This window comes from Lutibacter aestuarii, from assembly GCF_042676885.1.
In the GTDB taxonomy this organism is placed as follows: Bacteria; Bacteroidota; Bacteroidia; order Flavobacteriales; family Flavobacteriaceae; genus Lutibacter; species Lutibacter aestuarii.
This window is the reverse complement of record NZ_JBHTIC010000008.1, coordinates 346,030-576,715: the sequence shown is the minus strand read 5'-3', so window position 1 is coordinate 576,715 and position 230,686 is coordinate 346,030. Positions and strand designations below refer to the sequence as shown.

Here is a 230,686-nt window from a genome sequence, read left to right as displayed (position 1 = left end):
TCTCTGAAGAGGAAAGAACAATTGTTACATTATTTTATTATGAAGAAGTTTCGGTGAAAGAAATTTCAAAAATTGTAAATTTAAGTGCCGATAATGTAAAAATTAAATTATATAGAGTACGAAAAAAATTAGTTTCAATTTTAAAGAATGTAATTGAACCAAATACAATTAATTTATTATGAAAACTGAAAATAACATAGAAGGCTTTACCAAAAGTATTATAAAAGAAGTTGGTTTGGAAACACCTTCAACTGATTTTGTATCTAATGTAATGAAAGCAATAGATGTTGAGAATAAAAAAGTAGTTTCTCTAAATTATCAGCCTCTAATATCAAATTTTGGTTGGTTTGTAATAACTCTTCTTTTAATGGGAATGAGCATTTTTATTTCACTAAGTAATTTTCAAAGCAGTGAAATTTTTTTAATTTTAGATTCGTCCTATTTAAATAAATTTAATGAAATTGACTTTATCAATAATTTAAAGTTCTCAACTACTTTTACATTTTCAGTTTTACTTTTCGCAGTTTTAGTAGTATTTCAATTATTCGCTATAAAGCACTTTTATGCAAAAAAAGTTTTACCAAATTAATTATTTAGGAGCCAATAAATTAAAAGGGTAATAAGGGATATTTCGAAGTATCCAAAAAATAATAATTAGTATTAATAATACTATGGGAGTTTTGGAATGATAAATATAATTGTAATATTTTTTTTTGAAGAAATAATTGACTCCCGAAATTATTAAATGATATCCTATTATAAAAAGCCCAATAATGTACAAGGCATTTTGTTGAACTACCCCTAAAAAATTAAAGTTTAAAAGTTGGTGAGTAGCACGTTGACTACCACATCCTGGACAATAAATTCCTGTGGTTGCATATAATGGACATTTTGGCAGAAAATTTACTTCATTGGGATTTATAAAAAAATAAAGGAATGCCAAAACTATTGCAAGTAAAAGCACTCCTATGTATTTTAGTTTCATGAGTTATTTTTAAAAATCTCCACCTAACATTGCCATACCTCCTAAGGCAAAAAGAAATACAGTATATAAAACTGCTACTATAATTCCTGAAATTAAACCCCACTTCATCCATTTTTTTGCATCTTTAGAAGCTTTTAAAGCTCCTTCATAATCTCCACTTGCATATTTTGAGTTTACTTGTGAGGCAAATACAATTCCTGCAATACCAAATGGTAAACAGCAAAAAATGGTTACTAAAATAGATTCTACTAAGTAATTTTTTGGTTGATTTTGTTCCATGCCAATATTTTTAATGTTCTTAAAATTAATTAAAAGCGAAAGTAAAAAATTAAATAGAATTTTTTACCATTTCAAAAATAAAATAAATTTCGCCAGCAATTTGCTTGTTGGTTTCCATGTACTTTTCAGCTTGGTATAGTGAGTTGTCAAAGTTTTTAGGATCGTTAAAAGGCAAATGAAAACGCGTTACAGCATCTGGAATAAACGGACAATTTTCGTCGGCATTTGAACAGGTAGTAATAGCTATAAAAGGCTTCTTATTATACTCGTCGTCAAATAATTTGGAAAAACCAATGATAGGATCAATACAATTTTTATAGCTTATTGCATACACTGGATTTTGATGTGAAAATTCAATAATTTGAAACTTAAAACCAGCTTCTTGTAATGTTTTAACAGTATTTCTATAAAAAGCTGTTGCTGCTGTTCCTCCAGAAAAATTGGAGATTTTTTTTAATTCAAAATAGGAACAAGCAAAGCTACTCCAAACTTGTGCTAGTTGACTTCTTCTACTATTATGAGTGCAAATATAATTGAGATTAACTTTCTTTTGAGCTTTAATTTCTTTCACAATAAAAAGAGCAATAGATTTTAACAGCAATTTTCTATTTTCATCTATTTTTAAATCTTTTTTAGCATTTTTAAAAAATTGTTCTGTATTTATAGAGATTGTATCCAACATGAATTTAAATTTGCACAAACATACATTTAGAATGTTGTTTAATTATTTTGATAAATTTAATAAAAAGTTAAATATATGCGATTTAAAATAGGGGATACTGTTGCGGTTTTAGATGATGTTATTAAGGGTGAGGTAGTTGCAATAAAAAATAATAAAATTTGTATTGAATCTACAGATGGTTTTGAATTTGATTTTAATGAAAATGAATTGGTTTTAATAAAAGAAAATCAAGCAGAACTTTCTAAGTATAGTGATTTAAAAAATGAAGATTTGTTGGAAAAAATACATGAAACTTCACCTAAAAAACACACACCAAAGTTTAAATCTACCATCAAACAAGACCAAATACCTCCAATGGAAGTTGATTTACATATCAATCAGTTAATTGATTCAACAAGAGGTATGGATAAAATTGATATATTGACTTTGCAGATGGATACTGCTAAACAAAAATTAGAATTTGCTATTAGAAATAGATTTCCAAAAATTATTTTTATTCATGGAGTAGGAGAAGGAGTTTTAAAAACAGAATTGGAATATTTGTTTAAAAAATACCAGGTAGATTGGTATGCTGCTTCTTTTAAAAAATATGGTTTAGGTGCTACAGAAGTTTACATTTATCAAAATACTAAAAAGTAGTTAGTTGGTAAATGTGCCAAAATTTAAAGTTTCAAAGAAAATTCGTTCGTCATTTTTATCAAAAAACAATAAGTTTGTAAAAGAAATATCATATTCATAAACATCTGTTTTTCCTTCTTTTAAATGGGTTGTAATATTTATAGTGCCACTTTCTGCTGTTAATTCTTTAACTACTTTTGGTGTTGCTGGAGGTATTTCTTGACAAAAATAATCTGCACCAATTGCTTCTTCAAAAATTCTATAAGTAACGGGTAAAGATGAAGAAATTTCAAAAGATTTTTCTCCTTCCGTACCGCTAATTTGTTTATTGGTAAAATTTAAAATTAATGTTTCAGTTTTACTGGCGTTAGTTACATATAGTAAGTATTCACCACAGTTAGAAACTGTTTCAGAAAATTCAAAAGCAGGTACATCAAAATCTCCATCATTACAAGAAATGAATGTAGTTAGTATAATAAGCGAAATTAATTTTTTCATAATAAATATTTTCGAAACAAAAATAGCAGTTTTACTCAATTCAGCGTAATATGAAACCAACTATTTTAATTACTTTTGCAATTGATGAAAAATATTTATTTAGATAACGCAGCAACAACGCCAATATTACCCGAAATAATTGATACTATTTCTACTACAATGGCTACTGTTTATGGTAACCCTTCTTCCACACATCAAATAGGAAGAAAAGCAAGAGCCTTAGTTGAAACTGCTAGAAAAAATATTGCTAAATATTTTAATGCATCGGCAAATGAAATAGTTTTTACGGCAGGCGGTAGTGAAGCCGATAATCTTATTTTAAGAAATGCCGTAGTAAATTTAGGGGTTACTACAATTATTTCATCAAAAATTGAGCACCATGCAGTTTTACATACTATTGAAAACTTAGTTAAAGAGTTTGATATTGTGGTAAAATGGGTTGATTTAAATGAAAAAGGAGAAATAAATTATACTCATTTAAAAGAATTGCTTCAAGAAGATACTTCAAAAAAAATGGTGAGTTTAATGTATATTAATAATGAAATTGGGAATATATTAAACTTAAAGCTGGTTTCAGATTTATGCCTACAAAACAAAGCTCTTTTTCATTCAGATACGGTTCAAGGTGTTGGTCATTTTAAAATAGATATCCAAAAAACACCGATAGATTTTTTTGTGGCAAGTGCCCACAAATTTCATGGGCCAAAAGGTGTTGGGTTTGCATACATTAAAAAAGGGTATGGTATTTTTCCAATTTTGCATGGAGGAGAACAGGAGCGAGGAGCTAGAGCAGGAACCGAAAATGTGCATAGTATTTTAGGAATGGAAAAGGCACTGCAAATTGCTTATACTAATTTAGACAAAGAAGTAATTTACATACAAAACTTAAAGAATTATTTTGTTAAAGAGCTTAAAAGTAATTTTCAAGGAATAGAATTTAATGGAGTGTCTGAGGATGAATTTAAAAGTAGTTATATCATACTTAACGTACGTTTTCCTAAAGAATATGCAATGCTGCTTTTTAATTTAGATATGAAGGGAATTGCAGTTTCTGGTGGTAGTGCTTGTCAAAGTGGAAGCCATAAAGGATCTCATGTGCTTCATACCATTCTTTCAAAAAATGATGCTTTAAAAACGTCTGTTCGTTTTTCATTTAGTAAATTAAATACCAAAGAGGAAATAGATTACGTAATTAAAAATTTAAAAGAAATACTAAAATAATGCTTAATTATCCAATAAAATTTCTACCAATTTTAAAAGACAAAATTTGGGGAGGCGATAAACTTGTAACAAAATTAAATAAACCATCAACTTTAAATAATATTGGTGAAAGTTGGGAACTTTCTGATGTGGAAGGAGATGTTTCTATTGTTGCAAATGGAAGTTTAAAAGGAACATCATTAAAAAATTTGCTTGAAACTTACCAAGCTGAATTATTAGGAAAGAATAATTTTCTCAATTTTGGAACTAAATTTCCTTTGTTAATCAAATTTATTGATGCCAAACAAGATTTATCTGTACAAGTGCATCCAAATGATGAATTATCTAAAGCTAGACATAACTCATTTGGAAAAACAGAAATGTGGTATATTATGCAAGCGGATGAAGGAGCTAGATTAATTTTAGGATTTAATAAAACAATTACATCTGAAGAGTATGTAAAGTTGTTAGAAGAAAAAAAAATTATGTCAGTTTTAAATGATGTGCCTGTTAAAAAAGGTGACGCATTTTTTATTGAAACGGGTACGGTACATGCAATAGGCGCCGGTATTGTTTTAGCTGAAATTCAACAAACTTCAGATATTACCTATCGAATTTATGATTTTGATAGAGTTGATGATCAAGGAAATGAACGTGAATTACATACAGAATTGGCAGTTGATGCATTAAATTTTAGCAACAATATTGATACTAAAAGAAACTATACTTCAAAAAAGAACAATTTAAATGAAGTAGTAAAATGTGAGTATTTTAAAACAAATTATATTCCAGTTGAAGGTGATTTAGAATTAGAATACACCACAACTGATTCATTTGTGATTTTTATGTGTGTTGAAGGAAATGCGAATATATCAATTTGTGGAAATACAGAAACCATCAATTTTGGAGAAACTATTTTAATTCCAGCTTCTGTAAAAAATGTTTTAGTGGAAGGTGAATGTAAATTGTTAGAAGTAACTGTTTAAATAACGTTAACTTCAATTTCAAGAGATACGGCAAACTTATTTAAAACAGTTTGCTGTATTTTTTTTGCCAATTCATAAATTTCTTTTCCAGTAGCATTTCCATAATTAACCAAAACAAGCGCTTGTTTTTTATGAACACCAGTTTCACCAAAGCGTTTACCTTTAAAACCACATTGTTCAATCAACCAACCAGCTGGAATTTTTATTTCATTTTCAGAAACTACATAATGTGGAATTTTTGGATAGCTAGTTTTTAAAATTTGAAAATCGTTTAAAGCAACTACAGGGTTTTTAAAAAAACTTCCACTATTACCAATTTCTTTTGGATCAGGAAGTTTACTTTGTCTAATTGAAATAACAGCTTCTGAAATATTTTTAAGTGTTGGTTTCTTAATATTTTGAAGGTAATCTTTAATAGCTCCGTAACTAATATTTATGTTATGATTTTTTTTAGTTAATTTAAAAGTAACATTAGTAATAATAAATTTCCCTTTGTATTTATTTTTAAAAACAGAATTTCTATAACCAAATTCACAGTCTTTATTTGTAAAAACTGCTATTTTTCCAGTGGCAATTTCCAAAGCTTCTAATTGATGAAACGTGTCTTTAATTTCAACACCATAAGCTCCAATATTTTGAATTGGAGACGTGCCAACATTTCCGGGAATTAAAGACAAATTTTCTAAACCACCATAATTTTGAGAAATACACCAAGTTACAAAATTGTGCCAGTTTTCACCAGCTTCAGCAGTAACAAAAACAACATCACTTTTAGTATCATTAACAATAATTCCTTTTAAATTTAAGTGAACTACCAGTTTTTCAATATCTGAAGTTAATAACATATTACTTCCTCCACCCAATAAAAAGAGATCAGTTTCTTGTGTAATAATTTTTTTTAACTCTTCTATTGAAGTTATTTCAACAAAACGTTTGGCATACACATTAATGCCAAACGTATTGTATTTTTTTAAAGATATGTTTTGTTGAATTGTCAATTAATTGGCGTTGTATTTTTCAATGGCAGCTTTTAAAATTGCTACGGAGTTAATTAAATCTTCTTTTTTTAATACATAGGCAATTCTAACTTGATTTGTTCCAATTCCTTTAGTAGAATAAAATCCAGCAGCAGGAGCCACCATAACTGTTTGATTGTTTAGATTAAAATTTTCCAACATCCATTGAGCAAACTTATCGGCATCATCAACAGGTAATTCAACAACACAATAAAAAGCACCTTTAGGTTCAGCAACTTTAACACCGTTAATTTTAGACAATTCTTTAATTAAGGTGTCTCTTCTATCTTTATATTCAGCTATAACTTCATCAAAATACGATTGAGGAGTTTCTAAAGCTGCTTCACTTGCAATTTGTGCAAATGTTGGAGGGCTTAAACGTGCTTGTGCAAATTTCATAGCAGTATTTATAACGTCTTTATTTTTAGAAACTAAACAACCTATACGAGCACCACACATACTGTAACGTTTTGATACAGAATCTATAATAATAGCATGATTTTCCAGTCCAAAATTATTTAGTACAGATTGATGTTGTACATTGTCGTAAACAAATTCTCTATATACTTCATCTGCAATTAAAAATAAATCGTGTTTTTTTACTATTTCAGCTAATTTTTCAATTTCTTCTCTTGAATATAAATATCCTGTAGGATTTCCTGGGTTGCAAATTAAAATAGCTTTCGTTTTAGGAGTAATTAATTTTTCAAATTCAGAAATAGGAGGCAATGCAAAATTATTTTCAATTTTGGAAATTACGGGTACAACATTTACACCAGAAGCAGTTGAAAATCCATTATAATTTGCATAAAAAGGTTCTGGAATTATAATTTCATCACCCGGATCTGTAATACTACCCATAGCAAATAATAGAGCTTCCGAACCTCCAGTAGTAACTATTATTTCATTAGCAGTAACCTGAATGTTGTTTTTTGCATAGTAATTGGCAATTTTTGTTCTGTATTCTTCAGATCCTTCTGACCTACTGTATGCAAGAACTTCAACGGTATTGTTTTTGATAGCTTTTAATGCAACATCAGGTGTTTTAATATCTGGTTGGCCAATATTTAAGTGAAATACTTCAATTCCTCTTTTTTTAGCATTTTCTGCATAAGGAACCAATTTTCTAATTGGTGACTCAGGCATATTTTTTCCTTTATTTGATATGGTTGGCATTGGTAAGTTTTGATTAAAAAATTATATCACAAAATTGCAAAATATATTTTAAAATAAGGAACATTTAGTGTAAATTGTTAAAGGTTAAAGTTTTCATAAAAGTTAGGTATTACTTTAGTGTTTTTGTAGTTTAACTAAAAATATAAATTCATCCCATATTGCTTAAATGTTTTAAAAATATTACCATTTTAATTTTGCTATTTGGTAGTTTGTTTACAAGTACTGCTCAAAGTAAATTTGATTTTAAAAACAACTCAAAAAAGCAAACATTATCGTTTAAACTATTAAATAATTTAATTGTAATTCCAATAGAAGTTAATGGTAAAAAATTGAATTTTATTTTAGATTCTGGAGTTGGGTCAACCATATTATTTAATTTAAATGATAAAGACTCCATTCCATTACATAATTTAAAGAAAATTAAATTACAAGGACTCGGTAGTGAAGAACCTGTTGATGCTATTTTGTCAAAAGGCAATATTTTTAATATTAATAAGATAAGTGGTATAAACCAAAGTCTTTACGTGATTTTTGATGATAGCTTTGATTTATCCTCAAAATTAGGTGTTACAGTACATGGGATTATTGGTTTTGAATTATTAAAAGACTTTGTAGTAGATATTAATTATAATTCAAAACGTATAACTTTTTATGATTCTGACGCATATGAGTATAAAAACTGTAAAAAGTGCGAAATATTAAATTTAGAATTTTATAAATTAAAACCTTATATAAATGTTGGGGTTAAATTACCAACATCACCAAATAAAATAACTCCAGTTAAATTATTAATTGATTCTGGTGGAAGTGATGCAATGTGGTTATTTGAAAATAGTCATCCTGATATTTTACCTCCAAAAAAGTTTTTTGTTGATTTTTTGGGTGAGGGGCTAAGTGGTACTGTTCATGGGAAAAGAGCTAAAATTAATGCTTTAATGATTGGTAAGCATGAGTTAAAAGAGCCTACAGTTTCATATCCAGATTCCATATCAATATCTTTTGCACGTAAATTTGAAGAAAGGAATGGAAGTATGGGAGCAAGTGTTTTAAAAAGATTTAATGTTACTTTTGATTATAAAAAACAAAAAATTATTTTAAAAAGAAATAGTTCATTTAAAAATCCATTTAATTATAACATGAGCGGGATTGAGTTAGTTTATAATGGGAAAGTACTTGTAAAACAAAGAGATAATGCGAGTTTTTCATTTTCTGAAAATAATGGAAGCAGTAGAAATAATACAGTTATTTTGGACTATAAATATAAATATGCTTTTAAACCTTCTTATAAAATATTTAAAGTTCAAAATGAATCACCGGCTTTTTACGCAGGATTATTAAAAGATGATATCATAGTAAAAGTCAATGGGAAATATGCTCATGAAATGAAATTAGAAGAAATTGTTCATAAATTTTATGAGAAAGAAAATAAAAAAATAAATTTGGTTGTTGAACGTAATGCTCAACATTATGAATTTAGTTTCAGATTAAAAAATATGTTAAAATAAAAAAGCGTTCAATTGAACGCTTTTTTATACTACAATACGTTGTTATTACTTAGATGAAACCGTAGATTTTTGTTTTACCATTGAAGATTCTGGTTTTATAACAATTCCTTTAATACGCAATCTCTTAACAGGCTCGCTTGCATTAGAATGCAACGTAATCATTTTAGAAAAACCGCCAGGTCTGTTTGTTGCATATTTAACTTCAATTTCACCAGTTTCTCCTGGCATAATTGGATCTGTAGGTTTTTTTGGCACCGTACAACCACAACTTGAATCAATTTTAGTAATTACCAATGGAGATTTACCAATATTCTTAAATTTAAAAACACGAACACCGTCAGCATTTAATTCAATTTTACCATAATCAATAACCTCAGTTTCAAACTCAAACATAGGCGCATTTGGATCTTGTGTTTTTTCAGTTTGCTTTTCTTGTGCACTCATTGAAATTGTTAACAATCCAATAAATAAAATAGTTATTATTTTTTTCATAATTTTTAAGTTTAAAGTGTAAAGTTAGTTATTTTTTTAAGCTTTCAAAATATTTTATGTTTACCCTTATAATTGTACATTTGCAAATTAGTTTACAAAAATTAGACCAAAATGAGTTTAGCTACAAAATACAATCCACAAGAAGTTGAGAATAAATGGTATGATTACTGGATGAAACATAATTATTTTCATTCTGTACCAAATGAAAAAGAACCCTATACAATTGTAATTCCACCTCCAAATGTTACTGGAGTATTGCATATGGGGCATATGTTGAATAATACCATTCAAGATGTTTTAATTAGAAGAGCTAGGCTTAAAGGGTTTAATGCTTGTTGGGTACCTGGTACAGACCATGCCTCTATTGCTACAGAAGCTAAAGTAGTTGATAAACTGAAACAAGAAGGAATTAAAAAATCAGACTTAACTAGAGATGAATTTTTAAAACATGCTTGGGATTGGACAGATAAACATGGGGGAATAATTTTAGAGCAACTTAAAAAATTAGGTGCATCTTGTGATTGGGAGCGTACTAAATTTACGATGGATGATGATTTAAATGAAGCCGTAACCAAAGTATTTATAGACTTATATAACAAAGGTTTAATTTACAGAGGTTACAGAATGGTTAATTGGGATCCATCTGCTAAAACAACCTTATCTGATGAAGAAGTTATTTTTGAAGAAAAACAAGGAAATCTATATTATGTAAACTATAAAATTGAAGGAAGTGATGAGCACTTAACTATTGCAACTACACGTCCTGAAACAATTTTAGGTGATTCTGCAATTTGTATCAATCCTAATGATGAACGGTTTAAACATCTAAAAGGAAAAAAAGCAATTGTTCCTATTGCTAACAGAATAATTCCAATTATTGAAGATGAATATGTTGATGTTGAATTTGGAACAGGTTGTTTAAAAGTTACTCCAGCTCATGATCAAAATGATAAAGTGTTAGGAGAAAAGCATCATTTAGAAGTAATAGATATATTTAATGACGATGCTACACTAAATTCTTTCGGACTGCATTATGAAGGAAAAGATAGATTTGTGGTTCGTAAAGAAATTACTAAAGAACTTGAAAAATTGGGTTGTTTAGTGAAAATTGAAAAACATCTTCACAAAGTAGGTACTTCTGAACGAACAAAAGAAGTTATAGAACCTAAAATATCTGCACAATGGTTTTTAAAAATGGATACTATTGTAAAGCCAGCTTTAAAAGCGGTTTTAGAAGATGAAGAAATTCATTTTTTTCCTAAACATTATAACAATACCTACCGTCACTGGTTAGAAAATATTAGAGATTGGAATATCTCTCGTCAATTATGGTGGGGACATCAAATTCCAGCATATTTTTATGGTGATGGAGAGAATGATTTTGTGGTAGCTGAATCCATAAAGGAAGCTGTAAAAATTGCTTCAAAAAAATTAGGAAAAGAGCTTTCGGAAAATGATTTACAACAAGACCCAGATGCTTTAGATACTTGGTTTTCATCTTGGCTATGGCCAATATCTGTATTTGACGGCATTCGTTTTCCTGATAATAAAGAAATAAATTATTACTACCCAACAAACGATTTAGTTACGGGACCTGATATTATTTTCTTTTGGGTGGCACGTATGATTTTTGCAGGTTATGAATTTAGACAAGAAAAGCCATTTACAAATGTTTATTTTACTGGAATTGTACGTGACAAACAACGTAGAAAAATGTCTAAATCATTAGGAAATTCCCCTGATCCAATTGAATTAATGGAAAAATATGGAGCTGACGGTGTTCGAGTTGGAATGTTATTGTGCTCAGCTGCTGGAAACGATTTATTATTTGATGAAGAATTATGCGCACAAGGAAGAAATTTTTCAAACAAAATATGGAATGCTTTTCGTTTAATTAAAGGTTGGGAAGTATCAGAAACATTGGAACAACCTAAAGCAGCTAAAATTGCAATTGAATGGTATCAAGCAAAATTTCAGCAAACTTTAAAAGAGATAGAGAGTTCTTTTGAGCAATACCGAATTAGTGAAGCGTTAATGAGTATTTACAAATTAATTTGGGATGATTTTTCTTCTTGGTTTTTAGAAATGGTAAAACCAGCATATCAACAACCAATTGATATTAATACTTTACAAAGTGTCATCTCATTTTTAGAAGATAATTTAAAAGTACTACACCCATTTATGCCATTTTTAACAGAAGAAATTTGGCAACATATAACAAATAGAACTTCTGAAGAAGCATTAATTATTGCTGAATACCCAAAAACCATTGTGGTAAATGAAAAATTAATTAATGAATTTAAAATAGCTTCAGAAGTTATTTCAGGAATTAGAACCATTAGAAAAGATAAAAACATTGCATTTAAAAATCAGTTGGAGTTTTCAGTGTTAAATAATGATAATATTACCAATGAATTTGATGCCGTTATTGAAAAATTAGGAAACCTTTCTAAGATAAATTATGTTACTGAAAAAGTAGATGGCGCTTTAAGTTTTAGAGTAAAATCAAATGAGTACTTTATACCTATGGGATCTGATATTGATATAGATGCCGAAAAAAGCAAGTTAGAAGAAGAGTTAAAGTATACTGAAGGGTTTTTAAAGTCGGTTCAAAAAAAATTAAGTAACGAGCGATTTGTAACTAATGCTCCAGAACAAGTTATTAAAAACGAGCGTCAAAAAGAAACCGATGCATTAGCAAAAATTGAAACTATAAAGGCAAGTTTAAAAAGCTTATAAACTCTAATCATTATGAAAATACCATCTACAATTGCAGCATTTATTTTAGTAGTAATCATATTCTTTTCGTGTACTACTTCAAATAATTCACTAATAAACATCAGTAATTTTAATGATAGCATTAGACAAAAACATGTGCCAGATAAAAGAGTAGCAATTTATGAGGTTGCAATTGAGAATGCAAATAATACGTTGATTTTAAGTGGTGAAACAAACCAACCTTCAGTTTTAAATATTTTACTAAAAAAACTGTCAAATGAAACTATTGATTTTAAAAATGAAGTTACTATTTTACCTAATAGTTCGGTGGGGAATTTAAAATTTGGAGTTATCAATAATTCTGTTGCCAATATTAGGTCAAACTCTAAGCACTCTGCAGAGTTAGTAACTCAAAGTATTCTTGGAACAGAATTGAATGTTTTAAAAGCTAAAGGCGATTTTTATTTAATTCAAACACCTGATAGTTATATTGGTTGGGTTGACCATGGTGGATTAACACTTATGGATGAACAAGAATATTCAAATTGGAAAACAGCAAAAAAAATAATATTTACCAACACAGTAGGGACTATTTTTCAAGATAAAGACTTTAGTATTGTACTGTCTGATGTGGTTTTAGGAGCTCAATTAAAAGTGCTTGATGAATTGCAAAACTCTTATAAAGTTGAATTTCCAGATAAAAGAGTTGGATTTGTGGAAAAAGACGCATCTAAAATGTATGTAGATTGGATTCAGGCATTAGAACCTTCTGCAGAATTGATAGAAAATTATGCAAGAAGCTTGTTAGGAACTCCATATTTATGGGGAGGAACATCTTCAAAAGGATTAGATTGTAGTGGTTTTGTGAAAACTATCTATTTAATGAATGGGTTTGTGATTCCAAGAGATGCTTCTCAGCAAATTTTAGCAGGTAAAACAGTAGATGAAAACCTTAAGTTTGAAGGATTAAAAAAAGGAGATCTAATGTTTTTTGGAACTAAGGCTACTGCTACAAAAAAACAAAGAGTTACTCATGTTGGAATTTGGTTAGGAAATGATAAAATGGAATTTATTCATGAGTCGCAAAGGGTTAAATTGAATTCGATGAATAGAACTTCAGAAAATTATGAGCAAAGTTTAGAAGAGAGGTATTTAGGAAGTAAACGTTATTTAGGTGTACAAGATTCTTTAATTATTGATTTAAAATTAGTCAATGAATCTATTAAACTATAGCAAGTTAAACACATAAAAAAGGGAGCAAATTAATTTGCTCCCTTTTTTATAGTGAAAGTTCTTACATTTTAGAATCAATATAGTCCATAATCTCTTTTTCAATAGCACAAGTTTTCTTATAAATGTCTTTGGCTTTAGAAATAATAGCATCTGCAAAATTACGATCTTTAATATCTTTTGCATTGATGCGTACATTAAAATATGCTCCAGTTACAGCAGTTTTAGCACACAATATTCCCACACCAGCATCTGAAATAGAACTTTGCATTCCTTCTTTAACCATAGTTTTCATCACTTCCATTGAATTGTAGGCGGTTTGCATCACTTCAAAAGGAATTTCAGTTGCATATTTTGTTGCAGTTTCAATAGCTTGTTTTCTAGCTTCAATTTCTTCATTAGTAGATTTTGGCATTCTAAATCCATCAATAATTTTATTAAACGCATTGGTGTCTTCATCAACTAAAAATAGTAGTTTGTTTTTATATGCTTGTCCTTTTACCGCCCAATCTGAATAAAATTCCCATTTATCGTCCCAACCAGCTTTATGAGAAGATAAATTAGCAACCATAGTTCCTAATGAAACTCCTAAAGCACCTACATAAGCAGAAATAGATCCTCCTCCTGGAGCCATAGATTCTCCAGCGGTTTCTTCAGCAAAACCAGTTACGGTAAGGTCTACTAACTTTTTGGTATCATCTTCTAATAAATATTCAATAATTTTCTCTTTAGGATTAAAAGGTTTTAAGTCATCTAATCCAAGAGATTTTACAGCTATTTTAATTTTTTCTTCTTCAGAAATACCAAGAGATCTTTGTTGTTTACGTAAAAAATAATCTCCAGCATCTAACATTGCCTTAAGAGGTATTAAACCTATTAATTCAGAGCCAGTTACACGTAAACCTCTTTCTGTTGCTGCTTTTACGGTTTCGTCAAAAGCAACGTGCATAGAAGTAATACTAATATTGGTTAAATTGTATGAAATTTGGGCAATACCATATTCTTCAATATACCATCCAATTCCTTTAACAGCTTTTAATTTTCCAGGAATTCTAACAGGTTCACCATTGGCATCCAACACTTTTTTCCCTGTAGATGGGTTTCCTTCACGTAAAATTCTTCCAGCTTCACGAATGTCAAATGCAATGGCATTAGCTCTTCTAGTTGAAGTAGTGTTTAAATTGATATTGTAAGCAATTAAAAAATCACGTGCAGAAATTGCGGTAGCACCACTTTTTGCTACAGAGGTATTAAATTCTGCAGGACCAAAATCTGGTTTCCATTCTGGTTTTACGAGTTTTTCTTTTAAACCTTCGTATTCTCCGGAACGACAGTTAGCTAAATTTTTTCTTTTTTCTTCCTTGGCTGCATTTTCATAAAAATAACCAGGTATTCCCAATTCATTCCCAACACGTTCTCCTAATTTATGAGCATATTTAGCAGCTTCCTCAAGACTTATATTAGAAATTGGAACTAACGGACAAACATCTGTAGCACCAAATCTAGGATGCTCTCCACTATGTTTATTCATATCAATTAATTCAGAAGCTTTTTTAATGAGCCTAAAAGCTGCTTCAATTACATTTTCTGGCTCACCTACAAAAGTAATTACTGTTCTATTGGTGGCCTTTCCAGGGTCAACATCTAATAACTTAACTCCTTCAACAGTTTCAACTACGTTGGCAATTGCATTAATTTTTGTGATATCTCGTCCTTCACTAATATTAGGAACACATTCTATTAATTGTTTGTTCATTTTATTCAAAATTTAATGAGTCAAATTTAATCAGTTATTTTCAAATTAAATCAATCTTTTAAAATAAATGTTACATGTTTAAGTTGTTTTAGCAATTAGTTTTATTTTTGTGCAAGACCTAAAAAAATCAAAAGAACTTATGAAAAAAGTATTGATTACAGGAATGGCCGGTTTTATTGGTCACCATTTAGCCAAATTATTGTTGAAAAACAATTACGAAGTGGTTGGAATGGATAATATTAATGACTATTATGATGTTAATTTAAAACTAGCCAGATTAACTGATTTAGGTTTTAAAACTTCTGAAATTGAATATAACAAATTACTATCGGTAGGTTTAAATTCATTTATAAAATTAGATTTAACAGATTTAGATAATTTAAAAAAGTTATTTAAAGCTCAAAGTTTTGATTATGTGGTAAATTTAGCAGCACAAGCAGGTGTACGTTATTCATTAAAAAATCCACATTCATATGTAGATAGTAATATTACCGGATTTTTAAATATTTTAGAATGCTGTAGAGCATTTCCTGTAGAACATTTAATATTTGCTTCATCAAGTTCTGTATATGGTTTAAGTGAAGAAATTCCTTTTCATGAAGATCATTGTACCGATCATCCTTTAGCAATGTATGCAGCAAGTAAAAAAGCCAATGAAATGATGGCACATTCATATGCTAATTTGTATAACATTCCTTCAACTGGATTAAGGTTTTTTACGGTTTATGGACCTTGGGGAAGACCAGATATGGCACTGCATATTTTTACCAAAGCAATAGTTGCAGATAAAGAATTTGAAGTGTTTAATAATGGTGATATGAGTAGGGATTTTACTTATGTTGGTGATATTGTTGAAAGTATTAAAAGATTGCTGCCTTTAGCACCAAAAGAAAATAACCTTAAGTTTAATCCAAAAAAACCTGTACCATCAAAAAGTTCAAAACCATATCAAATTTTTAACATTGGAAACAACAGTCCAGTTGCTTTAATGGATTTTATTAAAGCAATTGAAAAAGCGTTAGGGAAAAAGGGGAAAGTTGTTTTTAAACCTATGCAACCTGGAGATGTACAATCTACCTATGCCAATGTTGAAAGTTTATTTAACTACATCAATTTTAAGCCTCAGACTAAGCTAGAAGATGGGGTTAAGAATTTTGTAAAAAAATATTTAGAACTTAATTCATAAAGTTTTTGGTTGTTTATTAAATCATTTTTATATATTTGCCAAGTAAAATAAAAAATATGACATTTATTCAACTACATCATCATCATTTTCATACTGGCACTCAAGCGAGCTGAAAATGTATTGAATAAAGTTAAAAATATATTTAAAAACCCGTTTGAGTAAATCAAACGGGTTTTTTGTTTTTATTCCTTTTTGATTTACTGAAACTTATGAAATTAAAAAATGAATAAAATAAAAATCGCAGTTCAAAAATCAGGAAGATTAAACGAAGATTCACTTAAACTATTAAAAGATTGTGGTATTTCAATTGATAATGGAAAAGATCAATTAAAAGCTTCAGCAAGTAACTTTCCTTTAGAGGTTTTCTATTTGAGAAATGGTGATATTCCTCAATATTTAAGAGATGGTGTAGTAGATATTGCTATTATTGGAGAAAATGTTTTAGTTGAAAAGGGTACAGATATTACTGTTGCCGAAAAATTAGGGTTTTCAAAATGCAGGGTTTCTATTGCAGTGCCTAAAGATGTATCTTATACTAATATTCAAGATTTAAATGAAGCTCGTATAGCAACTTCATATCCCAATACCGTTTTAAACTATTTTAAAAGATTCAATGTCAAACCAGACATACATATCATTAATGGTTCTGTTGAAATAGCTCCTAATATTGGTTTGGCTGATGCAATTTGTGATATTGTTTCCAGTGGAAGTACCTTATTTAAAAATAATTTAAAAGAAGTTGAACAAATATTAACAAGCGAAGCAGTGTTGGCTGTTTCTCCAAGTATTTCCAACCAAAATCAAGAAATATTGAACAAACTTCAATTTAGAATTCAAGCGGTTTTAAAAGCTAGAAAATCTAAATATATTTTAATGAATGCACCCAATGAAAAAATACCAAGTATTATTAAACTACTGCCAGGAATGAGAAGTCCTACGGTTTTACCTTTGGCAGAAGAAGGATGGAGCTCAATTCATACAGTAATTGAAAAAAATTCATTTTGGGAAGTCATAGATGAATTAAAAACTAATGGAGCTGAAGGACTTTTAGTGGTTCCAATTGAAAAAATGGTACTATAATTTTAATTAATAATAAGTTTTAAAATGAACACAAATATAAATCCACCAAAAGAAAATTGGTCTTCCCTTTTACAAAGACCCACAAAAACTTTTGAAGTTGTTGAAACAACCGTTTCTTCAATTTTTGATGATGTAAAAAGAAACGGTGATGATGGGATTAAGCGATATACCTCTATATTTGATGGTGTAGAGTTAACAGACATCAAAGTTACTGACGAAGAAATTTTGCAGGCTGAAAATTTAATTTCAAAGGAACTTAAAGAAGCTATACAAGTTGCAAAAAATAATATTTCTAAGTTTCACAGTTCCCAAAAAACCAAGACTTATAAAATTGAAACTGCAAGTGGAGTTTTTTGTTGGCAAGAAAAAAGACCTATTCAAAAAGTTGGCTTATACATACCAGGAGGAACCGCTCCATTATTTTCTTCAGTATTAATGCTAGCAATTCCTGCCAAAATAGCGGGTTGTAAAGAAATAATTTTATGTTCTCCTCCTAATAAAAAAGGGGAAATCAATCCTGCAATTATTTATGCTGCTAAAATTTGTGGTGTTACAACTATTTTAAAAGTAGGAGGTATTCAAGCTATTGCTGGACTCGCCTTTGGGACTGAAAGTATTCCAAAAGTATTTAAAATTTTTGGACCAGGTAACCAATATGTAACGGTGGCAAAGCAATTAGCAACAAAGTTTGGAGTTGCAATTGATATGCCAGCAGGACCAAGTGAATTGCTAGTAGTTGCCGATGATAGTGCAAATGCTAGTTTTGTTGCTTCAGATTTATTGAGTCAGGCAGAACATGGAACCGATAGTCAAGTTATTTTGGTAACAACTTCTAAAAAAATACTGGAAAGTGTTGAATTAGAATTAGTAAAACAACTGAATAGTTTGTCGCGAAAAGCTATTGCAGAAAAAGCAATTGAAAATTCAAAACTAATTTTTGTAGAAACTAAAGAAGTGGCTTTAGAACTCATAAATGAATACGGTCCAGAACACTTTATTGTTTGTACTAATACGAATGATTTTTATATAGATGGAATTGAAAATGCTGGTTCTGTTTTTATAGGGAATTATACTCCTGAAAGCGCAGGTGATTACGCTTCAGGAACCAATCATACGTTACCTACAAATGGGCATACCAAAGCTTATTCTGGTGTAAATTTAGATTCTTTTTTAAAAGCTATTTCATTTCAGAAAATTTCAAAAGAAGGTATTCAAAATATAGGAAAAACTATTGAAATTATGGCAGAGGCAGAGGGTTTGGATGCTCACAAAAATGCAGTGACTTTACGTTTAAATAATTTAAAATAATGAATTTTAGTATTGACAATATAACTAGAGCTAACATTAAAAAAGTGAGTCCATATTCTTCGGCACGTGATGAATTTAAAGACTTTTCTAAAGAAATGGTGTTTTTAGATGCCAATGAAAATCCGTTTGAAAATGGAGTAAATCGTTATCCAGACCCACAACAAATTTTAGTAAAAATGGAGTTGGCAAAATTAAAAGGGGTTTCAATACATCAACTTTTATTAGGCAATGGAAGTGATGAGGTATTGGATTTATTATTTAGAGCTTTTTGTGAGCCTAAAGAAGATAATATATTAACGCTACCACCAACTTATGGAATGTATAAAGTATTGGCTGAGATTAATAATGTAGAAAATAAAGAAGTGCTTTTAACTGAAAATTTTCAACCCAATGTAAATGCCATTTTAGCTTCTGCTAATAAAAACTCTAAACTATTATTTTTATGTTCTCCAAACAATCCAACAGGTAATTCTTTTACAGCTAAAGAGGTTGAGAAGCTGTTAAATTCATTTAAAGGAATAGTAGTTATAGATGAAGCTTATATTGATTTTTCATCTCAAAAAAGCTGGTTACAAAGGTTAAGCGAATTTCCAAACTTGGTAATTACTCAAACATTATCAAAAGCTTATGGTATGGCTGGTATTCGATTAGGAATTTGTTATGCTTCTTCTGAAATTATTTCAATTTTAAATAAAATAAAACCACCGTATAATATAAATGAATTGACCCAACAAAGAGCGATAGATAGATTGGTAAAACCTTTGGAAATTAAAAATCAAATAACCACTATTTTAAATCAAAGAATGTTTTTAATAAACGCTCTTAAAACCATTTCGTTTATTGAAAAAATATACCCAACAGATGCTAATTTTGTATTGGTAAAAGTTCCTGATGCAACAAAAATATATCATCAATTACTTCAACAAGGAGTGGTTGTTAGAAATAGAACCTCTCAACCTTTATGTGAAAACACATTACGTTTAACGGTAGGGAATGAACAAGAAAATACAAAACTTATAAATGCATTAAAAACTATTTAAAATGAAGAAAAAAGTACTTTTTATAGATCGTGATGGAACTATAATTAAAGAAACCGTTGATGAACAGATTGATGCGTTTGAAAAAATGATCTTTTACCCAAAGGTATTTACATTTTTAGGAAAAATTGCGAAAGAATTGGATTTTGAATTGGTGATGATAACCAATCAAGATGGTTTAGGAACAGATTCTTTTCCTGAAGAAACTTTTTGGCCAGTTCATAATTTTATTTTAAAATCTTTTGAAAATGAAGGCATTATCTTCAGTAATGTTTTTTTAGATAGAACCTTTCCTCACGAAAATGCACCTACTCGAAAACCAGAGACAGGATTATTAACTCAATATTTTTCTGAAGCATATGATTTAGAAAATTCATTTGTAATTGGAGATAGGTTAACTGATATAGAGTTGGCTAAAAATTTAGGTGCAAAAGGAATTTTTATCAATGATAATACCAATTTAGGTACTGGAGAAACTACAGTTAAAAGAAGCGAATTAGATAAAGTAATTGCCTTAGAGAGTAACGATTGGGAAAAAATTTATGAGTTTTTAAAATTAAAGAATAGAACAGCTGAATTAACACGAAACACTAACGAAACTAAAATACACATCAGACTAAATATTGATGGTACAGGTAAAAGTGATATTTCAACTGGAATTGCTTTTTTTGACCATATGTTAGATCAAATTGCGCGTCACGGAAATATGGATTTAACAATAAAAGTTGATGGCGATTTAGTAGTAGATGAACACCATACTATTGAAGATACCATGATAGCTTTAGGTGAAGTATTTTCAAAGGCATTAGGCAATAAATTAGGAATTGAACGCTATGGTTTTTGTTTGCCTATGGACGATTGCCTAGCGCAAGTAGCTATAGATTTTGGAGGAAGAAATTGGTTGGTATGGGATGCAGAATTTAAACGTGAAATGATTGGTAAAATGCCAACAGAAATGTTTTATCATTTGTTTAAATCATTTACAGATGGTGCAAAATGTAACTTAAATATTAAAGCTGAAGGAGTAAATGAACATCATAAAATTGAAGGTATTTTTAAAGCATTTGCAAAAGCAATTAAAGCTGCTGTAAAAAGAGATTCTGAAAAAATGATTTTACCTTCAACTAAAGGAATGTTATAATGAAAATAGTAATTATTAATTATGGAGCAGGTAATATCCAGTCTATCAAGTTTGCAATACAACGTCTAGGTTTTGACGCTATATTATCTGATAATATTTCAGAAATAGAGCAAGCAGATAAAGTTATTTTTCCTGGAGTTGGTGAAGCAAGTAGTGCAATGAGAAAATTAAAAGCTACTGGTTTAAACACTATAATTCCTAAGTTAACTCAACCTGTTTTAGGTATTTGTTTAGGAATGCAATTAATGTGCAACTATAGTGAAGAAGGTAGTACAAGTGGTTTAGGTATTTTTAATGCTGAAGTTGTAAAATTTGATAAAAAACTGAAAGTACCTCAAATAGGATGGAATCAAATTAAAAATTTATCAACTAATTTATTCAAAGGAATTAAAGAAAACGAGTATATGTATTTAGTACATAGCTATTATGTTCCTTTAAATAAAAATGCCATAGCAACTACAGAATATGGAATAGAATATGCCTCAGCATTGCAAAAAGACAATTTTTATGGTGTGCAATTTCATCCAGAGAAGAGTAGTATTTCAGGAGAAAAAATAATAAAGAATTTTTTAGAATTATCACATGAGAATTATACCCGCAATTGATATTATAAATGGAAAATGTGTTCGCCTTTCAAAAGGCGATTTTTCCACACAAAAAATATACAATGAAAACCCATTAGAAGTAGCTAAAATGTTTCAAGATTATGGGGTTAAGCACTTGCACTTGGTTGATTTGGATGGGGCAAAAGCAAGTCATATTGTTAACTATAAAGTATTGGATAATATTGCATCTAAAACTCAATTGTCTATTGATTTTGGAGGAGGTCTAAAATCTGATGAAGATTTAAAAATTGCTTTCGAATCTGGTGCAACTCAAATTACAGGAGGTAGTATTGCAGTTAAAAAACCAGACACTTTTAAAAATTGGTTGCAAAAGTTTGGCTCCAAAAAAATAATATTAGGGGCCGATGCTATCAACGAAAAAGTAGCAATAAGTGGTTGGTTAGAGGAGAGTGAGGAAAGCCTTGTTCCATTCATTCAAAATTATGAAAAGGATGGTGTTAGTTATGTTATTTGTACAGATATTTCAAAAGATGGCATGTTACAAGGGCCTTCATTTGATTTGTATCAAAAAATATTAAACTCAACCACGAACATTAAATTGATTGCTTCAGGAGGGATTTCAGCCTATGATGAGTTACCTAAATTAGCCGAAATGGGTTGTGAAGGAACCATTATTGGAAAAGCAATTTATGAACAAAAAATAAGTATGAAACAACTTGAAAAATTCATTTTAAATAACTAAGATGTTAACAAAAAGAATTGTACCGTGTTTAGATATTAAAAACGGAAGAACTGTTAAAGGAATTAATTTTGTCGATTTGCGTGATGCTGGTGATCCAGTAGAACTAGCCGAAATTTACGCAAAAAAAGGCGCTGATGAGTTAGTTTTTTTAGATATCACTGCTACAGAACAAAAGCGAAAAACCTTAATTGATTTAGTTTTAAAGGTAGCTGAAAAAGTCAATATACCATTTACTGTTGGAGGTGGAATTTCTTCTGTTGAAGATGTTGAATTACTATTAAATTCGGGAGCAGATAAGGTATCTATAAACTCTTCGGCGGTTAAAAACCCACAATTAATTAGTGATTTGGCTTCAAAATTTGGAAGTCAATGTATTGTAGTGGCTATTGATGCTAAACAAATTGATGGAGAATGGATGGTTCATTTAGTAGGAGGGAAAGTTCCAACAGAAATTAAATTATTTGATTGGGTAAAAAAGGTAGAACAGTTGGGAGCTGGTGAAATTTTATTCACTTCAATGGATCACGATGGTACAAAAAATGGTTTTGCAAATGAGGCTCTAGCTTATTTAAGTGAATTGGTTAATATTCCTATAATTGCATCTGGTGGTGCCGGAAAAATTCAACATTTTACCGATGTTTTTTTAAAAGGCAAAGCTGATGCTGCATTGGCAGCAAGTGTTTTTCACTTCAAAGAAATAGAGATTAATAATTTAAAAAAAGAATTAAAAAAAAATAATATACCCATAAGGTTATGACTATAAATTTTAATAAAAATAACAACGGTTTAGTGCCAGTAATTATTCAAGATGTAACTACAAAAAATGTTTTGATGTTAGGCTATATGAATGAAGAAGCTTATTTAAAAACACTTGAAACAAAAAAGGTTACTTTTTTTAGTAGAACAAAAAATAGACTTTGGACTAAAGGAGAAGAAAGTGGGAATTTTTTAAAACTTGTTTCAATAAAAAATGATTGTGATAAAGACACTCTTTTAATTAAAGTAAATCCAGAGGGACCTGCGTGTCATACAGGTTCAGATACTTGTTGGAATGAAGAAAATAAACCAACATTTGGTTTTTTGACTACCTTAGAAAAAGTGATTAAAAACAGAAGAGAAATAGCTGATTCTAATAAAAGTTATGTAGCCTTATTATTTGAAAAAGGTATTAATAAAATTGCCCAAAAAGTTGGTGAAGAAGCTGTGGAAATTGTGATTGAAGCTAAAGATTCTAACGATGAATTATTTTTAAATGAAGGAGCAGATTTATTATTTCATTACTTAATTTTACTGCAAGCTAAAGGCTATGAACTTGCTGATATTTCAAAAATATTAGAAGGAAGACATACTTAAAATACATTTATAAAGTAATTGAAATGAGCTGTGCTTAATTTAATTTTTTTGTATATTGAACTTTAAATTCAAATTAAATGATGACTATTTCTAAATCAACATTAGAATTTTTAAGTAAGCTTAAAGAAAATAATAATAGAGATTGGTTTAATGAGCATAAACCCAAATTTCAAATTGAACAAAACAAAGTAAAGCAGTTTTACAATAGCATTATGGAACAATTAAAAACCCATGATGATATTGAACAGCTTAAAATGTATCGTGTTTATAGAGATGTTCGTTTTTCGAAAGATAAAACTCCTTACAAACCTCATTTTGCGGGTTCTTTTTCAAGAGCAACAAAAAAATTAAGAGGCGGATATTATTTAAGAATTAGACCAGGAGAGAGTTTTTTGGCTGGTGGCTTTTGGCAACCCAATAAAGAGGATTTATTACGAATTAGAAAGGAATTTGAAATGGATAGCCAAGAGATTCGAGAAATTATGAATGATAAAAATTTTAGAAACTTTTTTGGAAAATTACAAGGAGACTCTTTAAAAACAGCACCTCGTGGTTTTGATAAAAGTCATCCAGATTTAGATTTAATTCGGATGAAACAATTTATTGTGGTTAGAAATTTTTCTGATGAAGAAGTACTTGCTTCAAATTTTTTAGAGGAAATAGATCAATCTTATAAAGCCATGCGTCCTTACTTCAATTATATGAGTGAAATTTTAACTACTGATTTAAATGGGGTTTCAATTATAGAATAAAACAAGCGACTTATTTTGAGTTGCTTTTTGTATTTAAAGAGTTGTGGTAGTTAACTATTTCTTTTCATTAAAGCCATATAAAAACCATCATATCCAGATTTAAAAGGGGATACTTTATGATCTTTTTCTAATTCAAATTCAGGATGATTTTTTAAAAAATTTTTCACTTGCTTTTCATTTTCAGAAGGTAATATTGAACATGTAGCATATACAATTTTCCCTCCAACTTTAACTAATTGAGAATAACTTTCTAAAATTTCTGCTTGCGTTTTTATAATATTTTCTACAAACTCAGGCTGTAATTTCCACTTGCTATCAGGGTTTCTTTTTAATACACCAATACCACTACAAGGAGCATCAATCAAAACTCTGTCAGCAGTACCTTTCATTTTTTTGATTACTTTAGAAGAATCAATAACTTTGGTAGTTACATTATGAACACTAGCTCTACGAGTTCTAACTTTTAGCTTTTTTAACTTACTTTCATAAATATCAGTTGCTATAATTTGACCTTTATTTTCCATTAATGCTGCTAAATGCAGTGTTTTTCCACCAGCACCAGCACAAGTATCAATTACTCTCATTCCAGGTTTTACTTCTAAATATTCTGCAACTAATTGAGAAGAGGCATCTTGTACTTCAAAAAAACCTAGTTTAAATACTTCAGTTTTAAACACATTGGCACGTTCAACTAATTTTAAAGCATCTTTATAACCATCAATAAAAACTGTTTCAATACCTTCGTCGGCTAATTTTTTTTGTAAAGAAAGCTTAGTTGTTTTTAAAGTATTTGTTCTTAAAATAACTTCAGCTTCTTTATTGAGTTCATGAATTTCTTTTGTCCAATGTTTTTCACCCAACTCTTTTACTCCTAATTCATCTAACCAATCAGGAATAGATTCTTTAAAAATTCTTACTTTTTGAAGCTCGTCAAATTTCCCTTTTATTCTTCTTTCTGGTACCCCTTGTAATTGATTCCAGTCTGGTAAAGGATATCCTTTTAAAACCGCAAAAACCGCAAAGTTTTTCCATATATTTTCTGTAGTATAATGAGATTTTGTTCCAGCAATTTCATTGTATAAACGTTTCCATCTAACCATTTCATAAATGGTTTCTGCAACAAATTTACGGTCTCTTGCTCCCCAGCGAGCATCACGCTTTAAAGCTTTTTGAACAACTTTATCTGCATATTCTCCTTCATTAAAAATTAACTTTATAGAATCTACTACGGTAAATACTAAATTTCTGTGTAATCTCATATTAAAAATTTAAGGCTGCAAAGATACGTAATTTGTTACTAAGAAAATTTTCTTTAAAACAAGTTAATTGAAACAGTTGATATTACAAATTGCGTATTGCTGTTTGAATTATTATCTTCGTGCTTTCAATACAAAAAATGCCAAATTACAATCTTAATACATCTATCTCTTATTTAAAAGGAGTTGGACCTAACCGAGCGGATTTGCTTAAATCGGAATTAGGAATTTTTACGTTTGGTGATTTGGTTAATTTTTTTCCAAATAGGTACATTGATAGAACGCAATTTTTTAAAATAAACGAGCTTCAAAATAATTCTTCTGAAGTACAAATTATTGGAAAAATAACTACGATTAAAACAGTTCAACAAAAAAGAGGAAGTAGATTGGTAGCAACTTTTACGGATGGAACTGGATTTATGGAATTGGTTTGGTTTAGAGGTGCAAAATGGATTAAAGAAGCATTAAAAATTAATACACCTTATGTAATTTTTGGGAAAACTAATTTTTTTAATGGTTTATTTTCTATGCCACATCCAGAAATGGAATTAGTTGCAGACTATAAAAAAAGTTTGAGGACTGCTATGCAGCCAATTTATCCTTCAACAGAGAAATTAACCAATAAAGGAATTACTAACAAAGTAGTTTCTAAAATGATTCAAAACTTATTTGAAGAAGTAAAAGGTAATTTTATAGAAACGTTGTCAACTTCAATTATAAACGATTTAAAGTTAATTTCTAAAAAAGAAGCTATTTTAAACATACATTTTCCAAAAAATCAAGAATTATTAACAAAAGCACAAATTCGATTAAAATTTGAAGAGCTATTTTTTATTCAATTGCAATTAATTAGAAAAAAGTTAATAAGGAAATCTAAAATTAAAGGATTTAATTTTGAAAAAGTAGGCAATTATTTCAATTCATTTTATAACAATAAACTTCCCTTTGACTTAACCAATGCACAAAAAAGAGTTTTAAAAGAAATAAGAAAAGATTTAGGTTCTAATGCTCAAATGAACCGCTTATTACAAGGTGATGTTGGTTCTGGAAAAACCATTGTGGCACTATTAACAATGTTAATTGGACTTGATAATGGTTTTCAGGCAGCCTTAATGGCGCCAACTGAAATTTTAGCAACCCAACATTATAACTCTATAACTGAATTATTAAATGGTTTAAATGTAACAGTTAAATTACTTACGGGTTCTACCAAAACAAAAGAGCGAAAAATTATTCATAAGCAGCTAGAGTCTGGAGAATTAAATATTTTAATTGGGACTCATGCTTTAATTGAAGATAAGGTAAAGTTTCAAAATTTAGGAATTGCAATTATTGATGAACAGCATAGGTTTGGAGTAGCACAACGTTCAAAAATGTGGAAAAAAAATGAATTACCACCACATATATTGGTGATGACTGCCACTCCAATTCCAAGAACATTAGCCATGAGTGTTTATGGCGATTTGGATATTTCTGTAATTGATGAATTACCACCCGGAAGAAAAGAAGTAAAAACGGCTCATAGGTATGATGCAAATAGATTGTCAGTTTTTAAATTTTTAAGAGAAGAAATTTCTAAAGGAAGACAGGTTTATATTGTATACCCGTTAATTAACGAGTCCGAAGCTATGGATTATAAAGATTTAATGGATGGATATGAAAGCGTGGTAAGAGAATTTCCATTACCAAATTATGGTGTAAGCATTGTGCATGGTAAAATGAAACCAGCAGATAAAGAGTATGAAATGCAACGCTTTATAAATGGTGAAACTCAAATTATGGTGGCAACTACCGTAATAGAAGTGGGAGTAAATATTCCAAATGCAAGTGTTATGGTCATTGAAAGTGCAGAGCGTTTTGGCTTGTCACAATTACATCAGTTGAGAGGTAGAGTTGGGCGTGGAGCAGAACAAAGTTATTGTATATTAATGACAAGTTTTAAGCTTTCTGAAGATGCCAAAATACGTTTAAATACGATGGTTGATACAAGTGACGGATTTAGAATTGCAGAAGTTGATTTAAAATTAAGAGGCCCAGGTAATTTAATGGGAACTCAACAAAGTGGGGTTTTAAATTTAAAAATTGCAGATATTGTAAAAGATACTCAATTGTTAAAAAAAGCTAGAAGTACTGCTATTGATTTACTAACAAATGACCCTTCTTTAAAACTACCAGAACATAAATTGATTAGAATTGCTTATCAAGAAATAAGTAAAAACAGTACAATCTGGGCTAATATTAGTTAAATTATTCAACTAAAAAATTGTAACTATTTTGTAGATTTGAATACTAATTAACAAACAATAACTATAAAAAACTTAATAAATATGGGATTATTTGATGAAATAAAGAAAAAATTAAGTCACGAATTTATTGATATTATTGAGTGGTTAGACACCACAGACTCAACAATTGTACATAGATTTGAACGTTACCAAAACGAAATAAAAAATAATGCTAAACTTATAGTAAGAGAAGGTCAAACTGCAGTTTTTATAAACGAAGGTCAGTTGGCAGATGTTTTTAAACCAGGAACTTACACTTTAAATACTAATAATTTACCAATTTTAACCACATTAAAAGGTTGGAAATACGGTTTTGATAGTCCTTTTAAAGCCGAAGTTTATTTTGTAAATACGCATTTATTTACAGATGAAAAATGGGGAACAAAAAATCCAATTACATTAAGTGACGATAGGTTTGGTTTAGTAGAAATTAGAGCTTTTGGAACCTACGCCTTTAAAATTAACGACCCTGGTAAGTTTATTATTGATATTGTTGGAACTGACGCAAATTTTACCAATTTTGAAATAAACGAGCATTTAAAAAGTTTAATTTCAACACGATTTACTAATACTGTTGGTAGTGCAAATTTACCCATAGAATTATACGCTACTAATATCACAGAACTTTCAGAAACATGTAAAGAAGTAATGCAACCAGAATTTAATTCTGTTGGAATTTCTTTAGAAAAGTTTTTTATTGAAAACGTATCAATGCCTGAAGATTTGAAAAAAGAAATATTTGAATACAGCAGAATTGATAAATTAGACTTAGATAAATTAACAAAGTTTAAAACTGCGAAAGCTATTGAAGCAGCTGCAGCTAATGAAGGAGGAACTGCAGGAGCTGGAATGGGAATGGGAATGGGCTTTGTATTAGCGCAACAAATGGGCGGAATGATGAATCCGGCAACACAACAAACAAATACTACACAACCAAATGTAACTGTTCCACCTCCAATGCCTGTTCAAATTCAATATTTTTATGCAGTTAATGGTCAACAAATGGGACCAGTTTCTATAGAACAATTAAAAGGTTTTTTTGCAAATAGAACTATAAATAAAGATTCGTTAGTTTGGAAACAAGGAATGGCAAATTGGACTCCATTAAAAGATGTTCAAGAGTTGCAATCGTTTTTAGGAGGAAATACACCGCCGCCATTACCAACTGTTTAATATTTAATTGATTTTAATGTTAAATGGAAGAAAGCAAAAATGCAACTTTAGAAAATAAAAAGGCATGCTCTAAATGTGGAGCCGAGTTGCTTTTTAAACCCGGTACTACTTCAATTCATTGTAATTATTGTGGAAATGAAGAGCAAATAAGATTTAATGAAAATGGCTTTAAAGAGTTAGATTTAAAGCCATATTTAGAAGAAATGGGAAACTTATCTCATTCTGAAGAAGTTTTAATGCTTAGTTGTAATAGTTGTGGAGCAAATCAGCATATTCAAGACAATTATAAATCGTTGCATTGCGTATATTGTACAATGCCATTAATTAGAGATGATGCAACATTAGAAGATTGGATTCTACCAGGAGCAATAGTACCTTTTCAATTAGATGTAAAAAAGTCACATCAATTATTTTCAAATTGGGTAAAAAGCTTATGGTTTGCGCCTAACAAATTAAAAAAAGCTGCTGTAGATTTAGAAAATACGCAAGGGGTTTACTTACCATATTGGACTTTTGATGCGCAACTGTATGCTAACTATACAGGTCAAAGAGGAGATTATTATTATGTAAATGTTTCATACACTACTACAGAAAATGGAAAAAGCGTAAGAAAAACACGGCAGGAGCGGAGAACACGGTGGAGTAATGCCAGTGGAGATGTAAAAGGTTTTGTAGATGATACTTTAATTAAAGCTTCATTTCAAAAGCAAAATACTATTCCTCAGAAAGTTTCAAATTGGAATTTAACAGCATTAAAACCATTCGATTCAAGTTTTTTAGCAGGTTTTGTTACTGAAAAATATACAATTCCTTTAAAAGATGGGTATTTTAGCGCAACTCAAGAGGCAGAAGAAATTGCAAGAACTTGGGCTCGTAGAGATATTGGAGGTGATACGCAACGTATAAGTTCAATAAATATGAGTTTAAGTGAAGAAACCTTTAAGCATATTTTATTACCTATTTATATAAGCTCGTATAAATATAATGATAAAGTATATCAGTTTTTTATAAACGGACAAACAGGAAAGTTTACAGGAACTCGACCTTATTCTTATTGGAAAATTATATTTTTAGTAGTTTTTATCCTTATTGTGGTTGCTTTAATTGCAATGGTTAGTAATTGATAAAACCCTTATTTTGTATGAGTTACTTTGTTTTTACTTTTTAGGTTTGGTATAGATTCCTTTCTTCAAAGGAATGACATAATATTACACTGAAAAACGAAGGATTCTTATAGAAAATAATATTAATTTTTCAATAGTATCTTATTTCAGCCCAATTTTTAAATAAACAAACTCATTTTATACAATTAAAATGAAGTGAACTAAATAGGTTTTTTTTATCTTTGCACCTTGTTAAAAATAAAATCTAAAGATGAAAATATCATACAATTGGTTAAAACAATTTTTAAAGATTGATTGGGAAGCTGAAAAAACTGGAGAATTGTTAACTGATTTAGGATTAGAAGTTGAAGGAATTGAAACTGTAGAATCCATTAAAGGAAGCTTAGAAGGTGTTGTAATAGGTAAAGTTTTAACTTGCATTCAACACCCAAATGCAGATAGATTAAAAGTAACTACAGTTGATTTAGGAAACGGAACTCCAGTTCAAATAGTTTGTGGCGCGCCAAATGTTGCTGCCGGACAAACCGTTCCTGTTGCAACTATTGGAACTATTTTGTATGATGATAAGGGAGAAGGTTTCAAAATTAAAAAAGGAAAAATAAGAGGAGAAGAAAGTCATGGAATGATTTGCGCTGAAGACGAACTTGGTTTAGGAAGTAGTCATGATGGAATTATGGTTTTAGATGAAAATATTCCAGCAGGTACTGTAGCTTCTGAAGTTTTTAATATAGAAAAAGACCAAGTTTTTGAAATTGGTTTAACCCCTAACAGAGCAGATGCTATGAGTCATTTAGGAACGGCTAGAGATTTAAGAGCAGGGTTAATTCAGCAAGGAATTTCTTTAGAATTAATTTCTCCTTCTGTAAGCGATTTTCATGTAGATGATAGAACTTTAAAGTTTGATGTTATTGTTGAAGACTCTGATAAAGCACCTAGATATGCAGGTGTTACAATTTCAGATATTACCGTAAAAGATTCTCCAGAATGGCTTCAAAATAGATTAAAAGCAATTGGATTAACTCCAATTAACAATATTGTAGATGCTACAAATTATGTTTTACACGAATTAGGTCAACCATTACATGCTTTTGACGCTTCAAAAGTAAAAGGAAATAAAGTAATTGTTAAAACATTACCTACTGGTACAAAATTTACTACACTTGATGAGGTTGAACGTGAATTGCACGAAGAAGATTTAATGATTTGTAATGGAAATGAAGAACCGATGTGTTTGGCCGGTGTATTTGGTGGTTTAAATTCTGGAGTGTCAGAAAATACCACTTCAATTTTTTTAGAAAGCGCCTATTTTAATCCTGTTTCTATTAGAAAAACAGCCAAAAGACACGCCTTAAATACCGATGCGTCTTTTAGATTTGAAAGAGGAATAGATCCAGCCATTACTAAATATGCTTTAAAAAGAGCAGCCAATCTTATTTTAGAAGTTGCTGGAGGAAAAGTTTCTTCTGAAATAGATGATTTGTATCCAACAAAGTTTGAAGATTTTCAAGTATTCTTATCCTATGAAAAAATGGATAGATTGATAGGTGCTGAAATTCCTAGAGAAACAGTTAAAAATATATTAGCTTCTTTAGATATTAAATTTAATAGTGTTACTGATGGTGGTATTGGATTAACCATTCCTGCATATAGAGTTGACGTTACTAGAGAAGCAGATGTTATTGAAGAAATTTTACGTGTTTATGGTTATAATAATGTTGAATTTTCACATAAATTAAATACTTCAATATCATTTTCAGAGTTTGATGATGTTAAAATTGAAAACGTTATCTCAAATCAGTTAGTTTCACAAGGTTTTAATGAAACCATGGCCAATTCACTTACAAAGGCAGATTATATTTCATTATCTGAAATGTTAAATGAAGAGCACAACGTATCGATGCTTAACCCTTTGAGTAATGATTTAGGTGTTATGCGTCAATCACTGTTATTCAGCGGATTAGAATCTGTTGTTTATAATATTAATAGAAAAAATAATGCTTTAAAGTTTTTTGAATTTGGTAAAACGTACCACAAATTTGAAAGTGGTTATAAAGAACAAAAACACTTAACTTTATTTGTTTCTGGATCTAGAACTAAAGAACGTTGGAATGTAAACCAAAAAACATCAGATTTCTTTTATTTAAAAGGAATTGTAATTGGTTTATTAAATAGATTGGGTATAACTAAACTAAAAACAACTCCAACTAAAAATGATATATTTTCTGAAGGTATAACTTTGAGTTTAGGAAAAATAAAATTAGTAGATTTAGGTGTTGTAAAACGCTCAATTAATAAAGAATTTGGGATTAAACAAGAAGTATTATTTGCTGATTTTAATTGGGAAAATGTGTTAAAAGTTGGAGGAAAATCAAAAATAAAAGTAGAAGATTTATCTAAGTTTCAACCCGTAAAACGTGATTTTGCATTGTTAATTGATAAAGAAGTAACTTTTAATGAAATTTACAATTTAGCATTTCAAGCAGAAAAGAATTTATTAAAAGAAGTTGATTTATTTGATGTATATGAAGGAGATAAATTGGAAAAAGGAAAAAAATCATACGCGGTAAGTTTCTTATTACAAGATGAAAACAGAACATTGAACGACAAACAAATAGATAAAGTAATGCAAAAATTACAACAGACATTTGAAAAAAATGTGGGTGCTACTTTGCGTTAATCTTATAAATTTTTAATTTAAAAGCCTTTAGACCTTTTTCTAAAGGCTTTTTTTTTAATTTTGCACAAACATAAGTTTATGTATAAAAAAATTATCCGTCCCTTATTTTTTCTTTTCGATCCAGAAAAAATACATCATTTTACATTTTTTGCTATCAAAAATCTTTCTAAAATTCCTGGTATTCCAAGTTTTATAAGAAATTTATTTCAGGTTAATGATAAAAGATTGGAAAAAAAAATGTTTGGATTAACATTTAAAAATCCTGTTGGGTTAGCTGCTGGATTTGATAAAAATGCAGAATTATATAATGAATTAGCCAATTTTGGTTTTGGTTTTATTGAAATTGGAACGGTAACACCAAAAGCACAAGATGGAAATCCTAAAAAGAGATTATTTAGATTAAAAGCAGATCAAGGAATTATTAATCGAATGGGATTTAATAACAAGGGTTTAGAGGCAGTTATTTTAAAATTAAAGCAAAATAAAAAAAACCTTTTAATTGGAGGAAACATCGGTAAAAATACAAGTACAATGCCCGATGGATATACAGCAGATTATTTGCAATGTTTTTCTGAACTACATCCCTATGTAGATTATTTTGTGTTAAATGTGAGTTGCCCTAATGTTGGAAGTCATGCCAAATTAACGGACAAAAGTTATTTAATTGAATTAATTACGAAAGTTCAAGAATTAAATAAAACGTATACAAAACAGCGTCCAGTATTGTTAAAGATAGCTCCAGATTTAAATAATATTCAATTAGATGAAGTTATCGAAATAGTTGAAGAAACAAAAATTGATGGTGTTATTGCCACAAATACATCTGTGAGTAGAGAAAGTTTGTTGGCCTCAGAAAAGCAATTAGAAGCTATTGGTAATGGAGGTTTAAGCGGTAAGCCAATAAAAGATAAAAGTACAAAAGTAATTAAATACCTATCGGAAAAATCTAATAAAGCTTTTCCTATTATTGGAGTAGGAGGCATACATTCTGCGGAAGATGCCTTAGAAAAAATTAAAGCGGGTGCAGACTTAGTTCAAATTTATACTGGATTTATTTATGAAGGACCAATATTGGTTAAAAAAATTAATAAAGCCATTTTAAAGCAGCTGACTTAATTAAGTTGTAATTCCATAATATAATCATCCATAACAAAATTATTACCAATATCCATCACTACTTCATTGGTAATCTTAAAATTTAATTTTTGATACCATTTTATGGAATTACTATTATTTTTATTTACTGTTAACCAAATTATTTTCATTTTTTTTTCTTGCGCTAAATGGATGGTGAAATCAATTAATTGTTGACCAAAACCTGCACCTCTCTTTTGAGCATCAATATAAATTTTACTAATCATTAGCTTTTTTTTGGAATCATCATATACTAAACAAAGGTAGCCTACAGCATTTTTAGCATCAGAAATTAAAAAATAATCATAGCCATTTTTTATTTGTGAAGTGATTGCATCAAAGCTTTGAAATTTTTCAAGCATAAAATCTACCTGATTTTGACCAATTATTGGTACATAATGAGCATTCCAAATTTTATGGGCTAGCTTTTCAATAGTTTGAATATCAGCTATTGTGGTTGCTTTTTGAATCGTCATATTATAAAGAGTATAGTATGTTTTTTGAAATAAATTTCAAAAAATTTAAAACAAATATAAGAAGTGTTTATTTATTAAACAGTTGTAGTTAACAATTAAATTGAAGCTATTTTATTCCTAATTGTATTTGTATATTTGAATTCATGAAAAAAGTAAAATTAATAGAATGTCCTCGAGATGCCATGCAAGGTATTAAGTCGCATTTTATTCCAACTCAAGCAAAATCACAATACATAAATGCGTTGTTAAGAGTTGGTTTTAACACCATAGATTTTGGTAGTTTTGTGTCGCCTAAGGCAATACCACAAATGCGCGATACTGCTGAAGTATTGTCTAAATTAGATTTGAGTAAAACTGAAAGTAAATTATTAGCCATTGTTGCTAATATTCGTGGTGCTCAAGACGCTTCTAAATTTGAACAAATTGATTATTTAGGTTACCCTTTTTCAATTTCAGAAAATTTTCAAATGCGTAATACAGGAAAAACCATTGCTGAATCTATCCTAATTTTAGATGAAATTTTAAATATTTCAGTGAAAACTAATAAAGGGGTTGTAGCTTATTTGTCAATGGGGTTTGGAAACCCTTATGGAGATCCTTGGAATGTTGATATTGTTTCTAAGTGGACAGAAAAATTAGCTAAAATGGGGGTTAAAATCATTTCATTATCCGATACTATTGGTAGTTCTACACCAGACATCATTTCTTATTTGTTTTCTAATTTAATACCACTTTATTCAGATATTGAGTTTGGAGCTCATTTACATACTACACCTAATGCTTGGTTTGAAAAAGTTAATGCAGCCTATCAATCGGGTTGTACTAGGTTTGATGGTGCAATTAAAGGTTATGGAGGATGCCCAATGGCCAAGGATGAGTTAACTGGTAATATGCCCACAGAAAAGCTAATTTCTTACTTCAATCAGCAAAAAGCATTCACTAATATTAACGCCATGAGTTTTGAAAGCGCCTATAATGAAGCTCTTAAAATTTTTGGATTTTAGTTAAAAATCAGAATTTCAATAATTTAATTTTTTGTTTTTTTTATAGATATGACAAATATCATATTATTTATAATTATTCTAAATAATACTTTGTCATGTTACTTTGGTTACATAAATTTGCATCATTATTTAAAACAAGTCTAAATAAAAATAAAATTTTAAAAATGAAAAAATTAAGTATAGTTATTATAATATTATTAGTAAGTTTTGTAGGTTTAGCACAAGAAACTAATGACAATTATGAAAATGCTGGTAGCAAATTATTAGGAGATAATTTACCAAAAGGAGTTACAATTGGAGGTTATGCGCAAATTGATTATAATGAACCTGATGGGGCTGCAGTAGGAGAATTAGATGTACATAGATTAGTATTGCTTTTTGGTTACAAGTTTAATGATAAAGTTAGTTTTTTGACAGAAGTAGAGTATGAACATGTTAAAGAAGTTTATGTTGAGCAAGCTTATTTAAAATATAAAGCAAATGAAAATTTTAACGTTTTAGCAGGTTTAATGTTGGTACCTATGGGAATTATTAATGAGTTTCATGAACCAACAACTTATTATGGCGTTGAAAGACCCAATGTTGATAAATATATTGTGCCTACTACCTGGAGAGAACTAGGAGTAGGAGTGTCTGGTAGAATTGATAATGCATCTTTAAAATACCAAGCTTATTTGTTTAATGGTTTTAAATCTTTTGCTGATGGTACTGGTATACTAAGAGGCTCTGATGGTTTAAGAAAAGGACGTCAAAAAGGAGCAGAATCTGTAGTTAGTTCACCTAACTTTTCAGCCAAATTAGATTATTATGGTATTGCAGGTTTACGTTTAGGGCTTTCAGGATATTTTGGTAAAACACAAACTGATGATACTACTATTGAAGATTCTACAGTAGGTGTTTCAATGATTGGTTTTGATGCTCGTTATAAATACAATAATCTAGAACTTAGAGGTCAGTACATAACAACAAGTTTATCTGACACAGATAAATACAATGCTTTAACAGGAAAAGATCTTGGATCAAAAATGAATGGTCTATATGGTGAGATAGCCTATAATTTTGATTTAAAAGGTGTTGAAAAATTAACTCCGTTTTTACGTTATGAAAAACATAATACACATGCTGATACAGATGGGATAGTAGCTAACAAAGCTTATGATAGAGATGAATTAATTTTTGGTTTAAATTATAAAGTTGCAGAAGGAGCAGCTTTTAAAATGGATTATCAGTTGATGAATAATGCGGTTTCAGGTAGTGATACTTCTAAACAATTTAATGCAGGTGTAGCAATTTGGTTCTAAAAGTTTAATAAGATGAGGTCACTAAAGTTTACTAATTTATTTATATTGTGGCCTCATTCTTTTTAATAATAAAAAGTTTAATGAAGAAAATTGTCTTTATTTTAGCAATTGGGATGAGTTTTTTGAGTTTAACAAACTCAAAAATTGAAGCTTTAATTCAAAAGGAAATCAAAGCTTATTTTGATATTGAAAATTACACAAAACAATCATTAAAAGTTTCACAAGAAATAAATGAAACATTACCAATTCAAATTTCATCAACTAATTTTTTTAAGATAGTTAGTAATAATGAATTAAAAGGTTATTATTATTTTGGACAAGCTTTTGGTAAAGCAGATTATTTCGATTTTATTGTTATTTTTGATGAAAGTTTGGTTATTTCAAAAGTAAAAATTCTTGTGTATAGAGAAGATCACGGAGGTGAAATTGGAAGTAAACGTTGGTTACGTCAGTTTTCAGGTAAAACAAAAGATAAACAGTTAGAATATCAAAAAGATATTGCCGCCATTTCTGGAGCAACAATTTCAGCAAAAGCTATGACAACTGAAATTAATAAACTATTAAAAACAATAAACATTTTACATAATAATAAGCAGTTCTAATGCAAATTCACGGACAAATTCATCACTTTCCCAAAGAAATTAAATCAGTCATTTTAGCATTTATTATCGTTTTAAGTGTTGGTTTTTATGGTGGGTTAAGCTTTGTTAATAATACAACAGCAATGCAGCCAAAAGGGATAGAAAATCATTATTTAGGAAATGAAGATGATGAGGATGCAGAGGTAATGATGTTTAAGAAAAATGAAAGAGAAATTTTAACGATTGTGCATAATCATATACTTTCTATGTCTGTGATTTTTTTATTACTATCACTTATTTTAGCAACTACTTCAATCAATAAAAAACTAAAATATTTTTTAATGATAGAGCCATTTTTCTCTATACTTTTAACTTTTGGTGGTATTTATTTACTATGGAGTGGTATTACTTGGTTCAAATATATCATTATTTTTTCAGGTATATTAATGACTTTTAGCTTTGTATTTTCTACATTGTCAATAGCTTATCAGCTAATAGTGACAAAAAGATAATAAATTCTCATATTTCAATTAAAAATTGTAAATTTGCTCGCAATTAATTTCTAAGTTGATTGCACTATGATTTCAGACTCTTCAAAATTTGTAGGTGAAGGTTTAACCTACGACGACGTATTACTTATTCCAGCTTTTTCAGAAGTACTACCTAGAGAGGTAAATATTCAAGCTAAATTTTCAAAAAACATTACTTTAAATGTACCAATAGTTTCAGCAGCTATGGATACTGTTACGGAATCGGATATGGCTATAGCTATGGCTCGTGAAGGAGGTATAGGTGTTTTGCATAAGAACATGTCTATCGAAAAGCAAGCAAAGGAAGTTAAAAAGGTGAAACGTTCTGAATCTGGAATGATATTAGAGCCAATTACAGTTAAAAAAGAAGAATCGGTTTTAAGAGCAAAGAATTTGATGCGTGAATACAGTATTGGAGGAATTCCTGTTGTGGATGATCATGAAAAGTTGATAGGAATTATTACGAATAGAGATTTGCGTTTTGAAAATGATAATTCTAGAAAAATTGGAGAAGTAATGACTTCAGAGAATTTAGTAACAGTTTCTGAAGGAACCTCATTAAAACAAGCTGAAATTATTTTACAGGAAAATAAAATAGAAAAATTACCTGTGGTTAATGAAGATTATAAACTGGTTGGTTTAATTACTTATAGAGATATTATTAAAGTAAGTGAAAACCCTAATGCCAATAAAGATTCTTATGGAAGGTTAAGAGTTGCAGCAGCTATTGGTGTTACTGGTGATGCTGTTGAACGTGCTGAAGCTTTAATTAATTCAGGTGTAGATGCTTTAATTATTGATACAGCTCATGGACATACAAAAGGTGTAGTAACTGTTTTAAAAGATATTAAAAGTAAATTTCCTAGAATAGAAGTAATTGTTGGTAATATTGCAACTGGTGAGGCCGCTAAATATTTAGTTGAGGCAGGAGCAGATGCGGTTAAGGTTGGTATTGGTCCAGGTTCAATTTGTACAACACGTGTAGTTGCAGGTGTTGGCTTTCCACAGCTTTCAGCAATTTTAGATGTTTCTAAGGCAATTAAAGGAACGGGTGTTCCAGTCATTGCAGATGGAGGAATTCGTTATACAGGTGATATTCCAAAAGCTATTGCTGCAGGAGCAGATTGTGTAATGTTAGGATCGTTATTAGCTGGTACTAAGGAATCTCCAGGTGAAACTATTATTTTTGAAGGAAGAAAATTTAAATCTTATAGAGGGATGGGGTCTGTTGAAGCAATGAAAAAGGGTTCAAAAGATCGTTATTTCCAAGATGTGGAAGATGATATTAAAAAGTTAGTACCTGAAGGAATAGTTGGAAGAGTTCCTTATAAAGGAGAGTTACAAGAAACCATGCATCAATTTATTGGAGGCTTGCGTGCAGGTATGGGGTATTGTGGAGCTAAAGATATTAATGCTCAAAAAGGAGCGAGGTTTGTTAAAATAACTTCAGCAGGTATGCGCGAAAGTCATCCTCATAATGTTACTATTACCAAAGAATCTCCAAACTACTCAAGATAAGTTATTGAAAATAAACTATTGTTATAAAAAAAAGACCTCTCAATTGAGAGGTTTTTTTTATCAAAATTTTGTTACTCTTTTATAACTCTAATACCAACATATTTACTAGTAATTAGATCATTGTTATTAACATCATAAAAGTCATATGCGCTGTAACCATAAATTCCATCATCAAAGTATTCAGCAACATTTCCCCCTAAATCATAGATTTCTGCATCACCTACTTTTGTGGCTTTATTTTTTCCCACTTTTTTAAATAAATGAGATTTTAATTCTTGAACTTTTTTATTGAATTCTGATATTTCATCAATAGTAATCGGATAGCCAGCCCAATAATTTAGTGTATTTTCTTTAGCAGCTGCTTTATGGGCAAGTTTGTGTAAGTTTTTACCTTCTTCAGAAGTTGGTAAACGATATTTTTTGCCTGTTAAGTTGCTTAACCATTTTACATATTTAAGAGCATCTTCTTTTGTTGTAACTACTGGATAATTGTCCATTCCAGCTTCAAAATTAAATTCAGGATTAAAAGCTTTAAATTGAGCATTGGTAACTTCAAAACGACCTATTTCTATTGAATCTTTTTTTACTGAAACTGTTTCAGGAATAAGAGTTGAATTGAAAACTTTTCCAAAATTACCGTTTTTTGTAATGTTAACTTTTTCAATTTTTAATAGTTGAGCAAATGGGCTATCTTTTTTAAAGGTTTCATTTTTGGTAGAAGGTTTGTTAAATAAGTAAGTATCAATCCAAGCTAATTCTTCGTTCATTTTACGTAATTGATGTGTAATTTTGCCTAAGCCATGAGGCTGTCCAGGAAACCATAAAAATTTAACAGGTGTTTTTCCAACTTGTTGTAAACCTCTATAATATTCCCAACCTTGATCTCTTGGAACTGCTCTATCTTCACTACCATGAAAAATAATGGTTGGGGTTTTTATTTTTTCAATTTCAAATAATGGAGATTTAATGATGTAATTTTCATTATAAAATTTTCCATTTAAGTCATCCCAAGGAGCACCACCAAAATAAGATTGATCGAAACTAACGCCGAACCTACAAGTTCCATAATCTGAAGTCCAGTTAACATCACCAGCTCCAGGTGCTGCAAATTTAAACATATCAGGATAACGAACGGTTAACATAGTGGTTAAAATTGCTCCGTTAGACCATCCCATAGTTCCTAATTGATTGGTATCAATCATTCCTTTATTGGCTAATAAATCTATTGCTTTAGTAATATCTTCTAACTCTGGTTCGTAATAATTTCCTTTAATACTTTCAACAAAAGAAAGTCCGTGATTTGATGATCCATGATAGTTAGGTTTAAGTACAAAGGCACCGCGTTGTGCTAAAATATTTGGATACGTGCTCCAACGCTCGCTCCACATATCAGTATCTACTCCTGCAGGACCTCCATGAATAGATAAAATTAATGGATACTTTTTACCAACTTCGTAATTTTCAGGATAGTATAAAATACCGGTAACTTCTTCATTTTTATAACCTTTCCACACAAGAACCTCACTTTTTGTAATCGGTTTTTTAGCTAATTTTTTATTTAACTGTATGATTTCTTGTTCATTAGTAAACTTGTTTTTTGATACATCTGCAATGTAAAATCTAGGTAATTTAGATGCTGTGGAGTATTGATAAGCTACTTTAGTACCATTATTAGCAACACTTAACAAAGTAGTATGATTGTTTTTTTTATCTAAATCAATGGTCTTTTTCGACCAAGAATTTCCGTTTTTTTGATAGTAAGCTAATTTATAATATACTTTATTGGCAAGGGTTACAATTACATCATTTCCAACAACATTAAATCCACGACCAATTCCTAAATCCCACTTTAAATTTACTTTTTTATAAGTATTAGTTGCAATTGTATAATAATATAGTTGAGAAATTCCAGCGCCATTCCATTGTGGGTCTGAAGCCTCTGATGAAACAAAATAAAAACCTTTGTTGTCTTTACTAAATTGAAAATTATAAGATGGAAATTCTAGTTCTTTAATTATTTGAATAACCTTGTTAGTTTCTAAATTTTGTAAAAAATAAAATGGGTCTTTTTGTGCATCAGAAGCATAACTTCTACTTCTACTAACACTATACACTAACCATTTTCCATCTTCAGAAACAGTATAACTATTTAAAGGTTTTTTATTATTGGTAATTCTTTTTGTTGTTTTAGTTTTTAAATCATAAGCGTAAACTCTTGTTGGTTTCCAATGTAAAGAATCTTCAACCACAATTACGTTGTCTTTTTTTTCTTTTAATTCTTTTTCATATAAAGTTTCTCCTTCATTTGAGGTATAAAGCAATGTATTTTTATTTTGCCATGACAAACTTGAAATGCCATTTTTAAATTCTTTTACTTTAATAGGCTCACCGCCATAAATACTCATTTTCCACAATTTTTTTCCTTTATCACGAGATGATAAGAAATAAATAGATTCTCCATCTTTTGAAAACATTGGGCTAAAATCATTTTCATCAGCATTGGTAAGTTGAATGGTTTTAAAAGTATCGTTATCCTTAACGTCTAATCGGGTTAAATAAATATCAGAAACGAATCTATCTTTTTCTTTCACGGCCTTATTTTTTGTCCAAAGAACCATATTCCCGTTTGGTGATATGGATACAGACCTCATATATTCAGTATTAATAATGTCTTCAGGAGTCCATCGAGTTTTATCATTTTCTTTATTTTGAGCTTTCAAATTAATGTTAGAAAACACTAGAGCTACTAATAGGAAGTTAAAAAAGTAACAATTTTTCATAAATATCTTAGTTGAAAATTTAAGGTTAAGTATGTTTTTTAAAACTTGAAATATACTAAAATATTTGTTACTCAGTGGTAAAAATGAAATTTCTATATTTGTGTAAACAATTTATAGATGAAATTAAAAATCCTTTTAATTTTTGTTTTTGTAACAGCTATGTTACATGGACAAAATCAGTTTGAGCTTTCTTACTACTTGCCACAAAATATTAGTTACAATAAAAATATACCTACACCTGAGAGTGTTATTGGTCATCAAATAGGTGAGTGGCATATAACACATGATAAATTAGTAACTTATATGAAAACTATTGCAGCTGTTTCAGATAGAGTTACCATTGAAGATAGAGGATTCACATTTGAAGGAAAACCATTAATTTTATTGACAATTACTTCTCCAGAAAATCATAAAAATATTGATGCTATCCAGTCTAATCATTTTAACCTCACTGAAGCAAACAAAAGTAGTACATTAAATATTGAAACAATGCCTTTGGTGGTTTATCAAGGTTTTTCAATTCATGGAAATGAACCAAGTGGCGCTAATGCAAGTTTATTACTAGCATATTATTTAGCTGCGGCTGAGGGTACTGAAATAATTAATTTATTGGATAACACCATTATTTTGTTAGACCCATCTTTAAATCCTGATGGTTTACAACGATTTGCTTATTGGGCTAATACTAACAAGAGTGATTTTATAAATTCTGATCCAAATGATAGAGAATTTCATGAAGTATGGCCAGGATCAAGAACTAATCATTATTGGTTTGATATGAATAGAGATTGGTTGCCAGCTCAATTGCCAGAATCTAAAGCACGTATTGAAACCTACAGAAAATGGATGCCAAATATTTTAACCGATCATCATGAAATGGGAAGTAACTCTACGTTCTTTTTTCAACCAGGAATACAGTCTAGAGTGCATCCTTTAACGCCGAAAGAAAATCAAGAATTAACCAAAGAAATAGGAAATTATCATGCAGCAGCTTTAGATAAAATAGGTTCATTATATTTTACAGAAGAAAATTTCGATGATTTTTATTATGGGAAAGGCTCTACATATCCTGATATAAATGGGGCTATTGGAATTTTATTTGAACAAGGGAGCTCAAGAGGGCATGCTCAGGAAACTATCAATGGAGTGTTGACTTTTCCCTTTACCATTAGAAACCAGTATACAGCAGCGCTCTCTACGCTAGAAGCAGCAAAAAGTATGCGTGTAAAATTATTAACGTATCAACGTAATTTTTATAAAAATGCAGCAATAGAAACTTTAAAAGATAAAACTAAAGCTATTGTATTTGGTAGTGAAAATGATGCTGCTAGAAGTTTTCATTTGGCAGAAATATTAAAACAACATACCATTGAAATTTACAAACCAAAATCAGATTTCAAAGAAAATGGGAAAAACTTTAAGAAAGAACAGAGTTATATAGTTCCTATAAATCAAAAAAATAGCAAATTAATTAAAGCAATGTTTGAAAAACGAACTTCTTTTACAGATAGTTTGTTTTATGATATTTCTGCTTGGACTTTTCCATTAGCATTTAATTTAGATTATACCGAGCTAAAATCTACTTCACTGATAGGTGATAAAATTGAAAATTTATCTTTAAAAAAAGGTGAGGTTACAGGAAAAAGTACCTATGCTTATTTGATGGAATGGCATGAGTATTACTCTCCTAAAGCTTTAAACATCATTTTAAATAAAGGGTTGAGAGCCAAAGTTGGGATGAAACCGTTTTCATTAAATGGAAAAACATACGATTATGGAACAATTTTAATTCCAGTTCAAAACCAACATCTCAATGAAAATGAGTTATTTAATTTGTTACAAAAAGTTGCATTAGAAAGCAATATAAATATTAACAGTGTTTCTACAGGTTTAACAAATGGAATTGATTTAGGTAGTAATCAGTTCAGAAATATAGAGAAACAAAAAGTAGCTATGTTGGTAGGTAACGGAATTTCATCGTATGATGCAGGTGAAATTTGGCACTTATTTGACCAGCGTTATAAAATGAATATTACAAAATTAGATATAAGTTATATTAATAGGGTTGATTTTTCTAAATACACTTCAATAATTATACCTAGTACTAATATGTTGTTAAGTAAAGGCACCGTTGAAAAATTAAAATTATGGGTACAAAATGGAGGGGTTTTAATCGGTTATAAAAATGCTGTAAAATGGTTGTCAGCTAATAAGTTTATTACTCTTAATTACACTTCTGCAAAAGTAAACGCTAAGCAGGTAACATTTGAACAAAAAAGAAATTTTACGGGTGCTCAAGTGATAGGAGGAGCAATTTTTGAAACAAAAATTGATAGATCTCATCCAATAAATTTTGGATATACTAAGAAGAATTTACCAATGTTTAGACGAACTAAAATATTTGTAAAACCCGATAGTAGTAGTTTTAATAATCCAATAATTTATACCGAAAATCCATTATTAAGTGGATATATTTCTAAACCTAATTTAGAAGTTTTAAAAAACACCGTACCATTTCAAGTTAAAAGTTTAGGAAAAGGTAAAGTAGTAGTTTTTACTGACAATACTAATTTTAGAGCTTTTTGGTATGGGACAAATAAATTATTAATGAACGCCATATTTTTTGGAAAAACAATGTAATTAAGAAACTAACTTACTTGCGCTCCATTCTTTATGGCTGATTTTGAAGTTTTAAGAAGGACAACTTTTCCATCTTTATTTTCAATTCCTAATACCAAGCACTCACTAAAAAAATTGGCTATTTGCTTTTTTTCAAAATTAATAATAGCCACTATTTTTTTATGTAGTAAATCTTCTTTAGTGTATAAATCTGTAATTTGTGCGCTTGATTTTTTAATGCCTAAATCTCCAAAATCTATGGTTAATTGGTAGGCAGGTTTTCTGGCTTTTGGAAAATCATTTACTTCTGAAATAGTTCCAACTCTTACATCTATATTATTAAAATCTTCAAAAGTAATTTCTGGTTTCATTTTTTTATTCATCTATCACAATAAATTCGGTTCTTCTATTTAATTGGTGTTCCGCATCTGAACATTTTACTCCGTTTGCACATTTATTTACAAGTTGGGTTTCACCATATCCACGCCCTGTAACTCTACTTGAGTCAATTCCTTGTGCAATAATATAACTAATAGTTGATTTAGCTCTGCTATTAGATAATTTCATATTATAATTATCAGGAGCTCTACTATCAGTATGTGATTTTATTTCAATTTTAATTTTTGGATATTTTTGTAATATTTCAACTACTTTGTTTAATTCAATTGCAGCATCTGTTCTAATATCAGATTTATCAAGATCAAAATAAATAGGGTTTGTTTTAATCATTTTTTGATCACGTACAGTAATAAATTCTTTGCTATAATCTAACACAATATTTTTTTGAATTGTTTTATTCAATTCATTTGAAGTGTTAATTAGCGTACTGTAAGTGTTATAATTTTTTAAAACACTAACTAGTTTGTATGTTTTATTACAGTTTATTTTATATTTAAAGTTTGCTGATTTATCTAATTTTAAAGTATCAATTTTGCTGTTGTTTTCATAAAGTGTAACTATTGCATCTGGTAATTCTTTTTGAGTGTTAAAATCAATAACTTTTCCTGTAATAAATTGTTCGCATTTTAACGGAGTTAATTCAATATTTTTATATTGAGTTGTAGTAGATGGATTTAAAATCTCCAATTCAATAGGTTGATAATGCTTATTTTCGGTTACAACTTTATAAGTTTCATTACAATTTAGTTCAAAATTATAAGTTCCATCACTGTTCACTATTTGTGAGTTAACTAATTTATTATTTTGATATAAAAGAACTTTTGTTCCGATAGCAATTTGATTCGAATTTTTATTTAAAATTTTTCCTGAAATGAGTTGTGTACAAACTTTACGAGTTAGTTCAATAGTTTTTTTAATAGTTTGAGTGTTTTTATTAGCGGTTATTAATTGAACTGCTGCATCTTCATATGCATCATTAGTTATAGAAATTTGATAAGTTTTATGACAATCTAAATTAATTTCATTTGAAAAATTACCAAGTGATTCATTATTTTCAAAAACAGTTATTTTTGAGTTAGCAATGATTTTTTTTGTTTTTGAATCAATAATATTTAAAGTTAACAACTGATTGCAGCTCATAGGAGCTAGCTCAAAATTTTGCTGAATTGTGGAGTTATAAGCTTTGTTTGTTACAACTTCAGAGGTTAATGTTTCAAAATTTTCTTTTTTGGCAACTACTTTGTATAATTTATCGCATTCAACTTCAAATGTATAGTTTGAATCATTTTTTACATTTTTTGAAGCTATTAATGTGTTATTGTGATATAAATTAAGTGTTACTCCAATTAAAGATTTATTAGTTTCTTTGTTTAAAATGTTTCCTGTAATTAATTGGGTACATTTTTTAGGTGTTAATTTAATTGTTTTACTGATTTTTCTATCATAATCATTATCAGTTTTAAGTACAAATTCGAAGTTTTCATAATGTTCATTACTGATGTTAATTTTATAAGCTTTATTACAAGCTAAAGGAAAGTTAACGAACTCTTTTTGAAGATAATTAGTAGTTGTAAATTGATTATTTTCTGAAATTAATATATTGGCATTTTCTAATGTATTACCAGTTTCTTCATCAACAACTTGAAGCGTTAGTAATTGGTTACAAAGTATTGGGGTGAGCTCTAAATTTTGTTTTAGTTTTTTATTAAAAATGGTATCAATAGCAATTTCAATTTCTAGTGTTTCAAAATGTTCTTTTTGTGCAATTATTGAATAAGTTGAGTTACAATCAAGTTTAAAATTGTATTTTTTTTCAAATTGGTTTATATGAGTTTCAATTAATTCACCATTTTTAAGCAAACTAATTTCAACATCATCAATTTCTTTAGCCGTATTTTTATTATAAACTAAACCAGTAATAATTTGACTGCAATCAGGAAGTTTAGGCTTAAAAGCATAAATATCAACACCTCCAATTCCTCCATTTCTATTAGAGGTAAAATAGCCAGTATTTTTAGTGTTATTAATAACAAAGGCAAAATCATCAAATTTACTGTTTATAGGCTCAGGTAAATTTTCAGCTTTTTGATATGTTCCATTTTTAAACTCACTTTTAAAAATATCTAAATTACCCAAACCTAAATGCCCATATGAAGAAAAATATAAGGTGTTATTTTCATCAATATATGGAAAAAACTCATCATTTGAGGTATTAACATTTGGTCCTAAATTTTTTGGTGCACTAAAGCTTCCATTTTTTGTGATATTTACTACATAAATATCCATACCGCCATAGCCACCATCCATATCTGAAATAAAAAAGAGCTGTTTTCCGTCTTTACTTAATTTAGGGCTTCTTACAGAATAACGTTTGCTATTAAATGGTAGTGGTTCAATATTGCTAAGTCCAAAATTTTTATCAACAGTAGCTTTAAATAAATATAAAGCCTTGCTATTTTTTAAATCACTGTATTTTAATGAGTTATAATAATTGTTCCAAGTAAAATATACCGTTTTTAAATCTTTGGTAAAAGTAACGTCACTTTCAAAAAATTTGTTGTTAATTTCATTAGAGAACCTATCTGTTTCAATGATATCACCATTATCAGTAATTTCTCCGATATACAACTCTAAATATAGCTGACGATTGGTTCTTCGTTTTCTTATTTCATCTTTTTTTGAAGAAGCAAAAATAATAGTATTATTATTCAAATAAGTTACTCCAAATTCAGCATACTTAGAATTTATAGAAGTGTTAAATACTTCATAATTTAGTTGTTGAGAATTTATGGTAAAATGAAATATAAGTAATAAATAAACTATTTTCTTCATTCAATTTTTAATTTTTTTACTTCATTATTTTTTCAAGTACCCAAGCCGGTCCAATAAGTAAAAACTGTAAATCTTTTAAAAACGAAGGCTTTTTACCTTCTAATTTATGTCCATAAAATTGACCAATCCAAGCAATTACAAAAATAATTAATGAGGTGTAAAGTAAGTTAAAATAAATGGACAAGTAATCATTTAAAATTAAACATAAAACTGAAAAAATAAACATTTTTATAAATGTAGAAATTGATAAACGTAGGTAAAAGATCATTAGTAAAATTAGAATGAATGTTGCCCAATTTTCAATATAAGGTTTGTTAATATTTAATAAGTTAACAATCATTTGTCTGGGGATGCTCATAAATATTCCAACAATACTAAAAAAAATAGCAGGAACACAAACAAAATGTATTCTTTGATTTGTTTTGTTTTGATGACTTTCAGAATATTCTTTAAACCATTGTTGTAGTGTTTTCATAATAATTATTTGTTAATACTAATTAACATAATTTAACATTTGATTAAGATTGAATGCTTAATAAATAAACCATCTTTGAATAAAATTTGAACCTGCATAAAGATATAAAATTTTATTTCTTAAAAATATTGTTAAAAATTAACTTAAATGAAAAAGGAGTATACAACATTAAAAATTACATTAGTAGTATTGATCAGCTTATTTTGTTTTACATATGGTTTTTCACAGACTATCAAAGGAATTGTTATTGATGAAGATAAAGTGCCTTTAGAGTTTGTATCTGTTGCTTTGTTACAACCGAAAGACTCTATGTTAGTTAAATATACATCAACAGGACAAGATGGAAAGTTTGAATTATCTGAAATTAAAGAAGGCACCTACTTATTTCAAATATATTTAATGACTTACCAAGCAAATCAAAGAATTTTAAAAGTTGAAAATAAGGATATTGATTTAGGAATTATTAATTTAAAAAGAGAAGTCAATAAACTAAATGAAGTAACTATTAATGCAGTTGTACCCATAAAAATTAAACAAGACACGGTTGCTTTTAATACAAAAGCCTTTAAAGTTAAACAAGATGATAATGTTGAAGATTTAATAAAGAAATTGCCAGGAATCCAAATAGGTACTGATGGCAAAGTAAGCGCTCAAGGTCAAGACGTAACTAAAATATTAGTGGATGGCAAAGAGTTCTTTAATAATGATCAAACCATAGCTCTTAAAAATTTAACTGCTGATGCTGTAAAAAGTGTACAAATAGTTGATGAAGAAAGTGATGATGCAAGGACTACAGGAATTAAAGATGGTGAAAAAAATAAAATTATTAACCTTGTTTTAAAAGAAGGAAAAAAATCTGGTTATTTTGGAAAAATGGGAGCTGGTATTGGTACAAATGATAGATATACTACAAATTTTGATATCAATAGATTTACAAGTAAAACACAATTGGCTGTTTTTGGAAATTTAAATAATATTAACAATACAGGAGCTACAATTTTTAGAAGAGATGGAAGCAGAGGTTCTAGTAATAGTGGGTTTTTAACAACAGGTACAGCTGGTGCAAATTATAATTATGAATTTAAAAAAGATTTAAATTTTAACATAGATTATAATTATGGATATTCTGATAACGAGCAGGAAGAAACTTCTAAAAGAACGGAATTCACAGATGATAAATTATTCACTTCAGATAGGGATAATAAAAGTCAAAATGTTTCTAATAACCATAATGTAAATTTTAGTTTAAGAGATCGATCTAAAAAAGGAGCTTATTTGGAATTTAGGGGGAATTTTAGAAAAGACAATAGAGAGTCTAATAGTTCAAATTCTACAGTTTTTTATAATGAAAATGAATTAGAAGATACCAATAGCGAAAGGACAGCATCAAGTGAAGATGACAGAAATAATGGAGGCTTAAATTTTTCATACAGAAAAAAAATTAATGAAAAAGGTAGAAATATTAGGGTTAGAGCAGGAATTTCATTTGTTGATAATAATGATATGAATTATCAAGAATCTCTCAATAAATTTAATATTTCTGATGCAATCAATTACGAAGAATCTAATGAAATTACTACAAGAAATGAGCTGAATAAAAGTTTAAAATATAATGCTTCATTTAGATATATGGAACCAATTGTTCCTCATCATTTTATAAGTTTTTCTTCGAGCATAGATAATGAAAAATCTGATGAAGATTTAAACCAAATTAAAACCATTAATTTAATAGAGCAAAATCCTTTAATTTATAGTTTAGATTATAATAAGCAGGTTTTTGATAATCAATTAGGGTATGTTTATAGTAAAGATAAGTTTCAATTATACATTTCTGGAGCTTTAGAGTCAATGAAACAAAAATTAGATTTAGACAATATAAAAGTAATAGATAAAACTTACGATAACTTTTTACCAAGAGCAACTGCTAGTTATGAATATAAAAAAGGGAAAAGAATTAGATTTAGGTATAACAAATCAACTTCATTACCAAGTGCTAATCAAGTTTCACCAGTTATAAATGATTTTAATCCGTTATATATTAGTACAGGGAATACAAATTTAACTCCAGAAGAATCTGATAATTATAATCTGATGTTTTATTCGCATGATTTTAAAAATGCCAACAGCTTTTTTTCATTTTTTAGTTATAGTAAAACTACAAATGCTATTGTTTCCAGCAGGAGTATTGATGATAATTATATTCAATATTCAACTTTTGAAAACCATGGTTCAAAATCCAATATAAGAGGGCATTTTAATTTTAGTAGAAAAATTAAAAAGATTGGATTTAGATACAATTTTAGCATTAGTGGCAATGCTAATGATTATATAACAATAATTGATGGAGAATATAATAAAACTAAGAGTAAAGGCGCAAATTTTAATTTAAGTTTAAGTAACGAAAATAAAAACAATATTGATTTAACTTTTGGAGCTAAATATGGTTTGAATAAAACAACGTATTCATTACAAGATAGAGATCGTGATTATTTTGAGCAAAACTATTATTCTAAAGTTGATTTTGATATTACTAATAGTTTAAACTTTAACACACAATTTGATTATACATTATATACCGATAATAATTTTGATTCTCAAAATGTTCCTATTTGGAATATGGCTGTAGAATATGCATTTTTAAAAGGTAAAAGAGGTAATTTAAAATTACAAGTTTTGGATATCTTGGATAAAAATTTAGGTTTGGAAAGAACAAGCAATGAAAATTATTTTGAAGAGACTTATAAGAAAAATTTAGGAACGTATGCAATGTTGAGTTTTACATATAGTATTAAGCCTCCAACAGGTAAAGAAAGTAAAAGAGGTTCTAATAATAGAGGCTGGAGACATAGACATTAAAAATAGTATTTTTTTAAAAAGAGGTTAATTTAGTTATCAACCTCTTTTTTTTCTAATTTTTTAATCATTCGTTTAGCTCTATTATTACCAGAATCTAACGCTAAAGACTTTTTGTAATTTTCAATTGCTTCAATAGTATCTCCATGCTTCATATAAGCCTCTCCAAGACTATCATAAACATTGGAACTCTCAGGGTGAAGTACTACATTTATCTTAAAAATATTAATTGCATTTTCAAATTTTTCAGCTCGCAAATTTTTATAACCTAAAGAATTTAAATCGCCTTCATTAACTGCACTATCCAAAGAGTCTTTTTCTTGTATTGCTTTATAGGCCTCTAAAGCTTTTTCATATTGATTAGTTAGTAAATATTCGCTTGGAATTTTCTCAGTTTCATTTAACTTTCTAAAATTAAACTGAATGCTATCAGTGGTTTCTTTAGGTACAAAAATTAAATATTGTTTATGATTATCTTGATTAAATTTAAATTGAATTTTTTCATTCATTTCCTTTACAAAAAAAGTTTCATCATCAACTTTTAAAGGTTTAATATTAGTAGCTCCTCGCCATTTTAAATATAAATCTGTTTCTTTAAAATAAACTTCTATAATTTCGTCTGAATTGTATAAATAACGTCCAGAAACTTTTTTTATAAATTCAGGACTGTTAGTTTTTGTAGTACAGCTAAAAAATAATGAAAACAATACGAAAGTAGTAATAAATTTAAATCTCATAATAAAGTTGAATTTGGTATATAAAAATAAAAAAATCGTCTAACTAATATTAGTTAGACGATTTTTTTTAGGTATTTGTAACAAATTTATTTTACATTCATTAATTCAACATCAAAAATTAATGTAGCATCTGGAGGAATTACTCCACCTGCACCTTGACTTCCATAAGCTAAGTTTGAAGGAATTACTAAACGAGCTTTGTCACCTACTTTTAACAGTTGTATCCCTTCATCCCAACCAGGAATAACTTGTCCAACACCTATCGTAAAATCAATAGGTTGTTTGCGTTGATATGAAGAATCAAATACTTGTCCATCAATTAATTGTCCTTTGTAGTGAACTGAAACCATATTTCCTTTTTCAGCTTTTTTACCACTTCCTTTTTGCAAAATTTTATAGCGTAACCCACTCGGTGTTTCATCATAGCCAGCCGCAATCTTATCCATTTGTTCTTTAGCTGCTTTTTTAGCTTCTTCTTCTCTTTTAGCTCTTGCACCTTCAAAAACTCTAAAAGCTTCTACAGCATTAAATTGTTCGGCTTCCTCACCAACTCTTATAATTTCAACAGATTCCATTAAATCATTTTGAGCTACTGAATCTACCACATCTTGTCCTTCAACAACTTTTCCAAAAACAGTATGTTTATTGTCTAACCAAGGAGTTGCCACATGAGTGATAAAAAATTGACTTCCATTAGAAGCTGGACCTGAGTTTGCCATGGACAAAATTCCAGGGCTGTCATGTTTTAATTCTGGATGAAATTCATCATCAAAACTGTAGCCAGGAGATCCTGTTCCAGTGCCAAGTGGACAACCACCTTGAATCATAAAATCAGCAATAACTCTATGAAATTTTAATCCATTATAATAAGGCGTTCCTTGTGGTTTTGAATTGTTTTCTAGGTTTCCTTCAGCCAAGGCTACAAAGTTACCTACAGTTCCAGGTGTTTTTTTAAATTCTAAATTTACAATTATTTCACCTTTTGAAGTGTTAAATTTTGCGTATAATCCGTTATCCATTTTCTTATTTTTTTTAAGCAGTGCAAAGATACATGCTTTCGTTTTAAATAAAAGTAATTGAGTTACTTATTCAATTCTTTTAAGATTATTTCTATAGCTTTATCTAATTGTGGTTGCTTACCATCTAAACGATCTTTAAAACTTTCTTCAACATAAATATCAGGGCTTACACCATTAGTTTCGAGATTTTTTCCATCTAAAGTATAACAACCCCAAGATGGTAATCTATAATATGAACCATCTACCAATCCTTTTCCTGATGTAAAAATAATCCAACGGTACGTTTCGGTTCCAACAATGGTTCCTAACCCCAATTCTTTAAAGCCTGTCGCTGTCATTTCAGCATCTGAAAGTGATTGTTCATTAATTAATAATACGATAGGCTTATTTCCATAGTTAAAATTGGATTGCCCAGTTAATTTTCCTTCTCGGTATTTCCAGTTTAAGTAAGTTTTCTGACTTAAAAATTGTAAAACTCCATCATGAACATTACCACCAGTATTATAACGTAGATCAACTATTAAACCATCTTTATATGCTTCATCGCTAACTAAATCTTCTTTAAACTTAATTAACTCTCCTCCGCTCATATTTTTCATATGTACATAAGCTATTTTATTATTGGATTTGGAGTTTACATAGTTTTGATTTGCATCTTGCCACTCATCATACAGTAAATTTCGAATAGTTCCGTTAGATGAAGGGTGAAGGTTGATATTAAATTTTTCACCATTTCTTTGAAGTGTAAGTGTTAATTCATTTTGAGATGAAGGAACTGCAAAATATTGTTCTCTGTTATCTTTTTCATTTACCAAAACTCCATTAACGGCAATTAATTGATCTCCTTTTTTGATGTTTTTCCCCGTAATATCAGTTGGTCCATCTTTTACAATTCTCTCTACAATATATGGGTTGTAATTATTAAAAATAATTCCTGTTCCAATAGTTCTCGTTCCATAATAAATATTTTCTTCTTTTCCGTTTGAATTAAATCCAAAATGAGACGTATTTAATTCTCCCAACATATCATTAAAAATTAATCGAAGATGAGCTCTACTTGTAACATAAGGTAAATAAGAAGCATATTGATTTCTTAATTTTTGCCAATTTTGACCGTGGAAATTTTCATTGTAAAAGTTTTCTTCCATACCCGCCCAAGCTTCATAATACATTTGAACAAATTCTTTAGAAAGTGATTTGTTAAATTTAAAATCAATACTAATTTCTTTTAGTTTGTTAGAAGCTATATTTAAAGTATTAATAGTTCCATTTAACAATAAGTAATTATTTTTTTTGGTAGAAACAAGTTGATAACCTCGAATTCTTTTATCACTAACTTGTTCTATTTTATTTCTTTTAAAAGGTTCAATGGTGGTTTTCCATAATTGTGATTTTCCTTCACTATGGTTAGATACATAAATAATATATGTGGCATCATCTTTTGTAATTACTGATGGATTACCTTGTTGACCAAAATTAGGACTAATTGTTTCTAATCGTTCCATTAACCCATTGGTATTTATATTTACAATAGGTTTATCAGCAATTTTATCATCGTCTTTCTTTTCATCATTTTTTTCTTTCTTTTTTTCTTCAAACAAGGAGTTGTATTTTTCAATTTTATAAGGAGCTTCATATTTATCTAAAGCCATTTTATAAATTTTTGAATTATTGGTTCCAAAAGGATATCCTGGTTGTAATCTATCAGAAGCAAAGTAAATATATTTTCCATCAGAAGACCAAATTGGATTGCTTTCGGAAACCTTGGTTTTTGTTAAATTTATACTTGTTTTTGAAGCTATATTATAAACAAAAATATCGGTTTCAAAATCTCTAAATGCATTGTAAATAATGTATTTATCGTCAGGAGAAAAATAAGGGTTAGCGTTGTAAAATCCCCAAAGTTCATCATGTACAATTACGGTACTTTTAAAATTTTCTAGATCTATTAAATTTATTTCATTTCGTCCACTTAAATAAACACCTTTAGTTCGGTCGCTATTTAAAGTAAGTTGTCTGTTATTCATTGTTGTATTGGTCAACTGTTTTTCTTTAGAAGAGTCATCTGCATTTATAGTAAACCAGTTGTAATAACCTTGAGTTGATTGAGAATATACTAGGGTTTTATTATTTTTCAACCATTTAACCTCTTGTACTGCTTCGTTTAAATTTGTGGTAATTTCTTTGATAAATTTTCCTTCAATATCTGACACAAATAATTTACCTCTTGAAACAAAAGCTATCTTTTTTTCATCCATAGAAATATCAAAATATGAAATTTCACCTTTCACATTATAAGACTGTTCTTTATTTAGAGTATTGTTTTGAAAAATATGAATAGATGGCTTTGTAGTTTTTCCAGTTGCAACATCAAATACATGAATTTGATAATCTTTTCTAAAAACAATTTTTTCACCATTGGCACTTACTTTAGGCCACATTATTGAAGTTGAAAATTTGGTTAACTGTTTTTTGATACCATTTTGAAGAGTGTATAAGTTGTATTCTCCATTTGCTTCATCAGATTTAAAATAAAGTGTTCCTTTTCTATCAAAAGTAGCACCAAAATCTTTACCTCTGTAAGTAGTATATTTTTTAAACTCTTTAGTTTTTTGGTTGTAAGATTTGATATCTGGATTATAATCTCCTTTGTATCTTTTTCTATGTGCGAATCTTCCACTTTCCCAAGATTCGTTAAAGTAAATTTCATCACTATTTGGATCTTCAACAACATTATGAATGGTATTAAAATAATGATCAAACAATCGAGTAGGTGTTGTACCATCTATAGTTACACTATAAGTTGTAACTGAATTTACTCTACCTGAAGTAAAATATATTTTTTTACTATCCCAGCTCCAAGAAGTTACATTGTCATTGCTTTCATGAAAGGTTAGTTGTTTAATTTCACCTCCATCTAAAGGCATTATATAAACGTCATTATTTCCATATTGATTACTTGAAAAAGCTAGCCATTTTCCATTTGGAGAAACGCTCGGGTTAGTTTCCTCTCCGTCCATAGCTGTTAACCTATAAGCATTACCTCCTTCAGTTGCTACTTTCCATAAATCACCTTCGTAACTAAAAATGATTGATTGTGCATTGGGAGTCAATGTTGGAGTTAAAGTGAAATATGCATTTTTGGACTGAGCAAAAGAAGTTATAGTACCGCTTATTAAAAAAGCTGTAAATAGTGTTCTAAAAAGTTTCATAAAAGAATAAATTTAGGTTTGATATTGATTGTATTTTTAAATTTTAAATTTAAAATATTAAACAGCGATTAATCTTATTTTTTTGTTAAAAAAAAATCGCCTAATGGCGATTTTTAAAATGATTAAATATGAGTTAAATTTATTTAGTTTCAGCTTTAAAATTGTTAGTTTGTAAACTGGTATGGTGTTCTATTTTATGCACTTCACTTGTTAATCCACAACCTTTACTTGCTTTACACGAACTTAATGCAATACAAATAATAATTAACGAAAAGAAGTGTTGAATATTTTTTTTCATGTTTATTCTTTTTATTTAAACGCACTAAAATACAAAATATTTTATAAGCATAATTTATTTAAAGTATATATAATAAGCTCTTCAATTGGTTTGTAAGGATCTTCACTAAAGGTTCCGTTAGCTCTATTTGCAATAATGGCATTCATAGAACAAGCCTCATGACCTAATAATTTAGCTAAGCCATATATGGCAGAAGTTTCCATTTCTAGATTAGTAATTTTAATTCCATTAAATTCGAAATTGTCAATTTTGCTATTTAATTTAGGATCTTGAATTGCTAAACGCAATACACGTCCTTGAGGGCCATAAAAACCACCTGCAGTGGCTGTTACACCAGAAAATACTTTATCGCTTAACAATTTAGTTTCAAGTATGTCGCTATTTTTTACAATATAAGGTCTTGATTTTCGAGGACTATAACCTGTATGTTCTATAAAGGCATCTTCTAATTCAGTTTCTAAAATTGATTTGCAGTCATAAGCATGAAGCATTCCATCAAAGCCCAAACCATATTTGGCTAAAACAAAACTGTCAACAGGAATATAACTTTGTAATGAACCTGAAGTTCCAATTCTCACAATATGAAGTTTGGTATGTTCTTTTTTTACAGTTCTAGTTTCTAAATCAATATTTACTAAAGCATCAAGTTCATTCATTACAATATCAATATTGTCAGGGCCAATACCAGTTGAAATGACTGAAATTCTTTTTCCTTTGTAAGTGCCTGTAATTGTTCGAAACTCTCTTTTTTGGGTTTCAAATTCGATAGAATCGAAGTGTTTTGAAACTTTTGGGACTCTATTTTGATCTCCAACAAATATGATGTTTGAAGCGATGTTTTCAGGTCTTAAATTTAAGTGGTAAATACTACCATCGGGGTTCAGAATTAATTCTGACGCTGCTATTTTGTTCATAAAATTAACCGCCAACGCGTTTTATATTATATCCTTCTTTTTTAAGGATTTCCATTATTTTATCTCTATAATTACCTTGTATAATTATTTCTTGATCTTTTACACTACCACCAACTCCACATTTGGTTTTTAATAATTTACCCAATGCTTTTAAATCAGTTTCAGAACCTATAAACCCTGTAATAACTGTTACTGTTTTTCCTCCTCGACCTTTATTTGAAAAGTGGGCTTCTAAATTCTGATTATTTGGTGCTAAAGTTTCTTGATCATCTTGTTTTTCAAATTCGAAATTGTCATTTGTTGAAAAAACAAATCCACCTAAATCTTCTAAACTGTTTAACTTTTTTTTACTCATATTTTTTGAAGAAATTTCAACGTTTAAATTTACAAAATTGTTAGTTTCTTTTTAATTTTTTCCACAGAAATAGCAATGCAGCAAGTAGTTCAAAAACTAAGCCGATAGCAATCAATAAATCTGCTTGAGACCATTTCAAAAGTTTTGAAATAGCTCCAACGATGATTAAAAAAATACCAAAAGTTAAAAAAGATGTTACTTTACTTGTCATTATTTTAATAAACCTAATTCACGTAACCGTTCATTTAAAAATTCACCAGCTGTGATATCTTCATATACCTTTGGATGTGTTTCGTTGATACACTCAGGTAAACAATTTAAAGACATTTCACTTATTGGGTGTGTGAAAAATGGAATGGAATAGCGTGGTTTATCCCACTCATCTCTAGGAGGATTAACAACTCTATGTATGGTGGAGCGTAACTTATTGTTAGTTAGTCTTTCAAGCATATCACCTACATTAATAACTAATTGCTCTGGTAATGCCGTTACAGGAATCCATTCCCCTTTTTTATTTTGTACTTCTAACCCAGATGCAGATGCCCCCATTAAAAGTGTAATTAAATTAATATCACCATGAGCTGCAGCCCTTACAGCACCTTTAGGCTCTCCTATGATAGGAGGGTAGTGTATTGGGCGTAAAATGCTATTACCATTTATTACGTATTTATCAAAATAATACTCATCTAAACCTATATATAATGCGAGTGCTCTTAAAACGTAAATAGCTGTTTTTTCAAGCATTTTATAGGTTTCCATTCCAATTTTATTAAAGTTAGGAACTTCATTAACTATTACATTTTTTGGATATTGAACTTTTAATTTGTCGTTTCCAACAACTTCTTGACCAAAATGCCAAAACTCTTTTAAATCTCCTTCTTTTTTACCTTTAGCACTTTCTTTACCAAATGAAGTGTACCCTCTTTGCCCGCCAATTCCATCAATTTCATAGGATTCTTTAACTTCTTTAGGAAGATTAAAAAAGTTTTTAACTTCTTTATATAATTGTTCAGTTAACTCATCTGATAAAAAATGACCACGAAGTGCCACAAAACCAATTTCTTCATAGGCTTCACCAATTTCTTTGATGAACTTTTGCTTTCTTGTAAGGTTTTCAGATAAAAAATCTGATAAATCTACACTTGGTATATTTTTCATAAGTAAAAGTATTTTAGAGTTTTAAAAATACAAAAATTTTATTTTTTCTTTTTTACAATAGGAATTAGATAAGATAGGGTGTAATTAAAGCCGACACCCATATCATTTAAAAATACCCGATTAAAACCTGGAACATATAAATTTTTAAAATTTTCAGGCTCCTTAGTATTCATCATCTTTTTTACACTAAAACTCGCTCCTAAATATAGGTTTTTAAAAGTTTCAACTTTTAAACCAAATATAAGCTCTACCCATTGTGCTGTTAAATCTTTAAATTCTGTATTTGGATTTACTGTATCTGGAATAAAGTAAGTTCCTTTTACGTTTGGAGTATAGCTGTTTAGTGTTTGTTCAAAAAAGCTCATTCCATATCTTATACCAATAAAAATTTCATTATTCATACCAACCCAATTTTTATAGGCATTGTAGTTAGCACCAATTTTTAAATAGGATCCTTTAGTTGTAAAATTTAGATAATCTTCTTCGGTAGTTTTTTCATCAAAACCAAGTTCTACCGCTGCATAAATATTTCTTTTTAGCCGAATATCACCAATTAGCTCAATTCCTTTTGTTTCAGGTTCAAAATAAGTTGTGATTGGTTTGCTGATATCTATACCAACTCTAATTCCATAACTTTCTTTTGTTTTTACGGTATCTTTTTCTTGTTGAGAAAAAACAATGAACGTAGTTAATAAACTAATGTAAAATGGTAATATGCGTAGCTGTTTCATTTTCAATAGTTGTCTGATTAATAGTGATATCTTTCACCCAATTAAAAGTATTGCTTTTATTTTGAACTTCTTCAAAAATAGTTTTGTAACCACAAGATCTGGAAACAAATATATCTTTTCTATTATATTCTAAGTTAATGGTATCTTTAATATTATTGGTTTTAAAAATATATTGCGTTGAATTTTGAGTTAAATCAATAGGAAAAGCTAAGGAATCAATAGTTTGGTTTAAAACAATGCTGTCATTTTCATTCACCCAGAACGTTAATGAGCTCAGCTCTTTTGAATTTTCAGGCTCATCAAAATTATTAAAAAGTATTATAACCCTTGGAGTTGTTGTTTCAACACAAATATCATCTTTTTCACAACTTAACATTAAGATAAGTGCTAAAATTATTAATGTACTATATTTTTTCATAATTATTTTATCGGCAGTTTTTCCGCAGTTTATAAAGTCAAATATCTTTAAGACTCTTTCAATTCAAGTAGTACCACATTTTCCACATGGTGCGTTTGTGGAAACATATCAACTGCTTGTGTTTTAATTATATTATAATGCTCTTTCATAAGTGCTAAATCTCTTGCTTGTGTTGCAGAATTACAGCTCACATAAACGATTCTTTTTGCTGAAATTTCTAACAATTTAGCTACAACATTTTTATGCATACCATCTCTTGGAGGATCAGTTATAATTACATCGGGTTGTCCATGTTTTTTTATAAATTCATTGTTAAAAACATCTTTCATATCTCCTGCATAAAACTCAACGTTTTTAATGTTGTTTAATTGTGCATTTTGTTTGGCATCTTCAATTGCTTCTGGAACCGATTCAACACCAATTACTTTTTTTGCGTTTTTGGCAACAAATTGCGCAATGGTACCAGTACCTGTATAAAAATCGTAAACGGTTTCATTACCCGTTAAATTAGCAAAATCACGTGTAATTTTATACAATTCGTATGCTTGAGAAGAATTTGTTTGGTAAAATGATTTTGGACCAATTTTAAACTTTAACCCTTCCATTTCTTCAAAAATATGATCTCTACCTTTAAATAATTTAATGTGCTGATCATATAAAGTATCATTTCCTTTGCTATTAATTACATATTGAAGTGACGTAATTTGAGGAAAGGCTTCAGAAAGAGCATTTAGTAAAGCTTCACGTTTAATTTTATTTTCTTTAAAGAATTGAATAACTACCATAATTTCTCCAGTAGATGCTATACGTAGCATCATAGTTCTTAACAAACCAGATTGTTCTCTTGGATTGAAAAATTCTAATTGGTGTTTGATTCCAAATTCTTTAATAAAATTTCTAATAGCATTGGAAGGATCTTCTTGAAGATGACATTTTTTAATATCTAAAATTTTATCCCACATTCCAGAAATATGAAATCCACAAGCATTTTTATTGTCAATTTCTTTATTAGAATTAATTTCATCTAAAGTTAACCATCTGCTATTAGAAAATGAAAACTCCATTTTGTTTCTATAAAAATAGTTTTTTTCACAGCCTAAAATTGGTGTAATTTCAGGTAAATTTAAATGTCCTATGCGTTTTAAATTATTTATAACTTCATTTTCTTTATAGGTTAATTGATGTTCATAGGCCATATTTTGCCATTTACAACCTCCACAATGCTCAAAATGCTCACAAACAGGCTCGGCTCTTTTTTCAGAGTATTTGTGGTATTTTATAGCTGTACCTTCATAATAAGCTTTTCTTTTTCTTCCTGTTTTTATATCAACTATATCTCCAGGAACGGTATTAGTTAAGAAAATTACTCTACCATCAGGTGCTTTAGCTATGGTTTTTCCTTTAGCACCTGCATCAATAACTTCGATGTTTTCAAATATTTGTTGTTTCTTTTTTCTCGCCATTTTGCAAATGTACTATTTTACCATAAAAAAAGCATCCTTATATTAAGGATGCTTTTAATAATGTGTTTTAGCTTTTATTTTATGCTTGCCATATAGGCTGCAAGTGCTGCTAATTCTTCACTAGTTAAGTCTTTTACAAAGCCATCTAAATTAGCTTTCATAATAGCAACTTGCCCTGGATCGGTGTCAACAATAGCTTCAGATTCTCCTTTTAGAAAAGCAACAAGATTAGCTCCTTTTTCGGAGTATACTTTGTTGATTTCTTTTATTGAAGGTCCAATTACTTTGGCATCTGGTTGATGGCAAGTAGTACAAGTTTTTTCTGTAAATAGTTTCTCACCTAAAGCAATATAATCAGCAGGAGATTTGATTTTTTCTTTCACTTCTTTATCCGCTGCTTTTACTTCAGTTTCTACTTCTTTTTTTACTTCATCTTTCTTTTTTTCACCGCAACTTGTTACAAACAATGCGATTAACCCTAATACTAATAATGATTTTTTCATTTTTTTAATTTATTTATTGATAAAACAAATTTATCTAAAAAAAATGAATACTTAGGCTATTTTAATAACATTATTATTCTTATTAATTTTTTGTTATTTTACAATTAGTTTGCTTTAAAAACTGCTATTTAAAGTAAAAAAATGTGTAAAATATTTTGTAATTTGCCAACTTATTAAAGGATGATTTCTCTCCGAAAAGAAGGAATTAATAAATTTCAATTTAAACTTATATTTTTAAAATGATTTCAGAAAAAATTTCATCACAACAAGCAATTGACTTAGAAGATAACTATGGTGCACATAATTACCACCCATTACCAGTAGTTTTAAGTAGAGGAGAAGGCGTGTATGTTTGGGATGTTGAAGGAAAGAGATATTATGATTTTTTATCTGCATATTCTGCAGTAAATCAAGGTCACTGTCATCCTGAAATAATAAGTGCTTTAAAAGAACAAGTAAGCACTTTAACATTAACTTCAAGAGCATTTTACAATGATGTATTAGGAAAATATGAAAAATACGTAACTGAATATTTTGGATTTGATAAGGTATTACCAATGAATACTGGAGCTGAAGCTGTAGAAACTGCAATTAAACTTTGTAGAAAATATGCCTATGAAAAAAGAGGTGTTGAAGAAAATAAAGCAGAAATTATTGTATGTAAAAACAATTTTCATGGACGTACTACCACAGTTATTTCTTTTTCTAATGATGAAGGTGCACGCAAAAACTTTGGTCCATATACTCCTGGTTTTATAAAAGTTGAATACGATGATTTGGATGCTTTAGAGCAAGCCTTACAATCCAACAAAAATATTGCAGGCTTTTTGGTAGAACCAATTCAAGGTGAGGCTGGTGTTTATGTGCCATCTGAAGGTTACTTAACAAAAGCTAAAGCATTGTGTGAAAAGTATCAGGTTTTGTTTATTGCTGATGAAGTTCAAACAGGTGTAGCTAGAACTGGACAATTGTTAGCCGTTAATCATGAAAGTGTGACACCGGATATTTTAATTTTAGGAAAAGCCTTAAGTGGTGGCGTTTATCCTGTATCAGCAGTTTTTGCAAACAATAAAATTATGGAGGTAATTAAACCTGGTCAACATGGCTCAACTTTTGGAGGTAATCCATTAGCTTGTGCAGTTGCAATTGCCGCTTTAGAAGTGGTGAAAAATGAAAAGTTAGCCGATAATGCAGAGAAGCTTGGAAAACTTTTTAGAAGTGAAATGCAAAAAATTATTGATAGCACAGATTTAATAAAATCAGTTAGAGGTAAAGGTTTATTAAATGCCATAATTATTAATGATACTGAAGATAGCTCAACTGCTTGGGATATTTGTATTAAACTTCGAGATAATGGTTTGTTGGCAAAACCTACCCATGGAAATATTATTCGTTTTGCACCACCGTTAGTAATGACAGAAGAGCAATTACTAGACTGTGTTCAAATAATTAAAAAGACAATTACAGAATTTTAATCATAAAAAAGCGGCTTTAAATTAAAGCCGCTTTTTTTATATCTTAACCTTTTCTTCTTCTGGATGATTTGGAACCTCCAAAAGCACTTTTATTTGAGCTAGGTTTTTTTCTTCCAAACCCACTGAAATTTCCTTCATTATTAGCTTTACGATCTTTACTTCGTCTTCTTCCACCACCGCTTCTACTATCGTTTGAATTTCTAGATTTACCGCCTCTTCCAGAACGTTTTTTTTCTGTTTTTTCCACATTTACGCTTCTTCCTTCAAACTCAACATCATTTTGTTGAAAAGCACTAATAGTTTCATCTTGATAATTTTTATCTAATTCAAAAAATGAAAAAGTATCTAAAATTTCAATTTGACCAATTTCAATATTTTTGGCAATTTGTTGATCGTTAATTAAACCAATAAGTCTTGCTGGGTTTAAACGATCTTTACGTCCAATATTTATAAAGAAACGACTCATATTTTCATCATCTCTGCGTTTTCCTCTGCTATCAACACCTCTCATGTGTTCACTATCATTTAAATCAGGAGCATTTTCATAATACGATAAAAATGTATTGAACTCTAACGAAACAAATCTTTTAATTAATTCTTCTCGGTTTAAGCCTTCTAATTTTTCATAAATGGATGGTAGAAAATCGTTAATTTCTGTTTCATTTATTTCAATATCGTGAACTTTATCAATTAATTTAAATAATTGATTTTGGCAAATTTCTTTCCCAGTTGGAACAGGAGTTTTTACAAACTTTTTACCAATAATTCTTTCAATTGGATGTAGTTTTCCTTTTTCTCTACCAGTTACAATAGCAATAGAAATACCTTCTTTGCCAGCACGCCCAGTTCTACCACTACGGTGTGTGTAAGATTCTATTTGGTCTGGTAACTTATGGTTGATAACATGGGTAAGGTCATTAACATCCAAACCTCTTGCAGCAACATCGGTAGCCACTAATAATTGTAAGTGTTTTTTTCTAAACTTTTCCATAACACTGTCACGTTGAGCTTGAGATAAATCTCCGTGAAGTGCATCGGCGTTGTAGCCATCTTTTATTAATTTATCAGCTATTTCTTGAGTTTCTCTTCTAGTTCTACAAAAAATGATGCTATAAATATCAGGGTTAACATCTGCAATTCTTTTCAAGGCAGCGTACCTGTTTCTTTCAGAAACTACATAGTATTGATGAGAAACTTGATCGGAACCCTTATTTTTAGTTCCTGCACTTAATTCTACAGGTTTGTACATGTAATTTTTAGCAATTCTTTCAACCTCTTGAGGAAAAGTTGCAGAAAATAATAGGGTTTGCTTTTCTTTTGGAGTTACAGCTAAAACTTTGTCTAATTCATCTTTAAAACCCATATTTAACATTTCATCAGCTTCATCTAACACAAGCCATTTAATATTGTTAAGTTTTAATTGTTTTCTATTAATTAAATCAACTGTTCTACCAGGAGTACCAACAACAATTTGTACCCCTCTTTTTAGTTTTTTTATTTGATCTTCAATGCTAGCACCTCCATAAACAGCTAATGTTTTAACACCATCTAAGTACTTAGAAAACTCTTCAATATTATTAGCTATTTGCAAAGCTAGCTCTCTTGTTGGTGATAAAATAACAACTTGGGTGTCTTTACTTTCAGCGTCAATTTGTTCTAAAATGGGTAAGCTAAATGCAGCTGTTTTTCCAGTTCCTGTTTGTGCAAATGCTTTTAAATCTTCTGATGATGAAAGTACTTGAGGAATTGCTTTTAATTGAATTTCTGTAGGATTTTCGTACCCTAAATCGGTCAAGGCTTTAATAATATTTTTATTAAGCCCTAGTTCTTTAAATGTCGACATTCTGTATATGTTATTGATTTACAGACGCCCATCTATAAACCGGTTAAAAACGTGCAAAGGTACACTTATATTTAACTTTAAGTAAGAAATATTAATTTTTTTCTAATTTTTCCAATTCAGAATGAAGATTTCTTGCATTGAAATTGATAAAGCCATTTTCAACAACACCATTTTTATTCACAATCATCATACGTGGATAATTGCTTGTTAAAAATTGAAGCGCATCACTATTAGGAGTAAGTTTAAATTGCTTGTTTGTATCTAGCTTTTTTAAATAAGGATCATTTGCGAGGTTTTCAATATCTGAATTTATACTAATACCTACAAATAAGATATTTGGATACTTTTTTTCTAAATATTGAATTCTTTTAAATAAATAAATAGGAGACATAAATTCTGTAGACCAAAAATAGAGTACAGAATTTTTTTGATTGATAGTGCTGTTAATTTTTGTAGCGTTACCATTGTATGTAACTACTTCAAAATTGGTTAAAGGTTGATGAATAGGAACTTTTTTACTATCGCTTACTAAGTTTTCAACTTGATTTTTAAATTCTTGGTTACTACAATTTTTAATAAATAAATTAAAAACATCTTCGTCAATATCACAATGAACTTCACTTTCAAAAAAGTTTTGTACAACAAACTTTTTTAAAAGCGTATTTTTAAAATCTTCATTATTGATATTTTCAATAATTGAGTTTAAAATATTAATAGTGGTATTATTTTTAGAAGGATCTTTTTCTTTTAAGTCATCACTCAAATTGTATAAATAACTTACTACGTAATTTTGATATGGATAAAATGAAACTAAATTTTCTTCATTTAAATTTATCTGGCTTCTATAATTATAAAAGCTACCTGAAACTTTAGGGTATTTCGTTAGCTTATTCATTTTTTTATAATAGTAAGGGTACATTTCTTTTAACCTATATAAAGGAAAATGAATTGCAGAATTTGTAAGTTGATTGAAGCCTTCAGAAACACTTTCTTCGGCTGCGGCAAATTCATTATAAATGGAAACTCTTTCATTAGCAAGCGAATCTATTTTAGTTTGAAATTCAGCTTCAGTCAAATTAAAATATTTATACATGGCTTTTTCTTCTTTTTCATTTTGAAGAAATAAATTAATCAAAAACTCATTTTTACTACTACCTTTACCTGTAAATACTAACGATTCATCAAAATCCCAAGTATTTAGCCTTATTAAAATGCTATCACCTGGCTCTAAATAAATGTATTGAAATTCATTACCATGTTTAAATGTATAAAGTCCTTCCTTTAAAGATTTAAATTTCTCTAAATATCTGTTTTGATTGTTGAGTATTAAAGTGTCTATTACATTGTCATCTTTTAAAAGCAATACAAATTTATTTTTTGGATTAATGATTTCTCCACCAAAATAAATAGTTGATTTATTATTGGTTGTAGTACAACTAATAATTAATGTAAGAATTATAATGCTAAGTAAGTTTTTCATCTAAAATTAATTATCACAAAAATACATACAAGTTTACTGTTTACTTGTTAATGAGATGTTAAATATAAAAAGGTAGAATTTATTAAGAAAATTAACTTTGGGTTTCCTGTTTTATACTGAATCTATTTTACTACTTTTGCAGCGAATTTAAAAAAATTAAATATAATGCTTTCAGTATCAAATTTATCAGTACAATTCGGTAAGCGTGTTTTGTTTGACGATGTAAATACAAAATTTACCATTGGAAATTGTTATGGTATTATTGGAGCCAACGGTGCAGGAAAATCTACTTTTTTAAAAATTATTTCAGGTCAAATGGATCCTACATCTGGTCAGGTAACATTAGAATCTGGAAAAAGAATGTCTGTTTTGTCACAAGATCATTACGCCTTTGATGAACATACAGTTTTAAATACTGTAATGATGGGAAACAAAAAGTTGTTCGACCTTAAAAATGAAATGGATGCCATTTATGCAAAAGAAGATTTTTCTGAAGAAGATGGTATAAAAGCAGGAGAACTAGGTGTAGAATTTGAAGAAATGGGAGGTTGGAATGCGGAGAGCAACGCAGCAAGTTTATTATCATCTTTAGGAATTAACGAAGATTTGCACTATACGCTAATGGGTGATTTAGATGGAAAATCTAAAGTACGAGTTTTACTTGCACAAGCGTTGTTTGGAAATCCGGATGTCTTAATTATGGATGAGCCAACAAACGACTTAGATTTTGAAACTATTGGTTGGTTAGAAAACTTTTTGGCTAATTATGACAATACCGTTATTGTTGTATCACATGACCGTCATTTTTTAGATGCTGTGTGTACACATATTTCAGATATTGATTTTGGAAAAATCAATCATTTTTCTGGAAATTATACTTTTTGGTACGAATCTAGTCAGTTGGCTGCTAAACAAAGAGCTCAACAAAGTAAAAAAGCAGAAGATAAGAAGAAAGAATTGGAAGAGTTTATTCGTCGTTTTTCAGCAAACGTTGCAAAGTCTAAGCAAGCAACTAGTAGAAAAAAAATGATTGAAAAATTAAATGTAGATGAAATTAAACCTTCAAGCAGAAGATATCCAGCCATTATTTTTGAGAGAGAAAGAGAAGCTGGTGATCAAATTTTGAATGTTGAGCATTTATCAAAATCAACGGAAGAAGAAGTTTTATTTAAAGATATTAGCTTTAATTTAAACAGAGGTGATAAAGTTGCATTGATTTCTAAAAACTCTAGAGCAGTAACTGCTTTTTATGAAATATTGAACAATCATATAAAAGCAGATAAGGGTAAATTCCAATGGGGAGTAACTACAACTCAATCGTATTTACCACTTGATAACTCGGAGTTTTTTACAGATGCAAATTTAAATTTAGTAGACTGGTTGCGTCAATATGCAAAAACTGAAGAAGAAAGAGAAGAAGTATATTTGCGTGGTTTCTTGGGTAAAATGATTTTTAGTGGAGAAGAGGCGTTAAAAAAATGTAATGTACTTTCTGGAGGAGAAAAAGTAAGATGTATGATGAGTAGAATGATGATGATGAGAGCAAATGTATTAATGTTAGATGAACCAACCAATCATTTAGATTTAGAATCAATTCAGGCATTTAATAACTCGCTAAAGAACTTTAAAGGAACGGTTTTATTTACAACTCATGACCACGAGTTTGCACATACTGTTGCTAATAGAATTATTGAAATTACACCAAACGGAGTTATAGATAGATACACAACATTTGATGAGTATTTGGAAGATCCTAAAATTAAAGAATTGCGAACTAAGATGTATTCATAAAATAAAAGGGAGTTTTTTAACTCCCTTTTTTATTTCCTTGTCCTAGCATTCTTCTTCTTTTTCCGTATTCTTGTAACATTCGCCTATTAAAGTCTATTTCAGCTTTTTGTAATTTTAATATTTTTTTTGGAGGTAGGATTTTAGATAATTCATAAAACATTTTTATTTTAGTTTCTGAAATTGAGGTTTCTTCTTTTATTAATTTGTCAATATAATTTTGCGCTTGCGTTTCTGTTAATTTATCTATTGAGCCAGCTATATTTATTTGATGTTGTAGCCCTTTTTCCATGGAAAATTTTATATTTTGTATTTTTTCGGAATATAAATTATAAATTGGCCAAAATTTTTCTGCTTCTTCAGGTGTTAAATTAACAGCATTGGTTATATAAGAGGTTTTTAATAATTTAATTCTATGTCCTTTTTGTTGTTGAGCATTTACGGTGTAAATAGAAATAAACAACAGTGCTATATAAAGTGTTACTTTTCTCATTTTCAAATTTTTACTCTTCAATTAATATGTTTTCTAAACCTTCTTTTTGTATATAATCAAACACTTCTTCATCTGTTAATTGAGTACTGAAATCCTCATAATCCAGTTCAATGTCTGAATAAATTGTAGCTATTTGATCAGGAGGTATTTCGTTTAAATTATTGCTTATCCAAGCATCTATTTCAGCCGTTGCAATAGAATCAAAAGTTAATGCTTCAGTTTTGTTAAAAATATTAAAAATTAAAAGTATTGATGCTGCAATAGCTATTGGGATGCTATACTTGAATACTGTATTTTTAGATTTTTTAGTATTTTTTAAGTGTTGGATTTTAGCGATAACAGTATCTTCAATAGAATCGAAATAATCTTTTGGAATTTGATCTTGATCTTTGTGTTGAGTAGTTGCTGCTTTTAATTTTGTAATAACAACATCATCAATAGTATTAAAATAGCCATTAGGAGTTTTAAAATTATTTTTCTTTTTTTTGATGTGACTCAAAATTGGTGCTATGCTATGTAATTTTTCTTTTTTCATTCTTATACTTTAGACCCTAAAAATGGAGTATAGTTTAATGTGTTTTTAAAAAGGCTTCAATTTTTTTTACCGCATGAAAGTAGGAAGCTTTTAGGGCGCCTATGGAAGTATTTAAAATTTCAGCCATTTCAGAATATTTCAACTCATCAAAGTATTTCATATTAAATACTAATTGCTGTTTTTGAGGTAAGCTAACAATTGCTTTTTGTAATAAAACCTGTATTTCATCTCCTGTATATAAATTATCATCACTTAAATTTTCAGCCATTTTATATTGTAATTCACTGATATCTATATTTTGGTGTGCAGCTTTTTTATTGATGCAAGTAATAGCTTCGTTAGTTGCTATTCTATACATCCAAGTATACAATTTACTATCTCCTTTAAATGAATTTATATTTTTATAAACTTTAATAAAGGTATTTTGAAGAACATCATCTGCATCTTCATGTGAAAGTACAATTTTACGAATATGCCAATATAATTGCCTTTTGTAAAATGACATTAAATTTCGAAAAGCTTGTTCTTGCGTTTCTGGATTTTTTAATTGTACAATTAATAATTTATCGTCTATCACTAATAAAGATTTATTATTAGACGATTAAATTTAGGAAAGGTTTAAATGAAAAACAAGATTTATTTTAGTTGTTCAAATTTTCTTCTTGAATAACCAAATAAACGTTGATCTTTTATAATTTCAGCAATACCTATAGGAAGCATCTCTTCCCAACCATTTTTACCGTTGGCAATCATATCTAGAACTGTTCTAGAGAAAATTTCTAAAATTTCAGGATCGTAGTCTTTAATATCAACTACTTTCCCATTGTATTTAAAGAATTTATACAATTCTTTCATACGAGGATGAACTTTTAAATTTTCACTGGTTTTAATTTCACCAGTTCTTTGATCTTTAAGAGGGTATAAGTACACTTTTAAATCTTTGAAGAATAATTTACCAAAAGCTTCTAATATACCTCCGCTTAAATTTCTATAATATTTTTCATCAAAAATTTGCACAAAGCTGTAAACACCCATTGCTAAACCTATACGAGCTTTTGTAAATTCTGAAAAGTATTCTACCAATTTATAGTATTCTTGGTAGTTGGTTATCATTACATGTTGTCCTAAAGAACATAATAATTCAGCCCTATCTAAAAAGTCTCTCTCGTCTATTTCCCCTTCAGCACTAAGGTTAGTTAATGTAATTTCAAAAATAATTTTTGTATTTTTCTTTGAAACTTTGTTTTCATTGATAAACATTTCTTCAGCCAATTTATACATGTTCATGTTTACCTTAGTAACAGGTCTAAAGCTACCTCTTAAGGCTAAAATATTGGCTTTGTAAAGTTGTTGTGCTGGCAATAGGTTATTTCCATCTGGACCAAACATTACGGCATTTGTCATTCCATTTCTTACTAATAACAAACTCATGAGTCTATTATCAACATAAGAAAAGCGAGGGCCAGAGAAATTAATCATGTCAATTTCTAACTGAACTTTATGTAAGTTATCGTATAATGATTTTAAAAGTTCTTTAGGTTTATCATTTAGATAATAGGCACCATAAATAAGGTTTACTCCAAGAATTCCAAGAGTTTCTTGTTGAAGCTTAGCATCAGTTTCTTTAAACCTTAAGTGTAGTATAATTTCATTATAATCTTCTAACGGATCTAATTGAAATTTGATACCAACCCAACCGTGACCTTTAAATTTTCTAGCAAAATCTATAGTTGTTACTGTATTTGCATATGAAAAAAACATTTTGTTTGGATGTTTTTTTCTAGATAACCTATCTTCAGTAAGTTCAATTTCATAGGTTAACATTCTTTTTAAACGATCTTCTGTTACATAACGGCCATCATCTTCTACACCATATACGGCATTAGAAAAATCTTTATCATAAGCACTCATTGCTTTTGCAATAGTACCAGAGGCTCCACCAGCTCTAAAGAAGTGACGAACGGTTTCTTGTCCAGCACCAATTTCAGCAAATGTACCGTAAATGTATTTGTTTAAATTAACTTTTAAAGCTTTAGCTTTACTTGTGGGAATGTCATTAATCTCTATATCACCTTTTAATTTCAGCGCCATTCTGATTTTTTTAGTACTACAAAAGTAATAAAAATTGATAGCTCATTCCAATAATTTTTTTAAATAAAAAAGGCTGGAATATGCTCCAGCCTTTAATGAGTAAAGTAAAGTTTGGTTAAATTTACATATTCTTAAGCTCGTTAACTAATTTAGTTAAAGCAGCTTTTGCATCTCCAAATAACATAGATGTTTTTTGGTTGTAGAATAATTCGTTTTCAATACCAGCATACCCTGGTTTCATACTACGTTTATTAACTATAATATGTTTTGCGTTTTCAACATCTAATATTGGCATTCCAAAAATTGGACTTGATGGGTCGTTTTTGGCAGCAGGATTTACAACATCATTGGCTCCAACAACAAATACAACATCTGTGCTTTGAAATTCTGGGTTGATGTCTTCCATTTCAACTAATTTATCATAATCTACATTAGTTTCAGCAAGTAAAACATTCATATGACCTGGCATACGACCTGCTACAGGATGAATAGCATATTTTACATCGATACCTTTGCTTTCTAATAATTGTTCTAATTCGTGGATAATATGTTGTGCTTGTGCAACTGCCAAACCATATCCAGGTACAATAATAACTTTTCTAGAATAATTCATTAAAATAGCTACATCACTTGCGGAAGCTTCTTTGATACTTCCTAATACTGTATTACTTGATCCTGCAGCCACAGCACCTTCACCAAAGGCTCCAAAAATTACATTTGATAATGGTCTGTTCATAGCTTTACACATGGCAAGTGTTAAAATAGTACCTGCAGAACCCACTAAAATACCCCCAGTTAACATTACCATATTTCCATAGAGGAAACCTCCAAAGGCAGCAGCTAAACCAGTAAACGAATTTAATAATGAGATAACAACTGGCATATCGGCACCTCCAATAGGTAATACAAATAAAATTCCATAGGTAATAGCTGCAAAAAACAATAAGTATAAATATAATTGACTTTCTGTTCCACTAAAAACTATATAAGCACCAAAGGCAAGTATTCCAATTAGAAATACATTATTTAAAATATTATACATTGGTAAGCGAATTGGGTTGTTCATGGTTCCATTTAATTTTGCCCATGCAATCATACTACCAGAAAAAGACACGCTTCCAATTATCATACCTGCAATTATAGTTATTATAGATAATTGATCTCCAACATAATGATGGAACTCAATTAAACCAATAAGAGCAGCACTGGCACCTCCCATACCATTGAATAAGGAAACTAATTCAGGCATTTTGGTCATTCCCACTTTTTTAGCAACCACCCATCCAATTATAGTTCCTATGATAATTGCTATAGCAATTAAATAATAAATTAGTTGAGGAACTTCACCTTGGTATAAAAAGATAGTACCTAAAATAGCAATTGTCATACCAGCAGCTGCAATTAAATTTCCTCTTCGTGCAGTTTCTGGATGTCCTAACATTTTTAAACCTAAAATGTAGGTTACAGATGCTATTAAATAAATAAATTCTAAACTAAATATATATTCCATTATTTTTTCTTTTTAAACATTTCTAACATGCGATCGGTAACTACAAATCCACCAACCACGTTTAGTGTACCTAATAAAACAGCAACAAAACCTAATGATAATGCTAAAATATTATCTGGTTCAGCTCCTAGCATTACTAAAATAGCTCCAATAATTACAACACCGTGTATTGCGTTAGCACCTGACATTAAGGGTGTGTGTAAAACCGCAGGTACGTGACCAATTACTTCAACTCCAACAAATATCATAAGAATTACGATATATATCATTTGGAGGTTATTGCTTATAAAATCTATAAATTCTGTCATATTTATTCAGTTTTTCCGTTTTTTCTAATTTTTCCGTCTTTAACTATTAAGGTTTCATCTGTAATTTCTTCTTCTAAATCCCACTTAAATTCAGTTTTATCTGTTAAGTGTTTTATAAAATTCAGCATATTTTTGGCATATAAATCACTTGCATTGGTAGATACACTTTCAGGAGAAATAGTGGTTCCAATAATTTTTACACCATGTTTAACTACTGTTTTGCCCATTTCACTTAATTCACAATTTCCTCCTTGTGCTGCTGCTAAGTCTATTAAAACTGCTCCATTTTTCATATGTTTCACTTGTTCTTCAGTAATTAAAATAGGAGATTTTCTTCCAGGAACCATGGCAGTTGTAATAACAAGATCTGCTTGGAATAATGATTTATCAACTGCTTCTTTTTGTTTGCGAGCATATTCTTCAGAAGCTGCTTTAGCATAACCGCCTTCAGATTCTTCACCAGTATTATCAACTGTTATAAATTTAGCACCTAAAGATTCTGTTTGTTCTTTGGTTTCTAATCTAATATCAGTTGCTTCAACAACAGCACCTAAACGTTTTGCAGTTGCAATTGCTTGTAAACCAGCTACTCCTACACCATATATTAACACTCTTGAAGGAGTAATGGTTCCAGCTGCGGTCATCATTAAAGGAAAAATTTTGGTCATTTCATAGGCTCCTAAAATTACCGCCTTGTAACCTGCTAAGTTATTTTGCGAGCTTAAAACATCCATATCCTGTGCTCTTGAAATACGAGGCATAGCATCCATAGAAAAAGCAGTAGCACCTTTATTTGCAATTGCTTTTATGAGTTCTGGATGAGATTTATGGAATAACTGACTCATTAATATTTGTCCTTTATCTATTAGTTTTAAATCTTCTTCATCAAAAGGATTTATTTTTATAAGAATATTTGCTTCTTTAAAAACAACACCTCTTTTTTCTACTATTGCACCTATGTTGGTATAGTCAGAGTCTTTAAAAGAGGAGGTTGAACCAGCATCTTCTTCAACCAAAACATCAAACCCAAGTTCAATGAGTTGCTTGGCGATATTTGGCGAAATAGAAACGCGTTTTTCACCTAATTGTGTTTCTTTTAATATGCCTATTTTCATATTTGTACGGTTTTATTACTTGTGAAATTTATATATTGATATTTTAAATTTTGAATTTGGAAGAAAATTAACGGAGGTGTAAAAAAAAGAAAACTAGTGTATAAACTAGTTTTAAAATAATGAATCTCGTTTAATAAAAATACACCCAAAACAATAAGATAAATAAAGTTAGTGGAGTTACTAATTAAAAACAGGGATTCTTTATTAACATTCATTTTAACAATGTATTAATACTTGTCGAAGGTAAATATATATAATTATTTGCCTATAAATATTGATAAAAATCACATTTTTTCTCAATATGTAATTATTCATTAATATATTGTTAATTGTGTAATAATTATTACCAAAATAATTGTAAAATCATATTTTTTAAATTAAAAATTGAATTGGAAATATTTAAATTTATAGAAGCGTTGGAATTGATTTATGTTAGATTCCATGTATTTTTACATAAAATTTGATAGTTTGAAAATAACATTTTTAGGTACCGGAACTTCTCAAGGAATTCCTGTCATAAATTCTAATCACCCCGTTTGTTTTTCTTCAGATAAAAGAGACAAACGATTGCGCGTTTCAATTTTGATTGAATGGAATTCTAATACTTATGTTGTAGATTGTGGTCCTGATTTTAGGTATCAAATGTTAAGAGCAAAAGTAAATAAGATTGACGGAGTTTTATTTACCCATGAACATTCAGATCACACAGCTGGCTTGGATGATTTACGTCCTTACAGTTTTCAACTAGGAAGCGTTCCAATATATGCTCAAAAAAGAGTATTAGAAAACTTAAAGAGAAGGTTTGATTATATATTTGAAGAAAAAGATAAATATCCTGGAGCTCCAAGTGTTGAACAGTTTGTAATTGATAAACATCCTTTTGATTTAAATGATTTAAAAGTGGTTCCAATAGAAGTCAATCATGGCAAACTAAAAATACTAGGATATAGATTTGATAAGGTAGCTTATTTAACCGATGTTAAAACTATTGATATTGAAGAAAAAGAAAAATTAAAAAACTTAGAGGTTCTTATAATTAATGCCATACGTTATAAACCACATCATTCTCATTTAAATTTAGAAGAAGCTTTAAAACTTATTGAAGAATTAAACCCCCAAAAAACTTATTTAACACATATAAGCCAACATTTAGGGTTTCATACTGAAGTAGAACAAAAACTTCCAAAAAATGTATTTTTAGCGTATGATGAGTTGGTTTTAGAAATTACTTAACTTTAACTAAGTTAAGTAGTTATTCTTGTTAAATTCCTAAAGTAATTAAACTTTTTACTTTGTGATAAATTAAAGCAGCTTTAATACATTCTTTTAATTCTACTTCTGGGATTTTTTGATTTAATTGAAAAACAATTGCTCTTTTTCCTTCATATTGAAATTTATGGTCAAAAATCAACCTAAAAGTGTCAACCAATCTGCTTGTACATTGAAAATACATAGCATATTGGTTTGGCGATTTTTCTTTCCAATCTATTCGTAATGTACTGCCATTTTTAGTAATATAACTGGGTTCTCCCCATTTTAAAGTTTCTTCTAAAACTGTTATTTCTTCTGTTTCTTCGGCGGTTTCTATAATTAATTTACGTAAGTGTTGCATTTTATCTCTAACAAAGCTGGGATAATTTGCAAAAACAACTTCTACTTTAGGGTTTGTTTTTAATATTAGGTTGCTCATTTAATTCTTTTTTATTTGAGACAAATAATAATAATATTATTTGTTAGGTGAACTTTTTAGGTAAAAAGTAATAGTACCTCCATTTTTAATATCATTATACTTTAATAAGTAAGAATTAATAAGTTTTCCATTTACTTCAACTTTTTCAACATACACATTTTTTTTACTTTGGTTCACAGTGTTTATAGTAATGGTTTTTCCGTTTTCTAAGTGAATTGTTGCTTCTTTTACTAAAGGACTTCCTATAGCATATTCATTTGAAGCTGGAGTAACAGGGTAAAAGCCTAAAGCACTAAACACATACCACGCACTCATTTGACCTGCATCATCATTACCACATAAGCCATCTTCACCATTACTATACATAGTATCCATAATCATTCTAACTCTTTCTTGAGTTTTATGAGGATGATTTGTCCAATTATATAAGTATGGAATGTGGTGACCTGGTTCATTTCCATGGACATAATTTCCAATGATTCCATCACGGGTAATGTCTTCATTTTTCTCAATATATTTATCGTCAATTTCAGTAGTAAAGATATAATCTAAATGTGCTGAGAATTTATCTTTTCCACCCATTAATTCAATCATTTGATCTATCTCATGTGGAACGTACAAGCCATAATTTAGAGCATTTCCTTCTATAAAACCTTGTCCGTGAGTGTCAATAGGATTAAATTCTTTTCGCCAAGTTCCATCTGTTAATTTTGGACGCATATATCCAATTTTATGATCATAAACGTTTTTATAATTTTTAGAACGATTTAAATAGGTGTTATAAACAGTTTCATTTTTAGCTTTTTTTGCAATTTGAGCAATACACCAATCATCAAAAGCATATTCTAATGTTTTTGAAACAGAAGAAGAACTTTTATCTTCAGGTACGTAACCTAAATTCATATAATCACCTATGCCATCAAAATAGGTTAAGGTGGCGGTGTTTTCAGCAGCTTTTAAAACTTTATTTAAATCTACATCTGTGGTTCCTTTTACTATTGCGTCAGCAATTACAGTTACAGAATGATAACCAACCATGCACCAGTTTTCGTTTGCATAATGACTCCAAACAGGCAACATATGATGAACACTTTGGTCATAATGCGCTAACATAGATTTTACCATATCGTTATTTCTTGTTGGCTGAATAATGTTAAAAAGTGGATGTAAAGCTCTATAAGTATCCCAAAGTGAGAATACTGTATAGTTGGTAAACCCTTCAGATTGGTGAATGTTTTGATCTAAACCTCTGTATGCACCATCTACATCTTCATAAATAATTGGACCTAACATGGTATGGTATAATGCAGTGTAAAATGTTTCTTTTTGGGCTTTTGTTTCAGTGTCTACAACAATTTTATTGAGTTCATTATTCCATTTTTGTTGCGTTTCTTGTTTAGTTTTTTCAAAATTCCAATGAGGTATTTCAGCATTTAAATTTTTTAAAGCGCCTGAAGTACTTGTGTTTGAAAGTGCGAATTTAATTTTTACTACTTCATTTTCTTCTGTATCAAAATTAAAATAAGCTCTTATATTCTTTCCCGCCATTTCAGGAAAATTTTCAGTTTCATTAAATCTTCTATAAAACCCATTGTATTGAACTTTATCATATTTTTTGTGACCATAACTTTTAAAAGGCTTTGAAAACTGCATAGCAAAAAATACTTTTTTTGTGCGTGCCCAGCCGTTGGTTTGTCTGTAACCAGTTACAAGAGAATCATTTTCAACACGAATAAAGGTCCAAACATTTTTATCATCATAATTATAAATATTTGAAATTAAATCTAAGATTATATGAGAATTTTTAGATTTTGGAAATGTATATTTATGAAATCCAACTCTATCCGATGCGGTTAATTCAGCTTTAATATTGTAATCATCTAATTGTACGCTATAATAACCAGGTTCAGCGGATTCATTTTTGTGAGAAAATTGAGAATGATATCCACTTTGAGGTATTTCAGCTTTACCTGGTTCTAAATTAAGTTGACCTGTTGTGGGCATTACTAAAAAGTCACCTAAATCAGAATGACCAGTGCCGCTAAAATGAGTATGACTAAAGCCAAAAATAGTAGAATCTTTGTATTGATAACCCGCACAATATTTATAAGTTTCTGGATTGTATTTTCCATCGATAAACATTGGTTGTTGGTTAGTTTCTGGACTTAATTGCACCATTCCAAATGGAGTAGTAGCACCAGGGTAAGTATGCCCCATATTTTTGGTACCAATAAATGGGTTTACATATGGTAACAAATTTATTTTATGAGAATTTTTAGTAGTATCCATATTGTTTTCTTTTTTTTGAGAGCAAGAACTTGCTATCATAGTGAAGATGATTATGATTGCAGTATATTTCATATTAGTTGATTATAATTTGATATTTTATTAATAAGCCAGCAATTTCATTTAATGAAAATTTAGCGTTTTTAATATTGTTTATTTCTGGATTTATATTGTAGTTGTAAGAAGTTCTAAAATCAACTTTTTCTAGATTTGTATTCTCAAAAGTTGCATTTTTTAAGTTGCAATTTTGAAGGGTAGAATTTGAAATATCTGCGGAAGTGAAATCAGTTTCAATTAAATCACAATTAATAAACTTGGTATTTTTTAATACAAAACTAAAAAAGGATGCTAAATTAAGTTGACAGCTTTCAAAGTTGACACAAAATAAAAACGGATTACATTCACTAAAATTTAAACCAACGAGCTTACACTTTTTAAATATCACATCTTTTAAGGCAGTATTTTTAATAATGGAATTGCTAAAGTTACAATCTTCAAAATTACACTCAATAAACTCATAATTAGATAAATGGATGTTAGAAAAATTGCAATTCACAAAGCTACAATTATCATATTCTCCCTTTATTAATGCTGTTTCAGAAAAATTAATTGCTATGAATTTTTTATTTTCTATATAGTTGTTTATCATCCTATAAAATTAAGCTTTTTATAGATGTTACAAATTTTCAATTAAAAAAAATAATGAAAAATAATAAATGAATGAATGTTTATTCATAAATTTGCAAATAAAAAAATGTTCAAGTTATGGCACGAAAAATTGATGAAGATAAAATAAAGAGAATTAAAGAAGCAACCATGAAAACGATTGTTGATTTTGGTATAGAATCAACAACCATTGCAATGATAGCAAAAAACGCTAATGTGAGTGGAGGGTATTTATATAGAACTTATTCGGGAAAACAAGAACTTATTAATGAATTATTTTATGAGAAAGTTATTGCTTTGAATAATGAATTAACCTTTTTACTGAGTTTAAATCCAACAAGCATTCAACCCCTTTTAAAAACATTTATAGCGAATAGAATTGTTTACTTTATAAATGAACCAACAGCTTCAAATTTTTTTTACCAACTACTTCATAATGATAATTTTAAGTTAACAGGTGATTTAAAGCAGAGTGTAGTTAATATGATGCAAAAAATTAAATCTATTGGTATTAAAAGTGGTGAAATAAGTGAAAAAATAACATTGTTCAATTTATACTTTTATATATTAATTTATCCAGTAGATTATATTCACTTCAAGCGTAAAAATATTTTTGAAAGTAATGTAATAAATACCAACGATATTACTAGTTTAACAAGTACCATTTTAAATATTTTAAAAAATTAAGAATGAGAATTACGTATTTAAATTTAGTATTTAAAAGCCCTAAAAGCTTAGTTTATCTACTGTTTTTAGCAACTTCAATAAGTTATAGTCAACAGCTAACTTTAAAAGAAGCACATTCATTATTACTCTCTGAAAATGGAGAAATTTCTGCCTCTAATTTTGAACTAAAGGCAGTAAACGAAGAACATAAAGCTACTAAATCTTTATACCTACCTAAAGTTGGAGCATCAGGTAGCTATTTAAGATTAGATGAAGATATTAAAGTTGATCTAAATCCGCAGCGCAATATGATTGGTGGATTGTTACAAATTTCAAATCCTGCATTAGTATTAGGAGATTGGAATGTAACATTACAAGAAAAATACCTTGGATTTGCTACTGCAGATTTAGATATGGTTCTTTTTGCTGGTGGGAAAATTAATGCTGTAAATAAAGCGTCTGAAATAAAATATCAATTGGCAGAAACCCATCATCATCTTAAAGAAGAGGAGTTAACTGTAAAATTAATCAACTATTATTTTAAGTTAAAATTAGCTGAGGAAGCTTTAAAACTTAGAGAAGAAGTTTATCAAACCGTTTTATTACATAACCAAAAAGCAACAAAGTTTTTTGAGAATGGCATTATTCCAGAAGTTGAAACTTTAAATGCTAAAGTTGCTTTATCGAATGCTAAAAGAGAGCTTTTGGCTGCAAAAAAAGATGTTTCATTGGCACTTACGGCTATTCAAAATTTAATAGGTACCACAAATTTTAAAACTGTTTCAAGTGCCTTCATTCAACCTACTATTTTAGAACCTTTAGCTGATTTTGAAGAAGATATGTTATCTGAAAATAAACAACTAAAAACAATTCAACAAAATTATAAGCTAGCTAAAGTAGGAGTTAAAGTTGAAAATAGCGAGTATTTTCCTAAAGTTGCTTTAAAGGGAAAGTATGTATTATGGAAAGACAATCTTCCTTTAGTAGATACTAAGTGGTTTGCTGGTATTGGTATAAAATGGGAACTTTTTGATGGTTTTAAAAGAGAACACCAAATAAAAGCTTCAAAATTTAAAGTAGCTCAAGTGGAACAACTGAATAAACAAGCAAAATTAAATTTATTAACCTATACAGAAAAATTATACAATACCTTACAAAAAGAACTTGAACAATATGAAAGTTTGACAGCAGACCAAGCCTTAGCTGAAAAACTAAGGTATATGAGAATGAGAGCTTTTGAAGAAGGTACAGGAACTTTATTAGAGGTTGTAGATGCCACATTAAAGCTAACTGAAATAAAATTATATAAAATAAAAGCCCTCTGTCAATATAACATAACGTATGGAGAGCTAATGGTTCAATTAGGAAAAACAGCTACTTTTTTAAATCAAATTTAAATTTATTATGAAAAATATTAAACTTATAAAATCATTCATTAGCATCATAGTTATTGCAACTGTACTGCTATTAGGTGTATGGCTAATTAATAAACCGAAAACTATTGTTTTGCAAGGTAGAATAGAGGCTAAGGAAATATATTTAGCAGCCAAAATACCTACTAGAATTAATACTTTTGAAGTTAAAGAAGGAGCAAGTGTTACAAAAGGACAATTATTGGCAACTTTAGAAAGTCCCGAAATAATAGCAAAAGAAGCACAAGCTTTAGCACTACATGATGTAGCTACTGCACAAAAAAATAAAGCGTTAAATGGAGCTCGTAAAGAAGAAATTAATGCTTCCAAAAGTATTTATGAAAAAGCCAAAGTAGGGGCAGAAGTAATGAAAAAAACTTATGAACGTATTGAAAATTTATATGAAGATGGAGTAGTTTCGGCTCAAAAAAAAGATGAGGTTTTTGCCCAAAAAGAAGCCGCTTTAAAAGATGAAGTTGCCGCATACAATGCTTATAAAATTGCATTAAAAGGAGCTAGAGTAGAAGATGTAGATGCTGCAAGTGCATTGGTAAAACAAGCTTCTGGAGCTTTAAGTGAATTGGAAAGTTATAAAAATGAACGAAATATTGTTTCTCCAATTAATGCAGAAGTGCTAAATTTTTTACCAGAAGAGGGTGAGCTAATAGGAGCAGGGTATCCTGTAGTTCATTTGGTAGACATTACTAATAGTTATGCGGTGTTAAATATTAAAGAAACGATGTTATCTAAGTTTAAGAAAAATGCTGAATTTATTGCAACAGTTCCAGCATTAAACAATAAACAAATTACTTTTAAAATATATTATATCGCACCTTTGGGCGATTATGCTACGTGGAATGCTACAAAGGCTACTGGAGATTTTGATGTTAGAACTTTTGAGATTAAAGCCACACCAGTAGGTGAAGAAGTTGAGTTAAGACCAGGGATGAGTATTTTAGTTCAGGCATCACAATTTGACTAATATGATGAAGTTACTATTAAAAATAGCGAAACGTGAAATTGCTTTGTTGTTTTCAACAAAAACTACTTTTGTTTTTGCAATTGTTTTACCTTTTGTTTCAATGTTTTTTTTTAATACGTTATTATCCAACGGAGTTGCAAGAAATTTACCAATAGCTGTTGTTGACCTTGATCATTCTTCAATATCAAGAAATATAATTTCCCAGTTAAATGCAACTCCTGAGTTAGAAGTAACTCATCTTCCTGTTAATCAATTAGAAAGTGAAGAGCTCATTAGGTTAGGTAAAATTTATGGAATTGTAACCATTCCAAAAAACTTTGGATTGGAAATAAAAAAAGGAATGCAAGTAACTATTTTAAATCAGTACAATAGTAATGTTTTATTACCAAGCGGTTTAGAACACAAAGCATTTAGCAAAGTTATTGGAACAATTTCGGCAGGTATAGCTATTGAAAAGCAAATAAAAAAAGGTGTTTCTGTAAAAAACGCTAAAATTAATTTTCAACCTATTTTAACAAATAATCATGTATTGTCAAATCCATATACCAACTATTCCTATTATTTAAATTCAGGATTTTTAACAATGTTTTTCCAATTATTTGTAATACTTACAACAATTTATAGTTTTGGCTCCGATTTAAAATATAGTAAAGGAGCAAAACTTGTTAAAATAACAAATGGAAATATAATAAGTATCATTCTAGGAAAGCTATTACCTTATACTTTGTGGTTTTTACTGGTTGGAGTGGTGTTGTTTATAAGTATGTTTGTACTGCAAGATTTCCCTATGAGAGGAAATAAACTAACACTTTTTGTTGGCTTATTTTTACTTATTTTGGCAAATCAATCTTTTGCCTTGTTGTTTGTTTCTATAAGTAGAAGTTTTAGAGAAGCTCTTACTGTAGGTTCTGGTTTTACAGCGGTTAGTTTATCTTTTTCGGGAATTACATTTCCTATTTTTGGAATGCCTATACCCATGCAGTGGTTAAGTGAATTATTCCCTTTCACCCATTTTTTTGAACTATTTTTAGATCAAACACAAAGAGGTATTCCATTGTTTTACTCTTATAAATCTGTTGTAATGTTGGTGGTATTAACACTTTTTCCAGTTACTATCGGCTGGTTAAAGTTAGATAAATTGTTTAGGAAAGGTGTTTATCTTCATAGAATTTGAAAATGAAAAATTTGATCAAATCATACTATAAATTTAGAATTTTTTTTTGGGACGCATTTTTAACTGAATGGAATTCAATTAAAAGTGATAAAGCAGTGGTAAGTACTTTTTTTTCAATAAGCATTATCATATTAGCATTATATACATATATTTATTCCAATGAAGTAGTGAAAGAGGTACCAATTGCTATTGTAAACCTAGACGCATCTAAAACAAGTAGAGATTATATTTCTATGCTTGAAAGTACTAATGGGTTACATACAATTTCCACGTTTACCAATTTGCAAGAGGCAAAAGAAGCATATTATCAAAAAAAGGTACGAGGAATTGTGATTGTTCCTTCAAATTTTGAAAAGAATATTAGAAGTGGTCAACAAGTAGTAATTTCAACATTTTCAGATGCTTCCAATATGGTTTTTTATAAAAAAGTTTTAGGTGATATTACATTAATAAATGGCTACTTTAATGCAGGTATTGTAATTAAAAAATATATGTCTAAAGGAATGTCTTTTAATGAAGCGCAACAAAATTATAGTCCAATTAAGTCTGTTTCAAAAAGTTTATTTAATACAAGTTCAGGTTATGCTACTTATATAATTCCTATGTTAACTGCTTTAATTGTTCAATTAGTATTATTAATGGGAATTGGAATTTTAAATGGTACAAGACAAGAAACCACAACAACACATCAAAAGTTTCCTAGGTTGCTTAGTAAAGGAGGTACCATACCAGTTTTGTTAGCAAAATCTAGTTTATATTCATTATTATTTGCAATTGTAATTCCAATTCAAATTGGTATAATTTATACAATTTTTAAGATACCAGTTAGGTCGTCTTTAACCACTGTTTATCTTTTTTTAATTCCTTATTTATTTTCAGTAGTTTTTTTAGGAATTGCTATAAGTTCTTTGTTTAAAAAGCGAGAAGATGCGATTTTATTTTTAGTATTAATTTCTATTCCTTCATTAATGTTAAGTGGATTGTCTTTTCCTGTAGAAGGGTTTTCAGAATTTTATCAAAATTTAGCTACCCTAGTTCCATCCACACCTGGAATAAATGGTTTTGTGCGTTTAACACAAATGGAAGCCTCTTTTTTTGAAGTGATTAATGAATGGAAGCATTTATGGATATTAACAATTCTATATTTTTTGTTAGCTGCTTTTTCATTAAAAAGAAGAGCTAAAAAAGAATATTTATTGCTTAGTAAAAAACAATTTTAAATTTTAGCCAATTCTACTTATTTGTTGTAATTTTTTATGATTTAAAATTTCAATTTCTTTATCACACACTTTTATAATACTTTCTTTATTAAATTTTGATAAGGTATTAATAACACTTTCTTTTGAGTAACCAAGTATATTGGCCAATTCTTTTCTATTAACAGGAAGTTTAAATTTTGGAGAACTATAAATTTCTTCAAACTCAAGTATAGTAAGCGAAAGAGCTCCTTCAATATTTTTTTGAGAAAAATTGGTAATTTTATGAAAAATCCCATTAGCAACACCAGACATATGCTTTATTAAATTTAAGGCAAATTCTCCATTGTTTTTAATGAATTTTTGAAAAATTGACATTTCAATAAGAGTAACTTTTGTATTTTCTAAAGCGGTAGCGGTAAAATCAAATTTGTCAAATGCAAAACAACATACAATTCCTATAAATGAATGTGGTTTAACCATTGTCAATGTAGCTATTTTATTTCCATTAGTAATTTCTAACTTTACCAAACCTTCAGTAACATACAAAATGTTATTAGAATCAATACCTCTTTTTATAATGATTTCTCCAGCATTAAATTCTAAATCTGTTTTGTGTTGAACCATTTCTTTTTTTTGATCTTCAGTCAAAATTTGTAAGCATTCTTGAGCATTCAAAAACTGAAATTTGAAGGGTCTTTTTTCAGTTAAAAAATCTGGCATCTTTTAAAAATTAATTGTTTATAGCTTTTAATGTAAAGTTACATTATTAAACTATGAAAATTCCATAGTTAAACAAAAAATTTAATGATTAGATTCACTTTATTAGAAGTTTAAAGTAGCTTAAATTTATTGAATAAATGGTTGTAGAAAAATGCTTTTTTTACAGAGAGTTTAATCAACTAACTATTTATTTAATAAATTAAAAATACGAAATATGAAAAATTTAATTTTAAAACTTTTAGTTTTTGGCTCAGCATTACTTTTTATAGATTATATCATTATGTTAGCTGTAGGATGTACCACCTGTTTGTTTGGTTTTACAAGTAGCTTTTACGATTGTAATTTTTGTATTATTGGAAAACTAGTTTTGTTAATTTCATTTTTAATACTACTACTAATACTTCTTCCAGAGATGAAAGTACAATTTAAAAAATACAGATATTAAAAGTGATTAAGAATTTAGTCAGCTTCAACAATTGGGTTAGATTCTTCAATGTCATCAGCTCCGTGAGCAAGTTTCTTTAATTTTTTCACAAAAACAATTAATAACAAGCCAAATGAAACACAAAAAATAAGAATTCCTAAAAATATGGTTAATTCTCCTGCATTTTCAGCTGCTTGACCTACCATTCCTGCAAGTTTATTTCCAAGCCCGGTTACCATAAAATAAGCTCCCATCATTAAAGAAGCATACTTTATAGGTGCTAATTTAGTAATAAATGAAAGGGCAACAGGAGAAATACTTAATTCTCCTACTACATGTAAAAAATAGGCTCCAAACATCCAGTAAATTGCTGCTTTACCATCTAAAGAAGAAGCTGTTTCAATAGCTGCTCCTGCCAATACTAAAAACCCTAAACCTGTTATAATGGTACCAAGCCCCATTTTAAATAAAGATGAACTTTCTTTGCCTTTCTTTTGCCATTTAGACCATAGATATGCCACAGGTACACCTAATAAAATCACATAAAAAGCATGTAAAGATTGTAAGAAACTTGCAGGCACTGTAAAACCAAAAATTTCACGATCTATTTTGTCACGCGCATATAAATTCATCAGCCCTCCAGCTTGCTCATAAGCTGCCCAAAACACCATAACAATAATAAATGATATGACTAAAACAATCATTCTATCTTTTTCAATTGTTGTTAGTGGAACGCTTTTATTTGTAGTTTCCTCTCTTTTAAGAGGTACAAAATTGCCAACATCTTTTAAGTATTTTTGTCCCAAAATATACACAATAAGACCAAGAGTCATTCCTACACCAGCCAAACCAAATCCTAAATTCCAGTTGATTACTTCGCCTACATAACCAACTATTAAAGGCGCTGTAAAGGCACCTATATTAATTCCTATATAAAAAATAGTGAAGGCAGTATCTCTTTTTTCAGAGCCAGGTTTGTATAAACCACCTACCATACTTGAAATATTAGGTTTTAAGGCGCCAACTCCTATAATAATTATTAAAGCACCTAAATAAAATGCCCATATTTCAGGAAAAATTAAAATAAAATGCCCTATAATAATTAAAATACCGCCTACCATAACAGCTTTTTTTTGCCCTATTAAACGGTCAGCTAGTAATCCGCCTGGAACAGACATTACGTAAACAAACATAGTATACCATCCATAAATTTCTAAAGCAGATACATTATCCCAACCTAAACCAGCATTGCTTTCGGTTGTTTTGGCAGTTAAATATAAAATAAGTATGGCGCGCATACCATAAAATGAAAAACGTTCCCATAGTTCTGTAAAAAATAGAATATATAATCCTTTTGGGTGACCCCACAATGTTTGCTTTGGCATAGTTGAATTAAATTTAGGAAGCTAAATATACTGTTTTATTGTGAATGTAATAAGTAAGTTTTAGAAAGCTCATTTATTTTTTAATAATGATTTTCTTCCAATAGTTTTTGTGATGATATCTTTTTCAATATTCCACCCTCTAGCAGGAGAATATTCTCTACCATAAAAAATAATTTGTAAGTGAAGTTTATTCCACAACTTTTTAGGAAATAACCTTTTAGCGTCTTTTTCAGTTTGTGCTACACTTTTACCGTTAGATAAATTCCAACGATACATTAATCTATGAATATGAGTATCCACAGGAAATGCTGGGATTCCAAAAGCTTGACTCATAACCACACTCGCTGTTTTATGTCCAACAGCTGGTAATTCTTCTAAATCTTTAAAATTTTGAGGTACTTTTCCTTCATGTTTTTCAATTAAAATTTTTGACAAACCATAAATGCCTTTTGATTTCATTGGAGATAAACCAACAGGCTTAATAATTTCTCTAATTTCCTCTACAGAAAGTTTAACCATATCGTAAGGATTATCGGCTTTTTTAAAAAGCTTTGGCGTAATTTTATTTACACCAACATCGGTACTTTGAGCGGATAACAATACCGCTATTAACAAGGTATATGGATCTTTGTGATTTAATGGTATTGGTGTTTTAGGGTATAATTTTTCTAGGGTATCTATTACAAATTGAACTCTTTCTTGTTTGGTCATTTTTAGTATCTTTACAAAAAGCTAAAATACAAATTATGACAACATTAAAAATAGGAGATAAAGCACCAAATTTTACTTCCGTTGATGAAAAAGGAAATACCGTAAAATTAGAAGACTATGAAGGAAAAAAATTAGTATTGTTTTTTTATCCTAAAGCGAGTACTCCTGGTTGTACTGCTGAAGCTTGTGATTTAAGAGATAATTACCAATCTTTTTTAGCAAAGGGATATGATGTATTAGGTGTTAGTGCAGATTCTGCTAAAAGACAACAAAATTTTATAACAAAAAATGAATTGCCTTTTCCGTTGTTAGCTGATGAAGATAAAACAGTTATCAGTGCATTTGGTGTTTGGGGGCCGAAAAAATTTATGGGACGCGAATATGATGGTATTCATAGAACAACTTTTGTTATTGATGAAAAAGGAATAATTGAAGACGTTATTTCAAAAGTAAAAACAAAAGAGCACGCAAAGCAAATTTTAGGATAATTTTAAGTTGAAATAATTAAAATTTTACATTAAATTTTAGGTTTAAAACACGTTGTGTCATATAATTTGGTATGCCATAAAACTGTTTAGAATACGCATCACGAACCCAAGTGTTTGTAATTGAATTTTGAACATCGAACATATTAAATATTTCAAAACCCACAGAAAGTTCTTTAAAACTTTTGAGCCAACCAGTATTGTACTGATTTTTAGCATCTATAAATACATATGAAATTCCAATATCAGCTCTTTTATAGTCATTTAATCTATTTTGATAGTTATAAGCATTAGCATAAGATGGCGATCCTCCAGGTACTCCAGTATTATAAACTAAATTTAAATACATTTTTATATTAGGAATGTTAGGTACATAATCTTGAAATAACATTCCAAATTTAAAGCGTTGATCTGTTGGACGAGAAATATAACCTAAATTATTGCTGTTTTCTTCAGTTTTTAACAAACCAATACTTACCCAACTTTCTGTTCCAGGAACAAACTCTCCATTTAAACGAATATCAATTCCAGTAGCATAAGCTTTCGCATTGTTTGTTGCACTATATCTTATTCTAACATTGTCAACTGTATAGGTGTTCACATTTGTTAAACTTTTAAAATAGATTTCAGAAACCAATTTAAAAGGTCGGTTCCATAATTTAAAACTAAGATCGTTACCCAAAACTAGTTGTAATGATTTTTGAGCATCAACTTTCGGATGTATAATTCCTTCTGCATCTCTTAATTCTTTATAAAATGGAGGCTGATTATACATACCCCCAGAAATTCTAAAGAGCATATCTTTTTTCCAATTAGGTTGAATAGCAAATTGTCCTCTAAGGCTGTAAATAATTTGATTTGCAGTTTCAATATCAGAACCGTTTACATTCCAATTATGAGAACGAATACCAAAATTATACCATATTCTATGATTTTTCCAGTTGGAAATATTACCTAATTGTGCAAACCAAACCAGTCTATCAATTTTTATATGGTTCTGACTATTAATGTGTTGGTATGGTGTGATTTCGCCTGTAAAAGGTTCGTAAGGTTGATTGTTAGTATTGTGATGTGGAGGTCGAACATTAAAGCCTAAAGAGTCAATAACTTCCCATTCTTTAATGCGGTCTTTTATATCTTCTTGTTGAAACTTTATACCAAAATCTAGTTGAAGTTTATTTTTTTTATACGTGGTTTTTATTTCAGAATTATAAACTAAAGCATCTAAATCGTTTCTAGCATGGTTTAACTGTGAGCCTATATTTTCAGAAAATTCTACTTCACCAAAGTTATTGGAACTAAAATCGTTATTCACGACGCCTAAATTATAACTAGCCAAAATATCGTAATATTCTTCTTCAATGGAACTGTAGGCACTTGTTGTTAAGCTAATAGTTAAATTTTTATAAACTTGGTAATTTCCTTTTAATGCTCCAAAGAGGGTTTTAAATTTATCTTTTTCTTGTCCTTCATAATAAACAATAAGTTCTAAAGGATTTGAAAGTGTCCCAAATTTTGTTCTTCGAGTACTAGGAATGTAGTTGTAGTTATTGATAGCAATGTTTCCTAAAAAATCAATTTTAAACTTTGAATTAACTTGGTAGGATAGAAAGTTTTGAACATCTATAAAACTGGGATTGTAATTGGTTTCAACATTTTTACTATTTACAAATAAACTATTGTCTCTATATCGTATTCCTAATAATGCGCTTAATTTATTATTAAGAAGTGTCCCTCCAATTGAAGCGCTTGCACCAAGCAAACTAGCATTAAAATCAGCTTCAAATTTTTTAGGAGTTTTATACGTTATGTCTAAAACCGAAGACATTTTATCTCCATACTTTGCTTGAAATCCACCTGCTGAAAATTGAATATTTTGAATTAGGTCGCTATTTATAAAGCTCAAACCTTCTTGTTGACCAGAACGGACTAAAAATGGACGATACACTTCAATTCCGTTAACATATACCAAATTTTCATCAAAATTACCTCCACGCACATTGTATTGAGTGCTTAATTCATTATTGTTGTTTACACCAGCTAAAGTCATTAAAATATTTTCAACACCATTATTTGCACTAGGTATTTTGGTAATATCTTCGGGTTTGACAGTGAATATTCCTTCAGCATTTTTTTTACGATCTTTAACTAGCACTTCATCAATTTCCTCAATTTTTATTTCTAAAATTGGATAATATCTAAATGTTTTGTTTGAAGGTAAGTTGAATTTTTTTTCTAAAGTTTTGTAAGAAATATGATTAATAAGTACTGATACTTCTTTGTTAGCTGGTATTATTAAAACAAACTCACCTTTATTATTTGTGGTAACTCCATTGTTAAGGTAAGAAACAGTTGCACCTTCAATAGGTTTTTTATAAGTGTTTTTTACTACTCCTTTAATGGTCGCATTTTGAGCATTTAAAAAAGATATAACCAAAAATAATAATAAAGGAAGAAATTTTTTCAATAGCTTGGTGTTATTTTTTTCTAAAAAAAGTTGCATTTATTGTTTTAGAGTTTCCAACATTGTCAGTTACTATTACTTTTAAATGATGTTTGGCTGTTGTAAACGTTTTATCATTTAAATTATAACTTAAAATTCCATTTTTAACATTGTATTCCATTAAAATCCATTCCCCGTCAATTTCACCTCTAAAAGTAGCAATTCCAGATTCATTATCAGTAATTTTTACTTTTAAATAATTATAATTAGTCAGCCATTGTTCATTATTAAAATTATGTAATTTTATTTTAGGAGCAATGGTATCTTTGGCTAAAGTAAATTCACCTAATTTTTTAGTAGTGGTATAAAAAGTAGTTTCTTTTTTTATAGTTTTTTCATAGTTGGTTTTACCTTTATCATTAATTGAAGCAATGTATAATTTTCCTTTTTCATTTATAGTGTAATTTGATACATCAAAAGTTAAGGTGTATTTTCTATCTAGAGGAAGCGTAGGAGTGTGTACTTTTACAAAAGAATCATTAACCTTAAAATCTAGATAAAAGTCGTTATAAAAAGTGTATTTAGGAAAAGCAACTGTTATTCCTTTTTTGGTGAATTTATTGAATAGTTGATGATTAATTTTATAGGGGGTTTCTTTTATTTTTTGAGTTGCAACAATAGAGTCTTTTTTTCCAACAATAGGAATTATTATTTTTTGTTCATTTCCTTTATAATCTTTAGCTTTAATTTCCACATTGTAATTAAAACCATCTTGTATAGTTAAATAACCATTACGAAATGCTTTATTATATAAGCTAAGTTTATTTTTAGGTTCTATAAAGCACTTTTGAATACGCTGATTTAATGTTGAAAAGCGTTCATAATCAATTAATAAGTTTATGTATTTAGTTTCAGAAAAAGAAAACGAAGTTGCTTTAAATTCATGAACTTTTTCGCCATTCACAAACATTTCTAAACTGTACAATCCATTTTTATTGTAAGCTCCATCTAATTGATCATAAGCATTAATTCCAAAACCAATTTTACCGAAAGCTTGTATTTTTGAAGTAACTAGATTACCATTTTCTAATTTTCTTAAACTTAGAGTTGTTGGTATATTGGTGTTATTTATGTGAGCATTATCACTTAAAGAATAACCTATTAGAGTATTTATTCGAGGTTTTTTAGTGTCTTTTACAGTAATACCAAAAAACATTGGATTTATAGGTTTTTCAGTTTTTGTATCTCTAATTTCAAAATGTAAATGAGGTCCTACAAATCCTCCTGTAGCTCCGCTAAAAGCTATTAATTCGTTTTTATTAATGGGAAGTTCACTTGCTGAAGGAAAAACTTGAATTTCAAAACTTTCTTTTTTGTATTGTTGTTTTTTAATATAATCTTCAATTTTTTTGTTAAACTTTTTTAAATGTGCATATACTGTTGTATATCCATTTGGGTGAGTTATATAAACTGCTTTTCCATAGCCCCAAAGTGAAATTTTTATTCTTGAAACAAAACCTTCAGCAGCAGCATATACATTTAATCCTTCTCTTTGTTGTGTTTTTAAATCTAACCCAGCATGAAAATGATTGCTTCTTAATTCTCCAAAAGTTCCAGAAAGTATTAACGGTATATCTAAAGGTTTATCAAAATAATTAGTTGGGTACGTGTTTTTTACAGATAAATCACCCTGCCCAAATACTACCTGGTTTATACATACTATAAAGAAAATAATAAGTTTTTTCATCACTGTTAGCTTTAACGCTAAAATACTAAATAATATTTTTTTTAAGTTTTATTAAAAATGAATTAACTGTTAAAACGTTTTAATTTTAATAAAATGCAAAAAAACTGTTGTAATATTGCCTTACTAATACTAACTTTGTATTTATAGTTTATATTCTTTAGATAATATGAGTAATATAACACAAGTTGTTAATTTAGTAGAAGATAAGCTCAAAATACTTTTAGAGAATTATAGTTTTTTGAAAGAAGAAAATGAGTTTTTATTAAAAAAAATAGCAACTTTAGAAAATCAAATAGCTAAAGAACAGCAATTATTTAATGAAATTGAGAAAAAACATCAAACATTAAAAATTGCAAAAACTATAGAAGGCAGTAAAGAAGATAGAAGAGAGACAAAACTCAAAATAAACGCTTTAATTCGTGAAATTGATAACTGTATCACTCAATTAAGCGAATAAGTTCTTTAAAATGGCAGATAATTTTTTAAAAATAAAAGTAACCATTGCAGGTAGAGTGTACCCTTTAAAGGTAAAAAACGCCCATGAAGAGGAAGGTATGCGCAAAGCTGCAATTAAAATAAATAATTTGGTTGCTAAATTTGAAAAAAATTATGCAGTAAGTGACAAACAAGATGTATTAGCTATGAGTGCATTACAATTTGCTTCACTTCAAGAAATTAAAGCCATTAATGAAGAGTATGATTTATCAAAAGCAACAGAAAAAATTAATAAATTAGGGGCTCTTATAGATGAGCAACTGAAAAAATAAGTTCTTTAAAATAATATTAATTAATAACACTGCCTACATTAGTTATTGTTTGTTAAACTCAACACTATATCTTTATAAAGGATGAGTCTTAAGTGTAAGAGCAAGCCGTCTTTGAACGGATCCTCGATCATTTAGTTAGTTCTAATCTTGTTTATAAGGAGTTTACAAAACCCTTCTAATGTGGGCTTTTTTTATATATACATTTGAATTATGGTAGAATATATCATGCCAATAATAATTGGCATAGGAATAGGATTAGCAATAGGTTATATAATTGCTAAAGTATTGGAAAAAAACAAGGCAACTAAAATAATTAGAAATACCAAAAAAGAAGCTTCTTCAATAATCAAAGAAGCTAGAATTGAAGCAGATGCCATTAAAAAAGATAAAATTTTACAAGCCAAAGAAAAGTTTATAGAATTAAAATCTGAACATGAAAAAGTAATTATTGCACGCGATAAAAAAATTGCTGATGCTGAAAAAAGAATTCGAGATAAAGAATCTCAAGTTTCTCAAGAATTAGATAAAAATAGAAAACTCAATATTGAAATTACTGGAAAAATTAGTGATTACGATAAAAAGATAGAATACTTAGAAAGACGTACCGATGAAATCGATAAATTACATCGTAAACAGGTTGAAAACCTAGAAGTTATTTCTGGGCTTTCTGCAGACGATGCAAAAAAAGAGTTGGTTGAATCTTTAAAAGAAGAAGCCAAATCAGATGCAATGGCAACAATTCAAGATACTATTGAAGAAGCTAAATTAACTGCACAACAAGAAGCACGTAAAGTAATTTTAAATACCATACAAAGAGTAGGAGTTGAGCAAACTGTGGAAAATTGTGTATCGGTATTTAATATAGAATCTGATGATGTTAAAGGAAGAATAATTGGTAGAGAAGGTAGAAATATTAGAGCATTGGAGTCCGCTACCGGAGTTGAAATTATTGTAGATGATACCCCTGAAGCAATCATACTTTCTTGCTTTGATCCAGTAAGAAGAGAAATTGCTCGTTTGTCTTTACACAAACTAGTAACAGATGGTCGTATTCACCCAGCTCGTATCGAAGAAGTTGTTAAAAAAACTGAAAAACAATTACAACAAGAAATAATAGAAGTTGGTAAACGTACAGTGATAGATTTAGGAATTCATGGACTTCACCCAGAATTGATAAAAACCATTGGTAGAATGAAATATCGTTCTTCCTATGGACAAAATTTATTACAACACTCACGTGAAGTTGCAAACCTTTGTGGCTTAATGGCTGCTGAATTAGGTTTAAATGCTAAACTAGCCAAAAGAGCAGGATTGTTACATGATATTGGAAAAGTACCTGAAACTGAAAGTGAATTACCTCACGCATTACTTGGTATGGAATGGGCTCAAAAATACAATGAGAATCCTGAAGTTTGTAATGCAATTGGTGCTCACCATGATGAAATAGAAATGAAAACTTTAATTGCTCCAATTGTACAAGTATGTGATGCCATTTCTGGGGCAAGACCAGGAGCTCGTCGTCAAGTTTTAGATTCCTATATTCAACGATTAAAAGATTTGGAGGATATAGCGTTTGGATTTACAGGAGTCCAAAAAGCCTATGCTATTCAAGCGGGTAGAGAGCTACGTGTTATTGTTGAAAGTGAAAAAGTAAACGATGCTAAAGCAGCTGAATTATCATTCACAATTTCACAAAAAATTCAGAATGATATGACGTACCCTGGACAAGTAAGAGTTACAGTAATTAGAGAAACTAGAGCTGTAAATATTGCTAAATAGTATAAGTTTTAACTACTAAAAAATAAAAAAAATCTCACCAAAGTGAGATTTTTTTATTTTCTAGGATGAAAATTATGTAATACTTTTTTTAAAAAGCTTTTATCTAAGTGCATGTAAATTTCAGTTGTTGTAATGCTTTCATGACCAAGCATTTGTTGTATAGCTCTTAAATCGGCTCCACGTTCCAATAAATGAGTTGCAAATGAATGTCTAAAAGTATGTGGGCTTATTTTCTTTTTGATATTGGCTTTTTCAGCTAGATTTTTGATGATGGTAAAAATCATAACTCGAGTAAGTTGTTTTCCTCTTCTGTTTAAAAAAAGAGTGTCTTCATATCCTTTTTGAATTTTAATTTTATTTCTAATGCTTTTAATGTATAAAAGTATGTATTTTTGAGTTTGTTCATTAATGGGTACAAAGCGTTGTTTGTTTCCTTTTCCAATAACTTTAATAAATCCTTCTTCAAAAAACAAATCAGAGATTTGTAAGTTAATCAGTTCTGAAACTCTTAACCCACAGCTGTATAAAGTTTCTAAAATAGTTCTGTTTCTTTCTCCTTGAGGCTCACTTAAATCTATATGATTAATGAGAATATCAATTTCTTGAATTGACAAAGTATCGGGTAGTTTTCTACCTATTTTGGGAGCTTCAATTAAATCTGTAGGATTCTCTTTTCTATAATCTTCAAAAATTAAAAAGTCAAAAAAATTACGTAAACCCGAAATTAATCGAGCTTGTGAACGAGCGTTTATTAATTTTGACGTTTCATAAATAAATTGTTGAATAATTTCTTGATTAATTTTTAATGGCGAAATTTGGATTTGCTGCTCTTCTAAAAAATTAACAAGTTTTTGTACATCACGAGAATAACTCTCAATGGAGTTTTTAGCCAATCCTTTTTCAATTTTTAGATAAAACTGATAATCTTGTAATGCATTATTCCAATTCATAAAGTAAAAATATAATATATTTACACATAAATTGAAAACAAATGAAAATACTGATACTTAACGGGCCAAATTTAAATTTATTAGGAAAAAGAGAACCTTCAATTTATGGAAATTTAACCTTTGAAGAATTTTTTAAAAACTTGCAAAAAAGATATGCCGATGTTGAGTTGCATTATTTTCAAAGTAATGTTGAAGGAGAATTAATTAACAAACTACATGAAGTTGGTTTTAGTTTTGACGGAATAATTTTAAATGCAGGTGCTTATACGCATACCTCGGTAGCAATTGGTGATGCTATTAAGGGAATTGAAACCCCTGTTATTGAAGTGCACATTTCCAATGTGCATGCACGTGAAGATTTTCGTCATGTATCTTATATAGCACCTAATGCAAAAGGAGTAATTGCTGGTTTTGGTTTGCAAAGCTATGAGTTAGCGCTTATTAGTTTTTTGTAACGTTTTAGAACAAAAAAGTTTTTATACTTTACATAGTTTTTTAGCGGCTTAGAAAACAAACATTTATCATTATTCACATTCTTTTTTTATATTAGTTTTACTTTTAGTATTAAAACTTTTTTATATGAGCTTATTTTTTAATTATGCCACACCAATAATTTATGGTTTATCGGTGTTATTATGGGCTTATATTTTTATTTTTTGCTCAAAAAAAATTAAGGTTGTAAATAAAAGTGATAAATTGTTAAAAGTCATTTTAATAATTTTAGCCATAGATGCTTTTAGATCTTTTTTTGAAAGCATTTATTTTGGTGCGTCTTTTACTTCATTTTACGGATTAATACCAATAGAAATTTATGAATTTTTATCACAACCTAATATTGTGATTTTTCCTAAATTATTTAATTTATTAACAGCTATATTAATTTTAATATTACTAATTACTAAATGGATTTCAACAGATAAATCCAGTAAAATATCTGTTGAGGATTTTATACAAAAACAATCTTTTGAATATAAAAAATTATTATCAGCTGTTGAACAAAGCGCCAATACAATTGTTATTACAGATATCTTAGGAAAAATAGAATATACCAATCCAAAATTTACTGAGGTAACAGGTTATAGAGCTGAAGAGGTATTAGGTAAAAACCCACGTATTTTAAGTTCAGGTATTCAACCTAAAGAGTTTTATGTAGAAATGTGGGAAACCATTTCAAATGGAAAAGTTTGGAAAGGAGAATTTCAAAATAAAAAGAAAGATGGTAAATTATTTTGGGAACAAACTACAATTTCTCCAATAAAAGACAACCAAGGAACTATCATTAATTATTTAGCAGTTAAAGAAAATATTACAGCATTAAAAGAGAGTGAAAAAGAATTAAAATTAGCACAAGAAATCGCTCAAATAGGAAATTTTAATTTAGATTTAAAAACTAATTTGTTTACAAGTTCTAGTTCTTTCGACAAAATAGTTGGTATTCAATCGCACCATATCAAATCATTTAAAACTTGGAGAACCATTACTCATCCAGATGATACACCAAAAAATCAGCGTGAATTAGAAAAGTGTATAAAATATGGTGAAAAATTTAATTTAGAATATAGAATTCTAACCAAAGATACACAAGAACTAAAATGGATTAATGGGGCGGGTGAAATTATTTATGAAAATAAGGTGCCTGTTAACTTTATAGGAACCATTCAAGACATTACTTTTCAGAAAAAAAATGAATTAGAAATGTTTGAAGCAAAAGAAAAAGCTGAAAAAAGTGAAAAACTACTTTTGCTCTCTCAATCAGTTGCTAAATTGGGACATTATGTTTTTAACATCCAAACAGGAGAATGGAACAACTCTGCTGAGTTGAATAGTATTTTTGGTATTAATGAAGACCATAAACGTACTGTAGAAAGTTGGTTGGAAATTGTTCATCCCGATTTTAGAAATGAAATGAAGGAGTATATTTTAATACATGTCATTAAAAATAAAAATCATTTTAATAAACACTATAAAATTATTAATCAAAAAACAGGTAGTGAGTTATGGGTTCATGGATTGGGAAGTTTAAAATTTAATAACGAAAATGAACCTATAGAAATGTTTGGTACTATTCAAGATATTACAATTCAAAAAGAAAATGAAGAAGAACTAATTAAAGTAAAACAACTTGCAGAAGAAAGTAACAACTTAAAAATAGAATTTTTAAATAATATGTCTCATGAAATTAGAACGCCCATGAATGGAATTATTGGATTTTCTGATTTACTAAACACCTCTGATTTAACAACTGAAAAAAGAAATAATTATATTAGAATTATACAAAGTAGCAGCAAACAACTACTTCGAATAATAGATGATATATTAGAAATTTCTAGACTTGGAACAAAACAAGTAGGATTGATTGAAAGCGAGGTTTGTTTAAATGATTTGTTAATGGAACTGTTTTCAATTTTTGACATAAAGGCAAAACAAAATAAAACACCTTTATATTTAAAAAAATCGCTTACAACAGAGCAAAGCACCATACTTATTGATAAAACTAAATTGAGTAAAATATTAAGTAATTTACTTGAAAATGCTCTGAAATTTACCAGTAAAGGTTTTGTGGAGTTGGGATATAAATTGAATAATAAGATGCTTGATATTTATGTAAAAGATACAGGTGTTGGAATTGATCCAGAAAAACATAAAGTAATTTTTGAACGCTTTTCACAAGCTGAAAAAGACTTGTCAAAAAAAGTAGGTGGCTTAGGTTTAGGTCTATCAATAGTTAAAGAAAATGTTGAGTTAATAGGAGGTTCTATTGAACTTACGTCTAATAAAGGGGAAGGAGCTACATTCACCATTTCTATTCCTTACAAACCTATTTATCCTACTAAAATAGTTGAGCTAAACAATGTTGAAAGCAAATCTTCAATTTTAATAGTTGAAGATGAAGAAATAAATTATACGTTGTTAGAAACTTTACTAAAAGAAATTTTAAAGTTAGATGCTCATTTTATTCATGCTAAAAATGGTTTAGAAGCGGTTGAAATTTTTAAAAACAAATCAAATTCTATTGACTTGGTTTTTATGGATTTAAAAATGCCAGTTATGAATGGTTATGAAGCTGCCAAAAAGATTAAGAAGCTATCTCCTAATTTACCAATAATAGCTCAAACTGCTTATACAACTTCAGTTGAAATTAAAAAAGCAAAAGATTCAGGTTGTGTGGATTATTTGACCAAACCTATAAAACAAGATGAATTAATTAATGTTTTGGATAAATTTTTGAAAGTAAAATAGCCATTTATTTAAAATTTTTCAAAAACCCCTAATCCAAATAAAGCAAAATCATATTTTACAGGATCATTGGGATCCATATGCCTTAATGATTTATCTAATTCAGCCAAGGCTTTTGCATCATTTTGTTTTCTGGTTAATAAACCAAGTTTACGAGCAACATTTCCTGAATGAACATCTAATGGGCATGAAAGCTGTGAAGGACACATATTTTTCCAAATTCCAAAATCTACTCCGGTATTATCATTTCTAATCATCCATCGTAAAAACATATTAATACGCTTTGCAGCTGATCCTTTTAAGGGATCAGAAATATGTTTTTTAGTTCTAGATAAATGAGGAATTTCAAAAAAGATATTTTTAAACTCATGAATTGCATTTTGAGTTGAATTTTTGCTACTATAACTAGAGAATATTTTCTCTAGACCTTGATGTTTTGTGTAAATATGCTGAAGTGCAACTATAAAGTATTTAAAATCCTCTAAATTAAATGTTCTATGTACAAAATAATCTATTGAATCTAAATGGTTAGGTTTATGATTTATTATAAAATCGTAAGGAGAGTTGCCTAAAATATCCATCATTTTTTTGGCATTTTTAATAATCATTTTCCTATTACCCCAAGCAATGGTAGCAGTTAAAAAACCTGAAATTTCAATATCTTCTTTTAAAGAATAGCCATGTGGAACTTGTATTGGGTCACTTTCAATAAACTTTGGATTGTTGTATTCCAAAACTTTTTCATCTAAAAATTCTTTAAGCTCAGTTTCTATTAACATTTATAATAGTTTCAATTTTTGAAATTATTTTAGCTACATCTTCTTCAAAGTTAAACCAAAGAATGCTTTCATCTTTTTTGTTCCAAGTAACTTGTCTTTTGGCAAATCTTCGAGTATTTTTCTTAATTTCTTCTATAGCAAATTTTAAAGTACAATTTCCATCAAAATAGGAGAATAACTCTCTATAACCAACAGTTTGTAAAGCATTTAAATTTTTGTTTTTGTATAGTTTTTTAGCTTCATCTAATAAACCATGCTCCATCATGATATCAACTCGTTTATTAATTCTATTGTACATAGTTTCTCTGTCAGCTGTTAGTCCAATTTTAATAGGAGTGAAATTTCGTTTAGCCTTTGGTTTGTTTTTAAATTCAGCATAAGTTTTGCCAGTTCCAATACAAATTTCAAGAGCTCTTATAAGCCTGTGTGGATTTTCAATTTCAATAGTATTATAAGACTCTTTATCTAGATTTTCTAATTTTTTTTGAAGAAATTGTATCCCTTTAGTTTTTAATTCTTGATTTAGCTCAACCCTTATTTTAGAATCTACATTTGGAAAATAGTCTAAACCATCAATTACAGCATTGGTGTATAAACCACTTCCCCCAACCATAACTACAATCCTATTTTTTGTAAATAATTTGTTCAATTTGTTAAGAGCATCTTTTTCAAATTGCCCCACACTATAATCTTCAAAAATTGACCTATTTTGTATAAAATGATGTTTTGCAGAGGCTAACTCTAAGCTTGAAGGAACAGCAGTTCCAACACTCATTTCTTTGTAAAATTGGCGAGAATCACTTGATATAATTTCAGTATTAAAATGTTGTGCTAATTTAATACTTAGTGTAGTTTTACCTATTGCTGTTGCTCCAATAACTGTTATTAAATAATTAGTCATTTAAAAGTTTTTCTCCACATTTATGGCAAAATATGGAATTGTCTAAATGTTTTTCAGCGTTACAACTAGGGCAGTGTTGTGTGTTTTTAGGTACAAAATTATCTGTTTTTGCCAATTCAGAAGTTACAATACCAGTTGGTACTGCAATAATTCCATAACCTAAAATCATAACAATACTCGCAATAAACTGTCCAAACGGTGTTTGAGGGGAAATATCTCCATAGCCTACAGTTGTTAATGTTACAATAGCCCAATACATGCTTTGTGGAATACTGGTAAATCCATTTTTAGGACCTTCTATTAAATACATAATTGTTCCTAAAATTATAGTAAGTAGTATTACCACAAATAGAAAAACAATAATTTTGATTCTACTTGATTTTAAGGCTGATATTAAAATTCTAGAGGCACCAGAGTAACGAACGAGTTTTAAGATTCTAAATACCCGTAATAATCTAATAGCTCTTAAAGCAATAAGCGCATGGGTGCCTACAAAAATTAAAGAAAGGTATTTTGGTATGGTTGCTAACAAATCGATAATACCATAAAAGCTGAAGATATAGTTTTTAGGTTTTTTAATTGAAATAATTCTAGCAATATATTCAATGGTAAATAAAATAGTAATAATCCATTCAGAGATATTTAAAAAATCATGATATTTTGTATCAAAACTTTCAATGCTTTCTAACATTACTAAAATTATACTTGCAATAATTGCTAATATTAGAATAATGTCAAACCATTTTCCTTCAGGAGTATCGGCTTCATAAATAATTTCATGAAGTTTCACTTTCCAATGTCTTTTGTCTTTTTTGTTTTCCAAAATTAAATTTACCTGAAACGTTGTACTAAAATAATTCTTTTATTTTAATTAAAATTTACTTCTTTTTTAAAACAATATTTATTAATTTTTTTTCAGTACAATTGGTTGCTTTTGAGACGTTATAGTTTGATTAAATAATTCTTTTAAAACTTGATATTCAAAATTGTAAAATATTGTTTTGTTTATTAAAAATGAACTTTTTAGATTAATTTTAAAATTTTGATGTTTTCTGGTTGTTAACAAGTATTTTATTCCTTCATTTTCTAATGAAATTAGTTTATCTTTAGGATAAGAATCTATGATAAAATTATCGGGAAGCTCAAGAGTGAAATTAACAATGTACTTTCTTGGGTATCCAAAATCAACAGGGTATAATCTGTTATGTTGTTTAAAGGGATTTGTTTTAAAACTTTCATCAAAAAAAGGATTTAAGTATAGGTTTGAGGTGTTTTCTTGATGATCTATTAATATTTCAAAAGTTTCTATTGTGGGTTTATCTATTTCATTTTTATTTTTGATTTCATAATTAAGAACTTCTAAATTAGTAAAGCTATTTTCAAAATCTATTATGATATCATCTTCAATTTTATTTTGAATTTTCTCTCTTCTTTTAAGTGCATCATACCCATATTTAATTTTTCGTATTTTACCAGTTATAGTTCCGTTTTCTTTTAATATAAGTGCAATATTTAATTGAGATTTTGAGTTTTGTTCAGGAATAATATCAATCCAATAACTTTCATTTTCAAAATCCATAACTCTGCCATACCCATTTAAACATCTATAAGGCAATAACCCAAAAGGAGATAGTTTATCTGTAGCATCTAATAAAATAGATTTTCCATTTATATTAACTTTGGCAATTACATAATTAAAATCAGTTATTACTGGATATAATTTAGTTGGAAAACCATTTTTTCTTGTAGAAATTAAAACTAATTCAGTATCAATATTTTTTGCTTTTAAGGCATTTATTAGTGAAATGTTAATTTCTCCAACATTTCCAATTTTTTCTTCAAAAGATTTTTTTATTCTTACATTTTTAAAAATGCTATATTTTCCATTCCAATTAAAGTGATTTTGCACGAAAGTATATATAGATTTTGCTTTATCAATTTCTGAAGTAATGGTATCAATAAATGAGGGTAATTTATCTTCAAAATACTTCGTTTTTTTTAATTGTCTACCAATATTTTTATCAGTTCTAAATTCTCTATCTACTTCATTCCAAGATGTTGTATACTTTATATTAGATCCATCAAACCAAATAAGTTTAGAAAGTTCAAATTTAATTTTTGAAATATAGTTATTTTTATCAGTGATATAGTCTTCTTCAACAAAAGAAGGAATATTTTTCATTGCATAGGTTATGTTTTCACAATTAGCTGAAGCTGCATAACCAGGAATTCTAAAACATTTTTTTTCTATTGTTGAGGAGTTAATTGCTAATTTTAAATATCCTTTTAACTCTCTATTGTAAACATAGTTTCCAGGAATTTTTGCGTGATAAATACTATATTTTTTAGGAATGTTTGATTGAAATACCCAACCTGTTAAATTAAATTTAAATGGAGATTCCACAGTATATTTAACCTCAACAACACTACCTTCTTTTAAGTTAGGCATAGTAAATTTAACTAAACTCCAATGTTCATTGATTTTTTCTTTGAATATTTGAGACTTCGATAATAAGGTTTTATTTTTTTGATTATGTGTGACTGCTTCAATATTTATTACTTGTTCACTAGCATCTTTATTATTGTATAATTTTATTTCAAAAGATGCATTTTCAAAACCCTCTTTATTAAATAATTTGATTTTTTTATAAAAAGTTGTACTTATTATTATTTTTTCATTCTTTATTTTAAAAGTAGTATTGCCACTTTCATATAAAACTACGGCATTTGCAGTTGTATCTAATTTATATCTTTTTAAATTAATTTCTTCGTTTGTTATAGTACCAAAAGAGTAATCTGGTTCATTTTGCGAATATGAATTAATATGTAACAAGAAAATTAAAAGTAAAGAGATTCTTTTCATAGCAATTAGTTTTAAAATCGAATTAGTTTTTCCACATTATTTTTTTGAAGATATTTTTTAATGATAAATCTATTTTGAATGGAATTTTCCATAGGTGAAATTAAGGTTCTAAGCACTTTTATATTAGTTATTTGATATTCTAAGTCGGTAAAACAATAACCTTTAAACTGACTGTTTTCAATTAAGATAACCGATTTTTCTCCAACCTGTCGACCTTTATCTATAACTAATAAATTATCATTGCTAAATTCAATTTTTTCTAATTTTTTCTTATTAGAATAATTATATTTAGGATTGTTAATTTCTACTTCTTCTACATATTTAAGATCAGAAATTAAAGAGCTTCCAGTTTCTTCATAAGAAACGGATGTCACTTTATTTTGAATAATAATTGCTTTTTTTGAAGTTCTTAAAAATAGTTGGTTTACCGTTTTTTTTATATTTTTTCCTTTACCAATATAAATAATTTCACTTTTATTATTGTGAACATAAAATAATCCTTCATTAGAAGGTAAATTATCTAAAATATTGAGTAGTTTGGGTGCTAATTTTCTTCCGTTATCAGTTTTAATTGCTTTTTTAACAATTTCTTTAGCAGTATCTTTATTTAATAGGTGTTTAAATAGTTGTACTGTAGCAATTGCATCTCCTTCAGCTCTGTGCCTGCTTGAAACAGGTATTCCTAAAGATCTGCATAATTTGCCTAATTTATAAGAAGGCAATTCAGGGATTAGTTTTTTACTTAATTCAACAGTGCACAATGTTTTCCTTTCAAAATTAAATCCGAGTCGTCTAAATTCAGTAGTTAAAATTCGATTGTCAAAATTGGCATTATGGGCAACTAAAACACAGTCGGTAGTAATTTCAACAATTCGTTTTGCTACTTCGTAAAATTTAGGTGCATTTTTAAGCATTCCATTACTAATGCCAGTTAAATTAACTACAAATGGTTGAATTTCTTTTTCGGGATTAATTAAACTAACAAACTGGTCTATAATTTGATGTCCATCAAATTTATAAATAGCAATTTCAGTAATTCCTTCTTCGTTGAATTTACCTCCTGTAGTTTCTATGTCAAGTATTGCGTACAAATTAATTGTAATTTCGTTCTCCAAAAATAGCACTTCCAACACGTACCATTGTACTTCCTTCTTCAATTGCTATTTGGTAATCTCCACTCATTCCCATTGAAATAGTTGTAGGTTTAAAATTATCAGATGAATAATTTTTTAGACGATCAAAATAGATTTTTAAGGTTTTAAATTCGTTTCTAATAATGGTTTTATCTTCTACAAAGCTTGCCATTCCCATAAGACCTATAATTTGAATGTTTTTAAGATTTAAAAATTCTTGAGCGTTTAAAATTTGTAGTACATCATCATATGCTAATCCAAACTTTGTATCTTCTTTTGCTATTTTTACTTGTAATAAACAATTAATTATTCTATTATGTTTTATGGCTTGTTTGTTTATTTCTTTTAGGGTTTTAAAACTATCTACACCATGGATAAGACTTACAAAAGAAGCCATATATTTAACTTTATTTCTTTGTAAATGCCCTATCATATGCCATTCAATATCTTTAGGTAGCTCTTGGTATTTTTGAGCCATTTCTTGAATTTTATTTTCACCAAATGTTTTTTGTCCGGCTTTATAAGCTTCTATAATAGCAGTAATTGGCTTTGTTTTTGAAACGGCAACAAGTGTTACATTTTTTGGTATTGAATTTTTAATCTTTTGAAGATTTTTTGATATACTCATATGGGATTTAAAATAAAGTCCAAAGATAATAGAAATTTAATTAATCATTAATTTCAAAAATGGTTAATCCACTTCTTAACTTAGGCTCAATATAAGTGCTTTTAGGAGGCATTCTTAAATCTTCATTAACCACTGCTTTTAGTTGCTCTACTGAAACTGGAAATAATCCAAAACTGACTTTATACATTTTAGAATCTACCATCTTTTTCAATTGTTTTTTGCTATAAATGGCAGGTAAACATTTTATTCTAGGATCAGTTTTTAAGTCTTCAATACCTAAAATTGGTTTTAAAATAGTTTTATATATAATATGGGTATCAAGATCCGAAAGTGCATTGTTAATTGGGAATTCTGTTTTTCTAAGGTATAAGGAATAATACTCACCATCTAAGTACATAGTAAAATGGTGTTTTTTGCTTGGTGTGTAAAGTTTTTCCCCTTTATTTTCAACAATGTATAATTCATTTAATTTACTTAAAAATTCTTCTTTTGTTAAACCATTTAAATCTTTTACAAAACGATTGAATGAAGAAATTTTCAAGTTGGCATCGGAAATGAGATAACTCATAAAGTAATTGTAGTTTTCTTCTCCCGTATGATTTTTATTCATTGTTTTTTTTTGATTAGCTAGAAAACTTGAAGAAGCTGTTCTATGATGCCCATCAGCAATATAAATTGCTTTCATTTTTTGAAATTCTTTTTCAATATTATCTATATCCAAATCATCTTCAATTACCCAAAGTTTATGCAAACGTCTGTTTTGAGTCATAAATTCATATTCAGATCTTTTTTGAGAATATTTTCTATAAAGTCTATTTAGATAATTGCTTTCAGGATAAGTAAGTAGCACTGGCTCAGCATTAAAACCAGCTATACCTAGGTAATTGCCAAACAGTTCTTCTCTTGCCTTTAAGGTATCTTCGTGTTTTTTTATAATATTGTTTTTATAATCATTTACATGGGCTGCTGCAATAATGCCCCAAAAAGTATCTCCTCCAAACGATTTTTCATGTAAATAATATTGAGATTTTTGATCTTTTCTGTATATGTCTTCCGTTTTAAATTGATTATAAGTTTGATGAACTAATTTAAAACGTTCTTCACCTGAAAGCTCTGGTTCAGTATCATAACCAGGTTTTATAATATGTAAAAAAGAAAATGGGTTGAACCGCAAATGGGCTTTTAATTCTTTTTTTGAATATTCATCATAAGATCTTGAGGTTGCAACTGCTGCTTTATCGCGTGTTGGACGTGTAGCTTTAAAGGGTTTTATTATTGCCATACTATTTAACGAGCTTATTTTTAAGTAATTGATAATTTAACTACCCAAATATACAACTTTATTAAATTTTAATCAAAAAAAAGGATGTTATTTTAACATCCTTTTAATCAATTATGTATAATGAAACTTATTTTAAGAGTTCAACTATTTGTTCAGCTAATTCTGTTCCAATTCTATCTTGTGCTTCGCTAGTAGCTGCGCCAATATGAGGAGTTAAAGATAAATTAGGGTTCATTAATAACTGAATTTCTGGCGTTGGTTCATTTTCAAAAACATCTAATGCTGCACTTGCTATTTTTCCACTCTCTAAAGCTTGTACAAGAGCGACTTCATCAATAACACCTCCACGAGCAGCATTTACCAAAAAGGCATTATCTTTCATTAAATCGAATTCTTTGGTTGAAATTATGTAGTCTTTTTGAGCTGGAACGTGCAGAGATATAAAATCTGCTTGTTTTAAAACTTCTTCTTTAGTAATGGTATTTATGTTAAAGAACAATGCTTGGTGATCAAAAAATTCAATTTCTAAATTTACCGCGTCAATAAAAGGGTCATAGGCAACTACATTCATACCTAAGCCAATAGCTATTTTTGCAGTGGCTTGTCCAATTCTTCCAAATCCAATTAAACCAAGTGTTTTACCTCTTAATTCAACTCCTTTTGCATATGATTTTTTAAGATGTTTAAATTTTGAATCTCCCTCTAAAGGCATATTTCTATTGGAATCGTGTAAAAAACGAGCCATTCCAAATAAGTGCGCAAATACCAGTTCGGCTACTGAATGAGATGAAGCTGCAGGTGTGTTTATTACATGCAAGCCTTTTTCACGAGCATATTCTACGTCAATATTATCCATTCCAACACCTCCACGACCGATAATTTTTAAAGATGCACAATTATCAATAATATCTTTTCTAACCTGTGTTGCGCTTCTTACTAATAGTACATCAATTTCGTTTTGGTTGATATAATCTACTAATTGGTCTTGTGCTACAGAGGTTAAATCAACTTCAAAGCCATTTAAACCCAATGCTGCAATTCCACTTTTGGCCAATCCATCGTTTGCTAATACTTTCATTTTATAAATATTTTTTTTAGTTTATGAAACTTGTTTTTCAAATTGTTGCATTACGTTTATTAAAACTTTTATGCTTTCTATTGGCATAGCATTATAGATACTTGCTCTATAGCCTCCAACTGATTTATGACCTTTTAATCCATTGATTCCTGCTTCATTCCAAAGTTTATCAAAAGTATCTTTATGAGTTTCATTTGTTAAATTAAAAGTAACATTCATTGTGGATCTATCTTCTTTGTTTGCAAAACCAATAAATAAAGGATTTCTATCTACTTCAGCGTATAACAAAGCAGCTTTTTCTTGATTGATTTTTTCAATAGCTTTAACTCCTCCTTGTTCTTTTAACCATTCTAAAGTTAACATAGATACATAAACTGCAAATACAGGTGGAGTATTAAACATACTGTCTTTACTTAAGTGTACTTGATAGTCTAACATAGAAGGGATGCTACGTCCAGTTTTACCTAAAATTTCATCTTTTACTATAACTAAAGTAGTACCAGCAGGGCCCATGTTTTTTTGTGCTCCTGCATAAACCAAATCAAATTGCGTAAAATCTAATTCACGTGAAAATATATCTGAACTCATATCACAAACTAATAGCGCATCCGTTTTAGGGAATTCTTTAATTTGAGTTCCAAAAATAGTATTGTTAGATGTGCAATGCACATAATCTATATCACTTGGGATGTTGTAGTTTTTTGGAATGTAGTTGTAACCTTTATCTTTTGAACTAGCGAAAACGTCTACTTCACCTAACGTTTTAGCTTCTTTAATTGCTTTAGAACTCCATGTTCCAGTGTCAAAATAACCTGCTTTACCATTAACTTTTAATAAATTGTATGGGGTCATTAAAAATTCAAGGCTTGCACCTCCTTGTAAAAAAAGTACCGAATATCCTTCAGGTAGGTTTAATAATTCTTTAACTAAGCTACGTGCTTTTTCCATCACTTCAACGAATTCTTTGCTTCTGTGTGAAATTTCAATTAAAGATAAATCTATACCATTAAAGTTGGTAACAGCATTGGCTGCTTTTTTTAATACTTCTTGTGGTAAAATACATGGTCCTGCACTAAAATTATGTTTTTTCATTTGTATAGAATATGAATTTATTTCTCTTACAAATTTCGGAAAAAAAAGCTAAATAAGTATATTTTATTTCATAAAAAACTACTTAAATATTTAATAAAAATTCAACTGTGTCTATGTTATCTGCATAATTCCATAATTTTGGACGTTGAGTTTGTCCAAATTTTACGAAATCTACAACGTTTTCGTTACAGGCAATACACTGTATTTCATCTTTATCGGTTTTTAATTTAAGTAACAGATTGTCAAACGAATCGTAATATTCATAAAAAATAGTAGCTATAGGAGAGGCATAGTTAGTATCTTCTTTTAGCATCACAAATCCATTTTCAAGAATCTTAAACAAGCTCATTAAGTAAACAGCTTTGTTATAATCGTAATTATTTTCGTATTTTTTATAATTAATAATGTCATTAAACTTGAATAAAGCATTAAATAACAACTCAAAGTTATAGTTTTTAGGAACAAATATTTTAGAAACACTTCTACAACCTAAACCAAAATATTGAAAAATGTCTTCACCTAAAAGTTCTAATTCTTCTTTACTTTCTTTACCTGTAATTATTGCCACAGAGTTTCTGTTTTTTCTAATAATGTTTGGGTATTTTCCAAAATAATGTTCAAAATAGCGAGCTGTATTGTTGCTACCAGTTGCAATAACAGCATCAATAGCTGTTAATTTGTCTTCTGTAAAAGTTATTTTATTTTTAAAATAGGGATTGTAATATTCCAAAAATTTAGCAATAAGTGGTAAAAAGTGCTTATCATTAGATGATTGTTTTACCATAGCATTATGACCTGTTAGTAGTACACATAAAAAATCATGAAATCCAACTAAGGGAATATTTCCTGCCATGATTATGGCTACTTTTTTAGGTGTTTTAATAGCTTCAATTTTATAAGTGGTAAGCCATTTGGTTAAATTTTCTTCAGTAAGTGCTTCACCCCAACTTTCAAAAGCTTTAAGAACATTATTTTTTGTAAACCAACCATTAAACTCTTGGGCTCTATTAATTTGCATTAAAAAAGCATCAAAAAACAAGGTGTTTAATTCAGATTCATTATTTTTTTCAATTTTCGAATTGTTAAATTGTTTAAAAAATGTACCTAGTTCTACAAATGCTTGTTTTCTCTGTGCTAAATTCATGGAATTTTTACCTTAAAATTTAATTTTATATTTGCAAAAATAATCTAAATAATAGTATGGCAATAAAAATAACAGATGAATGTATAAATTGTGGGGCTTGCGAACCCGAATGTCCTAACAATGCAATTTATGAAGCTGGTGAAGAATGGAGATATTCGGATGGGACTTCATTAACAGGAAATGTAGTTTTACCAAATGGCAACAAGGTTGTAGCCGATGAGCAGCATGAGCCAAAAGATGATGAAGTATATTTTATTGTAACCGATAAATGTACCGAATGTAAAGGTTTTCATGACGAACCACAATGTGCCGCAGTTTGTCCGGTAGATTGTTGTGTGCCAGATGAAGACAATGAAGAAACTGATGAGCAATTGTTTGCAAAACAACAGTTTTTACATAAAGAGTAGTTTATAGTGATTCTTAAAAATGAATTTTGAAATCTGTACAGATTGTGTTGAAGGAGCAATGGCTGCTGAAAAATATGGAGCCAAACGTATAGAGTTATGTTCAGCATTATCTGTTGGTGGATTGACCCCAAGTTTTGGTTTAATTCAACAATGTGTTGAAAATTCATCAGTTGAAGTTCATGTAATGATACGACATAAAGAAGGAGGTTTTGTTTGTAGTGAATTAGATATAAACTTAATGAAAGTTGATATTTCTATGGCTAAACAAGCTGGAGCAACAGGAGTTGTTTTTGGGATTTTAACCGCTGAAAATACCGTATCAAACAAAAATAAAGAACTGCTAAACTTTGCGAAGCAATTAAATTTAGAAGTCACGTTTCATAGAGCTTTTGACTTTCTTATCGATTATAAGAAAGGAATTGAGTGTTTGATAAATTTTGGTTTTGATCGTCTACTAACATCTGGTTTAAAAAAAACTGCAGAAGAAGGTTTAGATGTAATTTCATTTTTACAGCAGCACTATGGAGATCAACTACAAATTATGGCTGGGAGTGGTATTAATTCTTCAAACGCCTCAAAATTTGCTAGTATTGAAGTAAACAACCTTCATTTTACAGCAAGAAAACCTATAAGTTTTGGCAATTCATTTTCAATGGGAGATGTTATGGTAGTTGATGAAGAGAAAATTAGAACTATTACTAATTTATTTTAGGAAGTATTTATATTTTGAAATAGAAAGCGGAATTTTAAAATTCCGCTTTTTATGAATTCTAGTTACTTTTCAGTAAATGAAGCTATAAATGAATTACTTTTTCTAGCAAAAAAGAAAATGTAAAAATAGCAAAGCACCATTAAAAATAAGGCAGGTTTAAAATCGAATTGATCGGTTAATAAGCCATATAAAGGAGGGATAATTGCTCCTCCTACAATAGCAGTACATAAAATTCCAGATGCTTGAGGTTTGTATTCGCCTAAGCCACTTAATGATAAGGTGAAAATAGTTGGGAACATGATTGAATTAAATAACCCAATTAATAAAATAGACCACATGGCTACAAATCCATTAGTTAACATTGAAATTGCAAGTAATGAAATAGCCATGGTTGCAAAAATGGCTAATACTTTAGCAGGCGCTACAATTCTTGTTAAATAAGCTCCAATAAATCTTCCAACCATTGCTCCAGACCAGTAAAATAATACAAAGGCACCAACAATAGCTTTGTTATCAACATTAGCCAAATCTTGTTGAACTACCATTTCAGAAACTTTAGACATCCATTCACTGTTTCTAATCAATTCAGGCATATTCATACTTAAAAAGTAATTGACTAAATAACTTCCAATAGCAACTTCAGCACCCACATATAAAAAGATACCTATAGCTCCCATTTTTAGTACTTTATGTTTTAATGCTTCACCATATCCAAAACCTTCTTTCTTTTTTAAGATATTAGGAAGTTTTATTAAAGAAACAATAAATGCTAATAGTAATAATGAGGCGGCTAGTATTAAAAATGGATTTTGAACTGCCGAAGCTTCATTAATTAAATAAGCTTCTTTTTCAGCGGGTAATAGATTGTTGATGCTTTCACTTGATTTAATTGAATCACTTAATAAAAACATGGCTCCAACTGCTGGTGCAATTGCTGTACCTAAACTATTAAATGCTTGAGATAAATTTAATCTACTAGAAGCAGTTTCTTCTGTTCCTAATACTGCAACATAAGGGTTTGCAGCTACTTGTAAAACAGTCATACCTCCAGCTAAAACAAAATAACCTAATAAAAATACAGGGAAAGTTCTGTAAGCTGCGGCTGGATAAAACAATAAACAACCAGCTCCCATAATACTTAACCCAAGTAAAATACCTTTTTTATATCCAATTTTGGATAAGATAAACCCAGAGGGGATTGATAATAATCCGTAAGCCATAAAAAATGCAAATTGTACTAAACCAGCTTGGAAAAAGCTAAGTTCAAAAACCTCTTTTAATCTTGGAATTAATGAATCTACTAAAACAGTAATAAATCCCCACATAAAAAAAAGTGAGGTAAGCACATAAAATGCTTTGCTATAATTTTTGGTTGTATTCAAACTATTAATTTTTTAATGTTATTTAATTTTCAAGGAATAAATATATAATTATTCTTATAACTTGCTTTATTTTTTATACCAATAACTTAACAAATTCGACAAAGAGTATTTTTTAAATATTTAGGTTTTGTATTAGCTGACTTTAAAAAATGAATCAACGCACATTATAAAATAAATAATTTCTTTCAAACTTAAATCTTAATAGTATATTTGCACCGCAAAAAAATAAAATTATGAAGGCAGGAATTGTAGGTTTACCAAATGTAGGAAAATCAACTTTATTTAATTGTTTATCAAATGCTAAAGCGCAAAGTGCTAACTTTCCTTTTTGCACCATTGAACCTAATATTGGTGTTGTAAATGTTCCAGACAATAGATTGACTAAATTAGAAGAATTAGTAAATCCAGAACGTGTTTTACCAGCAACTGTTGATATTGTTGATATTGCAGGTTTAGTAAGAGGAGCAAGTAAAGGAGAAGGACTTGGAAATCAGTTTTTAGCAAATATTAGAGAAACCGATGCTATTATTCATGTGTTGCGTTGTTTTGATAATGATAATATAGTACATGTAGATACCACAGTAAATCCTGTAAGAGATAAAGAAACAATTGATATTGAGCTACAATTAAAAGATTTTGAAACTTTAGAGAAAAGATTAGAACGCGTAAAAAAAACAGCACGTACTGGTAATAAAGAAGCTCAAAAAGAATTAGAAGTTTTAGAAAAAGTAAAAGCTGGTTTAGAAGCTGCAGTATCTGTTAGAGCTATTGATTTAACGGAAAAAGAACGTGAAGAATACATCAAACCACTTCAATTTATAACTGACAAACCAGTGTTATATGTTTGTAATGTTGATGAAAGTTCTGCTGTTACAGGCAATGCTTATGTTGAGGCTGTTAAAGAAGCAGTTAAAAATGAAAATGCTGAAGTAATTGTTTTAGCGGTTGGTACAGAAGCCGATATTACAGAGCTGGAAACTTTTGAAGAAAGACAATTGTTTTTAGAAGATTTGGGCTTGGAAGAACCAGGGTCTTCTGTATTAATTAGAGCTGCCTATAAATTACTTAACCTTCAAACCTACTTTACGGCTGGTGTAAAAGAAGTAAGAGCTTGGACAATCCATATTGGAGATACTGCACCACAAGCTGCAGGAGTAATTCATACCGATTTTGAAAAAGGATTTATTAGAGCAGAGGTAATTGCATACGAAGATTTTGTAAATTATGGTAGCGAGGCTAAAGTAAAAGAAGCAGGAAAAATGAGAGTAGAAGGAAAAGAATACATTGTAAAAGATGGCGATGTAATGCATTTCAGATTTAACGTTTAGCTATAAAAAAAATAAAAATATTTTTTAAAAACTCTGTTAATAATTATTTTAACAGAGTTTTTTTTATTTCTACTTTCAAAATAGTACTTTAGCAAATCTTCAAGAATATCACTTTAATAAATGACAGAACAAACATCGTATACAGAGGATAATATTCGTTCACTAGATTGGAAAGAACATATTAGAATGCGCCCCGGTATGTACATTGGTAAACTAGGTGATGGTTCTTCACCTGACGATGGTATTTATATTTTAATCAAAGAAGTTCTAGACAACTCTATTGATGAATATGTAATGGGAGCAGGAAAAACTATAGAAGTTTCTGTAAAAGAGGAAACGGTTACCATTAGAGATTATGGTCGTGGAATTCCTTTAGGAAAAGTAGTGGATGTTGTTTCTAAAATGAATACTGGTGGAAAATACGATTCAAGAGCATTTAAGAAGTCGGTTGGGCTTAATGGAGTTGGTACTAAAGCGGTAAATGCGTTGTCTTCTTATTTTAAAGTGCAATCTTATAGAGATGGACAAACCGTTTTTGCTGAATTTGAACAAGGAAATATTACACTCGAAGAGAAACCTCAAAATACTACCAGTAGAAAAGGTACCAAAGTAACTTTTGTACCTGACAAATCCATTTTTACTAAGTTCAAATTTAGAAATGAATACATTGTAAAAATGATTAAAAACTATGTATATCTAAATACAGGGTTGACAATTATTTTTAATGGAGAAAAGTATTTTTCTGAAAAAGGATTAAAGGATTTATTAGAAGAAAATATTGCGGATGAATTTATGTTATTTCCTATCATTCATTTAAAAGATGAAGATATAGAAGTCGCTTTAACCTATAGCAAAGCACAATATAGCGAAGAATACCATTCATTTGTTAATGGTCAACATACAACACAGGGAGGAACGCATCAAAATGCATTTAGAGAGGCTATAGTTAAAACCGTTAGAGAGTTTTTTGGTAAAAATTATGATGCGTCTGATATTCGGAAATCTATTGTTTCTGCAATTAGCGTAAAAGTAATGGAACCAGTTTTTGAAAGTCAAACAAAGACTAAATTAGGTTCTACAGAAATGGGAGGAGGGCTTCCTACAGTTAGAACATTTATTACAGACTTTGTTAAAACAAACCTAGATAATTATCTACATAAAAACCCTGATACTGCTGAAAAAATTCAGAAAAAGATTTTACAAGCTGAAAAAGAAAGAAAAGACCTCTCCGGTATTCGGAAATTAGCTCGTGAACGTGCTAAAAAAGCGAGTTTACATAATAAAAAATTACGCGATTGTAGAATTCATTTAAATGACTTAAAAAAAGACAATCGCTTAGAAAGTACTTTATTTATTACAGAGGGAGATTCGGCGAGTGGCTCCATAACAAAATCAAGAAATGTCAACACACAAGCTGTATTTAGCTTACGTGGAAAACCCTTAAATTCATACAATATGAGTAAAAAAATAGTGTATGAAAATGAAGAATTTAATTTATTACAAGCAGCTTTAGATATTGAGGATGGTTTAGAAAATTTAAGGTACAATAATATTGTAATTGCTACCGATGCAGATGTTGATGGAATGCATATAAGACTGTTATTAATTACGTTTTTTTTACAATTTTTTCCTGAGTTAATTAAAGAAGGTCATTTATATATTTTAGATACACCTTTATTTAGAGTTCGTGATAAAAAACAAACGTTTTATTGCTACTCAGAAGAAGAACGAAAGAATGCAATTAATAGTTTAAAGGGAAAACCAGAAATAACAAGGTTTAAAGGTTTGGGGGAAATTTCTCCTGATGAATTTGTACATTTTATTGGGGATGATATTCGTTTAGACCCCGTAATGTTAGATAAAGAAACATCAATAGATAAGCTATTGGAATTTTATATGGGAAAAAACACTCCTGATAGACAAAAATTCATTATAAATAATTTAAAAGTTGAACTTGATATTGTAGAAGAATTGTAATATGCTAGAAGAAAATAATGAGTCAATAAACGAAGAATTCGGTAATCAAGAAACCATTACCAAAGTTACAGGAATGTACAAGGACTGGTTTTTAGATTATGCTTCATATGTAATTTTAGAAAGAGCAGTTCCAGCAATTAAAGACGGTTTTAAACCTGTGCAGCGTAGAATTATGCACTCAATGAAAGACCTAGATGATGGACGTTACAATAAAGTAGCAAACATTGTAGGGCACACGATGCAATATCATCCCCATGGAGATGCATCCATAGCAGATGCTATGGTGCAGATTGGTCAAAAAGAGTTGCTCATTGATATGCAAGGAAACTGGGGAAATATTCTTACAGGTGACCGAGCAGCCGCTTCACGTTATATAGAGGCTCGTTTATCAAAATTTGCTTTAGATGTTGTTTTTAACCCTAAAACTACAGAATGGCAAGCCTCTTATGATGGTAGAAAAAAAGAACCTATAGATTTACCAGTTAAATTTCCAATGCTTTTAGCACAAGGAGCTGAAGGGATAGCAGTAGGACTTTCAACAAAAATTTTGCCTCATAATTTTAATGAATTAATTGATGCTTCAATCAAGCATCTTAAAGGTAAAAGTTTTAAGCTTGTTCCTGATTTTTTAACAGGAGGTATAGCAGATGTTTCTAATTATAATGATGGCAAAAGAGGAGGGAAAGTTAGAGTAAGAGCAAAAATTTCTCAATTAGATAAAAAAACACTTATTATTAATGAAATTCCTTTTGGAACAACAACTTCTTCATTAATTGATTCTATTTTAAAAGCCAATGATAAAGGGACAATTAAAATAAAACAAATTGAAGATAATACAGCTGCTAATGTTGAAATATTAGTGCATTTGCCTAACGGAATTTCACCAGATAAAACGATTGATGCACTTTACGCATTTACTAACTGTGAAAATTCAATTTCACCATTATGTTGTGTAATTGATGAAAATAAACCTGTTTTTATAGGAGTTTCTGAAGTCTTAAGAAGATCCACAGATCATACAGTTGAATTGTTAAAATTAGAACTTGAAATTCAGTTAAATGAATTAGAAGAGCAATGGCATTTTGCATCATTAGAACGCATATTTATAGAAAATAGAATCTATAGAGATATTGAAGAGGAAGAAACTTGGGAAGGCGTTATTAAGGCAATAGACAAAGGCTTAAAGCCTTATATAAAACATTTAAAAAGGGCTGTAACTGAAGAAGATATTATTCGTTTAACAGAAATTAGAATTAAAAAAATATCAAAATTTGATATAGACAAAGCCAAGCAATTTATTGAAAGTTTAGAAGATAAAATTGCTACAGTAAAACATCATTTAGCCCACCTTACCGATTTTGCAATAGATTATTTTAAAAATTTAAAAATCAAATACGGAAAAGGAAAAGAGCGTAAAACAGAACTTAGATTATTTGATGATATAGTTGCTACCAAAGTGGTAATGCGCAATACAAAACTATATGTTAATAGAGAAGAAGGTTTTGTTGGAACTTCATTAAAACGTGATGAGTATGTTGATGATTGTGCAGATATAGACGATGTTATTATTTTTAGAAAAGATGGTGTTATGATGGTCACAAAAGTAGATGCTAAAACTTTTGTTGGTAAAGATATTATTCATGTAGCTGTATTTAAAAAGAATGATAAACGAACGGTTTATAACATGATTTATCGCGATGGTAGAAGTGGACCAAGCTATATGAAACGTTTTAATGTTACAGGAGTAACTCGTGATAAAGAATATAATTTAACAGCAGGAAGTAAAGCTTCAATTGTTCAATACTTTACTGCAAATCCTAATGGTGAAGCCGAAATAATAACTATAAATTTAAGAGCTGTCGGCAGTATTAAAAAATTAAAATGGGATATAGATTTTTCTGAATTAGCCATAAAAGGAAGAAGTGTAAAAGGAAATACTGTAACCAAATATGCAATTAAAAAAATAGAACTTAAATCTGAAGGAGTTTCAACTTTAAAGCCTAGAAAAATTTGGTTTGACGATGTTGTTCAACGCTTAAATGTTGATGAAAGAGGCGAACTTTTAGGCGAGTTTAAGGCCGAAGATAGACTGTTAATTATCAATCAAAAAGGTGTTGTTAAAACCATCAAGCCTGAATTAACTACTCACTTTGATAATGATATGATTGTACTAGAAAAATGGATACCTCAAAAACCAATTTCTGCAATTTACTTTGATGGTGAAAAAGAACGCTACTTTGTAAAACGTTTTATGATTGACAACCCTAATAAAGAGGAAATTTTTATATCAGAGCATCCTAAATCTCAATTAGAAATTGTAGCTACGGATTACAGACCTATGGTTGAGATAGCATTTTCTAAGCGAAGTTTAGAAAATATGGAGGTTAATTTAGAAGAGTTTATAGCTGTAAAAGGAATTAAAGCTCTTGGAAATCAATTAACTACAGAAAAAATTAAACAAGTAAATTTGCTAGAACCTTTACCTTATGAAGCACCAGAGGTTGATGATGTTGAAGTAACAGATGAAGAAATAGTAAACTCAAATGAAAATCAATCAGATTCTAAAAAAGAAGATGAAGGACAAACCAAGTTATTCTAAAACACATGTACTATTAATAGCTTTTGCTTTTAAAAGGTGTTTCTTTAAATCCAGTTTCTTGATTGATTAAAATTGTTGCTGCAAAAAAATAATTACACAACACATTGGCAAATTTGGGTAATATATGAGGAACTTCCTTGGCTTCCTCATTGTTAATTTTAACCATTAAACGTATGGCTTTTTTGGATAATGAGGAACATTGATTTAAAATTCCAACGGGTGAACAACCTCCTGGCAAAACAAAACTTGAAATAGATTCTTTAGTAACCGTTTTAATTCTAGTATAAATTTTAAGTAATTGTTGATGGTCACTTTCTTCAATAGCTAGTTTTCCTCTTATAGATCCGTTAAGATGGTAGCATAGAGGTAATATCCAATTTAATTCAGTTTCTAAAGTTTTTAATTCATAACTTTTGTCGTATCGAAGTCTTAAATTACCTAATTCGTCTATTGCCCAACCCACCATACGAGTTAATTCATCGGTTAAAATTTCATAGTCACATTTATAAGAATCTTCATAAATAAAAGGATAACAAAGTTCATCTAAAGTTGATTTAGGATGTAATTTTTTCATAGTGTTGGAATGTTGTTATTTAATTTAATTTTTCAAAAAAAGTAAGCTCATAATCAGTTAATAACTCAGGGTGTGTAATTTTAATAATATCTTTTAAAACAAGATCAGGCCTAGTTGGTGAAAGTTCAAAATACATGATACCTCCTGTTTCACCAATGTTATTTGAGTAAGAATAAATTTGCTGATTTTGATATGCTTTAAAGCTAGAATAGATGCTATTTCCTTCTTCAAGTTCTTTTATGTTTTTATAAAATCCAGGAGAAAGCCAAATATCAGCATCTTTTCCTTTTTCAAAAACACTTTCAATATTTAACGCTAAACTTCCTTTTCCTTTAGAGTTTTGCCATAAATAGTTGGTGTTTGCATCTTTTAAAAAGGAGGCTTCAAAACTTTCTCCTGCAGGTAAATACCAAACATCTTTATACAAACCACCGGAAAGTACTATGGGTTTATTTTTAGATTTTAAAGCTATGCTTTTTGCTGTTAAATAATTTTTTTCAATTTGATTAAAAATACTGTCGGCTTGTTTACTTTTATCGAATAAAAGTCCAAAAAATTTAATCCATTCAGCTCTGCCTAAAGGGGTTTCTTCAAGCCAATCTCCATTAAAAATAACAGGAATTCCCATTCTTTCAATATTGGCATACATTTTATTATTACTATTTAATGTAAAACCTACAACAACTTCAGGTTTGATATCTATAAGTAATTCAGTATTGATGTTTTCAGAATTACCTAATTCAACAATTTGCCCATTATTAATTAATCTCCTTGTTTTTTCTGAAGAAACAAAATCTGTATTAGGGAAACCAATCAACTTATTTTCAGCATTTAATAATTCAAGCATTGGAATATGGGTTGTACTTGTTACCACAATTTTTTTTAGGGGTATTTGCAACTCATTATCATTTTTAGGTTGTTTGGTTAAAATAAATTCAAAAGTGTCATTTGAGTTTTGATATGGAGTTTTTATAATAAGTTTTGAATAGGATTCAAAATGTTGAATGTCAAATCCTTTTGCATATTTAATGGTAGATGTTTGTAGTTTTTTTTGAGACTTTTCATTTTTGGAATTACAAGCAGCTAGAAGAAGGCTTATGATTGCCATGGAAGCTATTTTTAAGATAAATTTCATAAGTTAGTTTTAAAGTACTTTAAAAGTATTGTTTTGTTTTTTAAATTTAAATAGTTATTTAATTTTAAGACTATTGACGAAGGATATTTGCTGTTTTTCTGATGAACTTAATAAAATAAAGGGTTTGTTTCTAAAATTTATTTTATGAGTTATTTCTTTTCTATTTTTTTGATGACTGGATAATGTTAAATAATTTTCTAAGTATCATTACGATCAAATTGATGTCTCTCAACTTTTTTAAAACCTTCATCCCAAATTTTGGAATTTCGAAAATTTAAACGTGTAATTACTTTTCCTTGAGTGCCCACCACCAGTGATATAATAAATCACTGCGTAAAAAATTTTGGCAAATGTAATATTTTAAGAATTTAAATGATACTAATTAATCTTATTTAATTACATTTGCACCAGATTATGGTTCTTAATTATACAACGGTATAATTAAAGTTAAAATGGGAATTCGGTTAAAATCCGAAGCTGTACCCGCAACTGTAAGCTTAGTCAAATTAAATTTGATGATTGTTATTAAACTTTTACCACTGTTCTAAATTTTGAATGGGAAGGTGAATAACAATACGCAAGCCAGGAGACCTGCCAAATCTAAATTAATTAATGCTTTCGGGACAAAAGTAAATTAACAATGAAACTATATAACAAAGTATTATTTTTTGGATTTTTTTTAAGTAGTTTATGTGTATATTCACAAAAAGATACTATTGTAACTCTGAAGGTGGTGAATTTACAAAGTGTAAAACTTTACAAACACTCAAAGGGACTTAAAGTTCTTGATTTAACAGATTCTATAATTGCAAAAAATGCAACTTCATTTACATCTTTATTGCGATTTAACACACCAATTTATATTAAAGAATATGGAGCTGGCGGAACAAGTTCTGCAAGTTTTAGAGGAACTAGTGCATCCAATACAGCTGTGATTTGGAATGGAATTAATATCAATTCAATTAATAATGGACAAACAGAATTTAACTCGTTGAATATTAGTTTATTTGATAATATAAATGTAAGAAGTGGTGGTGGTAGTATTGAGTTTGGGTCTGGTGCTGTTGGTGGAACAATTCATTTAAATAATGAACTTGGTTTTGGAGCTTATAGTAAACATCAAGTAATTTCAACGGTAGGTAGTTATCAAACATTTCATAATTTATATAAATACTCTTTTGGTAGTGAAACAACTGCTATTAAATTAGGTGCAGCGTATAATACCTCAAAAAATAATTACAAATGGTTAGATTATAATTTAGAAAATGAAAATGGTGCTTATCAACAAAGAGATTTTAATTTTAGCATAGCTCAAAAAATTAATGATTTTACAAAAATTAGTTTTTTTAGTTCCAAGTATAACGGGGTTCGACATTTTTCAGGGCAATTACCAAACCCATCTGCTGCTAAAGAAAAATATAAAGACTTTAGTTTTAGAAATTTAGTAAATTTTAATTATCATAAAAAAACAGCTACACACAACTTAAAGTTAGCTTACTTAACTCAAGAATATCGTTATTTTGCTGACAAAAATAAAGAGGATTATAATTTTGGAAAATCTAAAAGATACTTAATTAATTATGATTTTAGTTATAAAATTTCATCAAATTCAAGCATTGAATCATTTTCCGAATTTGAATCTGTTGATGGTAAAACAGATCAAATAGCTACTAAAAACCGAGCTCAATTTTCTCAATCACTTATTTACAATCAACGGTATAAAAATTTAGCTTCCTTAAATGCTAAAGTTAGAAAAGACTTCAATTCAGAATACAATGTTCCTTTTGTTTTTGCTTTAGGTATTCAAATAAAACCTTTAAGAAATACATTTGTAAGAACAAATGGTTCAAAAAATTACAGAGTACCAAGTTATAACGATTTGTATTGGCCAGCACTGGGAAACAAAAACTTAATTCCCGAATCTTCTTTACAAGGTGAAATAGGTGTAGGGTATAAAAATAATCAGTTTAAAATTGATTTAGGCGCATTTTATATTGATGCTAAAGATAAAATTGTATGGACTCCTGGTGGTGACCCTGATAGGCCAGGGGTATGGACTCCAATAAATATTGATAAAGTTGTAAATAAAGGATTAGAAATCAGTACAACTTATTCCATAAATTTTGTGAAACACTATATTGATTTGAATACAAATTATAGCTATACAATTGCTAAGGATAAAAAAACGAATGATTTTATACCTTATGTGCCTAAACATTTGTTGAACAGTAGTATTAGTTATTCATTTAAAAGAATAAATTTTTACTACCAGCATTTATTCAATGGTAAAGTATATACTACTAAAGATATTATTGATTCTTACGCTATGCCTTCATTTAATATTGGAAATTTTGGAGGTAGTTATAACTTAATTAAAAACCTAAAAAAAGAATTACAATTTGGGTTTAAAATAAACAATGTATTTAATAAAACTTACCAAGTTTTGCCAGGTAGACCTATGCCAAACAGAAATATAAACTTTAATATAAACTATAAATTTTAAAAGAATGAAAATCAGTAATTTTTTGCTTAGTATATTTTTATTAAGCGTCATCTTTGTATCGTGTACTAATGATGATGACGATGTTCAAGAACCTAAAGGAGCTTATGAAAATGGGATACTTATATCAGGTGAAGGTGGACCTTCAGGATCCATTTACTATGTGTCTAATGATTTTTCTACAACCGAAAGTCTAATCTATAAAAAAGTAAATAATAATGATTTAGGAGTTTATTTACAATCTATGGCTTTTGATAATGAAAATGCTTACATAGTTGTAGATAACCAAAATACAATAACTGTAGTTAACAGATATACTTTTGAAAAAGTTGGAGAAATTACAACGGATTTAAAAAAACCTAGATATATGGCTATAGCTGGTGATAAAGGTTATGTAACAAATTGGGCTGAAGGTGCTTATGGAGCAGATGTTGATGATGATTATATTGCTGTTGTAGATTTAAATACTTTTGAAGTAACAAAAACTATCTCGGTTGGAAATGGTCCAGAACGTATAGTTGCAAATAATGGTAAGCTTTATGTTTCTCATAAAGGAGCTTATACAACTAATAATATAATTACTGTTATTGATATTGCATCTGAAACAACTACTGAAATTACAGTAAAAGATAACCCTGATGAATTATTTTTTGACAATGCAGGTAATTTAGTAGTCCTTTGTGAAGGTCTTACGTTATCTTACAATCCAGACTGGACTGCAAATGAAAAAACGCCAGTTTCTATAACTAAAATTAGTACCGTTTCTAATAATATTATTTCTGAATTAATATTTGAAAATGGACAATTTCCAAGTTTATTAACATTTGATGGAAGTTATTTCTATTATAATTTAGGAAGCAAGATATATAAAGTTGCATCTGACGCATCTACATTACCTACAACAGAATTTTTAGATGCAGCAGCTACAAATTTATATGGGATTGAGGTGAATGATAGTTATTTGTTTTTATTAGATGCAAGTTTTACTGCTCAAAGTAAGCTAGACGTTTACAGTTCAAATACAAAGGAAAAAATAAATTCTTTTGCGGCACCAATAGGAGCTTCTAAAGTTTATTTTAATTAATATTATTAATTAGTATATCAACTAAAAAAAGGAGGGTTTACCTCCTTTTTTTAGTTGATATACTTCCTAACTTCATCTTTAATAAATGCCAAAGCAGTTGTAGATGGAGGAGGAGTTTCTAACATCCTTTTTAAAATGGCTTCTCTTAATTCTTGAGCATTGCTAACAGTATTTAACTCAGCTGTTTTTTTAAAGATATGTACGGTTGCATTTTTTGAAGTAATAATAACACTCCAACACTTCTCTGAAATATAAATTTGTTGTGCTAAATTATGTTCAAATTCAAGTTCAATGGTATTTATTAAACTTTGTAAATAGGCTTCTTTATCATTATTTACAGAATTAATTCTTAAAATTAATTTTGAAGGATTAATTCGTTCCAAGTACAACGTCATTCTTTCATAGGCTTGAAGTTTTATAGGTAACGCTTGTTTTTGATTTGCTTTTAAAATGGAGAGCTGTATTTTATTTTCTTCTGTTTTTGTGTAAGTTTTAAAAAAATAATAGGCTACAAAACCAGTTACAATTGTTGGTATTGTATAGCTTAATAATTCTATAAATTTAGTCATTTCCATAAATTGTATATATAAATATCAAAAGTATTATTTGTATTTAAATAATCACAATTTTTAGATTATTTAAATTCTTAAAAAGCATATTTTGTTATTTTTTTTGCTTTGTAACAGTTGTTACAAAGCAAATGGTATTTAATGATAATTGTCAGTATCTAAAAAAGGCAAACCCTGTAGCTTTGATGTATTAAAATAAGCAAAGGACAATAATTGACTTTACAAATATTGTTTCAAAAAATGAAAACGTCATTAATAAACATCACAATTATGAAAAAATTATTAAAATTAGCAGTAGTACTTTTTACCACAGCTTCTTTTGCACAAGCAGGTCACATTATGCAAGGTGTTGGAGCTGTAAATATGTCTATGGGTGGAGCTTCTACAGCGCAGCCATTAGACATTAGTGGGGCATTACAATGGAATCCCGCTACAATTTCAGTATTCGATAATAAAATCTTAAATTTTGATATTGGAGCTTTCTTTTCATCTCCTGAATTAAGTTCTAGTCTTCCTGCAAATATGATGTGGCAAGGATCACCAGCAGTTTCAGGTGTAACAAAAGACGATAGAGGAGTATCACCTATGCCAGCATTAGCAATGGTTTGGGGTAAAGAAGATAGTAAACATACTTTTGGAGTTTCAGCATTTGGTATTAGTGGTTTTGGTGTTACTTTTCCGCAAGAAACTAGTTTGCCAGCTGACATAAATGGAAATCCAAATCCGAGTTGGAATCCTAATGATTCAAACCCAATAAACTTTCCTCAAAATATGAACGGTTTTGGACATGTAGAATCTGATTATATGTTATTACAAGTGGGCTTAGCTTGGGCTTACGAAATTTCTGATAATTTTTCAATTGGTATTCAGCCAACTATTAATTATGCAGCATTGGAATTAGCTCCGAACCCAATTTCTTCTCCTAGTCCAACAAAAGGTTATCCAGTAAGTGATAAAGCGAGTGCAATAGGTTATGGTGCACAATTTGGAATGTTTTATAATTCAGCTAGTGGATTTAAATTAGGAGCTTCGTATAAAACAGCTCAAACTTTTGATGATTTTGAGTTTAAAAACACCTATTTAGATGGTTCTTCAGCACCAGATGCGATTTTCCAAATGGATTATCCTGCAATACTTTCTTTTGGTGCAGGTTATTCTAATGAAACCATTGATTTTGCTATAGATTATAGAATGGTAGATTATGAAAATACGGAAGGTTTTGAAGCTAAAGGCTGGACTCAAACAGGTTCTGTACAAGGTTTTGGTTGGAAAAATATTGATATTGTCTCTGTTGGTTTTCAATACAAAGGGATTGAAAAACTACCTTTAAGAATTGGTTATACTTATAGTAGTAATCCAATTGATGAAGAATTAGCATTTTATTCTATTCCAGCAACAGCAGTTATAGCTAATGCATTTCAATTAGGTTTTGGTTATCACTTTAATGATAATTTTACCTTGAATGGAGTTTACCACCATGGTGCTAGTGATGGTAAAACCGAAGGACAGTTGATGAATCCAATGATGGCTTCTGCTTCTAATCCTTATGGAGCAATACCAGGAACTAAAGTTGGTTATGAAATGACAACTGATATGATTATGCTAGGATTAACCTATACATTTAGCAAATAAATATCAAATAAACTTTAAAGCGGCTTTTAAAAAGCCGCTTTTTTTTGCTTTAAATTTAAAGGATAATTAAAAATCTTGTTTATTTGTAAAAAAAAGATTTTACAAATGATTCTTAAACTAAATTCTAAATTTATTTTTTTATATGCATTTGCATTATTCATAATTGCTGCAGTATATGGGTTTTTAATTCGATGGAATTTTACATTTCCAGTAGGTTCATTTCCATACAAAAACATATTGCAAAGTCATTCACATGTTGCTTTTTTAGGTTGGGGTTATTTAGCGGTAATTGGTGTAATTTTAAAATTATTTACTTCTGTTAAGCTTCAAAAGCATCAATTGTATAAATTTTGTTTTCTAATAATTTACACTACTGCTACAGGAATGTTAATTAGTTTTCCTATAGGAGGTTATAAGGTTTTTTCTATAGTATTACTTTCAGTTTTTGGAATAGCAACTTATGTGGTGTCATTTAAAATATTAAAAGATATTAAAGAACAATCAGTAGCAACTAAATTAGTAAAATTTGGAATTTATTATTACTTGCTTTCTAGTTTGGCTACATGGTTTATTGCTGTAGTAATGGTTACTCAAGGTAAAACCGATTTGTATTACAATACCATTTATTTTTATTTACATTTTTTATACAACGGCTTTTTTGTTTTTGCCTTGTTTGGAATATTATTTAAATTGATTGAAAATGAGGGTATTCAAATATCAAAAAAAACACAAAATGCTTTTTTTGTTTACTTAAATAGTGCTTGCATACCAGCTTATGCTTTATCTATTTTATGGAGTGATGTGCATGTGATTTTTTATGTTATTGGTTTTGCAGCTTCAATACTTCAATTAATTTCTTTACTTTATTTGTTAAACATACTTAAACTAATATTTAAAAATAATAGATGGAATTTTATTTTAAGAATACTATTAAAATTTAGCGTAATTGCTTATGCATTAAAAATAATTATTCAAGTTTTTTCCTCATTTCCATATTTTGTTGAAAAGTCATTAGCTTTAAAGCCTTACTTTATCATAGGATACCTTCATTTATTTACTTTAGCATTTATGAGTGCTTTATTGTTTTTTATATTAAATCAATTAAAAATTTTCAATTTTTATAAATTCTCAAAAGTTGGTATTTACGTTTTTTTATGCACTGTGTTTTGTACGGAACTCTTGTTTTTTATACAGGGTTTTTTACTTCTTTTAAAATTAAATCCTTTACCTCATTATAATTTATGGGTGTTATTTTTTAGTGGTTTATTGGTAATGAGTTTAGTTGTTATTTTTATTCAACAATTTAAAAGAAGTAAACTAGAAAATTAATATTGTCAATAACTTTTATTGTCTAACTTAATTTGGAATAGTACTTTTGAATTTTTAAAGAATTCCTGTGTCTACTTACTTAAAAAACTTAAATGAATCTCAAAAAGCGGCTGTTTTGCACAAAAACGGACCAATGATAATTATAGCTGGAGCAGGCTCCGGAAAAACCCGTGTGCTTACGTATAGAATAGCACATTTGATGAATCAAAAAATAGATCCATTTAATATTTTAGCATTAACTTTTACAAATAAAGCAGCTCGTGAAATGAAAAATCGAATTGCAGAAGTGGTTGGTTCATCTGAAGCTAAAAATTTATGGATGGGTACGTTTCACTCGGTATTTGCTAGAATATTACGATCTGAAGGTCATCATTTAGGATATCCTTCAAATTTTACCATATACGATACACAAGATGCTGTTAGATTGCTTTCTTCTATTATTAAAGAAATGCAATTGGATAAAGATAAGTACAAACCAAAACAAGTGTTAAGTAGAATTTCATCTTTTAAAAATAGCTTGATTACGGTAAAAGCTTATTTTAATGATCCTGAATTGATTGAAGCTGATAAGATGGCTCACAGACCAAAAATGGGTGAAATTTATCATCAATATGTTGAACGGTGTTTTAAAGCTGGAGCGATGGATTTTGATGACTTATTATTAAGAACTAATGAATTACTTACCCGTTTTCCTGCAGTTTTAGCAAAATATCAAGACCGTTTTAAGTATATTTTAGTAGATGAGTACCAAGATACCAATCATTCTCAATATTTAATTGTAAGAGCACTTGCCGACAGATTCCAAAATATTTGTGTTGTGGGAGATGATTCGCAGAGTATTTATGCATTTAGAGGAGCCAATATTCAAAATATTTTAAATTTTCAAAGAGATTATGAAAATGTAGATATTTTTAAATTAGAACAAAACTATCGATCTACCAATAATATTGTTCAAGCAGCAAATAGTGTTATTGAAAAAAATAAAACCAAGTTAGATAAAGAAGTTTGGACAGAAAATAGTGCAGGTCCAAAAGTAAAGGTGATGAGAACCTATACAGAAGCGGAAGAAGGCAGATTTGTAGCAAGTTCTATTTTTGAAAACAAAATGAATTTACAACTTAAAAATTCAGACTTTGCTATTTTATATAGAACCAATGCTCAATCTAGAGCAATTGAAGATGCACTTCGAAAAAAAGATATCAAATATAAAATATACGGTGGGTTATCCTTTTACCAACGTAAAGAAATTAAAGATACCCTTGCATATTTGCGTTTGCTAATAAATCCAAAAGATGAAGAAGCTTTAAAGCGTGTTATTAATTACCCAGCAAGAGGTATTGGAACTACTACCATAGATAAACTCTCCGTAGCTGCAAACCATTATAAAAAGTCGATTTTTGAATTGTTAACCAATTTAAATAATTACGATATTAATATCAACGGAGGAACCAAAACTAAGCTGAATAATTTTGTAACTATGATTCAGCATTTTCAAATTGAAGCTCAATCTAAAAATGCATTTGAAGTTGCAGATTTAGTGGTAAAACAAACTCGACTCATTCGTGATTTAGAAAGTGATGGAACTCCAGAAGGAGTGAGTAAAGTGGAGAATGTTCAGGAATTGTTAAATGGAATTAAAGACTTTATTGAAGAACAGAAACAAAAAGAAGAAGATGATTCTTTGGCGTTTTTCTTAGAAGATGTTGCTCTAGCAACCGACTTTGATAGTGAAAAGAAAGACGATACACCAAGAATTTCATTAATGACGATTCATTTAGCAAAAGGGCTAGAGTTTCCTTATGTTTATATTGTTGGTTTAGAAGAAAATTTATTTCCTTCAGCAATGAGTATGAATACGAGAAGTGAACTAGAAGAAGAACGCCGCTTGTTTTATGTAGCCCTTACAAGAGCCGAACAACAAGCTTATTTAAGCTATGCACAAACACGTTATCGTTGGGGAAAATTGGTGGATTGTGAGCCAAGTAGGTTTTTGGAAGAAATAGATGATAAATATTTAGAGTATTTAACTGAAAAAAGGCAAGAACCTGTTCAAAATAAATACATAAATGAAGATATTTTTGGAAGTGTTCCTCAAAATAAAATTCGTTTTAAAAAACCAATCCAACGAACACCAATAAAAAAAGCTGCTACAGCAAAAGTCGAATTTAGGCCTCCTAAAAAATTAAAAAAAATTACCAAAACAAAAGTTTCAAATTCAAATTTATTTGACAACAATATAACTGTAGGTAATATCGTTGAACATACAAAGTTTGGCAAAGGCGAGGTTTTAAGTATAGAAGGTACTGGAGCCAATCAAAAAGCAGAAATAAGATTTGCATCTGTAGGTGTTAAAAAGTTGCTATTGCAATTTGCAAAACTCACAATTATAAGCTAAAATAACATTGTAAAACCAATATTTATATTGTAATTTGCATAAATAAAATAGAAGAATAGATACATGGAATTTGATTTAGAATACAATGGGGAAAGACCACATTTAATTATCCCAGAATATGGTCGTCATATCCAAAAATTAGTGGATCACTGCGTAGCATTAGAAGAAGTTGAAGAACGCAACAAAATGGCAAAAGCTATTGTTGATGTGATGGGGAATTTACAACCTCATTTAAGAGATGTACCAGACTTTAAGCACAAACTTTGGGATCAATTATTCATCATGTCAGATTTTAAGCTAGAAGTAGAATCTCCATATGAAAAACCTTCAAAAGAAGAGTTGCAAGCAAAGCCTGAACCTTTGGCTTATCCAAAAGCAGCTTCCAAATATCGGTTTTATGGAAAAAATATTCAAACTATGATTGATACGGCTTTAACTTGGGAAGAAGGTGAAGCTCGTGAAGCCCTATATTTTGCCATTGCTAATCATATGAAAAAGTGTTATTTAAATTGGAATAAAGATACTGTAGAGGATAAAGTTATTTTCAAGCATCTAAAGGAGTTATCCAATAATAAAATTGATTTATTTGATAGTAATGAAGCATTATCAGAAGTGAAAGATTTAATGCGAAAAAGAAAATCAGCTGCTGGAAAATCAAGACAGAAGAAAAAAAATTAATCTAAAAATATTATCAAAATGTCAACATTTGTTATTGAAGGAGGTCATAAATTAAGTGGAGAAATCACTCCACAAGGAGCAAAAAATGAAGCGCTTCAAGTAATTTGTGCTGTTTTATTAACTGCTGAAAAAGTTATAATTAGCAATGTTCCAGATATAAGAGATGTAAATAAATTAATTTTTATTTTAAGTGAACTTGGAGTAAAAGTTGAAAAAATTAATCAAGATACTTATTCATTTCAAGCGGATGAATTAGATTTAGATTATTTAGAATCTGAAAAATTTAAAAAAGACGGAAGTTCATTACGTGGATCTATTATGATAGTTGGGCCATTATTAGCTCGTTTTGGTAAAGGATATATTCCACGCCCAGGAGGAGATAAAATTGGACGCAGAAGATTAGATACCCATTTTGAAGGATTCATTAAACTTGGAGCCACTTTTAGATATAATAAAGACGAAAAATTTTATGGTGTTGAAGCTACTCAACTCATAGGAACAAATATGTTGTTAGATGAAGCTTCAGTTACTGGTACTGCAAATATTGTAATGGCAGCTGTAATGGCAAAAGGAATAACAACCATTTATAATGCTGCTTGTGAGCCTTATTTGCAACAACTATGTAAAATGCTCAATAGTATGGGAGCCAAAATAAGAGGAGTTGGCTCAAACTTATTGATTATTGAAGGTGTAGAAAAATTAGATGGATGTACGCATGTTATTTTACCTGATATGATAGAAATTGGTAGTTGGATTGGGATGGCAGCAATGACCAAATCTTCATTAACCATTAAAAATGTAAGTTGGGATGATTTAGGAGTAATTCCGCGTGTATTTAAAAAAATGGGGATTAACTTAGAATTAAGAGGAGATGATATTTTTATTCCGGAACAAGAAAGTTATGAAATTCAAAACTTTATTGATGGGTCAATTTTAACAATTTCTGATGCTCCTTGGCCTGGTTTTACTCCAGATTTGTTAAGTATTATTTTAGTAGTGGCCACACAAGCTAAAGGAAGCGTATTAATTCATCAAAAAATGTTTGAAAGTCGTTTGTTTTTTGTAGATAAACTAATTGATATGGGAGCAAAAGTTATACTTTGCGATCCACATAGAGCTACAGTTATAGGAATGAATCATGAATCTAGCTTAAAAGCAACTACAATGACCTCACCTGATATCAGAGCAGGAATTTCCTTGTTAATTGCAGCTCTTTCTGCTAAAGGAACGAGTACAATTCATAATATTGAACAAATAGATCGTGGTTATCAAAATATTGATAAACGTTTACAAGCCATTGGAGCAAAAATTACTAGAGTAGATTAAATATTCAATAGTAATAACGTTACTCAATTCAAAATATATTGAAGTATTTACACCTTCAAAAAATCAATAAATTTTAATAACATTTAAGTTTAAAATAATTTTAAATGTCATATTGGCATAAATTAAAAAATGGCAATACTTTTGCTGCTTATAAAGTTGAAATTTTTTTAAAAGAAAATTATGAGTAAAAAGAAAGACACCTCCGAAGAAAAGGATGTAAAGGATAAAAATCTTAAACAAGAAGAAACACAGGAAATTAGTGTTGAAGAGCAATTAAAAAATGAAGTTTCCCAAGAAAAAGAAAAATTTTTACGTTTGTTCGCAGAATTTGAAAATTACAAAAAACGCACTTCTAGAGAACGTATAGAATTATTTAAAACTGCCAACGAGGAACTTATGACAGTTTTATTGCCAATTTTAGATGATTTTGATAGAGGTTTAGCCGAAATTAAGAAAGCAAAAGATAAAGAGTTATTAAAAGGGATGGAACTGATTAATAACAAACTTAAAAATTCTTTAACTCAGAAGGGATTAAATGCTATTAAAGTGGAACAAGGAGAAGCTTTTGATGTTGAATTGCATGAAGCAATAACTCAAATACCAGCTCCTTCCGATGATTTAAAAGGAAAAATTATTGATGTAATTGAACAAGGCTATAAATTAGGTGATAAAGTTATAAGATACCCTAAAGTGGTTGTTGGACAATAATAAGACAAAGAATGAAGCAAGATTATTACGAAATATTAGGAATTTCTAAAAATGCTACACCTGCTGAGATTAAAAAAGCTTATCGCAAGATGGCTATTAAATATCATCCAGATAAAAATCCTGGAGATAAAGCAGCTGAAGAAAATTTTAAAAAAGCAGCTGAAGCTTATGAAGTTTTAAGTGATGAAAATAAAAAAGCGAGATATGATCAATATGGTCATGCAGCTTTTGAAGGAGGTCACGGAGCTGGTGGATTCGGTGGAGGTGGTATGAATATGGAAGATATATTTAGCCAATTCGGAGATATTTTTGGAGGAGCATTTGGTGGTGGAGGCTTTGGAGGCTTTGGAGGAGGTTCTAGAGGAAGAGCACGAGTAAAGGGTAGTAATTTGCGAATTAGGGTAAAACTAAATTTAGAAGAAATAGCCAAAGGAGTTGAGAAAAAAGTAAAGGTTAGGAGAAAGGTTAAGGCCGCTGGTGCTACTTTTAAAACATGTACTACCTGTAATGGAACTGGTCAGGTTATGCGTGTTACCAATACAATTTTGGGACGTATGCAGTCAGCTTCAACTTGTCCATCTTGTCACGGAGCAGGAGAAATGCTAGATAAACAGCCTAAAGGGGCAGATTCTAGTGGGTTAGAATTTAAAGAAGAAACAGTTTCTATAAAAATTCCAGCTGGTGTAACCGAAGGAGTTCAATTAAAAGTTAATGGAAAGGGGAATGCTGCGCCAGGAAATAACTCTGTTGATGGAGATTTAATTGTTGTTATTGAAGAAACTGCTCATGAAACTTTAAAACGTGAAGGAACTAACCTTCATTATGATTTATATATTAATTTTTCTGAAGCAGTTTTAGGTGTTAGTAAAAATATAGATACCGTTTCAGGGAAGGTGAAAATTAAAATTGAACCAGGAACTCAATCTGGAAAAATTTTAAGGTTAAGAGGTAAAGGATTACCAAGTATAGATCATTATGGAAATGGAGATTTATTAGTCCATGTAAATGTTTGGACTCCGCAGAGTCTTTCAAAAGATCAAAAAAAGTTTTTTGAAAGCTCAATAGATGACGATCATTTTAAACCAAACCCTTCAAAATTTGATAAATCATTTTTTGAAAAAGTGAAGGATATGTTTTCATAAAAAAATGAAAAAAAAATATTTTTTTTATAAAAAATAATATATCTTTGAAACGTTGTTAGTGAAATATCTAACAACACTTTTTCTTTTTCATAGCAATTTTCCCACTCAAATTTTGAGTGGGTTTTTTTATCGCAATATTTAACGTAATTTTGCAAAATTAAGTAGGTCGTCTTATCGCTTCGTGTATTCGAAGAGGAAAGTCCGGACAACACAGAGTAGCATAGCGGATAACATCCGTCCAACGTAAGTTGAGGACAAGTGCAACAGAAAGCAAGTACAGTTTGGCTGTAGTGAAACCAGGTAAACTCTATGCGGTGAAATGCCATGTATATTGAAATTTTAGAGTTACTCGCTCTATTTCAAGGGGTAGGCAGATAGAACTATAGAGTAATTTATAGTCTAGATAAATGATAAGAACTTTTTAAAGTACAAAATCCGGCTTATAGACCTACTTAATTTTTATCATATTCTTAATATTTATAACGTTTTCGTAAGTCTTTTTTATAGTTTTCAAAAAAAAAGATATTTTAAGTATTTATATCTTTAAAAATTGGTTTGATGTACTGAATTTTTTAATTCAAAGCTGCATTTTTTGTAACTTCGCGAGCATAAATAACTAAATAAAATTAAATAGATATGGCTTTTGATATTGAAATGATTAAAGGTGTTTACAATAGAATGACTGAGAGAGTTGATGCTGCTAGAAATATAGTAGGAAAACCGTTAACGTTGGCTGAAAAAATATTATACAATCATTTATGGGATGGAAAGGCAACATCTTCTTTTGTTAGAGGAAAAGATTATGTAGATTTTGCTCCAGACAGAATTGCTTGCCAAGATGCTACTGCTCAAATGGCATTACTCCAATTTATGCAAGCTGGAAAAAGTAAAGTAGCCGTTCCAACTACAGTACATTGTGATCATTTAATTCAAGCTAAAATTGGAGCCGATAAAGATTTGCAAAATGCTTTAAACAATAGTAGTGAAGTTTTTAATTTTTTAGCATCAGTATCAAATAAATATGGAATTGGTTTTTGGAAACCTGGAGCAGGTATTATTCATCAAGTTGTTTTGGAAAACTATGCATTTCCAGGTGGAATGATGATTGGAACAGATTCTCATACAGTAAATGCTGGTGGATTAGGAATGGTTGCTATTGGTGTTGGTGGGGCTGATGCTGTAGATGTGATGGCTGGGATGCCTTGGGAGTTGAAATTCCCCAAATTAATTGGAGTTAAATTAACTGGAAAACTTTCAGGATGGACTGCTCCGAAAGATGTTATTTTAAAAGTGGCAGGTATTTTAACGGTAAAAGGAGGTACAGGATGTATTGTAGAGTATTTTGGAGAAGGAGCAAAATCAATGTCAGCTACTGGTAAAGGTACCATCTGTAATATGGGTGCTGAAATTGGTGCTACAACTTCCACATTTGGTTATGATGACTCAATGGAAAGATACTTAAGAGCAACTGGACGTGATGAGGTTGCTGATGAAGCAAATAAAATAGCATCGTATTTAACTGGTGATGATGAAGTTTATGCTAATCCAGAACAATATTTTGATGAGGTTATTGAAATTAACTTATCCGAATTAAAACCACATTTAAATGGTCCTTTTACACCAGATTTGGCTACTCCTGTTGGTGAAATGACTGAAAAAGCAATAAAAAATGATTGGCCTTTAAAAGTGGATTGGGGATTGATAGGTTCTTGTACTAATTCTTCTTACGAAGATTTATCTAGAGCAGCTTCTGTAGCCAAGCAAGCCGTTGATAAAGGAATTGTAGCAAAGGCTGAATTTGGAATTAACCCAGGTTCTGAGCAAGTTAGATTTACAGCTGAAAGAGATGGCTTATTAGATATTTTTGAAGATTTAAATGCAAAAATATTTACCAATGCTTGCGGACCTTGTATTGGGCAATGGTCTAGAGAAGGTGCAGAGAAGCAAGAGAAAAACACCATTATTCACTCTTTTAATAGAAACTTCTCTAAAAGAGCTGATGGAAATCCAAATACACATGCTTTTGTAGCTTCGCCAGAAATGGTTGCAGCCATAGCAATTTCTGGAAAATTAGATTTCAACCCTGTTACGGATACTTTAATCAATAAAAATGGAGAAGAAGTTAAATTTGAGGAACCAACAGGTTTTGAATTACCACCAAAAGGTTTTGATGTTGAAGATGCAGGTTTTGTAGCACCAATGGCTGATGGTTCTGGAATTGAAGTTAAAGTAAGTCCTACGTCTGAAAGACTTCAATTACTAACTCCTTTTAAACCTATTGGAAATGAGGTTAAAGATGCAAAATTATTAATTAAAGCTCATGGTAAATGTACAACTGATCATATTTCTATGGCAGGACCTTGGTTAAGATTTAGAGGTCATTTAGACAATATTTCTAATAACTGTCTAATTGGTGCTGTAAATGCCTTTAACATGAAAACCAACAAAGTTAAAAACCAGTTGACAGATGAGTTTGGAGCTGTTCCAGACACGGCTAGAGCCTACAAAGCAGCTGGAGTTTATTCTGTAGTTGTGGGTGATCATAATTATGGAGAGGGATCTTCAAGAGAGCATGCCGCAATGGAACCGCGTCATTTAGGAGTTGCCGCAGTCATTGTAAAATCTTTTGCTCGTATACATGAAACAAACCTTAAAAAGCAAGGAATGTTAGGTTTAACTTTTGCAAATGAAACGGATTATGATTTAATTCAAGAAGACGATACTTTCAATTTTTTAGATTTAAATGAATTTGCTCCTGGAAAACAATTGACTTTAGAATTAGTACATTCTGATGGTTCAAAAGATGTTATTTATTTAAATCATACCTATAATCAAGGTCAAATAGATTGGTTTAAAGAAGGATCAGCTTTAAATTTAATAAAAAAAGAAAATGCAAATTAATAATGATTTTAAGTTCTAAATAAATTTAAAAAGAGAAGGTTTAACCTTCTCTTTTTTTTTACAGAATTTAAGAAGTATTATTTTAAAGTTAAATTTGAATTGTAGCGCTAACGTTTTCGTAAAAAAAGAAATATTTTTGAGTTAAATTTTGTAACTTTTTAGACTAAAATTTTAGCTAGTGAAAATACTTCATATCAGTGCCGAATGTTATCCTGTGGCCAAAGTAGGAGGCTTAGCAGATGTAGTTGGAGCCTTACCAAAATATCAAAATTCATCAAAAATTGTAGCTCAGGTTGTAATGCCTTTCTACAATAATAATTTTACTAAAAACAATGAGTTTTCATCTGTTTTTGATGCTGAAATGCTTTTTGATGATGTCATTTATACCTATAAAATTTTAAAACTTAAAAATAATAAATTGGGATTCGAATTATTTTTTGTTGATATTCCAAAGTTATTATTTACAGACTATGTGTATTCGAATGATGACACCAATCGATTTTTAGCATTTCAAATAGCTACTTTAAATTGGGTGTTAACTTTAAAACAAAAACCTACAATTGTACATTGTCACGATCACCATACAGGATTAGTTCCTTTTATGATGTCGCAATCTTATGTATATCATAAGCTTTCTATGATTCCTACGGTTTTCACCATTCATAATGCGCAATACCAAGGATGGTTTTCTCATGATAAAGTTGGGTTAGTACCTGCTTTTAATTTTAATAATGTTGGTTTGTTAGATTGGGGAGGTTCTATAAATCCACTTGCTGCAGCCATAAAATGTGCTTGGAGAGTTACTACTGTTTCGCCAAGTTATATGGAAGAATTAAAAATTTCAGCAAATGGTTTGGAAAGTTTATTAAGTCATGAAAGTGCTAAATGTATTGGTATTTTAAATGGAATTGATTGGGAGGTTTGGAATCCTGAAACCGATGCCTATTTAATTAAAAATTATAAAAAAACTACAGTACAATCTGGTAGAAAAGAGAATAAAAAGTGGTTATGTAATCAATTTAACTTAGATATTGAAAAACCTTTATTTGCATTTATAGGTAGATTAGTGGGAGAAAAAGGAGCAGATTTATTTCCTGACGTTTTTAAAAAATCACTTCAAAAAACAACTAAAACAATATTATTATTAGGGTCGGGGATGCAATCTGTAGAATATCAATTAAATGAATTAAAAAAAGATTATATTGGTAGTTACAATGCATTTATTGGTTACGATGAAAAATTATCACATATAATTTATGCCGGAGCAGATTTTTTATTAATGCCTTCAAGAGTTGAACCTTGTGGATTAAATCAATTATATGCTTTAAGGTATGGAACCATTCCAATTGTTAGAAGTATAGGTGGTTTAAAAGATACAGTTATCGATATTTCTAAAGAAAATGGGTTTGGTATTTGTCATAATGAAGTTACTGTAGAAGAAATAACAAATGCAGTTGATAGAGGAGTAGAACTATACAAAGACCAAACAAAATTTAAACAACTAAGAAAACAAATGATGGAAATAGACCATTCTTGGAATGCGTCAGCAACATCATATATAAAATTATATAGAACATTAAATTTATAAATTATGTCATTAAGTAGCAAAGTATTAGCAATTATATTAGGTGGAGGGCAAGGTTCAAGATTACACCCTTTAACTCAAGCACGTTCAAAACCTGCCGTACCTATAGCTGGGAAGTACAGATTGGTAGATATTCCAATTTCAAATTGTATAAATTCTGAAATAAAAAGAATGTTTGTACTTACCCAATTTAATTCAGCATCGTTAAATCGACATATAAAAAACACGTATCATTTTAGTTTTTTCAGTTCTGCTTTTGTAGATGTATTAGCAGCTGAACAAACTCCACATAATAAAGGATGGTTTCAAGGAACCGCTGATGCTGTACGTCAAAGTATGCATCATTTTAAAAAATTAGAATACGATTATATGTTAATCTTATCAGGAGATCAATTGTATCAAATGGATTTCAATGATATGATAAAAAAACATGTTAAAAATAAAGCTCAAATTTCGATTGCTACCATACCTGTAAATGCTAAAGATGCTACTTCTTTTGGGATTTTAAAAACAAATGAAAAAGATGAAATTACCTCCTTTATAGAAAAACCAGATGCTTCTTTATTACCAGATTGGACTTCACCTGTGAGTGAAGAAATGAAAAACGAAGGTAGAAATTACTTAGCTTCAATGGGAATTTATGTATTTAATAGAAAGCTAATTGAAACATTAATGGATGATGAAACTACCATAGATTTTGGAAAAGAAATTATTCCTCAAAATATCGACAAACATAAAGTAATAAGTCATCAGTACGAAGGATATTGGACAGATATTGGGAATATTGATTCATTTTTTGAAGCAAATTTAGGTTTGACAGATGATTTTCCAAAGTTTAACTTATATAGCAGAGAAAAACGAATTTATACAAGAGCACGTATGTTGCCTACAACTAAAGTTTCAGGTACTAATTTAGATAAAACAGTAATTGCTGAAGGTTGTATTATAAATGCTGGTAAAATTGAACATTCAGTAATAGGAATTAGGTCTAGAATTGATAAAGAATCTACAGTAATTAATACCTATATGATGGGTAGTGATTTTTATCAATCTTTAGAAGACATTATTGATAGCTCAAAGCCATCTATGGGAATTGGAGCACGTTGTTTTATAAAAAATGCGATTTTAGATAAAAACTGTTGTATTGGTGATGATGTTCGTATTAAAGGAGGCAGACATTTAGATGATGTTGAAACAGATAGCTATGCTGTAAGAGATGGTATTGTAGTTGTAAAAAAAGGAGCAATTATACCTAACGGATTTACCATATAATATATGACAAACGTAACAGTATACAGTCTATTTACAGATTTTGATATTAGTTTATTTAAAGCAGGAAAGCATTATAGATTGTATGAAAAATTTGGATCCCATTTAACAACGGTTAATGGAATTGAAGGAGTTTATTTTGCTGTTTGGGCACCAAGCGCTAAACAAGTTTCTGTAATTGGAGATTTTAATCATTGGCAAGATGGTGAGCATCCATTAAATGTTCGGTGGGATTCTTCGGGCATTTGGGAAGGATTTATTCCTTTTGTTGAAAAAGGAATGGCTTATAAATATAAAATTCACTCCAACAATAATGGATATATTTCAGAAAAAGCTGATCCTTATGCACGCAGGTTCGAGCATCCACCAAAAACGGCATCTATAGTTTGGGAAGATAATTATCAGTGGAAAGATAAAAGCTGGATGAAAACCAGAAAAAAACACAATGCACTAAATGCGCCTTACTCTGTTTATGAAGTTCATTTAGGATCTTGGAAAAGACATTTAGAAGAAGATCGTTTTTTATCTTATTTTGAGTTAGCAGATGAGTTGGTAAACTACGTAAAAGAGATGAATTTTACCCACGTTGAGTTGATGCCAATTATGGAATATCCTTATGAGCCCTCTTGGGGATATCAATTAACAGGTTATTTTGCTCCAACATCTCGTTTTGGTTATCCTGATGAATTTAAATATTTGGTTGATAAACTACATGAAAACGGCATTGGAATTATCTTAGATTGGGTGCCTTCACATTTTCCTGAAGATGCTCACGGATTAGGCTTTTTTGACGGCTCTCATTTATATGAACATCCCGATAAAAGAAAAGGATATCATCAAGATTGGAAAAGTTTAATTTTTAATTATGAACGAAACGAAGTTCGTTCGTTTTTAATAAGCAATGCAATTTTTTGGTTAGATCAATATCATGCAGATGGATTGCGTGTTGATGCAGTTGCATCAATGCTATTTTTAGATTATTCTAGAGAAGAGGGTGAGTGGGAACCTAACGAGTATGGAACCAATGAAAATTTAGCTGCAATTTCATTTTTAAAAGAATTAAACGAAGAGGTTTATAAATCTTTCCCAGATGTTCAAACCATTGCTGAAGAATCAACAGCATTTCCAATGGTTTCTAAACCTACTTTTATGGGTGGTTTAGGATTTGGAATGAAATGGATGATGGGCTGGATGCACGATACCCTTCAATATTTTTCTAAAGATCCAATTTATAGAAAATACCATCAAAATGAGATTACTTTTAGTTTGGCTTATGCTTTTACAGAAAATTTTATGTTACCATTATCTCATGATGAAGTAGTGTATGGCAAAAAATCAATTTTAAGTAGGTTACCTGGCGATGAGTGGCAACGTTTTGCAAATTTAAGGTTACTTTATGGATATATGTTTACACATCCAGGAACAAAATTGTTGTTTATGGGTGGTGAATTTGGGCAATATGAAGAATGGAATTTTCAACAAAGTTTAGATTGGAACTTATTAGGATTTGAGCCTCATAAAAAATTACAGAACTATTTTAAAGAATTAAATAAGTTTTACAAAACAACACCTGAATTATTTGAAAAATCTTTTGATAATGATGGGTTTGAATGGATTAGCTTTGATGATACTGAGAATGCCGTAATTTCTTATATAAGAAAAGGTCAAAATATTGAAAATGAGATTATTGTTGTTTGTAATTTTACCCCCATATTACATCAAAAATATAAAATTGGAGTACCAAAAAAAGGAAAATTAAAAGAAATATTTAATAGTGATGCTAAAAAATTTGGAGGTAGTGGTGTTATTAATTCTAAGCAAATTACTATAAAAAAAGAAGTTTGGAATGGAAAAAAATATGCTGCTGAAATAACACTTCCTCCTTTAGGAATTGCCATTTTCAAAATTAAATAATAACAATTTTAATTTATAAAATATAACACCTATAATTTTAACAATTCATTAAAATTATAGGTGTATTTTTAATAAAAAGAGTTCAAATAAAGTGCTAAATTTTAGTAGGTTTGCACTTTGATTTAATTATATAATCTATGATTTTAAATACAGAATTAGAATACAAAGGAAATTTATTTCCATCAAAAATAATAGCCTATAAAAAAGATGTTGATACACTTTATTTCACTAGTGAAAATAATGTTGTTTTACAATTAACAATTGAAAGAGATAGTGTACTGCGATTTAGATATACTACAACCAGTATTTTTGAAAATGATTTTTCATACGCCATCACTAAATATGCAAGTAAAGGATTTAATCATCTAGAAATTGAGGAAGATGATAAAAATTATATTATTACAACTTCCAAATTAATTTGTCATATTTCTAAGTTAGATATGAGAACTTCCATTTTTGATGTTAAAGATAAAAGTCTTATTTGTGAAGATGAGTTAGGTTTTCATTGGGAAGAGAGTTATGAATATGGAGGAGATATCGTAAAAATGTCAAAAGTAGCTCAAGATGGAGAAAGTTATTTTGGATTAGGTGATAAACCTGTGCAAAATAATTTAAAAGGTAAGCGTTTTGAAAATTGGGTAACAGATTCTTACGCATTTGGTAGAACAACAGATCCTATTTATAAAACCATACCTTTTTATACAGGTTTGCATCATAAGAAAGCTTATGGGATATTTTTTGACAATACGTTTCGTTCCTTTTTTGATTTTTGTCAAGAGCGAAGAAATATTACAAGTTTTTGGGCTCAAGGAGGTGAAATGAATTACTACTTTATTTATGGGCCAGATATGGCTGATGTAGTATCTAATTATACCGATTTAACAGGAAAGCCACATGAACTTCCCCCATTATGGGCGCTAGGATATCATCAATGTAAGTGGAGTTATTATCCTGAAGCTAAAGTAAAAGAAATTACAAGCACATTTAGAAAGCTTAAAATTCCTTGTGATGCTATTTATTTAGATATTGATTATATGGATGGTTTTAGATGCTTTACGTGGAATAAAGACTACTTTCCTGATCCAAAACGAATGGTAAAAGAGTTAGCTGATGATGGATTTAAAACCATTGCAATTATAGATCCTGGAATTAAAATAGATAATGAATATAGTGTTTTTAAAGAAGGTTTAGCAAACGATTACTTTTGTAAAAGGGCAGATGGCCCCTATATGAAAGGAAAAGTATGGCCAGGCGAGTGTTATTTTCCAGATTTTACAAACCCTGAAGTAAGAGAATGGTGGTCAAACTTATTTAAAGAATTAATTGAGGACATTGGTGTAAAAGGTGTTTGGAATGATATGAATGAACCAGCAGTGATGGATGTGCCTGGAAAAACATTTCCAGACGATGTGCGTCATAATTATGATGGAAACCATTGTAGTCATAGAAAAGCTCACAATGTATATGGAATGCAAATGGCAAGAGCTACGTACCATGGCCTAAAAAAATTCTCTTATCCAAAAAGACCTTTTGCAATTACCAGAGCTGCATATTCAGGAACTCAGCGGTATTGTTCAACTTGGACAGGTGATAATGTGGCTTCTTGGGATCATTTGTCTATAGCCAATGCTCAAGCACAACGTATGTGTATGTCTGGTTTTTCATTTGTAGGTTCAGATATTGGTGGCTTTGCAGAACAACCAAATGGAGAATTATACACTCGATGGATTCAATTAGGTATTTTTCACCCATTTTGTAGAACTCATTCTTCTGGTGATCACGGTGATCAAGAGCCTTATGCTTTTGATAATAATGTAACAAATATTGTTAGAAAATTTATTGAGCTACGTTACCAATTACTGCCGTATTTATATACAGCTTTTTGGAGGTATGCAAATGAAGGAATTCCTATTTTAAAATCATTGGTCTTATTCGATCAAGAAGATCCACATACACATTATAGAAATGATGAATTTATTTTTGGAGAAAAAATACTAGTTTGTCCAATTTTAGAACCAAATGCAAGAGGAAGAAGAATGTATTTTCCAAAAGGTGATTGGTATAATCATTGGAATAATGAACAGGTAAAAGGAGGAAAAGAAAATTGGGTGGATGCTGATATTGATAGCATGCCTATTTTTATAAAAGCAGGTGCGGTTATACCAAAATATCCAGTTCAACAATATGTGGGTGAAATTGAAATTAAAGAGCTAAAGTTAGATGTTTACTTTAAATTAGGGAAAGAAAAATCTCAAGTTTATGAAGATGCTCACGATGGATATGATTATAAAAAAGGAAGATTTAGCTTAAGAAACTTTACGCTAGTTGGTAAAAAAGATTCTTTAACAATTCAACAATTTAAGTCTGGAAAATTTACAACCTCGTACGAGACTTTTGAACTAAATTTACATGGACTACCTTTTAATATTTCAAAAGTTGTTGTGGATAATGAAGAAATTGATTTTTCCAAAATAATAACCAATACTAATAGTTTAATTATTTCAAAAGAGTTTACAGACTTATATATTTTAGGAGAATAGTAAGTAGTTTTATACAAATGTGTATATTTGATTTTTAAAATGAATAAAATAAAAAAATGAAACTTTTAGAAAATAAAACCGCGTTAATTACTGGTGCAACTAGAGGAATAGGTAAAGGTATTGCAGAAATATTTGCCAAACAAGGAGCTAATGTTGCATTTACATTTAACTCATCAGTAGAAGCTGCACAACAATTAGAAAAAGAATTAGAAAGTTATGGTGTAAAAGCAAAAGGATACCAGTCTAATGCTGCAAATTTCGATGCAGCACAAGAACTAGCTGCAGAAGTGTTAAAGGAATTTGGAACTATTGATGTTTTAATTAATAATGCAGGAATTACAAAAGATAATTTATTAATGCGTATTTCTGAAGAGGACTTTGATAAAGTAATTGAAGTAAATCTAAAATCTGTATTTAATTTAACTAAAGCTGTTATTAGACCAATGATGAAACAACGAGCGGGGTCAATAATTAATATGAGTTCAGTAGTTGGATTAAAAGGGAACGCTGGTCAAACTAACTATGCTGCCTCAAAAGCGGGTATTTTAGGGTTTTCTAAATCTGTAGCTTTAGAATTGGGTTCAAGAAATATAAGATGCAACGTAATTGCACCTGGATTTATTGAAACTGAAATGACGGCTAGTTTACCTGAAGACACTGTAAAAGAATGGAGAAATTCAATCCCACTAAAAAGAGGTGGAACTCCAGAAGATATTGCAAATGCCTGTGTGTTTTTAGCATCAGATATGAGTTCTTACATTACAGGTCAAACATTAAGTGTTGATGGTGGAATGTTAACCTAATAAATTAAATTTTGGAAACAGCAACCTTGTTATACTTGCTTTTAGCAATACTCATTGCTTTTTTGTTAGCTGTTTTTCAATATTTGTATAAAAATTCAGAAAAGAGCCAATTAAAATATTGGCTTTTTTGTTTGAGGTTTTTAAGTGTTTTTTTAATTCTTCTTCTTTTTATCAATCCATCAACTAAAAAACAAATCATTAACATTGTTAAGCCAAATTTAATTGTTGCTGTAGACAATTCATCCTCAATTAAATATGCATTACAAAATAATTATGTAAAAAAAACAGTAGAAAAGTTTAAAGAACACCCTGTGTTAAATAAAAAATTTAATTTAAATTATTATTCGTTGGGTACTAGTTTAAAACCTTTGGATTCACTTAATTTTAATGAAAAACAAACAAATCTTTCTCAACCATTAAATGAATTTTCTGAACTCTATAAAAATGAATTTTCACCTGTTGTTTTAATTACAGATGGAAATCAAACGATTGGAAATAATTTAGAATACATACACTATAAAAAGCCTGTATTTCCATTAATTGTTGGCGATACCACTGAGGTTGAAGATATTTTTATTGATAAAATAAATATTAATAAAAGTACTTATATTCACAATAAATTACCCGTTGAAATTTTTGTAAACTACAAGGGCAGTAATACAATAGCTAAAAATTTAAACATCTATTATAAAAGAAAAAAAGTATTTAGTAAAAAGTTAAAATTTTCAGAAAATCAAACAGTACAAATAGCTTCGTTCTATTTAACAGCTGAAGAAAAAGGAAATCAATATTATACTGCTAAAATTGAAGAATTAAAAGATGAATTAAACACAATTAATAACTCTAAAAGTTTTAGTATAAATGTAATTGAAGAAACTTCAAAAATAGCAATTGTAAGTTCAATTTTACATCCTGATTTAGGGATGTTTAAAAAAGCTATAGAAAGTAATAAGCAACGAGAGGTTTCTATTTTTAATAGTAAAAATTTCAAAGAAAATACTTCTAATTATCAACTGATTATACTGTATCAGCCTACAGCAGATTTTAAATCTATTTTTGATGATATTAATAAAAATAAATTAAGTTATTTCATCATATCTGGAATAAGTACAGATTGGAATTTTTTAAATACAGTACAAACAAACGTTTCTAAAAATGTGGTGTTGCAAACAGAAGATTACAGTCCAATATTTAATCATAGCTATGGAAGTTTTTTATTCCAAGATATTGGTTTTTCAAATTTGCCGCCTTTAGAAGATTTGTTTGGAAATGTTTCATTCAAAGTACCATATCACACCTTACTTTATAAGCAAATAGGAGCTATTGAAACAAAAGAACCTTTGCTAGCAACATTTGAAAATAGCCAACAAAAGATTGGACTTTTATTAGGAGAAAATTCTTGGAAATGGAGAATGAGCAGCTATTCAAACCATCAAACTTTTGAATTGTTTGATGGATTTATTGCTCATTTAATCCAATATTTATCTTCAAATAATTCAGCTAACAGATTACAAGTTGACATCAATCCAATTTATTATACAAGTGAAACTATACAAGTTACTGCCAACTATTTGGATCAAAATTTAAATGCAGACACTAGAGCCAAACTTTGGATGACAATTATGAATAAAGCGTCTAAAGTTGTAAATAAAATACCTTTTTCTAAAGCAAAATCTAATTTTTATCTAGAAATTTCTAATATACCTGCAGGTGAATATTCATACAATATTTCAATTGAAAATCAAGATGTAACAGCATCAGGAAATTTTAGTATTGTACCTTTTGAAGTAGAGCAACAATTTTCAAACTCAAATGATGTTTCGTTAAATTTTTTAGCAACTAAAACTAAGGGCTCAATTTATTTTGAAAATCAAGAAGATTTTTTAATTGAAACGTTGCTAAATGACAAGCGATTTAAAAACGTTCAAAAATCATCAGTAGTTAAAAGTTCTTTAATAAATTGGAAGTGGATTTTAGGAATTATCATACTTTTATTAAGTTTAGAATGGTTTACTAGAAAATATTATGGAAAAATATAATTAAGTTAAAAATATATAAATCAGTTGTTTATGTGTTGCTTATAAATTTTATTTATATAGTTATTATTAAATAATTTGGTATTTAAAGTTTATTTAACATTTCCTTTTTTTAAAAATTTGTATAATTGCATCGATGAATAAAATTGCAGCAGTTATATTATCTTTAACTATTTTATTTCAAAGTTTTAGCTTTGATTTAGATGATTTAAGTAAGGTTTCAACCCTTATTAATCATATTTATTGTCATATAGATAATGGAGACAGTTTTACCGATTTTATTGAAATGCATTATGGAAGTAAGTTAACTCAACATGAAAATGAACACAGAGGTCATCAAGAATTACCTTTCAAACATCAACATGTAGACACTCATTTTAATATAGTTTATATCATTTGTAATAATAATTTATCTATTCAAAATAAGGAGTTTATATTCAGCTCTAAAAATTTTGCATATAAAGAGCCTATAACAAACTTAATAGCAACTTCTATTTTTCAACCACCTAAAGTAGCCTAATTAATTTCGTTTTTTAATAACTGATAATTTATACCATAATTATCAGCAATATAAATTACTAACTAATTAATTATGTTACAAAAAATTATAAAGCTAAGTATTAGCAATAAACTTATTATTTTATTGATAACTGCCGCAATTTTTGGATTTGGGTTGTTTTCTTTAACTCAAATTCCAATAGGAGCAGTACCTGATATAACAAACAATCAAGTACAGGTTATCACCACTTCAAGAAATTTATCAACTCAAGATGTTGAGCAATTCATAACTTATCCTGTTGAATTAGAAATGGCTAATTTACCAGGCGTAATTGAAATAAGATCAGTTTCAAAATTTGGATTATCAGTAGTAACCATCGTTTTTGATGATGCTATGGGAACTTATTTACCTAGACAATTAATAGCCGAAAAAATAAAGTCTGCTTCTGAAAAAATTCCTAAAGGATTTGGAAGTCCAGAAATGGGACCAATTACCACTGGATTAGGTGAAATTTATCAATATACACTTGATACCAAACCAGGGTATAAAGATAAATATTCTGCAATGGAATTGCGTACTATTCAAGATTGGGTGGTAAAACGTCAATTATCAGGAATTCCAGGTGTAGTAGAAGTAAATACTTGGGGTGGATTTTTAAAGCAGTATGAGGTTGCTTTAAATCCTGAAAAATTAAAATCAATGAATATAACCCATTCTCAAGTGCTAGATGCAATAGAAAAAAACAATAGCGTTGCTGGAGGAGGATATATTGAAAAAACCAATGAAAGTTATTTTGTTCGTGGAGAAGGAATGATTAAATCTCTCGATGATATAAAAAATATTGTGGTTAAAAATGTAGATGGAGTTCCAATTTTAATTAAAAATATTGCCGATGTAAACTTTGGGTTTGCCAACAGGTTTGGTGCTATTACAGGTAATGGTGAAGGGGAGAAAGTTTTAGGTCAGGTAATGATGTTAAAAGATGGAGATTCTAATAAAGTAATACAAGCAGTAAAAGAACGTGTTGCTGAGATTCAAAAAACATTACCAGAAGGGGTTTTTATTAATGGTTTTCTAGAGCGTAGTGAACTGATTGGGAAAACTACTTTTACAATAGCTGAGAATTTAATTATAGGAATTATCATAGTCATTTTTGTAGTTATTTTATTACTCGGAAGTTTACGTTCTGGTTTAGTAGTTGCTTCGGTAATACCTTTATCATTACTTTTTACATTATCAATGATGTACATTTTTGGTGTAGATGCTAATTTAATGAGTTTAGGAGCTATAGATTTTGGGATTATTATTGATGGGGCTGTTATTATAGTTGAATTCATTGCTTTTAAAATTACAAGTAGTAGAAAAGAACTGATGCTACTCAATAAAAATGAACGTCAAGAAAGTATTGATAATATTACTTATGAAAGCAGTTCTAAAATGATGACCTCAGCAGTTTTTGGTCAATTAATAATTTTAATTGTATTTATTCCAATCTTATCTTTAAGTGGGGTGGAAGGTAAAATGTTTAAACCAATGGCAATGGCTTTTAGTTTTGCATTAATTGGAGCAATGTTTTTATGTTTTACTTATGTACCTGTTATTTCATCCATCTTTTTAAAGCCTGAAAAAGTTACTAAAAACAATATTTCAAAAAGATTAATGACATTTTTTTATAAAATGTATGAGCCAGTTATAAAATGGTCGTTGTTAAATAAAAAAATTGTAATTACGTTATCTTCAATTTTATTGATTGTAACTGGAGTATTATTCAATAGAATGGGAGGAGAATTTATTCCAACTTTAGATGAAGGAGATTTTGTAATACAACCAGTATTAAAAACAGGTACAACACTAACCAAAACGGTTGAAATAACCACTCAAATTGAACAAATTTTATTAGAGAATTTCCCAGAAGTAGCTCAAGTAGTTTCACGTATTGGTGCAGCCGAAGTTCCAACAGACCCAATGTCTATGGAAGAAAGTGATGTAATAATTAAATTAAAACCAAAAAGAGAATGGGTTTCTGCAGATTCAAAAGATGAATTAGCAGATATGTTTAAAGAAAAATTAGCCATAATACCAGGAATCGATTTTGAATTTACTCAACCTATAGAAATGCGTTTTAACGAGTTAATTACTGGGGTTAGAGCTGATGTAGCTGTAAAAATATTTGGAGATGATTTAACTATTTTGGCTTCAAAAGCTGATGAGATAAAAAATAAAATAGCCAATGTAGAAGGTGCTTCAGATATTATTGTTGAAAAAATTGATGGACTTCCACAAATGACCGTGACTTATAATAGAAAAAAAGTAGCTCGTTATGGACTAAATATTCAAGTTTTAAATGAAATTGTTTCTATGGCATTTGCAGGAAACTCACTGGGAAGTGTTTTTGAAGGTGAACGCAAATTTGATTTAGTGGTTCGTTTACATCCCGATTATAGAAAAAATATTGAAAATCTTAAAAATTTATATGTAGATACACCTACAGGTATCAAGGTTCCACTGCATGAGGTGGCTACTATAGAATATACCAAAGGACCAGCAAAAATTTCTAGAGACGACACTAAAAGACGTATAGTTATAGGAATTAATGTTAGAAATAGAGATATGGAGTCTGTAGTGCAAGATGTAAGAAATATTATTGAAAGTCAAGTAGAATTGCCTGTTGGATATACGGTTTCATATGGTGGGCAATTTGAAAATTTAAACAGTGCAAAAGCTCGTCTAAAATTGGCAGTCCCAATAGCATTATTTTTAATTTTTATTTTTTTACACTTTGCTTTTAATTCTATTAAAGAAGCCTTAATGATTTTTTCTGCAATTCCATTATCTGCAGTTGGAGGCGTTCTTTTCCTATGGTTAAGAGGGCTGCCTTTTAGTATATCAGCAGGTGTAGGATTTATTGCGTTATTTGGTATTGCAGTTTTAAATGGTATTGTACTTGTAGAACACTTAAAATCTTTAAAAGAACAAGGGTTTGATGATGTACATGAAAGAATTTTAAAAGGAACAAAGGAACGTTTAAGACCTGTGATTTTAACGGCAGCAGCAGCAGCATTAGGATTTTTACCAATGGCGATTTCAACCAATGCTGGAGCCGAAGTTCAAAGACCGTTAGCTACAGTTGTTATTGGTGGTTTAGTTACAGCAACAATTTTAACTATGCTGGTATTACCAGTATTGTATTCAATTTTTGACACTAAAAGTTTTAAAATGAAAAAAAGAAAAAAAGTACCTAAAACATTGTTATTGCTTTTATTACTGGTTCCTGTAGTTAGTTTTTCTCAAAAAAAATCAATTTCATTAGAGGAAGCAATACAAATAGCTATTAAAAATAATAAAGAATTAGCCATAAAATCTTTAGAAGTCACTAAAAATAATAAATTAGTTTCTTCTGCTTTTGAAATGGATAAAACTAAATTTTATTACACAAAAGATAAAACTAATTTGGGTATAGATGGAACTCCTTTTGAAACGTATGGAATTGACCAAACTATGGAATTTCCAACGGTATATTTTGCAAGAAAAAAAGCAAATAAAATTACTTCAAATTTGGCAAGTTTATCTTATGAAATGGCTAAAATTAACTTAATTAAAGATGTTTCAAAATCCTATTATAAAATTTTGTATTTAAATGAGAAATTAAGTTATGTTACTCAAATGGATAGTTTATATTTTAATTTTTCAAACGCAGCAAAACGTAAATTTGAATTAGGTGAATCTAATTATTTAGAAATGATTACAGCAAAATCTAAATATAAACAGTATGCAACAGAAGTTGACCAAGTTAAAAATGAAGTTACCATAGCATATACCTTATTAAAAGGATTGTTACAAAGTGAGGATGAAATCAAGATTTCGGTAGAACCTTTAGCAAAAATTGAAATTTCTGACCTTAACTTAGAGCATCACTTACTTCAACAGTATTATACTGAAAACAGTAAGTTTTATAGCGCTAAAAAAGAAATAGAAACTCAACAATTATTGCCTGATTTACAGTTTAATTATTTTAATAGTAAAGATGTAAAAGCTAGTACTTCTGTTAATAGTTTTCAAGCAGGAATTTCAATTCCTCTATTTTTCTTTGGAAAATCAAGTAAAATAGCAGCTTCAAAAATTGAAGAAGATATTGCTTCCGAAAAGGCTTTTGATTCCAAATTTAAATTAAATTCTAAATACATTATTTTGTTAGAAGAACTTCAAAAAAGAGAATCTCAGTTAACTTATTTTAATGAGAGTGGGAATGTAGTAGCTAATGAAATATTAAAAACAGCTACCTCAAGTTATAAAAATGGTGAAATTGATTTTTTCCAATACATTCAAAGTATAGAAACTTCAAATCAAATAACCATCAATTATTTAACCAATTTAAATGAGTACAATCAAATTGCTTTGGAAATAAATTATTTAAACTTATAAAAAAATGAAAACATTAAAACAATATATATTATTAATTATTGTAACAGTAATTGCAATGAGTTCTTGTAATTCATCACAAAAAGATGAAAAAGTTACAGTGAATGAACAAATTAATGAACCTGAATTTATAACTATTTCAGAAGCACAATTTGAATCTTCAAATATGGAGATGGGTAATCTTTCAAAACAAAATTTTTCGGAAGGTATAATTACCAATGGTTTTATTGATGTACCACCTGCTAGTAAAGCTAAAGTGAGTGCAATAATGGAAGGCTTTATTAAAAAATCTCCACTTTTAATAGGTGATAAAGTAAAAAAAGGACAATTATTATTGACTTTAGAGAATCCGGATTTTATTGAAATTCAACAAAATTATTTAGAAGTATTTGAAAAGCTGAAGTATTTAAAAAATGAATATGAGCGTCAAAAAACTTTATATGAAGAAAAAATATCTTCACAAAAAAATTACTTAAAAGCCGAGAGCGATTATAAAAGTTCAGTAGCCCATTTAAATTCTTTAGAACAAAAATTGAGAATGATGAATATTAATATTACCAATGTTAAGGCTGGAAATTTCACCTCAGAAATTTCAATTTTTGCACCTATATCAGGAAGCATTACAAAGGTGAATGCTAGTGTTGGTAAATTTATGAATGCTTCAGATGTAATTTTAGAAGTGGTAAATATAGAACATAAACATGTAGAACTAATTGTTTTTGAAAAAGACGTGTTAAAAGTTAAAGAAGGACAGCAAATTAAGTTTAAAACTCCTGAAAATTCTGAAAAAATATATAATGCTGAAGTTCATTTAATAGGCACTGCCATTGATGAAATGAAACGAACTACTAAAGTTCATGGGCATTTGGAAGATGAATCTGAACCATTTTTAGTTGGGATGTTTGTTGAAGCAGAAATAGTTACAGATTCTAAAGAAAAATTAGCATTGCCAACTAGTTCATTATTGGAAGAAGATGGTAATCATTATGTTTTAGCTCTAAATTCTCAAGATAATGGAAACTATAATTTTGAAAAGGTGAAAGTGAAAATTGGTGCTAAAAATGAAGATTGGTTTGAGATTATTGATGATGAAAAATTGATGGTTAATAAACAAATTTTGATTAAAGGAGCTTTTATTCCCTTAGAAGAAGGTGGCGGAGGGCACAGTCATTAAATAATGTTGCAAAACTAAGTTTTATGGATTCTGTTTTGTATTTTTGACAAAATAAATTAAAACAATTAAAAATGAGCAACGGACAATTACAATTACCAAAAACATTAATGCCTTTAATACTTATAGGTATTGTGGCAATCATATTTTTATCAAAATCTACAGTTACCATTGAGGCGGGAGAAGCAGGTGTTTTATGGAAACGATTTGGAGGAGGTGTAGTAACTGATGAACCACCTTTAGGAGAAGGATTTCACATTGTAGCACCTTGGAATAACGTTATCGTTTATGAAGTACGTCAGCAAGAGCTTTATGAGAAAATGAAAGTATTATCATCTAATGGTTTAGATATTTTGCTAGAAACATCAACTTGGTATTTGCCTAAAGCTAATGAGTTAGGAAAATTGCATCAAGAAATTGGAGAAAGTTATTTAGAGCGTATTATTAAGCCAGCTTTACGTTCTGCAGCTAGAAGTGTAGTTGGACGTTATACTCCAGAACAGCTTTATTCAAGTAAAAGAGATGTCATTCAAAATGAAATATTTGAAGAAACTAAGAAAATTTTAGAAGATCAGTACATTCAATTAAATGAAGTTTTAGTACGTGATGTAACATTACCACCAACAATTAAAGACGCTATTGAGCGTAAATTAAAACAAGAACAAGAATCTTTAGAATATGAATTTAGATTAGTTACTGCAGAAAAAGAAGCTGAAAAACAACGTATTGAAGCGCAAGGTAAGGCAGATGCTAACCGTATTTTAAGTGCATCTTTAACTGATAAAATTTTACAAGATAAAGGTATTGAAGCTACACTTCAATTATCAAATTCTTCTAATAGTAAAGTTATTGTTATTGGAAGTGGAAAAGATGGTTTACCAATTATTTTAGGAAATCAATAAAAAAAACTAAATAAAAAAGGCAACCAATTGGTTGCCTTTTTTATTTAGTTTTTTTCTCTAATAGTGCTTCCTTTTTTAATTGCTTTGTAATTTTCGTAACATAGCAAGACGGCTTCAATTAATTGTAAATCACTAGCTGTTCTAATAAAGTTGTCAGAATAATTACATTCATTTAATAAATCGTTTAATTCTTGAGCATCCATATTTAAATACTCCATCATTAACTCTCTATTAAATTTATCCTCTAGCATAGTACGCAACTTATCATCATCTCTTAATTTTCTTAATTTTTTCAGTTGTTTTGGCTGTTTTCCAAACATATTATATACAAAATCAATAGGTCTAAATACAGCATCTAAAGGTGAATTAAATTCTCTTCGTTGTTTTACACCAACTTCATATGTTTGGGGTAAACCGTTGATGTGAATTCGAGCATACTTATCTTTAGGAACATTTTTAGCATCAATTTCAAGAACTCCAATAAGTTTATGTGATTTTACAACAACTTCATTAATTTCTTCAGTTTTTTCGTATAATTCAATTACCAATTCATTTCCTTTTAATAAATCGTTAGTAATTTTCAATTTAATTGATTGAAACCCTAGATATGAAATATAAATGGTATCTTGAACATTAGTAGCAATTTCAAATTTACCTTGATCATTTGTTGCAGTACCTACAACTGAATTTAAATTAAAAACATGTGCTCCTGATAAAGGAGATTTATCTGAATTATTAATCACTTGTCCTCTTAAAAAAACAAGTAAGCCTTCATTATTTTTAATTGTATCATTAGATTTTGTTTCCTGAGTAAATCCTAACACAGAAAACAAAAATATAGTGAGGTATAATATTCTTTTTATCATATGCAATTATACTAATTTATATTGATACTTAAAGTTAATAAAATACAAAAGAATATGTTTATTTGGCTAATTTTATTTATAATAATTAAATTTTAAAGTTTATGTTTTAGTATAGCCTAAAAATGCATTTACATTTTGATGCATTGGGTTTCCTGAAGCTCTTCTAAATGCTACAACTTGTCCAATATGGTATCCAGTATCTGTTATTGGACCTACTAAAACATTCCAAAAAGGAAACTTTGTAAGGTTGTTATTAGTTTCTAAAATTAATTCCACATTAGTTAATTCTACATTATTTTTGGTTTTAAATATATTGCTTGAAGTTTCAATATTGTACAAAGTTTTTTCTCTTACTTGATCAAAAGTTAGTTTTTTAAAGTTAAATGGAGGGTTTATTATTTCTTGTTTTGCTACTTTAAGAATGCCTTCAGTTAAATCACATATATGAATTAAAACCTCAAATGTGCTTCTTGCTCCTTCCGATGTCTTATAATCCAAATCAATATCTTTTATTCCATCTGTAGCCCAATAATATCTATAGCCTAATCCATCTAGTAGTTTTGAAATTACATTTCCTGCACTATAGTTTTTTGGAGAATTTGGAATTTTAAAATAGGGTAGTTTATTCATAATTAATAAAAGTTTTGTGATGAATTTTATTGTAAAAATTTTTCATATACAAAAAACTTGTTTAGTTCTTCTTTATTCATATTTAAGGATTGTTTTAAGAAATTGTTTAAATTTTAGTTTAGCTTTTGTGGGTTAATTTCAAATTTAAGTCTTGGTTCGGGATTAATTATATATTGAGAATTAATAATTAATGAATTTGTGATGTTATGATTTATATTACTAAGATATTTAGGAATTGTTAAGCCACTTTCATTAAACGATATTTTTTTATTATTGAATATTGATATTTCAGTGATTAATACTACTTGATTAAATTTTTTTAAGGTATTTTTTTTTAGTATGGTTTGTATTTGAGGAAAGGTAAGTTTATTAATTGAATTATTTGAATTCCATTTTTTAAAGCTCAGCGTATTTTTACTAAGTTCAAATACTTTATGTTGTTTATGAAAATGTTTATATTGAAGTTTTTCAGCTGGAATTTTAGATTCTTTCAATCCAATGAATAATTCTATTTTTTCGGGTATAAAAATTGTATCTAATTTTGCTTGACTCATTAAATTATAAAAAATTACAACCTGTTGTTCTTTATCTAAACCATTTTGCATTGTTTCACTCACAATTATATCTGGAATACTAGTATCAACCTTATATTTCGTTGCATCTTCATTTACTAGTTGAATATTATAAGTTTCTAATCCCAATTTTTGTATTATACTACTTAATATTTTAAAACTTAAAGGGTTTATTTCTAATAAAGTGTATTTTATGTTATGACTAGAGTATCTAAGAATTATTGGAAGCATTAAACTAGCAAATGGACCTGTGCCAGCATATAGAATATGTAAACTCTTGTTTTTTTTTATTTTTTCTTGAATTGCTTCATCTATTCCTTTAATAAATTTTTTAGTTCTTACCATATCATCAATACATGAAGCTGCCCAAAATGTACCAAGTGCCTTACCGTTTTCAAGCTCTATATCTTGTCGCCCAATTTCATTGTCAATTTCAATATTACTAAGATCGTTTAATAACTTCTTGTATTTTTTTGATGCTTCAGTGAGTTTTTCAAAATTAATGGTAGCTTCAAAATACTCAGCTGTAATATTTATTAACTCTTTTTTTAGATTCATATATTATTTATTTCTTATAAATTTAATTTTTTTAAAAAGGAGCACTTTCTTTTACCTGTTTTAGTATTGTTTAAGCAACTAATTTATCAAATACAAAAATAAAATAGAAAATCTGTGAGAATTTTCAGAAGTAAGCGAGAATAAGTAATTATTTATAGCTATTTTTCGTGTTAGTTTTTATTTTAGTTCTATTGGAGTAATGTTATATCCAAGCTTCTTTAATTGGTTTATCAGTCCGCATTCATACATTAAATGGCTCAACCCAACAGCTATAAAACAATTCTTCTTTTCAAGTAATTCTTTAATTGGTTTAATCCACTTATTGTTCCTGTCAGTTAGCATAAGCGTATTACTACAAGGTACATTCAGTTGATAGCTAACTTCCATATTAGAATACCAATCAATTTCTTCGCAGTAATCAGAATCTTCGTTACTAATCTTTCGAATAATATTAGTAAGCCTTTTTTTATGTTTTTTTCGAGGCATTCCTTCAACATCTTTATTTATTAGGTCTATTTGTTCTTCAGTTGTTTCAAGTCCATAAAGTTCTATATTTTGTTCAATTGCTCTAGAGCCTATATAGTCATCTAAAGAAAGTGATGTATCGTTAGCACTTTTATTTAAACATATTTGTTGTTTGAAATATCTGTTTAGAAAAACATACATTTCAGTTGGAGTCATTTTGTTATAATCAGTAGGACTTTTATCAAAAAGGGTTTTAACGAATATCAAGTCAATTTTATTCAAATATTTATTCCACTTGGTTTTGTTTGTTCTTTGGTTAATAATATCCTCAGCCATTCTTCCTGGAATATTTAAATTTTCTTTTATCAATAAATCACAGGACTCCAATGCTTGATTAGCCCTTGTCAAAGAGTCAAAAAATGATTTTCCAAAAGCGTGATGGGTTCCGAAAAGATATGATATGTTTTTTGAATTTTGATTAGTTATTTTGAAAAGAACTGTTTTATGTTTTAGTGAATCATTACTGTTTTGGCCTATCAAATATGTTGTAGTAAATATTAAGAATAATATTGTAGTAATTTTTTTCATTGTAATTTCTTTAATGTCTATTTCTGAAATATGTCAACAGTTAAAGCTATGACTTTCAGATTGTGGAAAAAATCAGAGAATTTTCTACTGTATAAATCAAGCGGGTTAAATATAAAACAAACATTTTACAAAGTGAAATGTCATGCATAATTAGTAGGGATTAGTTTTTTATAATAAGGCCTTTTTAATTTGATATTTTATTCTTTTTCCTTGTAAATTAACCAGTTCTAGGATGATATCATCGTTTAATTTGATGTCTATATAATCACAGAAATCATTTCCGTTTTCAAAATCTAGATTATCAATTTTGATTACTTTCATATTTGGTCTAATCCCTTTAGAGTAAGCATCTGAATTTTTTATAACGGATTGAATATAAATACCTTTTTCTACTGTGTAGCTTATTGTAAACCCAGCTTTATTATTCTTATCTATTATTTTATCCGATTTTACAAGGTAAAGTTTTTTGTTATTCCAATCTATAGAAACCTTAAATCTTGATAGAAAATCATTACCAAGTGAAACTGTTTTTCCAGTTCGAATCATAACATTTTTGATATTTAAGTTATTTATTCTTAAAGAATCTGAATATGTTATCTCTCTATTAAGCTTAACAGGTTTACCTATAATTCCACTTTGACTAGTCCCTTTTTCCATAAATGTTTCACTAATTATATTCTTCTCTTTAAGTACATTAAATATTTCATCGCTCAAAGCAAAAGATCCGTTAGAACCATAATCAACTAAAATATTTTTAATATTAGTCTGTCCAAGATTAACATCTATAAAAATATTGTACTGGTAATCAGTTTTAAAAGGTAAAACAATACTCTCTTTAAGAGTATCTGTTTCTATTTTTTTAGATAAGGACAAAGAATATTTTTCTTGGTCAATTGTCCAATTACATTGTCTAATTAAATTTGAGCCAATAATGCCATCTATTCCCAAACATTTCATTATTGGATTTGCATTAAAGTCTCCAATAAATGCAGTTTGGTTCTGAAACAACACATTGCCAATGTTTATTGAATCAACTTGTACCCATTTGACTTTTTTTCTATTGTAATCACTATCTACAATATTACTTTTACTAACTACCTTGAAATTATTCTTCTTCTGAATTTCTTCTGATATACTGAAGGGAGCACCTGTATCAAATAAAAAATTGTATTTTTTTCCTTTTATAGTGATGGGTACAATGATTAGTTTTTTTCGAATTTCAATATCTACAACTTCTGTAGTATTTTTATTATTGATAACACTTCCGTATTTTATTGATTCAGTCCATTTAACAGAGCATCCTTGAGTTAATAGAACCGTAAGGCAAATAAATATTAATATGTTATAGTTATTTTTCATTATGCAATTGTTAAATATAGTTTACCTTATGTTGAGAATTTTGTTTCTAAATTAGTCTAAAAATGCTTGTTTTTTAGCTTAGTTCTTTGTTAGGCGCTGTGTTTTTTCTATAATTTTTCTTTAATCGCTTTTCTCCAAAAGTAAATTCCAAAGAAACAAGTAACGATGGCAAACATAATCCCATTTTCACCAAGCCAATATTCAGTTCCTTCAGTTTTCATTGTTAGAGGTGGTAATATTTTTTGAATATACACATTGCTTACTGCGTGAAAAACTACTGCTGGCCATATACTTTTAGATTTAAAAGTATAGTAGGTTATAATAAATGACATAGAAATAATTACTATAAAAAATGTAGTAAATTCCAATAACACATTATTGCTGTAATAAACAAGCAATGGCCAATGCCAAGAAGCCCAAATAAATCCGCTAAAAATTGATGTACTTGTATATGAAAGGACCTTTCTCAATTCATAGATAAAAAAACCTCTCCACCCAATTTCTTCTCCTAAAGTTGTTGCAGAGGCTCTTAATATTTCCACAGTACCTAATAAGATAATGGCTATTATTGTTATTTCCATTGGATTTAATGTGCCTATTCCAAACAAACCAAGTTCTTTTCCCCAGTCTGTTATTGCGTCTCCATTTGCTAAATTTCCAAATCCGAATATCCAAATTAATACATAAGTGATTACACTATATAAGGCAGGAATAAAATAAGATAATCGGATATATTTCCAATTTCCCCAATTCCAATTTAGAGATGAAATTTTTCGCCCTTTTATCTTTAAGGTAATAAATGCTGCAATTGCAGGACACCACATTATAGCTCCAACATAAATCCGTGAAGGATATAAATTTACTATAGCATAATGGAAAGGGGAAGTGAGAACAATAACGATTATAAGAAATAGAAAAATTGTATTCCAAGTCTTTCTACGCTCCGACAAATTTTCTAGCATAAGGCTTTAATTATTGGTTTGTTTATGAAAGACGATGAAGTTTAAGGTTTTGTTACATTGCGCCTAACAACTATTAAAAATAAGATATACAGAGAGAAAGCACTAGGAATCCCTTCAAAAGCTGTTTTTTGTTCCTTAAAAGTTCTCAATATATGGGAGTTACAACAGCTTTAATGCTCGTTGTAACGTCTGGTTTATACATAATATTTTAAATTATGTAGCCTTTATTCATGACGGATCAAACTTGTGGCCAAATCCTTGTTAGCGGCTGGTATTCTTTATTGTCCAAATAGCACCGTTTTTAGTCATCAGCTTTTCTAAATGTTCCTTTGTTACAAGATCATTTAATTGTTTTTCGCTTTCTGATTTTGGTGTTCCTGAAAGTTCAGAAAATTCTTTTGCCGTCAAAGAATGATACTTTGAGAATAGCGTTTCCCAATTTTTGCTGTATTCACTTTTGGTTGCTTCCGGGTAAAGTTTCAAAACAGATGTTTCATAAAAAGGATAAGGCTTTGAACCATATACAATTTCTTTATTGCCAAAATTATCTAAAAAGAAAATAGTCGGAAAACCTCTTACTCCATACGATTTTGCCAACTTCAAATCTTCTTCAAAAAGTGTTTTTGCTTTGCCGTCAAAATCAGTTTTTAATTGCTTTACATTTAAACCGACTTTTTTAGCAGCTGTTTCTAAATGTTCCCACTTTGTAATGTTCTTTTTTTTAAGAAAAACCATTTCACGGATTTCTCTTAAAAACGAAATGGCTTTTTCTTCGCTCTGTATTTGTGCGGCTTTGAAAGCTATTGAAGGCGGATAAGATGACGATAAAGGGTCTTCTAACCAAACGTCCCCATCAATAGGCATATCGTAATAAACGCTTACTTCGTCCCAATGGTGTGCCACATCAGACGGCTTGCTTATGCCACCGCTGTTATAACTCCAATCGGGCAACAAGCCACCCATACGGTACTCTATTTCTATGCTGTTGCCGTATTCCAATTTCAGTTTTCTTAATTGCGGTTCAATACCCCAACATGAAGAACAAATCGGATCTGTGAAATAAACAACTTTAACAGATTTTTTTATGTTTTGAACAGCGATTTCTGTTTTTGTTGTGTTATCTAATATTTCGCAAATTCCATCAACAGGGTTACACATTAGGGGATTGTTTTTTGATGTTTCGTTAGCCATTATTTTTAGTATTATTTGTTTGTCCTTGACAACTGATTAATGTGGTTATTAAAAAAAGCGTTATCACTGTTTTGTATTTCGTCATTGTTTAACATTATTGTTATATCTTTGTGGTGCAAAGTTAAATTGTTTAAAAAATTCTTGCAATAAGTCAGAATTATATGACTACTAAAAATTTGAGAGATGGTAAGGAAACCTGTCCTGCACAAGGGCTTTTAAAGTTACTTTCAGGTAAATGGAAACCTGAAATTTTCCGATTGGCCGTTGAAGCACCTTTGCGGTTTAGTAGCCTGTTACGTCAAATTCAAGGCTCAAACAAACAAACATTGTCCGTTGCTTTACGTGAATTAGAAGATGTTGGCTTGTTGGAAAAAGTTGTCATAAAGCAAAAACCTTTACACATAGAATACAATCTTACCGAAAAGGGGAAGTCGTTAATTCCTGTCTTAAAACAGTTGGAAGGGTTATCGTAGGATGTTGTTATACTTGCGGCTAATGGTCTCATATAACTGTCAGTTACGAGTTAATATGCGTTAATTTTCGGTTAAGCACAGGTGTTAGCAATTCCGAGTAGATTCGGAAGAAATCGAATCCGTCGTAATTGAGGTTGTACATCTTAAGTTAGCAATTTATTAAATTTAATTATTAATCAGGAAAAATAAGAGAGAAGAAGAATTAGGATTAGTAAAATTGGGAATAAAAAAAACTATTATTTTTATGCAGTTTTACTGCTAGTAAATACTACAAAGGTTGTAAAGAACTTTATAAAAGAATTGTAGCTAAAGGAAAGCGGTTTGTAATAAACTACTAAAACAAGCTTTTACAATTGTTAAATCTGGTTTACCTTATGGTGAAAATTTTGTTTCTAAATTAGTCTAAAAATGCTTGTTTTTTAGCTCAGTTCTTTGTTGGCATTAGTTTTTATTACTAGTGTGTCTGATAGTCGATCATGAAGTCCTTTTTTTGAAAATAAATAATAAAAAATATCTATTGGGATTAATCTTGATATTGTTCTTTTAAAAATTCTTAAGAAAGTTATCTCACCTCCATTTACGTTAGCAACTTGAGTTCTCGTTAAAAATTTTCCTAACGTTCTATGAAAATAAAATTCCAATACAGAATAGTAGGTCAAATAAAGGATTAGTCCTAAAGAAATACTGTATATATAATTGATCAAATATGAACTAAATCTGACAAAATAAAGGTCTAAAATATAAGCGACCAAAAAGTAAAGAGTTAACCAAACAACTGTATCAATAATAAAATTAATTAGACGAAGAATTGAATGTACTGAATAACTAGAAAAATCTTTATTATTCAATGCTTTATTTTTGTGTTTCTTCATTTTTACAGTAATTGTTTTTTTTGGACTTTATCCTAAAAGTCTACTTTGTTAAGTCAGAACGATTATATATTTATAATACTAGTTTCATCTTAATGCCTCGTCCTGAAATATGGCTACAGGTTAAAATTGATTTTACGCTGTTAATTTGTATACCATATACGTTGTTTTATAGTTTAAAGATACGTGTAATCTTATTTGGTTGTATAAATTAATTACACTTTTTGTAGCTTTTTTAGCGTGAGCCACAGTATCAAAGGTTTGATCAAGATAAAACTCGTCTTTCAAGACTCTGTTTACACGCTCTGCAATGGCATTTTCGTAACAATGATTTTCTTCTGTCATACTAATTTTGATGTTGTTTCTCTTTAAAAAACGTTTTCAATTTATCAAAAGGAATAACAGCAATTTTGTTGTACAAGTCCGTATGTACGCCATTTGGAGTAATCTTCAGTGCTTTTGGCTCGGAAACATTTTTATAGGCATCTTCACTGAAATAACGTGAAAGAGTATTTTTCATTAAGCAAGATTGCCAGTGCGAAAACATTGATTCTTTGCTTATAAGTTGTTACAAGAAACTGCTAGGCAGTACCCCAATCGGTTTATTTAAAGGCAATATAGATTTAAATCTTAGACTTTTCAAGGTGAGCTGTATGATGTGAGAGCATCAAACACGGTTAATTAAATAGTTTAGGGGGAAACTCCCCCTTTACCTACTCAACATTTTTCTGTTTTTATACAGATTCGATTTTTATAGAAGTCATTGTTAACGAGCCTCCGACTGCTTTGTCGTTAAATAATGTTATTTTCTCATTTTCTTCTTTTAATGCCAATGTATAAAGTAAAGGCAGATAATGTTCAGGAGTCGGAATGGCCAAATCAAAGGCTTTTCCTTGTGATTTAAAGTCGATTAAAGGTTGAAAATCCCCACTTAAAATATGACTCTTCATTTTTTCGTTGGCTTCGGTAGCCCAATCAAAAGCAAATTCTTCGTTTAATTTTTTCCAAGCCACCATTCGTAGGTTATGCACCATATTACCACTTCCAATAATTAAAACACCTTTATGGCGAAGGCTGTTTAGCTCTTGAGCCAATTCGTAATGATACCTTGCCGGTTTCGAATAATCAATACTCATTTGTATGACCGGAATATCGGCATTTGGATATAAATGTTTGATTACGCTCCACGCTCCGTGGTCAAGTCCCCATTTATCATCTAATCCAACTTCTGTTTTAGTAATAATACTTTTGGTTTCTTCCGCCAATTCTGGGCTTCCTTTTGCTAGATATTGAACGTCAAACAATGCTTGTGGAAAACCACCAAAATCGTGAATGGTTGGCGGATTTTGCATTGCTGTAACAAAGGTACCTTTAGTTTCCCAATGTGCAGAAATACAAAGAATCGCATTTGGTCTTATAATTTCTTGACCTAATTTTCTGAATGCCGAAACAAATTCGTTTTCTTCAATGGCATTCATAGGGCTGCCGTGACCTAAGAATAGCACAGGCATTTTGCCTGTGTTACTCATTGTTGAAGTCATCTTGTTTAAATCTTTTAAAGTCATACTGTAAGGTATTAAAGGCAATAAAGCCATTGATTTTAAAAATTGTTTTCTATTCATTTTATGTAACATTATATAACACAAAGTTGTTTAAGCTATCTTTTTACTCAACCAATTATCAATTGAGTATTTTCCTGCTCCAACAATTGTAAGCACTACATAAATTAAAAGATAAAGTAATGCCATTTCTTTAACTGCAAAATCATCATTTGAGTGAACAATAAATGCAGCAATAAACATTGTTATACTTAAAGATATGGCTGAAAACCGTGTTGCTACTCCAAAAATCAAAAAGATTGAACAGATTACTTCGGCAAAAACTGCAAGAGCCAAAGATGCAGTTAATCCAATTCCTAAAGGGTCTAAAAATTGAATTGGGTCATTGCCAAAAAGCATTGTTAGTTTACCTAATCCGTGAGTCAACATCATTCCTCCAATTACAACTCGTAGTATCAATAATGCAATGGATATGTTATTCTGCGTTGTGTTAGAACTAAAACTTTTTTTAATTAACTGTTTCATTTTTTTATTGTTTTACAAATTGAACTTCTGCATTAATTTTTATTTCATTTCCAACCATAACGCCTCCTGCTTCCAAGGCGGCATTCCAATTGAGTCCAAAGTCTTTTCGGTTCAGTTTACCATTTATGGAAAAACCTGCTTTTTCGTTTCCGTAAGGGTCTTTCATATAACCTCCAAACTCGGTATCTAATGTGATTTCTTTTGTAGTACCTTTAATTGTAAGGTCGCCTACTAATTTGAATTCATCATCATCTACTTTTTTAATGGATTTGCTCACAAATGTAATTTCCGGATAACTTTCTATTTCAAAGAAGTCAGCGCTTTTTAGGTGTGTGTCTCGATCATCATTATTCGTTGATATAGAGCTTGCATCTATGCTTGCCGATATTTTTGATTTTGTAAAATCTTCGCCATCTATGGTTCCTTCAAAGGTTTTAAATTCTCCTTTTACATTAGAAATCATCAGGTGTTTTACTTTAAATGTAATTTCGCTGTGTGTTGGGTCTATTGCCCATTTTGTTGTTTTCATTTTCTTATATTTTTTTAACGTTATTGGATAATTTTTAAACGTATTACTGCTTGGCAAACTGTAAGTGCACTACTATGTTTACATCTTTGCCAATACCTGCTGCGGTAGGATCGTAATTAATATTGTAGTCAAATCTGTTAATGGTGGTTTTGGCTTTCAATCCCAATTTTTCGCCCTGGTCACTTTTGGCAGTTCCGCCATAGTACACATCAAAAATTACGGGTTTGGTTACATCTTTTATGGTTAGGTCGCCATATAATAGATATTGCTCAGGTTTTCCAGTAGCTAAGATTTTCGTGCTTTTAAAAGTCATTTCCGGATATTTTTCAACTTCAAAAAAATCAGCACTTCTCAAGTGGTTGTCCCTGTTTTCTACATTTGTATTGATACTTGTTACTTTAACAGTAAAATCAACATTTGCCTCTTCCAAAGCTTCCCCATTTGTAGTAAGGTTTCCGGTATATTCCATAAATTTCCCATTCACGATACTAATTCCGGAATGTGAAATATTGAAATTTAAGGACGAATGGTAAGGGTCTACCTTCCAGTTTGCTTGTCCGAATACGTTTACATTCAAAAATGTAATTGCTAATAAAATCAGTACTTTTTTCATAATCATATAAAATTTAATTGTTAATAATATTTGATTACAAAGATAGTAGCACTTACGATGAAGCGAATTACACTTTTCGGTAAGAGGAGTGTAGATTTAGGAAATCAACCTATTTTTCATCTCTTCACGGAACTTACCTGGCGATTGCCCTGCCTTTTTTTTAAAGACGTTAGAAAAATAAGAATTCTCATTGTAGCCCAGTTCATAAGCTATTTCAGATATGGTTTTTTCTGTAGAGATTAATAGGTTTTTAGCTTCAATTAATTTTCGGGTTTCGATTATTTCTGAAACACTCTGTGCTAAAATATTTTGGCAGATGATGTTCAAATTCCTTGACGACATAAAAAGTTTTTCAGCATAGAATTCCACGCCTAGTGGTCTTCGGTAATTTTCTTCAAGAATCGTCAGGAAGTTTCCGAAGGATATATGTTGCGTTTTTTGAATAGGCTCGTCTTGTGGTTCTAACTTTTTTCGTTCGGCTTCAATCATAGTGAACAGGACACCCAATAGTTGCCTTATTATAGAGAGGTCTGTTGTGTCTTGTTGTGTTTCGGCATACATCATTTCACAAAGTGTAACCAGTCTCTGAAAACAATGTCCTTTTTCAAGTTCTAAATTTGCTTGAGTGTGATAAAACGAATAGAGTTGAAATGTGGTTTCTGGAATAAATTCGCTTTTAAAACGAATTGCCCAAATATCGCACTTGCCATTATATACCTTTGGAACTACTCTGTGTACTTTTCCTTTGGTTACGAAACTCACAAAAGGAGATTGGATTTTGGTAGTGTTAAAATCAATGAAATGCTCCAATTCACCGTCAATACCAATTAATAACTCTTCAAACTCGTGATTGTGAGGTTCGTCAGGTTGGGAAGAAATTTTTTTTGCTTCTTCTTCGTCAACTTTGAATATATGGAAAAGTTTGTTCATTTGGTATGCTATTTGTTGCTTTTAAGGTTCTAACTAGGGGGTTGGCTATGTTCCCAATTACATTAAAATCCGCTAACCCCGAAGTTTCAGGAGTTCCAAAGTAAGGATAAAATACCAAATTGTAAGGAATTCTCTGTAGAAAATTCCTTACAATGAACATAAACATAAGGTACACGCAGGCTTTCTTTCAATCATCCGTCCGCGTATAGAGTAGCGTTGGCTATATCCTTTTTCTTATTTCAAGTTTTCCTTAAAATATGCTTCCAACTTGTCAAAAGGAATAACGTCCGTTTGATCATATAAATCGGTATGGACTTTATTTGGAATAATCATCAATTCTTTTGGTTCAGAAGCATTTTTAAAGGCATCTTCACTGAAATATTTAGAGTGTGCATTCCCACCTGCGATTAACAACATTGGTCTTGGCGAAATTTCTTTAATGTAAGTCAAAATCGGCATATTCATAAACGAAATGGAATTTGTTGTTGTCCAACCGTTGTTTGAGTTTAAAGAGCGTTCGTGATACCCTCGTTCGGTTTTGTAATAATCATAATACTCTTGTACAAATTGAGGTTCATCTCCTGTTAGTTTTTCTGGTAGGTGTTCTGTAGGGTAAGCAGGAGTTCCGTTTTTGGCATCTTCCCAACGTTGCAAACTCATTTGTTCTAACATTTGGGTACGTTGTTCTGGTGTGGTAGAACCAAAATAGCCTTCTGCATTTACTCTGGACATATCGTACATACTGGTGGTGGCAACGGCTTTTACGCGTTTATCAACGGCTGTGGCATTCAAGGCAAAACCGCCAAAACCGCATATTCCGATAATACCTAATTTGTTTCTGTCGATATTATCCTGCAAACCAAGAAAGTCAATAGCTGCACTAAAATCTTCGGTGTTGATGTCTGGCGAAGCCACGTTGCGGGGTTCGCCACTGCTTTCGCCTGTGTAGGACGGGTCGAATGCCAACGTTACAAATCCGCGTTCTGCCATTTGGTTGGCATAAAGCCCGGAAGATTGCTCTTTTACTGCTCCGAAAGGTCCGCTGATTGCCAATGCAGGCAAATTGTTTCCGCCATTATTCGGAATATACAAATCGCCCGTAAGTTCAATACCGTAGCGATTTTTAAACGTTACTTTCTGGCGTGTTACTTTATTGCTTAATTCAAAAGTATAATGTTCTACTGTATTGCTCATGGTTTCTGTTTTTTGTGTTTGTTCTTCTTGTTTAACTTCTGATTTTTGTTGACAAGCTCCCAATAGTAACAGGGAAAAAGTCATTGTTACTATTAATCTCGTTTTCATTTTTCTCTTTTTCATTTTATTCTTTTTTATACTGTTCATTCGTTACGGCTTCTTGCCAATCTACGATGCCTTTTTCGGTGTTGGGTACGATATACAGCTGTTGTAAACCCACATCAGGACTTGCTCCGTGCCAATGTCTTACATTTGGCGGACATTTTTTTGATAACTTCAATGGGCTGTCCTTCAATTTGGTGGTAGCCAACACCATCTGTAATAATCAGAATTTGACCCGCTGGATGCGTATGCCAATTGCTTCTTGCTCTGGGTTCAAAATACACGTTCCCTACTGCCGTAGTAAATGTAGAATCTGGTGCTACTAATCCAATATTGTAAGCGTTTCCGGTAAAAAGATCTGCTGAACCTTTTTCGCCTTTTGGGAAAATAGCGTCCAACTTATTTTTGTCTGTTTTCATATTTTCTTGATTTTTTTCGGTATTTGAATTACAAGCGGTTATCAGAAACAAACTTCCTGTGAGTATTGCAATCGTTTTGATGTACTTGTTCATATCTTTTAATTTTTGTGTTATTGTTCCAATTCAATCGTTACGGTAATTTTTCCGCTTGTTTTGAAATATTCTATTCCACTTGTGATTTTTCCCATAGAAATCAAGCTGTTGGAATAACTGAAATCCTTATAAAACAGAGCGATATTTCCCCAAGGGGCATACAGCGTAATATCGCCTTCGGACGGTTTAAAGTCTTTGAGGGCGTCTTTGGTAGAAAGTTTTCGGGACGGATAAAATATCTTTTCCGTATTGGCATAATCGTCCATTGCTACGGTAAGCGGAAGCATTGTAACAAAATCCCTGCTTGTGGGATTGTCGTACAAAATAGCCGTAGCCGTATTTTCTCCTATGGTTATTTTTAGTTTCATAGTTTCCTGATTTGTTGTGTTCAATTCCTTGTCTTTATTACAAGCGTGCAGTTGCGTACAGCCCAATAAAAGAATAATTGTATAAAACAGCTTTTTCATACTTGTTCAATGTTTTTAATGATTTTCGCAGGGATACCGCCTACAATTGTATTGTCGGGAACGTTTTTTGAAACGACTGCACCCGAAGCAACAATAGCATTTTCGCCAATGGTTACACCTTGTAAAATCGTGGCATTTGCACCAATCCAAGCGTTCTTTTTGATGTGGATAGGTTTTGGAACAAGCGAATGTCTTTCTTCGGGCGAAATGGGGTGTCCTTCGGACAGCAAACTGACTTTTGGTGCTATCAGTACATTATCTTCAATGGTAATGCCACCTAAATCCAAAAACACACAATCAAAGTTGATGAATACGTTTTTGCCGATTTTGGTATGCTTTCCGTAATTGATGTAAAGCGGTGTGAATACGGCTGTACTTTTGTCAATTTCCAAATCTGTGATTTGGCTTAACAATTTTCTGATTTCATTTGGGTCAGTTGAATTGTTCATTTGCACGAGCAGTTTTTTCGTGTTGTATGAAGCATTTCTTAATTCTTTTCTTTGGCTGTCGCTGGAAGGAATAATTTCTCCGTTTCTCAATCGCTCAAAAATATCTAACTTTCCCATCTTTGTATTTTTTATAATACGAAGGTCGGGCGATTTTAATAGGTGCTGTTAAAGATATTCAAACCAATGATTATGAAATTCAAACTTTTTCCAACCGAACGGAAGATGGACTTATTCCTGCTTGTTTTTTAAAGAAATTATTAAAGTAAGTTGGGTACTCAAATCCCAAAGCGTATGCGATTTCCGAAACATTCCAATTAGTGTGTTGCAAAATGGCTTTAGCTTCATTTGTAATACGTTCCGAAATGTGGGTTGTGGTGGTTTTTCCCGTAACTTCCTTTACGGCACGGTTTAGGTAATTAACGTGTACCGAAAGGTCTTTTGCATAATCTTTAGCGGTTCTTAATAGAAGCGGTCTGTCGGGACTTTCCACGGGAAATTGTCTTTCCAAGAGCTCCATAAAAACATTGGTCAATCGTTCTGCTCCGTTTTTGTCCTGATTGTAATTTTCAGACGGTTTTAATTTTAGGGATTCGTGCAATATCAAGTCAATATAATTGCGAATAAGGTCATCTTTATGCTCATAGTCAGATTGTTGTTCTTCAATCATTTTTTGGAAAATACTGTTTAAAAACTGTCTCTGATGTTCCGAAATATCCAAAATCGGTGTGCCGCCCATTTTAAACAAAGGCGATTTTTGCAAGGTTTCCGAATGTTTTCCCGAAGTGTAAAAGTCTTCCGAAAATAGAATGGTGTAGCCCACATACTGGATAGAAAGTGTTTCCCAAGAGTAGGGAATGTTTGGGTTTCCGAAGAACAAAATAGTTCCTTCGGCATCAAAACTCCTATCGGCATAATGGATACGGCTTTTGCCCGTGGTCAGGCAGATTTTATAAAAATCCTTTCGGCTGTACGCTTTGGTGGCATTGCCGTCTTTCTCAATCTGAAAGACATTGAAGCCTTTTAGTTTTAACTCGCTGTTGTATGTTGATAAGATTCTTGACATAGTGCAAAGTTAAGAAATTCAAACAAATCTTTGTTCTGTTTAAGTGATTATTCTCTTTCGTGCGTTGGCAAGAAACAGCTCTTTTGGTTTTTTACTCACACATATTCATTTTTATATAGGTGTTCGTGATTCGCTTCGCTTAATTGTGCGGTGGGCTTGTATTATACTGATATAGGTTGACCATTTTTTTGTTAATTATTTTTTTCTTAAATAGTCAGATACTGTAAATTTTGTTTATTTCTTCGATAACATTTATAGTTTGTATTTTGATTTAAATGCACTTGATTTGGAGTCAATAAATCTAAACTTAAATGCGGTCTAAGATTGTTATAAATATTCACAGCACGTTTTACAATCTTTTTAGCTAAGTTAGTATTTTTTATTTGTTGTTTCAAACCATATTCATATTTTAAAGTTCTGTTCATTCTTTCGGCTACAGCATTTTCATAAGGATCGTATTGTTCTGTCATACTAAGTGATAGACCGTTTTGTTCCACAAACTCAGTATAAGCTGGATTACAGTATTGAATACCTCTATCCGAGTGATGAATTAGTTTTTGATGTGGGTATTTACGATTTTTAATAGCCATTTTAAGCGCATCTGTACATAATGATACTTTCATATGTGAAGCTATTTTGTAGCCCATAATTTGCTTAGAATACGCATCGGTTACCAAGGCCAAGTAACTATGTCCTTTTTGAGTTTTAATATAGGTTATGTCGCTTACCCAAAGCTGTTCAGCTCTTGTAGGTGCTTTGTCTTTAACTAGATTTTTATGTTTATAAAATTGATGTTTAGAATTTGTGGTTATAAAATGACGTTTAGTTTTAGGAACCAGTAAGTTGTAATGTTTTAAAAAACGATAAAACTTATCTCTTCCCATCTGTATTTGATGCTGTTCCATTTGATTTTTAAGTAAATGATACAGTTTAATACCTCCAGTTCTAAGTCCAATTTGTTTACGACAATCTTGTACTAACTCAAGTAATATCTGTTCCTGACTTATTTTATTTTGATGAGATTTTAAGCGCTTATAGAAGGCTTGTTTGCTAATCCCAAAACACTCGATTAACCATTTTCTTTTAAACGGTTTTGTTTCTTTTTTTGAATCTCGTCGGCTAATGTTTTGGGCAATGACTTTTTTGATAAATCCACACCAGTAATTAGTTCCATATCCGCAATTATATCTTGCTGAAAGTCTTTTACAAACTCTAGTTCTTCAATTCTTTCTTTCAATTTTTTAATTTCGTCTTTTTTACTCATTCCTAATTTCTTTTGCTCTAAAGTACTATATTTTTTTAACCAATAGTCAATAGAAGATCTAGAAACATTGTATTTTTTAGCAGCATAATTTATTGAAATACGTCCATTTTGGATTTGGTCAATAATGAGTAATTTTAAATCGAAACCTATTTTCTCATAGGATTTTTTTCGACAGGGTACTTTTTGTTCTTTCATACTTTCGTTGTTTAAGTTGTCTAACTTTTAGTCAACCTATTTCAGGAAAGTACATCGTGGGGAATTACATACAACGGGCTTGAATATGGCAAGTTGCGGGTTTTAAATCGCAATTTTCCGTTGTTTATTTATAAGTTTAAATGTACTAAAATTTTTGTATTAATTACAATTAAGCAATTTGTTATATGCGTTGTTGTACACTGGCCTTTTTTATCGTTGGTAGTTGAATGTATCAACCTTATTGAATGTTGTAAGCTCTTTGGCAAACTTTTGGCGGAGCGTGGCTCGTGCGAGTTTGCCAATGTGCTTACTCTTGGGAAACTTAACTTCGTACAAATTTTCCTAATGATTCTAAAAGTTGTGGATTGTCTTCTAATGCAATCTTTGCCACTGCATAAAACTCACTCATCCAGTCGTCAATTTCTCCGAATGCTGAATCTTTCAGTTTTGTTGCATCTTGACTTTCACCTTTTTCTCGTAAATACTCGGCTCTGGCTAATTCTAAATTAGATATTAGCTGAATTGTTCCGTTTATTTCCTCTGTTGTTATCTTTAATCTTGCCAATTTTGCTTGAATATCAGTGTCTGTCGTTGCAACGGTGTAAAATTTCTTGACTGTCTCCAACCATTTTATATAGGCAGTTGGCAAACTTCCGGTAAGTGCTAATTTACTCAATGTTGTTGGCTCTTTTCTAAAGATTACTTTACCCTTTTTTCGGTGAAGTCCGTAAGTTTTTGCTAAATTTTCTTTTAATTCTGTGAAGTTTTTATAAGCCTCTGTGGTTTCATCGTCTTCCTTTTTGTTGAAGTCGAAGGCTGTTCGGGTTTTTGTTAATAAGGTTTTTCCTTCTGTTAACAATGTTTCATCGTATCCAAACTCTGCCATAATGGTGGCTATTTCTGTTTGTTTTTCAACGTTTTCAAATGATACTCTGTACTGTTCCAAGGCTTCCGCCTCAGATAGTGTTCTTTTTGTTGCCATAATGCAATTTTTTTTTGTTATTAATTTATTTATTGCGAACTCCTTTCGGATGATTGCCTGTTCCTTATAGCTTTTGGTGTGTTCCTTAAGGCTCTTTTTCAATTCCTTAAAGCTTTTGATACACTCCTTATCGCTTTTGTTACGTTCCTTAACGTTCTTTTTGTTTTCCTTATTGTTACTTTTATGTTTCTTATAGGCGATATCTGTTTTTTACCGTTTGTCTAGAGCTAATTTATATTTTTCCTTGTAATATCTCAATTCATTATAAATTCCATTGTCTAAAATTCGCCAATATTTCCATCCGTTTATACTGGTTTTCGTTATTGCTCTTCCTGCTCCACTTGGAAAAGGAAAAGTTTTCATTTTATTATCGATTTCAAATGTTATTGCTCCTTCTTTATCTAGAGTGCCAATAATTTCATTATTAGGTGATGAATAGACCTTAGTTCCGCTTTTAATAATTCCAGCGTTTATAATCATTTTTAAGGTTATGTCTGGTATTTCTTCGTAAGCCATATTCTAATCTTTTACTGCAAAACGAATTCGATACAATTGCTTTAAAGAATTCTTAATTGGTTCGTAATATTCTGAAATTCCATATATTTCCATTAAGGCATTTTCAAAAGTAATTCTGTCTGCTGATTCCAATTCCTGTTCAAGTGGTAATCTGTTTCGTTGCATAATTGGTCTAAACAATTCTATAATCTGTAACTTTTGGTCAGCTGTCAAAATGTTAGGATTCAAAATTTTAAAGTCTCTTTCGAATTTAGTAGCTCTTAAATCTAATGCTCCTAAACCACGACCAAATCCAAAACTTTCAATTAAAAATAGACTTACAGTACTATTTAGAAGTGCTAGGTATAATGTTTTATTTTCCTGTTGATATTGGTCTTTTACTGAAAAACCTATCATTCTTTGGTCGATAAACGAGCGATTTTCAAATTTTGCAATGAACAAACTCTTGTCATAATTTACATTAGCTACAAAGTCAGCCATATTTTCGGTTGACATTTCATACCAATGCATATTAGGTTTTGCCAAAACTTCAGGTAAAGGTCTATTAGTTCCATTTCGTTGATTTTCAAATGAATTAATCCAAGCTATCGCTCCATTATGTCCTAAGTTTTCTAATTCTTCAATACTTCTAGAACAGCAAAAAGCTTCTGCATTTGAAACGCATTCTAAATTTGTAGTGCCTCTCAAATGTTTAAGGACTGGCTTGATATATTCTTGCTCGATATTGTGTCCTGACGCAGGATAAAACATAGGATTCCATCCACGTCTTTCTCCTCGTGTGAAATGGAAAATTTCGCTAGTATTTATAAAACTGTCTTTAACACTATTAACCCAACTAAGATTAGAAAAATATCCAGACCAAGGAATTCCAAAATTTTCAAAAGTTTTTATTTGTGCAAGAGAATATCTATTGATGGTTAGATTTTCAGATTCTGTATTGATAAATATATTATCGCTCAATGTCTTCATATCATCAATTGCCTCTAACTCTTCTTTCAAAGTGCAAAAAGATATTTCGCTTGCTTCTGGTGTTGCTGTCTTTGGGTCTTTTTTTGAAGCAACTAATATTGTAGTTACAACATCTGCGTTATCAAACCACTTTCCTTTTCCAGAGATTACTACGAAATCTATTTTGAAGAATTTTTGAAAAAGTTCTAGAAATTTTTCGCCATAATCAGTACCCAACCAAGCATTTGATAAAATGAGTCCAATTTTACCATTCTCAGATAACAATTGATGAAGATAAAAAGGGATGTATGCAAAAATATCGCTTTTGCCACTTAATGTTTCTGTTGTCTCTGCTTCTTCTTTTATCCAATCGTTAATATCCACTATATGTGGATTCAAAACTTTCATTTCCTTACTCTTAATGAATGGCAAATTAGAAACAACATAATCTACTGTTGGGAATTCTTTTTCTACTATTTCTCCATTATTTGGATTTTGAAACTCTATAGTGTCTCCTTGATTTAGTTCAATTACATCAGAGCCAAAAACGTTGACTATTCTTCCAATATTTGAAGGTTTAGCCATTGTTAATGTCGAAAGTTGAATAGGAAACGAATGTTTGTCGGAAGCCCAAATGGTATTAAGAATATCATTCGAATTTATTTCATATTCTTCTTTTAATTCATAGGCTTGTTTTATAATTGTACCTGTTCCGCAACAAGGGTCAATTACTATTTTTGTTTTGTCATCAATAGTTAGGCGAGTTAATAAATCTGCTAATTTTTTAGGTGTAGAAAATTGACCTGCAACCTTTCTTTTGGCTGTTGCAACTGTACTTTGAAGTAATTGATGAAGAATTTCAATTTCAATAGCTTCAATATTTACAGTAGATAGGAAGTGATTTAGTTCTGTCAGTTCGTTCCAAGCTGTTTCCGAAATAAATTGCTGTCCAAGGTTTGGACTGAAAATATTCCAGAAATTACATTTTTGGGAAATAGATGTTAGGATTTCCATTGCATCAACTATAGAAGTTGAACGTTCAATGTTTTCAATTTCTTTAGCTTCGTTAAAATGCTTTTTTAATATATGAGCAAAAATTATTTTGAAAACCCAATCTGTTAAAACTACCATCGACAAAGTAGGTAGTTTATGTTCAGTTTGACTTGAAGTAAAACCATATTCATTTGAAGATGAATTCCACCAAAGATTGATTTCTGCATCCAATAGGCGAGTAGTTCTCGCTTTGGCTTTTAGTGTTTCTGCTGTATTGGTAGTATTTTCTAATACAACATCAATTACTTCATCAATAGATAATATTTCTTGTGAAGTGACTTCTGAAATTTCCCCAGATTCAAAAAAGCCATTTAAGTCAGCAAGAATTTCAAACAATAAATCTTTCCAGAGTTGTTCGTTAGGTTTTACTTCAAGGCGAGAATTTATATTTATGTCATTCCAACTTTTGTGAATTTTAAAGTTATCACCATTTCTAATATATAAAACAGCGCTTTTTACATTCCATAAAAGAAAACTATCTCTTTTTAATATTTTTGCCTTTTTTATTGCGTTCCTTATAAGTTCTGCATCATTTATTTGAGTATCAGGCATTTTTAACTCCCAACCTTGCACAATTATATCTTTAGTAAGGTCTTTAAATAATAATACATCAGGAAATAGACTTTTCTTGTTATTACTTATAGTACTTTCTCCTCCAGCTCCTTTAAAATGCCAGCTCTTATTTGCCAAGAAAACCTCGATTGAACTAATAACATCAATAGCCCAACTTCTTTCGTTATAAGTAACTTTCGCCATTGAGAATTTTGTTGTTATAGTTTAATGTATGATATTTTGCTATTGGTTCATTAAATAGACGTAAAGTAGATTTTTCTACTTCTTTTCTTTTTAAAGTTTCTTGTATTCTGTCCGCACATACTTGGATGTAATCTACTTCATCTACTTTATGTAATAAAACATCTTCATTTTTTTCTATACCAATGAATTGTCTATTTTCCAAAATAGCAGAAAGTAAAAAACTACCACTTCCACAGGCATTATCAAGAACTACATCTCCAGGTTTCGTGAAAGTTCTAATCAAATATCTACCTAGCTCAATAGGTTTTTGGGTTGGATGATAAACTTTCCCTTCTGATTCTGCTGTTTTAACATAGACAAAATCTTCAATAGTTTGCTCTTCATATGCAATCACATCTGTTGGATATCTATTTCCATTACTTTTTACGTGATTTGATTTGAAGTCTCCATAGCTACCTGTTAATTGGTCTTTTCTGAATCCTTTGTCATATGCTTCGCCTTCTGTCATTTGAGGATCGTAGTTTGGTTGTTTTTTATAAAAAACGCAAATATCTTCGTGTTTTCTCAGCGGTTGTTTTTTAGCATTCAAGAAATTTGTTGCTTTAGATTTTATCCAAACAATTTTATACTTGAAATGCTTTTCATTACTCAATATTAGTTTTGCAGTAAAAACACCCTGAGAAGTAAGTACAATTGCTCCGTTGTCTTTAATTATTCTATAATATTCAGTCCAAAGTTTACCTAGGTCTATAACTGAATCCCATTTGTTTTGAGTTGTTCCATAAGGTAAATCGCATAAAATCATATCTATACTTTTACTTGGAATTCCCTTCATTTCTTCGAGGCAATCGCCTTGAATTACCTTGTTTAGGTATTTGTTTAAATTGTTTGGCATATTTTAAAATTTGAGGCTTTCTTGTTTAGCATTAATTTGACGCAAATATTTAACTTTTTCTTCTGCAACAACAAGTGCATCTGTGGAAGAACTACTTTCGTATAGTTTTTTTGCAAATAAGTCTCCAAAAAATTCTGTTTTTAATTCTTCTAGATTTAAATCGAAAACTTGAGCAAGAAGAGTTAAACGTTTTTCGTCAAAATCCCTTTTGCCGTTTTCAATTTTACTCAAATTTGCAGAATCTAAATCTAGTTTAGCTCCTAGTTGGGTCAAAGTAAGTTCGTTTTTTGTGCGTAAATGTCTGATGTATTCTCCGAAAGATTGTTTCATTTGACTTGAATATTTAGACTTGTCAGTATTTGACAAATATAATAAATATTTTGTGATTTCCAATTCGGGTGGTGGAGGGAAGTAAAAGCTCTTTTGGTTTTTTGAGTGTGGGCTTATGCGGTTGGAAAAACCAAATGTGCTTTTACGTGCGGTTGGTTTTTCTTTTGTCGGCTTGTGTACAACGGTTTAGAGCATGAAAAGTGCGGGTTTTGAAAACACAATTTTCCGTTGTTTAAAAATAGTTTTTTTATTTGTTTTAAATATCAAATTAGTTAGAATTTAGCAATTTTTTATGCGCATTGTTGCAATTGAGTGGCTTTTGTTAGAATTATTCTATTTTGTTCAAATTTCATCCGATTCAATTAATTTTACGTGTCAATTCTCAAATCCGTTGTGATTATAAAAATCAAATATATTTTCAGTTTTATCTAATTTATCTTTTTTCGTTTTCCGTTCAACTCAGTTTTTACGTTTTAACTCTCAATTTCTCCTTTTGCTCAAAATCAGTCAACTTTAAATTTCATTTTCATTGAGTTTAGAAAATTCACTACTTAAATAAATAAACCAAATTGACCAACCTAAATGAAAAAAACGTTGTTTCAATCCTGGATATGAACTTAAAATATTAGGAAAGAAAGCTAAAAAACCTAAAGACATTATTAAAATTGACAGAGTTGCAAATATTCTAATATTGGGAATTTTCTCTACTTTCCATAAAATAATACTAAAAAATGGTGAAAGAAATAATAATATTGATGGAGAACCTAATATTCCGTGTAATCTAAGTGGCAATGGAAATAACCCTGCTCCAGCAATTGAAAATGTAAAAGTCAAAATTATTAGAATTGGAAATTTATTAAGTCCATTTTTCTTACATATCTTTAATAGTCCAATTATAAAAAAGACACTTAAAACTGCACTTAAAACTAATCCAGTTGTAAATATAAATTGAGACTTTGTTCCAATTTCTCCTAATGCACTTACAATATTTGTTAAATGATTATAATCGGTAAAAATATAGCCACAAATAATTGTTGTAGTCCAAAAGATAAATGGAATTATAAATCCCAATTTCACAAAGATTTTATCTTTCATATTTATTTGAATTTAAACTATCGTTTTGATTCTCCGCCATTAATTGCAACGGTCTGGTGTATGATTTCGTTGCGTGTTTAAGCAACTAATTTAGCAAATACAAACCGAATAGAAAATCCGCGAGGATTTTCGTAAGTAGGCGAGTACTAGCAATGAATTATACACGTTGTTGTAAGCAGTTTTTTTAATTCGTATTTGGTTCAATATCTGCAATATAATTTAGTTCAGCCCAATCTACGATATCATAACTTGTAAATTGGTTTCTCCATTCTATTTCTTGACCAACAGGAACATAAAATCGAATAATTCCGCTATTCAATTCTGAATTGTGTTTTTCGTTCAACTCTAATTCGTTCATTGAATTAAGCCAGTCAGTTTGATAGGCAATATTTTCCATTCCGAAAAGCCTTGGAAAGATAGTTATTTCATTTGTTTGATAATGTAAATATCCTGTTACAAACCAATTAACTCCGTCATTTGTATAAGTTTTGTCATTAAGAAAATCCAAAACGTATTGTAAGTTATCTGATTGCAAATTTGACGTAAAGGTTAATGAGTTCACGTTATCAACTTGATGGTCAAATAGATTAATAAATTCAAACAAATCATTTATATTAGTTCCGCTTTTTATTCCAACAGATACTTCTCCTGGAACAAATTCTCTTGTATCTGGTTCGGAATCGTCACTTGAACACGAAAACATAATTCCGATTATTGCTAGTAGAAGAGTTATTTTTTTCATTTCGGTATTTCTTTTTTAGATACTAAAATCAGCATTTGGTTGCGTCAAATTGCTTACAACGGTCTCGTATAACCGTCAGTTACGGGTTAAAGTACGCAAATTTTTCGGTTTAGCACAGACGTTAGCAATTCCGAGTGGATTCGGACGTAGTCGAATCCGCCGTAATTGCGGTTATACATTGTTGTAAAACGTTTTTTATTCATTCGTTTGTTCAGTTAAAGTATTTAATTCAAATACTTTGTTTTCAATATTGTCAGTCGTAAATTTTTTAAAATCATTTACAAAAAGAGTAATATTATGATTCTTGTCACTTACTATTTCTAAATCATACTTTTCATTAATTGTTAATTTTAAAGGAAGTTCATTTTTTTTAACTCCAAATGTTGTGAAGCTTTCAAACATCGTATTTATGTTGATTAAACTATCCTTTGATTTTATAGTACTTCCAATTCCAATTCCGTCATTGTTTTTAGAATTCACATAGGATTTGAAAGATATTTTGATTTTTATGGAATCAGTTAAGTTTTCAGATTCTTTTATTGAAATGCTGTCAATTGGGTGTTTCGGCTTAATGAAATTCAATTGAATTTTTTTGTTTTGAATCGAATATTCTCCTGAACCAAATTCATTGATTATAAAATATGGTCCATCTATATGTCCTTTTATTTGATTTTTATCGTTATAATATGATAATGGTGAATCTCCTTTGTATGAAATAAAACCAAATTTTTGATTTGAAAATAAATGGATAAAAGATAGACTATCAGATGTAAAGAAGATTTTTTCTCTATTATTTTCTTGAGAGTAAAGGTTTTTACTGATTAAAAGAATTGTCAAAATTAAAATTGCCTTCAATTGCATAATAGCTGTTTATTCAAATTTATTCGTTTTGTGCTTTTAAAAAAATCAATTTAGTAATCAGTTTTTTCGATTTAGTGAAATAGCCTCTTGGTTTAGGTAAATGTTTTACAACGTGTTTTTATATGATTTGTGCGACTGGAAAATCGGAGATTTTTCGGTTGTAGCAAATCGTTTGTTGTATGTTTGTCGTTTGTACTAGTTCAAATTTAAGCATAAATTATATGAAGTGTTGTAAAACGTTTATTTAAATCCAAATGGTTTTATCGGTAATTCATTTTTCCAATCATTTCCATAAGTTTTATTCAAATATTCAATAATTCTCTTGTTATTTTCGGTTGCTTTTTTAAATGAAATCGGGTCAACTATACAATTCTCAGTTTTAAATCCAATTCCAAATTTTTCCATAAATTCTGAATAATTTTCAGGCGTATTGTTATTAATTCCGTGAATTATAAAATTAAGTTTTTTATTGTTAATTTTTTCAAGAATTACTTGGTCACTCATTTTTAAATCTGCGTAATCATAGAAACTCAAATTTTCATATTTAAAATTACTCGATTTTAGTTCTGTTAATCTAATGGTAATTATATTTTTCTTTTCGGTAATTTTTACAGGATAATAAACGTAAGAAATGTACTCATTTGAGTAAAATGAGAATTGATATTTTCCTTTTTCAGGTAATTCAACTGTGAAGTTTTCCATAAAATTAATCTGAAAAGTTTCTCCAGTTTCAAATATTTTAAATTCTCCTGAAGTAAATTTTTCATTCGTAAAGTTTTTAAATATAACATTAGCAACGATTTTTTTCTCGGAAGCAATGGTAGAATTAATGTTAAAAATTACAATTAAAATCAAGGTTAGTTTTTTCATAGAATTTTTGTCTTTAATGTTTTACAACGGGCTTTTATAAGATTTGTGCGACTGGAAAATCGGAGATTTTTCGGACGTAGCAAATCGTTTGTTGAATGTTTGTCGGTTCGTTATTTAGTTTAAATGTAAGCATAAATTTTATGAGTTGTTGTAGCACGTTTTTTATCATATTTGAATCATAACTTTATATCTCAATTTATCAGAACATTTCTCAGTACTAAAATTTCTCAATTCTTTATTTTTTTCTACACATTTTATTATTTGATTAATCTCTTTATCAGATAATTCATTTTTTGAATTTATCTCATAAATCCTTAATTCTGAACTTAATCCAAGTTTAATCTTAAATTCTATAGTGTTTTTCTCATTTATAGAAAATTCTGTCACGAATTTGTCAAAACCAATGTAATTTATTTCCAATTTATATTCTCCTGGATCTAGATCTGCTGAAAATTCTCCGTTAAAATTTGTTTGAATATCTTTTGAAAATTTGATGGTTTTTGATGAAATATTCACTACTCCGCTAATTGGATTGTTTGATTTATCAAGAATTTTTCCGATTATTTGACTTTTTTTATTGTTGTCGTTTTTTGTCTTGATAAATTCATTTTTATCATTCTCATTTTGAAATGAAAATAAGTATTCATATCCAAACTCTTTGTTTTTATCTACCTTATTTAAACTCCATTTTTGAGAAAATGAATTTGTCGAAAATAAAATAAATAGAATGATTAAAACCTTTTTCATATTTTTTCGGTAATGTGCTACAACGGTTTGGTACATGAAAAGTTGCGATTTTGATTAGCAATTTTTCAAGTTTTAAATTTAGTATTTTTTTATTTTAGAAACATTCTATTTTAGAAAATTAAGCAATTTTTTATGTGCATTGTTAGCCATAGTAGGGCAGCACCCAACTTTAGGCAAAAACTAGTCTTACATATCTACTCCAAAACCAACCGGACCAGAATGCCAGCGAAAAGTATTTAAATCCTCTTTTCAGCATTGATTAAGCAAATCAGAATCTAAATACAAAATCAATTTCATTGCATTTAGGTTGGTAGTTTAAGATTTGTAACTACGCCTTTTTTGGAAAAGAACGAGTCAGAACGCAAACGAATTATTCATTTAAACTTTTCATTTTTCAACCTAGTTTTTAGTTTGTTAAAAAACTATATTTTTCTTGCGTTTAGTTCCCAAAAAAGGATTGAAATAGCACAATTTAACTTAAAGAACTTAATTTTTATTTGTTAATCAACTCATTCATAACTAACTAAATCGTTTTACCCTGTTGTGGTTAACGGTTTGGTACATGAAAAGTTGCGGATTTTAAGGTGCAATTTTTCAAGTTTTAAATTTAGTATTTTTTTGTTTTAGAAACATTCTATTTTAGATAATTAAGCAATTTTTTATGTGCATTGTTAGCCACAGTAGGGCAGCACCCAACTTTAGGCAAAAACAAGCCTTAGATATCTACTCCAAAACCAACCGAATCAGAATGCCAGCGAAAAGTATTTAAATCCTCTTTTCAGCATTGATTAAGCAAATCAGAATCTAAACACAAAATCAATTTCATTGCATTTAGGTTGGTAGTTTAAGATTTGTAACTACGCCTTTTTTGGAAAAGAACGAGTCAGAACGCCAACGAATTATTCATTTAAACTATTCATTTTTCAGCCTAGTTTTTAGTTTCTTAAAAAACTATATTTTTCTTGCGTTTAGTTCCCAAAAAAGGATTGAAATCGCACAATTTAACTTAAAGAACTTAATTTTAATTTGTTAATCAACTTATTCATAAACAACTATTTCAGTCGTTTTGCCCTGTTGTGGTTAACGTGTTTGTGTATGGAAAGTTGCGTTTTTGTGTGCGAGGATTTTCCGAAGGAAAATCAGATGTAACAAAACAGCAACGACTTTTGATTAAGCACTAATGTAGCAATTTTTTATACACGTTGTTGCCCACAGTATTTTATTCGGTTAATGATTGTTCAAAATTCTCAATCATTGTTTTTCCAGATTGTTCAGTTGAATAATTTATTGATACGCTAAATAAATGATTTTTCACATATGTATTGTAAATCAATTGTGTCAATAAAAGTTCATTTGTCTTTTCATTATAAAGTTGTTCTTTGATAATATAGAAATCATATTCACCAATTTTCTTATTTTCTAATTCTTCATTAAATTTAATTCCGTTTAGAGTGGAATAAGAGTCCGCTATTAATTTAGCAACGAATTTTTGATGTTCAAGCAATGTCATTTTTTTTGTTCCTTCGAGTGGTTCAAATGAAGCAGAAAAGTAATTTCTTTCGTCAATTCCAAATCCAACCAAATATGGTCGATTTTTGCGAACTGTCATTCCATCAGGCACTTTATCTTTCATAGTTTCATATCCGACTTCTTCCAAGTCCTGTTCATCTTTTACAGTTCTTATTTCGTATCCGTTTGGAATTTTTATTTCCCAATCAAATCGGTTACAAGAGTAAATTCCGTTTTCAATTTTCCCATTGTCTTTTATTTCTTGAGAATTGGAATTACAAGAAGTCAGAAGTATTGTTAATAGTAGTAATATCGTTTTTTTCATATTGTGGGCAACTTGTTATATCATTCTATTTATTAACGTTTATAACTTATAGTTTCCGGATAACCGTAGTTTTTATTACTTTTTAATAATTAAAAAAACAAAACTTTTTGTGGTAATTTTAGTAATATTATAAGTATAAACGCAATTTTTATATGTTGTATCAAATTTAAAAAAAATAATTGAATAGATTAATTAAAACTAAAGTAAAATCTAAGTAAAATAAATTTAATTATAAATAACTATAAAAAAACCATAGTTAAAGTATAATTTAGTGTATAGTAAATTTGTTATTTATACGTATTATTTTTGTCACTTTAGCGGTAAAACTTTGTTAAAGTTAAAGAGTTTTTTATTAAAAATACTAGTATAAATTATAAAAAATATTAGTTTAATTTAATAAAAATACTACAAAATATTTAAAAAAATAGTACAATAAATTTGTAATTCTGTGAAGTTTACTTTTAATTAGAGAATTCAAAGTTAAAGTAAATACTACTTGTTTAAAAGTAGTATGGCTATTTTTTATTAACAAAATACCTAAATAGTATGCCTATACGCTATCGAATTACTAAAAGAAGCAATACCATTGCTAATAATAAAGCCCCTCAATATATTATGCAGGCAGTTAGTACTGGTGTTGTTGATCTAGATCAAATAAGTTACCAAATTAGTAACGAGTGTACTTTAAGTAAAGTTGATGTAAAAATGGTGCTGTATGCTTTGGGTGAAAAATTACAATTTCATTTAGAAGATGGTAAAATTGTTGATTTAGAAAATATTGGAAAGTTTAAAATAGGGTTTAAATGTAAAGCTGACCCTAATCCAGCTAATTTAACACCTAAGCGTAATATCCAAAAATATCATCTAAATTTCCAACCTTCAGTTGTTTTAAAACGTTGGCTCAAAAGGGGAATAACTACTTATAAAGAAGGAAGTAGAAGTAAGTAATTATTTTTAATAATTATCAGACAATCTTAACTTATTGGCAGCGGATGATTTTTCGCTTAAATTTTTCACTGCCAAATCTAGCGGACTTTCAATTTTTAATAAATCTTTTTTTGTTACATGGGTATAAATCATTGTAGTTTCGGGCTTTGCGTGCCCAAGTAGTTCTTGAATGTACCGCAAATCAATACCGTTTTCTAATAAATGGGTAGCATAACTATGTCGTAAAGTATGTGGGGTAACTCTTTTGGTAATTTTGGCATATTCACATGAACGTTTTAAAAAACTTCGAACACTTTCTGGACTGTATTTTTCTCCTGGCTTGCCTTCAATAAAAAACAGGGTAGGCTGGTAACTGTTTAAATAATTTAATAGCAATGGTATAAAACTTTCAGCTAAAATTACATTCCTATCTCTACGTCCTTTACTGTTTTTTACAATAATTTGTCTTCTATCTATATCAATATGATGTAATTGTAAATGAAGCAATTCACTTATACGCAATCCTGCTGAATAAATCATTGCCAAAGCGGCTCTGTGCTTTAAATTTTTAGTACAGCGTAATAAGTCAACAATTTCTTCCTTACTTAATACTAAAGGTAATAATTTACTTCGTTTAGGTCTTTTTAATTGAATTTCTTCTATGTTACACTCAGGATAAAAGGCTTTAAATAACTTAATAGCACTGATAAATTGACGTTGAGAACTGATACTATAATTTCGAGGTACAAACACATCTTCAATAAATAATTCTACCTGTTTATTGGTTATGGTTACTAAATCGGTATCTTTTAAATAATCAAAAAAATCAGCGATAAAAGTTGCATAGGTTTTAATGGTACTATCACTATAACGTTTACCTTTTAAATACTTTATATATAAATTTAAAATAACTAAGTTTTTAGCAGAAATATTCCTTTGTGGCCTTTTTGGTTTTACCGTAATGGTTTGGTAAATAGAGGTGTGTAGTTTAAAATCTGCTACATTTTTAAGTTTTTCTTTTAAAATTGCTACATTTTTTGGCGTAAATATGGTATACCAACCTCGTAAGGTTTTACTCCATTTATACCCATTTAATTCCTTTATTTTATCTTTTAACGTTAAATCAAACTCAAAAATAAGAACTAATTGAACCTCATTTCGATGTACAACTTTTTTTAAAAGGATAACAGTTTTTTTAACAGAAGAATTGTTCATAGCAATTCAAAAATACAAAAAAATACACAAATAAACTTTTTTTATGGAGAAATAAAATTGATTATTAGATGATTACAACTTAAAATAATTGAATAAAATCATGCGATTTTAAGTATTTTTGCAGCAATGATACAAAGCATACAACTTAGAGTTACTATTGTTGAAGAAAAACAAGGTGGCTTTTTACAAAAAAAAGCGGCTCAACAATTGGGTATTTTAGAAAATGAAATTACAGCAATAAAAGTAATTCGTAAATCTATTGATGCTCGTAAAGCACTTATAGTTTTTAATTACAAGGTAGATGTTTTTATAAATGAAACTCCAAAAACTACCACCTATTTTTTCGACTATAAAGATGTTTCTAACGCAAAAGAAATACATATTATCGGATTTGGTCCAGCTGGAATGTATGCAGCTTTGCGATGTATTGAGTTAGGTTTTAAGCCCATTGTTTTAGAACGTGGTAAAAACGTACGTGATAGAAGGCGTGATTTGCGTGCTATTAATCAATTTCATAAAGTAAACGAAGATTCTAATTATTGTTTTGGTGAAGGTGGTGCTGGAACATATTCTGACGGAAAATTATATACAAGAAGTTTAAAACGTGGTGATGTACGTCGTATTTTTGAAAATTTAGTATATCATGGTGCTACCGATCAAATTTTAGTGGATGCACATCCACATATTGGAACAAACAAATTACCTAAAGTGGTAAAAAATATTCGGGAAACCATTTTAAAATTTGGAGGTGAAATTTATTTTGAAACGCGTGTTACTGATTTTTCTATCAAACAAGGTGCTATCAAATCTATTACTTTACAAAATAACAAAGAGTTACCTGTAGAGCGTGTTATTTTAGCAACCGGACATTCAGCAAGAGATATTTTTTACTTATTACACAACAAACAAATTGCATTAGAAGCTAAATCATTTGCAATGGGAGTTCGTGTGGAACATCCTCAACATATTATTGATAGCATTCAATACCATTGTAAAGGAGAACGAGATGTTTTGTTACCTGCAGCCTCCTATAGCTTGGTACATCAGGTAAAAAATAGGGGAGTTTATTCATTTTGTATGTGTCCTGGTGGTTTTATTGTTCCTGCAGCTACTGCAAATGGTGAAGTGGTTGTTAACGGAATGTCCCCTTCCAAACGTAATAACTTGTATGCAAATTCTGGAATTGTAGTTGAAATTAATGCTGAAAAAGATTTGTACAACTACGAAAGTTTTGGAGTGTTAAAAGGATTGGAGTTTCAAAAAGAATTGGAAAAATTAGCGTATCAAGCCGGTGGAAGAAGTCAAACTGCACCTGCACAGCGTTTAGTTGATTTTGTAGATGGTAAATTATCTGCCACTTTAAATAGTACTTCTTATCAACCAGGAATAAAGTCAGCGCCTTTACATTCATTATTGCCAAAAAATATAGGAGGGAGGCTTAGAGGCGGTTTTAAAGCTTTCGGACAAAAAATGAAAGGCTATCATACCAATGAAGCTACTATTATTGGAGTAGAGTCTAGAACATCTTCTCCTGTAAAAATTCCTAGAAATAAAACCTTAGAACACCCACAAATTAAAGGTTTGTACCCTTGTGGAGAAGGTGGTGGGTATGCTGGAGGAATTGTTTCAGCAGCAATGGATGGTGAACGTTGTGCAGAAGCTGCTAGCGTTGGTTTGTAAAATATTATTTTATAACTTACGATAATCTAATTTCATTAAATCAGCATATTTAAAAGTATAATTCAATGTTTTTTTTAATTTTTTATTGCTAATAATTTTATACGTATCGTTCTTATTTTCAACAAATAGAGGGAGGGGATTTCCTATGTCTAAAGTTGTTTTGGTATAAAATTCTTTACGAGTTGGATGCGTATCGGCACAAGCATTTAAAGTAATTCCCCAGTGGTTGCCTTCAATAATTTTTAACAGTATTTGAACGCAGTCATCTTGATGAATCATATTTACAAATCCGTTAGGGTTCGAAATTTTTCTTCCATTTTTAAAAAAGTTACCAGGTTTTCTATCATACCCAAACAAACCTGCAAATCGAACAATTGTTGTACTAAAGATAGAATTGTTTTTAATTAAATTTTCAATACTTACTAAAGGAGAATCAACCAATTTTGAAGTTTCATTCACCATACTATTTGATGAAGGATATACAGAAGTTGAGCTAATAAAAATCACTTTTTTTATTGAAGATTCTCTAATAAAATCAACTAAAATTTTAAAGCCTTCAATATTTTTTGAAGGAATGGCAATAATTAAAATACCACTATTTAAAAAGGTGGTATCAAGTTTTCTTACATTCTCTAAATCAATTAAATAAGGCTCAATACTTAAAGTTTTAAAATAACTTGTTTTTTTTAATGAAGTTGTACTTCCTTTTATAAAAAAACCATTATTTAATAGTAGTTTTGCCAAAGGCAACCCTAACCAGCCGCAACCAAGTATAGAAATTGTATTTTTCAATTATTATGAATTTTATAATTAGTTGTAAAGTTATTTTTAATACCCTGTACAACCTTCTTATTTTTAATATTAGCAAATGTATAACTTATATGGGTTATTTTAGCTGCCTTTTTATTATGAATCTCCCAGTTTCTTTAATTCAAAGGTAAAATTATAGCTAAATTTATTTGATTAATTTACAGGTAGTAAATGTATAGGATAAGATTTTTTTTATGGTAAGCAACTCAAAAAAATCTTTTTAAGTTGTTTAAAAAAGTGCGCGTAACTGGATTCGAACCAGCACGTTCTAAGCGAACACCAGCCCCTCAAGCTGGCGCGTCTACCAATTCCGCCATACGCGCTATAAACAAAAAAAGTTAAGCACATAGCTTAACTTTTTGTGACCGGGCTGGGGCTCGAACCCAGGACCACCTCCTTAAAAGGGAGGTGCTCTACCAACTGAGCTACCAGGTCAATTATCCTTTTCAGCAATTCGAGTGCAAAGATACTATCTAAAGTTAAAAATACAAGTTTTTTTATGTAGAATTTTAAACGATATTTGTTTTTTATTTAATGAACAGAAAAATTGAGAGCAATGAATATCGTTTTAATGGGGTATATGGCAAGTGGAAAATCTGCAATAGGCAAAGTATTAGCTAAAAAATTGAATTTACAATTTATTGATTTAGATGTGTTTATTGAAGAAAACGAAGGTGTAACGATTTCTGAATTATTTCAAACCAAGGGTGAAATTTACTTTAGAATTAAAGAGGGAGAATATTTAAAAGAAATTTTAAAAAAAAATACAAACACTGTTATTTCTTGTGGTGGAGGCACACCTTGTTATGGAAATAATCTAGAAATTATAAAAAAATACAGCATATCATTTTATTTAAAAGCTTCTATAAATACCATTTTTGAGCGATTAAAAAATGAAACTTCAGAACGACCTTTAGTGGCTACTATTGGTGTTGAAAATTTAAAAGAATACATTGCCAAACATTTATTCGAGAGAAATGAATTCTACGAAAAATCTAACTACACCATTAGTGTAGATCACAAAACTATTGAAACTATTGAAGAAGAAGTTGTTGCCTTACTCTAACGTAGCGTACGCTTTATTTTTTTCAAAAACTACCGCAATATGTTCTCTCATAGAAGTAGATAGTGAAATTCCTTTGAAATCTGCTTTAACAGGGTATTTTTTATGATTTCGATTGATAAGTACTGCGGTTTTAAATCGTTTTAAAGGAACTTCTAAAAAATGTTTTATTCCATACATTAAAGTAGTTCCAGAGCTTAATACATCATCTACTAAAACTAACGATTTATTTTTGTAAACTTTTGCCTCAATATCGGTAGTAATACTTTTAAGCGGATTTTTTTTATCCATTTGAACCTCACATAATACCACTTTCAAATCTGAAATATCGTTTAATATTTTTGTGATATTTTTTGCAAAAATAAAACCATTGCCATTGATACCAGCAATAATAATTTCTTTTTCATTACAATTGGTTTCATAAATTTGATACGCAATTCTTCTTGTTTTATTTTGAATTTGCTCGTTCGTTAAAATAGTTGAAAGCTCCATGATGGTTATTTTTTTTCAAAGATAAAAAACAATTCCTTTCCTTTTCTTGGTTTGATAGAATTGTAACATTTTTCTAAAATTTTAATTTCGAATTTAGCGTAAAATAATTGAATATATTCAATAAGACTTCCTCCAAATGGTGGGCCTTCATTAGTTAATTCAAAATCAAATAGCACTCCAATTAGTTTGCCCTTTGGATTTAATAAATCAAACATTTTATTAGCATACTTTTCTCTTAATACAGGGTCTAAAGCGCAAAAAAATGTTTGTTCAATAATTAGGTCGTAGGTTTTTGAATGTTCAAAAAAATCTTGTTGTATTAGTTGATTTTTTGAGAAATTAGGGCTTCGTTTTTGTAAATTTTTTAAAGGTTGTGCAGCAATATCAAGTACATTAACATTTTTAAAATCACTATTTAATAAGTATTCTGCCTCATAACTATTTCCTCCTCCTGGAATTAATATTTTTAGAGTTTTATCTTTTAATTGATCTATATATTCTTTTATAGGTGTTGAAATATAGCCAATATCCCAACCTGTTTTTTGTTGTTCATATTTAGCTTCCCAATATAATTTGTCCAATTTAATAGTCTTCTTCATAAATTTCATCTAAATCTCTTCTATCTTTTTTTGTAGGTCTTCCTGTTCCTTTTTTTCTGTAATAATCTTTCGAATATTTCAACAGTTCCATTTTTTCAAACTCTTCTGCAGGCGTCATATCTTTTCTATACAAGTCAAGTAATTTAGCTCCCAATCTACTTTTAGGCAGGTCTAAAACTTCAATTTTATAGTTTACCTGATGCTTTCTAATAGTTAAAATTTCTCCTGGAAAAATCATTTTAGAAGGTTTTAAAGCATCACCATTAATTTTAATATGTCCTTTCTTACAAGCATCTGTAGCAATACTTCTTGTTTTATAAAATCTAATACACCATAAATACTTATCAATCCGCATATAAAATATCGTTAAATTTCAGCATTTCTCTTTCAACAAAGATATGAAAATACTATCTTGCGCACTTAAAATTTGAAATAAATGAAATTTAAAAATTTACTAGCTTTGTTAGCTGTTAGTATGCTGTTTTTTTCTTGTGGTGATGATAATAATACTGTTGAAGATTATGATGCAGCAGGGCAATCATTAAAAGATGATGTTACTTTAATAGAGTACTTACAAACACATTATTTAAATGAAGATGATGGTGGAATATGGACGATTACTAATGGAGAAACCCCTTTAATGGATCAAGTTGAAACTCAACATATAACTCAAGATGATGTTTCCTATAAATTATACTATTTAAAGCAGGAGGAAGGGACTACTTCTTCACCATCAAGAGCTGATTCTGTATTAGTTACTTACACTGGAATGTTATTAGATAGCACAGTTTTTGACGCTAGATCTACCAATATTTGGTTTTCTTTAAGTGGCGTAATAGATGGTTGGTCTTACGGATTTACCAATTTTAAAGCTGGTACTAAGGTAGTGAATGCTGATGAATCATTTTACTATGAAAATTCTGGAAAAGGAATCTTATTTATTCCCTCAGGTTTAGCTTATAGAAATGTTACTCAATTATCAATACCTCAAGACTCTCCTTTAGTTTTTCAAATTACATTAAATGATGTAAATGAAGCTGATGATGACAACGATGGTATTTTGTCTAAATATGAAGATTTAGATAATGATGGAAATGTGAAAAATGATGATACCGACGGAGATACTATTCCAAATTATTTAGATGTAGATGATGATAATGATGGAATTTTAACCAAAGATGAAGATGCAAATAATGATGGAGACCCTCGAAATGATGATACAGACGGTGACGGTATTCCAGATTATTTAGATACAGATAATTAAAAAAAAAGCTTCTCAGTTGAGAAGCTTTTTTTTAGTCTAAACAATTTTGCCCACGCCACTTGGTTTTTGATCTTCCTGTACCTTCAGCTTTATTAAAAGAAATTAATGGGATACTTACAGTTACTGCGATTTGACTTGGGTTGTAAGAGCTCAAGTAAGCAACATTAGTACCATAAGTTGATCTAACAATGTCTATACGCTGAGATTCTTCTTGGGTAATTCCATAAGTATATCTTAAATCTATAATTGCTAAATTAAAATCTAATTGAATTCCAGCGTTTACACCTAGTACTGATTTTTCGTAAAGAATAGGATACTCAACACCTTCTAAAGTTACTTCATTATTTATTCTATAATTTCCTCCTAAGTATATGGAAGCTGGACCAAAAAGTCTATATCCAAAAAGCAGTGGAATTTCAACTGTTTTGGCTTCCCAATTAGAAGTTTTAAAAGCTAAAGGATAACTATTATTTAATGTTGTACTATTAACTTCTGTTTGAATATAAAACCTATTAAAATTAATTTTTGCAAAGATTCCAAATGTTATACCAGTTTTACCATCTGCACTATAGTAATAGTCTCCAGAAGGTGTTACACCAATACCACCTCCAGTAGATGTTCCTAAATGCAATAAATCACCAATAGTATTATAATTCAATCCACCTTTAATTCCAATATTAATTTCTTGACTTTTAACAGTATAAATAGTTAAAATTGAAAAAATAAATAGTAGGGTTTTCTTTCTCATTTTTGATTAGGGTTTTGTTTTAATAAAAAATAAATATATAAAATAAAATGATACTAAGTAGTAATTAGACATATTTACTATTAAAAAAGACTCCTTAATGTGGAGTCTTTTTGTTGTTATTTGTTAATTTTATACTTAATGTTTGTTGCTGTTAGATAACCGATAAGACAAACTGAAAATAATTTGTTCTGGTCTAGAATCTAAACGATATGAGGTATCTACAATATTATCATTTACAAAATTAGCTTCATTTTCACTTAAACCTCTTTCATATCTAACATCTAAGCCAATTCTACCTAACTCAATAGAAGCACCAATATTTAAACCTACTGAAAATTCATTTTCAATATCTTTAAAATTTAAACCATGTAAGTCGTTATCTAAATAGTACTGAAAAGCAGGTCCTGCAAAAACATTTAATGGACCAATCAATTTAAATCCAACTAAAACAGGCATGTCTAATTTAGAAATTTTATAATCTTCAGTTGCTCCTGAGTTTAATTCGTATTCACTTGTAGTTTTAGTATAAACTAATTCTGGTCGAAGATAAATAGGACCTAAGTCTAATTTACCATAAAAACCTAAATTATATCCTGATTTTCCTTTCCCTTTGTTATCTATAACCGTTTCTATATTATTAAAATATTCTTTTAGCTCACCGTTTGAATTATAACTTAGCCCACCTTTTATACCAAAAGAACTTTGTGCATTTATAGTGAAAACCGTTGCAATAAAAGCTAAAGAGCATACTAGAATTCTTTTTTTCATAAATTTTAAATTTTAGAGTTTATAATACTAGTTAAACGGAGATTCTAAAAAGTTATTTTCTTTTGATTACTTTTTCTACAGCCGAAACTATCGCGGCACTATTTAAACCATATTTTTCCATTAATTGAGCTGGAGTACCAGATTCTCCAAAGCTATCATTTACTGCAATAAACTCTTGTGGAACAGGATTGTTTAAACTTAAAACTCGTGCAACACTTTCTCCTAATCCTCCTAAAATATTATGTTCTTCAGCAGTAACAATACACCCTGTTTTTGCTACAGACTTTAAAATAGCTTCATTATCTAAAGGTTTAATCGTATGAATATTGATTACTTCTGCGCTAACCCCTTTTGCTTCTAATTGTTCTGATGCTTGTAAAGCTTCCCAAACTAAATGTCCAGTTGCAACTATAGTAACATCAGTACCTTCTGTTAATTGAATTGCTTTTCCTATTTCAAATTTTTCATTTTCTGGCATAAATACAGGAACTGATGGACGACCAAAGCGTAAATACACAGGGCCTACGTGATCTGCAATAGCAATAGTAGCTGCTTTTGTTTGATTGTAATCACAAGTATTGATTACAGTCATACCTGGAAGCATTTTCATAAGCCCGATATCTTCTAAAATTTGATGTGTTGCACCATCTTCACCTAAGGTTAAACCAGCATGAGAAGCACAAATCTTTACATTTTTTCCAGAATAAGCAATGGATTGACGAATTTGATCATAAACCCTTCCTGTAGCAAAATTAGCAAAAGTACCTGCAAATGGAATTTTTCCGCCAATGGTTAAACCGGCAGCAATTCCCATCATATTTGCTTCAGCTATTCCAACTTGAAAAAAACGCTCTGGGTGATTTTCAATAAATTTATCCATTTTTAAGGAACCAATTAAATCCGCACAAAGTGCTACTACATTTTCGTTTTTGTCTCCTAATTCAGCCAAACCAGCTCCAAAACCTGATCGTGTATCTTTTTTTTCTGTAAAGGTGTATTTTTTCATTGTGTTGTTTATTAAAAATCGGTCAAAAATAAGGATATTTAGTGATATGGTGCTAAAAATTTAATAATTCTTCATAGAGTTTATGAACAGGTAAGCCCATTACATTAAAGTAACTACCTTCTATACGAGTAACTCCTATAAAACCTATCCATTCTTGTATTCCATAAGCTCCTGCTTTATCAAAAGGGTGGTAATTGTCAACATAATAGGTTATTTCCTCTAAAGATAACTCTTTAAAATGAACGATAGTTTCATCGTGAAAAACTTTTTCCATGTGGTTAGTTTTTAAACAGATAGAGGTAATAACTTTATGATTTTTATTTGATAATTTAAGAAGCATCTCAATAGCTTTTTGTTTGTTTTTTGGTTTTTCTAAGGCTTTGTTTTTAAGCCAAACAATGGTATCAGACGTAATTACTAACTCGTTATTTTTCAATTCATTTTCAAAAGATTTTGCTTTTAGAAGTGCTAAAAAATTAGTGATTTCCTCCGCTTTTAAATCAAATGGATATTTTTCTTCAACAGTGTTTACTTTTATAGTGTAATCTAACCCTAATTCTTTAAATAATTCTTGTCTTCTAGGTGATCCTGAAGCTAAAATAATATGATAGTTTTTAAATTTTTCTAAAAGCATAATTATTTATTTAATGAAAATATAATGAGTGAACTGATTCCTAAAAACATGATGATTTTTAGCATTGCACTTATGTTATTTAAGCTTTTTTTAGATGTTACTTTTAATAATTTTAGGATAACAAACAATAATGGTAATATTACAAAAACAACTAAATAGCTTTTTGTAAACAGATGTGATTCATTAAAATTTATAACTAAAAAAAGTAGTAATCCTAGAGGTAGAGCGCATAAAAAAGCAGCTATATATCTAGCCCTTTTACTTCCTAAAAGTATAGGCAAAGTGTTCATATTTAATTTGTAATCACCATTTATATCTTCAATGTCTTTAATAATTTCTCTTGCTAAATTTAAAAAAAAAGCAAAAAGACATAGCGTTAAAATAACGGTAAAAGGAAACGTTATTTGTAAGCTTTTAAGATCAAATATCGCTAACGTTAAAATGCTTAATACAATTAAAAATGAAACAATAAGATTTCCAATAAGTGGTTTTGATTTTAAATTTTTTGAGTAAAAGTAGAGGAGAAGTGAGGTACTTAAAAAGATAAAGGTTAGTGAAGGTTGTTGAACATTTAGACTTATAGCAACTCCTAAAATGATTCCTAAAACATTGCAGAAAAGATAAAATTTCTTCGCAACTATAGTTGAAAAATGTTTATCTACAATAACTTTATGAGGTTTATTAATTTGATCAGATTTAAGGTCAAAAATATCGTTAATAATATAACCTGCCATAGTAATAAAAACTATAGCTGCTATTAAAACACTAAATTGTACGGTGTTTAATTGTGTTGGTACCTTAAATGCATTAAAAAATACATATTTTAAGACTATTTGAATGTAAATAATCAGTGCTAAATTTTTCCATCTAACTAAATTTAAAAATGCACTAATTTTGATCATTACTGATTGAAACTTTTTTTAAGTCGGTCTAAATTAACTTTATTTTCTCTATTTTTTATAGTTTCACGTTTATCATAAGTCTTTTTTCCTTTACATAGTGCTATTTCAAGTTTTGCCCATCCTTTTTCTGTTAAAAATAAGCGCAAAGGAACAATGGTAAGTCCTACGTTTTGTACTTCTTTTTGAAGTTTTTTTAACTCATTTTTATTTAACAACAATTTGCGTTCGCTTTTTGGTTTATGATTAAATGCATGACCGTATAAATACTCTTCAATAAACATATTTACAACAAACAATTCGCCTTTTTCATTAAACTCACAAAAACTTTCGGTAATTCTAGCCTTGCTTTCTCTAATAGATTTTATTTCAGTACCTGTTAATTGAATACCTGCAATATACTTGTCTAGTATTTCGTATTCAAAGCGAGCTTTTTTATTTTTTATATTGATTTTCTTCTGCATATAAATGCAAATGTACTACAAAATATAAATAAAATTATTAGTTTTTTTAATGTTGTGCGTGGTTAAATGTAACAAAGAAGAATTCTTATCGTCTGTAAAATAAACCTAAATATTCATGAAAAAAATATTTCTTTCAATATTAACATTAATTGCTTCTTTAAATGTTTTTTGTCAATCTGATAACATAGACAAATACATTAAATCAAAAATGCAGGAAAAAAGTATTCCTGGACTGCAATTAGCAATCGTAAAAAACAACAAGATTATCAAAACCGGCGCCTACGGAATAGCTAATATTGAGGATTCTATAAGAGTAGATTCAGAGACAACTTTTGCCATTAATTCTATGACTAAAGCATTTACAGGAGTTGCAGTTATGCAATTAGTTGAGGAAGGAAAAATTGCTTTAGAAGATCCTATTTCCAACTATATTGATAGTTTACCCGATAACTGGAAAAGTATAACTATTAAGCAAATGCTTACCCATACTTCTGGACTCCCTAATATGATGGACTATAATGCAAAAATTATTGCTAGTTGGGAAGAAGTTCAGAAACTTCCCATGGTATTTGAACCAAATAGTAATTTTCAATACAATCAGACAAATTATGTGATTATTGGTAAAATCATCAACAAGATTAGTGGTTCAACTTTTCAGGAATTTATTAAAGAACGTCAACTAAAATTGATTTCTGCAGATAGAACTATGGAATCGGGTTTTGGGCATTACCAAAGCGTAATTCCGCACTCAGCTAGAGGTTATACTTACTTCATCAATGGATCTTTAACTCATGCTTATGAAGAGTTCCCTGAAGAGTTTAGAACAGCTGCAGGGATGAGTTCAACTGCAATAGAGTTGGCTAATTGGCATCTTGCTCTACAAAATGGCACTTTTCTAAAAAAACCAAAAAACCTTTCAACACTTTGGACTCCAGCAATTTTGAATAATGGAGAAACGAAAGGATTTGGTGGAACTCTTAACGGTTATGCCATTGGGACTCCAATTATGATTAAACCAAATAAATCAAAAATTATAGCCTCAATTGGAGGTGGTAGATCAGCTGCACTTACATTCTTAGATAAAGAAGTTACAATTATTGTCTTAACAAACTTAAAAGGTGCTTTCCCTGAAAGATTTATAGAAGAAATATTAGAGTTTTTAGACTAACATAAAACTTAATCAATGTCTTTTTTTATTCATAAAATAACTATACACAACACCTCATAAAATTTATGTTTAAATTTAAACTAATCAAACAACAAACATTCAACTAACAATTTGTAACAACCGAAAAATCTCTGATTTTCCAGTTGTACAAATCTTATAAAATACCGTTAAAAATTATAAGCAATTCCTAAAACCCAATAAAATGAGGTTTCTAAATTTTCTTTTACCAATGTTGAATCCACCAATAAATTAGATTCATTTTGAGGTAAAACTAAGGTTGGTAAAAATGAAAATGTAAATGAATTTTGACGATACCACATGGGTACACCAAATTCTAAAGCCATAAAGCTAAATTGTTCACTTTCTTGGACTTCAACAGTCGTTATAATAGTTTCTGATATGTTATTCATTCCACTTCCATTCCCATGACCACTACCGCCAGAGCCACTTCCTCTAGTAAATCTGTTATTTACAAAATATTCTTGGTAAAAGTTTTGTGAACCAAAATAAACTCCTATGGTTGGAGAAATTTGAAATTTATAGTTGTTTGTTATAAAATCATGACTTATTTCAGAGGATAGAAATAAATCCGAATTATCACTAGTATTAAAATATGCACTAGCTGATAATGAAAGATCTACAATAGTAAAATCATATAAAAAATTAGTAGTGAAATCTGCTATTACTTCAGAAATTACATTGTAACTATCCTCATTAAAAAAGTATTTAGTAGCTGATATATCACCGTAAAAATTACCGATATTAAAATCGTAACCTGCAGAGATTAAAAATACGTCAATTCTACTTTCATTTTTTTTTGTTAAGTATGAAAAAGAAGCTTTAGTATAGAAACCAGATTTGTGATGATACATAAGTGAAGGGTAAAGGTAAGGAGATTCAATGGAATCTTTTCTACCCATAAATATGGCATCGCTAATATAATTTATATCCATTGAGAAATACGAGTCTTTGGTATTGATACTTTCAGGATTGTTGTTTTTAGTTTGAGCAGCTACTGTTGTACCAAATATGACAAAAAGCGCAATAAAAAGAAATTTAAATTTATAGGTGTCCATTTTAATTTATTTAAAATTTTTACATCTGTCCGGAACCCTTTTTCATTCCTTTTTTTTGTGATTTTGGCTTCATTTGTAGCTTTTTTTTAGTCATAGTTTTGGTAGCTTTCTTATTTTTTTGAACAACCATTTTTCTATGCATATAGGTGTTTTTATACATTTCTCCATTTAAGTTTATGCATTCACCATCTTTTAAACGTAACTGTTGACGTGCTTTTGTTTGAAAAGTTCCATCAGGATTTACAACAGTTCCATTTCCTAAATTAAGCTGTTCTTGAATCTTATTTTGCTCTTGGTTTCTTATTTGATACATCTGACCATCAATATTTATAATCTGAAATCTATTTTGATTTCTAACTTGAATTTGAGCTTCTGATAGCCCTTTATTTTCTTGTTGAATTTTATATCGGTATTGATATTCATTTCTATATAAAATTCCATCACTATCTAAACATGAGCCATCTTTTAAACGTAATTTGATTCGATCTCTAGTTTGGTAAGTTCCATCCGGATTTACGATGGTACCATCGTTTAAAGTTATTTTATCTTTTAAACGAATTTGATCACGATCTCTTATTTGAAGTACTTCCCCATCAACCAACATGAATCTTGTTTGGTCTCGATTTTTATCTTGATCTTTGTTTTGTGCTACTAATCCAATAGTTCCTAAAACTATAAAAATTAAAATATTGACTATTTTTCTCATAATATAAACCTTTAAATATTTATTTTAATTATTCGCAAACTTTGCTTTTTAAAGCTGCTTTTGCGAACTATTAAAATTTAGACCTCAAATATTTCTATAGGTTTAATTAAAATTTGAAAAAAGTGATAGAGGGATATTATATCAAAGTTTTATGAATAGTTGTATTAATGGCTGTTGATTTCTAATAAAATATCATTTTTTAAACCATTTGTAAGAGTGATTATATAAAGATTTGCATTATTGGTATCATCAATATCTGAATATTTTTGAATGCCTAAAATTTTATTTGCAAACTGAGGTGTAGTGTTGCTATGTCCAACAATTAAAACTGTTTTACCTGTTGTTTTTTCTTTAAATTCCTCATTATATAAATCTCGAGGATTGTAAAACAATATTTCTAAATTAGCACTTAAAGCTGTTGGTTGTGCTGTTTGTATGGTTCTTTTATAATTTGTAGTATAAATAAAATCAAAAGTCACATTTTTAAAAACCTTTGCCCAATTTTGGGCTCTTTGTAAACCAATTTCAGTTAAGTTTGGATTTGTATTGGTTTTATTTGTTCTGTCTTTTTCAGCATGTCTTATTAAATAATACGTTGTAGTTTGATCTTTTTGTCCCTTTACGTTTTGAATATTAATTAATGAAATTGCAAGTATAAAAAATATAATTTTTCTCATAAAACATGGTTTAATTTGAAGCAAGATACATAAAAAAACTCCTTAGTCAATTCAACTAAGGAGTTTTATAATTAGTTTCTTTAAAAAATTACTTGTTTCTAAATACAATTTTGTCATCGAAAGCATCTAATAATATATGACTATCCGCAGTGACCTTCCCTGATAAAATTTCTTTAGACAATTCATTTAAAATATCTTTTTGAATCACTCTTTTTACAGGTCGTGCGCCAAATTGAGGATCGAACCCTTTATTTGACAAGGCATTTACAACATCTTCAGTGTATTCAATATGTATCTCTTGTTTTTTTAATAATTTAATTAAACTATTTAGCTGTAATTTAATAATTTGATGAATTTCAGCTAAGTTTAAAGGTGTAAACATAATTATTTCATCAATTCTATTTAAAAACTCGGGTCTAATGGTTTGTCTCAATAACCCAATTACTTCCACCTTCGTAGCTTCTGTAACTATGTCTCTCTTTTCCATATCCATATCTTCAAATTTTTCTTGAATGATATGGGCTCCCATATTTGAGGTCATTATTACTATGGTGTTTCTAAAGTCAGCAACTCTTCCTTTATTATCGGTCAATCTACCTTCATCTAATACTTGCAATAAAATATTGAATGTATCTGGATGTGCTTTTTCAATTTCATCCAATAAAATAACTGAATATGGTTTGCGTCTAACAGCTTCTGTCAATTGTCCGCCTTCATCATACCCTACATAGCCTGGAGGTGCACCTACCAATCTACTAACTGCATGACGCTCTTGATATTCACTCATATCAATACGAGTGATAGAGTTTTCATCATCAAATAAATACTCTGCTAAGGCTTTTGCTAATTCTGTTTTACCCACGCCTGTGGTACCCAAAAATAAGAAAGTACCAATAGGTTTTTTAACATCTTGTAAACCTGCTCTAGAACGTCTTACAGCATCTGAAACTGCTTGAATTGCTTCCTCTTGTCCCACAATTCTTTTATGCAATTCGGTTTCTAAATGCAATAATTTTTCACGTTCGCTTTGTAGCATTTTGGTAACAGGAATTCCTGTCCATTTGGCAACTACTTCGGCGATATCATCACGTGTTACTTCTTCTTTAATTAAGGCTGAACTTTGATTTTCAGCTAATTCTTTTTGAAGTTTCTCCAAAATATCTTGTTCTTGCTTAATTTTACCATAACGTATTTCTGCTACTTTACCATAATCTCCATCGCGTTCGGCTTGTTCGGCTTCCAATTTATAGTTTTCTATAGCCTCTTTACTCGCCTGTACATTATCAACCAATTCTTTTTCAGAAGACCATTTTGCATTTATTTCATTTCGTTCCTCTTTTAAATTAGCAAGTTCCTGCTTTAAAGAAGTTAATTTTTTCTCATCCTTTTCTCTTTTAATGGCTTCAATCTCAATTTCTAACTGCATTATTTTTCTATCCAAAACATCAAGTTCTTCTGGTTTTGAATTGATTTCCATACGTAGTTTTGCGGCAGATTCATCCATTAAATCAATGGCTTTATCTGGTAAAAATCTATTCGAAATATAACGTTGCGATAGTTCAACAGCTGCAATAATTGCTTCATCTTTAATTTGAACTTTATGGTGGTTTTCATATTTTTCTTTAATACCACGTAAAATAGAAATGGCACTTTCAGTATCAGGTTCATTTACCTGTACTTTTTGAAACCTACGCTCCAACGCTTTATCTTTTTCAAAATATTTTTGATATTCGTCTAGGGTAGTGGCACCAATGGCTCTTAACTCGCCACGTGCTAATGCAGGTTTTAATATGTTTGCAGCATCCATAGCTCCCTGTCCACCTCCAGCACCAACTAAGGTATGAATTTCATCAATAAACAACACGATTTCTCCATTAGAAGCTTGTACTTCTTTGACTACAGATTTTAAGCGTTCTTCAAATTCGCCTTTGTATTTTGCTCCAGCAATAAGCGCTCCCATATCTAAGGAATAGATTTGTTTATCTTTAAGATTTTCTGGAATATCTCCTTTGATAATACGATGGGCTAAACCTTCAGCAATTGCTGTTTTACCTGTACCTGGCTCACCAACCAACATTGGGTTGTTTTTGGTTCTACGCGATAAAATTTGAAGAATACGTCTAATTTCTTCATCACGACCAATTACTGGGTCTAATTTTCCATCTTTTGCTAACTGATTTAAATGACGCGCATATTTGTTTAATGAATTGTAGGTATCTTCAGCACTTTGTGAAGTTACTTTGCTTCCTTTTCTTAATTCAGTTATGGCAGCTTTTAACTCTTTATCTGTTACACCCTGATCTTTTAATATTTGTGAAGTCGTGTCTTTAGTATTGAAAATTCCTAAAAGTAAATGCTCAATTGAAACATACTCATCTTTTAAATTTTTAGCTTCAATAGTTGCAGAATTTAACATTTTTGATGCATTTCTAGACAAAGACAGTTCTCCTCCAGAAACTTTTGCATAACTTTCTAATGTTTTATCTAATAAATTTTTAAGTAAATCAATATTAACACCTAGTTTATTAAATATATATGGAGTTACATTTTCATCAACTTCAAAAATAGCTTTTAAAATATGTGAATTTTCTATTTGCTGATGCTCTAAACTTTGCGCTATTTGTTGCGCTTGTTGAATAGCTTCTTGCGATTTTATTGTAAAATTATTAAAGTTCATAACGTTTAATTTTTTTTGTATTTATATTTGCAACTTCAAATAACATTCCAATAAAGAATAAGTACTAATTTAAGTCATTTTGTCTTATTTTTTAAGGGTTTGCGACAAATTGTCTTTAATTTAAATAGAAGTTATGAACTGGATTCCTTTGACTGAAACACAACAATTAGATGAACTTATTGATATATCTAATTCTAAACCTATTGTTATTTTTAAACACAGTACCCGCTGTGGAATTAGTAGAGGGGTGTTGACTCAATTTGAAAAAGCAACAAATTCTTTAGAAGAACATGTTGCTTTTTATTATTTAGATTTATTGAAGTTTAGAACGATTTCTAATGAGATTGCAACCAAGTTTGATGTTTTTCATCAATCTCCTCAACTTTTATTAATTAACAAAGGTAAAGCAGTGGCAAACTTTTCTCATTACGATATTATTTCGTCTTTTATTTTGAGTGATTATATTTAGGAGGTAGAATTTTTCCAGTACATTTTCCAAATCCAATTCTCACTTTTTCATTTTCACAATAGCCTCTTAAAATTACATTGTCGCCATCATTAAAAAAAGTTCTTGTAGTTCCATCCTTTAATGTAATTGGTTCTTTTCCTCCCCAAGTAAGCTCAAGCATAGAGCCATAACTATTTTTTGTAGGTCCAGAAATAGTTCCACTTCCCATTAAATCTCCAGCTCTAACGTTACATCCATTAACTGTATGATGCGTAAGCTGTTGATTCATTGTCCAATACATATATTTAAAGTTGGATTCGCTTAAAATATTAAGATCTCCATTTTCGGTTTCTAAAGAAGCTTGTAATTTAACATCAAAACTATTATCTGTTCTTTTTTGTTGTAAATAAGGTAACGGTGTAATTTCCTGTTTTGGGCTCTCACATCTAAAAGGCTCCAAGGCATCCATAGTAACTATCCAAGGAGAAATTGTAGAAGCAAAGTTTTTACCTAAAAAAGGGCCTAAAGGAACATATTCCCATTTTTGAATATCACGAGCACTCCAATCGTTAAATAATACCATACCAAAAATGTAGTCTGCCGCTTCATCTATACCAATAGGTTCTCCCAAATTATTAACATCGGTAGTTACAAAAGCTGTTTCAAGCTCCATATCTAATTTTTCTGAAGGACCAAAAATAGGTTGTGTTTCACCCATTGGAAGTAGTTGTCCATGTGGTCTTCTAATTGGTGTTCCTGAAACAATAATTGAAGAAGAACGACCATGATAACCTACCGGTACATGTAACCAATTGGGCATTAAAGCATTTTCTTTTCCTCTAAACATTACACCTACGTTTGTAGCATGTTCTTTACTTGAATAAAAATCGGTATAATCACCTACGTTTATTGGCAAAAGCATTTCCACTTCATTTACATCAAAAATAATGACATCTCTATGTTTTTGATTATCTCTTAAAGTTGAATTTTCAGCGTCAAAAACATCTGCAATTCTATTTCTAACTAATCTCCAAGTTTTTCTTCCATCTGAAATAAAATCGTTTAACGAATCTTGCATAAACATATCATCCGTTAATGGAATTCCATCAAAATAACCTAATTGATGAAAAGCTCCTAAATCAATTGCATACTCTCCAATTCTAGTACCAATTGTAATAATATCATCTTTAGTAATAAAAACACCGAAAGGAATATTTTGAATTGGAAAATCGCACCCTTTTTCAACGTTTAACCAAGATTTTCTGCTAGGATCATTTGCTGTTATTTGCATATATATAAACTATATTGTTCTATTATTAAATATTATTATCAAATATATAAGTTTCTTCTTAATTGCAAAATGAATTTGCTAAATTTGCCATTAATTTAACTTTTAAAAAAGTATCAAATAATGCAACGCGACCAAATTATTTTCGATCTAATAGAAGACGAAAGAGAAAGACAAACAAACGGTTTAGAATTAATTGCTTCAGAAAACTTTGTAAGTGATCAAGTTATGGAAGCTATGGGCTCAGTTTTAACAAATAAATATGCTGAAGGATACCCCAACAAACGTTATTACGGTGGTTGTGAGGTAGTTGATATTGTTGAGCAAATTGCTATAGACAGAGCAAAAGAACTTTTTGGTGCTGAATATGTGAATGTACAGCCTCACTCAGGCTCACAAGCAAATGCAGCTGTTTACCATGCGGTATTAAATCCTGGAGATAAAATTTTAGGATTTGATTTGTCTCATGGAGGACATTTAACACATGGGTCACCAGTTAATTTTTCTGGGAAATTGTATCAAACTTCATTTTATGGAGTTGATCAAGAAACCGGCGTTTTAAATTACGATAAAATTCAAGAAATTGCAGAAGTTGAAAAACCAAAATTGATTATTGCTGGAGCTTCAGCGTATTCAAGAGATATAGATTTTGAAAAATTCAGAAAAATTGCAGATTCTGTAGGAGCTTTATTAATGGCAGATATTTCTCATCCTGCTGGACTTATAGCAAAAGGAATTTTAAATGATCCAATTCCTCACTGTCATTTTGTAACTACTACCACTCATAAAACATTGAGAGGCCCTAGAGGTGGTATTATTATGATTGGAAAAGATTTTGACAATCCTTTTGGATTGAAATTAAAAAACGGAAATCTTAAAAAAATGTCAACTTTAATTAATGCTTCCGTATTTCCTGGAAATCAGGGAGGTCCGTTAGAACATGTAATTGCTGCTAAAGCAGTTGCTTTTGGAGAAGCGTTAACAGATGAGTTTTTACATTACCAAATACAAGTTAAAAAAAATGCCGCTGCTATGGCAGATGCATTTGTTGCTAAAGGATATAAAATTATCTCTGGAGGGACAGATAACCACTGTATGTTAATTGATTTAAGAAACAAAAATATTAGTGGAAAAGAAGCTGAAAACGCTTTAGTAAAAGCTGATATTACCGTAAATAAAAACATGGTTCCATTTGATGATAAGTCACCATTTGTAACTTCTGGTATTAGAATTGGTACTGCAGCGGTTACAACAAGAGGCTTAAAAGAAGATGATATGGTTGCGGTGGTAGAGTTAATAGATGAAGTACTTATGAATTTTGAAGATGAAGCTAAACTTGAAAGTATCGCTGAAAAAGTAAATGAAATGATGTCTGAAAGACCCCTATTTAAATGGTAATAATTTAGATATAAAAAAAGCCCTGATTTTACAGGGCTTTTTTTATACGTATATTTTTAAATATATTATAAATTAATTTATTCATCATTTTCATTGGCACGTTCTAATAACTTATCGTTAAATGTTTTACTTCCTTTAGCTCCTAATTTTTTAATAGCTTCTACTCGTTTAATTAAATTTCCCTTTCCGGTTAGTTTTTTCATAGAAGAATCATAAGAACCTTGTACTGTTTTTAATTGATTACCAATTTTAATTAAATCCTCAGTAAGGTTAACAAACTGGTCATAGAGTCTACCTGCTTGTAAAGCTATCTCAATGGCATTGCGTTGTTGTTTTTCATTATTCCACATACTATCTATAGTTCTAAGCGTAGCAAGTAGGGTAGTAGGCGTTACAATTACTATATTTTTTTCAAATGCTTTATTGTATAATTGATTATCGTAATTTAAAGCAATGGCAAAAGCAGGTTCTATAGGAACAAATAATAGTACAAAATCTGGAGATTCCATTTCATAAATATCTCCATACTTTTTATCGCTTAATTGCTCAATATGTCTTTTTAGTGAATTGACATGCTCTTTTATGGAACGTTCTTTTTCAGTTTCTTCATCTGTATTTATATAATGTTCATAAGCGGTTAAAGAAACTTTAGAATCAATTACCATTTTTTTATTATTTGGTAAATGTATAACTACATCGGGCAATATTCTTTTACCCTCTGCATTGGTAAAACTTTGTTGAACAAAATACTCTCTATCTTTTTCTAAGCCTGACTTTTCCAATACACGTTCCAAAACCAATTCTCCCCAATTTCCTTGAGTTTTACTATCTCCCTTCAATGCTTTTGTAAGGTTAATGGCTTCCTTGCTCATTTGTTCATTCAACTCTTTTAACCCAAATATTTGCTGACGTAAAGCTGCGTGATAATCAATGCTTTCTTTATGGGTATCTTCTACCTTTTTTTCAAAAGTTTGAATTTTTTCTTGTAAAGGATTTAAGATATTTTTTATATTTTCTCTATTTTGCTCCGTAAATTTTGTAGATTTTTCTTCGAGTATTTTATTGGCTAAAATTTCAAAATCTTTAGAAAATTTTTCTTGTAGCTTTTCAACATCCGCTTTATTTTCTTGTAGCTTTCCTTCTAAATTTTTAAGTTCAGATACCTTTTCAGTTAAGCGCAAATCTATTAGGTGTTTTTCATTATTTAAAATAGATTTTTCTTCATTTAACTTAGTAACAATATTTAAATTAACATCTTTTTCTTCAAGTAAAAGTTTATTTCTTGTTTCTAACTCAGAAATTGTTTTATCAAGCTTGTTTTTGGTAAATAGTTTACCTATAACAAAACCTAGAATTAAGAAAATAATTCCTATTAAAACATAAAAAAAAATAGCATTCATTATCTTTAAATATTAGTTTATAAAAGTAAGATTTTTATATTTGTTGCTAAACTAACTGCTAAAAAAATAAAAGCAGAGTTATTAACAACCTTATGAAACTACTTGCTCGATTTATATTGTTTAAAATTTTAAAATGGAAAATTATTGGAAGTTTTCCTAAAGAATTGAAAAAATATGTAATCATAGCTGCTCCTCATACACATTGGATTGATTTTCCCTTAGGAATATTGGTTAAATGGGCAGAAGCTGCTCCAATAAATTATATTGGAAAAGCTTCGTTATTTAAACCACCTTTTGGTTTTATTTTTAGATGGCTTGGTGGTGCTCCAGTAAATAGAAGTGAAAGCACTAATAAAGTACAAGCCATTGTTGATGTATTTAATAAGAATGAGAAATTTATTTTGGCTTTATCACCTGAAGGCACTAGAAAAAAAGTTGAAAAATGGAAAACAGGTTTTTATTATATTGCAAAAGGAGCAAACGTACCTATTGTGATGGCTACCTTAGATTTTAAAAATAAACAAGTCAAAATCTCAGATCCTTATTATTTAACTAACGATATGGAAAAAGATTTTGACTTGTTTTATACTTATTTTAAAGAGGTTGAAGGTAAAATACCTGAATATAGTTAACCCTTGTAAAATGGTAAACGTACCACTTTTGCTGGAATTGCTTTTTTACGTACTTGAATAAAAATTTCTGTATCGCGTTTAGCAAAAGCTGTTTTAACATAGCCCAAACCAATCGCTTTTTTTAATGTAGGACTCATAGTACCAGAAGTTACTTCCCCAATAATTTTCCCTTGCGCATCAACAATTTCATAACCGTGGCGGGCAATTCCTTTATCAGTTAATTCAAAAGCAACTAACTTTTTAGTAACGCCTTCTTCTTTTTGCTTTTTTAATGCTTCAGAATTTACAAAATCTTTAGAGAATTTTGTAATCCAACCCAAACCAGCTTCAATAGGAGAGGTAGTGTCATTAATGTCATTTCCATATAAACAGAATCCCATTTCCAAACGTAAAGTGTCTCTTGCAGCTAATCCAATAGGTTTAATACCAAATTTTTCTCCTGCTTTAAATACTTCCTTCCAAATATGCTCGGCATCTTTGTTTTTAAAATAAATTTCAAATCCTCCAGATCCTGTATAACCTGTTGCTGAAACAACCACATCATTTACACCTGCAAAAGTTCCTATTTCAAAAGTGTAATATTGCATATCAAACAAGTTAATTTCAGTAAGAGATTGAAGTGCTTCAGCTGCATCTGGTCCTTGTATCGCCAATAAAGAAATTTCGTCAGAACTATTGGTCATCTCAACTCCAAGATCGTTGTGTTGAGAAATCCAATTCCAGTCTTTTTCAATATTTGAAGCATTTACAACCAACATATATTCTTCTTCGGAAATTCTATAAACTAATAAATCATCAACAATTCCACCATCATTATTTGGTAAACAACTGTATTGAACTTTTCCATTATGAAGTAAAGAAGCATCATTTGAAGTCACTTTTTGAATCAATGCTAAAGCATTCTTTCCTTTTAAATAAAATTCTCCCATGTGCGAAACATCAAAAACACCTACACTGTTCCTTACAGTTTCATGTTCTATGTTTACACCTTCATATTGTACTGGCATATTATAGCCTGCAAATGGCACCATTTTAGCACCTAATTCCTCGTGAATGTGAGTTAAAGCAGTATTTTTCATTTAGTTTTATTTTTGTGTCGCTAAAGTACTAAATAATCATAAAATGTATCGGTATTAAATTAACTTATTATTATGATAAACATGTAGAAATTATATTTATTTGTTAATATTTTAGAATTTGTAGGTGTCAATATTTCTTTTTTTATATTTGAATTAAATTTTTTGATAAAAAAACTACTTATGAAGCTAAAAAATGTAATTCTTGGACTTTGCTATTTTGTAATAACAAGCACTATAGCACAAAATAAATTTTTACCAGAAGATTATTTAACTAAAGATTTTCATAAGGAAAGAAGAGAGCAATTAAGAAAAAAACTTCCTAAAAATAGTGTGGCTGTTTTTTTTGCTAACCCAGTTAGAAATAGAGCCAACGATGTGGATTATGTTTACCATCAAGATCCTAATTTTTTCTATTTAACAGGGTATAAAGAGCCACATGCTATGGTTTTAATTTTTAAAGAAAATCAAACCATAGATAATGTCAATTTTAATGAAGTAATTTTTGTACAAGAACGTAATGAAAGAGCTGAAATGTGGACAGGTAAAAGGCTAGGAGTTATTGGTGCACAAGATGATTTAGGTTTTAGAGTTGCATTTAATGGTAGCGATTTTAGAAGTTATGACATAGATTTTTCAAAGTTTGATAAAATTTTGTTTGAAAATTTTAAAAATGACGTTAGAGATACAAGAAATAATGCTGATTTATATGATTTAATTAAAACATTTAAAGAAAAAGTATCGTTTGATTTGATTCACTTAAAAAATCCATCAAATGATAAAATGTATAATGAAACTAAAAAAAGAATTGATACTGATATGTTACAGGGTATTATGGCTTCTTTACGTGAAATAAAAACCAAAGAAGAATTAGTTTTATTAAAAAAAGCGGTTGAAATTTCTGCAGTCGGGCAATTAGAAATGATGAAAGCGATGCACCCAAACATGTCTGAAACTGAAGCACAAGGAGTTCATGAATTTGTTTATAAAAAATACGGAGCAGAGTATGAAGGATACCCATCTATTGTTGGAGCTGGTAACAATGGTTGTATTTTACATTATGTAGATAATAATAAAACACATATTGGAGATTCTAATTTAATTTTAATGGATTTAGGAGCAGAATATCATGGTTATACTGCTGATGTAACTAGAACAATTCCTGCTAATGGAAAATTTACTGCAGAACAAAAATTAATTTATGATTTGGTATATAAAGCACAGGAAGCAGGAATAGCCGCTTATAAAATTGGAACTAAAATGTCTGAACCTAATGCTATAGCTCGTAAAATTATAAATAAAGGATTGGCAGATTTGGGGATAATTGCATCAGAAAAAGATAGGCATAATTATTTTCCACATGGAACTTCACATCATATTGGGTTAGATGTACATGACCCTGGGAATTATAACAAATTTGAAGAAAATATGGTGGTTACCATGGAACCTGGAATTTACATTCCAGAAGGAAGTCCTTGTGATGAAAAATGGTGGGGAATAGGAATTCGTATTGAAGATGACATTTTAATTACTAAAAATGGACCTGTAAACCTATCCGCTATGGCACCTAGAACATCAGAAGCAATTGAAGCAGCTATGAAATTACCAAGTGTTTTGGATAATTTTAAATTGCCTAAATTAGACTAGTTATTTTTTAAGATAAAGCTTGTTGCCAATCAGCAATTAAATCATCAATATGCTCTATACCAACAGAAACTCTAAGTAAGTTTGATGGAGTAGGACTATTTTCTCCTTCAACAGACTTCCTGTGTTCTACTAAACTTTCAACTCCGCCTAAGCTAGTTGCAGTTGTAAAATATTTTAATTGTGTTGAAATTTGAAATGCATTTTTCTCGGTACTCTTAATTAAAACTGATAGCATAGCTCCAAATCCTGTTTGCTGACTTTTAGCGAGAAGATGTTGAGGATGACTTTTTAATCCAGGGTAAAAAACTTTATCAATTTTAGGGTGACTTTCTAAAAAAGTAGCTAATTTATGTGCATTTTCAGTTTGTTTAGAGATTCTTAAAAATAATGTTTGGATTCCTCTAGCAATTAACCAACAATCAAAAGGTGCAGGTACAGCTCCTGATAATGATTGTATGCTACTAATTTTATCAGCTAAATCATTATTATTTAAAACAATGCAACCTCCCAAAACATCGCTATGACCTCCAAAATATTTTGTGGTTGAATGTACAACCATATCTGCTCCTAATTTTAAAGGATTTTGAAAAACAGGAGTTAACCAAGTATTGTCAACCACACATAATGCATTGCTTTTATGCGCAATTTTTGCAATAGACTTAATGTTACTTATTTTTAATTGTGGGTTAGAAGGGCTTTCAATCCAAATTAATGCTGTTGAAGGTTTTATAGCTTTCTCAACTTCAAGTAAATTACTCATATTTACCAAGCTATAGCTTAAATTCCAACGTTGAAAAACGTCTTCCATTAATTTTTTAATAGCATAATAAATATCATTCGGTAAAATAATATGATCACCAGATTTTAAACTTTGTAAAATTGTACTAATAGCAGCCATTCCAGAAGAAAAAGCAAAAGCAAACTGACCTTGCTCCAATTGTGCAATACTTTGTTCAACAATAGTTCTGTTAGGGTTTCCATTTCTAGAATAAATAAAATCGTTATTGTAAGAACCATCAGTATTTCGTTTGTAGGTACTTGCTAAATAAATTGGAGTGCTAACTGGTTCCACATCCATCATTTTATTTTCAATACTTTTTATTGCAAGCGTTTCAAATTTTGGTTTTTGCATTATTTTCTTCAATTTTTTAAGGTATATGAAAATTTTATTTCTTCTTTTAAACCATTACTTTTTTCAAAAACTACGTAGATGTTTAATTTATTTTCACCTACTTTTTCAAAAGTCAATCCGTCAAAATAAACTTTATTGTTTTCAATTTTAACTAATCTAAAATTTTCAGACACCTCTTTTTCTTCCCAGCCTTTTAAATCATTATCAAAATGTTTAATTCTTAGGATTAAGGTTTCATTTAATTCAGAAATGGTACATAACTCATAAAACTTAACTTTATTATCAACTACTAGTTTAAATGATCCCATCATAGAATCTCCCATTGGAGCAGTCCAAACTTCTTCAGTTAAACCCCCTAAAGCTTTTCCTTGCCAATACCCAGCAATCCAAGAAACTTGTTTCAGAGTTGCTTTAGGTGATTTATTAACTGGAGTATACTTTAACGTATTTTGAGCAATTGATATGGATATGATAAGGCAAAAAAGAAAAGCTAGATATTTTTTCATCACAAAAAATTTATCTAGCTAATCTACTATAATTATTTTAAAATATAGTCATTAAGATTTTAATACGTAAGCTTTTAACTCTTCATAAGTAGAAATATTTATAGCTCTTTTTTCTTTATGAATAACTTTCAAAATTTGTTTAGGCAACTCAATTTGTTTAGTAATTATTGGACTTACGACATCTAAAAATTTAACAGGATGAGCTGTTTCTAAGAAAATTCCTTGAGTTTCTTTGTCAATTCCATATTTTTTCAACCCTAAATAGCCAACAGCTCCATGTGGGTCAGTAATATAATTACATTTTTCATAAAGAAATTTCATCACCTCTTTGGTTTCATTATCAGTAAATGAATAAGAAGATAAGGTATCTTTCAACTTTGAAGAATTATTTTTAAAAATTTCTAATATTCTTACAAAATTACTTGGATCACCAACATCCATAGCATTAGAAATGGTTTGTTTTGAAGGTTTGGGTTGGTAAACTCCAGTATTCATATAATTAGGAATAATGTCATTTATATTTGTTGAGGCAATAAATTGTTTTACAGGCAACCCCAATTGTTGCGCCATAAGTCCAGCACAAATATTTCCAAAATTACCACTTGGGACAGAAAAAACTATTTGTTTGTGTTTGTTTTTTAATTGTTTATATGCAAAAAAGAAATAAAACATTTGAGGTAACCAACGAGCAACATTTATAGAATTTGCAGATGTTAAATTTTTAGAACCTAATAAATCTGTATCTAAAAAAGCATTTTTTACCATTGTTTGGCAATCATCAAAAGTGCCATTTACTTCTATTGCTGTAATGTTTTTACCTAAAGTAGTAAGCTGCTTTTCTTGCACTTCACTTACCTTTCCACTTGGGTATAAAATAACCACATCAACACCTTCAACTCCTAAAAAACCACTAGCTACAGCACCTCCTGTATCTCCAGAAGTTGCGACTAAAACCGTAACCTTAGCAGTGTTATTTATTTGATTAAAATATCCTAAACACCTCGCCATAAAACGAGCACCAACATCTTTAAATGCCATGGTAGGCCCATGAAAAAGTTCAAGAGTTGCAATATTGTCTTCAACAGCAACAACTGGAAAATCAAAATTAATTGTTTCTTTTATGATTTCTTTTAAGATTCTTTCTGGAATTTCATCGGCTACAAATTGTTTAATTACTTCATAAGCTATTTCTTCATTTGAAAAATATTCAATATTTTTAAAAAAACCTTTAGTTAAGGGTTTTATTGATTTAGGAAAATACAATCCTCTATCTGGAGCCAATCCTTTTATCACAGCATCTTTAAAAGATACATCTGGTGCTTTTTTATTTAAACTATAAAAATTCATAGTAGTATTTATTATATTTTTTTTATTCCTTGTTTGTTAATTTTGGAAATATGTATATCGTATGGAATTCCGACTTTATCATATACAGCTTTCATAGCTTCTCCAACTTTTATGGCTGTTTCTTCACCTTTACTTAATGCAAAAATTGAAGGGCCAGAACCTGAAATACCACAACCTAAAGCTCCTGTGTTTATACAGTTTTGCTTAACTGCATCAAAAGCAGGAATCAATATTGAACGGATAGGTTCAATAATAAAATCTTCTAGAGAACGACCAATTAAATCATAATCTTCAGTATATAAACCACTGATTAATCCTCCAACATTTCCCCACTGTTTGATGGCTTCTTTGAGTGGAACAGAGGTTTTTAAAATCTCTCGTGCATCAGAAGTTTTAACTTCAATTTGAGGATGAATCACGCTGGCAAATAACTGACTAGGGGTATTGATTTTAACAATGTCTAAAGGTTGATAACTTCTAACTAAAGTAAATCCACCAAAAAGAGCAGGGGCAACATTGTCTGCATGTGGCACCCCTGTAGCAAGCCGTTCACCTTCCATTGCAAAACGTACTAATTCTAAATTTGAAAAAGGTTTTCCAAGCATTTCGTTAATTGCCCAAACAGCTCCAGCTGAACTCGCCGCACTACTTCCAATGCCGCTACCAGGCTTTATTTGTTTATTAATTTCAATCTCGAAACCAAATTCACAGTCCGTTTCAGCTAATAAAGCCAAAGCTGCCACTCCTGCCACATTTTTATGTGTGTCTAGTGGTAAATCTTGCCCAATTATTTTAGTAATAGTTACTCCTTTCTTAGCAACTTTTTTAATCAGCATTTCATCACCTACAGTGTCTAAAGCTAATCCTAGCACATCAAAGCCACACGATATATTTGCAATGGTAGCTGGTGTAAATATTTTTAGTTGTTCCATAATTTAATTATTTCCAATTCTAATAATATCCGCAAATAAACCCGAAGCTGTCACATCAGCTCCTGCACCTGCTCCTTTGATAATTAAAGGTTGTTGGCTGTATCTTTCAGTGAAAAACAAAACAATATTATCACTACCATCTAAATTATAAAAAGGGTGGTTTGAAGAAATTTCTTGTAAACCAACTTTTGCCTTCCCATCATCAAATTCTGCTACATATTTTAATCTACACTTATTGTTTGCTGCATTTTGTTGAATTTTATTAAAATGGTTGGCTTCAGTTTTTAAAGTTGCTAAAAAATCATCTACAGAAGCTGATTTTAGGGAAATTTCAGGTAAAAAAGAATTATTTTCTATGTCTGATAATTCTAGTTTTGTTCCACTTTCACGCGCTAAAATGAGTATTTTTCGCATAACATCAATGCCACTTAAATCAATTCTTGGATCAGGTTCGGTGTATCCTTGTATACCTGCTTCTTTTACAATTTCATAAAATGAATTCTTTTTATTAAAATTATTGAAAACAAAGTTTAAGCTTCCAGATAAAACAGCTTGTATTTTGGTAACTTTATCACCCGAAGCTACTAAGTTTTTTAAGGTATCTATAATGGGTAAACCAGCACCAACATTGGTCTCAAATAAAAACGGTGCATTGTATTCTCTAGATAAGCGTTTTAAGTTTAAATAATTTGTATAGTTTGAAGAACAAGCAATTTTATTACACGTAACTACAGCAACACTTTCTTTTAAATAACTAGCATATAAACTTGAAACTTTTTCATTGGCAGTATTGTCTACAAAAATGCTATTTCTATAATTTAGTTTGGTTACCTTTTCATGAAAAAGATCCATATCAAGTGGTTCTCCTTTATCTAATAAAATTTTCCAATTTTCTAATTCAATACCATCTTCATTAAATAGCATTTTTTTAGAATTTGTAAGAGCTATTACTCTAACCTGAAGTTTTAAATTATCTAATAGATATTGTTGCTGTTGCTTAATTTGAGCTAATAGTTTGCCACCTACATTACCTACGCCAACTATAAATAAATTTAATTGTTTTGTTTGATTCTCAAAAAACTCAGAGTGTAATGTGTTTAATGCTTTTTTAATATCTTTATGAGCAATAACTGCTGAAATATTTTTTTCGGAGGCGCCTTGAGCTATCGCTCTAATGTTTACATTATTTTTACCTAAAGTACTAAACATTTTTCCACTAATACCCTGATGACTTTTCATATTATCACCAACAAGTGCAATAATAGCATTGTCTTTTTCTACGGTTAATGGTTCTACTTTACGCTGCTCAATTTCATAAGAAAAGGTGGTATCAATTGCTTTTTTAGCTTTTTCAGCATCCTGATTACTTATTGCAATACAAATGGAATGTTCTGATGAAGCCTGAGTAATTAAAGCTACATTAATTTGATGATGTGCTAAAGATTCAAACAAACGCTTAGAAAAACCAGGAATTCCAATCATACCACTTCCTTCCAATGTAATTAATGTCATATTTTCAATATGGCTGATTCCTTTAATTGGGTTGGTATTAGAAGAAACTTTTGTAATTAATGTACCATCCGCTTTGGCATCAAATGTATTTTTGATGCAAATTGGGATTTCTTTTTCTAAAACAGGTTGAATGGTTGGTGGATACAATACTTTAGCACCAAAATGTGAAAGTTCCATAGCTTCTTGATAAGAAATATTTTTTATTGGAAATGCTTGCTTAACAAACTTAGGGTTTGAAGTGTACATTCCACTTACATCTGTCCATATTTCCAAAATTGAAGCGTTTAATGCTGCTGCAATAATTGCCGCTGTATAATCGGACCCTCCACGCCCTAAAGTAGCAACTTCTCCTTTTTCTGTTTTAGCAACAAAACCAGGTAAAACAACTATAGTGTGTTTATTTTGATTAAAGTATTTTTCAATTGCAGCATTAGTTTTACTAAATTTTACAGAAGCATTAGAAAAAGTTTCATTGGTTACAATTAATTCTTGAGAATTTTTAAGCGTAGAGTCTAATCCGTTATATTTCATAGCCTTTGCTATAATAAAGGATGATAAAAGTTCACCAAAACTAACAATTTTATCTGAGGTTTTATTTGATAATTCATTAATTAAAAAAACTCCTTCTAAAGTGTTTTCTAGTTTATTAAGCACTTTTTTTACTTCCCCTAAAACACTACTTTGGTTACTCACAGGGATTAATTCACGTATAACATTGATATGTCTGCTTTCAATTTCTTTAAATTTATTGATATAGACATTGTTACTTTCACAGGCTAAAGAACCCGCTTCTAATAATAAATCTGTTACGCCCCCTAAAGCAGAAACAACTACAGCGACTTTATTTTTATAGGAGCTTTCTTTAACTATGCTAATTACTTTGTGAATGTTTTCTGAGGAAGCTACAGAAGAACCTCCAAATTTCAATACTTTCATTGGTATTATTTTATAATATTTTTAGTTTAATTTTAAAATATTCCTTGTTTCAAATCTTTTGAAATCGAATATATACAACGGATGATATGAATAGAAAATAACCCTTAAAGGGTAATAATAATAGTAGTAGTAATAGCAATCGTAAAACTGCGAATGATATTCGCCGTTTGAGTAAATAAATATGTTTTTACTAATTGCATAGGGCAAATGTACATATTTTTGATTAACTACAAATATTTAAAGGTATTTTTAATTAAATATTTATTTTAGAGGTAATCAATTGATTAATTTGTAAAAAATAGCATATAATATTGTTATTAATAAAAAACTCCGAAATAAATTCCGGAGTTTTTGCTAATCGATATCTATAATAACTTGATTTTTTAATAAATCGTCAAAGGTTTCTTCTTTTCTTATGAGGTAATCTTTTCCTTTATAAACTAAAACTTCAGCTGGTCTATAACGCGAATTATAATTTGATGCCATGGAGAAACAGTAAGCCCCAGCATTATTAAAACATAATATATCTCCTTCTCTAATTTCACTAATTCTTCTATTAGATCCAAAAGTGTCTGTTTCACAAATATAACCAACTACAGAATAATAACGCTCTCGTCCTTGCGGATTTGAAATGTTATGAATATGATGATAGGCATCATACATCATAGGACGAATTAGGTGGTTAAACCCTGAGTCAATGCTAGCAAAAACAGTAGAGGTGGTATGCTTTACCACATTTACATGTGCTAAAAAATAACCAGCTTCACTTACCAAAAATTTCCCAGGTTCAAACATCAATGTTAATTCCTTGCCATATTCTTTACAAAATTGTTTAAATCTTTTAGAAAGTTTTTTACCTAATTCTTCAATATTTGTTGAAATATCTCCTTCTTTATACGGTACCTTAAATCCGCTACCAAAATCAATAAACTCTAAATCTTTAAATTCATTAGCTGTTTTAAACAAAATTTCTGTAGCTGCTAAAAATACATCAATATCTAAAATATCAGAACCCGTATGCATATGGATACCGTTAACTTTCATCTTGGTGTTTTTAACAACTCTTTTAATATGTGGAACTTGATGAATAGAAATCCCAAATTTAGAATCGATATGCCCAACAGATATTTTATGATTTCCACCAGCCATAATATGTGGATTGATACGTATGCAAACTGGGATGTTAGGGTAGTGTTGACCAAATTGTTCTAATATAGAAATATTGTCAATATTTATTTGTACTCCTAAATTAGCAACTTGCTCAATTTCTTGTAGCGAAACACCATTAGGTGTAAAAATAATATTTTCAGGTTCAAAACCAGCTTCTAAGCCTAATTGTACCTCTTGTATAGATACCGTATCAATACCTGAACTTAATTTTTTAAATAATTTTAAAATGCTAATATTTGAATTTGCTTTTACAGCATAATTCAATTTTAAATTTTCTACAGTTGAAAAAGCATTGGTAATACGATTATATTGAGAAATAATTTTTTCTGAATCATAAACGTATAGCGGGCTTCCATACTTTTCAGATAATGACGTTAGTAGTTGATTATTCATTTAATATTTTTTAGAATTTCAAAAGTAAACAACCTATTTATTATTTTATAATATATTTTTAAAAAATAACACTATTTTACAAGTTGTTAAATTTTATTGACTCAGTACATAATGATAAAAAAACACCCCTCTAATTTGAAGGGTGTTCTACTTAATTAATATTTAATTTGTTTATTTATTTTGCACGTTCCGCAGTAATTTTAGCAATTTTTACAATAACATCTGTTGCTAATTGTAAAGATTCTGCTGCAACATATTCATATCTTCCATGGAAATTATGCCCTCCAGCAAAAATATTTGGACAAGGTAATCCTTTGTATGATAATTGGGATCCATCAGTACCTCCTCTAATAGCTTTAATTATTGGCTTTATATTTAACTGTTTCATTGCTTCTTCAGCAATATCCACAATATGCATTACTGGCTCAATTTTCTCACGCATATTAAAGTATTGATCTTTAATTTCAACTTCAATTAATTTATTTCCCAATTTTGCGTTTAAGTCATCTGCTACTTTTTGAAACTGTGCTTTACGGTTTTGAAATAATTTCATATCATGATCTCTAATAATATATTCCAATTCAGTTTTTTCAACCTCTCCGTTCATAGAGTGTAAATGATAAAAACCTTCATATCCTTCTGTTTCTTGAGGGATTTCATTTTTAGGTAAAGCAGCAATAAAATCACTAGCAATTAACATGGAATTGATCATTTTTCCTTTGGCATATCCAGGATGTACAATTTTTCCGTTAATAACCACTTTTGCACCAGCAGCATTAAAGTTTTCATATTCTAATTCTCCAACTTGGCTACCGTCCATAGTGTAAGCCCATTCTGCCCCAAACTTTTCAACATCAAACATATGAGCTCCTTTACCAACTTCTTCATCAGGGGTAAAACAAATTCTTATTTTACCATGTTTAATTTCAGGATGATTGATTAAATATTCCATAGCGGAAACTATTTCGGTAACTCCTGCTTTATCATCGGCACCTAAAAGAGTTGTTCCATCTGTAGTGATCAAAGTTTGACCTTTATATAATAACAAATCATCAAAATAGCTTGGGGATAATACAATGTTTTCTTCTTTATTTAAAACAATGTCTTCTCCATTATAATTAGGATGAAATTGAGGCTTAACGTTTGTTCCCGTATAATCTGGACTAGTATCAATATGAGCTACAAAACCTATAGTAGGTACTTTGTAATCTACATTTGAAGGGAGTGTAGCCATGATATAACAATTATCATCTAAGGTAACATCATCCATACCAATTTCTTTTAATTCATCAACCAAAATATGCGCTAAATCCCATTGTTTTTCTGTACTTGGAAAAGCTGGATTATTTGGGTCTGACTGTGTATCAACAGTGATATACTTAACGAAACGATCTATTATTTTTTGCATTTTATTAAAATTTTCATCAAAAATAAGTATTCAATTATCTTTTTACAATCTAAAAGTCATAAATTATTGTAAAAGTTCAATTTTTTCAATAAGCTTAATTGAACTGCATATTCTTTCCTCAATAGCATTTGCTCCATAAATTTCAGAAGTAGCAGATAAATAGGAGTTTGGGTTGATTTTTACTAATAAGTTGAATTGATGGTATTTAAAGCCTTTTTTAGTGCCTTTCACTACATACCAAAATGCAGGTTTTTTTTTGAATTCAAGAGTGTTCTTTTTTACAGTTTCCAAATTTTTTATTGCAATTAATGAGTCTGTTTTTTTAAAAAATGAATCTTCAAAGTTGAGTTCTCCATAGTTATAAGTAACATCTAAAATAAAAGTTTCACTTAATTGCTTTGTAGTGTCTGCACTGAAAATTTCAGATTGTCTTTCATTGTAATACAATTCTGTTTTCCAGTTTTTTGGAATTTTTAATTTAAAGTTTTTGTTGAAATCTTTATAAACTGTTAAATTATCAAAATCTGTAGAGTTACATTTAAAAATACTGCTTAATTCGGATTGTTTTTTACAACTAGAAAATAAAAGCAATATTATAATAAAAAAGATCAGATATCTCATTACACACTTAATTAATAGTCATTTTTGCAATAGTTTCGTTTCCTGAAAGCCACGCAATGTTTTTTGAAACTACACGAATGGTATAAAATCCTTCATCACTTACTTTTTGCCATGTTTCACCTGAATTATTAGAATAAAATACTCCGTTTGTAGATACTGCCAAAACTTCTTTTCCATCTGTATTAGGAATATATTGCACACAGCTTACATATTTTGGTGCTTTATTTTCTGCTACTACTTTCCAGGTTTTACCACCATCTGTTGTAATTGCTTTGTTTGCAGAATTTCCAAATTTATCCAAATAATCTCCACCACAAATTATTCCTTTGTTTTCATTAAAAAAATCTACAGAATATATTCCTGTTGTGTTTTTCCCTTGAATGATAGGAGTTTGGTAAACGCTCCAAGTTAACCCCATATCGGCTGTATGAAAAATTCTAGCTTTAATTCCACCAGTAACTATCCATGCATTTTTACCAACAATTGCAATATTGGTATTACTTGCAGCAAAAGCAGCTTCTCCATCACTAATTTTTGGTAAATTTTCACAAGGTATTTTTCCCCAAGTTTTACCACCATCTCGTGTAAGTAATATAGATAAGCAATTATCTGTTGGATCTCCCATGGCTATTCCATTCAGTTCGTCAAAAAATTTCATGGAGTCATAAAATACTTTTTCATGTGTTTCTTTATAGACAATGTTTATTTGATTATTTTTGTACTGATAGAGTAGTGCTGGATTCCCAACAGATAATGCATAAAAAGCTTCTTTATTAAAAGCCAATGCTCTAAAATGTGGAATAATAGTGTCGGTTATAATTTTTTTTGTAGCTCTTAATTTTCCTGAACTTGTAATGATACCAATATCACCATTTGAACCTGCATATACCAACGAAGAATCATTGACAATTTCTATAGCTCGAATACTAGTACTGTCCAGTTTAAATTTTTCTATTGAAATTGTTATTGTTTCACGTGGATGGTAATTTTTTTTACAAGCACCAAAAACAATAAAGATTGCAAAAAAAGATATTGTTCTTATCATTTTAATATTTTTAAGGGTCTAAATTAATTAAAACATTCCTATTTTCATGAAAAAAGCATTAGTAATATCTGGTGGAGGTAGCAAAGGTGCATTTGCAGGAGGAGTTGCACAATACTTAATAAATACTAAAAAAAAGAAATACGATTTATTTGTTGGATCTTCAACAGGTAGTTTAATGATTTCTCATTTGGCTTTAGGGAAAGTTGATGAATTAAAAAAAATTTATACAAACGTCAACCAAAATTCAATTTTTAGTAATTGTCCCTTTAGTATTAAAAAAGTACATGGTGAAAAAATAATAGGTATCAATCACTTAAATACTTTATGGAATTTTATTAACGGAAGAAAAACTTTTGGTGAAAGTAAAAATTTAAGAAATCTTATCACTAAAAATATTAGTAAAGAAATGTTTGAGCAGCTACTTAATAGTAAAGTAGATACTATTGTAACAGTTTCAAATTTATCATTAAATCAAGTAGAGTATAAATCTTTAAAAGAATGTAATTACAATGATTTTTGCGATTGGGTTTGGGCTTCTTGCAATTATGTTCCTTTTATGAGTTTATTAATAAAAAATGGCTGCCAATATGCTGATGGTGGGTTTGGATGTTTAGTACCAATTAAAGAAGCTGTTTTACGTGGCGCCAAGGAAATTGATGCCATTATTTTAGAAACGGAAGTAACTCAAATTAATAGAATACCATCTAAAAATGCTTTTTCATTATTATTTGATGTATTTGATTTTATGCTTGAACATGTAGAACGCCATAATATTACAATTGGAAAACTATCGGCAAAACACAATGATGTAAAACTTAATTTATTTTATACACCTACCGTTTTAACAACTAATTCGTTAATATTTGATAAAAAACTAATGACAGAATGGTGGAAAGCTGGTTTTCAATACGCACAAAACAAAGATAATGAATCTATGAGTGAATTTAGAGCTGATGTTTTAAACTAGAGCAAAGGCAAAAAAAATTACTTTTTAGGAAATCCATCAATAAAATTATCAATAAAAAAAGACAAACTTTTCTAGTTTGTCTTTTTTTATTTTATCTAAAATAATAGTACTATTTAAAAAAAGTACCATCTATATACATTTCTTTACTAAATTTATTTTCCATTACTGAAATATCTAATTCTACCACATCAACAAAATCGATAGATTTTGAAGGAGTCATTCTTGAAGAAATTCCTTTTATATCGTCTAAAGCAGCTTTTAAAACCACTTCATTTTCATCACCAAAAGGCAATATGTTATTCCAATAATTGTATTCAACAACCTCAATATCTGGCGCAAAACCTTGTATATAATCACTTTGCCCTAATTTATTGTAAATTTGAAATACAATAGGTTGCATCGCATATAAATGAGAAGGGTTGGCAGAGGACTCATTTAAGTAATTAGAAGAGGGAGAATCATATAGGGTAACTGAACCTACATTTTTTCCATAAGTAGTAGTTCCAATTACTTTTACGGGCATAAAAGGTCTCAACCCATTAATTATCATTTCGCTAGCTGAAGCTGTGCTTCCAGATGTTAATACATACAATTGATTGATATTGTTTAATCTATTTATGGCTTCAGTTCCAATTTCCTCTCCACTGGAATCATAATTTTTTTGAGTATTTTGAAAAGTATATGCACCATTTTGATTGGTGTGCTTATCGTTAAATTTTAACTCTGCAAAAATATCACTTCCAGCACTTTGAGATATCATACTAGCCAAATAAGCAGAAGTTGCAACAGAACCACCACCATTCAATCTTAAATCTAAAATCAACTCATCAATTCCTTCAGCTTTAAATGTTGCAAAAACAGCATTCAATTCATCATTATAAGAAGACTTAAATCCATTATAAACTAAATAACCTACTTTTTTACCATTGATATCATTAAATACTTTTGAAAAATGTATAGGGTTTTCAGCCAAAACTACTGAAGTAATTGTTTTATCTTCAATTGGATTTAAAACACCTCCATTTTCATTAACCATGGTTAATGTAACTGTTTCATTTGAAAGCTTTCCAGCAGTTGTACTGTAATTAGCTTCATTAACTACAACCCCATCAATTGCATTAAAAATATCACCTCTTTTTATTCCTGCATTTGCTGCTGGAGATTCAGGCGATACATAACGAACATAGAATATAATATCTCCATTATTGTTAATTTTTACAGCTTGTAGTCTAAAACCAAACGATTTAGAAATTCCTTGGAAAGAATTATTTAATTCAACATAATCATCAACAATCCAAGAAAACCTATCAGTGTTTCCTTTATTATATAATAAACTTTCAAATAAATCTTCTGGATCTGAAAAGCCGTTTAAATAAGTATAAAAAGCATCGGTATCATTATCTTTAGTATCGGCTAAGTTAGCAACATTGGGCTGCCAATTGTACCAAGAATTCATTCCTTTCCAAACAAATTTATTTATAGGGTTATTTAACTCTGTTGTAATAACTGGTTCGTCATCATTTTTACTACAACTAATAAAAACGAGACTAAATATTATATAAAAGGCTAACCAATAATTTATTTTTTTCATTTTCTATTCATTTATTTTCTTTTATTTTGCCGCAAGATATTAATTTATTTTACAAAAAAATAATAGTAGGTGTTACAAAAACGTAACTTGCTCGTCATAATTGTGAAAGCGACCTAAAAAGTTGTAAAACCAAACTTAAAATGAAGCAATCTGAGTTTTTAAAAACTGTAATGCCCTTTAAAGATAAAGTATTTCGTTTAGCAAAAAGATTACTAGTATCTACTGAAGAAGCTGAAGATGCAACTCAGGAATTGTATTTTAAGTTATGGAGAAACAAGTCTAAATTAAAAGACTATAAAAGTATTGAAGCTTTTGCAATGACGATGACCAAAAATTATTGTTTTGACAGATTAAAATCGAAACAAGCCAGTAATTTAAGTTTAGTTCATAGCAATTATCAAGAAAAAGATACGCCCTTACAAAGGCGAATGGAACTTAATGACAGTGTAAGTTTAGTTCATAAATTAATTGAAAACTTACCAGAGCAGCAAAAATTAGTAATACAGCTTAGAGATGTTGAAGAATACGAGTTTGATGAAATTGCGGAATTATTGAATTTACAACCAACAGCCGTAAGAGTAACATTATCTAGAGCTAGGAAAACAATTAGAGAACAATTAACAAAACAACACAATTATGGAGTTAGCTAACATAGAAAAGTTGTTGGAAAAATACCTAAATGCAGAAACTACTATTGCAGAAGAAAAAAAACTAAAAGCATATTTCTCAAGTGATTTTGTAGCCCCACATTTAGTAGAATATCAAGCGATGTTCGGATATTTTTCAACCAGTAAAAATGAGCGTTTTACAAAAACCATTCAATTAAAAAGTCAAAAGCGGAATTGGAAATGGTTGTCCGTAGCAGCTTCATTAGTCCTACTGGTAAGTGTTTATACAGGTTATCAAAAAAACCAACAAAAAGAGGCTGAAAAAGTTTATGCCGAAACTAAACAGGCATTAGATTTACTTTCAACCAATTTAAACAAAGGAACTGTTGCCATTGCTCAATTGCAGCATTTCGAAGACACAAAAAACAAAATTTTTAAACAACCTTAAAAGTAAAAAAAATGAAAAAATTAATTATAATTATAGCAATAGCGCTTTTATCAGTTACCAGTTATGCGCAAAACTCTATCTTTGATAAGTTTGAAAATATGGACGATGTTTCAACTGTAGTTTTTACACCAGAAGCATTCAGACTAATTTCAAAATTTAAAGGAGCTGGAGAAGAAGGGAAAGAATATTTTGATATGGTTAAAGGGTTAACCTCCTTTAGAGTATTTACCACTGAAAGTATTGCAATTGCAGAAGAGATGGATAATGTTGTTACAAAATACCTTAAATCAAACAAGTTAGTTGAATTAATGCGTGTTAAAGACAAGGAATCAAATGTAAAAATATATGTACGTCAAGGAAAAGATGAAGACCACGTAAGTGAATTATTAATGTATGTTGGTGGTACTGGAAAGTATATGAAAGATTCAGGAAGCCCTATCAAAGCAGAGTCCGTAATACTTTCATTAACTGGAGACATAGATTTAAATAAAATATCTGAACTTACTGAAGCTCATATTCCTAATAGTGGAAAACAACTAAAAAACAAATAATATGAAATCATTCATAAAAATTATAGGATTCACTTTTGCAACAGTTTTCTTGCTAATAGCTTGTAACAACAGTCCTTCTTTACAAAAATACTATGTAGATAGTAAAGAAAACAGTGAATTTATTTCAGTTGATTTACCTTCAAGTATCATTCAGTTAAAAGATACTGAAGTTTCTGAAAATATTAAAAATACGCTAGAAACTATAAAAAAAGTTAATTTTTTAGCGTTGCAATTAACGGAAACAAATAAAGAGTTGTACAATTCTGAAAAAGAAAAAGTTTTTGCAATTCTTAAAAATCCAAAGTACAAACAACTTATGCGTATGAATATGGGAAAAGCCAATGTAAGTGTTAATTACCTAGGTGAAGAGGAAGCAATTGACGAAGTGGTAATTTTTGGAGCAGATAACGACAAAGGATTTGCAGTTGTTAGAGTTATTGGAGAAAATATGAATCCTTCTGATATTATGAAGTTAACTAATGAAATTAAATTAGATGGAGATTCTAATCAAATGCAACAACTTGAAGGACTTTTTAAAAGCTTAAAATAAACTCAAACACATATATAAAAAAAGCCATACCTTAACAGGTATGGCTTTTTAACTATCTATTAACTACATGAATTAATTAAAATAGTATTTTTGAAGCCTAAATATTAATAAGTATCAATGAAAAAAATAGTTGTTTTAATTGTATTATTTGTCACTTTTTCAATAAACGCACAAGTAAAAACTTATCACCCAGAAAGAGAAAAAATTAACAATCTTATTCACACCAAGTTAAAGGTCGATTTTAATTTTGAAAAAAGTCAATTAAATGGAGAAGCTTGGATTACTTTAACACCCCATTTTTATCCAACAAATAAATTGGTGTTAGATGCCAAATCTTTTAAAATTAATGAGGTAAAAGTAAACCATAAAAAAGCCGCATATAATTATTCAAATAACGAATTAACTATTGAGTTAGATAAAACTTATAAACGAGGGGAAGAGTACTTAATATATGTTAATTATATAGCCAAACCTGAAGAAGTTATCCAAAAAGGTAGTGAAAATATAACAGATGCTAAAGGGTTATATTTTATTGATCCTAAAGAAGAAGATCCAGAAAAACCTACACAAATTTGGACTCAAGGAGAAACAGAAGCTAGTAGCTGTTGGTTTCCTACCATTGATGCACCAAACCAAAAAACTTCACAAGAAATTTATATGACAGTACCCTCCAAGTACGTAACCCTATCTAATGGAACTTTAATAAATCAAACAGATAATAAAGATGGTACACGTACTGATTATTGGGCTATGGATGAAAAACATGCTCCATACTTATTTTTTATGGGGGTTGGTGATTTTAGTATTGTAAAAGACACTTGGAATGGTTTAAATGTTGATTATTATGTAGAACCTGCATACAAAGATGTTGCTAAAGATATTTTTGGAACAACTCCCGAAATGATGACCTTCTTTTCAAACCTAACAGGCATTCCATATCCTTGGGATAAATACAGTCAAATTGTTGTAAGAGATTATGTTAGTGGAGCGATGGAAAATACCACAGCTGTAGTTCATGGTGAAGATGCTCAACAAAAAAAAGGACAATTAATAGATGCTAATGAGTGGGAAGGTACAATTGCTCATGAACTATTTCATCATTGGTTTGGAGATTTAGTGACCACAGAAAGTTGGGCAAATTTAACTGTAAACGAATCTTTTGCTACCTATAGTGTGTACTTATGGTACGAATATAAATATGGAGCTGATAAAGCTGCCGCACATATGTATAACGATATACAAACATATATGCAAAGTGGAAGTGAAGATAAAATTTTAGTCCGTTTTCATTACCACGATAAAGAAGACATGTTTGACACTGTAAGTTACCATAAAGGAAATGCTATTTTACATATGTTAAGAGATGTATTAGGCGATGATGCTTTTTTTGAAAGCTTGAACTTGTACTTAACAACACACAAATTTGGAACTGCAGAAGCCCATGATTTGCGTTTAGCATTAGAAAAGGTAAGCGGAAAAGATTTAAATTGGTTCTTTAACCAATGGTATTATGGAAACGGTCATATAAAAATGGATGTAACTTATGATTACAATACCATTAATAAAACAGTTACAGTAAATATTCATCAAAAAGAAAAAGTATTTAAATTTCCATTGGCAATTGATATTTATGAGGATAAAACTAAAGTTAGACATCAAGTATGGGTAGATGCTACACAAAATTCGTACACATTTCCAATCAATCAAATACCAAAATTAATTAATATTGATGCCAAACATGTTTTGTTAGCCGAAATTAACGACAAAAAATCTCTCGAAAATTACATATTTCAATTTAACAATGCCCCTCATTATTTAGATAGAAGACAAGCTCTAGAAGCGGTTATTAAACATCAACAAACTGAAAAAGAAGCTTTAAATACTGTTATTAAAGCATTAAATGATCCCTATTATGAAATAAGGGTTTTAGCCTTAGAAAATATCGATTTATTTCAAAAATATAATAAAAGAGAAGCCATAGCAAAAATTGAAAATTTAGCTCAGAATGATCCTAAAACATTAGTAAAAGCTGAAGCTCTAAAGGTTTTAGGTAAGCTTGTTGATCCCATATACAAACCATTATTTGAAAGAGGGTTAGAAAGTGAATCATTTGCAGTTAAAGGAAGCTCTTTAATTTCATTATACCAAATTGATAAAAATGCAGCATTAACAAACTTAGAAAAAATTAGTGATGAGGTTAAAAATAACTTGCCCGATGCTGTTACTACTATTTATATCAACGAAAAAGATAAAACAAAACTACCTTATATAGCAAAAAATGTACTAAAAGGGATGTTTTTAACTCAAAATCAGCGTACACAACAAATGTACGGTGAAGCTTTTAAGTGGATAGCCGAAAGCGATAATAAAGAAGCTATAGAAAATTTATCAAACGATTTTGTAAAATTAGGGTTACAATACAAAAAATACAATTTTGATAAAATGGCTGTCAATATGTTAAATCAAATGGTTTATATGCAACAACAAGCTAATAATACTAATAAAGAAGAGTTAATTTTAATTTTAAAAACAGCAATGGCGAAGCTGATTGAATAAAATAACTTATAAATAAATATCTTTTAAGCCTCTATTTAAAATAGAGGCTTTTTTATGCTTTGTAGTTTTTAAAGCTTCCATTTTTAAAGAAAATAATTATTCTTTCAATTTCTAAATCTTCTTTATTCTGTAAAGGTTCTATTAACTTACTTTCAGTAGGATTCATTATTTCTTCTTTAGAAAACAGCGAAGAGGGTGTATATTCATCCTTTTTGACTGATACTTTCGGAAATTTTCCACTTCCATTTAACAACCAATAAAGATCAACTTCAGGAAAAGCTTTTAATATTTTTAGTACAAAATCTAAACTTGGTTTATTTCTACCAGACAATAGGTGAGAAATGCTCGATCTTTGAACATTAATTTTATCAGCTAATAATGCAGCTGATAATTGATAATAATTCATAATAATATTCAGTCTTGCTATAAAATCTTCAATATTAATCATAGTTTACATTTGTAAATTATCTATATATTTACAAATGTAAAAAATAGGATTCACATGTACAACTTTAAGTTGTTTATACATTCATTAGATGTGAATTTAATTAAATTATTAATTTAGATAATTTATCTTAAACTATTGATATAAAGTAATTAAAATATTGTATATAAGTATTGTTTATAATTGATTAGTTATTCATAACATCTCCATTATACAATTTACAACTTAGTTTACAGCTGTAATCTAATTAAAGCTTACTCTTTGTTTACATTTGTAAAAAACACTAGATTTACATTTGTAACTTTAAAAAAATACTAAATACTTAAAGTAGTTTAAATATATCTGTATTTTTGTTCTATGGAAGAAATAAACATTGCACATTTAGAAAATTGGTACGCTTCTAATTTTGAATCACGCTTAAAAGGTAGAAGGATTTTATTTGAAGATATTGAGCCGTTGATAAAAAAAGTTGCACCCATTTTAAAAAAAGAAGTAATTGGATACTCTACCAATAATATTCCAATTTATAAACTTACCATTGGAAAAGGTTCTAAAAAAATACTTACTTGGTCGCAAATGCATGGAAATGAAAGCACTGGAACCAAAGCTTTGTTCGACCTCTTTAATTTTTTAACAAACCCAAGTGTTCAGTTTAACCATATAAAAAGTGAAATACTTAACAACTGTACCTTACAATTCATTGTAATGCTAAACCCTGATGGAGCCATTAAATTTACAAGAGAAAATGCTGAAAATATTGATTTAAATAGGGATGCTGTCGCTTTAAAAGCTACGGAAAGTAAAATTTTAAGGAATACCTTAGATAATTTCAACCCTAAATTTTGTTTTAATTTACATGACCAACGATCAATTTTTAATGTAGAAGGAACCAAAAATCCTGCAACCATTTCATTTTTAGCTCCTTCAGAAGATAAAGAGCGAACTTTAACAGAGGGAAGGAAAGAAACTATGAGTGTTATTGTAAGCATGAATGAATTACTTCAAAAATACATTCCTAACCAGATAGGTAGGTACACCGATGAATTTTATCCTACTGCAACAGGAGATAATTTTCAAAAATTAGGACATAACACTATTTTAATTGAAGCTGGTCATTATAAAAATGATTACGATAGAGAAATAACAAGAAAGTATAATTTTTATGCGATATTACAAGGTTTATACTTTATTGCTAAGTCTGAAAAATTTGAGAACTATCAACCTTATTTTAAAATTCCAAATAATGACAAAAAGTTTTTAGATATCATTTATAAAAATATTGAAATAGTCGAAAATAATAAAAAGAAAAGAGTGGATATTGGTATTCAGCTTAAATTCAAAGTGATAAATGGTAAATTTGACATTTATAAATGCATCGAAATAAAGGGAGATTTATCAAATTATTTCACTTATAATACTATAACTGCGGATAATATAAATTTTAAGGAATTAAAATTGTCAAATTCGTAAATATTTTATTCTTTTTTCAAATTTTTTTAATAAATTTGCATATTATATTTTTATTTTTAATAAAAACACATCATGAAAAAATTTGTACTAGATGAAATAGATCATCAAATACTAGATATTCTTATAGAAAACGCAAGAACACCTTTTACAGACATTGCAAAAAAATTAGTAGTATCAGCTGGAACCATCCATGTTAGAGTTAAAAAAATGGAAGATGAGGGAATTATAAAAGGCTCCACTTTAACTCTTGATTATGAAAAAATG

The 230,686-nt window shown here is 29.5% G+C and carries 209 protein-coding genes, 2 tRNA genes, 2 other RNA genes, 1 pseudogene and 1 riboswitch (2 of these 215 running past the window's edge); of the genes and pseudogenes, 91 read left to right on the top strand and 123 right to left on the bottom strand.

Annotated elements, in window-relative coordinates:
• Nucleotides 1–182, top strand: partial view of an RNA polymerase sigma factor gene (locus tag ACFQZW_RS10140; protein WP_386782793.1) — the final stretch only. Its footprint begins 394 nt before the window's first position; only the last 182 of its 576 coding nucleotides appear in the window; the start codon falls outside the window, past its left edge; the stop codon is at nt 180–182.
• Nucleotides 179–589, top strand: coding sequence for a hypothetical protein (locus ACFQZW_RS10135; RefSeq protein ID WP_372801941.1), 411 nt, complete (start codon nt 179–181; stop codon nt 587–589). Before ACFQZW_RS10140 ends, ACFQZW_RS10135 begins: the two co-directional genes overlap by 4 nt.
• On the opposite strand, the gene ACFQZW_RS10130 is transcribed toward ACFQZW_RS10135, so the two are convergent.
• From ACFQZW_RS10130 to ACFQZW_RS10120, 3 genes are read right to left on the bottom strand one after another with little or no spacing between them, the layout of a single operon-like run.
• Nucleotides 590–985: a DUF2752 domain-containing protein gene (locus ACFQZW_RS10130; protein ID WP_298263104.1), complete on the bottom strand. Its 396-nt coding sequence runs from the start codon at nt 983–985 to the stop codon at nt 590–592.
• A 9-nt stretch (nt 986–994) separates the two neighbouring features.
• Nucleotides 995–1,264 carry a CD225/dispanin family protein gene (locus tag ACFQZW_RS10125; protein WP_298263103.1) on the bottom strand — a complete coding sequence of 90 codons (270 nt, stop codon included), beginning with the start codon at nt 1,262–1,264 and terminating at the stop codon, nt 995–997.
• A 49-nt stretch (nt 1,265–1,313) separates the two neighbouring features.
• Nucleotides 1,314–1,946, bottom strand: a complete 633-nt coding sequence (locus ACFQZW_RS10120) for a hypothetical protein (RefSeq protein WP_298263102.1) — start codon at nt 1,944–1,946, stop codon at nt 1,314–1,316.
• Nucleotides 1,947–2,021: 75 nt separating this feature from the next.
• Between ACFQZW_RS10120 and ACFQZW_RS10115 the strand changes: the two genes are divergently transcribed.
• Nucleotides 2,022–2,585, top strand: a complete 564-nt coding sequence (locus ACFQZW_RS10115; protein WP_298263101.1) for a DNA mismatch repair protein MutS — start codon at nt 2,022–2,024, stop codon at nt 2,583–2,585.
• Here the strand turns inward: ACFQZW_RS10115 and ACFQZW_RS10110 are convergent, their stop codons facing one another.
• Nucleotides 2,586–3,062, bottom strand: a complete 477-nt coding sequence (locus tag ACFQZW_RS10110) for a hypothetical protein (protein WP_298263100.1) — start codon at nt 3,060–3,062, stop codon at nt 2,586–2,588.
• Between the two features lie 84 nt (nt 3,063–3,146).
• Between ACFQZW_RS10110 and ACFQZW_RS10105 the strand changes: the two genes are divergently transcribed.
• Nucleotides 3,147–4,283, top strand: coding sequence for a cysteine desulfurase family protein (locus ACFQZW_RS10105; protein ID WP_386782788.1), 1,137 nt, complete (start codon nt 3,147–3,149; stop codon nt 4,281–4,283).
• Nucleotides 4,283–5,248, top strand: a complete 966-nt coding sequence (locus ACFQZW_RS10100) for a type I phosphomannose isomerase catalytic subunit (RefSeq protein ID WP_386782786.1) — start codon at nt 4,283–4,285, stop codon at nt 5,246–5,248. The genes ACFQZW_RS10105 and ACFQZW_RS10100 overlap by 1 nt, the downstream gene beginning before the upstream one ends.
• Here ACFQZW_RS10100 and murB read toward each other — a convergent pair.
• Both murB and ACFQZW_RS10090 read right to left on the bottom strand, forming a co-directional pair.
• Nucleotides 5,245–6,246: a UDP-N-acetylmuramate dehydrogenase gene (murB, locus tag ACFQZW_RS10095; protein ID WP_298286422.1), complete on the bottom strand. Its 1,002-nt coding sequence runs from the start codon at nt 6,244–6,246 to the stop codon at nt 5,245–5,247. The genes ACFQZW_RS10100 and murB overlap by 4 nt on opposite strands.
• Nucleotides 6,247–7,440, bottom strand: coding sequence for a pyridoxal phosphate-dependent aminotransferase (locus tag ACFQZW_RS10090; protein ID WP_386782783.1), 1,194 nt, complete (start codon nt 7,438–7,440; stop codon nt 6,247–6,249).
• A gap of 158 nt (nt 7,441–7,598) precedes the next feature.
• Here ACFQZW_RS10090 and ACFQZW_RS10085 point away from each other — a divergent pair, with 158 nt between their 5' ends.
• Complete coding sequence (locus ACFQZW_RS10085; protein ID WP_298263095.1) at nt 7,599–8,945, top strand: PDZ domain-containing protein; 1,347 nt, start codon at nt 7,599–7,601, stop codon at nt 8,943–8,945.
• A 45-nt stretch (nt 8,946–8,990) separates the two neighbouring features.
• Here the strand turns inward: ACFQZW_RS10085 and ACFQZW_RS10080 are convergent, their stop codons facing one another.
• The gene (locus tag ACFQZW_RS10080) at nt 8,991–9,437 is read right to left on the bottom strand and encodes a DUF1573 domain-containing protein (RefSeq protein WP_298286413.1); all 447 of its coding nucleotides are present in this window, start codon (nt 9,435–9,437) and stop codon (nt 8,991–8,993) included.
• Nucleotides 9,438–9,548: 111 nt separating this feature from the next.
• Between ACFQZW_RS10080 and ACFQZW_RS10075 the strand changes: the two genes are divergently transcribed.
• Nucleotides 9,549–12,176 (top strand): valine--tRNA ligase, encoded by a 2,628-nt coding sequence (locus ACFQZW_RS10075; RefSeq protein WP_386782780.1) that lies wholly within the window; start codon nt 9,549–9,551, stop codon nt 12,174–12,176.
• 12 nt (nt 12,177–12,188) lie between these two features.
• Nucleotides 12,189–13,388, top strand: coding sequence for a C40 family peptidase (locus tag ACFQZW_RS10070; protein WP_386782777.1), 1,200 nt, complete (start codon nt 12,189–12,191; stop codon nt 13,386–13,388).
• Nucleotides 13,389–13,449: 61 nt separating this feature from the next.
• Here the strand turns inward: ACFQZW_RS10070 and ftcD are convergent, their stop codons facing one another.
• Entirely contained in the window at nt 13,450–15,141 is a 1,692-nt protein-coding gene (gene ftcD / locus ACFQZW_RS10065) for a glutamate formimidoyltransferase (protein WP_386782775.1), read from the bottom strand.
• Nucleotides 15,142–15,280: 139 nt separating this feature from the next.
• Between ftcD and ACFQZW_RS10060 the strand changes: the two genes are divergently transcribed.
• The 10 genes from ACFQZW_RS10060 to ACFQZW_RS10015 all read left to right on the top strand — a co-directional run bounded on the left by ACFQZW_RS10060 (nt 15,281) and on the right by ACFQZW_RS10015 (nt 24,306).
• On the top strand, nt 15,281–16,327 hold the full coding sequence (locus tag ACFQZW_RS10060; protein WP_298286400.1) for an NAD-dependent epimerase/dehydratase family protein: 1,047 nt from the start codon (nt 15,281–15,283) through the stop codon (nt 16,325–16,327).
• Nucleotides 16,328–16,549: 222 nt separating this feature from the next.
• Complete coding sequence (hisG, locus tag ACFQZW_RS10055; protein WP_386782772.1) at nt 16,550–17,407, top strand: ATP phosphoribosyltransferase; 858 nt, start codon at nt 16,550–16,552, stop codon at nt 17,405–17,407.
• Between the two features lie 24 nt (nt 17,408–17,431).
• The gene (gene hisD, locus ACFQZW_RS10050; RefSeq protein ID WP_386782769.1) at nt 17,432–18,715 is read left to right on the top strand and encodes a histidinol dehydrogenase; all 1,284 of its coding nucleotides are present in this window, start codon (nt 17,432–17,434) and stop codon (nt 18,713–18,715) included.
• Nucleotides 18,715–19,755 (top strand): histidinol-phosphate transaminase, encoded by a 1,041-nt coding sequence (gene hisC, locus ACFQZW_RS10045; protein ID WP_386782767.1) that lies wholly within the window; start codon nt 18,715–18,717, stop codon nt 19,753–19,755. The genes hisD and hisC overlap by 1 nt, the downstream gene beginning before the upstream one ends.
• 1 nt (nt 19,756) lies before the next feature.
• Complete coding sequence (gene hisB / locus ACFQZW_RS10040) at nt 19,757–20,893, top strand: bifunctional histidinol-phosphatase/imidazoleglycerol-phosphate dehydratase HisB (RefSeq protein WP_372802680.1); 1,137 nt, start codon at nt 19,757–19,759, stop codon at nt 20,891–20,893.
• Nucleotides 20,893–21,498 (top strand): imidazole glycerol phosphate synthase subunit HisH, encoded by a 606-nt coding sequence (gene hisH / locus ACFQZW_RS10035; protein WP_298263085.1) that lies wholly within the window; start codon nt 20,893–20,895, stop codon nt 21,496–21,498. Before hisB ends, hisH begins: the two co-directional genes overlap by 1 nt.
• Entirely contained in the window at nt 21,476–22,201 is a 726-nt protein-coding gene (gene hisA / locus ACFQZW_RS10030) for a 1-(5-phosphoribosyl)-5-[(5-phosphoribosylamino)methylideneamino]imidazole-4-carboxamide isomerase (RefSeq protein WP_386782764.1), read from the top strand. Before hisH ends, hisA begins: the two co-directional genes overlap by 23 nt.
• A gap of 1 nt (nt 22,202) precedes the next feature.
• Entirely contained in the window at nt 22,203–22,958 is a 756-nt protein-coding gene (gene hisF / locus ACFQZW_RS10025; RefSeq protein WP_298263083.1) for an imidazole glycerol phosphate synthase subunit HisF, read from the top strand.
• Nucleotides 22,955–23,554 (top strand): bifunctional phosphoribosyl-AMP cyclohydrolase/phosphoribosyl-ATP diphosphatase HisIE, encoded by a 600-nt coding sequence (gene hisIE / locus ACFQZW_RS10020; RefSeq protein WP_386782761.1) that lies wholly within the window; start codon nt 22,955–22,957, stop codon nt 23,552–23,554. The genes hisF and hisIE overlap by 4 nt, the downstream gene beginning before the upstream one ends.
• An 80-nt stretch (nt 23,555–23,634) precedes the next feature.
• The gene (locus tag ACFQZW_RS10015) at nt 23,635–24,306 is read left to right on the top strand and encodes a DUF2461 domain-containing protein (protein WP_386783059.1); all 672 of its coding nucleotides are present in this window, start codon (nt 23,635–23,637) and stop codon (nt 24,304–24,306) included.
• Nucleotides 24,307–24,356: 50 nt separating this feature from the next.
• On the opposite strand, the gene ACFQZW_RS10010 is transcribed toward ACFQZW_RS10015, so the two are convergent.
• The gene (locus ACFQZW_RS10010) at nt 24,357–25,565 is read right to left on the bottom strand and encodes an RsmB/NOP family class I SAM-dependent RNA methyltransferase (protein ID WP_386782758.1); all 1,209 of its coding nucleotides are present in this window, start codon (nt 25,563–25,565) and stop codon (nt 24,357–24,359) included.
• Between the two features lie 137 nt (nt 25,566–25,702).
• Between ACFQZW_RS10010 and recG the strand changes: the two genes are divergently transcribed.
• From recG to ACFQZW_RS09985, 5 genes are all read left to right on the top strand, one after another.
• Nucleotides 25,703–27,808: an ATP-dependent DNA helicase RecG gene (recG, locus tag ACFQZW_RS10005; RefSeq protein ID WP_386782756.1), complete on the top strand. Its 2,106-nt coding sequence runs from the start codon at nt 25,703–25,705 to the stop codon at nt 27,806–27,808.
• 81 nt (nt 27,809–27,889) lie between these two features.
• Nucleotides 27,890–29,020, top strand: coding sequence for an SPFH domain-containing protein (locus tag ACFQZW_RS10000; protein ID WP_386782754.1), 1,131 nt, complete (start codon nt 27,890–27,892; stop codon nt 29,018–29,020).
• Between the two features lie 23 nt (nt 29,021–29,043).
• Nucleotides 29,044–30,144, top strand: a complete 1,101-nt coding sequence (locus ACFQZW_RS09995; protein ID WP_386782752.1) for a DNA helicase PriA — start codon at nt 29,044–29,046, stop codon at nt 30,142–30,144.
• A 250-nt stretch (nt 30,145–30,394) separates the two neighbouring features.
• Nucleotides 30,395–32,821, top strand: coding sequence for a phenylalanine--tRNA ligase subunit beta (gene pheT / locus ACFQZW_RS09990; protein WP_386782750.1), 2,427 nt, complete (start codon nt 30,395–30,397; stop codon nt 32,819–32,821).
• A 78-nt stretch (nt 32,822–32,899) separates the two neighbouring features.
• Nucleotides 32,900–33,937 (top strand): quinone-dependent dihydroorotate dehydrogenase, encoded by a 1,038-nt coding sequence (locus tag ACFQZW_RS09985; protein ID WP_298263075.1) that lies wholly within the window; start codon nt 32,900–32,902, stop codon nt 33,935–33,937.
• Here ACFQZW_RS09985 and ACFQZW_RS09980 read toward each other — a convergent pair.
• Nucleotides 33,934–34,431 (bottom strand): GNAT family N-acetyltransferase, encoded by a 498-nt coding sequence (locus ACFQZW_RS09980; protein WP_386782748.1) that lies wholly within the window; start codon nt 34,429–34,431, stop codon nt 33,934–33,936. The two genes, ACFQZW_RS09985 and ACFQZW_RS09980, sit on opposite strands and share 4 nt — an antisense overlap.
• 143 nt (nt 34,432–34,574) lie before the next feature.
• On the opposite strand from ACFQZW_RS09980, the gene ACFQZW_RS09975 reads away from it, so the two are divergent.
• The 5 genes from ACFQZW_RS09975 (at nt 34,575) to guaB (ending at nt 39,365) form a co-directional block, all read left to right on the top strand.
• Entirely contained in the window at nt 34,575–35,435 is an 861-nt protein-coding gene (locus tag ACFQZW_RS09975) for a hydroxymethylglutaryl-CoA lyase (protein WP_386782746.1), read from the top strand.
• A 164-nt stretch (nt 35,436–35,599) separates the two neighbouring features.
• Nucleotides 35,600–36,736 (top strand): hypothetical protein, encoded by a 1,137-nt coding sequence (locus ACFQZW_RS09970; protein ID WP_386782744.1) that lies wholly within the window; start codon nt 35,600–35,602, stop codon nt 36,734–36,736.
• Nucleotides 36,737–36,816: 80 nt separating this feature from the next.
• A complete protein-coding gene (locus ACFQZW_RS09965; protein ID WP_386782741.1) occupies nt 36,817–37,338 on the top strand; it encodes an FMN-binding protein in 522 nt (173 codons plus the stop codon).
• A complete protein-coding gene (locus tag ACFQZW_RS09960) occupies nt 37,338–37,829 on the top strand; it encodes a hypothetical protein (protein WP_298263070.1) in 492 nt (163 codons plus the stop codon). The genes ACFQZW_RS09965 and ACFQZW_RS09960 overlap by 1 nt, the downstream gene beginning before the upstream one ends.
• Before the next feature lie 66 nt (nt 37,830–37,895).
• On the top strand, nt 37,896–39,365 hold the full coding sequence (gene guaB / locus ACFQZW_RS09955) for an IMP dehydrogenase (protein WP_298263069.1): 1,470 nt from the start codon (nt 37,896–37,898) through the stop codon (nt 39,363–39,365).
• Between the two features lie 71 nt (nt 39,366–39,436).
• On the opposite strand, the gene ACFQZW_RS09950 is transcribed toward guaB, so the two are convergent.
• Nucleotides 39,437–42,145, bottom strand: a complete 2,709-nt coding sequence (locus ACFQZW_RS09950; RefSeq protein ID WP_386782738.1) for a S9 family peptidase — start codon at nt 42,143–42,145, stop codon at nt 39,437–39,439.
• 117 nt (nt 42,146–42,262) lie between these two features.
• Between ACFQZW_RS09950 and ACFQZW_RS09945 the strand changes: the two genes are divergently transcribed.
• A complete protein-coding gene (locus ACFQZW_RS09945; protein ID WP_298263067.1) occupies nt 42,263–44,785 on the top strand; it encodes a M14 family metallopeptidase in 2,523 nt (840 codons plus the stop codon).
• Between the two features lie 8 nt (nt 44,786–44,793).
• Here ACFQZW_RS09945 and ACFQZW_RS09940 read toward each other — a convergent pair whose 3' ends face one another.
• Genes ACFQZW_RS09940 through ACFQZW_RS09930 form a run of 3 tightly spaced genes read right to left on the bottom strand, consistent with a single transcriptional unit; the run spans nt 44,794 to nt 48,470 of the window.
• Complete coding sequence (locus ACFQZW_RS09940) at nt 44,794–45,135, bottom strand: tRNA-binding protein (protein ID WP_372800806.1); 342 nt, start codon at nt 45,133–45,135, stop codon at nt 44,794–44,796.
• Nucleotides 45,136–45,139: 4 nt separating this feature from the next.
• Entirely contained in the window at nt 45,140–47,995 is a 2,856-nt protein-coding gene (locus tag ACFQZW_RS09935) for an OmpA family protein (protein ID WP_386782735.1), read from the bottom strand.
• A 16-nt stretch (nt 47,996–48,011) separates the two neighbouring features.
• Complete coding sequence (locus tag ACFQZW_RS09930; protein WP_298263064.1) at nt 48,012–48,470, bottom strand: Mpo1 family 2-hydroxy fatty acid dioxygenase; 459 nt, start codon at nt 48,468–48,470, stop codon at nt 48,012–48,014.
• Nucleotides 48,471–48,617: 147 nt separating this feature from the next.
• On the opposite strand from ACFQZW_RS09930, the gene ACFQZW_RS09925 reads away from it, so the two are divergent.
• Nucleotides 48,618–51,326 (top strand): outer membrane beta-barrel protein, encoded by a 2,709-nt coding sequence (locus tag ACFQZW_RS09925; RefSeq protein ID WP_386782732.1) that lies wholly within the window; start codon nt 48,618–48,620, stop codon nt 51,324–51,326.
• A 29-nt stretch (nt 51,327–51,355) separates the two neighbouring features.
• Here ACFQZW_RS09925 and ACFQZW_RS09920 read toward each other — a convergent pair whose 3' ends face one another.
• The 12 genes from ACFQZW_RS09920 to ACFQZW_RS09865 form a co-directional block, all read right to left on the bottom strand.
• Nucleotides 51,356–52,060: a tetratricopeptide repeat protein gene (locus ACFQZW_RS09920; RefSeq protein WP_298286343.1), complete on the bottom strand. Its 705-nt coding sequence runs from the start codon at nt 52,058–52,060 to the stop codon at nt 51,356–51,358.
• A gap of 86 nt (nt 52,061–52,146) precedes the next feature.
• Complete coding sequence (locus ACFQZW_RS09915; protein WP_298263061.1) at nt 52,147–53,079, bottom strand: peptidylprolyl isomerase; 933 nt, start codon at nt 53,077–53,079, stop codon at nt 52,147–52,149.
• A gap of 62 nt (nt 53,080–53,141) precedes the next feature.
• Nucleotides 53,142–56,291 (bottom strand): S41 family peptidase, encoded by a 3,150-nt coding sequence (locus ACFQZW_RS09910; protein ID WP_386782729.1) that lies wholly within the window; start codon nt 56,289–56,291, stop codon nt 53,142–53,144.
• A gap of 139 nt (nt 56,292–56,430) precedes the next feature.
• The gene (locus ACFQZW_RS09905; RefSeq protein WP_386782727.1) at nt 56,431–56,589 is read right to left on the bottom strand and encodes a hypothetical protein; all 159 of its coding nucleotides are present in this window, start codon (nt 56,587–56,589) and stop codon (nt 56,431–56,433) included.
• Nucleotides 56,590–56,630: 41 nt separating this feature from the next.
• Nucleotides 56,631–57,503 carry a nucleoside phosphorylase gene (locus ACFQZW_RS09900; protein ID WP_386782725.1) on the bottom strand — a complete coding sequence of 291 codons (873 nt, stop codon included), beginning with the start codon at nt 57,501–57,503 and terminating at the stop codon, nt 56,631–56,633.
• 4 nt (nt 57,504–57,507) lie between these two features.
• Nucleotides 57,508–57,858 carry a translation initiation factor gene (locus ACFQZW_RS09895; RefSeq protein ID WP_298263057.1) on the bottom strand — a complete coding sequence of 117 codons (351 nt, stop codon included), beginning with the start codon at nt 57,856–57,858 and terminating at the stop codon, nt 57,508–57,510.
• Nucleotides 57,859–57,898: 40 nt separating this feature from the next.
• Nucleotides 57,899–58,069: a GldL-related protein gene (locus tag ACFQZW_RS09890; protein WP_298263056.1), complete on the bottom strand. Its 171-nt coding sequence runs from the start codon at nt 58,067–58,069 to the stop codon at nt 57,899–57,901.
• A complete protein-coding gene (locus tag ACFQZW_RS09885; RefSeq protein WP_386782722.1) occupies nt 58,069–59,016 on the bottom strand; it encodes an isopenicillin N synthase family dioxygenase in 948 nt (315 codons plus the stop codon). Before ACFQZW_RS09885 ends, ACFQZW_RS09890 begins: the two co-directional genes overlap by 1 nt.
• A gap of 38 nt (nt 59,017–59,054) precedes the next feature.
• Nucleotides 59,055–59,747: a DUF6048 family protein gene (locus ACFQZW_RS09880; protein ID WP_386782720.1), complete on the bottom strand. Its 693-nt coding sequence runs from the start codon at nt 59,745–59,747 to the stop codon at nt 59,055–59,057.
• Entirely contained in the window at nt 59,713–60,165 is a 453-nt protein-coding gene (locus ACFQZW_RS09875) for a DUF6452 family protein (protein WP_298263053.1), read from the bottom strand. Before ACFQZW_RS09875 ends, ACFQZW_RS09880 begins: the two co-directional genes overlap by 35 nt.
• A gap of 47 nt (nt 60,166–60,212) precedes the next feature.
• Nucleotides 60,213–61,628, bottom strand: a complete 1,416-nt coding sequence (gene rlmD, locus ACFQZW_RS09870; RefSeq protein ID WP_386782717.1) for a 23S rRNA (uracil(1939)-C(5))-methyltransferase RlmD — start codon at nt 61,626–61,628, stop codon at nt 60,213–60,215.
• Between the two features lie 74 nt (nt 61,629–61,702).
• Nucleotides 61,703–62,131, bottom strand: coding sequence for a c-type cytochrome (locus ACFQZW_RS09865; RefSeq protein WP_386782715.1), 429 nt, complete (start codon nt 62,129–62,131; stop codon nt 61,703–61,705).
• A gap of 239 nt (nt 62,132–62,370) precedes the next feature.
• On the opposite strand from ACFQZW_RS09865, the gene rocD reads away from it, so the two are divergent.
• Nucleotides 62,371–63,606: an ornithine--oxo-acid transaminase gene (gene rocD, locus ACFQZW_RS09860; protein ID WP_386782713.1), complete on the top strand. Its 1,236-nt coding sequence runs from the start codon at nt 62,371–62,373 to the stop codon at nt 63,604–63,606.
• Between the two features lie 43 nt (nt 63,607–63,649).
• Here the strand turns inward: rocD and ACFQZW_RS09855 are convergent, their stop codons facing one another.
• Both ACFQZW_RS09855 and ACFQZW_RS09850 read right to left on the bottom strand, forming a co-directional pair.
• Nucleotides 63,650–65,449 (bottom strand): DEAD/DEAH box helicase, encoded by a 1,800-nt coding sequence (locus tag ACFQZW_RS09855; RefSeq protein ID WP_298286331.1) that lies wholly within the window; start codon nt 65,447–65,449, stop codon nt 63,650–63,652.
• A gap of 91 nt (nt 65,450–65,540) precedes the next feature.
• The gene (locus ACFQZW_RS09850) at nt 65,541–66,929 is read right to left on the bottom strand and encodes a TlpA family protein disulfide reductase (RefSeq protein WP_386782710.1); all 1,389 of its coding nucleotides are present in this window, start codon (nt 66,927–66,929) and stop codon (nt 65,541–65,543) included.
• 165 nt (nt 66,930–67,094) lie between these two features.
• On the opposite strand from ACFQZW_RS09850, the gene ACFQZW_RS09845 reads away from it, so the two are divergent.
• On the top strand, nt 67,095–68,720 hold the full coding sequence (locus ACFQZW_RS09845) for an ABC-F family ATP-binding cassette domain-containing protein (protein WP_298263047.1): 1,626 nt from the start codon (nt 67,095–67,097) through the stop codon (nt 68,718–68,720).
• A gap of 16 nt (nt 68,721–68,736) precedes the next feature.
• Here ACFQZW_RS09845 and ACFQZW_RS09840 read toward each other — a convergent pair whose 3' ends face one another.
• From ACFQZW_RS09840 to ACFQZW_RS09810, 7 genes are all read right to left on the bottom strand, one after another.
• Nucleotides 68,737–69,210: a hypothetical protein gene (locus ACFQZW_RS09840; RefSeq protein ID WP_298263046.1), complete on the bottom strand. Its 474-nt coding sequence runs from the start codon at nt 69,208–69,210 to the stop codon at nt 68,737–68,739.
• A gap of 10 nt (nt 69,211–69,220) precedes the next feature.
• On the bottom strand, nt 69,221–69,745 hold the full coding sequence (locus tag ACFQZW_RS09835; RefSeq protein ID WP_298263045.1) for a hypothetical protein: 525 nt from the start codon (nt 69,743–69,745) through the stop codon (nt 69,221–69,223).
• A gap of 34 nt (nt 69,746–69,779) precedes the next feature.
• The gene (locus tag ACFQZW_RS09830) at nt 69,780–70,322 is read right to left on the bottom strand and encodes an RNA polymerase sigma factor (protein ID WP_298263044.1); all 543 of its coding nucleotides are present in this window, start codon (nt 70,320–70,322) and stop codon (nt 69,780–69,782) included.
• A gap of 59 nt (nt 70,323–70,381) precedes the next feature.
• Entirely contained in the window at nt 70,382–71,836 is a 1,455-nt protein-coding gene (locus ACFQZW_RS09825; RefSeq protein ID WP_386782705.1) for a TonB-dependent receptor, read from the bottom strand.
• A gap of 121 nt (nt 71,837–71,957) precedes the next feature.
• Nucleotides 71,958–73,346, bottom strand: a complete 1,389-nt coding sequence (locus ACFQZW_RS09820; protein WP_372801453.1) for an NAD(P)(+) transhydrogenase (Re/Si-specific) subunit beta — start codon at nt 73,344–73,346, stop codon at nt 71,958–71,960.
• Nucleotides 73,346–73,654, bottom strand: coding sequence for an NAD(P) transhydrogenase subunit alpha (locus tag ACFQZW_RS09815; protein ID WP_115882383.1), 309 nt, complete (start codon nt 73,652–73,654; stop codon nt 73,346–73,348). The genes ACFQZW_RS09820 and ACFQZW_RS09815 overlap by 1 nt, the downstream gene beginning before the upstream one ends.
• A gap of 2 nt (nt 73,655–73,656) precedes the next feature.
• The gene (locus ACFQZW_RS09810) at nt 73,657–74,769 is read right to left on the bottom strand and encodes a Re/Si-specific NAD(P)(+) transhydrogenase subunit alpha (RefSeq protein ID WP_298263041.1); all 1,113 of its coding nucleotides are present in this window, start codon (nt 74,767–74,769) and stop codon (nt 73,657–73,659) included.
• Nucleotides 74,770–75,237: 468 nt separating this feature from the next.
• Here ACFQZW_RS09810 and ACFQZW_RS09805 point away from each other — a divergent pair, with 468 nt between their 5' ends.
• Nucleotides 75,238–76,002, top strand: coding sequence for an MBL fold metallo-hydrolase (locus ACFQZW_RS09805; protein WP_298263040.1), 765 nt, complete (start codon nt 75,238–75,240; stop codon nt 76,000–76,002).
• Between the two features lie 28 nt (nt 76,003–76,030).
• Here the strand turns inward: ACFQZW_RS09805 and ACFQZW_RS09800 are convergent, their stop codons facing one another.
• The 3 genes from ACFQZW_RS09800 to ACFQZW_RS09790 are packed head-to-tail and all read right to left on the bottom strand — an operon-like array spanning nt 76,031 to nt 79,394.
• A complete protein-coding gene (locus tag ACFQZW_RS09800) occupies nt 76,031–76,459 on the bottom strand; it encodes a DUF1801 domain-containing protein (RefSeq protein ID WP_372801450.1) in 429 nt (142 codons plus the stop codon).
• Between the two features lie 36 nt (nt 76,460–76,495).
• Nucleotides 76,496–78,820 (bottom strand): GH92 family glycosyl hydrolase, encoded by a 2,325-nt coding sequence (locus tag ACFQZW_RS09795; protein WP_386782700.1) that lies wholly within the window; start codon nt 78,818–78,820, stop codon nt 76,496–76,498.
• Between the two features lies 1 nt (nt 78,821).
• On the bottom strand, nt 78,822–79,394 hold the full coding sequence (locus ACFQZW_RS09790; protein ID WP_386782698.1) for a pentapeptide repeat-containing protein: 573 nt from the start codon (nt 79,392–79,394) through the stop codon (nt 78,822–78,824).
• Nucleotides 79,395–79,510: 116 nt separating this feature from the next.
• Here ACFQZW_RS09790 and ACFQZW_RS09785 point away from each other — a divergent pair, with 116 nt between their 5' ends.
• From ACFQZW_RS09785 to ACFQZW_RS09765, 5 genes are read left to right on the top strand one after another with little or no spacing between them, the layout of a single operon-like run.
• Entirely contained in the window at nt 79,511–80,098 is a 588-nt protein-coding gene (locus ACFQZW_RS09785; RefSeq protein ID WP_298286308.1) for a TetR/AcrR family transcriptional regulator, read from the top strand.
• Nucleotides 80,099–80,100: 2 nt separating this feature from the next.
• On the top strand, nt 80,101–81,474 hold the full coding sequence (locus ACFQZW_RS09780) for a TolC family protein (protein WP_386782695.1): 1,374 nt from the start codon (nt 80,101–80,103) through the stop codon (nt 81,472–81,474).
• Nucleotides 81,475–81,481: 7 nt separating this feature from the next.
• Entirely contained in the window at nt 81,482–82,471 is a 990-nt protein-coding gene (locus tag ACFQZW_RS09775) for an HlyD family secretion protein (RefSeq protein ID WP_386782694.1), read from the top strand.
• Between the two features lies 1 nt (nt 82,472).
• The gene (locus ACFQZW_RS09770; RefSeq protein WP_386782692.1) at nt 82,473–83,645 is read left to right on the top strand and encodes an ABC transporter permease; all 1,173 of its coding nucleotides are present in this window, start codon (nt 82,473–82,475) and stop codon (nt 83,643–83,645) included.
• Between the two features lie 2 nt (nt 83,646–83,647).
• A complete protein-coding gene (locus ACFQZW_RS09765; RefSeq protein WP_386782690.1) occupies nt 83,648–84,865 on the top strand; it encodes an ABC transporter permease in 1,218 nt (405 codons plus the stop codon).
• Nucleotides 84,866–84,868: 3 nt separating this feature from the next.
• On the opposite strand, the gene ACFQZW_RS09760 is transcribed toward ACFQZW_RS09765, so the two are convergent.
• The gene (locus ACFQZW_RS09760; protein WP_372800920.1) at nt 84,869–85,564 is read right to left on the bottom strand and encodes a Crp/Fnr family transcriptional regulator; all 696 of its coding nucleotides are present in this window, start codon (nt 85,562–85,564) and stop codon (nt 84,869–84,871) included.
• 214 nt (nt 85,565–85,778) lie between these two features.
• Here ACFQZW_RS09760 and ACFQZW_RS09755 point away from each other — a divergent pair, with 214 nt between their 5' ends.
• A complete protein-coding gene (locus tag ACFQZW_RS09755; protein ID WP_386782687.1) occupies nt 85,779–86,009 on the top strand; it encodes a hypothetical protein in 231 nt (76 codons plus the stop codon).
• 14 nt (nt 86,010–86,023) lie between these two features.
• Here ACFQZW_RS09755 and ACFQZW_RS09750 read toward each other — a convergent pair whose 3' ends face one another.
• Both ACFQZW_RS09750 and nth read right to left on the bottom strand, forming a co-directional pair.
• Nucleotides 86,024–87,373, bottom strand: a complete 1,350-nt coding sequence (locus ACFQZW_RS09750; RefSeq protein ID WP_386782685.1) for a peptide MFS transporter — start codon at nt 87,371–87,373, stop codon at nt 86,024–86,026.
• 69 nt (nt 87,374–87,442) lie between these two features.
• On the bottom strand, nt 87,443–88,084 hold the full coding sequence (nth, locus tag ACFQZW_RS09745) for an endonuclease III (protein ID WP_386782683.1): 642 nt from the start codon (nt 88,082–88,084) through the stop codon (nt 87,443–87,445).
• Nucleotides 88,085–88,119: 35 nt separating this feature from the next.
• Here nth and bcp point away from each other — a divergent pair, with 35 nt between their 5' ends.
• On the top strand, nt 88,120–88,572 hold the full coding sequence (gene bcp, locus ACFQZW_RS09740) for a thioredoxin-dependent thiol peroxidase (protein ID WP_298263027.1): 453 nt from the start codon (nt 88,120–88,122) through the stop codon (nt 88,570–88,572).
• A gap of 16 nt (nt 88,573–88,588) precedes the next feature.
• Here bcp and ACFQZW_RS09735 read toward each other — a convergent pair whose 3' ends face one another.
• Nucleotides 88,589–91,072 carry a TonB-dependent receptor gene (locus ACFQZW_RS09735; protein ID WP_298263026.1) on the bottom strand — a complete coding sequence of 828 codons (2,484 nt, stop codon included), beginning with the start codon at nt 91,070–91,072 and terminating at the stop codon, nt 88,589–88,591.
• On the bottom strand, nt 91,047–92,759 hold the full coding sequence (locus tag ACFQZW_RS09730) for a M23 family metallopeptidase (RefSeq protein WP_298263025.1): 1,713 nt from the start codon (nt 92,757–92,759) through the stop codon (nt 91,047–91,049). The genes ACFQZW_RS09735 and ACFQZW_RS09730 overlap by 26 nt, the downstream gene beginning before the upstream one ends.
• Before the next feature lie 166 nt (nt 92,760–92,925).
• Here ACFQZW_RS09730 and ACFQZW_RS09725 point away from each other — a divergent pair, with 166 nt between their 5' ends.
• The 4 genes from ACFQZW_RS09725 to rny all read left to right on the top strand — a co-directional run bounded on the left by ACFQZW_RS09725 (nt 92,926) and on the right by rny (nt 95,305).
• On the top strand, nt 92,926–93,216 hold the full coding sequence (locus ACFQZW_RS09725; protein ID WP_298263024.1) for a hypothetical protein: 291 nt from the start codon (nt 92,926–92,928) through the stop codon (nt 93,214–93,216).
• A gap of 10 nt (nt 93,217–93,226) precedes the next feature.
• Nucleotides 93,227–93,526: a cell division protein ZapA gene (locus tag ACFQZW_RS09720; protein ID WP_298263023.1), complete on the top strand. Its 300-nt coding sequence runs from the start codon at nt 93,227–93,229 to the stop codon at nt 93,524–93,526.
• 56 nt (nt 93,527–93,582) lie between these two features.
• Nucleotides 93,583–93,690: non-coding RNA, 6S RNA (gene ssrS, locus ACFQZW_RS09715), on the top strand.
• 46 nt (nt 93,691–93,736) lie between these two features.
• Nucleotides 93,737–95,305 carry a ribonuclease Y gene (gene rny, locus ACFQZW_RS09710; RefSeq protein ID WP_298263022.1) on the top strand — a complete coding sequence of 523 codons (1,569 nt, stop codon included), beginning with the start codon at nt 93,737–93,739 and terminating at the stop codon, nt 95,303–95,305.
• A gap of 53 nt (nt 95,306–95,358) precedes the next feature.
• Here the strand turns inward: rny and xerD are convergent, their stop codons facing one another.
• Nucleotides 95,359–96,255, bottom strand: a complete 897-nt coding sequence (gene xerD, locus ACFQZW_RS09705; protein WP_386782677.1) for a site-specific tyrosine recombinase XerD — start codon at nt 96,253–96,255, stop codon at nt 95,359–95,361.
• A gap of 41 nt (nt 96,256–96,296) precedes the next feature.
• Here xerD and aroQ point away from each other — a divergent pair, with 41 nt between their 5' ends.
• Both aroQ and ACFQZW_RS09695 read left to right on the top strand, forming a co-directional pair.
• Nucleotides 96,297–96,710 carry a type II 3-dehydroquinate dehydratase gene (aroQ, locus tag ACFQZW_RS09700; RefSeq protein WP_298263020.1) on the top strand — a complete coding sequence of 138 codons (414 nt, stop codon included), beginning with the start codon at nt 96,297–96,299 and terminating at the stop codon, nt 96,708–96,710.
• A 124-nt stretch (nt 96,711–96,834) separates the two neighbouring features.
• Nucleotides 96,835–99,495: a PAS domain-containing protein gene (locus ACFQZW_RS09695; protein ID WP_386782674.1), complete on the top strand. Its 2,661-nt coding sequence runs from the start codon at nt 96,835–96,837 to the stop codon at nt 99,493–99,495.
• 8 nt (nt 99,496–99,503) lie between these two features.
• On the opposite strand, the gene ACFQZW_RS09690 is transcribed toward ACFQZW_RS09695, so the two are convergent.
• The 10 genes from ACFQZW_RS09690 to ACFQZW_RS09645 all read right to left on the bottom strand — a co-directional run bounded on the left by ACFQZW_RS09690 (nt 99,504) and on the right by ACFQZW_RS09645 (nt 110,392).
• Complete coding sequence (locus ACFQZW_RS09690) at nt 99,504–100,271, bottom strand: TIGR02757 family protein (RefSeq protein ID WP_386782672.1); 768 nt, start codon at nt 100,269–100,271, stop codon at nt 99,504–99,506.
• Nucleotides 100,255–101,172, bottom strand: coding sequence for a tRNA (adenosine(37)-N6)-dimethylallyltransferase MiaA (gene miaA, locus ACFQZW_RS09685; RefSeq protein ID WP_298286276.1), 918 nt, complete (start codon nt 101,170–101,172; stop codon nt 100,255–100,257). Before miaA ends, ACFQZW_RS09690 begins: the two co-directional genes overlap by 17 nt.
• Nucleotides 101,165–101,995: an ion transporter gene (locus tag ACFQZW_RS09680; protein ID WP_386782669.1), complete on the bottom strand. Its 831-nt coding sequence runs from the start codon at nt 101,993–101,995 to the stop codon at nt 101,165–101,167. The genes miaA and ACFQZW_RS09680 overlap by 8 nt, the downstream gene beginning before the upstream one ends.
• Nucleotides 101,996–102,076: 81 nt before the next feature.
• Nucleotides 102,077–104,035: a hypothetical protein gene (locus ACFQZW_RS09675; protein ID WP_386782667.1), complete on the bottom strand. Its 1,959-nt coding sequence runs from the start codon at nt 104,033–104,035 to the stop codon at nt 102,077–102,079.
• A gap of 11 nt (nt 104,036–104,046) precedes the next feature.
• Entirely contained in the window at nt 104,047–105,126 is a 1,080-nt protein-coding gene (locus ACFQZW_RS09670; RefSeq protein WP_298263372.1) for an exonuclease domain-containing protein, read from the bottom strand.
• A gap of 1 nt (nt 105,127) precedes the next feature.
• Complete coding sequence (locus ACFQZW_RS09665; protein ID WP_298263015.1) at nt 105,128–105,796, bottom strand: YggS family pyridoxal phosphate-dependent enzyme; 669 nt, start codon at nt 105,794–105,796, stop codon at nt 105,128–105,130.
• 40 nt (nt 105,797–105,836) lie between these two features.
• A complete protein-coding gene (locus ACFQZW_RS09660) occupies nt 105,837–107,078 on the bottom strand; it encodes a DUF1015 domain-containing protein (protein WP_298263014.1) in 1,242 nt (413 codons plus the stop codon).
• A gap of 127 nt (nt 107,079–107,205) precedes the next feature.
• Complete coding sequence (locus ACFQZW_RS09655) at nt 107,206–108,156, bottom strand: D-2-hydroxyacid dehydrogenase (RefSeq protein WP_298263013.1); 951 nt, start codon at nt 108,154–108,156, stop codon at nt 107,206–107,208.
• A 21-nt stretch (nt 108,157–108,177) separates the two neighbouring features.
• The gene (serC, locus tag ACFQZW_RS09650; RefSeq protein WP_298263012.1) at nt 108,178–109,248 is read right to left on the bottom strand and encodes a 3-phosphoserine/phosphohydroxythreonine transaminase; all 1,071 of its coding nucleotides are present in this window, start codon (nt 109,246–109,248) and stop codon (nt 108,178–108,180) included.
• An 82-nt stretch (nt 109,249–109,330) separates the two neighbouring features.
• Nucleotides 109,331–110,392 (bottom strand): acyl-CoA reductase, encoded by a 1,062-nt coding sequence (locus ACFQZW_RS09645; protein WP_298263011.1) that lies wholly within the window; start codon nt 110,390–110,392, stop codon nt 109,331–109,333.
• A 56-nt stretch (nt 110,393–110,448) separates the two neighbouring features.
• Between ACFQZW_RS09645 and ACFQZW_RS09640 the strand changes: the two genes are divergently transcribed.
• Together ACFQZW_RS09640 and ACFQZW_RS09635 are read left to right on the top strand one after the other, a co-directional pair.
• Entirely contained in the window at nt 110,449–110,799 is a 351-nt protein-coding gene (locus ACFQZW_RS09640; protein ID WP_298263010.1) for a 4Fe-4S dicluster domain-containing protein, read from the top strand.
• A 19-nt stretch (nt 110,800–110,818) separates the two neighbouring features.
• Nucleotides 110,819–111,511, top strand: coding sequence for a copper homeostasis protein CutC (locus tag ACFQZW_RS09635; protein WP_386782662.1), 693 nt, complete (start codon nt 110,819–110,821; stop codon nt 111,509–111,511).
• Nucleotides 111,512–111,573: 62 nt separating this feature from the next.
• Here ACFQZW_RS09635 and ACFQZW_RS09630 read toward each other — a convergent pair whose 3' ends face one another.
• Complete coding sequence (locus ACFQZW_RS09630; protein ID WP_298263008.1) at nt 111,574–112,893, bottom strand: sugar MFS transporter; 1,320 nt, start codon at nt 112,891–112,893, stop codon at nt 111,574–111,576.
• Nucleotides 112,894–113,126: 233 nt separating this feature from the next.
• Here ACFQZW_RS09630 and ychF point away from each other — a divergent pair, with 233 nt between their 5' ends.
• From ychF to ACFQZW_RS09615, 3 genes are all read left to right on the top strand, one after another.
• Nucleotides 113,127–114,221 (top strand): redox-regulated ATPase YchF, encoded by a 1,095-nt coding sequence (ychF, locus tag ACFQZW_RS09625; protein ID WP_298263007.1) that lies wholly within the window; start codon nt 113,127–113,129, stop codon nt 114,219–114,221.
• Between the two features lie 120 nt (nt 114,222–114,341).
• The gene (locus ACFQZW_RS09620; RefSeq protein ID WP_298263006.1) at nt 114,342–116,198 is read left to right on the top strand and encodes a DNA topoisomerase IV subunit B; all 1,857 of its coding nucleotides are present in this window, start codon (nt 114,342–114,344) and stop codon (nt 116,196–116,198) included.
• 1 nt (nt 116,199) lies between these two features.
• On the top strand, nt 116,200–118,797 hold the full coding sequence (locus ACFQZW_RS09615) for a DNA gyrase/topoisomerase IV subunit A (RefSeq protein WP_386782658.1): 2,598 nt from the start codon (nt 116,200–116,202) through the stop codon (nt 118,795–118,797).
• A 13-nt stretch (nt 118,798–118,810) separates the two neighbouring features.
• Here ACFQZW_RS09615 and ACFQZW_RS09610 read toward each other — a convergent pair whose 3' ends face one another.
• Nucleotides 118,811–119,371 (bottom strand): hypothetical protein, encoded by a 561-nt coding sequence (locus ACFQZW_RS09610; protein WP_372800434.1) that lies wholly within the window; start codon nt 119,369–119,371, stop codon nt 118,811–118,813.
• 19 nt (nt 119,372–119,390) lie between these two features.
• Entirely contained in the window at nt 119,391–120,506 is a 1,116-nt protein-coding gene (locus ACFQZW_RS09605; RefSeq protein ID WP_298263003.1) for an ABC transporter substrate-binding protein, read from the bottom strand.
• Nucleotides 120,507–120,904: 398 nt separating this feature from the next.
• Nucleotides 120,905–121,119: riboswitch (cobalamin riboswitch) on the top strand.
• A 27-nt stretch (nt 121,120–121,146) separates the two neighbouring features.
• Between ACFQZW_RS09605 and ACFQZW_RS09600 the strand changes: the two genes are divergently transcribed.
• Nucleotides 121,147–123,009: a TonB-dependent receptor domain-containing protein gene (locus tag ACFQZW_RS09600; protein ID WP_386782655.1), complete on the top strand. Its 1,863-nt coding sequence runs from the start codon at nt 121,147–121,149 to the stop codon at nt 123,007–123,009.
• A gap of 4 nt (nt 123,010–123,013) precedes the next feature.
• Nucleotides 123,014–124,090, top strand: a complete 1,077-nt coding sequence (locus ACFQZW_RS09595) for a YncE family protein (protein WP_298263001.1) — start codon at nt 123,014–123,016, stop codon at nt 124,088–124,090.
• Between the two features lie 50 nt (nt 124,091–124,140).
• Here ACFQZW_RS09595 and ACFQZW_RS09590 read toward each other — a convergent pair whose 3' ends face one another.
• A complete protein-coding gene (locus ACFQZW_RS09590) occupies nt 124,141–124,659 on the bottom strand; it encodes a DUF7935 family protein (RefSeq protein ID WP_367181316.1) in 519 nt (172 codons plus the stop codon).
• 270 nt (nt 124,660–124,929) lie between these two features.
• Between ACFQZW_RS09590 and ACFQZW_RS09585 the strand changes: the two genes are divergently transcribed.
• From ACFQZW_RS09585 to ACFQZW_RS09495, 19 genes are all read left to right on the top strand, one after another.
• The gene (locus tag ACFQZW_RS09585; RefSeq protein WP_298262999.1) at nt 124,930–126,291 is read left to right on the top strand and encodes an OmpP1/FadL family transporter; all 1,362 of its coding nucleotides are present in this window, start codon (nt 124,930–124,932) and stop codon (nt 126,289–126,291) included.
• Nucleotides 126,292–126,396: 105 nt separating this feature from the next.
• Nucleotides 126,397–127,620: a hypothetical protein gene (locus ACFQZW_RS09580; protein WP_386782651.1), complete on the top strand. Its 1,224-nt coding sequence runs from the start codon at nt 126,397–126,399 to the stop codon at nt 127,618–127,620.
• A 67-nt stretch (nt 127,621–127,687) separates the two neighbouring features.
• Nucleotides 127,688–130,015 (top strand): ATP-dependent helicase, encoded by a 2,328-nt coding sequence (locus ACFQZW_RS09575; protein WP_386782649.1) that lies wholly within the window; start codon nt 127,688–127,690, stop codon nt 130,013–130,015.
• 63 nt (nt 130,016–130,078) lie between these two features.
• Nucleotides 130,079–130,693: a DUF4290 domain-containing protein gene (locus ACFQZW_RS09570; protein WP_298262996.1), complete on the top strand. Its 615-nt coding sequence runs from the start codon at nt 130,079–130,081 to the stop codon at nt 130,691–130,693.
• Between the two features lie 18 nt (nt 130,694–130,711).
• Nucleotides 130,712–132,019 carry a UDP-N-acetylglucosamine 1-carboxyvinyltransferase gene (murA, locus tag ACFQZW_RS09565; protein WP_298262995.1) on the top strand — a complete coding sequence of 436 codons (1,308 nt, stop codon included), beginning with the start codon at nt 130,712–130,714 and terminating at the stop codon, nt 132,017–132,019.
• A gap of 180 nt (nt 132,020–132,199) precedes the next feature.
• Nucleotides 132,200–132,727, top strand: a complete 528-nt coding sequence (locus ACFQZW_RS09560) for a nucleotide exchange factor GrpE (protein WP_298286235.1) — start codon at nt 132,200–132,202, stop codon at nt 132,725–132,727.
• Nucleotides 132,728–132,738: 11 nt separating this feature from the next.
• Nucleotides 132,739–133,869, top strand: coding sequence for a molecular chaperone DnaJ (gene dnaJ, locus ACFQZW_RS09555; RefSeq protein WP_298262993.1), 1,131 nt, complete (start codon nt 132,739–132,741; stop codon nt 133,867–133,869).
• A 158-nt stretch (nt 133,870–134,027) separates the two neighbouring features.
• Nucleotides 134,028–134,328, top strand: an RNA gene (gene rnpB, locus ACFQZW_RS09550) — RNase P RNA component class A.
• A 177-nt stretch (nt 134,329–134,505) separates the two neighbouring features.
• Complete coding sequence (locus tag ACFQZW_RS09545) at nt 134,506–136,770, top strand: aconitate hydratase (RefSeq protein WP_298262992.1); 2,265 nt, start codon at nt 134,506–134,508, stop codon at nt 136,768–136,770.
• 178 nt (nt 136,771–136,948) lie between these two features.
• Nucleotides 136,949–138,358 carry a glycogen synthase gene (locus ACFQZW_RS09540; RefSeq protein ID WP_372801748.1) on the top strand — a complete coding sequence of 470 codons (1,410 nt, stop codon included), beginning with the start codon at nt 136,949–136,951 and terminating at the stop codon, nt 138,356–138,358.
• Between the two features lie 3 nt (nt 138,359–138,361).
• Complete coding sequence (locus tag ACFQZW_RS09535) at nt 138,362–139,627, top strand: glucose-1-phosphate adenylyltransferase (protein ID WP_386782644.1); 1,266 nt, start codon at nt 138,362–138,364, stop codon at nt 139,625–139,627.
• A gap of 3 nt (nt 139,628–139,630) precedes the next feature.
• Nucleotides 139,631–141,538 carry a 1,4-alpha-glucan branching protein GlgB gene (gene glgB, locus ACFQZW_RS09530; RefSeq protein WP_372801751.1) on the top strand — a complete coding sequence of 636 codons (1,908 nt, stop codon included), beginning with the start codon at nt 139,631–139,633 and terminating at the stop codon, nt 141,536–141,538.
• 137 nt (nt 141,539–141,675) lie between these two features.
• On the top strand, nt 141,676–144,078 hold the full coding sequence (locus ACFQZW_RS09525) for a glycoside hydrolase family 31 protein (RefSeq protein WP_298262988.1): 2,403 nt from the start codon (nt 141,676–141,678) through the stop codon (nt 144,076–144,078).
• A gap of 56 nt (nt 144,079–144,134) precedes the next feature.
• Nucleotides 144,135–144,881 (top strand): 3-oxoacyl-[acyl-carrier-protein] reductase, encoded by a 747-nt coding sequence (gene fabG, locus ACFQZW_RS09520; protein WP_298262987.1) that lies wholly within the window; start codon nt 144,135–144,137, stop codon nt 144,879–144,881.
• 11 nt (nt 144,882–144,892) lie between these two features.
• Nucleotides 144,893–146,920, top strand: a complete 2,028-nt coding sequence (locus tag ACFQZW_RS09515; protein ID WP_386782640.1) for a VWA domain-containing protein — start codon at nt 144,893–144,895, stop codon at nt 146,918–146,920.
• Between the two features lie 133 nt (nt 146,921–147,053).
• Entirely contained in the window at nt 147,054–147,437 is a 384-nt protein-coding gene (locus ACFQZW_RS09510) for a hypothetical protein (RefSeq protein WP_298262985.1), read from the top strand.
• A 72-nt stretch (nt 147,438–147,509) separates the two neighbouring features.
• The gene (locus ACFQZW_RS09505) at nt 147,510–151,838 is read left to right on the top strand and encodes a CusA/CzcA family heavy metal efflux RND transporter (RefSeq protein ID WP_298262984.1); all 4,329 of its coding nucleotides are present in this window, start codon (nt 147,510–147,512) and stop codon (nt 151,836–151,838) included.
• Nucleotides 151,839–151,842: 4 nt separating this feature from the next.
• Nucleotides 151,843–153,009, top strand: a complete 1,167-nt coding sequence (locus tag ACFQZW_RS09500; protein WP_372801241.1) for an efflux RND transporter periplasmic adaptor subunit — start codon at nt 151,843–151,845, stop codon at nt 153,007–153,009.
• 71 nt (nt 153,010–153,080) lie between these two features.
• Nucleotides 153,081–153,908 carry a prohibitin family protein gene (locus tag ACFQZW_RS09495; RefSeq protein ID WP_298262982.1) on the top strand — a complete coding sequence of 276 codons (828 nt, stop codon included), beginning with the start codon at nt 153,081–153,083 and terminating at the stop codon, nt 153,906–153,908.
• Nucleotides 153,909–153,952: 44 nt separating this feature from the next.
• Here the strand turns inward: ACFQZW_RS09495 and ACFQZW_RS09490 are convergent, their stop codons facing one another.
• The 7 genes from ACFQZW_RS09490 to ACFQZW_RS09460 form a co-directional block, all read right to left on the bottom strand.
• Nucleotides 153,953–154,774, bottom strand: a complete 822-nt coding sequence (locus tag ACFQZW_RS09490; RefSeq protein ID WP_298262981.1) for a carboxypeptidase-like regulatory domain-containing protein — start codon at nt 154,772–154,774, stop codon at nt 153,953–153,955.
• 99 nt (nt 154,775–154,873) lie between these two features.
• Nucleotides 154,874–155,404: a hypothetical protein gene (locus tag ACFQZW_RS09485; RefSeq protein WP_298262980.1), complete on the bottom strand. Its 531-nt coding sequence runs from the start codon at nt 155,402–155,404 to the stop codon at nt 154,874–154,876.
• 113 nt (nt 155,405–155,517) lie between these two features.
• Nucleotides 155,518–156,534, bottom strand: coding sequence for a hypothetical protein (locus ACFQZW_RS09480; protein ID WP_298262979.1), 1,017 nt, complete (start codon nt 156,532–156,534; stop codon nt 155,518–155,520).
• A gap of 177 nt (nt 156,535–156,711) precedes the next feature.
• Entirely contained in the window at nt 156,712–157,587 is an 876-nt protein-coding gene (locus ACFQZW_RS09475; RefSeq protein ID WP_298262978.1) for a TraB/GumN family protein, read from the bottom strand.
• A 168-nt stretch (nt 157,588–157,755) separates the two neighbouring features.
• Entirely contained in the window at nt 157,756–158,946 is a 1,191-nt protein-coding gene (locus ACFQZW_RS09470; RefSeq protein ID WP_386782633.1) for an aspartyl protease family protein, read from the bottom strand.
• Nucleotides 158,947–159,053: 107 nt separating this feature from the next.
• Nucleotides 159,054–159,908, bottom strand: coding sequence for a CPBP family intramembrane glutamic endopeptidase (locus ACFQZW_RS09465; RefSeq protein ID WP_386782631.1), 855 nt, complete (start codon nt 159,906–159,908; stop codon nt 159,054–159,056).
• A gap of 261 nt (nt 159,909–160,169) precedes the next feature.
• Nucleotides 160,170–161,099 carry a ClpXP adapter SpxH family protein gene (locus ACFQZW_RS09460; RefSeq protein ID WP_372801247.1) on the bottom strand — a complete coding sequence of 310 codons (930 nt, stop codon included), beginning with the start codon at nt 161,097–161,099 and terminating at the stop codon, nt 160,170–160,172.
• Between the two features lie 161 nt (nt 161,100–161,260).
• Between ACFQZW_RS09460 and ACFQZW_RS09455 the strand changes: the two genes are divergently transcribed.
• Together ACFQZW_RS09455 and ACFQZW_RS09450 are read left to right on the top strand one after the other, a co-directional pair.
• On the top strand, nt 161,261–161,572 hold the full coding sequence (locus ACFQZW_RS09455) for a winged helix-turn-helix transcriptional regulator (protein ID WP_386782628.1): 312 nt from the start codon (nt 161,261–161,263) through the stop codon (nt 161,570–161,572).
• A 192-nt stretch (nt 161,573–161,764) separates the two neighbouring features.
• A pseudogene (locus ACFQZW_RS09450) lies at nt 161,765–161,978 on the top strand (IS110 family transposase); the annotation flags it as partial.
• 13 nt (nt 161,979–161,991) lie between these two features.
• Here the strand turns inward: ACFQZW_RS09450 and ACFQZW_RS09445 are convergent.
• From ACFQZW_RS09445 to ACFQZW_RS09315, 27 genes are all read right to left on the bottom strand, one after another.
• Nucleotides 161,992–162,444, bottom strand: a complete 453-nt coding sequence (locus tag ACFQZW_RS09445; protein WP_298262973.1) for an RDD family protein — start codon at nt 162,442–162,444, stop codon at nt 161,992–161,994.
• Between the two features lie 132 nt (nt 162,445–162,576).
• Nucleotides 162,577–162,786: an integrase core domain-containing protein gene (locus tag ACFQZW_RS09440; RefSeq protein ID WP_386782625.1), complete on the bottom strand. Its 210-nt coding sequence runs from the start codon at nt 162,784–162,786 to the stop codon at nt 162,577–162,579.
• A gap of 1 nt (nt 162,787) precedes the next feature.
• Nucleotides 162,788–162,988: a hypothetical protein gene (locus ACFQZW_RS09435; RefSeq protein ID WP_386782623.1), complete on the bottom strand. Its 201-nt coding sequence runs from the start codon at nt 162,986–162,988 to the stop codon at nt 162,788–162,790.
• A gap of 187 nt (nt 162,989–163,175) precedes the next feature.
• Complete coding sequence (ygiD, locus tag ACFQZW_RS09430) at nt 163,176–164,006, bottom strand: 4,5-DOPA-extradiol-dioxygenase (RefSeq protein ID WP_449284322.1); 831 nt, start codon at nt 164,004–164,006, stop codon at nt 163,176–163,178.
• 87 nt (nt 164,007–164,093) lie between these two features.
• The gene (locus tag ACFQZW_RS09425) at nt 164,094–164,525 is read right to left on the bottom strand and encodes a DoxX family protein (RefSeq protein WP_386782619.1); all 432 of its coding nucleotides are present in this window, start codon (nt 164,523–164,525) and stop codon (nt 164,094–164,096) included.
• Nucleotides 164,526–164,529: 4 nt separating this feature from the next.
• Complete coding sequence (locus ACFQZW_RS09420; RefSeq protein WP_298286194.1) at nt 164,530–165,054, bottom strand: YceI family protein; 525 nt, start codon at nt 165,052–165,054, stop codon at nt 164,530–164,532.
• Between the two features lie 43 nt (nt 165,055–165,097).
• Nucleotides 165,098–165,667 (bottom strand): YceI family protein, encoded by a 570-nt coding sequence (locus ACFQZW_RS09415; protein ID WP_386782616.1) that lies wholly within the window; start codon nt 165,665–165,667, stop codon nt 165,098–165,100.
• A 96-nt stretch (nt 165,668–165,763) separates the two neighbouring features.
• Nucleotides 165,764–166,597 (bottom strand): helix-turn-helix transcriptional regulator, encoded by an 834-nt coding sequence (locus tag ACFQZW_RS09410; RefSeq protein WP_386782614.1) that lies wholly within the window; start codon nt 166,595–166,597, stop codon nt 165,764–165,766.
• Nucleotides 166,566–166,757, bottom strand: a complete 192-nt coding sequence (locus tag ACFQZW_RS09405) for a hypothetical protein (protein ID WP_386782612.1) — start codon at nt 166,755–166,757, stop codon at nt 166,566–166,568. Before ACFQZW_RS09405 ends, ACFQZW_RS09410 begins: the two co-directional genes overlap by 32 nt.
• Nucleotides 166,758–166,831: 74 nt before the next feature.
• Nucleotides 166,832–167,914, bottom strand: coding sequence for an alpha/beta hydrolase (locus ACFQZW_RS09400; RefSeq protein ID WP_386782609.1), 1,083 nt, complete (start codon nt 167,912–167,914; stop codon nt 166,832–166,834).
• Between the two features lie 98 nt (nt 167,915–168,012).
• Entirely contained in the window at nt 168,013–168,405 is a 393-nt protein-coding gene (locus tag ACFQZW_RS09395) for a hypothetical protein (protein WP_386782607.1), read from the bottom strand.
• A 17-nt stretch (nt 168,406–168,422) separates the two neighbouring features.
• Nucleotides 168,423–168,872 (bottom strand): cyclophilin-like fold protein, encoded by a 450-nt coding sequence (locus ACFQZW_RS09390; protein WP_386782605.1) that lies wholly within the window; start codon nt 168,870–168,872, stop codon nt 168,423–168,425.
• Nucleotides 168,869–169,438, bottom strand: a complete 570-nt coding sequence (locus ACFQZW_RS09385) for a sugar O-acetyltransferase (protein ID WP_298262966.1) — start codon at nt 169,436–169,438, stop codon at nt 168,869–168,871. The genes ACFQZW_RS09390 and ACFQZW_RS09385 overlap by 4 nt, the downstream gene beginning before the upstream one ends.
• A 79-nt stretch (nt 169,439–169,517) precedes the next feature.
• Nucleotides 169,518–170,384, bottom strand: coding sequence for a helix-turn-helix domain-containing protein (locus ACFQZW_RS09380; RefSeq protein ID WP_386782603.1), 867 nt, complete (start codon nt 170,382–170,384; stop codon nt 169,518–169,520).
• A gap of 206 nt (nt 170,385–170,590) precedes the next feature.
• On the bottom strand, nt 170,591–171,439 hold the full coding sequence (locus tag ACFQZW_RS09375; protein ID WP_386783057.1) for an IS3 family transposase: 849 nt from the start codon (nt 171,437–171,439) through the stop codon (nt 170,591–170,593).
• Between the two features lie 14 nt (nt 171,440–171,453).
• Nucleotides 171,454–171,843 (bottom strand): helix-turn-helix domain-containing protein, encoded by a 390-nt coding sequence (locus tag ACFQZW_RS09370; RefSeq protein WP_386782600.1) that lies wholly within the window; start codon nt 171,841–171,843, stop codon nt 171,454–171,456.
• Nucleotides 171,844–172,165: 322 nt separating this feature from the next.
• A complete protein-coding gene (locus ACFQZW_RS09365) occupies nt 172,166–172,789 on the bottom strand; it encodes a hypothetical protein (RefSeq protein WP_386782598.1) in 624 nt (207 codons plus the stop codon).
• A gap of 246 nt (nt 172,790–173,035) precedes the next feature.
• Entirely contained in the window at nt 173,036–173,341 is a 306-nt protein-coding gene (locus ACFQZW_RS09360) for a restriction system modified-DNA reader domain-containing protein (protein ID WP_386782596.1), read from the bottom strand.
• A gap of 3 nt (nt 173,342–173,344) precedes the next feature.
• Nucleotides 173,345–176,098, bottom strand: coding sequence for an HsdM family class I SAM-dependent methyltransferase (locus ACFQZW_RS09355; protein ID WP_386782594.1), 2,754 nt, complete (start codon nt 176,096–176,098; stop codon nt 173,345–173,347).
• Entirely contained in the window at nt 176,079–176,993 is a 915-nt protein-coding gene (locus tag ACFQZW_RS09350; protein WP_386782592.1) for a DNA-methyltransferase, read from the bottom strand. Before ACFQZW_RS09350 ends, ACFQZW_RS09355 begins: the two co-directional genes overlap by 20 nt.
• 3 nt (nt 176,994–176,996) lie before the next feature.
• On the bottom strand, nt 176,997–177,323 hold the full coding sequence (locus tag ACFQZW_RS09345; protein ID WP_386782590.1) for a helix-turn-helix domain-containing protein: 327 nt from the start codon (nt 177,321–177,323) through the stop codon (nt 176,997–176,999).
• Nucleotides 177,324–177,836: 513 nt separating this feature from the next.
• Entirely contained in the window at nt 177,837–178,418 is a 582-nt protein-coding gene (locus ACFQZW_RS09340) for a DUF998 domain-containing protein (RefSeq protein WP_386782588.1), read from the bottom strand.
• A gap of 184 nt (nt 178,419–178,602) precedes the next feature.
• Complete coding sequence (locus ACFQZW_RS09335; protein WP_386782586.1) at nt 178,603–179,121, bottom strand: hypothetical protein; 519 nt, start codon at nt 179,119–179,121, stop codon at nt 178,603–178,605.
• A gap of 234 nt (nt 179,122–179,355) precedes the next feature.
• Nucleotides 179,356–180,021 carry a hypothetical protein gene (locus ACFQZW_RS09330; protein ID WP_147862714.1) on the bottom strand — a complete coding sequence of 222 codons (666 nt, stop codon included), beginning with the start codon at nt 180,019–180,021 and terminating at the stop codon, nt 179,356–179,358.
• A gap of 240 nt (nt 180,022–180,261) precedes the next feature.
• Nucleotides 180,262–180,891 (bottom strand): FEKKY domain-containing protein, encoded by a 630-nt coding sequence (locus ACFQZW_RS09325; protein WP_386782583.1) that lies wholly within the window; start codon nt 180,889–180,891, stop codon nt 180,262–180,264.
• Nucleotides 180,892–181,056: 165 nt separating this feature from the next.
• Complete coding sequence (locus ACFQZW_RS09320) at nt 181,057–181,638, bottom strand: carboxypeptidase-like regulatory domain-containing protein (RefSeq protein ID WP_386782581.1); 582 nt, start codon at nt 181,636–181,638, stop codon at nt 181,057–181,059.
• Nucleotides 181,639–182,857: 1,219 nt separating this feature from the next.
• A complete protein-coding gene (locus tag ACFQZW_RS09315; protein WP_386782579.1) occupies nt 182,858–183,472 on the bottom strand; it encodes a hypothetical protein in 615 nt (204 codons plus the stop codon).
• A 546-nt stretch (nt 183,473–184,018) separates the two neighbouring features.
• Here ACFQZW_RS09315 and ACFQZW_RS09310 point away from each other — a divergent pair.
• Nucleotides 184,019–184,420, top strand: coding sequence for an HU family DNA-binding protein (locus tag ACFQZW_RS09310; RefSeq protein WP_298262592.1), 402 nt, complete (start codon nt 184,019–184,021; stop codon nt 184,418–184,420).
• 6 nt (nt 184,421–184,426) lie between these two features.
• Here the strand turns inward: ACFQZW_RS09310 and ACFQZW_RS09305 are convergent, their stop codons facing one another.
• The gene (locus ACFQZW_RS09305; RefSeq protein ID WP_298262591.1) at nt 184,427–185,614 is read right to left on the bottom strand and encodes a tyrosine-type recombinase/integrase; all 1,188 of its coding nucleotides are present in this window, start codon (nt 185,612–185,614) and stop codon (nt 184,427–184,429) included.
• A gap of 126 nt (nt 185,615–185,740) precedes the next feature.
• On the opposite strand from ACFQZW_RS09305, the gene ACFQZW_RS09300 reads away from it, so the two are divergent.
• Nucleotides 185,741–187,294: an NAD(P)/FAD-dependent oxidoreductase gene (locus ACFQZW_RS09300; protein ID WP_372801763.1), complete on the top strand. Its 1,554-nt coding sequence runs from the start codon at nt 185,741–185,743 to the stop codon at nt 187,292–187,294.
• A 9-nt stretch (nt 187,295–187,303) separates the two neighbouring features.
• Here the strand turns inward: ACFQZW_RS09300 and ACFQZW_RS09295 are convergent, their stop codons facing one another.
• The 3 genes from ACFQZW_RS09295 to ACFQZW_RS09285 all read right to left on the bottom strand — a co-directional run bounded on the left by ACFQZW_RS09295 (nt 187,304) and on the right by ACFQZW_RS09285 (nt 188,539).
• Nucleotides 187,304–188,086, bottom strand: coding sequence for a dTDP-glucose 4,6-dehydratase (locus ACFQZW_RS09295; protein ID WP_386782575.1), 783 nt, complete (start codon nt 188,084–188,086; stop codon nt 187,304–187,306).
• Nucleotides 188,087–188,342: 256 nt separating this feature from the next.
• A tRNA-Leu gene (locus ACFQZW_RS09290) sits at nt 188,343–188,427 on the bottom strand.
• 39 nt (nt 188,428–188,466) lie between these two features.
• A tRNA-Lys gene (locus ACFQZW_RS09285) sits at nt 188,467–188,539 on the bottom strand.
• A 121-nt stretch (nt 188,540–188,660) separates the two neighbouring features.
• On the opposite strand from ACFQZW_RS09285, the gene ACFQZW_RS09280 reads away from it, so the two are divergent.
• Nucleotides 188,661–189,170, top strand: a complete 510-nt coding sequence (locus tag ACFQZW_RS09280) for a shikimate kinase (RefSeq protein ID WP_386782573.1) — start codon at nt 188,661–188,663, stop codon at nt 189,168–189,170.
• On the opposite strand, the gene ACFQZW_RS09275 is transcribed toward ACFQZW_RS09280, so the two are convergent.
• The 3 genes from ACFQZW_RS09275 to ACFQZW_RS09265 are packed head-to-tail and all read right to left on the bottom strand — an operon-like array spanning nt 189,162 to nt 190,613.
• Nucleotides 189,162–189,659 (bottom strand): phosphoribosyltransferase family protein, encoded by a 498-nt coding sequence (locus tag ACFQZW_RS09275; RefSeq protein ID WP_298262587.1) that lies wholly within the window; start codon nt 189,657–189,659, stop codon nt 189,162–189,164. The two genes, ACFQZW_RS09280 and ACFQZW_RS09275, sit on opposite strands and share 9 nt — an antisense overlap.
• Before the next feature lie 5 nt (nt 189,660–189,664).
• The gene (locus ACFQZW_RS09270; protein ID WP_386782571.1) at nt 189,665–190,258 is read right to left on the bottom strand and encodes an SAM-dependent methyltransferase; all 594 of its coding nucleotides are present in this window, start codon (nt 190,256–190,258) and stop codon (nt 189,665–189,667) included.
• Complete coding sequence (locus ACFQZW_RS09265; RefSeq protein ID WP_298262585.1) at nt 190,242–190,613, bottom strand: RNA-binding S4 domain-containing protein; 372 nt, start codon at nt 190,611–190,613, stop codon at nt 190,242–190,244. Before ACFQZW_RS09265 ends, ACFQZW_RS09270 begins: the two co-directional genes overlap by 17 nt.
• An 81-nt stretch (nt 190,614–190,694) precedes the next feature.
• On the opposite strand from ACFQZW_RS09265, the gene ACFQZW_RS09260 reads away from it, so the two are divergent.
• Nucleotides 190,695–191,522 (top strand): FKBP-type peptidyl-prolyl cis-trans isomerase, encoded by an 828-nt coding sequence (locus ACFQZW_RS09260; protein WP_386782569.1) that lies wholly within the window; start codon nt 190,695–190,697, stop codon nt 191,520–191,522.
• A gap of 31 nt (nt 191,523–191,553) precedes the next feature.
• Here the strand turns inward: ACFQZW_RS09260 and ACFQZW_RS09255 are convergent, their stop codons facing one another.
• The 6 genes from ACFQZW_RS09255 to smpB form a co-directional block, all read right to left on the bottom strand.
• Nucleotides 191,554–192,270 carry an outer membrane beta-barrel protein gene (locus ACFQZW_RS09255; RefSeq protein ID WP_298262583.1) on the bottom strand — a complete coding sequence of 239 codons (717 nt, stop codon included), beginning with the start codon at nt 192,268–192,270 and terminating at the stop codon, nt 191,554–191,556.
• 135 nt (nt 192,271–192,405) lie between these two features.
• Entirely contained in the window at nt 192,406–193,038 is a 633-nt protein-coding gene (locus ACFQZW_RS09250) for an outer membrane beta-barrel protein (RefSeq protein WP_386782566.1), read from the bottom strand.
• 52 nt (nt 193,039–193,090) lie between these two features.
• Nucleotides 193,091–194,044, bottom strand: coding sequence for a transketolase family protein (locus ACFQZW_RS09245; RefSeq protein WP_298262581.1), 954 nt, complete (start codon nt 194,042–194,044; stop codon nt 193,091–193,093).
• Nucleotides 194,045–194,096: 52 nt separating this feature from the next.
• A complete protein-coding gene (locus ACFQZW_RS09240; RefSeq protein WP_386782563.1) occupies nt 194,097–194,678 on the bottom strand; it encodes a Maf-like protein in 582 nt (193 codons plus the stop codon).
• A 2-nt stretch (nt 194,679–194,680) separates the two neighbouring features.
• The gene (locus tag ACFQZW_RS09235) at nt 194,681–195,580 is read right to left on the bottom strand and encodes a geranylgeranylglycerol-phosphate geranylgeranyltransferase (RefSeq protein WP_298262579.1); all 900 of its coding nucleotides are present in this window, start codon (nt 195,578–195,580) and stop codon (nt 194,681–194,683) included.
• On the bottom strand, nt 195,580–196,041 hold the full coding sequence (gene smpB, locus ACFQZW_RS09230) for an SsrA-binding protein SmpB (protein WP_298262578.1): 462 nt from the start codon (nt 196,039–196,041) through the stop codon (nt 195,580–195,582). The genes ACFQZW_RS09235 and smpB overlap by 1 nt, the downstream gene beginning before the upstream one ends.
• 115 nt (nt 196,042–196,156) lie before the next feature.
• Here smpB and ACFQZW_RS09225 point away from each other — a divergent pair, with 115 nt between their 5' ends.
• Entirely contained in the window at nt 196,157–197,209 is a 1,053-nt protein-coding gene (locus ACFQZW_RS09225) for a serine hydrolase domain-containing protein (protein WP_298262577.1), read from the top strand.
• A 167-nt stretch (nt 197,210–197,376) separates the two neighbouring features.
• Here the strand turns inward: ACFQZW_RS09225 and ACFQZW_RS09220 are convergent, their stop codons facing one another.
• The 4 genes from ACFQZW_RS09220 to clpB form a co-directional block, all read right to left on the bottom strand.
• Entirely contained in the window at nt 197,377–198,285 is a 909-nt protein-coding gene (locus ACFQZW_RS09220) for a hypothetical protein (RefSeq protein ID WP_298262576.1), read from the bottom strand.
• 19 nt (nt 198,286–198,304) lie between these two features.
• Nucleotides 198,305–198,991 (bottom strand): DUF6799 domain-containing protein, encoded by a 687-nt coding sequence (locus ACFQZW_RS09215; RefSeq protein WP_298287702.1) that lies wholly within the window; start codon nt 198,989–198,991, stop codon nt 198,305–198,307.
• Nucleotides 198,992–199,155: 164 nt separating this feature from the next.
• Nucleotides 199,156–199,668 (bottom strand): phosphoglycerate mutase family protein, encoded by a 513-nt coding sequence (locus ACFQZW_RS09210; protein WP_298262574.1) that lies wholly within the window; start codon nt 199,666–199,668, stop codon nt 199,156–199,158.
• Nucleotides 199,669–199,756: 88 nt separating this feature from the next.
• Nucleotides 199,757–202,345 (bottom strand): ATP-dependent chaperone ClpB, encoded by a 2,589-nt coding sequence (gene clpB / locus ACFQZW_RS09205; RefSeq protein WP_386782557.1) that lies wholly within the window; start codon nt 202,343–202,345, stop codon nt 199,757–199,759.
• Nucleotides 202,346–202,478: 133 nt separating this feature from the next.
• On the opposite strand from clpB, the gene ytxJ reads away from it, so the two are divergent.
• Nucleotides 202,479–202,814, top strand: coding sequence for a bacillithiol system redox-active protein YtxJ (gene ytxJ / locus ACFQZW_RS09200; RefSeq protein WP_298262572.1), 336 nt, complete (start codon nt 202,479–202,481; stop codon nt 202,812–202,814).
• On the opposite strand, the gene fahA is transcribed toward ytxJ, so the two are convergent.
• Nucleotides 202,792–204,084 carry a fumarylacetoacetase gene (gene fahA / locus ACFQZW_RS09195; protein WP_298287698.1) on the bottom strand — a complete coding sequence of 431 codons (1,293 nt, stop codon included), beginning with the start codon at nt 204,082–204,084 and terminating at the stop codon, nt 202,792–202,794. The genes ytxJ and fahA overlap by 23 nt on opposite strands.
• A 120-nt stretch (nt 204,085–204,204) precedes the next feature.
• On the opposite strand from fahA, the gene glyA reads away from it, so the two are divergent.
• Nucleotides 204,205–205,479 (top strand): serine hydroxymethyltransferase, encoded by a 1,275-nt coding sequence (gene glyA / locus ACFQZW_RS09190; protein WP_298262570.1) that lies wholly within the window; start codon nt 204,205–204,207, stop codon nt 205,477–205,479.
• Between the two features lie 77 nt (nt 205,480–205,556).
• On the opposite strand, the gene rmuC is transcribed toward glyA, so the two are convergent.
• Nucleotides 205,557–206,879, bottom strand: a complete 1,323-nt coding sequence (gene rmuC / locus ACFQZW_RS09185; RefSeq protein WP_298262569.1) for a DNA recombination protein RmuC — start codon at nt 206,877–206,879, stop codon at nt 205,557–205,559.
• Between the two features lie 92 nt (nt 206,880–206,971).
• On the opposite strand from rmuC, the gene ACFQZW_RS09180 reads away from it, so the two are divergent.
• Nucleotides 206,972–207,511, top strand: coding sequence for a 1-acyl-sn-glycerol-3-phosphate acyltransferase (locus tag ACFQZW_RS09180; protein WP_386782552.1), 540 nt, complete (start codon nt 206,972–206,974; stop codon nt 207,509–207,511).
• Here the strand turns inward: ACFQZW_RS09180 and gcvT are convergent.
• The gene (gene gcvT / locus ACFQZW_RS09175; protein ID WP_386782550.1) at nt 207,508–208,590 is read right to left on the bottom strand and encodes a glycine cleavage system aminomethyltransferase GcvT; all 1,083 of its coding nucleotides are present in this window, start codon (nt 208,588–208,590) and stop codon (nt 207,508–207,510) included. The genes ACFQZW_RS09180 and gcvT overlap by 4 nt on opposite strands.
• A gap of 180 nt (nt 208,591–208,770) precedes the next feature.
• Here gcvT and ACFQZW_RS09170 point away from each other — a divergent pair, with 180 nt between their 5' ends.
• Nucleotides 208,771–210,234, top strand: coding sequence for an aminopeptidase P N-terminal domain-containing protein (locus ACFQZW_RS09170; protein ID WP_386782548.1), 1,464 nt, complete (start codon nt 208,771–208,773; stop codon nt 210,232–210,234).
• Nucleotides 210,235–210,241: 7 nt separating this feature from the next.
• Here ACFQZW_RS09170 and ACFQZW_RS09165 read toward each other — a convergent pair whose 3' ends face one another.
• From ACFQZW_RS09165 to ACFQZW_RS09125, 9 genes are all read right to left on the bottom strand, one after another.
• Entirely contained in the window at nt 210,242–211,366 is a 1,125-nt protein-coding gene (locus tag ACFQZW_RS09165) for a trans-sulfuration enzyme family protein (RefSeq protein WP_386782546.1), read from the bottom strand.
• An 8-nt stretch (nt 211,367–211,374) separates the two neighbouring features.
• Nucleotides 211,375–211,872: a DUF6265 family protein gene (locus tag ACFQZW_RS09160; RefSeq protein ID WP_298262564.1), complete on the bottom strand. Its 498-nt coding sequence runs from the start codon at nt 211,870–211,872 to the stop codon at nt 211,375–211,377.
• A gap of 51 nt (nt 211,873–211,923) precedes the next feature.
• Entirely contained in the window at nt 211,924–213,219 is a 1,296-nt protein-coding gene (thrC, locus tag ACFQZW_RS09155; RefSeq protein ID WP_386782543.1) for a threonine synthase, read from the bottom strand.
• Nucleotides 213,220–213,230: 11 nt separating this feature from the next.
• Nucleotides 213,231–214,151: a homoserine kinase gene (locus tag ACFQZW_RS09150; RefSeq protein ID WP_298262562.1), complete on the bottom strand. Its 921-nt coding sequence runs from the start codon at nt 214,149–214,151 to the stop codon at nt 213,231–213,233.
• Nucleotides 214,152–214,154: 3 nt separating this feature from the next.
• Nucleotides 214,155–216,599 (bottom strand): bifunctional aspartate kinase/homoserine dehydrogenase I, encoded by a 2,445-nt coding sequence (gene thrA / locus ACFQZW_RS09145; RefSeq protein ID WP_386782540.1) that lies wholly within the window; start codon nt 216,597–216,599, stop codon nt 214,155–214,157.
• Between the two features lie 354 nt (nt 216,600–216,953).
• Complete coding sequence (gene lysA, locus ACFQZW_RS09140) at nt 216,954–218,162, bottom strand: diaminopimelate decarboxylase (protein WP_298262560.1); 1,209 nt, start codon at nt 218,160–218,162, stop codon at nt 216,954–216,956.
• Between the two features lie 175 nt (nt 218,163–218,337).
• Nucleotides 218,338–219,570, bottom strand: a complete 1,233-nt coding sequence (pepT, locus tag ACFQZW_RS09135) for a peptidase T (protein WP_298262559.1) — start codon at nt 219,568–219,570, stop codon at nt 218,338–218,340.
• Nucleotides 219,571–219,633: 63 nt separating this feature from the next.
• Nucleotides 219,634–220,191 (bottom strand): hypothetical protein, encoded by a 558-nt coding sequence (locus ACFQZW_RS09130; protein WP_298287679.1) that lies wholly within the window; start codon nt 220,189–220,191, stop codon nt 219,634–219,636.
• Nucleotides 220,192–220,198: 7 nt separating this feature from the next.
• Nucleotides 220,199–221,236, bottom strand: a complete 1,038-nt coding sequence (locus tag ACFQZW_RS09125) for a sialidase family protein (RefSeq protein ID WP_386782537.1) — start codon at nt 221,234–221,236, stop codon at nt 220,199–220,201.
• A gap of 46 nt (nt 221,237–221,282) precedes the next feature.
• On the opposite strand from ACFQZW_RS09125, the gene ACFQZW_RS09120 reads away from it, so the two are divergent.
• Entirely contained in the window at nt 221,283–222,203 is a 921-nt protein-coding gene (locus ACFQZW_RS09120) for a patatin-like phospholipase family protein (protein WP_298262556.1), read from the top strand.
• A 109-nt stretch (nt 222,204–222,312) separates the two neighbouring features.
• Here the strand turns inward: ACFQZW_RS09120 and ACFQZW_RS09115 are convergent, their stop codons facing one another.
• Nucleotides 222,313–223,794 (bottom strand): S41 family peptidase, encoded by a 1,482-nt coding sequence (locus ACFQZW_RS09115; RefSeq protein ID WP_386782535.1) that lies wholly within the window; start codon nt 223,792–223,794, stop codon nt 222,313–222,315.
• Nucleotides 223,795–223,934: 140 nt separating this feature from the next.
• On the opposite strand from ACFQZW_RS09115, the gene ACFQZW_RS09110 reads away from it, so the two are divergent.
• The 5 genes from ACFQZW_RS09110 to ACFQZW_RS09090 all read left to right on the top strand — a co-directional run bounded on the left by ACFQZW_RS09110 (nt 223,935) and on the right by ACFQZW_RS09090 (nt 228,507).
• Nucleotides 223,935–224,444 (top strand): RNA polymerase sigma factor, encoded by a 510-nt coding sequence (locus ACFQZW_RS09110; RefSeq protein ID WP_298262554.1) that lies wholly within the window; start codon nt 223,935–223,937, stop codon nt 224,442–224,444.
• Entirely contained in the window at nt 224,431–224,850 is a 420-nt protein-coding gene (locus tag ACFQZW_RS09105; protein WP_298262553.1) for a hypothetical protein, read from the top strand. Before ACFQZW_RS09110 ends, ACFQZW_RS09105 begins: the two co-directional genes overlap by 14 nt.
• Before the next feature lie 11 nt (nt 224,851–224,861).
• Nucleotides 224,862–225,401 (top strand): DUF4252 domain-containing protein, encoded by a 540-nt coding sequence (locus tag ACFQZW_RS09100; RefSeq protein WP_298262552.1) that lies wholly within the window; start codon nt 224,862–224,864, stop codon nt 225,399–225,401.
• A 1-nt stretch (nt 225,402) separates the two neighbouring features.
• Nucleotides 225,403–225,951 (top strand): DUF4252 domain-containing protein, encoded by a 549-nt coding sequence (locus tag ACFQZW_RS09095; protein ID WP_386782531.1) that lies wholly within the window; start codon nt 225,403–225,405, stop codon nt 225,949–225,951.
• 117 nt (nt 225,952–226,068) lie between these two features.
• A complete protein-coding gene (locus ACFQZW_RS09090) occupies nt 226,069–228,507 on the top strand; it encodes a M1 family aminopeptidase (RefSeq protein WP_386782529.1) in 2,439 nt (812 codons plus the stop codon).
• A gap of 52 nt (nt 228,508–228,559) precedes the next feature.
• On the opposite strand, the gene ACFQZW_RS09085 is transcribed toward ACFQZW_RS09090, so the two are convergent.
• Entirely contained in the window at nt 228,560–228,955 is a 396-nt protein-coding gene (locus tag ACFQZW_RS09085; RefSeq protein ID WP_386782527.1) for a helix-turn-helix domain-containing protein, read from the bottom strand.
• Nucleotides 228,956–229,309: 354 nt separating this feature from the next.
• Here ACFQZW_RS09085 and ACFQZW_RS09080 point away from each other — a divergent pair, with 354 nt between their 5' ends.
• The gene (locus tag ACFQZW_RS09080; protein WP_298262548.1) at nt 229,310–230,422 is read left to right on the top strand and encodes a M14 family zinc carboxypeptidase; all 1,113 of its coding nucleotides are present in this window, start codon (nt 229,310–229,312) and stop codon (nt 230,420–230,422) included.
• A 72-nt stretch (nt 230,423–230,494) separates the two neighbouring features.
• On the top strand, nt 230,495–230,686 hold the 5' end (the start) of the coding sequence (locus ACFQZW_RS09075) for an Lrp/AsnC family transcriptional regulator (RefSeq protein ID WP_298262547.1). 288 nt of this gene lie beyond the right edge of the window; 192 of the gene's 480 nt are visible here — the first part of the coding sequence; it begins with the start codon at nt 230,495–230,497; the stop codon falls past the right edge of the window.

What these genes read in the sequence shown, in the direction of transcription:
- ACFQZW_RS10135 (WP_372801941.1), top strand. Translation starts at nt 179, where the DNA reads ATGAAAACTGAAAATAACATAGAAGGCTTTACCAAAAGTATTATAAAA.
- ACFQZW_RS10130 (WP_298263104.1), bottom strand. Translation starts at nt 985, where the DNA reads ATGAAACTAAAATACATAGGAGTGCTTTTACTTGCAATAGTTTTGGCA.
- ACFQZW_RS10125 (WP_298263103.1), bottom strand. Translation starts at nt 1,264, where the DNA reads ATGGAACAAAATCAACCAAAAAATTACTTAGTAGAATCTATTTTAGTA.
- ACFQZW_RS10120 (WP_298263102.1), bottom strand. Translation starts at nt 1,946, where the DNA reads ATGTTGGATACAATCTCTATAAATACAGAACAATTTTTTAAAAATGCT.
- ACFQZW_RS10115 (WP_298263101.1), top strand. Translation starts at nt 2,022, where the DNA reads ATGCGATTTAAAATAGGGGATACTGTTGCGGTTTTAGATGATGTTATT.
- ACFQZW_RS10110 (WP_298263100.1), bottom strand. Translation starts at nt 3,062, where the DNA reads ATGAAAAAATTAATTTCGCTTATTATACTAACTACATTCATTTCTTGT.
- ACFQZW_RS10105 (WP_386782788.1), top strand. Translation starts at nt 3,147, where the DNA reads ATGAAAAATATTTATTTAGATAACGCAGCAACAACGCCAATATTACCC.
- ACFQZW_RS10100 (WP_386782786.1), top strand. Translation starts at nt 4,283, where the DNA reads ATGCTTAATTATCCAATAAAATTTCTACCAATTTTAAAAGACAAAATT.
- ACFQZW_RS10090 (WP_386782783.1), bottom strand. Translation starts at nt 7,440, where the DNA reads ATGCCAACCATATCAAATAAAGGAAAAAATATGCCTGAGTCACCAATT.
- ACFQZW_RS10080 (WP_298286413.1), bottom strand. Translation starts at nt 9,437, where the DNA reads ATGAAAAAAATAATAACTATTTTATTTATTGGATTGTTAACAATTTCA.
- ACFQZW_RS10075 (WP_386782780.1), top strand. Translation starts at nt 9,549, where the DNA reads ATGAGTTTAGCTACAAAATACAATCCACAAGAAGTTGAGAATAAATGG.
- ACFQZW_RS10070 (WP_386782777.1), top strand. Translation starts at nt 12,189, where the DNA reads ATGAAAATACCATCTACAATTGCAGCATTTATTTTAGTAGTAATCATA.
- ftcD (WP_386782775.1), bottom strand. Translation starts at nt 15,141, where the DNA reads ATGAACAAACAATTAATAGAATGTGTTCCTAATATTAGTGAAGGACGA.
- ACFQZW_RS10060 (WP_298286400.1), top strand. Translation starts at nt 15,281, where the DNA reads ATGAAAAAAGTATTGATTACAGGAATGGCCGGTTTTATTGGTCACCAT.
- hisG (WP_386782772.1), top strand. Translation starts at nt 16,550, where the DNA reads ATGAATAAAATAAAAATCGCAGTTCAAAAATCAGGAAGATTAAACGAA.
- hisD (WP_386782769.1), top strand. Translation starts at nt 17,432, where the DNA reads ATGAACACAAATATAAATCCACCAAAAGAAAATTGGTCTTCCCTTTTA.
- hisC (WP_386782767.1), top strand. Translation starts at nt 18,715, where the DNA reads ATGAATTTTAGTATTGACAATATAACTAGAGCTAACATTAAAAAAGTG.
- hisB (WP_372802680.1), top strand. Translation starts at nt 19,757, where the DNA reads ATGAAGAAAAAAGTACTTTTTATAGATCGTGATGGAACTATAATTAAA.
- hisH (WP_298263085.1), top strand. Translation starts at nt 20,893, where the DNA reads ATGAAAATAGTAATTATTAATTATGGAGCAGGTAATATCCAGTCTATC.
- hisA (WP_386782764.1), top strand. Translation starts at nt 21,476, where the DNA reads ATGAGAATTATACCCGCAATTGATATTATAAATGGAAAATGTGTTCGC.
- hisF (WP_298263083.1), top strand. Translation starts at nt 22,203, where the DNA reads ATGTTAACAAAAAGAATTGTACCGTGTTTAGATATTAAAAACGGAAGA.
- hisIE (WP_386782761.1), top strand. Translation starts at nt 22,955, where the DNA reads ATGACTATAAATTTTAATAAAAATAACAACGGTTTAGTGCCAGTAATT.
- ACFQZW_RS10015 (WP_386783059.1), top strand. Translation starts at nt 23,635, where the DNA reads ATGACTATTTCTAAATCAACATTAGAATTTTTAAGTAAGCTTAAAGAA.
- ACFQZW_RS10010 (WP_386782758.1), bottom strand. Translation starts at nt 25,565, where the DNA reads ATGAGATTACACAGAAATTTAGTATTTACCGTAGTAGATTCTATAAAG.
- recG (WP_386782756.1), top strand. Translation starts at nt 25,703, where the DNA reads ATGCCAAATTACAATCTTAATACATCTATCTCTTATTTAAAAGGAGTT.
- ACFQZW_RS10000 (WP_386782754.1), top strand. Translation starts at nt 27,890, where the DNA reads ATGGGATTATTTGATGAAATAAAGAAAAAATTAAGTCACGAATTTATT.
- ACFQZW_RS09995 (WP_386782752.1), top strand. Translation starts at nt 29,044, where the DNA reads ATGGAAGAAAGCAAAAATGCAACTTTAGAAAATAAAAAGGCATGCTCT.
- pheT (WP_386782750.1), top strand. Translation starts at nt 30,395, where the DNA reads ATGAAAATATCATACAATTGGTTAAAACAATTTTTAAAGATTGATTGG.
- ACFQZW_RS09985 (WP_298263075.1), top strand. Translation starts at nt 32,900, where the DNA reads ATGTATAAAAAAATTATCCGTCCCTTATTTTTTCTTTTCGATCCAGAA.
- ACFQZW_RS09980 (WP_386782748.1), bottom strand. Translation starts at nt 34,431, where the DNA reads ATGACGATTCAAAAAGCAACCACAATAGCTGATATTCAAACTATTGAA.
- ACFQZW_RS09975 (WP_386782746.1), top strand. Translation starts at nt 34,575, where the DNA reads ATGAAAAAAGTAAAATTAATAGAATGTCCTCGAGATGCCATGCAAGGT.
- ACFQZW_RS09970 (WP_386782744.1), top strand. Translation starts at nt 35,600, where the DNA reads ATGAAAAAATTAAGTATAGTTATTATAATATTATTAGTAAGTTTTGTA.
- ACFQZW_RS09965 (WP_386782741.1), top strand. Translation starts at nt 36,817, where the DNA reads ATGAAGAAAATTGTCTTTATTTTAGCAATTGGGATGAGTTTTTTGAGT.
- ACFQZW_RS09960 (WP_298263070.1), top strand. Translation starts at nt 37,338, where the DNA reads ATGCAAATTCACGGACAAATTCATCACTTTCCCAAAGAAATTAAATCA.
- guaB (WP_298263069.1), top strand. Translation starts at nt 37,896, where the DNA reads ATGATTTCAGACTCTTCAAAATTTGTAGGTGAAGGTTTAACCTACGAC.
- ACFQZW_RS09950 (WP_386782738.1), bottom strand. Translation starts at nt 42,145, where the DNA reads ATGAAAAATTGTTACTTTTTTAACTTCCTATTAGTAGCTCTAGTGTTT.
- ACFQZW_RS09945 (WP_298263067.1), top strand. Translation starts at nt 42,263, where the DNA reads ATGAAATTAAAAATCCTTTTAATTTTTGTTTTTGTAACAGCTATGTTA.
- ACFQZW_RS09940 (WP_372800806.1), bottom strand. Translation starts at nt 45,135, where the DNA reads ATGAAACCAGAAATTACTTTTGAAGATTTTAATAATATAGATGTAAGA.
- ACFQZW_RS09935 (WP_386782735.1), bottom strand. Translation starts at nt 47,995, where the DNA reads ATGAAGAAAATAGTTTATTTATTACTTATATTTCATTTTACCATAAAT.
- ACFQZW_RS09930 (WP_298263064.1), bottom strand. Translation starts at nt 48,470, where the DNA reads ATGAAAACACTACAACAATGGTTTAAAGAATATTCTGAAAGTCATCAA.
- ACFQZW_RS09925 (WP_386782732.1), top strand. Translation starts at nt 48,618, where the DNA reads ATGAAAAAGGAGTATACAACATTAAAAATTACATTAGTAGTATTGATC.
- ACFQZW_RS09920 (WP_298286343.1), bottom strand. Translation starts at nt 52,060, where the DNA reads ATGAGATTTAAATTTATTACTACTTTCGTATTGTTTTCATTATTTTTT.
- ACFQZW_RS09915 (WP_298263061.1), bottom strand. Translation starts at nt 53,079, where the DNA reads ATGGATAACGGATTATACGCAAAATTTAACACTTCAAAAGGTGAAATA.
- ACFQZW_RS09910 (WP_386782729.1), bottom strand. Translation starts at nt 56,291, where the DNA reads ATGAAACTTTTTAGAACACTATTTACAGCTTTTTTAATAAGCGGTACT.
- ACFQZW_RS09905 (WP_386782727.1), bottom strand. Translation starts at nt 56,589, where the DNA reads ATGAAAAAAAATATTCAACACTTCTTTTCGTTAATTATTATTTGTATT.
- ACFQZW_RS09900 (WP_386782725.1), bottom strand. Translation starts at nt 57,503, where the DNA reads ATGAACAAAATAGCAGCGTCAGAATTAATTCTGAACCCCGATGGTAGT.
- ACFQZW_RS09895 (WP_298263057.1), bottom strand. Translation starts at nt 57,858, where the DNA reads ATGAGTAAAAAAAAGTTAAACAGTTTAGAAGATTTAGGTGGATTTGTT.
- ACFQZW_RS09890 (WP_298263056.1), bottom strand. Translation starts at nt 58,069, where the DNA reads ATGACAAGTAAAGTAACATCTTTTTTAACTTTTGGTATTTTTTTAATC.
- ACFQZW_RS09885 (WP_386782722.1), bottom strand. Translation starts at nt 59,016, where the DNA reads ATGAAAAATATACCAAGTGTAGATTTATCAGATTTTTTATCTGAAAAC.
- ACFQZW_RS09880 (WP_386782720.1), bottom strand. Translation starts at nt 59,747, where the DNA reads ATGAAACAGCTACGCATATTACCATTTTACATTAGTTTATTAACTACG.
- ACFQZW_RS09875 (WP_298263053.1), bottom strand. Translation starts at nt 60,165, where the DNA reads ATGAAAAAATATAGTACATTAATAATTTTAGCACTTATCTTAATGTTA.
- rlmD (WP_386782717.1), bottom strand. Translation starts at nt 61,628, where the DNA reads ATGGCGAGAAAAAAGAAACAACAAATATTTGAAAACATCGAAGTTATT.
- ACFQZW_RS09865 (WP_386782715.1), bottom strand. Translation starts at nt 62,131, where the DNA reads ATGAAAAAATCATTATTAGTATTAGGGTTAATCGCATTGTTTGTAACA.
- rocD (WP_386782713.1), top strand. Translation starts at nt 62,371, where the DNA reads ATGATTTCAGAAAAAATTTCATCACAACAAGCAATTGACTTAGAAGAT.
- ACFQZW_RS09855 (WP_298286331.1), bottom strand. Translation starts at nt 65,449, where the DNA reads ATGTCGACATTTAAAGAACTAGGGCTTAATAAAAATATTATTAAAGCC.
- ACFQZW_RS09850 (WP_386782710.1), bottom strand. Translation starts at nt 66,929, where the DNA reads ATGAAAAACTTACTTAGCATTATAATTCTTACATTAATTATTAGTTGT.
- ACFQZW_RS09845 (WP_298263047.1), top strand. Translation starts at nt 67,095, where the DNA reads ATGCTTTCAGTATCAAATTTATCAGTACAATTCGGTAAGCGTGTTTTG.
- ACFQZW_RS09840 (WP_298263046.1), bottom strand. Translation starts at nt 69,210, where the DNA reads ATGAGAAAAGTAACACTTTATATAGCACTGTTGTTTATTTCTATTTAC.
- ACFQZW_RS09835 (WP_298263045.1), bottom strand. Translation starts at nt 69,745, where the DNA reads ATGAAAAAAGAAAAATTACATAGCATAGCACCAATTTTGAGTCACATC.
- ACFQZW_RS09825 (WP_386782705.1), bottom strand. Translation starts at nt 71,836, where the DNA reads ATGGCGCTGAAATTAAAAGGTGATATAGAGATTAATGACATTCCCACA.
- ACFQZW_RS09820 (WP_372801453.1), bottom strand. Translation starts at nt 73,346, where the DNA reads ATGGAATATATATTTAGTTTAGAATTTATTTATTTAATAGCATCTGTA.
- ACFQZW_RS09815 (WP_115882383.1), bottom strand. Translation starts at nt 73,654, where the DNA reads ATGACAGAATTTATAGATTTTATAAGCAATAACCTCCAAATGATATAT.
- ACFQZW_RS09810 (WP_298263041.1), bottom strand. Translation starts at nt 74,769, where the DNA reads ATGAAAATAGGCATATTAAAAGAAACACAATTAGGTGAAAAACGCGTT.
- ACFQZW_RS09800 (WP_372801450.1), bottom strand. Translation starts at nt 76,459, where the DNA reads ATGAGCAACCTAATATTAAAAACAAACCCTAAAGTAGAAGTTGTTTTT.
- ACFQZW_RS09795 (WP_386782700.1), bottom strand. Translation starts at nt 78,820, where the DNA reads ATGAAATATACTGCAATCATAATCATCTTCACTATGATAGCAAGTTCT.
- ACFQZW_RS09790 (WP_386782698.1), bottom strand. Translation starts at nt 79,394, where the DNA reads ATGATAAACAACTATATAGAAAATAAAAAATTCATAGCAATTAATTTT.
- ACFQZW_RS09785 (WP_298286308.1), top strand. Translation starts at nt 79,511, where the DNA reads ATGGCACGAAAAATTGATGAAGATAAAATAAAGAGAATTAAAGAAGCA.
- ACFQZW_RS09780 (WP_386782695.1), top strand. Translation starts at nt 80,101, where the DNA reads ATGAGAATTACGTATTTAAATTTAGTATTTAAAAGCCCTAAAAGCTTA.
- ACFQZW_RS09775 (WP_386782694.1), top strand. Translation starts at nt 81,482, where the DNA reads ATGAAAAATATTAAACTTATAAAATCATTCATTAGCATCATAGTTATT.
- ACFQZW_RS09770 (WP_386782692.1), top strand. Translation starts at nt 82,473, where the DNA reads ATGATGAAGTTACTATTAAAAATAGCGAAACGTGAAATTGCTTTGTTG.
- ACFQZW_RS09765 (WP_386782690.1), top strand. Translation starts at nt 83,648, where the DNA reads ATGAAAAATTTGATCAAATCATACTATAAATTTAGAATTTTTTTTTGG.
- ACFQZW_RS09760 (WP_372800920.1), bottom strand. Translation starts at nt 85,564, where the DNA reads ATGCCAGATTTTTTAACTGAAAAAAGACCCTTCAAATTTCAGTTTTTG.
- ACFQZW_RS09755 (WP_386782687.1), top strand. Translation starts at nt 85,779, where the DNA reads ATGAAAAATTTAATTTTAAAACTTTTAGTTTTTGGCTCAGCATTACTT.
- ACFQZW_RS09750 (WP_386782685.1), bottom strand. Translation starts at nt 87,373, where the DNA reads ATGCCAAAGCAAACATTGTGGGGTCACCCAAAAGGATTATATATTCTA.
- nth (WP_386782683.1), bottom strand. Translation starts at nt 88,084, where the DNA reads ATGACCAAACAAGAAAGAGTTCAATTTGTAATAGATACCCTAGAAAAA.
- bcp (WP_298263027.1), top strand. Translation starts at nt 88,120, where the DNA reads ATGACAACATTAAAAATAGGAGATAAAGCACCAAATTTTACTTCCGTT.
- ACFQZW_RS09735 (WP_298263026.1), bottom strand. Translation starts at nt 91,072, where the DNA reads ATGCAACTTTTTTTAGAAAAAAATAACACCAAGCTATTGAAAAAATTT.
- ACFQZW_RS09730 (WP_298263025.1), bottom strand. Translation starts at nt 92,759, where the DNA reads ATGAAAAAACTTATTATTTTCTTTATAGTATGTATAAACCAGGTAGTA.
- ACFQZW_RS09725 (WP_298263024.1), top strand. Translation starts at nt 92,926, where the DNA reads ATGAGTAATATAACACAAGTTGTTAATTTAGTAGAAGATAAGCTCAAA.
- ACFQZW_RS09720 (WP_298263023.1), top strand. Translation starts at nt 93,227, where the DNA reads ATGGCAGATAATTTTTTAAAAATAAAAGTAACCATTGCAGGTAGAGTG.
- rny (WP_298263022.1), top strand. Translation starts at nt 93,737, where the DNA reads ATGGTAGAATATATCATGCCAATAATAATTGGCATAGGAATAGGATTA.
- xerD (WP_386782677.1), bottom strand. Translation starts at nt 96,255, where the DNA reads ATGAATTGGAATAATGCATTACAAGATTATCAGTTTTATCTAAAAATT.
- aroQ (WP_298263020.1), top strand. Translation starts at nt 96,297, where the DNA reads ATGAAAATACTGATACTTAACGGGCCAAATTTAAATTTATTAGGAAAA.
- ACFQZW_RS09695 (WP_386782674.1), top strand. Translation starts at nt 96,835, where the DNA reads ATGAGCTTATTTTTTAATTATGCCACACCAATAATTTATGGTTTATCG.
- ACFQZW_RS09690 (WP_386782672.1), bottom strand. Translation starts at nt 100,271, where the DNA reads ATGTTAATAGAAACTGAGCTTAAAGAATTTTTAGATGAAAAAGTTTTG.
- miaA (WP_298286276.1), bottom strand. Translation starts at nt 101,172, where the DNA reads ATGACTAATTATTTAATAACAGTTATTGGAGCAACAGCAATAGGTAAA.
- ACFQZW_RS09675 (WP_386782667.1), bottom strand. Translation starts at nt 104,035, where the DNA reads ATGAAAAGAATCTCTTTACTTTTAATTTTCTTGTTACATATTAATTCA.
- ACFQZW_RS09665 (WP_298263015.1), bottom strand. Translation starts at nt 105,796, where the DNA reads ATGAGTATATCAAAAAATCTTCAAAAGATTAAAAATTCAATACCAAAA.
- ACFQZW_RS09660 (WP_298263014.1), bottom strand. Translation starts at nt 107,078, where the DNA reads ATGGCAATAATAAAACCCTTTAAAGCTACACGTCCAACACGCGATAAA.
- ACFQZW_RS09655 (WP_298263013.1), bottom strand. Translation starts at nt 108,156, where the DNA reads ATGAAAGTATTAGCAAACGATGGATTGGCCAAAAGTGGAATTGCAGCA.
- serC (WP_298263012.1), bottom strand. Translation starts at nt 109,248, where the DNA reads ATGAAAAAACATAATTTTAGTGCAGGACCATGTATTTTACCACAAGAA.
- ACFQZW_RS09645 (WP_298263011.1), bottom strand. Translation starts at nt 110,392, where the DNA reads ATGAATTTAGCACAGAGAAAACAAGCATTTGTAGAACTAGGTACATTT.
- ACFQZW_RS09640 (WP_298263010.1), top strand. Translation starts at nt 110,449, where the DNA reads ATGGCAATAAAAATAACAGATGAATGTATAAATTGTGGGGCTTGCGAA.
- ACFQZW_RS09635 (WP_386782662.1), top strand. Translation starts at nt 110,819, where the DNA reads ATGAATTTTGAAATCTGTACAGATTGTGTTGAAGGAGCAATGGCTGCT.
- ychF (WP_298263007.1), top strand. Translation starts at nt 113,127, where the DNA reads ATGAAGGCAGGAATTGTAGGTTTACCAAATGTAGGAAAATCAACTTTA.
- ACFQZW_RS09620 (WP_298263006.1), top strand. Translation starts at nt 114,342, where the DNA reads ATGACAGAACAAACATCGTATACAGAGGATAATATTCGTTCACTAGAT.
- ACFQZW_RS09615 (WP_386782658.1), top strand. Translation starts at nt 116,200, where the DNA reads ATGCTAGAAGAAAATAATGAGTCAATAAACGAAGAATTCGGTAATCAA.
- ACFQZW_RS09610 (WP_372800434.1), bottom strand. Translation starts at nt 119,371, where the DNA reads ATGAAAAAATTACATCCTAAATCAACTTTAGATGAACTTTGTTATCCT.
- ACFQZW_RS09605 (WP_298263003.1), bottom strand. Translation starts at nt 120,506, where the DNA reads ATGAAATTTATCTTAAAAATAGCTTCCATGGCAATCATAAGCCTTCTT.
- ACFQZW_RS09600 (WP_386782655.1), top strand. Translation starts at nt 121,147, where the DNA reads ATGAAACTATATAACAAAGTATTATTTTTTGGATTTTTTTTAAGTAGT.
- ACFQZW_RS09595 (WP_298263001.1), top strand. Translation starts at nt 123,014, where the DNA reads ATGAAAATCAGTAATTTTTTGCTTAGTATATTTTTATTAAGCGTCATC.
- ACFQZW_RS09590 (WP_367181316.1), bottom strand. Translation starts at nt 124,659, where the DNA reads ATGACTAAATTTATAGAATTATTAAGCTATACAATACCAACAATTGTA.
- ACFQZW_RS09585 (WP_298262999.1), top strand. Translation starts at nt 124,930, where the DNA reads ATGAAAAAATTATTAAAATTAGCAGTAGTACTTTTTACCACAGCTTCT.
- ACFQZW_RS09580 (WP_386782651.1), top strand. Translation starts at nt 126,397, where the DNA reads ATGATTCTTAAACTAAATTCTAAATTTATTTTTTTATATGCATTTGCA.
- ACFQZW_RS09570 (WP_298262996.1), top strand. Translation starts at nt 130,079, where the DNA reads ATGGAATTTGATTTAGAATACAATGGGGAAAGACCACATTTAATTATC.
- murA (WP_298262995.1), top strand. Translation starts at nt 130,712, where the DNA reads ATGTCAACATTTGTTATTGAAGGAGGTCATAAATTAAGTGGAGAAATC.
- ACFQZW_RS09560 (WP_298286235.1), top strand. Translation starts at nt 132,200, where the DNA reads ATGAGTAAAAAGAAAGACACCTCCGAAGAAAAGGATGTAAAGGATAAA.
- dnaJ (WP_298262993.1), top strand. Translation starts at nt 132,739, where the DNA reads ATGAAGCAAGATTATTACGAAATATTAGGAATTTCTAAAAATGCTACA.
- ACFQZW_RS09545 (WP_298262992.1), top strand. Translation starts at nt 134,506, where the DNA reads ATGGCTTTTGATATTGAAATGATTAAAGGTGTTTACAATAGAATGACT.
- ACFQZW_RS09535 (WP_386782644.1), top strand. Translation starts at nt 138,362, where the DNA reads ATGTCATTAAGTAGCAAAGTATTAGCAATTATATTAGGTGGAGGGCAA.
- glgB (WP_372801751.1), top strand. Translation starts at nt 139,631, where the DNA reads ATGACAAACGTAACAGTATACAGTCTATTTACAGATTTTGATATTAGT.
- ACFQZW_RS09525 (WP_298262988.1), top strand. Translation starts at nt 141,676, where the DNA reads ATGATTTTAAATACAGAATTAGAATACAAAGGAAATTTATTTCCATCA.
- fabG (WP_298262987.1), top strand. Translation starts at nt 144,135, where the DNA reads ATGAAACTTTTAGAAAATAAAACCGCGTTAATTACTGGTGCAACTAGA.
- ACFQZW_RS09510 (WP_298262985.1), top strand. Translation starts at nt 147,054, where the DNA reads ATGAATAAAATTGCAGCAGTTATATTATCTTTAACTATTTTATTTCAA.
- ACFQZW_RS09505 (WP_298262984.1), top strand. Translation starts at nt 147,510, where the DNA reads ATGTTACAAAAAATTATAAAGCTAAGTATTAGCAATAAACTTATTATT.
- ACFQZW_RS09500 (WP_372801241.1), top strand. Translation starts at nt 151,843, where the DNA reads ATGAAAACATTAAAACAATATATATTATTAATTATTGTAACAGTAATT.
- ACFQZW_RS09495 (WP_298262982.1), top strand. Translation starts at nt 153,081, where the DNA reads ATGAGCAACGGACAATTACAATTACCAAAAACATTAATGCCTTTAATA.
- ACFQZW_RS09490 (WP_298262981.1), bottom strand. Translation starts at nt 154,774, where the DNA reads ATGATAAAAAGAATATTATACCTCACTATATTTTTGTTTTCTGTGTTA.
- ACFQZW_RS09485 (WP_298262980.1), bottom strand. Translation starts at nt 155,404, where the DNA reads ATGAATAAACTACCCTATTTTAAAATTCCAAATTCTCCAAAAAACTAT.
- ACFQZW_RS09480 (WP_298262979.1), bottom strand. Translation starts at nt 156,534, where the DNA reads ATGAATCTAAAAAAAGAGTTAATAAATATTACAGCTGAGTATTTTGAA.
- ACFQZW_RS09475 (WP_298262978.1), bottom strand. Translation starts at nt 157,587, where the DNA reads ATGAAAAAAATTACTACAATATTATTCTTAATATTTACTACAACATAT.
- ACFQZW_RS09470 (WP_386782633.1), bottom strand. Translation starts at nt 158,946, where the DNA reads ATGAAAAATAACTATAACATATTAATATTTATTTGCCTTACGGTTCTA.
- ACFQZW_RS09465 (WP_386782631.1), bottom strand. Translation starts at nt 159,908, where the DNA reads ATGCTAGAAAATTTGTCGGAGCGTAGAAAGACTTGGAATACAATTTTT.
- ACFQZW_RS09460 (WP_372801247.1), bottom strand. Translation starts at nt 161,099, where the DNA reads ATGGCTAACGAAACATCAAAAAACAATCCCCTAATGTGTAACCCTGTT.
- ACFQZW_RS09455 (WP_386782628.1), top strand. Translation starts at nt 161,261, where the DNA reads ATGACTACTAAAAATTTGAGAGATGGTAAGGAAACCTGTCCTGCACAA.
- ACFQZW_RS09445 (WP_298262973.1), bottom strand. Translation starts at nt 162,444, where the DNA reads ATGAAGAAACACAAAAATAAAGCATTGAATAATAAAGATTTTTCTAGT.
- ACFQZW_RS09440 (WP_386782625.1), bottom strand. Translation starts at nt 162,786, where the DNA reads ATGACAGAAGAAAATCATTGTTACGAAAATGCCATTGCAGAGCGTGTA.
- ACFQZW_RS09435 (WP_386782623.1), bottom strand. Translation starts at nt 162,988, where the DNA reads ATGTTTTCGCACTGGCAATCTTGCTTAATGAAAAATACTCTTTCACGT.
- ygiD (WP_449284322.1), bottom strand. Translation starts at nt 164,006, where the DNA reads ATGACTTTAAAAGATTTAAACAAGATGACTTCAACAATGAGTAACACA.
- ACFQZW_RS09425 (WP_386782619.1), bottom strand. Translation starts at nt 164,525, where the DNA reads ATGAAACAGTTAATTAAAAAAAGTTTTAGTTCTAACACAACGCAGAAT.
- ACFQZW_RS09420 (WP_298286194.1), bottom strand. Translation starts at nt 165,054, where the DNA reads ATGAAAACAACAAAATGGGCAATAGACCCAACACACAGCGAAATTACA.
- ACFQZW_RS09415 (WP_386782616.1), bottom strand. Translation starts at nt 165,667, where the DNA reads ATGAAAAAAGTACTGATTTTATTAGCAATTACATTTTTGAATGTAAAC.
- ACFQZW_RS09410 (WP_386782614.1), bottom strand. Translation starts at nt 166,597, where the DNA reads ATGAACAAACTTTTCCATATATTCAAAGTTGACGAAGAAGAAGCAAAA.
- ACFQZW_RS09405 (WP_386782612.1), bottom strand. Translation starts at nt 166,757, where the DNA reads ATGTTCATTGTAAGGAATTTTCTACAGAGAATTCCTTACAATTTGGTA.
- ACFQZW_RS09400 (WP_386782609.1), bottom strand. Translation starts at nt 167,914, where the DNA reads ATGAAAAAGAGAAAAATGAAAACGAGATTAATAGTAACAATGACTTTT.
- ACFQZW_RS09395 (WP_386782607.1), bottom strand. Translation starts at nt 168,405, where the DNA reads ATGAACAAGTACATCAAAACGATTGCAATACTCACAGGAAGTTTGTTT.
- ACFQZW_RS09390 (WP_386782605.1), bottom strand. Translation starts at nt 168,872, where the DNA reads ATGAAAAAGCTGTTTTATACAATTATTCTTTTATTGGGCTGTACGCAA.
- ACFQZW_RS09385 (WP_298262966.1), bottom strand. Translation starts at nt 169,438, where the DNA reads ATGGGAAAGTTAGATATTTTTGAGCGATTGAGAAACGGAGAAATTATT.
- ACFQZW_RS09380 (WP_386782603.1), bottom strand. Translation starts at nt 170,384, where the DNA reads ATGTCAAGAATCTTATCAACATACAACAGCGAGTTAAAACTAAAAGGC.
- ACFQZW_RS09370 (WP_386782600.1), bottom strand. Translation starts at nt 171,843, where the DNA reads ATGAAAGAACAAAAAGTACCCTGTCGAAAAAAATCCTATGAGAAAATA.
- ACFQZW_RS09360 (WP_386782596.1), bottom strand. Translation starts at nt 173,341, where the DNA reads ATGGCTTACGAAGAAATACCAGACATAACCTTAAAAATGATTATAAAC.
- ACFQZW_RS09355 (WP_386782594.1), bottom strand. Translation starts at nt 176,098, where the DNA reads ATGGCGAAAGTTACTTATAACGAAAGAAGTTGGGCTATTGATGTTATT.
- ACFQZW_RS09350 (WP_386782592.1), bottom strand. Translation starts at nt 176,993, where the DNA reads ATGCCAAACAATTTAAACAAATACCTAAACAAGGTAATTCAAGGCGAT.
- ACFQZW_RS09345 (WP_386782590.1), bottom strand. Translation starts at nt 177,323, where the DNA reads ATGAAACAATCTTTCGGAGAATACATCAGACATTTACGCACAAAAAAC.
- ACFQZW_RS09340 (WP_386782588.1), bottom strand. Translation starts at nt 178,418, where the DNA reads ATGAAAGATAAAATCTTTGTGAAATTGGGATTTATAATTCCATTTATC.
- ACFQZW_RS09335 (WP_386782586.1), bottom strand. Translation starts at nt 179,121, where the DNA reads ATGTTTTCGTGTTCAAGTGACGATTCCGAACCAGATACAAGAGAATTT.
- ACFQZW_RS09330 (WP_147862714.1), bottom strand. Translation starts at nt 180,021, where the DNA reads ATGCAATTGAAGGCAATTTTAATTTTGACAATTCTTTTAATCAGTAAA.
- ACFQZW_RS09325 (WP_386782583.1), bottom strand. Translation starts at nt 180,891, where the DNA reads ATGAAAAAACTAACCTTGATTTTAATTGTAATTTTTAACATTAATTCT.
- ACFQZW_RS09320 (WP_386782581.1), bottom strand. Translation starts at nt 181,638, where the DNA reads ATGAAAAAGGTTTTAATCATTCTATTTATTTTATTTTCGACAAATTCA.
- ACFQZW_RS09315 (WP_386782579.1), bottom strand. Translation starts at nt 183,472, where the DNA reads ATGAAAAAAACGATATTACTACTATTAACAATACTTCTGACTTCTTGT.
- ACFQZW_RS09310 (WP_298262592.1), top strand. Translation starts at nt 184,019, where the DNA reads ATGCCTATACGCTATCGAATTACTAAAAGAAGCAATACCATTGCTAAT.
- ACFQZW_RS09305 (WP_298262591.1), bottom strand. Translation starts at nt 185,614, where the DNA reads ATGAACAATTCTTCTGTTAAAAAAACTGTTATCCTTTTAAAAAAAGTT.
- ACFQZW_RS09300 (WP_372801763.1), top strand. Translation starts at nt 185,741, where the DNA reads ATGATACAAAGCATACAACTTAGAGTTACTATTGTTGAAGAAAAACAA.
- ACFQZW_RS09280 (WP_386782573.1), top strand. Translation starts at nt 188,661, where the DNA reads ATGAATATCGTTTTAATGGGGTATATGGCAAGTGGAAAATCTGCAATA.
- ACFQZW_RS09275 (WP_298262587.1), bottom strand. Translation starts at nt 189,659, where the DNA reads ATGGAGCTTTCAACTATTTTAACGAACGAGCAAATTCAAAATAAAACA.
- ACFQZW_RS09270 (WP_386782571.1), bottom strand. Translation starts at nt 190,258, where the DNA reads ATGAAGAAGACTATTAAATTGGACAAATTATATTGGGAAGCTAAATAT.
- ACFQZW_RS09265 (WP_298262585.1), bottom strand. Translation starts at nt 190,613, where the DNA reads ATGCGGATTGATAAGTATTTATGGTGTATTAGATTTTATAAAACAAGA.
- ACFQZW_RS09260 (WP_386782569.1), top strand. Translation starts at nt 190,695, where the DNA reads ATGAAATTTAAAAATTTACTAGCTTTGTTAGCTGTTAGTATGCTGTTT.
- ACFQZW_RS09255 (WP_298262583.1), bottom strand. Translation starts at nt 192,270, where the DNA reads ATGAGAAAGAAAACCCTACTATTTATTTTTTCAATTTTAACTATTTAT.
- ACFQZW_RS09250 (WP_386782566.1), bottom strand. Translation starts at nt 193,038, where the DNA reads ATGAAAAAAAGAATTCTAGTATGCTCTTTAGCTTTTATTGCAACGGTT.
- ACFQZW_RS09245 (WP_298262581.1), bottom strand. Translation starts at nt 194,044, where the DNA reads ATGAAAAAATACACCTTTACAGAAAAAAAAGATACACGATCAGGTTTT.
- ACFQZW_RS09240 (WP_386782563.1), bottom strand. Translation starts at nt 194,678, where the DNA reads ATGCTTTTAGAAAAATTTAAAAACTATCATATTATTTTAGCTTCAGGA.
- ACFQZW_RS09235 (WP_298262579.1), bottom strand. Translation starts at nt 195,580, where the DNA reads ATGATCAAAATTAGTGCATTTTTAAATTTAGTTAGATGGAAAAATTTA.
- smpB (WP_298262578.1), bottom strand. Translation starts at nt 196,041, where the DNA reads ATGCAGAAGAAAATCAATATAAAAAATAAAAAAGCTCGCTTTGAATAC.
- ACFQZW_RS09225 (WP_298262577.1), top strand. Translation starts at nt 196,157, where the DNA reads ATGAAAAAAATATTTCTTTCAATATTAACATTAATTGCTTCTTTAAAT.
- ACFQZW_RS09220 (WP_298262576.1), bottom strand. Translation starts at nt 198,285, where the DNA reads ATGGACACCTATAAATTTAAATTTCTTTTTATTGCGCTTTTTGTCATA.
- ACFQZW_RS09215 (WP_298287702.1), bottom strand. Translation starts at nt 198,991, where the DNA reads ATGAGAAAAATAGTCAATATTTTAATTTTTATAGTTTTAGGAACTATT.
- ACFQZW_RS09210 (WP_298262574.1), bottom strand. Translation starts at nt 199,668, where the DNA reads ATGAGAAAAATTATATTTTTTATACTTGCAATTTCATTAATTAATATT.
- clpB (WP_386782557.1), bottom strand. Translation starts at nt 202,345, where the DNA reads ATGAACTTTAATAATTTTACAATAAAATCGCAAGAAGCTATTCAACAA.
- ytxJ (WP_298262572.1), top strand. Translation starts at nt 202,479, where the DNA reads ATGAACTGGATTCCTTTGACTGAAACACAACAATTAGATGAACTTATT.
- fahA (WP_298287698.1), bottom strand. Translation starts at nt 204,084, where the DNA reads ATGCAAATAACAGCAAATGATCCTAGCAGAAAATCTTGGTTAAACGTT.
- glyA (WP_298262570.1), top strand. Translation starts at nt 204,205, where the DNA reads ATGCAACGCGACCAAATTATTTTCGATCTAATAGAAGACGAAAGAGAA.
- rmuC (WP_298262569.1), bottom strand. Translation starts at nt 206,879, where the DNA reads ATGAATGCTATTTTTTTTTATGTTTTAATAGGAATTATTTTCTTAATT.
- ACFQZW_RS09180 (WP_386782552.1), top strand. Translation starts at nt 206,972, where the DNA reads ATGAAACTACTTGCTCGATTTATATTGTTTAAAATTTTAAAATGGAAA.
- gcvT (WP_386782550.1), bottom strand. Translation starts at nt 208,590, where the DNA reads ATGAAAAATACTGCTTTAACTCACATTCACGAGGAATTAGGTGCTAAA.
- ACFQZW_RS09170 (WP_386782548.1), top strand. Translation starts at nt 208,771, where the DNA reads ATGAAGCTAAAAAATGTAATTCTTGGACTTTGCTATTTTGTAATAACA.
- ACFQZW_RS09165 (WP_386782546.1), bottom strand. Translation starts at nt 211,366, where the DNA reads ATGCAAAAACCAAAATTTGAAACGCTTGCAATAAAAAGTATTGAAAAT.
- ACFQZW_RS09160 (WP_298262564.1), bottom strand. Translation starts at nt 211,872, where the DNA reads ATGAAAAAATATCTAGCTTTTCTTTTTTGCCTTATCATATCCATATCA.
- thrC (WP_386782543.1), bottom strand. Translation starts at nt 213,219, where the DNA reads ATGAATTTTTATAGTTTAAATAAAAAAGCACCAGATGTATCTTTTAAA.
- ACFQZW_RS09150 (WP_298262562.1), bottom strand. Translation starts at nt 214,151, where the DNA reads ATGGAACAACTAAAAATATTTACACCAGCTACCATTGCAAATATATCG.
- thrA (WP_386782540.1), bottom strand. Translation starts at nt 216,599, where the DNA reads ATGAAAGTATTGAAATTTGGAGGTTCTTCTGTAGCTTCCTCAGAAAAC.
- lysA (WP_298262560.1), bottom strand. Translation starts at nt 218,162, where the DNA reads ATGAATAATCAACTACTAACGTCATTATCTGAAAAGTATGGAAGCCCG.
- pepT (WP_298262559.1), bottom strand. Translation starts at nt 219,570, where the DNA reads ATGCAAAAAATAATAGATCGTTTCGTTAAGTATATCACTGTTGATACA.
- ACFQZW_RS09130 (WP_298287679.1), bottom strand. Translation starts at nt 220,191, where the DNA reads ATGAGATATCTGATCTTTTTTATTATAATATTGCTTTTATTTTCTAGT.
- ACFQZW_RS09125 (WP_386782537.1), bottom strand. Translation starts at nt 221,236, where the DNA reads ATGATAAGAACAATATCTTTTTTTGCAATCTTTATTGTTTTTGGTGCT.
- ACFQZW_RS09120 (WP_298262556.1), top strand. Translation starts at nt 221,283, where the DNA reads ATGAAAAAAGCATTAGTAATATCTGGTGGAGGTAGCAAAGGTGCATTT.
- ACFQZW_RS09115 (WP_386782535.1), bottom strand. Translation starts at nt 223,794, where the DNA reads ATGAAAAAAATAAATTATTGGTTAGCCTTTTATATAATATTTAGTCTC.
- ACFQZW_RS09110 (WP_298262554.1), top strand. Translation starts at nt 223,935, where the DNA reads ATGAAGCAATCTGAGTTTTTAAAAACTGTAATGCCCTTTAAAGATAAA.
- ACFQZW_RS09105 (WP_298262553.1), top strand. Translation starts at nt 224,431, where the DNA reads ATGGAGTTAGCTAACATAGAAAAGTTGTTGGAAAAATACCTAAATGCA.
- ACFQZW_RS09100 (WP_298262552.1), top strand. Translation starts at nt 224,862, where the DNA reads ATGAAAAAATTAATTATAATTATAGCAATAGCGCTTTTATCAGTTACC.
- ACFQZW_RS09095 (WP_386782531.1), top strand. Translation starts at nt 225,403, where the DNA reads ATGAAATCATTCATAAAAATTATAGGATTCACTTTTGCAACAGTTTTC.
- ACFQZW_RS09090 (WP_386782529.1), top strand. Translation starts at nt 226,069, where the DNA reads ATGAAAAAAATAGTTGTTTTAATTGTATTATTTGTCACTTTTTCAATA.
- ACFQZW_RS09085 (WP_386782527.1), bottom strand. Translation starts at nt 228,955, where the DNA reads ATGATTAATATTGAAGATTTTATAGCAAGACTGAATATTATTATGAAT.
- ACFQZW_RS09080 (WP_298262548.1), top strand. Translation starts at nt 229,310, where the DNA reads ATGGAAGAAATAAACATTGCACATTTAGAAAATTGGTACGCTTCTAAT.